This window comes from Dongia sp. (genome assembly GCF_041906375.1).
Taxonomy (GTDB): Bacteria; Pseudomonadota; Alphaproteobacteria; order Dongiales; family Dongiaceae; genus Dongia.
In genome coordinates this window covers 400,239-630,924 of the sequence record NZ_JAYRJJ010000001.1, presented here as the reverse complement: position 1 = coordinate 630,924, position 230,686 = coordinate 400,239, and the positions used below count along the sequence as shown (strand labels likewise).

Annotated in this window: 202 protein-coding genes and 1 tRNA gene (2 of these 203 only partly in view); 89 read left to right on the top strand and 114 right to left on the bottom strand. The window is 61.1% G+C overall.

The window, feature by feature from the left end:
* The 4 genes from ACE3OA_RS02880 to ACE3OA_RS02865 form a co-directional block, all read right to left on the bottom strand.
* Positions 1 to 624: the 5' portion of a class I SAM-dependent methyltransferase gene (locus ACE3OA_RS02880; RefSeq protein WP_374307667.1), read on the bottom strand. It extends 207 nt beyond the left edge of the window; the window shows 624 of its 831 coding nt (coding positions 1-624); its start codon is at positions 622 to 624; its stop codon lies beyond the left edge, outside the window.
* Positions 624 to 2,840 carry a glycosyltransferase family 2 protein gene (locus tag ACE3OA_RS02875; protein WP_374307665.1) on the bottom strand — a complete coding sequence of 739 codons (2,217 nt, stop codon included), beginning with the start codon at positions 2,838 to 2,840 and terminating at the stop codon, positions 624 to 626. The genes ACE3OA_RS02880 and ACE3OA_RS02875 overlap by 1 nt, the downstream gene beginning before the upstream one ends.
* Positions 2,841 to 2,916: 76 nt before the next feature.
* Entirely contained in the window at positions 2,917 to 3,819 is a 903-nt protein-coding gene (locus ACE3OA_RS02870; RefSeq protein WP_374307662.1) for a calcium-binding protein, read from the bottom strand.
* Positions 3,820 to 3,973: 154 nt separating this feature from the next.
* Positions 3,974 to 5,191, bottom strand: coding sequence for a glycosyltransferase (locus tag ACE3OA_RS02865; RefSeq protein WP_374307660.1), 1,218 nt, complete (start codon positions 5,189 to 5,191; stop codon positions 3,974 to 3,976).
* A gap of 176 nt (positions 5,192 to 5,367) precedes the next feature.
* Here ACE3OA_RS02865 and galE point away from each other — a divergent pair, with 176 nt between their 5' ends.
* The 10 genes from galE (at position 5,368) to ACE3OA_RS02815 (ending at position 17,163) form a co-directional block, all read left to right on the top strand.
* Positions 5,368 to 6,381 carry a UDP-glucose 4-epimerase GalE gene (gene galE / locus ACE3OA_RS02860; protein WP_374307658.1) on the top strand — a complete coding sequence of 338 codons (1,014 nt, stop codon included), beginning with the start codon at positions 5,368 to 5,370 and terminating at the stop codon, positions 6,379 to 6,381.
* Positions 6,371 to 7,000, top strand: a complete 630-nt coding sequence (gene rfbC / locus ACE3OA_RS02855; RefSeq protein ID WP_374307656.1) for a dTDP-4-dehydrorhamnose 3,5-epimerase — start codon at positions 6,371 to 6,373, stop codon at positions 6,998 to 7,000. Before galE ends, rfbC begins: the two co-directional genes overlap by 11 nt.
* On the top strand, positions 6,993 to 7,898 hold the full coding sequence (gene rfbD, locus ACE3OA_RS02850; RefSeq protein WP_374307654.1) for a dTDP-4-dehydrorhamnose reductase: 906 nt from the start codon (positions 6,993 to 6,995) through the stop codon (positions 7,896 to 7,898). Before rfbC ends, rfbD begins: the two co-directional genes overlap by 8 nt.
* Positions 7,895 to 8,815 (top strand): glucose-1-phosphate thymidylyltransferase RfbA, encoded by a 921-nt coding sequence (gene rfbA, locus ACE3OA_RS02845; RefSeq protein WP_374307652.1) that lies wholly within the window; start codon positions 7,895 to 7,897, stop codon positions 8,813 to 8,815. The genes rfbD and rfbA overlap by 4 nt, the downstream gene beginning before the upstream one ends.
* Positions 8,816 to 9,011: 196 nt before the next feature.
* Entirely contained in the window at positions 9,012 to 10,544 is a 1,533-nt protein-coding gene (locus tag ACE3OA_RS02840) for a DUF6212 domain-containing protein (protein ID WP_374307649.1), read from the top strand.
* Between the two features lie 4 nt (positions 10,545 to 10,548).
* Positions 10,549 to 13,275, top strand: coding sequence for a glycosyltransferase (locus ACE3OA_RS02835; protein WP_374307647.1), 2,727 nt, complete (start codon positions 10,549 to 10,551; stop codon positions 13,273 to 13,275).
* The gene (locus tag ACE3OA_RS02830) at positions 13,272 to 14,402 is read left to right on the top strand and encodes a hypothetical protein (protein ID WP_374307645.1); all 1,131 of its coding nucleotides are present in this window, start codon (positions 13,272 to 13,274) and stop codon (positions 14,400 to 14,402) included. The genes ACE3OA_RS02835 and ACE3OA_RS02830 overlap by 4 nt, the downstream gene beginning before the upstream one ends.
* A gap of 48 nt (positions 14,403 to 14,450) precedes the next feature.
* Positions 14,451 to 15,656 (top strand): polysaccharide pyruvyl transferase family protein, encoded by a 1,206-nt coding sequence (locus ACE3OA_RS02825; protein ID WP_374307643.1) that lies wholly within the window; start codon positions 14,451 to 14,453, stop codon positions 15,654 to 15,656.
* 2 nt (positions 15,657 to 15,658) lie between these two features.
* Positions 15,659 to 16,810: an SGNH/GDSL hydrolase family protein gene (locus ACE3OA_RS02820; RefSeq protein ID WP_374307641.1), complete on the top strand. Its 1,152-nt coding sequence runs from the start codon at positions 15,659 to 15,661 to the stop codon at positions 16,808 to 16,810.
* Positions 16,811 to 17,022: 212 nt separating this feature from the next.
* Positions 17,023 to 17,163 (top strand): hypothetical protein, encoded by a 141-nt coding sequence (locus tag ACE3OA_RS02815; protein WP_374307639.1) that lies wholly within the window; start codon positions 17,023 to 17,025, stop codon positions 17,161 to 17,163.
* A gap of 43 nt (positions 17,164 to 17,206) precedes the next feature.
* Here ACE3OA_RS02815 and ACE3OA_RS02810 read toward each other — a convergent pair whose 3' ends face one another.
* Positions 17,207 to 17,362 (bottom strand): DUF3309 family protein, encoded by a 156-nt coding sequence (locus tag ACE3OA_RS02810; protein ID WP_374307637.1) that lies wholly within the window; start codon positions 17,360 to 17,362, stop codon positions 17,207 to 17,209.
* A gap of 173 nt (positions 17,363 to 17,535) precedes the next feature.
* Here ACE3OA_RS02810 and ACE3OA_RS02805 point away from each other — a divergent pair, with 173 nt between their 5' ends.
* The 3 genes from ACE3OA_RS02805 to ACE3OA_RS02795 are packed head-to-tail and all read left to right on the top strand — an operon-like array spanning position 17,536 to position 20,775.
* The gene (locus ACE3OA_RS02805) at positions 17,536 to 19,227 is read left to right on the top strand and encodes a CHASE3 domain-containing protein (RefSeq protein ID WP_374307635.1); all 1,692 of its coding nucleotides are present in this window, start codon (positions 17,536 to 17,538) and stop codon (positions 19,225 to 19,227) included.
* Positions 19,224 to 19,667, top strand: coding sequence for a response regulator (locus ACE3OA_RS02800; protein ID WP_374307633.1), 444 nt, complete (start codon positions 19,224 to 19,226; stop codon positions 19,665 to 19,667). Before ACE3OA_RS02805 ends, ACE3OA_RS02800 begins: the two co-directional genes overlap by 4 nt.
* A 13-nt stretch (positions 19,668 to 19,680) precedes the next feature.
* Positions 19,681 to 20,775 (top strand): sensor histidine kinase, encoded by a 1,095-nt coding sequence (locus ACE3OA_RS02795; RefSeq protein WP_374307631.1) that lies wholly within the window; start codon positions 19,681 to 19,683, stop codon positions 20,773 to 20,775.
* Here the strand turns inward: ACE3OA_RS02795 and ACE3OA_RS02790 are convergent.
* The 3 genes from ACE3OA_RS02790 to ACE3OA_RS02780 form a co-directional block, all read right to left on the bottom strand.
* A complete protein-coding gene (locus ACE3OA_RS02790) occupies positions 20,772 to 20,993 on the bottom strand; it encodes a hypothetical protein (RefSeq protein WP_374307629.1) in 222 nt (73 codons plus the stop codon). The two genes, ACE3OA_RS02795 and ACE3OA_RS02790, sit on opposite strands and share 4 nt — an antisense overlap.
* Positions 20,994 to 20,996: 3 nt before the next feature.
* Positions 20,997 to 21,623: a sigma-70 family RNA polymerase sigma factor gene (locus ACE3OA_RS02785; protein ID WP_374307627.1), complete on the bottom strand. Its 627-nt coding sequence runs from the start codon at positions 21,621 to 21,623 to the stop codon at positions 20,997 to 20,999.
* A 116-nt stretch (positions 21,624 to 21,739) separates the two neighbouring features.
* Entirely contained in the window at positions 21,740 to 22,024 is a 285-nt protein-coding gene (locus tag ACE3OA_RS02780; RefSeq protein WP_374307624.1) for a hypothetical protein, read from the bottom strand.
* 269 nt (positions 22,025 to 22,293) lie between these two features.
* On the opposite strand from ACE3OA_RS02780, the gene ACE3OA_RS02775 reads away from it, so the two are divergent.
* Both ACE3OA_RS02775 and ACE3OA_RS02770 read left to right on the top strand, forming a co-directional pair.
* Entirely contained in the window at positions 22,294 to 23,094 is an 801-nt protein-coding gene (locus ACE3OA_RS02775) for a response regulator (RefSeq protein WP_374307622.1), read from the top strand.
* Between the two features lie 276 nt (positions 23,095 to 23,370).
* On the top strand, positions 23,371 to 24,987 hold the full coding sequence (locus tag ACE3OA_RS02770) for a histidine kinase dimerization/phosphoacceptor domain -containing protein (protein ID WP_374307620.1): 1,617 nt from the start codon (positions 23,371 to 23,373) through the stop codon (positions 24,985 to 24,987).
* A gap of 11 nt (positions 24,988 to 24,998) precedes the next feature.
* Here ACE3OA_RS02770 and ACE3OA_RS02765 read toward each other — a convergent pair whose 3' ends face one another.
* Positions 24,999 to 25,475, bottom strand: a complete 477-nt coding sequence (locus ACE3OA_RS02765) for a hypothetical protein (protein WP_374307618.1) — start codon at positions 25,473 to 25,475, stop codon at positions 24,999 to 25,001.
* A 217-nt stretch (positions 25,476 to 25,692) separates the two neighbouring features.
* Here ACE3OA_RS02765 and ACE3OA_RS02760 point away from each other — a divergent pair, with 217 nt between their 5' ends.
* Both ACE3OA_RS02760 and ACE3OA_RS02755 read left to right on the top strand, forming a co-directional pair.
* Positions 25,693 to 25,833, top strand: coding sequence for a hypothetical protein (locus ACE3OA_RS02760; protein ID WP_374307616.1), 141 nt, complete (start codon positions 25,693 to 25,695; stop codon positions 25,831 to 25,833).
* 21 nt (positions 25,834 to 25,854) lie between these two features.
* Positions 25,855 to 26,805, top strand: a complete 951-nt coding sequence (locus ACE3OA_RS02755; RefSeq protein WP_374307614.1) for an AI-2E family transporter — start codon at positions 25,855 to 25,857, stop codon at positions 26,803 to 26,805.
* Positions 26,806 to 26,868: 63 nt separating this feature from the next.
* Here ACE3OA_RS02755 and ACE3OA_RS02750 read toward each other — a convergent pair whose 3' ends face one another.
* The 7 genes from ACE3OA_RS02750 to ACE3OA_RS02720 form a co-directional block, all read right to left on the bottom strand.
* Complete coding sequence (locus ACE3OA_RS02750) at positions 26,869 to 27,657, bottom strand: ABC transporter permease (protein WP_374307611.1); 789 nt, start codon at positions 27,655 to 27,657, stop codon at positions 26,869 to 26,871.
* Positions 27,654 to 28,523, bottom strand: a complete 870-nt coding sequence (locus ACE3OA_RS02745; RefSeq protein ID WP_374307609.1) for an ABC transporter permease — start codon at positions 28,521 to 28,523, stop codon at positions 27,654 to 27,656. Before ACE3OA_RS02745 ends, ACE3OA_RS02750 begins: the two co-directional genes overlap by 4 nt.
* A 1-nt stretch (position 28,524) precedes the next feature.
* Complete coding sequence (locus ACE3OA_RS02740; RefSeq protein WP_374307607.1) at positions 28,525 to 29,628, bottom strand: ABC transporter ATP-binding protein; 1,104 nt, start codon at positions 29,626 to 29,628, stop codon at positions 28,525 to 28,527.
* An 86-nt stretch (positions 29,629 to 29,714) separates the two neighbouring features.
* Positions 29,715 to 30,758, bottom strand: a complete 1,044-nt coding sequence (locus tag ACE3OA_RS02735; RefSeq protein ID WP_374307605.1) for an ABC transporter substrate-binding protein — start codon at positions 30,756 to 30,758, stop codon at positions 29,715 to 29,717.
* A gap of 50 nt (positions 30,759 to 30,808) precedes the next feature.
* Positions 30,809 to 31,804 (bottom strand): AraD1 family protein, encoded by a 996-nt coding sequence (gene araD1 / locus ACE3OA_RS02730; protein WP_374307603.1) that lies wholly within the window; start codon positions 31,802 to 31,804, stop codon positions 30,809 to 30,811.
* Between the two features lie 29 nt (positions 31,805 to 31,833).
* A complete protein-coding gene (locus tag ACE3OA_RS02725) occupies positions 31,834 to 32,613 on the bottom strand; it encodes an SDR family NAD(P)-dependent oxidoreductase (RefSeq protein ID WP_374307600.1) in 780 nt (259 codons plus the stop codon).
* A gap of 9 nt (positions 32,614 to 32,622) precedes the next feature.
* The gene (locus tag ACE3OA_RS02720; protein WP_374307597.1) at positions 32,623 to 34,362 is read right to left on the bottom strand and encodes an IlvD/Edd family dehydratase; all 1,740 of its coding nucleotides are present in this window, start codon (positions 34,360 to 34,362) and stop codon (positions 32,623 to 32,625) included.
* A gap of 102 nt (positions 34,363 to 34,464) precedes the next feature.
* Here ACE3OA_RS02720 and ACE3OA_RS02715 point away from each other — a divergent pair, with 102 nt between their 5' ends.
* Together ACE3OA_RS02715 and ACE3OA_RS02710 are read left to right on the top strand one after the other, a co-directional pair.
* Positions 34,465 to 35,310, top strand: a complete 846-nt coding sequence (locus tag ACE3OA_RS02715) for an IclR family transcriptional regulator (protein WP_374307594.1) — start codon at positions 34,465 to 34,467, stop codon at positions 35,308 to 35,310.
* Positions 35,307 to 36,236 (top strand): aldose 1-epimerase, encoded by a 930-nt coding sequence (locus ACE3OA_RS02710; RefSeq protein ID WP_374307591.1) that lies wholly within the window; start codon positions 35,307 to 35,309, stop codon positions 36,234 to 36,236. Before ACE3OA_RS02715 ends, ACE3OA_RS02710 begins: the two co-directional genes overlap by 4 nt.
* Before the next feature lie 180 nt (positions 36,237 to 36,416).
* Here ACE3OA_RS02710 and ACE3OA_RS02705 read toward each other — a convergent pair whose 3' ends face one another.
* The 12 genes from ACE3OA_RS02705 to ACE3OA_RS02650 form a co-directional block, all read right to left on the bottom strand.
* Positions 36,417 to 36,947 carry a hypothetical protein gene (locus ACE3OA_RS02705; protein WP_374307589.1) on the bottom strand — a complete coding sequence of 177 codons (531 nt, stop codon included), beginning with the start codon at positions 36,945 to 36,947 and terminating at the stop codon, positions 36,417 to 36,419.
* Positions 36,948 to 37,041: 94 nt separating this feature from the next.
* Positions 37,042 to 37,908: a universal stress protein gene (locus ACE3OA_RS02700; RefSeq protein WP_374307587.1), complete on the bottom strand. Its 867-nt coding sequence runs from the start codon at positions 37,906 to 37,908 to the stop codon at positions 37,042 to 37,044.
* Between the two features lie 124 nt (positions 37,909 to 38,032).
* Positions 38,033 to 38,215 carry a cbb3-type cytochrome oxidase assembly protein CcoS gene (ccoS, locus tag ACE3OA_RS02695; protein WP_374307585.1) on the bottom strand — a complete coding sequence of 61 codons (183 nt, stop codon included), beginning with the start codon at positions 38,213 to 38,215 and terminating at the stop codon, positions 38,033 to 38,035.
* Position 38,216: 1 nt separating this feature from the next.
* On the bottom strand, positions 38,217 to 40,556 hold the full coding sequence (locus ACE3OA_RS02690; protein WP_374307583.1) for a heavy metal translocating P-type ATPase: 2,340 nt from the start codon (positions 40,554 to 40,556) through the stop codon (positions 38,217 to 38,219).
* Positions 40,553 to 41,056 carry a FixH family protein gene (locus tag ACE3OA_RS02685; RefSeq protein WP_374307581.1) on the bottom strand — a complete coding sequence of 168 codons (504 nt, stop codon included), beginning with the start codon at positions 41,054 to 41,056 and terminating at the stop codon, positions 40,553 to 40,555. Before ACE3OA_RS02685 ends, ACE3OA_RS02690 begins: the two co-directional genes overlap by 4 nt.
* Positions 41,040 to 42,470, bottom strand: a complete 1,431-nt coding sequence (gene ccoG, locus ACE3OA_RS02680) for a cytochrome c oxidase accessory protein CcoG (RefSeq protein ID WP_374307578.1) — start codon at positions 42,468 to 42,470, stop codon at positions 41,040 to 41,042. Before ccoG ends, ACE3OA_RS02685 begins: the two co-directional genes overlap by 17 nt.
* A gap of 32 nt (positions 42,471 to 42,502) precedes the next feature.
* Positions 42,503 to 43,369, bottom strand: coding sequence for a cytochrome-c oxidase, cbb3-type subunit III (ccoP, locus tag ACE3OA_RS02675; protein WP_374307576.1), 867 nt, complete (start codon positions 43,367 to 43,369; stop codon positions 42,503 to 42,505).
* A complete protein-coding gene (locus tag ACE3OA_RS02670; RefSeq protein ID WP_374307574.1) occupies positions 43,362 to 43,535 on the bottom strand; it encodes a cbb3-type cytochrome oxidase subunit 3 in 174 nt (57 codons plus the stop codon). The genes ccoP and ACE3OA_RS02670 overlap by 8 nt, the downstream gene beginning before the upstream one ends.
* Positions 43,532 to 44,272, bottom strand: coding sequence for a cytochrome-c oxidase, cbb3-type subunit II (gene ccoO / locus ACE3OA_RS02665; RefSeq protein ID WP_374307572.1), 741 nt, complete (start codon positions 44,270 to 44,272; stop codon positions 43,532 to 43,534). The genes ACE3OA_RS02670 and ccoO overlap by 4 nt, the downstream gene beginning before the upstream one ends.
* 17 nt (positions 44,273 to 44,289) lie before the next feature.
* The gene (gene ccoN / locus ACE3OA_RS02660) at positions 44,290 to 45,747 is read right to left on the bottom strand and encodes a cytochrome-c oxidase, cbb3-type subunit I (RefSeq protein WP_374307567.1); all 1,458 of its coding nucleotides are present in this window, start codon (positions 45,745 to 45,747) and stop codon (positions 44,290 to 44,292) included.
* An 18-nt stretch (positions 45,748 to 45,765) separates the two neighbouring features.
* Positions 45,766 to 45,990, bottom strand: coding sequence for a hypothetical protein (locus tag ACE3OA_RS02655; protein ID WP_374307564.1), 225 nt, complete (start codon positions 45,988 to 45,990; stop codon positions 45,766 to 45,768).
* A complete protein-coding gene (locus ACE3OA_RS02650) occupies positions 45,983 to 46,804 on the bottom strand; it encodes a DUF2189 domain-containing protein (protein ID WP_374307562.1) in 822 nt (273 codons plus the stop codon). Before ACE3OA_RS02650 ends, ACE3OA_RS02655 begins: the two co-directional genes overlap by 8 nt.
* Positions 46,805 to 47,028: 224 nt before the next feature.
* Here ACE3OA_RS02650 and ACE3OA_RS02645 point away from each other — a divergent pair, with 224 nt between their 5' ends.
* From ACE3OA_RS02645 to ACE3OA_RS02620, 6 genes are all read left to right on the top strand, one after another.
* Entirely contained in the window at positions 47,029 to 47,820 is a 792-nt protein-coding gene (locus tag ACE3OA_RS02645) for a sulfite exporter TauE/SafE family protein (RefSeq protein ID WP_374307560.1), read from the top strand.
* Positions 47,821 to 47,933: 113 nt separating this feature from the next.
* Entirely contained in the window at positions 47,934 to 48,623 is a 690-nt protein-coding gene (locus ACE3OA_RS02640; protein ID WP_374307558.1) for a CBS domain-containing protein, read from the top strand.
* 24 nt (positions 48,624 to 48,647) lie between these two features.
* Positions 48,648 to 50,012 (top strand): MBL fold metallo-hydrolase RNA specificity domain-containing protein, encoded by a 1,365-nt coding sequence (locus ACE3OA_RS02635; RefSeq protein WP_374307555.1) that lies wholly within the window; start codon positions 48,648 to 48,650, stop codon positions 50,010 to 50,012.
* A gap of 70 nt (positions 50,013 to 50,082) precedes the next feature.
* On the top strand, positions 50,083 to 50,541 hold the full coding sequence (locus ACE3OA_RS02630; RefSeq protein ID WP_374307553.1) for a DUF2267 domain-containing protein: 459 nt from the start codon (positions 50,083 to 50,085) through the stop codon (positions 50,539 to 50,541).
* Between the two features lie 180 nt (positions 50,542 to 50,721).
* Entirely contained in the window at positions 50,722 to 51,576 is an 855-nt protein-coding gene (locus ACE3OA_RS02625) for a Crp/Fnr family transcriptional regulator (RefSeq protein WP_374307552.1), read from the top strand.
* 155 nt (positions 51,577 to 51,731) lie between these two features.
* Complete coding sequence (locus tag ACE3OA_RS02620) at positions 51,732 to 54,416, top strand: GNAT family N-acetyltransferase (RefSeq protein ID WP_374307550.1); 2,685 nt, start codon at positions 51,732 to 51,734, stop codon at positions 54,414 to 54,416.
* Here the strand turns inward: ACE3OA_RS02620 and ACE3OA_RS02615 are convergent.
* Positions 54,402 to 55,013 carry a response regulator transcription factor gene (locus ACE3OA_RS02615; protein ID WP_374307548.1) on the bottom strand — a complete coding sequence of 204 codons (612 nt, stop codon included), beginning with the start codon at positions 55,011 to 55,013 and terminating at the stop codon, positions 54,402 to 54,404. The genes ACE3OA_RS02620 and ACE3OA_RS02615 overlap by 15 nt on opposite strands.
* A complete protein-coding gene (locus tag ACE3OA_RS02610) occupies positions 55,010 to 56,170 on the bottom strand; it encodes a nitrogen regulation protein NR(II) (protein WP_374307546.1) in 1,161 nt (386 codons plus the stop codon). Before ACE3OA_RS02610 ends, ACE3OA_RS02615 begins: the two co-directional genes overlap by 4 nt.
* Before the next feature lie 106 nt (positions 56,171 to 56,276).
* Between ACE3OA_RS02610 and ACE3OA_RS02605 the strand changes: the two genes are divergently transcribed.
* From ACE3OA_RS02605 to ACE3OA_RS02595, 3 genes are all read left to right on the top strand, one after another.
* A complete protein-coding gene (locus tag ACE3OA_RS02605) occupies positions 56,277 to 58,820 on the top strand; it encodes a cation-translocating P-type ATPase (protein ID WP_374307544.1) in 2,544 nt (847 codons plus the stop codon).
* Between the two features lie 131 nt (positions 58,821 to 58,951).
* Positions 58,952 to 59,260, top strand: a complete 309-nt coding sequence (locus ACE3OA_RS02600; protein ID WP_374307542.1) for a DUF1488 family protein — start codon at positions 58,952 to 58,954, stop codon at positions 59,258 to 59,260.
* A gap of 137 nt (positions 59,261 to 59,397) precedes the next feature.
* Positions 59,398 to 60,156, top strand: coding sequence for a PRC-barrel domain-containing protein (locus ACE3OA_RS02595; protein ID WP_374307540.1), 759 nt, complete (start codon positions 59,398 to 59,400; stop codon positions 60,154 to 60,156).
* Positions 60,157 to 60,280: 124 nt separating this feature from the next.
* Here ACE3OA_RS02595 and ACE3OA_RS02590 read toward each other — a convergent pair whose 3' ends face one another.
* The 25 genes from ACE3OA_RS02590 to ACE3OA_RS02470 form a co-directional block, all read right to left on the bottom strand.
* Entirely contained in the window at positions 60,281 to 60,607 is a 327-nt protein-coding gene (locus ACE3OA_RS02590; RefSeq protein WP_374307538.1) for a hypothetical protein, read from the bottom strand.
* A gap of 168 nt (positions 60,608 to 60,775) precedes the next feature.
* The gene (locus ACE3OA_RS02585) at positions 60,776 to 61,786 is read right to left on the bottom strand and encodes an FAD:protein FMN transferase (protein ID WP_374307535.1); all 1,011 of its coding nucleotides are present in this window, start codon (positions 61,784 to 61,786) and stop codon (positions 60,776 to 60,778) included.
* Between the two features lie 14 nt (positions 61,787 to 61,800).
* Positions 61,801 to 62,313, bottom strand: a complete 513-nt coding sequence (locus ACE3OA_RS02580; protein WP_374307533.1) for a nitrous oxide reductase accessory protein NosL — start codon at positions 62,311 to 62,313, stop codon at positions 61,801 to 61,803.
* Positions 62,310 to 63,134 (bottom strand): ABC transporter permease subunit, encoded by an 825-nt coding sequence (locus tag ACE3OA_RS02575; RefSeq protein ID WP_374307531.1) that lies wholly within the window; start codon positions 63,132 to 63,134, stop codon positions 62,310 to 62,312. The genes ACE3OA_RS02580 and ACE3OA_RS02575 overlap by 4 nt, the downstream gene beginning before the upstream one ends.
* Complete coding sequence (locus ACE3OA_RS02570; protein WP_374307528.1) at positions 63,131 to 64,075, bottom strand: ABC transporter ATP-binding protein; 945 nt, start codon at positions 64,073 to 64,075, stop codon at positions 63,131 to 63,133. Before ACE3OA_RS02570 ends, ACE3OA_RS02575 begins: the two co-directional genes overlap by 4 nt.
* 35 nt (positions 64,076 to 64,110) lie before the next feature.
* On the bottom strand, positions 64,111 to 65,430 hold the full coding sequence (locus ACE3OA_RS02565) for a nitrous oxide reductase family maturation protein NosD (protein WP_374307526.1): 1,320 nt from the start codon (positions 65,428 to 65,430) through the stop codon (positions 64,111 to 64,113).
* A gap of 5 nt (positions 65,431 to 65,435) precedes the next feature.
* Positions 65,436 to 67,373 (bottom strand): TAT-dependent nitrous-oxide reductase, encoded by a 1,938-nt coding sequence (nosZ, locus tag ACE3OA_RS02560; RefSeq protein ID WP_374307524.1) that lies wholly within the window; start codon positions 67,371 to 67,373, stop codon positions 65,436 to 65,438.
* Between the two features lie 16 nt (positions 67,374 to 67,389).
* Complete coding sequence (locus ACE3OA_RS02555) at positions 67,390 to 69,567, bottom strand: 4Fe-4S binding protein (RefSeq protein ID WP_374307521.1); 2,178 nt, start codon at positions 69,565 to 69,567, stop codon at positions 67,390 to 67,392.
* Positions 69,564 to 69,968 (bottom strand): hypothetical protein, encoded by a 405-nt coding sequence (locus tag ACE3OA_RS02550; RefSeq protein ID WP_374307519.1) that lies wholly within the window; start codon positions 69,966 to 69,968, stop codon positions 69,564 to 69,566. The genes ACE3OA_RS02555 and ACE3OA_RS02550 overlap by 4 nt, the downstream gene beginning before the upstream one ends.
* A gap of 207 nt (positions 69,969 to 70,175) precedes the next feature.
* Positions 70,176 to 70,586 (bottom strand): cytochrome c family protein, encoded by a 411-nt coding sequence (locus ACE3OA_RS02545; RefSeq protein WP_374307516.1) that lies wholly within the window; start codon positions 70,584 to 70,586, stop codon positions 70,176 to 70,178.
* 254 nt (positions 70,587 to 70,840) lie between these two features.
* Positions 70,841 to 72,064: a beta-ketoacyl-ACP synthase gene (locus ACE3OA_RS02540; protein ID WP_374307514.1), complete on the bottom strand. Its 1,224-nt coding sequence runs from the start codon at positions 72,062 to 72,064 to the stop codon at positions 70,841 to 70,843.
* Complete coding sequence (locus ACE3OA_RS02535; RefSeq protein WP_374307512.1) at positions 72,064 to 72,789, bottom strand: 3-ketoacyl-ACP reductase FabG2; 726 nt, start codon at positions 72,787 to 72,789, stop codon at positions 72,064 to 72,066. The genes ACE3OA_RS02540 and ACE3OA_RS02535 overlap by 1 nt, the downstream gene beginning before the upstream one ends.
* A 2-nt stretch (positions 72,790 to 72,791) precedes the next feature.
* Positions 72,792 to 73,268 carry a hypothetical protein gene (locus ACE3OA_RS02530; RefSeq protein WP_374307509.1) on the bottom strand — a complete coding sequence of 159 codons (477 nt, stop codon included), beginning with the start codon at positions 73,266 to 73,268 and terminating at the stop codon, positions 72,792 to 72,794.
* Entirely contained in the window at positions 73,268 to 74,455 is a 1,188-nt protein-coding gene (locus ACE3OA_RS02525) for a beta-ketoacyl-[acyl-carrier-protein] synthase family protein (RefSeq protein WP_374307507.1), read from the bottom strand. Before ACE3OA_RS02525 ends, ACE3OA_RS02530 begins: the two co-directional genes overlap by 1 nt.
* Positions 74,452 to 75,036, bottom strand: a complete 585-nt coding sequence (locus ACE3OA_RS02520) for a DUF3261 domain-containing protein (RefSeq protein ID WP_374307505.1) — start codon at positions 75,034 to 75,036, stop codon at positions 74,452 to 74,454. The genes ACE3OA_RS02525 and ACE3OA_RS02520 overlap by 4 nt, the downstream gene beginning before the upstream one ends.
* Positions 75,033 to 77,312 (bottom strand): MMPL family transporter, encoded by a 2,280-nt coding sequence (locus tag ACE3OA_RS02515; RefSeq protein ID WP_374307503.1) that lies wholly within the window; start codon positions 77,310 to 77,312, stop codon positions 75,033 to 75,035. Before ACE3OA_RS02515 ends, ACE3OA_RS02520 begins: the two co-directional genes overlap by 4 nt.
* Positions 77,313 to 77,341: 29 nt before the next feature.
* Positions 77,342 to 77,968 carry an outer membrane lipoprotein carrier protein LolA gene (locus ACE3OA_RS02510; RefSeq protein ID WP_374307501.1) on the bottom strand — a complete coding sequence of 209 codons (627 nt, stop codon included), beginning with the start codon at positions 77,966 to 77,968 and terminating at the stop codon, positions 77,342 to 77,344.
* Positions 77,956 to 78,372, bottom strand: a complete 417-nt coding sequence (locus tag ACE3OA_RS02505) for an acyl-CoA thioesterase (protein WP_374307499.1) — start codon at positions 78,370 to 78,372, stop codon at positions 77,956 to 77,958. Before ACE3OA_RS02505 ends, ACE3OA_RS02510 begins: the two co-directional genes overlap by 13 nt.
* Positions 78,369 to 80,048, bottom strand: coding sequence for a glycosyltransferase (locus ACE3OA_RS02500; RefSeq protein ID WP_374307496.1), 1,680 nt, complete (start codon positions 80,046 to 80,048; stop codon positions 78,369 to 78,371). The genes ACE3OA_RS02505 and ACE3OA_RS02500 overlap by 4 nt, the downstream gene beginning before the upstream one ends.
* Positions 80,045 to 81,850, bottom strand: a complete 1,806-nt coding sequence (locus ACE3OA_RS02495; RefSeq protein WP_374307494.1) for an AMP-binding protein — start codon at positions 81,848 to 81,850, stop codon at positions 80,045 to 80,047. The genes ACE3OA_RS02500 and ACE3OA_RS02495 overlap by 4 nt, the downstream gene beginning before the upstream one ends.
* Positions 81,748 to 82,350, bottom strand: coding sequence for a hypothetical protein (locus ACE3OA_RS02490; RefSeq protein WP_374307492.1), 603 nt, complete (start codon positions 82,348 to 82,350; stop codon positions 81,748 to 81,750). Before ACE3OA_RS02490 ends, ACE3OA_RS02495 begins: the two co-directional genes overlap by 103 nt.
* Positions 82,331 to 82,579 carry an acyl carrier protein gene (locus tag ACE3OA_RS02485; RefSeq protein ID WP_374307490.1) on the bottom strand — a complete coding sequence of 83 codons (249 nt, stop codon included), beginning with the start codon at positions 82,577 to 82,579 and terminating at the stop codon, positions 82,331 to 82,333. The genes ACE3OA_RS02490 and ACE3OA_RS02485 overlap by 20 nt, the downstream gene beginning before the upstream one ends.
* Entirely contained in the window at positions 82,566 to 82,850 is a 285-nt protein-coding gene (locus ACE3OA_RS02480) for a phosphopantetheine-binding protein (RefSeq protein ID WP_374307488.1), read from the bottom strand. Before ACE3OA_RS02480 ends, ACE3OA_RS02485 begins: the two co-directional genes overlap by 14 nt.
* Positions 82,851 to 82,856: 6 nt before the next feature.
* Positions 82,857 to 83,630 carry a lysophospholipid acyltransferase family protein gene (locus ACE3OA_RS02475; RefSeq protein WP_374307486.1) on the bottom strand — a complete coding sequence of 258 codons (774 nt, stop codon included), beginning with the start codon at positions 83,628 to 83,630 and terminating at the stop codon, positions 82,857 to 82,859.
* Positions 83,623 to 84,387 carry a beta-ketoacyl synthase chain length factor gene (locus ACE3OA_RS02470; protein ID WP_374307484.1) on the bottom strand — a complete coding sequence of 255 codons (765 nt, stop codon included), beginning with the start codon at positions 84,385 to 84,387 and terminating at the stop codon, positions 83,623 to 83,625. The genes ACE3OA_RS02475 and ACE3OA_RS02470 overlap by 8 nt, the downstream gene beginning before the upstream one ends.
* An 80-nt stretch (positions 84,388 to 84,467) precedes the next feature.
* Here ACE3OA_RS02470 and ACE3OA_RS02465 point away from each other — a divergent pair, with 80 nt between their 5' ends.
* The 3 genes from ACE3OA_RS02465 (at position 84,468) to ACE3OA_RS02455 (ending at position 87,503) form a co-directional block, all read left to right on the top strand.
* Positions 84,468 to 85,079 (top strand): 4'-phosphopantetheinyl transferase superfamily protein, encoded by a 612-nt coding sequence (locus tag ACE3OA_RS02465; protein WP_374307482.1) that lies wholly within the window; start codon positions 84,468 to 84,470, stop codon positions 85,077 to 85,079.
* 411 nt (positions 85,080 to 85,490) lie between these two features.
* Entirely contained in the window at positions 85,491 to 86,837 is a 1,347-nt protein-coding gene (locus ACE3OA_RS02460; RefSeq protein WP_374307479.1) for a TIGR04372 family glycosyltransferase, read from the top strand.
* 87 nt (positions 86,838 to 86,924) lie between these two features.
* Positions 86,925 to 87,503 (top strand): SIS domain-containing protein, encoded by a 579-nt coding sequence (locus ACE3OA_RS02455; RefSeq protein ID WP_374307475.1) that lies wholly within the window; start codon positions 86,925 to 86,927, stop codon positions 87,501 to 87,503.
* A 12-nt stretch (positions 87,504 to 87,515) separates the two neighbouring features.
* On the opposite strand, the gene ACE3OA_RS02450 is transcribed toward ACE3OA_RS02455, so the two are convergent.
* The 9 genes from ACE3OA_RS02450 to ACE3OA_RS02410 all read right to left on the bottom strand — a co-directional run bounded on the left by ACE3OA_RS02450 (position 87,516) and on the right by ACE3OA_RS02410 (position 94,597).
* Positions 87,516 to 87,965, bottom strand: coding sequence for an LIC12192 family sporadic carbohydrate cluster protein (locus ACE3OA_RS02450; protein ID WP_374307472.1), 450 nt, complete (start codon positions 87,963 to 87,965; stop codon positions 87,516 to 87,518).
* 4 nt (positions 87,966 to 87,969) lie between these two features.
* A complete protein-coding gene (locus ACE3OA_RS02445) occupies positions 87,970 to 88,776 on the bottom strand; it encodes a sporadic carbohydrate cluster 2OG-Fe(II) oxygenase (protein ID WP_374307470.1) in 807 nt (268 codons plus the stop codon).
* A 7-nt stretch (positions 88,777 to 88,783) separates the two neighbouring features.
* Complete coding sequence (locus ACE3OA_RS02440) at positions 88,784 to 89,710, bottom strand: transketolase family protein (protein WP_374307468.1); 927 nt, start codon at positions 89,708 to 89,710, stop codon at positions 88,784 to 88,786.
* Entirely contained in the window at positions 89,710 to 90,513 is an 804-nt protein-coding gene (locus tag ACE3OA_RS02435) for a transketolase (protein ID WP_374307466.1), read from the bottom strand. Before ACE3OA_RS02435 ends, ACE3OA_RS02440 begins: the two co-directional genes overlap by 1 nt.
* Positions 90,514 to 90,520: 7 nt before the next feature.
* Positions 90,521 to 91,648, bottom strand: coding sequence for a phosphotransferase (locus tag ACE3OA_RS02430; RefSeq protein WP_374307463.1), 1,128 nt, complete (start codon positions 91,646 to 91,648; stop codon positions 90,521 to 90,523).
* Entirely contained in the window at positions 91,638 to 92,267 is a 630-nt protein-coding gene (locus tag ACE3OA_RS02425) for a hypothetical protein (RefSeq protein WP_374307461.1), read from the bottom strand. The genes ACE3OA_RS02430 and ACE3OA_RS02425 overlap by 11 nt, the downstream gene beginning before the upstream one ends.
* Before the next feature lie 30 nt (positions 92,268 to 92,297).
* Positions 92,298 to 93,296, bottom strand: coding sequence for an NAD-dependent epimerase/dehydratase family protein (locus ACE3OA_RS02420; RefSeq protein ID WP_374307457.1), 999 nt, complete (start codon positions 93,294 to 93,296; stop codon positions 92,298 to 92,300).
* Positions 93,297 to 93,408: 112 nt separating this feature from the next.
* Complete coding sequence (locus tag ACE3OA_RS02415; RefSeq protein ID WP_374307455.1) at positions 93,409 to 93,957, bottom strand: D-glycero-alpha-D-manno-heptose-1,7-bisphosphate 7-phosphatase; 549 nt, start codon at positions 93,955 to 93,957, stop codon at positions 93,409 to 93,411.
* Positions 93,935 to 94,597 (bottom strand): class I SAM-dependent methyltransferase, encoded by a 663-nt coding sequence (locus ACE3OA_RS02410; protein ID WP_374307453.1) that lies wholly within the window; start codon positions 94,595 to 94,597, stop codon positions 93,935 to 93,937. The genes ACE3OA_RS02415 and ACE3OA_RS02410 overlap by 23 nt, the downstream gene beginning before the upstream one ends.
* A gap of 174 nt (positions 94,598 to 94,771) precedes the next feature.
* Here ACE3OA_RS02410 and ACE3OA_RS02405 point away from each other — a divergent pair, with 174 nt between their 5' ends.
* The 5 genes from ACE3OA_RS02405 to ACE3OA_RS02385 all read left to right on the top strand — a co-directional run bounded on the left by ACE3OA_RS02405 (position 94,772) and on the right by ACE3OA_RS02385 (position 100,981).
* A complete protein-coding gene (locus tag ACE3OA_RS02405; RefSeq protein WP_374307450.1) occupies positions 94,772 to 95,770 on the top strand; it encodes an SDR family oxidoreductase in 999 nt (332 codons plus the stop codon).
* A gap of 16 nt (positions 95,771 to 95,786) precedes the next feature.
* Positions 95,787 to 97,322 (top strand): PfkB family carbohydrate kinase, encoded by a 1,536-nt coding sequence (locus ACE3OA_RS02400; RefSeq protein ID WP_374307448.1) that lies wholly within the window; start codon positions 95,787 to 95,789, stop codon positions 97,320 to 97,322.
* A gap of 374 nt (positions 97,323 to 97,696) precedes the next feature.
* Entirely contained in the window at positions 97,697 to 98,572 is an 876-nt protein-coding gene (locus ACE3OA_RS02395) for an NAD(P)-dependent oxidoreductase (RefSeq protein WP_374307446.1), read from the top strand.
* Positions 98,569 to 99,723, top strand: a complete 1,155-nt coding sequence (locus ACE3OA_RS02390; protein WP_374307444.1) for a class I SAM-dependent methyltransferase — start codon at positions 98,569 to 98,571, stop codon at positions 99,721 to 99,723. Before ACE3OA_RS02395 ends, ACE3OA_RS02390 begins: the two co-directional genes overlap by 4 nt.
* 88 nt (positions 99,724 to 99,811) lie before the next feature.
* Positions 99,812 to 100,981, top strand: coding sequence for a class I SAM-dependent methyltransferase (locus ACE3OA_RS02385; protein WP_374307441.1), 1,170 nt, complete (start codon positions 99,812 to 99,814; stop codon positions 100,979 to 100,981).
* Between the two features lie 649 nt (positions 100,982 to 101,630).
* Here the strand turns inward: ACE3OA_RS02385 and ACE3OA_RS02380 are convergent.
* From ACE3OA_RS02380 to ACE3OA_RS02365, 4 genes are read right to left on the bottom strand one after another with little or no spacing between them, the layout of a single operon-like run.
* Entirely contained in the window at positions 101,631 to 116,408 is a 14,778-nt protein-coding gene (locus ACE3OA_RS02380) for a calcium-binding protein (RefSeq protein ID WP_374307439.1), read from the bottom strand.
* 6 nt (positions 116,409 to 116,414) lie between these two features.
* Positions 116,415 to 117,512 carry a hypothetical protein gene (locus ACE3OA_RS02375; RefSeq protein WP_374307437.1) on the bottom strand — a complete coding sequence of 366 codons (1,098 nt, stop codon included), beginning with the start codon at positions 117,510 to 117,512 and terminating at the stop codon, positions 116,415 to 116,417.
* A complete protein-coding gene (locus ACE3OA_RS02370; protein WP_374307435.1) occupies positions 117,509 to 118,954 on the bottom strand; it encodes an HlyD family type I secretion periplasmic adaptor subunit in 1,446 nt (481 codons plus the stop codon). Before ACE3OA_RS02370 ends, ACE3OA_RS02375 begins: the two co-directional genes overlap by 4 nt.
* The gene (locus tag ACE3OA_RS02365; protein ID WP_374307433.1) at positions 118,941 to 121,196 is read right to left on the bottom strand and encodes a type I secretion system permease/ATPase; all 2,256 of its coding nucleotides are present in this window, start codon (positions 121,194 to 121,196) and stop codon (positions 118,941 to 118,943) included. The genes ACE3OA_RS02370 and ACE3OA_RS02365 overlap by 14 nt, the downstream gene beginning before the upstream one ends.
* A gap of 396 nt (positions 121,197 to 121,592) precedes the next feature.
* On the opposite strand from ACE3OA_RS02365, the gene istA reads away from it, so the two are divergent.
* Positions 121,593 to 122,285, top strand: coding sequence for an IS21 family transposase (gene istA, locus ACE3OA_RS02360; RefSeq protein ID WP_374307430.1), 693 nt, complete (start codon positions 121,593 to 121,595; stop codon positions 122,283 to 122,285).
* A 482-nt stretch (positions 122,286 to 122,767) separates the two neighbouring features.
* Here istA and ACE3OA_RS02355 read toward each other — a convergent pair.
* A tRNA-Gln gene (locus tag ACE3OA_RS02355) sits at positions 122,768 to 122,842 on the bottom strand.
* Between the two features lie 286 nt (positions 122,843 to 123,128).
* Here ACE3OA_RS02355 and ACE3OA_RS02350 point away from each other — a divergent pair.
* Positions 123,129 to 123,542: a peptidoglycan-binding protein gene (locus ACE3OA_RS02350; RefSeq protein WP_374307428.1), complete on the top strand. Its 414-nt coding sequence runs from the start codon at positions 123,129 to 123,131 to the stop codon at positions 123,540 to 123,542.
* Positions 123,543 to 123,599: 57 nt separating this feature from the next.
* On the opposite strand, the gene ACE3OA_RS02345 is transcribed toward ACE3OA_RS02350, so the two are convergent.
* Entirely contained in the window at positions 123,600 to 124,106 is a 507-nt protein-coding gene (locus ACE3OA_RS02345; protein ID WP_374307426.1) for a thioesterase family protein, read from the bottom strand.
* Positions 124,107 to 124,388: 282 nt separating this feature from the next.
* Between ACE3OA_RS02345 and ACE3OA_RS02340 the strand changes: the two genes are divergently transcribed.
* From ACE3OA_RS02340 to ACE3OA_RS02305, 8 genes are all read left to right on the top strand, one after another.
* On the top strand, positions 124,389 to 125,984 hold the full coding sequence (locus ACE3OA_RS02340) for an ABC transporter substrate-binding protein (protein ID WP_374307424.1): 1,596 nt from the start codon (positions 124,389 to 124,391) through the stop codon (positions 125,982 to 125,984).
* Positions 125,985 to 126,060: 76 nt separating this feature from the next.
* The gene (locus tag ACE3OA_RS02335) at positions 126,061 to 127,071 is read left to right on the top strand and encodes an ABC transporter permease subunit (protein ID WP_374307421.1); all 1,011 of its coding nucleotides are present in this window, start codon (positions 126,061 to 126,063) and stop codon (positions 127,069 to 127,071) included.
* Positions 127,072 to 127,081: 10 nt separating this feature from the next.
* Complete coding sequence (locus ACE3OA_RS02330; RefSeq protein ID WP_374307419.1) at positions 127,082 to 127,984, top strand: ABC transporter permease subunit; 903 nt, start codon at positions 127,082 to 127,084, stop codon at positions 127,982 to 127,984.
* 13 nt (positions 127,985 to 127,997) lie between these two features.
* Positions 127,998 to 129,017, top strand: coding sequence for an ABC transporter ATP-binding protein (locus tag ACE3OA_RS02325; protein WP_374307417.1), 1,020 nt, complete (start codon positions 127,998 to 128,000; stop codon positions 129,015 to 129,017).
* 50 nt (positions 129,018 to 129,067) lie between these two features.
* Positions 129,068 to 130,048 carry a peptide ABC transporter ATP-binding protein gene (locus ACE3OA_RS02320; protein WP_374309198.1) on the top strand — a complete coding sequence of 327 codons (981 nt, stop codon included), beginning with the start codon at positions 129,068 to 129,070 and terminating at the stop codon, positions 130,046 to 130,048.
* 412 nt (positions 130,049 to 130,460) lie between these two features.
* Positions 130,461 to 131,336, top strand: coding sequence for a VacJ family lipoprotein (locus ACE3OA_RS02315; protein ID WP_374307415.1), 876 nt, complete (start codon positions 130,461 to 130,463; stop codon positions 131,334 to 131,336).
* Positions 131,337 to 131,341: 5 nt separating this feature from the next.
* Entirely contained in the window at positions 131,342 to 131,941 is a 600-nt protein-coding gene (locus tag ACE3OA_RS02310) for a phospholipid-binding protein MlaC (protein WP_374307413.1), read from the top strand.
* Between the two features lie 11 nt (positions 131,942 to 131,952).
* On the top strand, positions 131,953 to 133,023 hold the full coding sequence (locus ACE3OA_RS02305; RefSeq protein WP_374307411.1) for an NAD(P)/FAD-dependent oxidoreductase: 1,071 nt from the start codon (positions 131,953 to 131,955) through the stop codon (positions 133,021 to 133,023).
* A 32-nt stretch (positions 133,024 to 133,055) separates the two neighbouring features.
* Here the strand turns inward: ACE3OA_RS02305 and ACE3OA_RS02300 are convergent, their stop codons facing one another.
* Together ACE3OA_RS02300 and ACE3OA_RS02295 are read right to left on the bottom strand one after the other, a co-directional pair.
* A complete protein-coding gene (locus tag ACE3OA_RS02300; protein ID WP_374307409.1) occupies positions 133,056 to 133,181 on the bottom strand; it encodes a hypothetical protein in 126 nt (41 codons plus the stop codon).
* 140 nt (positions 133,182 to 133,321) lie between these two features.
* Entirely contained in the window at positions 133,322 to 133,828 is a 507-nt protein-coding gene (locus ACE3OA_RS02295) for a MarR family winged helix-turn-helix transcriptional regulator (protein WP_374307406.1), read from the bottom strand.
* A 225-nt stretch (positions 133,829 to 134,053) separates the two neighbouring features.
* Between ACE3OA_RS02295 and ACE3OA_RS02290 the strand changes: the two genes are divergently transcribed.
* A complete protein-coding gene (locus tag ACE3OA_RS02290; protein WP_374307404.1) occupies positions 134,054 to 134,584 on the top strand; it encodes a PAS domain-containing protein in 531 nt (176 codons plus the stop codon).
* Between the two features lie 47 nt (positions 134,585 to 134,631).
* Here ACE3OA_RS02290 and ACE3OA_RS02285 read toward each other — a convergent pair whose 3' ends face one another.
* Positions 134,632 to 135,447, bottom strand: coding sequence for an SDR family NAD(P)-dependent oxidoreductase (locus ACE3OA_RS02285; protein WP_374307402.1), 816 nt, complete (start codon positions 135,445 to 135,447; stop codon positions 134,632 to 134,634).
* Between the two features lie 175 nt (positions 135,448 to 135,622).
* On the opposite strand from ACE3OA_RS02285, the gene ACE3OA_RS02280 reads away from it, so the two are divergent.
* The 5 genes from ACE3OA_RS02280 to ACE3OA_RS02260 all read left to right on the top strand — a co-directional run bounded on the left by ACE3OA_RS02280 (position 135,623) and on the right by ACE3OA_RS02260 (position 140,118).
* Positions 135,623 to 136,483 (top strand): FecR family protein, encoded by an 861-nt coding sequence (locus ACE3OA_RS02280; protein ID WP_374307400.1) that lies wholly within the window; start codon positions 135,623 to 135,625, stop codon positions 136,481 to 136,483.
* A gap of 71 nt (positions 136,484 to 136,554) precedes the next feature.
* Positions 136,555 to 137,142 (top strand): hypothetical protein, encoded by a 588-nt coding sequence (locus tag ACE3OA_RS02275; RefSeq protein WP_374307398.1) that lies wholly within the window; start codon positions 136,555 to 136,557, stop codon positions 137,140 to 137,142.
* A gap of 27 nt (positions 137,143 to 137,169) precedes the next feature.
* On the top strand, positions 137,170 to 137,370 hold the full coding sequence (locus ACE3OA_RS02270; protein ID WP_374307396.1) for a hypothetical protein: 201 nt from the start codon (positions 137,170 to 137,172) through the stop codon (positions 137,368 to 137,370).
* A gap of 218 nt (positions 137,371 to 137,588) precedes the next feature.
* Positions 137,589 to 139,694 (top strand): GNAT family N-acetyltransferase, encoded by a 2,106-nt coding sequence (locus tag ACE3OA_RS02265; RefSeq protein WP_374307394.1) that lies wholly within the window; start codon positions 137,589 to 137,591, stop codon positions 139,692 to 139,694.
* Positions 139,687 to 140,118, top strand: coding sequence for an ASCH domain-containing protein (locus tag ACE3OA_RS02260; protein WP_374307392.1), 432 nt, complete (start codon positions 139,687 to 139,689; stop codon positions 140,116 to 140,118). The genes ACE3OA_RS02265 and ACE3OA_RS02260 overlap by 8 nt, the downstream gene beginning before the upstream one ends.
* A gap of 45 nt (positions 140,119 to 140,163) precedes the next feature.
* Here the strand turns inward: ACE3OA_RS02260 and ACE3OA_RS02255 are convergent, their stop codons facing one another.
* The 8 genes from ACE3OA_RS02255 to ACE3OA_RS02220 form a co-directional block, all read right to left on the bottom strand.
* Positions 140,164 to 140,691, bottom strand: a complete 528-nt coding sequence (locus ACE3OA_RS02255; protein WP_374307390.1) for a hypothetical protein — start codon at positions 140,689 to 140,691, stop codon at positions 140,164 to 140,166.
* A gap of 147 nt (positions 140,692 to 140,838) precedes the next feature.
* On the bottom strand, positions 140,839 to 142,140 hold the full coding sequence (gene gabT / locus ACE3OA_RS02250) for a 4-aminobutyrate--2-oxoglutarate transaminase (RefSeq protein ID WP_374307389.1): 1,302 nt from the start codon (positions 142,138 to 142,140) through the stop codon (positions 140,839 to 140,841).
* A 174-nt stretch (positions 142,141 to 142,314) separates the two neighbouring features.
* On the bottom strand, positions 142,315 to 142,575 hold the full coding sequence (locus ACE3OA_RS02245) for a hypothetical protein (protein ID WP_374307387.1): 261 nt from the start codon (positions 142,573 to 142,575) through the stop codon (positions 142,315 to 142,317).
* A gap of 143 nt (positions 142,576 to 142,718) precedes the next feature.
* Complete coding sequence (locus ACE3OA_RS02240; RefSeq protein ID WP_374307385.1) at positions 142,719 to 142,940, bottom strand: hypothetical protein; 222 nt, start codon at positions 142,938 to 142,940, stop codon at positions 142,719 to 142,721.
* Positions 142,941 to 143,062: 122 nt separating this feature from the next.
* A complete protein-coding gene (locus ACE3OA_RS02235; RefSeq protein WP_374307383.1) occupies positions 143,063 to 143,980 on the bottom strand; it encodes a hydroxymethylglutaryl-CoA lyase in 918 nt (305 codons plus the stop codon).
* Positions 143,977 to 145,968, bottom strand: a complete 1,992-nt coding sequence (locus tag ACE3OA_RS02230) for an acetyl-CoA carboxylase biotin carboxylase subunit (protein ID WP_374307381.1) — start codon at positions 145,966 to 145,968, stop codon at positions 143,977 to 143,979. The genes ACE3OA_RS02235 and ACE3OA_RS02230 overlap by 4 nt, the downstream gene beginning before the upstream one ends.
* A gap of 161 nt (positions 145,969 to 146,129) precedes the next feature.
* The gene (locus tag ACE3OA_RS02225) at positions 146,130 to 146,912 is read right to left on the bottom strand and encodes an enoyl-CoA hydratase-related protein (protein ID WP_374307379.1); all 783 of its coding nucleotides are present in this window, start codon (positions 146,910 to 146,912) and stop codon (positions 146,130 to 146,132) included.
* Between the two features lie 11 nt (positions 146,913 to 146,923).
* Positions 146,924 to 148,537: a carboxyl transferase domain-containing protein gene (locus ACE3OA_RS02220; RefSeq protein WP_374307377.1), complete on the bottom strand. Its 1,614-nt coding sequence runs from the start codon at positions 148,535 to 148,537 to the stop codon at positions 146,924 to 146,926.
* Positions 148,538 to 149,049: 512 nt separating this feature from the next.
* Here ACE3OA_RS02220 and ACE3OA_RS02215 point away from each other — a divergent pair.
* Entirely contained in the window at positions 149,050 to 151,362 is a 2,313-nt protein-coding gene (locus ACE3OA_RS02215) for a PAS domain-containing protein (protein ID WP_374307375.1), read from the top strand.
* A gap of 26 nt (positions 151,363 to 151,388) precedes the next feature.
* On the opposite strand, the gene ACE3OA_RS02210 is transcribed toward ACE3OA_RS02215, so the two are convergent.
* Positions 151,389 to 152,807 carry a caspase family protein gene (locus ACE3OA_RS02210; protein ID WP_374307373.1) on the bottom strand — a complete coding sequence of 473 codons (1,419 nt, stop codon included), beginning with the start codon at positions 152,805 to 152,807 and terminating at the stop codon, positions 151,389 to 151,391.
* A gap of 388 nt (positions 152,808 to 153,195) precedes the next feature.
* Between ACE3OA_RS02210 and ACE3OA_RS02205 the strand changes: the two genes are divergently transcribed.
* The 8 genes from ACE3OA_RS02205 to ACE3OA_RS02170 all read left to right on the top strand — a co-directional run bounded on the left by ACE3OA_RS02205 (position 153,196) and on the right by ACE3OA_RS02170 (position 163,029).
* Entirely contained in the window at positions 153,196 to 154,335 is a 1,140-nt protein-coding gene (locus tag ACE3OA_RS02205) for a DUF2336 domain-containing protein (RefSeq protein ID WP_374307371.1), read from the top strand.
* Entirely contained in the window at positions 154,332 to 155,915 is a 1,584-nt protein-coding gene (locus ACE3OA_RS02200; protein ID WP_374307369.1) for an ATP-binding protein, read from the top strand. Before ACE3OA_RS02205 ends, ACE3OA_RS02200 begins: the two co-directional genes overlap by 4 nt.
* Before the next feature lie 94 nt (positions 155,916 to 156,009).
* Entirely contained in the window at positions 156,010 to 157,173 is a 1,164-nt protein-coding gene (locus tag ACE3OA_RS02195; protein WP_374307367.1) for a DUF2336 domain-containing protein, read from the top strand.
* Between the two features lie 339 nt (positions 157,174 to 157,512).
* Positions 157,513 to 159,105, top strand: a complete 1,593-nt coding sequence (locus ACE3OA_RS02190) for a peptide ABC transporter substrate-binding protein (protein ID WP_374307365.1) — start codon at positions 157,513 to 157,515, stop codon at positions 159,103 to 159,105.
* A 103-nt stretch (positions 159,106 to 159,208) separates the two neighbouring features.
* A complete protein-coding gene (gene oppB, locus ACE3OA_RS02185; RefSeq protein ID WP_374307363.1) occupies positions 159,209 to 160,126 on the top strand; it encodes an oligopeptide ABC transporter permease OppB in 918 nt (305 codons plus the stop codon).
* On the top strand, positions 160,119 to 161,012 hold the full coding sequence (locus ACE3OA_RS02180; protein ID WP_374307361.1) for an ABC transporter permease subunit: 894 nt from the start codon (positions 160,119 to 160,121) through the stop codon (positions 161,010 to 161,012). Before oppB ends, ACE3OA_RS02180 begins: the two co-directional genes overlap by 8 nt.
* A gap of 8 nt (positions 161,013 to 161,020) precedes the next feature.
* Positions 161,021 to 162,040 carry an ABC transporter ATP-binding protein gene (locus ACE3OA_RS02175; protein ID WP_374307359.1) on the top strand — a complete coding sequence of 340 codons (1,020 nt, stop codon included), beginning with the start codon at positions 161,021 to 161,023 and terminating at the stop codon, positions 162,038 to 162,040.
* The gene (locus ACE3OA_RS02170; protein WP_374307357.1) at positions 162,037 to 163,029 is read left to right on the top strand and encodes an ABC transporter ATP-binding protein; all 993 of its coding nucleotides are present in this window, start codon (positions 162,037 to 162,039) and stop codon (positions 163,027 to 163,029) included. The genes ACE3OA_RS02175 and ACE3OA_RS02170 overlap by 4 nt, the downstream gene beginning before the upstream one ends.
* 116 nt (positions 163,030 to 163,145) lie before the next feature.
* On the opposite strand, the gene ACE3OA_RS02165 is transcribed toward ACE3OA_RS02170, so the two are convergent.
* Positions 163,146 to 163,394, bottom strand: a complete 249-nt coding sequence (locus ACE3OA_RS02165; protein WP_374307355.1) for a DUF2312 domain-containing protein — start codon at positions 163,392 to 163,394, stop codon at positions 163,146 to 163,148.
* Between the two features lie 223 nt (positions 163,395 to 163,617).
* Between ACE3OA_RS02165 and ACE3OA_RS02160 the strand changes: the two genes are divergently transcribed.
* The 3 genes from ACE3OA_RS02160 to ACE3OA_RS02150 all read left to right on the top strand — a co-directional run bounded on the left by ACE3OA_RS02160 (position 163,618) and on the right by ACE3OA_RS02150 (position 166,418).
* Positions 163,618 to 164,499 carry a DMT family transporter gene (locus tag ACE3OA_RS02160; RefSeq protein WP_374307353.1) on the top strand — a complete coding sequence of 294 codons (882 nt, stop codon included), beginning with the start codon at positions 163,618 to 163,620 and terminating at the stop codon, positions 164,497 to 164,499.
* A gap of 135 nt (positions 164,500 to 164,634) precedes the next feature.
* Positions 164,635 to 164,967 carry a hypothetical protein gene (locus tag ACE3OA_RS02155; RefSeq protein WP_374307351.1) on the top strand — a complete coding sequence of 111 codons (333 nt, stop codon included), beginning with the start codon at positions 164,635 to 164,637 and terminating at the stop codon, positions 164,965 to 164,967.
* A complete protein-coding gene (locus ACE3OA_RS02150) occupies positions 164,964 to 166,418 on the top strand; it encodes a methyl-accepting chemotaxis protein (protein ID WP_374307349.1) in 1,455 nt (484 codons plus the stop codon). Before ACE3OA_RS02155 ends, ACE3OA_RS02150 begins: the two co-directional genes overlap by 4 nt.
* A gap of 10 nt (positions 166,419 to 166,428) precedes the next feature.
* Here the strand turns inward: ACE3OA_RS02150 and ACE3OA_RS02145 are convergent, their stop codons facing one another.
* Genes ACE3OA_RS02145 through ACE3OA_RS02135 form a run of 3 tightly spaced genes read right to left on the bottom strand, consistent with a single transcriptional unit; the run spans position 166,429 to position 168,664 of the window.
* Positions 166,429 to 166,725: a DUF1244 domain-containing protein gene (locus ACE3OA_RS02145; RefSeq protein WP_374307347.1), complete on the bottom strand. Its 297-nt coding sequence runs from the start codon at positions 166,723 to 166,725 to the stop codon at positions 166,429 to 166,431.
* 11 nt (positions 166,726 to 166,736) lie between these two features.
* Positions 166,737 to 167,864, bottom strand: a complete 1,128-nt coding sequence (locus tag ACE3OA_RS02140) for a carboxylate-amine ligase (protein ID WP_374307344.1) — start codon at positions 167,862 to 167,864, stop codon at positions 166,737 to 166,739.
* The gene (locus ACE3OA_RS02135; RefSeq protein ID WP_374307342.1) at positions 167,861 to 168,664 is read right to left on the bottom strand and encodes an N-formylglutamate amidohydrolase; all 804 of its coding nucleotides are present in this window, start codon (positions 168,662 to 168,664) and stop codon (positions 167,861 to 167,863) included. The genes ACE3OA_RS02140 and ACE3OA_RS02135 overlap by 4 nt, the downstream gene beginning before the upstream one ends.
* A gap of 119 nt (positions 168,665 to 168,783) precedes the next feature.
* On the opposite strand from ACE3OA_RS02135, the gene ACE3OA_RS02130 reads away from it, so the two are divergent.
* The 3 genes from ACE3OA_RS02130 to pyk all read left to right on the top strand — a co-directional run bounded on the left by ACE3OA_RS02130 (position 168,784) and on the right by pyk (position 172,494).
* Entirely contained in the window at positions 168,784 to 169,683 is a 900-nt protein-coding gene (locus ACE3OA_RS02130) for a DMT family transporter (protein ID WP_374307340.1), read from the top strand.
* 110 nt (positions 169,684 to 169,793) lie between these two features.
* A complete protein-coding gene (locus ACE3OA_RS02125) occupies positions 169,794 to 171,053 on the top strand; it encodes a glycerate kinase (protein WP_374307338.1) in 1,260 nt (419 codons plus the stop codon).
* 22 nt (positions 171,054 to 171,075) lie between these two features.
* Complete coding sequence (gene pyk, locus ACE3OA_RS02120; RefSeq protein ID WP_374307336.1) at positions 171,076 to 172,494, top strand: pyruvate kinase; 1,419 nt, start codon at positions 171,076 to 171,078, stop codon at positions 172,492 to 172,494.
* Between the two features lie 6 nt (positions 172,495 to 172,500).
* On the opposite strand, the gene ACE3OA_RS02115 is transcribed toward pyk, so the two are convergent.
* The 4 genes from ACE3OA_RS02115 to ACE3OA_RS02100 all read right to left on the bottom strand — a co-directional run bounded on the left by ACE3OA_RS02115 (position 172,501) and on the right by ACE3OA_RS02100 (position 179,862).
* On the bottom strand, positions 172,501 to 175,188 hold the full coding sequence (locus ACE3OA_RS02115) for a DUF2339 domain-containing protein (RefSeq protein WP_374307334.1): 2,688 nt from the start codon (positions 175,186 to 175,188) through the stop codon (positions 172,501 to 172,503).
* Between the two features lie 116 nt (positions 175,189 to 175,304).
* Positions 175,305 to 175,889, bottom strand: coding sequence for a tetratricopeptide repeat protein (locus tag ACE3OA_RS02110; RefSeq protein WP_374307332.1), 585 nt, complete (start codon positions 175,887 to 175,889; stop codon positions 175,305 to 175,307).
* The gene (locus ACE3OA_RS02105) at positions 175,886 to 177,619 is read right to left on the bottom strand and encodes a murein L,D-transpeptidase (protein ID WP_374307330.1); all 1,734 of its coding nucleotides are present in this window, start codon (positions 177,617 to 177,619) and stop codon (positions 175,886 to 175,888) included. The genes ACE3OA_RS02110 and ACE3OA_RS02105 overlap by 4 nt, the downstream gene beginning before the upstream one ends.
* Positions 177,620 to 177,795: 176 nt before the next feature.
* Entirely contained in the window at positions 177,796 to 179,862 is a 2,067-nt protein-coding gene (locus ACE3OA_RS02100) for a hydantoinase/oxoprolinase family protein (protein WP_374307328.1), read from the bottom strand.
* Positions 179,863 to 180,171: 309 nt separating this feature from the next.
* Here ACE3OA_RS02100 and ACE3OA_RS02095 point away from each other — a divergent pair, with 309 nt between their 5' ends.
* The 6 genes from ACE3OA_RS02095 (at position 180,172) to ACE3OA_RS02070 (ending at position 187,398) form a co-directional block, all read left to right on the top strand.
* Positions 180,172 to 181,551 carry a tetratricopeptide repeat protein gene (locus ACE3OA_RS02095; RefSeq protein ID WP_374307326.1) on the top strand — a complete coding sequence of 460 codons (1,380 nt, stop codon included), beginning with the start codon at positions 180,172 to 180,174 and terminating at the stop codon, positions 181,549 to 181,551.
* Positions 181,552 to 181,594: 43 nt separating this feature from the next.
* A complete protein-coding gene (locus tag ACE3OA_RS02090; RefSeq protein WP_374307324.1) occupies positions 181,595 to 182,821 on the top strand; it encodes a FecR domain-containing protein in 1,227 nt (408 codons plus the stop codon).
* A 76-nt stretch (positions 182,822 to 182,897) separates the two neighbouring features.
* A complete protein-coding gene (locus ACE3OA_RS02085; RefSeq protein ID WP_374307322.1) occupies positions 182,898 to 184,118 on the top strand; it encodes a FecR domain-containing protein in 1,221 nt (406 codons plus the stop codon).
* A 21-nt stretch (positions 184,119 to 184,139) separates the two neighbouring features.
* On the top strand, positions 184,140 to 185,735 hold the full coding sequence (gene ggt / locus ACE3OA_RS02080) for a gamma-glutamyltransferase (protein ID WP_374307320.1): 1,596 nt from the start codon (positions 184,140 to 184,142) through the stop codon (positions 185,733 to 185,735).
* A gap of 286 nt (positions 185,736 to 186,021) precedes the next feature.
* Positions 186,022 to 186,594: a DUF882 domain-containing protein gene (locus tag ACE3OA_RS02075; protein ID WP_374307318.1), complete on the top strand. Its 573-nt coding sequence runs from the start codon at positions 186,022 to 186,024 to the stop codon at positions 186,592 to 186,594.
* Between the two features lie 96 nt (positions 186,595 to 186,690).
* A complete protein-coding gene (locus ACE3OA_RS02070; protein WP_374307316.1) occupies positions 186,691 to 187,398 on the top strand; it encodes a hypothetical protein in 708 nt (235 codons plus the stop codon).
* 22 nt (positions 187,399 to 187,420) lie between these two features.
* Here ACE3OA_RS02070 and ACE3OA_RS02065 read toward each other — a convergent pair whose 3' ends face one another.
* Together ACE3OA_RS02065 and ACE3OA_RS02060 are read right to left on the bottom strand one after the other, a co-directional pair.
* Positions 187,421 to 188,431, bottom strand: coding sequence for a hypothetical protein (locus ACE3OA_RS02065; protein WP_374307313.1), 1,011 nt, complete (start codon positions 188,429 to 188,431; stop codon positions 187,421 to 187,423).
* Positions 188,432 to 188,442: 11 nt separating this feature from the next.
* Entirely contained in the window at positions 188,443 to 189,246 is an 804-nt protein-coding gene (locus ACE3OA_RS02060) for a carbonic anhydrase (RefSeq protein WP_374307311.1), read from the bottom strand.
* Between the two features lie 245 nt (positions 189,247 to 189,491).
* Here ACE3OA_RS02060 and ACE3OA_RS02055 point away from each other — a divergent pair, with 245 nt between their 5' ends.
* Positions 189,492 to 191,465: an ATP-binding protein gene (locus ACE3OA_RS02055; protein WP_374307309.1), complete on the top strand. Its 1,974-nt coding sequence runs from the start codon at positions 189,492 to 189,494 to the stop codon at positions 191,463 to 191,465.
* On the opposite strand, the gene uraD is transcribed toward ACE3OA_RS02055, so the two are convergent.
* Entirely contained in the window at positions 191,462 to 191,992 is a 531-nt protein-coding gene (gene uraD / locus ACE3OA_RS02050) for a 2-oxo-4-hydroxy-4-carboxy-5-ureidoimidazoline decarboxylase (RefSeq protein WP_374307306.1), read from the bottom strand. The genes ACE3OA_RS02055 and uraD overlap by 4 nt on opposite strands.
* Positions 191,989 to 193,194 (bottom strand): urate hydroxylase PuuD, encoded by a 1,206-nt coding sequence (locus ACE3OA_RS02045; RefSeq protein ID WP_374307303.1) that lies wholly within the window; start codon positions 193,192 to 193,194, stop codon positions 191,989 to 191,991. The genes uraD and ACE3OA_RS02045 overlap by 4 nt, the downstream gene beginning before the upstream one ends.
* A gap of 116 nt (positions 193,195 to 193,310) precedes the next feature.
* Here ACE3OA_RS02045 and ACE3OA_RS02040 point away from each other — a divergent pair, with 116 nt between their 5' ends.
* The gene (locus tag ACE3OA_RS02040) at positions 193,311 to 194,234 is read left to right on the top strand and encodes a LysR family transcriptional regulator (protein WP_374307300.1); all 924 of its coding nucleotides are present in this window, start codon (positions 193,311 to 193,313) and stop codon (positions 194,232 to 194,234) included.
* 56 nt (positions 194,235 to 194,290) lie between these two features.
* Here the strand turns inward: ACE3OA_RS02040 and ACE3OA_RS02035 are convergent, their stop codons facing one another.
* The 11 genes from ACE3OA_RS02035 to ACE3OA_RS01985 form a co-directional block, all read right to left on the bottom strand.
* A complete protein-coding gene (locus ACE3OA_RS02035; RefSeq protein ID WP_374307298.1) occupies positions 194,291 to 195,373 on the bottom strand; it encodes a BMP family ABC transporter substrate-binding protein in 1,083 nt (360 codons plus the stop codon).
* Between the two features lie 82 nt (positions 195,374 to 195,455).
* Complete coding sequence (locus tag ACE3OA_RS02030; protein ID WP_374307296.1) at positions 195,456 to 196,382, bottom strand: ABC transporter permease; 927 nt, start codon at positions 196,380 to 196,382, stop codon at positions 195,456 to 195,458.
* Complete coding sequence (locus tag ACE3OA_RS02025; protein WP_374307294.1) at positions 196,382 to 197,458, bottom strand: ABC transporter permease; 1,077 nt, start codon at positions 197,456 to 197,458, stop codon at positions 196,382 to 196,384. The genes ACE3OA_RS02030 and ACE3OA_RS02025 overlap by 1 nt, the downstream gene beginning before the upstream one ends.
* Entirely contained in the window at positions 197,448 to 199,025 is a 1,578-nt protein-coding gene (locus tag ACE3OA_RS02020; protein ID WP_374307292.1) for an ABC transporter ATP-binding protein, read from the bottom strand. Before ACE3OA_RS02020 ends, ACE3OA_RS02025 begins: the two co-directional genes overlap by 11 nt.
* 75 nt (positions 199,026 to 199,100) lie before the next feature.
* Positions 199,101 to 200,096, bottom strand: a complete 996-nt coding sequence (gene xdhC, locus ACE3OA_RS02015) for a xanthine dehydrogenase accessory protein XdhC (RefSeq protein WP_374307290.1) — start codon at positions 200,094 to 200,096, stop codon at positions 199,101 to 199,103.
* Positions 200,093 to 202,417 carry a xanthine dehydrogenase molybdopterin binding subunit gene (gene xdhB / locus ACE3OA_RS02010; RefSeq protein ID WP_374307287.1) on the bottom strand — a complete coding sequence of 775 codons (2,325 nt, stop codon included), beginning with the start codon at positions 202,415 to 202,417 and terminating at the stop codon, positions 200,093 to 200,095. Before xdhB ends, xdhC begins: the two co-directional genes overlap by 4 nt.
* Entirely contained in the window at positions 202,410 to 203,852 is a 1,443-nt protein-coding gene (gene xdhA, locus ACE3OA_RS02005; protein WP_374307284.1) for a xanthine dehydrogenase small subunit, read from the bottom strand. Before xdhA ends, xdhB begins: the two co-directional genes overlap by 8 nt.
* 6 nt (positions 203,853 to 203,858) lie before the next feature.
* The gene (gene uraH, locus ACE3OA_RS02000) at positions 203,859 to 204,209 is read right to left on the bottom strand and encodes a hydroxyisourate hydrolase (RefSeq protein WP_374307281.1); all 351 of its coding nucleotides are present in this window, start codon (positions 204,207 to 204,209) and stop codon (positions 203,859 to 203,861) included.
* A gap of 144 nt (positions 204,210 to 204,353) precedes the next feature.
* Positions 204,354 to 204,605: a DUF6111 family protein gene (locus tag ACE3OA_RS01995; RefSeq protein WP_374307279.1), complete on the bottom strand. Its 252-nt coding sequence runs from the start codon at positions 204,603 to 204,605 to the stop codon at positions 204,354 to 204,356.
* Positions 204,605 to 205,252: a CoA pyrophosphatase gene (locus ACE3OA_RS01990; RefSeq protein WP_374307277.1), complete on the bottom strand. Its 648-nt coding sequence runs from the start codon at positions 205,250 to 205,252 to the stop codon at positions 204,605 to 204,607. The genes ACE3OA_RS01995 and ACE3OA_RS01990 overlap by 1 nt, the downstream gene beginning before the upstream one ends.
* Complete coding sequence (locus ACE3OA_RS01985; protein ID WP_374307275.1) at positions 205,249 to 205,773, bottom strand: DUF1285 domain-containing protein; 525 nt, start codon at positions 205,771 to 205,773, stop codon at positions 205,249 to 205,251. Before ACE3OA_RS01985 ends, ACE3OA_RS01990 begins: the two co-directional genes overlap by 4 nt.
* Before the next feature lie 131 nt (positions 205,774 to 205,904).
* Between ACE3OA_RS01985 and ACE3OA_RS01980 the strand changes: the two genes are divergently transcribed.
* From ACE3OA_RS01980 to ACE3OA_RS01965, 4 genes are read left to right on the top strand one after another with little or no spacing between them, the layout of a single operon-like run.
* Positions 205,905 to 206,909: an AAA family ATPase gene (locus ACE3OA_RS01980; protein WP_374309196.1), complete on the top strand. Its 1,005-nt coding sequence runs from the start codon at positions 205,905 to 205,907 to the stop codon at positions 206,907 to 206,909.
* Positions 206,910 to 206,917: 8 nt separating this feature from the next.
* A complete protein-coding gene (locus ACE3OA_RS01975; RefSeq protein WP_374307273.1) occupies positions 206,918 to 207,847 on the top strand; it encodes a DUF58 domain-containing protein in 930 nt (309 codons plus the stop codon).
* Positions 207,844 to 210,633 (top strand): DUF4159 domain-containing protein, encoded by a 2,790-nt coding sequence (locus ACE3OA_RS01970; protein ID WP_374307271.1) that lies wholly within the window; start codon positions 207,844 to 207,846, stop codon positions 210,631 to 210,633. Before ACE3OA_RS01975 ends, ACE3OA_RS01970 begins: the two co-directional genes overlap by 4 nt.
* Entirely contained in the window at positions 210,630 to 212,714 is a 2,085-nt protein-coding gene (locus tag ACE3OA_RS01965) for a hypothetical protein (protein WP_374307269.1), read from the top strand. Before ACE3OA_RS01970 ends, ACE3OA_RS01965 begins: the two co-directional genes overlap by 4 nt.
* Before the next feature lie 3 nt (positions 212,715 to 212,717).
* Here ACE3OA_RS01965 and ACE3OA_RS01960 read toward each other — a convergent pair whose 3' ends face one another.
* Entirely contained in the window at positions 212,718 to 213,311 is a 594-nt protein-coding gene (locus tag ACE3OA_RS01960) for a dimethylsulfonioproprionate lyase family protein (RefSeq protein WP_374307266.1), read from the bottom strand.
* Between the two features lie 116 nt (positions 213,312 to 213,427).
* Here ACE3OA_RS01960 and ACE3OA_RS01955 point away from each other — a divergent pair, with 116 nt between their 5' ends.
* Positions 213,428 to 213,706 carry a hypothetical protein gene (locus ACE3OA_RS01955; protein WP_374307264.1) on the top strand — a complete coding sequence of 93 codons (279 nt, stop codon included), beginning with the start codon at positions 213,428 to 213,430 and terminating at the stop codon, positions 213,704 to 213,706.
* A gap of 13 nt (positions 213,707 to 213,719) precedes the next feature.
* Here the strand turns inward: ACE3OA_RS01955 and ACE3OA_RS01950 are convergent, their stop codons facing one another.
* Positions 213,720 to 214,226: an Lrp/AsnC family transcriptional regulator gene (locus ACE3OA_RS01950; RefSeq protein ID WP_374307262.1), complete on the bottom strand. Its 507-nt coding sequence runs from the start codon at positions 214,224 to 214,226 to the stop codon at positions 213,720 to 213,722.
* Positions 214,227 to 214,360: 134 nt separating this feature from the next.
* Between ACE3OA_RS01950 and ACE3OA_RS01945 the strand changes: the two genes are divergently transcribed.
* The 3 genes from ACE3OA_RS01945 to ACE3OA_RS01935 all read left to right on the top strand — a co-directional run bounded on the left by ACE3OA_RS01945 (position 214,361) and on the right by ACE3OA_RS01935 (position 216,599).
* Positions 214,361 to 214,624, top strand: coding sequence for a hypothetical protein (locus ACE3OA_RS01945; protein WP_374307260.1), 264 nt, complete (start codon positions 214,361 to 214,363; stop codon positions 214,622 to 214,624).
* A 2-nt stretch (positions 214,625 to 214,626) separates the two neighbouring features.
* Positions 214,627 to 215,595: a thioredoxin-disulfide reductase gene (trxB, locus tag ACE3OA_RS01940; protein ID WP_374307258.1), complete on the top strand. Its 969-nt coding sequence runs from the start codon at positions 214,627 to 214,629 to the stop codon at positions 215,593 to 215,595.
* 107 nt (positions 215,596 to 215,702) lie between these two features.
* Entirely contained in the window at positions 215,703 to 216,599 is an 897-nt protein-coding gene (locus tag ACE3OA_RS01935) for a LysR family transcriptional regulator (RefSeq protein ID WP_374309194.1), read from the top strand.
* An 18-nt stretch (positions 216,600 to 216,617) separates the two neighbouring features.
* Here ACE3OA_RS01935 and ACE3OA_RS01930 read toward each other — a convergent pair whose 3' ends face one another.
* From ACE3OA_RS01930 to ACE3OA_RS01920, 3 genes are all read right to left on the bottom strand, one after another.
* Entirely contained in the window at positions 216,618 to 217,268 is a 651-nt protein-coding gene (locus tag ACE3OA_RS01930; RefSeq protein ID WP_374307256.1) for a histidine phosphatase family protein, read from the bottom strand.
* A gap of 103 nt (positions 217,269 to 217,371) precedes the next feature.
* Positions 217,372 to 217,620, bottom strand: a complete 249-nt coding sequence (locus tag ACE3OA_RS01925) for a hypothetical protein (RefSeq protein WP_374307254.1) — start codon at positions 217,618 to 217,620, stop codon at positions 217,372 to 217,374.
* Positions 217,621 to 218,274: 654 nt separating this feature from the next.
* Entirely contained in the window at positions 218,275 to 218,994 is a 720-nt protein-coding gene (locus ACE3OA_RS01920) for a substrate-binding periplasmic protein (protein WP_374307252.1), read from the bottom strand.
* Between the two features lie 383 nt (positions 218,995 to 219,377).
* Here ACE3OA_RS01920 and ACE3OA_RS01915 point away from each other — a divergent pair, with 383 nt between their 5' ends.
* Complete coding sequence (locus tag ACE3OA_RS01915; protein ID WP_374307250.1) at positions 219,378 to 220,547, top strand: MFS transporter; 1,170 nt, start codon at positions 219,378 to 219,380, stop codon at positions 220,545 to 220,547.
* On the opposite strand, the gene ACE3OA_RS01910 is transcribed toward ACE3OA_RS01915, so the two are convergent.
* Entirely contained in the window at positions 220,544 to 222,652 is a 2,109-nt protein-coding gene (locus tag ACE3OA_RS01910) for a methyl-accepting chemotaxis protein (protein WP_374307247.1), read from the bottom strand. The genes ACE3OA_RS01915 and ACE3OA_RS01910 overlap by 4 nt on opposite strands.
* Before the next feature lie 282 nt (positions 222,653 to 222,934).
* Between ACE3OA_RS01910 and ACE3OA_RS01905 the strand changes: the two genes are divergently transcribed.
* The gene (locus tag ACE3OA_RS01905; protein WP_374307245.1) at positions 222,935 to 223,441 is read left to right on the top strand and encodes a PAS domain-containing protein; all 507 of its coding nucleotides are present in this window, start codon (positions 222,935 to 222,937) and stop codon (positions 223,439 to 223,441) included.
* On the opposite strand, the gene ACE3OA_RS01900 is transcribed toward ACE3OA_RS01905, so the two are convergent.
* Positions 223,438 to 224,130: a TetR/AcrR family transcriptional regulator gene (locus tag ACE3OA_RS01900; protein WP_374307241.1), complete on the bottom strand. Its 693-nt coding sequence runs from the start codon at positions 224,128 to 224,130 to the stop codon at positions 223,438 to 223,440. The two genes, ACE3OA_RS01905 and ACE3OA_RS01900, sit on opposite strands and share 4 nt — an antisense overlap.
* Positions 224,131 to 224,344: 214 nt before the next feature.
* Here ACE3OA_RS01900 and ACE3OA_RS01895 point away from each other — a divergent pair, with 214 nt between their 5' ends.
* Both ACE3OA_RS01895 and ACE3OA_RS01890 read left to right on the top strand, forming a co-directional pair.
* Positions 224,345 to 225,445 (top strand): HlyD family secretion protein, encoded by a 1,101-nt coding sequence (locus ACE3OA_RS01895; RefSeq protein ID WP_374307238.1) that lies wholly within the window; start codon positions 224,345 to 224,347, stop codon positions 225,443 to 225,445.
* 24 nt (positions 225,446 to 225,469) lie between these two features.
* Positions 225,470 to 227,011 carry a DHA2 family efflux MFS transporter permease subunit gene (locus tag ACE3OA_RS01890; protein WP_374307236.1) on the top strand — a complete coding sequence of 514 codons (1,542 nt, stop codon included), beginning with the start codon at positions 225,470 to 225,472 and terminating at the stop codon, positions 227,009 to 227,011.
* On the opposite strand, the gene guaD is transcribed toward ACE3OA_RS01890, so the two are convergent.
* Together guaD and ACE3OA_RS01880 are read right to left on the bottom strand one after the other, a co-directional pair.
* Complete coding sequence (guaD, locus tag ACE3OA_RS01885; protein ID WP_374307234.1) at positions 227,008 to 228,306, bottom strand: guanine deaminase; 1,299 nt, start codon at positions 228,304 to 228,306, stop codon at positions 227,008 to 227,010. The two genes, ACE3OA_RS01890 and guaD, sit on opposite strands and share 4 nt — an antisense overlap.
* An 89-nt stretch (positions 228,307 to 228,395) precedes the next feature.
* Positions 228,396 to 229,088, bottom strand: coding sequence for a DUF2272 domain-containing protein (locus tag ACE3OA_RS01880; protein WP_374307231.1), 693 nt, complete (start codon positions 229,086 to 229,088; stop codon positions 228,396 to 228,398).
* A 101-nt stretch (positions 229,089 to 229,189) separates the two neighbouring features.
* On the opposite strand from ACE3OA_RS01880, the gene rlmH reads away from it, so the two are divergent.
* Together rlmH and gpmI are read left to right on the top strand one after the other, a co-directional pair.
* On the top strand, positions 229,190 to 229,660 hold the full coding sequence (gene rlmH / locus ACE3OA_RS01875) for a 23S rRNA (pseudouridine(1915)-N(3))-methyltransferase RlmH (RefSeq protein WP_374307228.1): 471 nt from the start codon (positions 229,190 to 229,192) through the stop codon (positions 229,658 to 229,660).
* A 100-nt stretch (positions 229,661 to 229,760) separates the two neighbouring features.
* Positions 229,761 to 230,686: the 5' portion of a 2,3-bisphosphoglycerate-independent phosphoglycerate mutase gene (gpmI, locus tag ACE3OA_RS01870; RefSeq protein ID WP_374307226.1), read on the top strand. Its footprint extends 685 nt past the window's final position; only the first 926 of its 1,611 coding nucleotides appear in the window; it begins with the start codon at positions 229,761 to 229,763; its stop codon lies off the right edge, out of view.

Here is a 230,686-nt window from a genome sequence, read left to right as displayed (position 1 = left end):
GGCGGGGCGGGCCTTCTTCGCGTCGACTAGCGAACGATTGGCGGCGTCGAGGACAAAGGCCGTCACGAACAGGCGACCGCCCGGTCGCAGAAGACGCGCTGCTTCGCGCAGATAGAAGGTCGTGTAGGCGGGATCGAGATGAGTCACGACCGAGGTCATGAAGAGGAAGTCCACACTTGCATCGGCAAAGGGCAATGTGCCCTGCTCGTTCAAGCGCCCTTCGGGGTTGTAGAGCTGATTGTTGAAGTCGAGATGCTGGAACTCGAAATTTGCGTAGGCCGGTTCGATGTTCTGCTTGCACCAGTCGATGCCGGCGGCAACCACGTCGAAACCGCTATAGTGACCGGCCGGCGCCTCGAGATATTGCGTGAGGGGCAGCGCCATGCGGCCGATGCCGCAGCCGATTTCCAGCACCCTGTCTTGCGGGCGCAATCCGCCCAATTCGACAAAATGCCGCAGAAACTCGCAGCCGATGGCCAGAAAGTCGCCATCGCCAACGAAATTGCGTTCTTGCGGTGGTATCGGCAGGAAGCGATTGCGCCGGATCGATTTGAGGAGGCTGGCGAAGACCGCCTCGTCGATTTCGGCAGCATCCGCTGCGGGCGTGCGCGTCAGGGCATTCATCACGCCACCTCGCCGGCCGTGGCGCCAAAGCGATTCATCAGGTCCAGCATCGCCTCGTTCCAGCGTTCGCCGGCCAGCCACCGGTTATAAAGTCCGGCAACTGAGCGCTGGTAACCGGGATGGCGATTGATCGACTTCCGTTCGAAATGGAACAGCACCGCCTCTGGGCAGTAAAAGATATCGCCGCCGGACCGGCGCAGTTTGAGACAGAGATCGGAATCTTCGTAATCGCCGATGATATAGTCTTCGGTAAAGCCGTCCACCTCGAGGAAGGCCTCGCGCCGCACGAGCAGGGCGGCGCCCGTCACGGCCGGCACGGCGCGGGTTTCCAGCGCCGGCGCGAATTCACGCGGTGCGCCTTTGAAATAATGCAGGTTGAGCCAATGACCGCCGGCATCGCGAGCAAAGCGCATGCCGGCATGCTGCAAAGAATGATCGTCAAAAAGCAGGCGCGCACCGGCTGCCACGACCTTCTTGCTGCGCAGGAGAGGTGCCGCCAGGCGTTCGAGCCAGCCGGTACCTTCCGGTACGACATCCGAATTGAGCAGCAGCAGGAATTTGCCGCGCGCGATATTCGCTGCCGCATTGTTGGCGGCGGCATAGCCGAAATTGCCGGACATGATGAGGATGGTCAGCGGCAACGCATAGAGCTGATGCAGGCCGCTCAGGAAATGCACCAGCTCCGCCCGTTGTTCCGGCGAATCGAGCACGAAGATGATCTCGCTTTCCGCCATCACCGGATCGATGGCGAAAGCACCCAGCTGGAAGCGCAGATAATCGAGATTGCGGTAGAGGGGAATGATGATCGAATAGCGCGGCGTTGCCACGGCTGTTCCCAATTGCACCATATCCGGTGCCTGGCGGCTCGCCAGATGCATTTGGTGCAGCGGCACAGCCGCGGGCGCAATCACTTTAGCGATCGCTTCGGTCGTCAGGCTTTCCGGCGGCACGCCACCCAGGACAGCGTCACGCAATTGCGCCGGCGTGCCCAGGGCCGTGCGGGCAAGGATTTCCAAGGTCGCACCGGAGCCCAATTGTAGTTCGAGCTTCGCCTGCCCACGCAAGGCACCGGCATTCGGGAGGAAGGCGGCGAATCCCCAGGTCAGAGGACGGCCGTCATAATGCTTGTCGATGTCCGGCCGTGGGAAACGCAGCCATGTTTCGTCAAGGCGCTGCGGAGTCATGCCGACCGCTTGCAAATGCGCTGCCGCCACCAGCTGGTGCGGGTCGCGCACCCAGCCCTTGATGAAGACGCCGCCTTTGCCATCGCTGACCAGCAGATCGACCCCGGCCCCCACCGGCGTCCGCTTGTCGGTGAGGTTACGCCGCGCCGCCGGCTGAAACAGCTCCAATTCGCGCAGCAGCGCCGCGGCCGAGCTGTCGTCGGCGGCCGTCTCTGCCACGCAGCGCAAAATGAACCCGCGTGTCGCAGCCGCGATCGGCTTATTGGCCTGGAGCCAAGTGAGGAATGGCGTCTGCGGCAGATTGGCGACGCGCATCGTCGTGAAACCCTGGGCACCGAGGATCACCAGCAAACACCCCGCCCGCAAATGGGCGCGCTCGAGCAGAAGGAGGCTCTTGCCCTTGCCGATCCGCAATGGCTTGTGGAGGGCGCTGGCGATGCCGCGCTCGCCGACGATGAAAAGGTCGGTCACCTCGCCGAAATGCGCGGGAACGGCCGCACTCAACAGAGCGAAGCGTTGGCTGACGACGGCCTCGGCCCTTGCAACGGAGGCATTGCCGTCAAGCTCCGTCAGCAGGGTGCGACAGAAGCGGCCATAGGCCACGTCATGCTTCAGTTGGAAGAGGTCACGGCACACATCCAGCATCTGCCGTGCCAGGCGCAGCTTGCCGGTGGCATCGAGCCCTTGCGCCAACGCGGCACGATCCAGATGCATGAAGTCTTTCGCTTCGGCACGCCGGACGATTTCGCCGTCGCGGTCGACCAGATCTATCGGCTGCTCTGCCACCGCATCGGCCCGGAAAATGATGAGCTGGCGGTTGGCGCCATGGATCAAGGGCAAGGCCACCTTGATCATGGGCGGCGGCAGCATCTTGCCGCCGCGTTGTGCGGTAAGGCCGGCTGCGTGTTCGCCCATCACCAGACGCAAGCCGCCCGGCATATCGCAACAAAGCAGCGACTCGCCGGCCGCCTCGATATCCGCGCGCGGATCAGCAATCTTTTCGATGACCTGATCGATGGGCTGGGACAGCATGCTTTTCCAGTCGTTCGCACAAGAAAATGGCGTCGGATCCTCAGCCGCGCGCGGCCGGACCCGACGCCATCACTTATCAGCTGATGACGAAGAAGGCGCTCGGGTTGGCCTGGACATCGGCCACCTTGACACCAACCAGGGTCACCTGGTCGCCGCCGCCAAAGTCGATCACCGTATTGCCGCCGTCTTCATGTGCAAGCGACGCGACATCGCCAGCATCATCGAAGTGGTGGCCATTGATGTTCTTCGAGACATGGAGGATGTCTTCGCCCTCCTCGAAGTCCATGATGACATCCTGACCACCGCCGCCGTGGAAGACGAAGGTATCGTCGCCCGCACCGCCGCGCAGGAAGTCGTCGCCCTTGCCGCCGTCGAGGATGTCATCCCCATTGCCGCCGGTGAGACGATCGCTGCCGTCGCCGCCAAGGAGATGATCGTCACCCTTGCCACCGTCGAGGCTGTCATTGCCGGCGCCGCCCTTCAGCAGATCGTCGCCGTTACCGCCGCTCAGATTGTCGTTGCCGGCATCGCCTTCAAGACGATCGTCGCCATTGCCGCCGCGCAGAGCATCGTCGCCCTGGCCGCCGAACAGCTTGTCGTCGCCGTTGCCGCCAGTGAGGTCATCCTTGCCGTCACCGCCGAACAGATTGTCGTCGCCGCTGCCGCCATTGATCCAGTCATTGCCCCCCTGGCCGAAGATCGTGTCTTCGCCGGAACCGCCGTTGATGTAGTCGGCATCCCCACCGCCAAACACCACGTCGTGGCCGGAACCGCCCAAAATATGGTCGGAACCCGCACCGCCGTTGATGAAGTCGGAACCGGCGCCGCCATTGATCCAATCATGGCCACTGCCGCCATCGATGAAATCCCTGCCGCCACCGCCGCTGATCGCGTCGTCACCGCCGCCGCCCAGGATAACGTCCCCGTGGCTGGTGCCGACAAGACGGTCGGCGAAATCACCGCCCGGAATTGTCGCCATCGTGTCTCTCCTCGTCGCTTGGAATGATGGTCGTGGTGCCGAAACCGCGGGTAATTGAACAGGTCGCGACGAGGTCCGCAACATTTCTATTGTTATAAAACTATTATAGATATTTGCGCCGATGTAATTCTCCAATCTTATATTTTAGTGGCAGTCAGCGCGGCGAGTTTCCACGCGCGCCGATTGCAATTTCCTCCCATTGCGGCAACAGAGATTTCAGAGAAAAGCCCGTTTCAGCGCGCTTTCTGGCATGCCGGCGCAACTCAGAGGACTCATCGGTTGCCGAGAGAGCGTCGTGCAGTACTTTTTCCAATGCAGCGACATCGCGATGATCGGCAAATCTTGCCGCTTGTTCGTCACCCAGGATCTCGCGGGTCGGTTTTACGTCTGAGGCCACGATATGGCAGCCGCAGGCCATCGCTTCGACCAGCGACCAGGAGGGGACGAAGGGCACTGTTAGATAGACGTGGAGATCGGATATCTGCAGCAGCCGGCGATAGTCGTCGCGTGGCAGAGGCCCAAGGAAATGCACACGCGCAAGATCGAGTTTCGACAATTCACGCAGACTCCGGCTCTTATAGGTGTCGCCACTTGGCAGCGGCTTCGAATAGTAGGATTGGTCGGATCCGGCGATCGCGACATGCACCTCTTTATCTGTACGTAGGAGCGCATCAACCGCCTGCATGAATTGCGGAAAGCCACGATAGGGTTCCATGCCGCGCGTCGCGTAGGTTACCAAACGATTAACATCGCCAAGATCGACGTTCCCAAAACGCCGTGATGCCTGCGGATTGGCCACGAAGTAGTCCGTATCAACACCATCGTGCAGCGTGCGCAATTTGTGTTGGTAGTTTGCGGGAAAGGTCTCGCGCTGAAATGCCGTTGGTACAAGGCCTAGATCGACATCCTCCAGCATCATCAGGAGCGGCGCATTGAGGGTACGGATGCGGCAGGCGTTGTCCGGCGTCATCGCCTCCGGATCGAAATAGTCCGCGTCACTGCCGTGCGCGTGATAGTACCACTCGAAGTATCCGATGAGCCTTGAGGTCGGAAACGCTTCGCGCAGATAGAGGCCGACTCCCCAGCCACAATGTGCGAAAATCACATCCGGCATGAAAGCTTCCGCCCGCAGCTTGTGACAGATTTCATAGACTGCCTGACCATTCAGCACGCCGGCTTCAAACCCTTGCAGATAATGATGCGTGCCTGCCGATGCTGCGCGTTTGGGACGATAGCGCCGCACATCGATCGTCGATGACGTTGCCTCGGCAGAAGTTGTGAAGACAACACGATGATGCGTCGATTGCGCGAGCCGCTCGGCAAGAGCGCCGAACTGGCCGGGGAAATCGCGATGCACGAAGAGGAAGTTCACGGACACGGCCTCGCTGGATGCGACGGTTCGATGACGCACATAGATCGCGCAACGCACATCTTCTTGCAAGTCTCTCGAGAAGTATATTGGGTTGGTCTTTATGAATATTGTAAATAGTGCCTAACTACTTTTCCTTTGCTACCTTCTGGCGCGTCAACAGCGATATGAGGATCCTGATGCGTCCTGTGCTTGTGACCGGCGGTGCCGGATATGTGGGTTCTCATGCCTGCCGCATGCTCGCCAAGAGCGGCTATCTTCCCGTCACGCTCGACAATCTTTCGACCGGCCATCGCTGGGCCGTAAAATGGGGTCCGCTGGAGATCGGCGACATCGCTGACAGCGCTCGCGTGGCATCCCTTATCGAGCGCTACAAGCCCGTCGCTGTCATGCATTTCGCGGCCCTTTCCTTGGTCGGTGAATCGGGTGCGCATCCGTCACGCTATTACGGGAACAATGTTTCCGGCACCCTGTCACTGCTGCAGGCGATGCAGGCCGGCGGGGTCAATCGCTTCATCTTCTCCAGCACCTGCGCCACCTATGGCGAGCCGGAGAGTTGGCCGATCGCGGAAGATACCGCGCAGCTGCCGATCAACACCTACGGCCGCTCGAAGCTGATGGTGGAGACGATCCTCAAAGACTTCGCTGCCGCTTATGGGTTGCGCGCGACTGCACTCCGCTATTTCAACGCTGCTGGCGCGGCCAATGCGGACGGGATCGGCGAGGCGCATGAGCCGGAAACACATCTCATTCCTCTGGTCATCGCCGCAGCGCGCGGCGAGCGTGGCCCGGTTCAGATATTCGGCACGGATTACCCGACCGCCGACGGGACCTGCGAGCGCGACTATGTGCATGTGAACGATCTCGCCGGCGCCCATGTCCGTGCGGTCGAGTTCCTCGAGTGCCAGGATGGTTTCCATGCCTTCAATCTGGGCACCGGCCGCCCCTATTCGGTGCGCCAGGTCATCAGCGCCGTAGCGGCCGAGGCCGGCCATGCGGTTCCGCAGCAATTGGCTCCACGCCGTGCGGGCGACCCGCCTGCGCTTTTTGCCGATCCGCGCCGCGCCCGCGAGGTGCTCGGTTGGAGCGCTACCCAATCAGCCCTTGACGAAATCGTCGCCAGCGCCTGGCGCTGGCATGCTAGTGCCGCCGTGATCGCCAATGCCAATGCGGAGGTGCGCCTTGCCGTATGATCCCGTCACGACAGCGCTGCCGGATGGTGTACAGTTGATCGAAGGTCGTCGCTTCAGCGACGCGCGCGGCTGGTTCATGGAGCTGCACCGCCGTCACCCGCAGGCCGATGCGGCGGCCCTGCCGGATTTCTGCCAGGACAATGTGTCGCTCACCAGTCAGGCGGCCGTAGTGCGCGGCCTCCATTTCCAGCGGCCACCTTTTGCGCAGGCCAAGCTGGTGACGGTACTGGCCGGCGCCATCCTCGACGTCATCGTCGATCTTCGCTCGGGTTCGCCGAGCTTCGGTCACCCCACTGCAGTGCATCTTTCCGCTTCCAGCGGCCAGCATCTTTTCGTGCCGGTGGGCTTCGCTCATGGCTTCTGCTCGCTGCAGCCGGAGACGCTGGTGCATTACAAGGTGTCGGCTCCTTACGCTCCCAAGGCCGAAGGCGGCATTGCCTGGGACGATCCAGATCTCGGCATCGACTGGCCCTTCACGGCGGCCGAGATCCTCGTCTCCGAGAAAGATGCGCTGCTGCCGCGCCTGCGCGACCTGACACCGGTCGACTGGTGCCTGCCACCCGTGGCCCGGCCCGAGGTGGGCAACCGCGCCAACCTGCGCCGGCAGGCCCATGGCTGAGAGATTGAGCCGCCGTATCGTCATCATCGGCCGCAACGGTCAGCTCGCCCGCGAGCTCGCTGAGCTTGCCTGGCCGGACGATCTGCATCCCCACTTTCTGGGGCGTGGCGAGATCAATCTGTTCGATGCAGATGACATCCGGGCCCAGCTTGAAAGCTTGCGGCCTGTGGCGATCATCAACACGGCTGCCTATACCGCCGTCGACAAGGCAGAGACGGAGCGGGTGCTGGCGACCCTGCTCAATGCCGAGGTGCCTGCGCTCCTTGGGCAAGTCACGGCACGTCTCCGTATTCCTCACCTCCACCTGTCAACTGACTATGTCTTCGCCGGTATCAGAGATTCGCCGTACCGCGAAGACGATGCGGTCGCCCCGACCTCGATCTATGGTCAGAGCAAGCGAGCCGGCGAAATGGCACTATTGGCAGCCACAACGCCGACGCTCATCCTGCGCAGCGCCGGTCTCTTCGGCCGCCATGGCCACAACATGCTGAAGACCGTGCTTACTCTTGCCCGCGGTATTCAGCCAATTCGCATGGTCACAGATCAGATCAGTACGCCGACGCCGGCGGCGGATCTCGCCGTCACTTTGCAGGAGATGGCGATCGACATGATCGACGGTCGCGCCCTGCCACGCATTCTGCACATGGCCGGCCAGCCAGCCGTGAGCTGGTACAGCTTCACTGCCGCCATTCTCGGCGTCCTGCACGAATCCGGTCGGACGCAACTACCGGATCTGCTGCCGGCACGCCTCGTAGATCTCGGCCGCCCGGCTCCTCGCCCCCGTTACAGCGCACTTGACTGCAGCCTTGCCGCGTCACTGGGCTATACCGTGCCTGATTGGCAGGCGACTCTCCCCGGTCTCATGGCGCAATTGGGCCAGGGAAGGATCGCAGCATGAAAGGCATTGTTCTTGCCGGCGGCAGCGGATCGCGGCTCTATCCGATGACGGCGGCTGTCACCAAGCAGCTCTTGCCGATCTACGATAAGCCGATGATCTATTATCCAGTCGCGACCCTGATGCTGGCCGGTATCCGCGACATCCTGCTCATTTCAACCCCGCGCGATGTCGAGCGATATGTCGAACTGTTCGGCGACGGTTCCCGCTGGGGGCTCAACATCAGCTATGCGGTCCAACCCAGTCCCGACGGCATCGCGCAGGCCTTTTTGATCGGCCGGGACTTCCTAGCCGGCGAACCGGCAGCGCTTGTCCTCGGTGACAACCTGTTCTTCGGAAGCGGCCTCAGCCGCCGCCTCGTTCACGCGGCCGAGCTGACGGAAGGCGCACATATTTTTGCCTGCCGGGTCGATGATCCGCAGCGCTATGGCGTCGTCGAACTTGATGCCGAACAGCGCCCACTGTCGATTGTCGAAAAACCACGCCATCCTGCATCCAACTGGGCGGTAACCGGTCTCTATTTCTATGACGGCCGCGCCAGCGAGATCGCCGCCGACCTCGTCCCCTCAGCGCGCGGCGAACTGGAGATCAGCGACCTCAATGCGCGCTACCTGAAAGAAGGCTCCCTCACCGTCGAGCGCCTGGGCCGGGGCTTTGCCTGGCTGGATACAGGCACGCCGGAGACGCTGATGGCTGCTACGCAATTCGTCTGCGCATTGGAAACGCGCCAGGGCATCAAGATTGCCTGCCTTGAAGAGATTGCCTTGGCCCAAGGTTTCATCACGGCCGATGCCTTTGCCCGCCTCGCCGCCGGGGCGCCGGTCAGCCCCTATGGCCGCTACTTGAAAACGCTGCTGGCTGACCTCGAGATTGAAGCAAGTCCGGTCCCGTTGCGCGTGGTCGGCGCACGCGGAAGATAGAGTCAATCCAATTCAAATGAAAGCGATTCATAATTACTTTCGCACTACTGACATTATTTCATTTGTATTTGATTTTAGAAAATAATCACCTCAGCGTGAGAGTATTTTTATTTATGCATTTCTTGATACGACTTCGCGCTCTTGGTAATATTGCAGCGCAAGATTGGACCGGCCACCAGATGGAAAGGGCGCGCGCGTGATCAGTGCTGCCACCGCACGACATCAGGACATCCACATTCTCGACAAGGCCAAGCGGGGCTATGTGCGCCGGCCGGCGATCCTGTTCAGTGGCCAACCCGGCGAGAGCATCCGCGCCCTGGCCGGCGACAGCTATACCCTGCTGCGCATCAAGCGCGTGGCCGACGATCATCTGCTGGTGCGCGATCAGCATGGTCAGGACCAACGCCTGATCGAAGCGCCGTTGCTGCTTGCGGCCATCATCGCTTTCGACCAGAGCGACCGTGAACTTGTCGATCGTACCGGCGAATGGCTGGGCAAGCGCCGCAACAATGCGCTGCCCGCCCCCCAATTGATGGGCCCCGAAGACACCGCGGCCTTTGCCGCCAGCATCTTGGCGAACGCCCAGGCCTCGGCGCAGAAGAATGCTGAACTGACGACCTCCCTGTTCCGGCAACTGGCAGATGCGCGTCAGGCCAATGAGGAGTTGCAGAATCGCTTCGCGGCTCTTGAAGCCTTTATCGACCGGGCCGGTTTGCAGCCCTTCGACCTCGCCTTCATCAACCCGCCCGTCGACGACGATACCGAGCCCAATGTGTTGGCGACGGCCAGCAACGGCAGCATCAGCCAAATCCTGCCGGTAGCCAGTGTCGGTGTCAGCGCCGTGGCATTGCATGTTGCCAAGGCAGCACCCGGCAGCGAGTCCACCTTGCGGGCAACCCTGCAATCGGTCGAAGACGGTCGCATCATTGAGACCTGGTCGGTACCAGTAGCGGAACTCAACACCGGCTGGATGACCCTGTCGTTACAGAAGACGATCGCAGGCTTGCGGCGGACTTTGCGCCTCGTCGTCTCGGTTGAAGGGCAGAAATCCGACCTGCCGTCCTTCTCCCTCGGCAATGCCCAGCCGCTGGCGCTCTTCCGCCTGCAGGACGCCGATCTGCGGCAATCCATTTCCAGCTCCAGCCTGGCGCTTCAGGTCTATGTCGGCCTACCCGGCGTCGTGCCACCCAATCCAGGCACCTTCGCTGCCCGTGCCTCGCAGGACAAATCCGAACCAGGCCTGCGCGAAGTAACATTGGACCAGGACCTCCTCAGCCACACCCGGCAAGCTCATCTCGATACTGAGTCTGCCGGTTTCGATGGCGTGAGCTATCTAGAAGGCGAGCGTATTGTCTCCTGCCACCCGCCGGCTTTTGGCAGCACGATAGCCAAGATCGCCGGCGGGTGCCCCATCGGCGCCTTGCGTGTCTCAGCCAACCTGCTCGTGGCGCACGAAAAGGCGCGGGATGTCGAATTCGCCCTGGTGGTAGGTCGTGACGAGGGTCGCATCGTCGACCTTCTGGCCGGCGCCACGGACCCGCAGGCAGGCGAAGGCTTCTCAGGCTGGATTCGTGTTCCCGCCAAGCAACCGCGCTTTGGCAGCCTCTATCTTGATGCTCCGGCGCACGAAGCCAGCGATCTTTATCTGGTGACGCGCATGGTGGAACCCGGCAACCACGACTTTGCCTGGGCCCGCTTCCTCAATATTCACGCGTTGGTGCAGGGGTAACCATATGCGATCGCGCAAACTCAGCCGACCGGCCAACGAAGCCGGCACCGAGACATTGCCGAGCCGGATCGAGGACCCCGCATTCGCACCGCGACTTGCGATCGTCATTCCTGTCTACAAGCATTCAGTGCTGATGACCGAAGCGGTCGAATCCGCCTTGGCGCAGCAAGCCGGCTTCGACATGGCCATCATCATTGTCGATGACGGTTGCCCGTTCCCCGAGACGGAGATCATTGGGACCACCTATGCGACCGCGCATGACAATGTCTTCTACGTGCGCAAGCCCAATGGTGGACTGAGTTCGGCGCGCAATTATGGTGTCGATTTAGCCTTCGAACTGTTCCCCGAATTGGAAGCGATCTACTTCCTCGATGCCGACAATCGCATCACTCCGCCAGCCATGCAGGATGTGTTCGACTTCCTGCAAAGTCGACCGGAGATCGCCTGGGTTTATCCGAACATCGACAAGTTCGGCATCGGCTGGAACGGCAGCTATCAGGCACCCTATTCGCGCCTGCTGCACCTCACCTTCGACAACATCTGCGAAGCGGGCAGCATGGTTTCGCGTCGTGTCTTCGATGCCGGCATCCGCTTTGACGAGACAATGAAGGCAGGTTTTGAGGATTGGGAATTCTGGTTGCAATGCATCTCGCACGGGTTCCAGGGCGCCAATTATCCCTTCTTCGGTTTCGACTATCGCCAGCGCGCCGAGAGCATGCTGCGGGACTCGCATCGCACCAAAGCGGCGATCATGTCGTATATCCGCGAGAAGCATAAAAAGCTCTTCCAACCCGATACGCTGATGCGGTGGGAACATGAGGAAAGTCCGCGATTTGCTGCGATTGCCACCGGTACCTACGCAGTCTCGCTGTTCACCGACCCCACCGCGGCCCATGCCAAGATCGACCTCGAGACCTATATAGATCGCTATTGGGCGGCACTCGCCGAGCCTGATGCCCACGGCATTCCGCCCTTCATGCTGTGGATTGCACCAGCCCATCTCGAGGCGATGCGCAAGATCGGCGTGCTGCACAACGTGTTGTGGCATGCCGAACGGCTGGCCGAGAAGCACCATCTGGTCGCCATCCGCCTTGAACATGACCCCGGACGGATAGAACTCCGGCAGATCGAGGCGGGCTCGCCTGACTACATGGCCAAGAAGCCCCTGGCCTGGATGTGCTCGGTTGACATCTTCAAGGCCTGCGTCGACGACATCTCGGAAGAGTGGATTGGCTCGATCCGCGGCCGCCGCCCCTCACCGGATACGGTCGAGTTGGTGGTACGCGGCCCCTTCAAGGCCTTCGATCTCGACCGGACCGTGTTGTCCGCTACCAACGGCCTGCTCTCGACCTTAGGCGTCTTTCGTGATTCCGCCTATCGCCGCGTCACCAATGCGCGCTGGACCTGGCGGGGCGGGTATTTCCCGGCAATCAAGACGCATTACCGCCTGCTGCGCGAAGCCCTCGGCGCCTCGCCAATTCTGTCGCGCATCGCTGCCAAGGCGCAGGCACCGCGCATCGGCTTCCTGCTGCCCATCGCCTCCTTTGGCGGTGTCGAGAAGGTTGCCTATGCCATGGCACGGGAACTGACCCGCCTGGGCTATGAAACGCATCTCTATGTGCTCGGCAAATCGGCCTGCGAATTGGTGTTCGAGCCGGGAGATTTCGCCAGCATTAATTTCCTGATGGATGACTATCCCCTCTGGGGTGGCGCGCATCAGTTTGCCGGCCATGATCTCATGATGGCCCAGGATGAAGGGGCGCGCGTCGAACGGCTCATGGGGCTGCTCGCCGGCCTCGATGTGGTGGTCAATTGCCAGGTCGCCCCCGTGAATGCCATCTTGGGTGAATTGCGCCGGCGTGGCGTCAAGATCCTCGACCATGTGCATGTGCTCGACCGTACCCGCTCGGGCCGCGCCGCCGGCCATCCTTATATCGCGCTCGCCTATGAGCATATCTACGACCTGATTCTCACCTGCTCAGAGCAGATGGTAGACTGGTTCCATGGTATGGGTGTGCCGAGCGCCAAGCTGATGCATATCCGCAATGCGCCCAGCTTCGAATTGCGCGATGCCGAGGTACGAACGATTCTGCGCCAGCGTCAACGGCGCGGCGTTCCAGATCGTCTTAAGGCCTTGTTTCTGGGGCGTCTTGATTCGCAAAAGGGTATCGAACGGCTTTACGCCGCAGCCCGCCTCATCAAGCGTCGCAGCCTGCCGATCGACATTCGCCTCATCGGCAGCGAAGTCCTCAATGAACAGGGCCAAAGTTCATGGACCGAGCGGTTTGGCGGCCTTGGCATTGGGCTGGAACCGGCGATCTATTCCACCAAGGGCCTCACCGATGCGTTCGCCGAGGCGGATGTGCTCCTCCTCACGTCGCGTTGGGAGGGTGCGCCGCTTACCATTCTCGAAGCCCAGCGCGTCGGCTGCGTGCCCGTCGTCACTGCCGTCGGTGCGGTGGGTGAACTTGTTGAACATGATGTCGACGGTCTGCTGATTCAGGCCGAAGACGACAATGCCGTCGCACAAGAACTGGTGACTGCGCTTGAGCGCTTGCTCGGCGAACCTCACCTCCTCAATCGGCTCTCGACCAAGGCTGCTGACGCGATGGCAGCCAGGACCTGGGCCGAAAACCTGTCGCCGCTCATCGACCGGCTTGAGGCTTGGTTTCCCTTCAGGTCGGAGGAAATCGAGCTACGCCGAACCGTAACCTCGAGTCCGGGTAGATGAGCGGCGGCAACCCTTTTCAGCGCAGCCTCTCCGCGGCGCTCCTACTTCTCCTCGGTCTCGGCCTGGGCACTTCCGCGCGCGCCAGCGGTGCCGAAGCGCCACCCCTGTCGATTGGCATCGCCACGGCCAATATTGCCTGGGAAGAGCCGGCGAAGGTCGTCGCAACCTTCAACGCCATCCAGACGGCCGGGTTCGGAATCGTTCGCATTGGCTTGAAGGAGCCCCTGCCCCGCAGCTATGCCACCCTCGTTTCGGCCAAGGAAGCCGGGTTGAAGGTTGTGCTCACCATACCGCTCATCGATGGGGCGATAGCCGAGGCCGGTGCTAAGCCGCGCCCCCGGCAAGAGCGTTTCTTTCCAGCCTATGGCCTCTCCCAGATCGACCTGAGTCGTTTCGACGCGCGACTGGCCGCCTTGCTCGACTTCGCCGTCGACCAGCAGATACCGTTGATCGGCCTGGAACTTGGCAACGAGCTCAATTGGTCCGGCTATAATGGTGACCTGCCCTTCGCCAAGGGCGGCCACGTCATCAGCGAGGACAAGGATTGGCCGAAGGACGTGAAAGATCGCTTTGCAGATGGCCTCGCGCGCTACCACGCCGTCCTCAAACGGGCTGAAGCGGCCCTCGGCCGGCGGCCGACGCTGTCCGACGTCAAGCTGGTGAGCGCGGGGCTGGCCGACATCAACGCAGGTTTCATCCGGCAGAGCGGTACCACCTACGTAGCGCCGGCTCTGGTCTACCGCGCCTTCAGTCAGCGCGGCATCTTCAACATAACCGATGCGGTCGGCATCCATCTATACGAACCGTTGCGAAGCGCCAATAAATCGGCTGATCGTCTCGCTATGATCGATGCGCAGCTCGATGATTGTGGTGGCGCCACCTTTGCGCGGCGCCCCTGCTGGATCACCGAATTCGGCAGCGCGTTGCCGCAGGCGGAATGTGGCGACGATGATTCGGAGCGCATTGCCCTGCTGCGGCCGCTTCTGGATCACCTGCGCAGGACGGCGACGACCGTTCCGCTGGCCCTCTATTACGACTGGAGCGAAGACAAGGGCTTCGCCCTTCAACGCTGCGGCCGGCCGACGGCGCTTACCACACTGCTTTCCGACCAGAATGCGGCACCCTGAGCCGGGCTTTCAGGCAAATTCAACTCGTTCGGGAGAAGGATTAACGTGATGAAGAGACTCTGCTTTGGCCGCCAGCCGGCTGACACACGCTACCGTTACCATCCCGGCATGCCTTTCTCCGAGGGGCTGCCGCGTTCCAACAGCACGACCTTCAGCACGATGTCGCGCAACTTCTACCTGACCTCGAACAAGGGCAACATGCTCATCGGCGAAGGTTCCTGCCGCATTTTTGACTATGACCGCAACTACAGCTGCATGCTGAGTGTCCACGTCCTCTACGACGCCTATAAGGGCTCGAAAGAGGCCATGGATCTGCTCAACAACAATTTCGATGCCCTGGTCCTGCCCATGGCGAATGAAATCCGTCCCAACCTCAACCATGTGTCGCTGCTCAAAGTGCTGGAACAGATAAAGATTCCGGTGATCGTGCTCGGCATGGGCATGCAGAATGAGATGGAGGACCTCTCCAGCCTGGAACCGGCGACGGTCGACCTGCTGCGCTGGATCGATGAGCGGGCGCTGGTCTTCGGTGTGCGCGGCACGCAGACTGAAACCTGGCTGAAGAAGATGGGCTTCAAGAACCCGACGGCTCTTGGCTGCCCCAGCATGATGCTCTATCCGGAAAATATCCTTGGCATCAAGGCGCCGACGCGCAAGCCCGAGGACTACCGCTTCGTTACCGCCGGCTATCTGCAGAAGAAGTCGGTGCGTGGCAAACAGCTTGCCAATTTCTTCAAGGACCAGAAATGCTCCTATGTCTTCCAGGATGAGATTTTCCAGTTCAAGGAAGAGTTGCAGGGACGGCACTTCTTCGACGACGCGCGCAACCAGATGCTTCACGGTGTCATGGAGCCACTAGTCAATGAGGCGATCGGGACCCAGGCACCATTCGACAAGTATTTCTATTTCGACAGCGTGGACGCCTGGCGCCAGTGCTACGGTTGGCACGATGTCTTCATCGGTGATCGATTCCACGGCGGTGTCGCGGCCCTGCAGGTGGGCCTGCCGACGGCGATCCTGTTCAAGGATCTGCGCGTCAAGGAACTTTCTGAATTCTTCGGCGTACCGCACACCACCGTCGACAAGGCCTGCACCATGGGGATCGAGGCCTTCATGGCGGAATTCATGTCGGAGGAGCGCATCAACGCCTTCCTCGATACGTATCGCCTGCGCCTCAGGAACTTCCATCGTCATCTCACCGAGGCCGGCCTCTCTATGACGGAGAACTACCAGGCCATGTTGATGGCGGCCTGACCATGAAGACGCTGCGCGCCACCATCATCGGCGGTTCCAACACGGTGATGGAGCCGGGCTATCTCAGCCAGATGCTGGAGGCAATGCAGCGTCAGGGCTTCAAGCTGGACATCGTCGAGAATCTGGCCGTAGGCGGCACGACCTCCGCCTACGGCCTGTTCCGTCTCAAGACCAGCGACGCGCTTGACCGCTCGGACGTGCTGATCATCGAATATGCCCTCAATGACGCCTTCATCTATGGCGATGAGCGACGGCAGTTCCGGCATTGGGCGCGCATCTATGAGGGCATCCTGCGCTATGCCCTGACGCGCAACCCACAGCTCAAGATCTGCACCCTGATCCTCGGCGCCCGCAACGGCTCGTGGCTCACCAGCGTGCCGGCAATCGATGCCGGCATCCACTATCTTTCCGATTGGTACGGCACTGCCGAGGTCGACATCTCGCGCGGCCTCATGCGGCGCTATGGGCGGCAGGTGGTGACCGACCCGGCTTTCTATGTCGACCAGGGCCATTATGCCCGGCCGATTTCGACGGCACTCGTGGCCGATCTCGCGGCTGAGGGGCTGGTTGCAGCCTTGGCGCAGGAGCGGCCAGTGGGCGCCCTGCCACCGGCTGTGGATCCCGACCATTTCGCCGAAGCGGGCGTCATCGACGTGCAGGCGATCTTCGCCGCCGCACCTGATGCCCCATTGGTTGAATTCCACAACCGTCGTTTCGCTTTCAGCGCCATCGACATCGCTCGCCACCGCCTGCAGCTCGATCTCGGGAAGGGTCGGTTGCTCGGTGTCTTTCACATGAGTGCCCCAAACATCGCACCCCTGGCGCTTGGCCGGGGCGATGCGAGCTACCATTGCTCGCTGCTTAAAGGCGGCGTGCGCGACGGAAAATTCAAATTCCTCGCTGCCATGCTTCCTTGCGAATTTCTCTATGGCGCCGATCTTCTGCAGGAAGCGGGCGACGATAGCTTCACCTTGGCGCCGGCCGGCAGCGAATCCGGCATCAAGCGCCATGTTGCCAAAGACAATGTGGCGCAGGAGGGTGCGGCTGAAGGCGGTATCTTGCCATTGCTGGGTCTCCTCTACAGTGGCACCTGCCGGCGCTTCTCGGCCGATCTGCTTGCGCCGGCAGTGCGGCGCGCTGCCAACTCCGCCTGAAACGATGCGCGGAAACTTCCGCGCCGCCCCGGGGTTCTGTCTGCGATGCCTTTCCGTGATGAGAAGGAGTCGCCATGGCGCAGAGATCCATCCAACAGCCAGTCAATCCGCCGGCACCGCCAATCCAGGCGCCCATTTACCCCCATGTCGCCAACGCACTGGCCGCGCGAGCGCAACTTGCCAGACGCGTGATCTGAGAGAGATCACCTGACATGTCGCGCGATCAGCAGCATATTTCATCGGAGAAGGCACGTGCGGGTGCCATCAGCGGCCGCGTGCGCAATGTGCTCTTCATCTCCTTCGGCCTCACGCTCTTGGCACTCGCCGTAGTCGGCGCCTATTTCATGAACTGAACCACGCCGGCCGCCCCCTTTGTCGGACCGGCAAGGCGTCGCCTTAGATATGGCCGGTCGAGAGTGCCAGGACCAGCACGATCAGCAGCACGACAACGATGCCACTCGGCGCATAGCCCCAGCCTCGGCTGTGCGGCCAGGCGGGAATGGCGCCAAGGAGCATCAGGATCAACAATACAAGCAGGATCGTTCCAAGCATTCTTCAACTCCATTCTCTGGTACCGGCTAACCGACTTGAGCAGTAATTGCTGCCATCACCTGCAATCAACCCGCCTTTCCCGTAGCAGTTCCGGCCCTTCATCCGATGGAGCCGTGCCTTGGCAGCTTTGTCGGGGATTTTGTCGCCAGGTCTGCTTGACGCGAAAAAGAGGCATGGCCACTATACCGCCGGTTCTCGCGCCGCCTTTCGGCCGCGATGGTTCATCACCTTTCTTCACCATTCTGACGTCACAGGTAGTCGGGCGCCGCAAGACGGAGACGCGATTGATGCGCTTGGCACAGGAGATGAGTGGCACGACATTGTCTGGATTTCTGAGGCGCCTGCAATTGACTGGCAAAGGGCAGCCTTTCAATCAGTTGCTCGTCCTCGTCAGTGCTGCCTGCCTGGTAGCGCTGGTGGCAGTCGTGGCGGCACTTCTCACCATCGACAACCGCACGGCTGGTGCCGACATGTTGCGTGGACAGCGCGTCGCCAACGATGTGGCACGGCTGATGATTCTGGTACAGCGGGCCGAAACCAGCCAGCGCGGCTATCTGCTCACCGCCAACGCCGAATATCTTCATCTCTACGACGACAGCATCACCAAGATCGGCCCGGTGCTGGAAACGTTGACCGAAGCCACCAAAGAGGATCTCATCCAGGGCCGGGAGGTCTTGAACTTGCGCGCCCTGGTCGGCGCCAAGCTCACCGAACTGGCAAGGGTCCTCACCCTGTTCGACAGCGGCAAGCGGGCTGAGGCTTTGGCTGTGGTCAGGACCAATGCAGGCAAGAGCCTGATGGACCAGGTCCGCGCCAGCATCGCAGCGCTCTGGAATGAAGCCGGGCGACAGACCGAGATCCGCATTGATGCCTGGTATCGAAATAGCAACTGGCTGTTTGCCGTTCAAGTTGGCGCAGCACTCCTCGTGCTGCTCGTTTCGACGCTCGCCGTACTGAGTGGCATCCGCCATACCCGCGGCCTGCAGGAAACCCAGCAGACGCTGCAGAAGGCCAATGAATTTCTCGAAGAGCGTGTCAATGCGCGCACGGCCGATCTCCAGGAAGCCAATGATGAGATCCAGAAGTTTGCCTACATCATCAGTCACGATTTGCGCTCGCCTTTGGTCAACATCATGGGCTTTGCCTCCGAATTGGCCGCGATTCGCGCCGAAACCGCACACCTGCTCGGCTTGAAAGTAGAAGCGGCATCACCCGATGCCGAGCACCCGCGCCCGATCGAGGCTATCGATCGCGACTTCGGCGAAGCGCTTGCCTTCATCCAGCAATCCACGACCAAGATGGATAGGCTCATCAGCGCCGTGCTCAAGCTGGCCCGCTCCGGTCAACGCCAGTTCAGATTTGAGTGGCTCGACATGAATGCACTGGTCAGCGAAATCGCCGACACGCTGAAACACCGCACCACGGAGACCGGTTCGGAGATCGTCATTGATCCACTGCCTGACATGGTCGGTGACCGGCTGGCAATCGAACAGATCTTCGGGAATCTGCTCGACAATGCGGTGAAATATCTTGAAGAAAGCCGCCTCGGCCGGATTGAGATCCGTGGCCGTTCCCTACCACGTGGTGTCATCTATGAGATCGAGGATAATGGACGCGGGATCGCTGCCGAGGATCAAAGCCGCGTGTTCGATCTGTTCCGGCGTGGCGGCAAGCAGGATCGGCCGGGGGAAGGTATCGGCTTGGCACATCTCAAAGTGCTCATCCGCCGGCTGGGCGGCAAAATTTCCTGCCGTTCGGAACTCGGCCGCGGCAGCGTCTTTTCTGTCTTTCTGCCCCAGAGCGATCTGCGTGGGCATGAGATGAACGGTCGCTTTGTCGAGCGACGCGAAGGAGCCAATACATGAACATGAATACCGCCCCCATCAGCATCGTTATGATTGAGGACGATGACGGTCATGCGCGTCTCATCGAAAAGAACATTCGCCGTGCCGGCATCACCAACGAAATCATCCCCTTTACCCTGGGCAAGGACGCATTGTCCTATATCGAGCGCGAGGGTCGGCTCGGGCGCGAAGGCGGCGACCGCAAGATCCTCGTCCTGCTGGACCTCAATCTACCGGATATGAGCGGGCTTGATATTCTGGCCAAGGTCAAGGGCGACGAGCGCACCAAGCGGATCCCCATCATCGTTCTCACGACTACCGACGACAAGGTCGAGATTCAGAAATGCTACGATCTCGGCTGCAGCGCATATGTAAAGAAGCCACTGGAATATGAGGCGTTCGCCAATTCCGTGCGGCAACTAGGCCTCTTCTTCGCTATTATCGAACTTCCTCCCGCTTAGGCCCACCAGATCCATGCCAACGAAGCCACATCTGCTCTATATTGATGACGATCAGGGCCTCGGCCGTCTGGTAGCGAAGGATCTCGCGCGGCACGACATCGATGTCACTGTCGCTCATAGCGGCGTTGACGGCTTGCGCCTTGCGGCGGAAGGCAATTTCGAGGTCGTCGGCCTCGATCATTTCATGCCGGGTGAGAGCGGACTCGATATCTTGGCCGCACTTGGTCGACTGCCCAGCCCGCCAGCCGTCATCTACGTCACCGGCAGCGAAGATATCAACATCGCCGTGGCGGCACTGCGGAACGGTGCCAGCGACTTCGTCGTCAAGGATGTCCAGGGTTCATTCCTGGCATTACTGCGCAAGGCGATCGGCACCGCCATGACCCAGTCGCATCTGCGTCGCGCCAAGGAAACAGCTGAGGCGGAAATGCTGGCCGCCAATGAGCGCCTGGAAAAGCTCACGACCAAGCAAGCCGTCTTGCTGCACGAAATGAACCACCGTATCGGCAATTCACTGCAGCTTATCACTTCGATGATCCGGCTGCAGGCGTCCGCCACGCGTGACACCGAGGCCAAGGAGGTGCTGCGCCAAGCTGCAGAACGTGTGGTTGCAGTTGCTCAAGTGCATCAGCGTCTCTACACCTCAGACGATGTCCAGCATGTCCAGATGCAGCCTTATCTCGCTAAACTGCTGGAAGATCAGGGAATGGCAGCGCGCGATCGCGGGTGCCGGATCTCGATCGACATTGAAGATGTAAAACTCAGTACCGACCGTGCCATTTCGGTAGGCATCATCGTCACAGAGTTGGTCACCAATTCGCTAAAATACGCCTATCCAGCTGCGGGTGGTGCCATTCGCGTCAAGCTTGCGCCCGTTTCGGCGTCCGAATTGATGCTGGCGGTTGAGGATGATGGTGTGGGTCACGCCGCCAGCCAAAAATTAGCGTCATCGATTGAAAGCACCGGCGTCGGCTCACGCATTGTGGATGCCATGGCGCGCGGCCTAGGCGCGCAGATTGAACAGAACAGCGACGCTAACGGTTTCAGGTCTTTACTGGTCTTTCCGCACAGCATCGACCCTTCGTCAGACACGCAGGAACTGCGCTAGGCGCGGCGACGGCCAGCCACCACCAAAGCAACACCCGCGACGATGGCAAGAATTCCGGCAATGTCCGGGATGTGAACAGTATGCTCCTGATCGGCGGTCGCAACCAGAGGGCCGACCTCCAGCACTTTCTCTTCCGTAGTGTAGGAGAAGCGGCCAATCGCAAGGGCGGCGATGCCGACAACGACCAATAGCAGGCCGACGATTGATATTGGTTTCATGAGTCATTTCCCCGATCTTGATGTCTTAAATACGGCGGACTGAACCTGACCGGACTCATTTGCCAGGAAGTCTTCCAACCCGTCCAGCTGTTCCGGCGCACTATCACTGCGCTGCCCCAAGAGGTTTCCCTGCTCCAGAATCTGTTTCAGCTCTGTGCGCGCGCGCGAAACACGGCTTTTCACCGTGCCAACGCGGCAATTGCAAACCTCGGCTGCTTCCTCATAACTAAAGCCGCTGGCACCGACCAGGATCAACACTTCGCGCTGATCGGCGTTCAACTGCCAGAAGGCTCGACGGAAGTCATTGAACTCGAGATTGGCCTCCTGCGTTGGGCCGATCGAGGGTTCGTCACCAGCCATTTCGTCGATCGATGTCGACTTGATCCAGCGCTTGCGACATTCATTGTAATAGAGATTGCGCAGGATGGTGAACATCCACGCCTTGAAATTTGTGCCCGGCGTGAACTGATTGATCGCCGCCAAGGCGCGCACGACAGCGTCATGGGTCAAATCATCAGCCTGGTCGCGATTGCGCGTGAGCGAGCGCGCAAAGGCGCGTAAATGTGGGATTACTGCCAGCAGCATCGCCTCGACGTCGCTTCTTGTCTGTTCCGGCACCTGCATTTCCATTCGCATTTCTTTCATTTCATCCAAACGCCTGGCCTGAACCGCAGTTCCTGCTGCGGGTCAACCCGGCGGCGCGAATGCCGCCTCGAGTGACGCGACCTGAGTTCCGGCAGACGGTGTTATCTGTCGCTTCGCTTCTTCAATTGCCCGATCAGCTTCGCCAGATCCGGCGGCAATGGCTCACTGCTGACATCATTGAACAATCTATTCAGTTGATCGTCGAACCAGCGATCCAGGGTCTGCACCGGTCGCACCTGATGTGCACTGTTCCCATTCGACGAAGCGCCGTTCACCGAACTTCGCAGCGAGGCAATGTCGCTCGGTTCGAGCTGGCCGGCATTGGACTTGCCGTCGCCAGATCTTTCTGGTGCATTCATATCTTGATCACTCTTATGTGATTTCACGATCGCTAACTGCCTTCTATTCCGTCACCACAACTCCCGGATGCCCAGTAAGGCTCCCGGTCGAAGTAGCCCCCGATGACGCCATCGAGTTGCGGGCTGCCCCAGCTTCTACTTTTAGGTCAGTGACTTAGACCCTCAGCGCTGGATTTTTCTCTCGGCTATGGGAACCCAAATCGGGTGAAACGGTTCCTTACTTATCTAAAAAATGCCGGCGACGGGCTGACAAGCAAGTGGCTGGTTCCGAACAATCAAAGCCGAGGGGTGGCAACGTGCGGGCCAATTCCGATGAAATCGTCCACAATCTAAAATATGTCCGGCGCTATGCTCGCGCGCTCATGGGATCTCAGGAATCCGGCGATCTATATGTCCGTGTCTCCCTTGAGGCGCTTCTTGCTGAACCTGACCTATTGCCGGCAGGGTCTGACGTGAAGCTTGGCCTTTTCAAGCTGTTCCACACTGTTTCCAACCGCAATATCGAACCGAGCATCGAGACCGCCGATCTGGTCGATCTTTCCGTCGAAGCCAGATTGCAGGCGCTCCCCGCATCGGAACGCCAGATTCTCCTGCTTACATCGCTGGAAGGTTTCTCGATCGCGGATTCTGCCATGATCCTCGATATCCCGCTGGCCGAAGCGGAAGCCCTGCTTGTTGACGCCTGGTCGACCGTCAACCAGCAGATCGCGACGTCGATCCTGGTGATCGAGGACGAACCAGTCATTGCGCTCGACATTGCCAGTCTGGTCACAGATCTCGGCCATCGGGTCGTCGGCGTCGCCGCCAGCCAGACCGAGGCCGTGGCGATCTTCACCAGAACGCAGCCCGGCCTTGTTCTGGCCGATATCGATCTGGGCGCTGGTGGTTCCGGTATCACGGCAGTTACTGAGATTCTGCGCATGTCCTCTGTGCCGGTTATCTTCGTGACGGCCTATCCGGAACGCTTGCTTACCGGTGAGAGGCCGGAACCGACCTATCTCGTCACCAAACCGTTCGAACCCGATACACTCAAGGTGACCATTTCCCAGGCACTATCCTTTACCAGCACCGGCCACGCAAAGCGCGTCGCGGTCTGATCCCGACCCGCGCGGCCGTCCCTTCTCGATATTGAGGCAACTGCAACCGCATCGGCCGATCACCCGCAGCTGGCCTCACCGACAGGCGGTCGTTTTCAGCAGCGGCGAAGGAATGCAAGACATGTGCTGTCGGTACGGACCTCACGCAGCGGAATATCCATGATCCGGACATTTTTCCAGCCGCTGCGGCACCGCCTGATCCTGCTCTTCGCGATCGTCCTGGTCGTGCCGAGCGCTTTTGGCGTCTGGGCGGCAGTCGACAATTTCCGGGGTCAGGTGAGCGCCGCCCGCGAAGCCACCTTGCGCTTTGCGACCCTTGCCTCGAACTACGAAAGCAATCTGCTGTGGCAATCCCAGCAGATCACGCAGAATCTCTCCCGAGATGAACACGTGCTTTCCGTCCTGCGCGGCAACGACGACACCCGCATCCGTAAGCTTTGCGACGATGCCTTCTATCGCGCTGTAGAACCCTACCCTCCCTATGGCACGGCAGTTCTCTTCGACCTCAAAGGTAACGCCATTTGCCAATGGGATGCGAGCAAACACTTGACGAATGTGGCGCACCGGGAGTGGTTCAACATCATCCTCGCTACTGGCGCACCCACGATCAGTGGATATTTGATGTCGCCATCACTGCAGGAACCGATCATCGCCTTCGCCGCGCCGATGTTCGATACCGACGGGGTGCTCAAAGGCGCGCTTGCCCTTGGGATCCGGCTGAACTGGCTTTCCGCTATCGGCCAGGAGCCAGGCTTGCCCGGCATCGCCCAAGTGGCGCTGCTTGATCGCCATGGCAAGGTGCTGGTCGGATCGGAAGGCAGCGACAGCGATACGGCAAGCTCACTTCCTGGCGAAATGGAGATCCAACAGGTTGTTTCCGGGGGTGTACGCCAGCTCGACGCCTTGGGGGCCGACGGTCAGCGGCGTTTCTATGCGGCGAACGCCCTCGGCAATAGCAGCCTCTTCGTGCTCCTCAGCGTGCCGCGCGCCAGTGTCATTGACCCGCTCTTGCGCGACCTGATGATTCAGATCGGCGTTCTTTGCCTCGTCTCCGTCGCCGGCATGATGACCGCATTGTTCGGCGCCCGCCTGCTCGTCACGAAATGGACCGAAAAGCTCGCCGGAGCCGCCAATGACATGGCACTCGGAAAGCTTGACACGGGGTCGGAACTGCGCGGTGCACCGATTGAGATCGCGCAGCTGGGTGAGAACCTGAAATCGATGGCTGTGCGCCTCGAGCACCGCGAAGCTGACCTCCGCGAATCCCTGGCGCAGAAGCAGCTGATGCTGCGCGAAATTCATCACAGGGTTAAGAACAATCTGCAGGTTGTCACCAGCCTGCTCAACCTCTACGCGCGGCAGCGCCGCGACGACGCGTTCCGCCAAGCCTTCTCGGACCTGCAGATCCGCATCAATGCGTTAGCGCTCGTTCATCGCCATCTTTATGAAAGCGAAGACCTCAAGGAAATCGATCTTGCACCGTTCATGCAGAATCTGTGCAGCCTGCTACAAGACAATTCCGGCGTATCGGCGCGACGTGTGGCGATGCACCTCGACGTTCCCGACCTTCGCATGTCCGGTGATCGGGCTGTTCCGCTCGCGTTGCTGACGACCGAAATTGTCAGCAACAGCTTCAAGCACGCTTTCCCCGATCAGCGCATCGGGAGCATTGACGTCAAGATGCGTGTCGATGGCAAGGGCGATGCCCTGATGACCATAATAGATGATGGCATCGGGCGTGATGGTGCAATGTCAGACATACAGGGCAAGGGCGACGTCACGGCTACGATGGGGATAACCTTGATCACCGCTTTTGCCAGACAGCTCGGCGGCAAGGTGAACGTCGCCGGCCCACCGGGCACGGCGACGACGATAGAATTCCGTGCATACTAAGCGCGGCAGGCCTAGCCATTGGCCTTGGTTGCGGAAACTACTGCGAACTCGAGGTCGTCCAATTCCTGCCTCGGCTGCTTGATCTCCTTGACGATGGCCGACGCCTCGTTGGGTGACAGCTTCACGCCGTAAGGTGACCCCGGTGCGCGGGATTTCCGCACCACGTCCAGCAACCGGCCAATGGCCCCGGGCAGATCGAGCGCTTCAGAGAGGACGTCCCCTGCCGGGCGCGGTGTCTGTTCGGTCGCTTCCGCCAACTGCTTGGTATAGGCCTCCAGGAATGGTGCGCGACCGACCTTTGCGTAACAGGCCGCGTCCAGCAGAACCGACTTGGCTAGCGTCGGGCGACCGGCGCGGTCAGGGTCGGAATAGTCCCTAATTGTCTTAGGGGAAAGGTTTGCGGCCTTGGCCGCATTGGTCACCCCGAGGATGCGCAGGACATCCAGCGTGGCATCCTCAAAAGTTCCAGCTACGCGAATTTTCGTCATTCTGCCTCCAACTTCTATACCTGCCGGGACAGCGCAAAAGCGCTGTCATAAGGCACGAATTCATTCCCTCCGACCCGTGTGTCGGGAATTCGGATGCAGTCTCAACGATGAAAAGCGGACAGAGTTCCGCAGCGTAGGAAAGGCACGGGGCAAGTACAGGAACATTTGTCACAGATCGTTGTTTTATGTCGGCACAATTTCAAATGACGAACTGACCATGAACACACCCCAGGCCGCGCCGTTGCCGCAGACTACGCCGCCCGATGGGCCAATCGTCGAAGCCGGACCGGTTAATGAGTCGCGTCTCAACGTCGTGGCAGTCGCCACGGTCTGCCTCGCCATCCTCGCCGGTCTTTAGGCCCTCTATGTCGCGCGGGCAGTGGTGCTGCCTGTCATTGTTGCTTTTGTGTTGCGCCTGCTGCTGCAGCCCGTCTATCGGCTGTGCTTAAATGCGCACCTGCCACGCGTCATCGCGGCAATGATCACGATTTCCGTTCTGGCGGCGCTGGCAACGATTGCCTGGATTCCCCTCAGTGAATCGGCTGGCGATTGGGTCTCTAAATTGCCCGATGCAGTCAGTATGCTGACGGAACGCCTCAGCCTGCTGCGCGAACCGATCGACTTCGTACAGCGCCTGGTCCGCCATGCGGAACGGGCGACCAACGGTGGAAGCACGACCGTCGCCGTCCAGCATTTTGACCTAGTCGGCGCTGTGATCGAGGGGTTGCGCGCCATCACCGACGGCCTGTTCACAACCGTACTCGTTCTCTTCTTCCTGCTGGTCGCCGGAGATACCTTCCTGCGGCGACTGGTCGAATTGCTGCCAACTTTTCGCCAGAAGCGTCAGCTCATTGATATTTGCCAGCAGATCGAGAACGATGTCTCGGCCTATCTGGTAACTGTGGCCGTGATGAACATCGTCGTCGGCGCGATGGTCGCTGTCGCCATGTATTTCTGCGGCATGAGCGATCCGCTGCTCTGGGGCGTGCTCGCCTTGGCACTTAATTTTGTCCCTATCCTCGGACCTTTGGTCGGCATCGGTATCTTCCTGCTGGTCGGTTTCATCAGCTTTGATAACAATTGGATTGCTGTGCTGCCGGCAGCGCTCTATCTCGTCATTCATGTGATCGAGGGGGAGATCGTGACACCGATGCTGCTGGCCCGGCGATTTACCCTCAACCCAGTCGGGGTCATCCTGGCCCTGGTGTTCTGGTATTGGATGTGGGCAGTGCCAGGTGCGATCCTTGCGGTACCGATGCTGGCTATCACCAAGATCATCTGCGACCGGGTCGAAGCCCTTCAACCCCTGGGGCACATGCTGGAAGATTGATTCCGGTGAGCACCATCCGGTTTAGACGGCTTCATACCCCGCGCTATAGAATTGAAGTCCCTGTCAGGGCGTCTCACGCGGCATGAGATAGCGGGCGGCGAGGAGGCAAAGGAGCGTGGTGAACCCCAGGATCACGGCCACCAGTGCATTAATATCCGGCGTGAAGCCGAGCCGCATCATAGCCCAGAGGCGGATCGGCAGGGTGTTGTCGGTCCCCGTCACCAATAGTGTGATCATGGTCTCATCGAATGACAGCGCGAAGGCCAGGATCCCCGCCCCGATCATGGCACTGGTGAGGTTTGGCAACAGAACAAAGCGGAAGGTCTGCCAGCCGCTGGCACCCAGATCGTAGGAAGCTTCGACTAGGCTGCGGCTCAAGGACTGCAGGCGAACCAGGAGAGTCCGATAGACGAGCGCCAGAACGAAGACCGTATGGCCGATGATGACCGTCACCAGGGAGCGGTCAAAATTGATTTCCCGGAAATAGATGAGGAGTGCCAGGCCAGTGATGATCGGCGGCATCAGAAATGGCAGGAAGATGATGAACTGCAGCAGCGCGCGGTCCTTCGACTTGCCGCTGTTGAAATAAAGCGCGCTGGCAATGCCGAGAATGAGCGAACAGACGACCGCAGCGACACCGACGAGAATTGTGTTGCGTAGCGCGATCAGGATGCCCTCGTTAGAGGCCAGCGCCACATAGGCATCCATCGTCGGCTGCTGCCAGTCTACAGCCCCCTGCTTCAGGGCGAAGAAGGACGAGAGGATGGGCACGAAGATCGGTCCGTAGAGCAGTATGAAAACCAGTCCCGCGATAGCGGCGAGCCAGCCTTGGGCATGTGAGTCCCTTGTCATTTCACGACGCTCCGGTCGCGGCCGAAGACGGTACCGATGGCGATGGCGCCGATGACGACGATGGCCAAGATAACGGAGAGGGCCGCGCCGAAGGGCCAATTGAAGGCCGATCCGAACTGGCTGTAGATGATACGCCCGAAGGTGAAACCGCTTTGCCCGCCAACCATTTGTGGCGTCAGGAAGTCGCCGATAGCGAGCACGAAGACGAATGTGAGCGCGGAGACGACGCCGGGCAGGCTGAGAGGCAGGATGACGCGCAGGAAGGTCTGCGCCGCGCTGGCGCCGAGATCAGCCGAAGCATCGATCAGCGAGCGCGGTATGCGCTCCAGCGACAGAAATATCGGCAACACAGCGAAGGGAATGAGCAGGACGGTCAGCGTCAGCAGGACGGCATTGAGATTGAAGACGAAGAAGGTCAGCGGTTCGTCGATCAGCCCCAGCCACAGCAAGCTGCGGTTGAGCACGCCATTGCCACCAAGAATGCTGCGGATGGCGTAAATCTTGATAACATAGCTCATGAGCAGCGGCACGAGCATGAGCATGAGCAGAATGTAGCGCTTGCGCCCGCTGAGGCCGGCCAGAAAGTAGGCCACTGGATAGCCCGCAAAGACAGTGAGGAACGATACTTCGAGGCAGAGGATGCAGGTCCGCCACAAAACCGGGAGAAAAATCGGATCAGTGAAGAAGCGCTGATAGTTGCCCAAGGTGATGCCATAGGACATCACTCCGTGTTCGGTCCAGAAGAAGCTGTAGGCGAGAAACGCCGCCAACGGAAGGAGGATAAAGGCCACGGGATAGAAGAAGACGCCGACCAGCGCCGGCACATGGCGTGCCGGTCGCCCACCCGATGTGGCAGCGATACGCATGCTAGATCAGCACCAGGCGGCAATCGGCCGCCCGCCAATGCAGATTGGCCGTCTCGCCAACGCTGAGTGCCACACCCTCGACCTTGCTGGGCAGGCGCAGGCGCAGGCTCATAGGCCCGGTCCCGCCGACGCGAAAGGTCGCCAGCGTGTGGGCGCCGGCGAAATTTAGGCTGGAGACGATGCCGTGGGCGCTGTTGTCGTAGCCAGGCCCGGCGGGATTGAGTGCCAACGCTTCGGGGCGAAAGACGGCAAGGGCGCGTGTCCCCGCGGGCGCTGCAGCGAGTTCCGGCTGGCCGTCAATAGCACAGAGCATCCGGCCCAGCGGCGTTTCGACCCAGCGCCGATCACCGGTCAGGTCGGCAAGCCGGCCTTCTATCAGATTGTTGTCGCCGAAGAAGCGCGCAACGAATTCGCTGGCCGGTCTGTAATAGACTTCATGGGCGCTGCCCAGTTGCTGGATTCGCCCCCCATTCATGACGCAAATGCGGTCGGCCATGGCGATCGCTTCTTCCTGATCATGGGTGACGAATAGGAAGGTCGTCTTGATTTCGCGCTGGATGTCCTTGAGGAAAAGCTGCATCTGGCGCCGCAACTCGACGTCGAGCGCTGCCAGAGGCTCGTCGAGCAGGATCAGGCGCGGCCGGCAGATGATGGCGCGGGCCAAGGCCACGCGCTGCCGCTGGCCGCCGGACAACTGCGCCGGGTAGCGATGCGCGAATTCGCGCAACTGCACAAGTTCCAACGCCTCGCCCACCCTACCTTCGACCTCTGCATTCTTGACGCCGCGGACCTTGAGCCCATAGCCGACATTGGCGGCGACCGTCATGTGCGGAAACAGCGCATAGTCCTGGAAAACCGTGTTGAAGGGTCGCTTGTTGATCGGCAGCCCGCTGATATCGCCGCCATCGAGCAGGATCTGACCGCTGCTCGGCGTCTCAAAACCGCCGATCATGCGCAGGATCGTGGTCTTACCGGAGCCGGAGGGACCAAGGATGGTAATGAACTCGCCGTCGCGGACGGCAAGATCGATCTGCTCCAACACCGTGGTCGGACCGAAATTCTTTGAAACCGCCTTCAGTTCCAGCAGCAAGCGCTCGGTACTCATCTTCATCCAGTTTGGTATGGTCGCCGGCAAGAGTGCGGCCGACGAAACGACCTTGCGCTTCGTCGGCCGAACGACCTGGTCCTAGCTTACTGCGCGGCCTTGATCTCATTCCAGAGATCGGCTCGCTTGGTCGGATCCTCGACCGATTCGAGGTAGATCAGCTTGTCGTCGGCGCCGGCATTGGCCGACGGAGCCACGGTATTGCCGAAGCCAGTACGCTTGGTCAGCTGCTCGCCGATCTGCTTCTGCAAGAGGAAGTCAATCCACTCCTCCGCCAGCTCCTTGTCCTCGACACCGCTGCTCAGCGCCCAGGTATCGAGCCAGGCAAGAGCACCTTCCTTCGGGTTGACATAGGCGATATGAGCGCCCGCATCCTGCATGGCCTTGACCTGCTGCTGGCCGTAATTGGCCCAGATGAGCGCCACGTCATTGCTCTGGTAGATCTGCAGTGCTTCGTCAGCGGTGCTGTAGAAGCTCAGCACATTGCCCTTTAAGTCGACCAACTTCTTCTTGATCTGGTCCATCTGCTCGGCACTGAGATGGAAGGGGTCTTCGATGCCGAGGGTGAGCGCCGTGAAGGAGAAGTTGTGCTCGCCATTGTCATAGGCCAGCACCTTGCCCTTGTATTGCGGATCCCACAGTACGTCCATGGAAGTCGGCGCCGGCTTCACCTTGTCGGTGTCGTAGATGAGGCCGATAGAGTCGAAGCAGAACGGAATGGCGTGCACCTTGCCATCACGCATGACGCCTTTGACCTTGGTGAGGTCATTGAAGATCGGCAGCTGCGATTTCTGGTTCGGCACCTTGTCGAGATCGATCGGCGTCGTAAGGCCGGCATCGATGTAGCGCTGGAGCTGCGCCGTATTGACGGCGAAGAGGTCGAAATCCTTGCCCTCGGAGCCCTTGATCTTGGCCCAGATCTCGTCATCTGTGCCGATGAAGACGACGCTGACATCGGCACCGGTCTTCTTTTCGAATTCCTTGACCCAGTCGTCGTCGGCATAACCTTGCCAGGCGAGGACGCGCAGTTCCTTGGCGTCGGCCGCATGCGTGGCGATCAGGCCGGTACCCATCAACACGCAGATTCCGGCCATGACCGGCAACCCGCGCTTCACCAGTTTCCCAAACATGTTGAACCTCCTTGTTTATTGTTCGACCGCATCATTCAATTGTGATGTCGTTACAGTACCTTCACCGTCACCAGACCTTCGTCCGGCACCGCAACCATCTGGTTACGAAGCGTCTTGCCAAAAACCTCCGCCTCGATCTCAAAAACATCCCCCGGTTGGGTCTTGATGCCCGAAGCATAGCTCATGACCGCCGCCCCGAAGAAATATGCATGCAGGTCACCCGGCCGCCGGAACATCGGATACCGGAAATGATAATGCTCGAGATTAGCGATGGAATGCGACATGTTCTTTTCACCGGAGAGGAAATCCTCCTCCCATAGGATCTGATCACCGCGCCGGATGCGAGACTTGCCACGCACGTCCTGCGGCAGCTCGCCGATCAGGATTTCCGGCCCGATCGAACAAGCGCGCAGCTTTGAATGCTGGGTATAGAGGTAGTTCTGCGCCTCGGTGATATGGTCCGAGAATTCGTTGCCGAGGGCATAGCCGATGCGATAGGGCTGGCCGTCGGGGCCGACCAAATAGAGGCCGACAATTTCTGCCTCCTCGGCGCCGGCCAAAGCAAAGGCCGGGAGCGGAATGGGTTCCTCCGGGGCCAGCACGCAGGTGCCCACGCCTTTGTAGAACCATTCCGGTTGAATTCCAATCTTGCCTGCTTCCGGCTTGCCGCCATCGAGCCCCATGCGGAAGATCTTCATGGAATCGGATTCAGGGGCGCCGTCGCCATGGGTGGCGATATGCATCCTGTTACGAGCCGAGGCCGAGCCGATATGGGTGAGGCCCGTACCGGTAATAAAGAAGCGTGCCGGTTCCGGATGCTCGATCGGCGCCATGACCTGACGCTTGGCGAGAAGGTCGGCATAATCGATCAGGCGGTCGGTGACGAGCTCATTCACAAGGGCCTCGATGCCGATCTTCCTCGCGATAGCGAGATTGGCGATCTCGAACACGCTGGAGACCTTGCCGATCTCGCGCGCATGGTTACCGTCGGGTTGCACGACGCCCACGTGACGATGGCCGCCCTGGAAATATTGAATGAGACGCATGGTGATCTACCTCGTTTCTGGCCAGGCCGTCAGACCCAGCCACCGTCGACAATGAAATTCTGGGATGAGCACATGCGGCTGTCATCGGCGGCAAGGAACAGCACCATGCGCGCGATATCAGCCGGAAAAAGTCGGTCCTTGAGGCATTGACGCTCGTCAATCTGCCGCTCGCCGGCCTCGTCGAGCCACAGCTTCATCTGCCGCTCGGTCATGACCCACCCGGGCAGGACGCAATTGACCCGGATGCGTTCGGGCCCGAATTCGCGCGCCAGCGCCCGAGTCATGCCGGTTATGGCAGCTTTCGATGTGACGTAGCCCGGGCAGTCGCCATCGCCCACCAGCCAAGTGATAGAGCCGAAATTGACGATTGATCCTCCGCCGGCATCGCGCATCATCGGCCGCACTGCCTGCGCCGCGAAGAACTGGTGGCGTACATTGACCGCCATGCGGTCATCCCAATAGTCCGGTGTTACGTCTTCGCTGCGATGGCGGTCATCATTGCCGGCATTGTTGACGAGAGCGCGGATCGGTCCATGCTTGGCGGCCGTCGCTGCGATGGCCGCACGCAAGCCTTCGATATTGCGTAGATCGCATTGGATGAAGTCCGGCTTGGCGTACCCGTCCTTCGCGATGCGCTCACAGACCGCCCTGGACGCAGCTTCGGCCAAGTCGACAAAGGTAACTTTGGCGCCTTGCTGGCAAAGATGCGTCACGATGCTTTCGCCGATACCGCTGCCGCCGCCGGTGACAAAGACCACCTTGCCCTTAAGGCTGGGGAAGATGGCTGGTTGATCGATCAAGCCGTTCATAACGAGACCTTAGTGAGATTGACGGGGCACGGCAGCGCCGCGCTGGCCGACGAGAAAATCGAAGTCGCAGCCACGGTCGGCCTGCAGAACGTGATCGACAAAGAGCTTGGCATAGCCGCCGGCGGTTGCAGTACCGGTGGGCACGGGCGCCGTCCATTCAGATCTGCGCCGGTCAAGCTCGGCATCCGACACGTCTAGATGCAGGCGACGTCCGGCCACATCGAGTTCGATCATGTCGCCGTTGCGCACCAGAGCCAGCGGGCCGCCTAGCGCCGCCTCAGGCGCCGTATGCAGGACGACGGTGCCATAGGCCGTACCGCTCATGCGCGCATCTGAGATGCGCACCATGTCGGTGACACCCTTCTTCAGCAGCTTGGCCGGGAGCGGCATGTTGCCGACCTCGGCCATGCCGGGATAGCCGCGGGGACCGCAATTCTTCAACACCATGACGCAGTTTTCATCGATGTCGAGTGTCGGATCGTCGACACGGGCGTGATAGTCTTCGATCGTTTCGAATACCACCGCGCGGCCCTTATGCTGCATTAGGGCCGGCGTCGCCGCCGACGGCTTGATCACCGCGCCACTGGGGGCGAGGTTGCCACGGAGAACCGCGATGCCACCTTCTGGAGTCAATGGGTTGGAAAGGTCGCGAATCACTTCCTTGTTGTAGTTGGGCGCATCCTTGATGATGTCGCGCATGGTGCCACCGGCGACAGACGGCGCGTCGAGATGCAGCATGCCGGCCTCGCCGAGCGCCCGCATCACGGCCTTGAGGCCGCCTGCGTAATAGAACTCCTCCATCAGGAAGCGGCCCGAAGGCATCAGGTCGACGATGGTTGGAACGCCGCGGCCGAACTTGTCCCAATCGTCGAGCCCCAGATCGACACCGAGGCGGCCGGCCACGGCGATGAGATGGATGACGGCATTGGTCGAGCCGCCGATGGCGCCGTTGACGCGGATCGCATTCTCGAACGCCTGACGAGTGAGGATCTGCGACATCGGCACATCCTCTTTCACCAGATCGACGATACGGCGGCCAGCGAGATGCGCCAGCACATGACGCCTGGCATCGACGGCCGGAATGGCGGCATTGTCAGGCAAGCCGATGCCCAGTGCCTCAACCATGCTGGCCATGGTGGATGCCGTCCCCATGGTCATGCAGGAACCGGCCGAGCGGCTCTGACCTTGTTCTGCCGCCAGGAAATCCTCGATCGAGATGCGGCCGGCCTTTACATCCTCGAAAACCTTCCAGACATGGGTCCCGGACCCGACCGGGGCACCGCGGAAGTTGCCGTTGAGCATGGGACCGCCGGAAACGGCGATGGTAGGGAGATCGCAGGACGCAGCACCCATCAACAAGGCTGGTGTGGTCTTGTCGCAGCCGACCAGCAGGATGACGCCGTCCATCGGATTGCCGCGGATCGATTCCTCGACATCCATGCTGGCGAGGTTGCGGAACATCATCGCTGTCGGGCGCAGATTGGATTCGCCCAGCGACATCACCGGGAACTCGAGCGGCAGGCCGCCTGCCTCGTAGACACCTCGCTTAACATGCTCGGCGAGCGTACGCAGATGGGCGTTGCACGGGGTGAGCTCAGAAAAGGTGTTGCAGATGCCGATCACCGGGCGGCCGTCGAAAACATCCGCCGGGAGCCCCTCATTCTTCATCCAGGAGCGGTGCATGAAGGCATTCTTGCCCTGCCCGCCGAACCATTCCGCCGAACGCAGCTTACGCGGCCACTTGGCCATTCAGATCTCCCGCCTCGCCTGCCGGATCGCTGCTTGCGATCTCGTGTATTGTTTGGTATCACGAAACCTTGTTTCGCATGACAATGACTGTAAGGCTAGCCAATGCAGGAAGTCAATCCGACCGCGGTGGAGACAAAGCCGGACGAACGCTATCGGGTTCAAAGTCTCGGGCGCGCACTCGACCTCCTTGAATTGCTGGCCAAGGCCGGACGCGATGGCGGCCGGCTGACCGATCTCGCTCTCGGTCTCGGCCTCTCCAAGGCCGCGACTTACGCCATCCTGCAGACTTATCTGTCGCGCGGCTTCATTTCGGCCCTGGGCGAAGGTCCGACCAAGCGCTATCGCCTAGGCATGTCCCTGGCGCGCTTTGGCGATCTCGCCATCGCCAATATCGCGCTCGCCGACATGGCCATGCCGATCCTGCGAGCGCTGACGCGCGAGCTGGGCCTGACCAGTCGCGTTGCCATTCTCGACGAAGGCTACGCCGTCGTGGTCGGCCGCGCCGATGCGCCGGGCGCCGTCCGCTTCGACGCGGCACTCGGCCGGCGTGAATTGCCGCACAGCTCTGCCGTCGGCAAGGCAATGCTGGCGGCCATGCCGCGTGCGCAGGCCCTCACCATCCTGCGCAATGTCGGCCTGCCACGACGGACGCCGCATACGCTTACTACCATGCCGGCAATCCAGGACGACCTGGACCGCGTGGTCGCACACGGCTACGCAATCGACGACGAAGAGGATACCGAGGGCGTCGTCTGCATCGGCACTTGCGTGTTCGACCGCACCGGCAATGCGGTGGGCGCCATCAGCGTTACCGGACTGAAGCAGAACTCATCGGAGGACAAGCAGGAGCAGCTAGCCGCAACACTCATGCGCCATGCCGACCAGCTGTCGCGCCATATGGGCGGCATCGACGGGGCCGATGCCTGGGCGTTGCGCCGCGTCGCATGAATTTGGTCAATCTGCGCGCGGCGCATTATGCGCTGTCGCTTGCGCCCGCTCTTGGCGGCTCGATCAGCCGCTTCACCTGGCTGCACCTGAATGGGCAGCACGTCGACCTGCTGCGGCCGATGCCGGCGGGGGCGACAAGCAGCGAAGCAGCCGGCTGCTTTCCGCTCTTTCCCTTTTCCAACCGCGTTCGCCATGGTCATTTCAGTTTTGACGGACGTGAGATCTTCCTGCCACGCAATACCGGCGGGCCGCATGTCGAACATGGTCATGGCTGGCAGCGCGCCTGGACGGTAGCAGCGCAAGATGATCAGTCAGCGACGCTCTCCTTCACCCATGATTCGGCGACTGACGGCAGCTGGCCATTCGCCTACCGGGCGGAGCAGCATTTCGCGCTGGACGACAGCGGCCTCAGCGTCACCCTGCGCGCGCAAAATCTCGGTGAGCGGCCGATGCCGCTGGGTTTCGGACTGCATCCCTTTTTCCCGCGCTCACCGCGCTGCCGGTTGCGAGCCGGTGTGAGTGGATTCTGGGAAACGGATGCGGAAGTGATGCCGACGCGGCATGTACCGGTACCGGCCACATTTGACCTCAACCGCGGACTCGCCCTGAATGACATCATAGTCGACAACGTCTTTACCGGGTTTGCCGGCGAAGCGGTCATCGATTGGCCGGAGAGCGCCACCTCGCTCACCCTGACGGCCGGACCGGAACTTCTCCAGCTGGTGCTTTACGTGCCGGATGCGACGACGCAAGAGCTAGAGAGAACACATGGCATCCAGCCCTACTTCTGCGCTGAGCCGGTCAGCAACATCACCGATGCCTTCAATCTCGCCGGGAAGGTCGAGACTGGACTGATTCCGCTGGCTCCAAATGCTGAGGCCGTCACGTCTGTGCACTTCGCGGCCAGCGTCCTTAGGTGCGGATGAAGCGCTTGATATCCTCCAATGTCAGCGGCCGACTCCATGTCTAGGACGGCAGGGGTCTCAGCGATTTCAACCTCAAGCAGCGACGAGTTAGCGGAAAAGGCATTGAGGGAACGATCGACCCAGTTCGTGAAATCGCTATGCAGTTCAGCACCTGCCACCTCCAAGCGCCCCCTCTGACGATCAAGCCGATACAGACCGTAAGGCAACGCCGACGAAGGCACTCAACATGACGAGTTGAAACAGCAGATTGGTCTGCTCCAATCTTTGCTGTGCGACCAGCAGATTACGCATGCCGCTGAGGCGTTCCGAGTCAACTTCGCCACTTTTACCATCATTTCGTCGATCAATGGCGCCCTGCCAGACGGAGCGTGTGCAGTAGACGTCATGCTGCAAAGTGGGATCGCTGTCGTAAGGATAGATTACAAAAATCGGCCCCTTGTCGCGAATGGGCAGAAGCTCTGCGGTCACACGGGTGGCAAGGATAACGCCGAAATTTTCAGCATCCTCGACCGGCGAATTGGCCGAATAATCACTCAGGGCATGGGCCGTAATCATCTTGCCGGAGGCGCCGGCGGCGTCGAGAAGAACCCTCAGCTTGCGCCCTGCGAATGTCGACACACCATCGTGCCAGGGTGTTTCTTTCGAAACGTCATTCTGCTGTAAGGCGTCGAGATCGGCCTGCGTGAAGGAGACACTAGGCCCTTTCGGCATGGCGTCGTCGACAGTGAGAACCGGAGCCTGCTGAGAGAAAGCAGAGCCGGCGGACAGCGTTATTAAAGCGGGCGAGGTGGTTGCGAGAGCGGTCTCAATGAGCGAGAAGGACGGGAATTTTTGCCTCTGCCAGCATCTGACGCGTGAAGCTGCCGAGGATCATCTCCCGCAAACGACAGTGACCATAGCCGCCCATGACGACGAGACTGAAATCACCTTCCTCCAGAACGTCGACCAGAGCTGCAGGAGTCAAGTCCTGAGGGGAATTCACCCGCTTCGTGCGCGCCTCAATGCCTCGCACAACGAGGCGTTCGACGAGATCGGTTGGATCGGCGCCTTCGCTTTGGCCTGCCGTCACCACCACGGCACTGCCGCAGGCGGCAAGAAGCGGCATCGCATCGCCCACCGCACGAGCGGCCTCCAAGCTGCCATTCCACATGATGGCGACGCTCTTGGGGTCAACATGGCGAACGCCCGCCGGCACGCACAAGACCGGCCGGCCCGTATCGAAGATTGCCGCTTCGACAACCGCATCCTGGGTACCGCGGCCGCCGCTGCCCGGCTGGGCCACGACGAGGAAATCGGCGAGCCTGCCATACTGGGTCATGGCCCCTTCATAGGTGCCTTCATATTGGCGCCAAGACGCACTGGGAACGCCGGCCTTGCCCCTGCCCAACTCGGCGCCTAAGCGCATGCCACGGCGCGCGACCCAGGCATTGAACGCGTTGTGCGCTAACTGATGACGCCGGGCGATATCTTGCGTGATGCCGTTGACGATATCCGAGGTACCGAGACTGTTAACGCCATCAATGAAGCCGGCAAGGACGCGGTAGGGATCCAGCCGGGGATGCAGGACCTCGATATGGCTTTCATGGATCCGAGAAAGCGCCAGCGCGGTCTCGAGCACGTCGATATCGGACGCCGCTCCCGTCACCACTGCCAAAATCAGGCCCTTATTCATACCCGCTCCAACGCCCGACCCGCTCAATCTGGCGGTCCGCGTTGGTAATCCTATCGGGGTCGATTGGCGCCGATATTGATTTAGGTCAGAAACATGGGACGCTTGGCCGCAAATCAGCCGGCCGTCAGCGGGTCTGTTCCGGGCCGGACTCGGCCTGGAAGGGGGCCGGTTCGTCATCGAACAGGATGCGCTGCGCCGCACCATCGAGGTCATCGAACTGGCCCGACCGCATAGCCCAGAGGAAGGCTGCAAGCCCCAGGCCGCCTAGGAACAACGCCATCGGGATCAGAAAAAGGATGACTGTCATGCTATTTGACCCGACCAACGCGCAGCGCATTGAGAACGACGACAATCGAAGAACTGGACATCGCGACGGCCGCGATCAAGGGGGTCACGAGCCCGAAAATTGCAAGCGGCACCGCAGCAAGGTTATAACTGAGCGAAATCAATAGATTCTGGCGAACCAAGCGATCCGCCACCCGGGCAGTGCGGATGGCGCCCATGACGGGCGCCAAACGGTCACCCTGGAAGACCAGATCAGCGGCATTCTGCGCGATTTCCGCGCCGCTGGCCGGCGCCATGGAAACGGCAGCCGCGCGCAAGGCCGGGGCATCGTTAATGCCGTCGCCAATCATCAGCACATGCTTGCCGGCTTGCCGCAGTTCTTCGAGCCGCCGCACCTTGTCGGTCGGCAATTGTTGGGCATGCCAATGCTCGATGCCGACCAGATGCGCACATTCGGCGACCGTCGCTGCCCGGTCACCCGACCAGATCTCAACCGGACCGATTTTCTTCAGTTCCTCCACGGTCGCGGCAGCGTCCGAGCGCAGCGGATCGGCAAATTCGAACGACGTCGTCTGCCCCGAGGGGTCGCGCAAATAGAGGGTCAAGACGGCCGCACCTGAATCGCTTTGTCCGGTGAAGCGCGTGCTGCCCAGGCGCCAAGTGCCGTCCGGCCCCTGCCATTCAAGGCCCTGGCCGGGAACTTCGCGGACACCGTCCAATGTCATTACCAGGCCAGCCGCCCGCCGCAGGGAAGCCGCCAGCGGATGGCGACTGCTGCCGGCGATGGAGGCCGCCTTAGCGAGCTTTGCGGGATCGCTGCAACGCTGCAGGGTCGGGCGGCCGACCGTCAGCGTGCCGGTCTTGTCGAGCAGAATATGATCCACCTGACGCAGGCGCTCGAGCGCATCCGGCGCCTTGAGCAACGTTCCAGCCTTGAGCAGGCGCTGGCTGGCCACGACCTGCACCGCCGGCACGGCCAGCGCGAGAGCACAAGGACAGGTGATGATGAGGACGGCAATGGCGATCAGCATGGCATCCTGCCACGCCATGCCAAAGACAAAGACCCAGGCGAGGAAGGTGACGAGCGCCGTCAAATGAACAACGGGCGAATAATAGCGCGCAACCCGTTCGGCAATGCGGACGAAGCGGCCGCGCCGCGCTTCGGCGGCTTCCATCAGGCGGATGATATCTGCCAGCAAGGTGGATTCGCCGACCTTTTCGACCAGGATGGTCAGCGGTGCCTCGATATTGAGCGTGCCGGCAAAGACTTCGCTGCCCAGCACGACATCGACCGGCATCGACTCGCCGGAGATGACCTGCTGATCGACGCGACTGTTGCCCGTCAGCACTTTGCCGTCAGCCGGGATGCGGGCACCAGCAACCACCATGACCCGCTGTCCGGCCAGCAATTGCCGAGGCTGTACGTCGCGCAGACTGCCGTCGGCATCGATGACGGTCGCGGCCTCGGCATTGAGCGCCAGTAATTGTTCCGCCGTCGCCCGTGCCGTCCGCCGCGCGCGATGATCAAGAAACCGACCGATGAGCAGAAAGAAGAGCAGTGTGACAGCGGAATCGAAATAAGCGTGTTGGCCGCCGGTGAAAGTTTCAAACAGGCTGAGCGAGGGCGCCAGGATGACGGCGAGCGAGATCGGCACATCCATATTGGTGCGCCCGGCACGCAAGGCGGACCAGGCCGAGGCAAAGAACGGCCGGCCGGCATAGGCAACCGCCGGAATCGCAATCATCGCCGAAACCCAATGCAACAGATCGCGCGTCGCCGCATCGGCACCGAGCCAGACTGATACCGAGAGCAGCATGATGTTGCCGGCAGCGAAGCCGGCAACGGCGAGACAGCGCAGCAGCGCCTTCACCCCGGCCTCGTCCTTGCTGGAAAGACAGGCTGGATCGAGCGGCACCAGCCGATAGCCCAGCGCTTGCACGCCTTCAACGAGGGCTTCAGGCTGGCATCTGCCTTTTTCCCAGCGCACCGACAGGCGATGGGTTGTCAGCGAGACGCGGGCGCTGATTACGCCGGATTGCTGCAGCAGATATTGTTCGATCAGCCAGACGCAGGCGCCACAATGCAAGCCGTCTACCATCAAGGTGAGTTCGGCGGTCTTCTCGTCGATGTTGCGCACCCAGGCGCCGAGATCACCGACATGCACCAGGTCCTCTGGGCGCGGCTTGCGCTGCGCCGCATCAATGATGCGCCGTTGATAATAGGCACCGAGCCCCATCTTGCCGATGAGATGATGCGCCGCTTCACAGCCGCTGCAGCAATAGGCCTGTTCGCCGATGACCTCGCCGCCGCAATGCCGGCATTTCCCCGCTGCCGGCCCCGATTGGACGGCCGGAAGACTCATTGCAGGAAGATCCGCTGGGTCTGCTGCCAGGTGACATCGCCACGGCGCGCCTGGAGGCGCAATTCCCAATTGCCCAGGGCCCTGGGGGTGAAAGCCGCGCTGTAGCGACCATTGCCCAGATCGGCGAGAGCGATTGCTTCGTCCATGCCCGCATTGGTCGGGCGCACCAGATAGGCTTCTACCTTCAACTCCGTCACCGGCGCACCGTTGCGGTCGGCTACGGCGATTTCAAGCTGACGTTCGCCATCGGTGGCGGTCGAGACAGTCGGCGTGGCATGCCAGCCTGTATTGGCATTGGCGGCCGCAGCGGCGAGAGCCTGATTGTAGCGCAAGCCCTTTTCATAGGCACCGTCTGTTTCCAGGCCGCTGAAGCTGGAGACCGCCGTGAAGATTAAGACGCCGTTGACCGCGATGACAATGAGGAAGCCCAGCACAAACAGCCCAGGAATCCACAGGGCGCGCCTGTGAACAGTCGGCCGGGAATTACTTGGCTGGGCCACGGAAGACGGCATCATGACTGCTGGTCCCATGGGTTGTTTGATCTTCAATCATCACTTTGATCGACGTTGAGTCGTCCTTCAAGGCCTTTGCCGGCGCCTGTAGAAGCAGACGGAAGGTGCCGACGGAATCGCCCGGGACGGAAACGGTCGTATCGTCGTCGCCAATGACCTTGATGCGCAGGTTGTCGACGCCGCTCACGGTGATGCTGTATTCGGCCGGAAGGCGGATCATGTTCAGGATCTTGATCGTATAGCCGTTCTGGATGTCGCCATTGCTGAGACGCACAAACAGTGGTGACCGATCGGCCTGCAGCGAGACATCAAGCCGCGAACGAAGACTCAGCGTTACGACCATCACAGTGGCAATGATCGCGATGATCACGGCATATAGCATCGTGCGCGGGCGGATGAAGCGGTGCTTGGCAGGCAGTCCCGTCGCTCGCTGTGCCTGATTGTAGAGCGAATCGTAGGTAATAAGTTCCGCCGGACGCCCAACCTTGGCCATGATGCCATTGCAGGCATCTATGCAGAGGCCGCAGCCGATGCAGGCCAGTTGCTGGCCGAGGCGGATATCGACGCCAGTCGGGCAGACGTGGTGGCAAAGACCGCAATCGACGCAATCGCCGAGCTTCTGGCCATCGCTGGTCAAGGCCTTTACCTTGCCGCGAGGCTCACCGCGCCATTCTTCATAGGTCACGAGCATGGTGCGCTCGTCGAACATGGCCGATTGGAAGCGGGGCCACGGGCACATATAGATACAGACCTGCTCGCGCGCCCAGCCGGCCAGCAAATAGGTCGTGCCCGTGAAGAGGGCGATGAAGCCGTATTGGGTAGCTGTGGCCTGCCCAGTTACAAATTCGCGTACCAAAGTCGGCGCGTCGGAGAAGTACATCGCCCAGGCACCGCCCGTCAGCAGCGCAATCAGCAGCCAGATGGCATGCTTGGCGATTTTAAGCCAAGCCTTCCGCAAGCTCATCGGCTCCTTGTCGAGCTTCATGCGCTTGTTGCGATCGCCTTCAATCCAACGTTCGACAAATAGGAAGAGATCAGTCCACACGGTCTGTGGGCAAGTGAAGCCGCACCAGACCCGCCCAAGCAGTGCGGTGGCGAGGAAGAGCCCGAAGGCGCCCAGCATGAGCAGGCCGGCCAGGTAATAGACTTCCTGAGGCCATATCTCGATCCAGAAGAAGTATGCCCGGCGTCCGGGCAAATCGATCAGCAGCGCCTGGTCGGGGACGCCCTGACCGCGGTCCCACCGCAGCCAGGGCATCACGTAGTAGAGACCGAGCAGGACGCCGAGTGCGACCCACTTGATCAGGCGGAAGCGGCCAAAGACACGTTGCGGATAGATCTTCTCATGTTCCGCATAGAGACTCTTTGGTCGTACTTCCTTCTGGGCATCCTGAACGGTCATTGCACTTTTGATCCAACTGAGCCCGGGTGGTCTTACTGACCACCACCCAGGCTATGCACGTAGACGGTAACCATCTTGATCAGGTCGTCATTGAGGCGACCTTGCCAGGCCGGCATGACACCATGTCGCGGCGAGGTGATCTGCGCCACGAAGCCGGCACGGTCGCCGGTAAACTGCCAGATGTTGTTGGTGAGCGACGGCGCGCCCAGATCCTTGTTGCCGGCCGCATTTTCGCCATGGCAGGCAACGCAGTTCTCAGCGAATACCTTGGCACCGCGCTCCTTTGCCGCCGCATCCGCCTCGCCACCACTCAGCGAGACGACATATTCCGCGACGTCATTGATGGCCGCAGGTTCCAGAACGGCGTCGGCGCCAAAACGCGGCATCTGCGACTGGCGGGCATCCGGGTCTTCCGACCGAATGCCGTGGCGGACCGTCTGCTCGATATCGGCCAACTGACCGCCCCACAGCCAATTGTCGTCAGCAAGGACCGGATAGCCCTTCTGGCCCTGGCCGCCGACACCATGGCACTGCGCGCAGTTCTCGTTGAACACCGCCTGACCGCCGGCCAGGGAGAATTCGAGCAGCTGCGGATCTTTGGCAATATCGGCAACGCCGAGCGCCGCGATGCGGTCGGTGTATTGCTTCTTGGCTTCCGCCGCAGCAGCCGTTTCCGTATAGAAATCGGCATGCGAGTTGTAGGCAAGCAGGCCCTTGGTGTAGCCGCTGAGGCTGGGCCAAGCCGGATAGAAGACCGTATAACCCAGGCCGTAGATGACGCAGGCATAGAGCACCAGCAACCACCAGCGTGGCAGCGGATTGTTGAGTTCCTTGATTCCGTCCCACTCGTGTCCGGTCGTTTGAACGCCCGTGGCGAGATCGCGTTCGACTTCAGCCATGATTGTTCATCTCCTCAGCATCTTCACGAAAGGGAATCTGGGCGCAATCGGCGAAATGATCCTTGTTCCGCTTGCGATAAGCGTGGAAAACGATGGCGCCAAAGATGATCAGCAGCCACACCACCCACAATTCACGGGCAGCGGTTGAAAGTTCATGCATGCTCATGGCTGAGTCCCTCCGGCATTGGTGCCGAGCTCAGGACGGTAGGTGGTAAAGTCCACCATGCGACCGAGCGATTGCAGATAGGCAATCAGCGCATCCATCTTCGTGATCTTGGCCGGATTGCCGTCAAGATCACCGACGATCGCCTTCGGATACCGCTGCAGCAAGGCGGCTGTATCCGCGTCCGGCGTTGCCTGGGCGATCATGTCGGCGGTCGCTTCCTTGATCATCTCCTCGGAATAGGGCACGCCGACGATCGCGAGCGTCTTCAAGTCTGCTCCGATATCCTTGGCGTCCACTTCCTGCTCGGCCAGATGCGCGTAGGTCGGCATGATCGATTCCGGAACCACCGAGCGGGGATCAATGAGATGCGCCGCCTGCCAGTCATTGGAGTATTTGCCGCCGACACGCGCCAAGTCAGGGCCGGTACGCTTTGAACCCCACTGGAACGGATGATCGTAGATGCTCTCCGCCGCCAGGCTGTAATGGCCATAGCGCTCGACCTCATCGCGGAACGGCCGGATCTGCTGACTGTGGCAGTTGTAGCAGCCTTCCGAGATGTAGATGTTACGCCCGGTGAGTTCGAGCGGGCTCAAAGGGCGCACCCCTTCGACCTTTTCGATGGTCTCGCCGATGGTAAAGAGCGGCACGATCTCCACTAAACCGCCGATGGCAACCGTAAGTAGGATGCCGACCAGCAGGATGATGGAATTGGTTTCGAACTTTTCGTGTTTGATCATGACAAGTTCTTTCCGTTTCAGGCCCGAGCCGGGACGGCAGCGGTGCTGCCGATGGCGCGTTCTTGCCGAATGTCACCACGCATCGTCCGGATCAGGTTGTAGGTCATGATAAGAGCACCGATCAGGAAGAGGACGCCGCCGAAGCCACGCACCACATAGTAGGGGTGCATCGCAGCAACCGTTTCGACGAAGGAATATTGCAGGAAGCCGAGGCTATCGTAGGCACGCCACATCAGCCCTTGCATGATCCCCGAGATCCACATCGAAACGATATAGAGAACGATGCCGAAGGTGGCGATCCAGAAGTGCCATTCGACCAGACGCAGGCTGTAGAGGCGCTGGCGCTTCCACAAAGCCGGAACCAGATAGTACATGGCGCCGAAGCTGACGAAGGCGACCCAGCCCAAGGCACCGGAATGGACGTGACCGATTGTCCAGTCAGTATAGTGGCTCAATGAGTTGACCGCCTTGATCGACATGACCGGGCCTTCGAAGGTCGACATGCCGTAGAAGCCGACCGAGGTCACCAGGAAGCGCAGGATCGGATCGGTCCGGAGTTTGTCCCAGGCGCCCGAGAGCGTCATCAGGCCGTTGATCATGCCACCCCAGCTGGGCATCCACAGCATGACCGAGAAGACCATGCCGAGTGACTGCGTCCAGTCAGGCAGCGCTGTGTAGTGGAGGTGGTGCGGACCCGCCCAGATATAGAGGAAGATCAGCGACCAGAAATGCACGATCGAGAGGCGATAGGAATAGACTGGCCGGTTCGCCTGCTTCGGAACGAAATAGTACATGATGCCGAGGAAGCCGGCGGTGAGGAAGAAGCCCACCGCGTTATGGCCGTACCACCACTGCAGCATGGCATCCTGGACACCCGGGAAGAGCGAATAGCTCTTGGTGCCAAGGAAGGAAACCGGGACCGCCAGGTTGCGCACGACATGCAGCATGGCCACGGTGACGATGAAAGCGAGATAGAACCAGTTGGCGACGTAGATATGCGGTTCCTTGCGCTTCATCAGCGTGCCGAGGAAAACCAGCAGATAGACGACCCACACTACCGTCAGCCACAGATCGACATACCACTCGGGCTCGGCATATTCCATGCTTTCGGTAATACCGAGCACATAGCCGCTCGCCGCGAGGACGATGAACAACTGATAGCCCCAGAACAGGAACTCGGCCAGCAGCGGTCCGCCGAAGAGTGCTGCACGGCAGGTGCGCTGTACCACATAGAGGCTGGTCGCCAGCAGGACGTTGCCACCGAAGGCGAAGATCACCGCCGACGTGTGCAGGGGCCGCAGGCGCCCGAAAGAGGTCCATTCGAGGCCAAGATTGAGGGCCGGAAAGGCCAGCTGGAAGGCGATGACGACGCCGACCAGGAAGCCCACCACACCCCAGAACATCGAGGCGATCGTGAACATGCGCACGATCTTTTCATTATAGGATGGCATGACGTCTGCCCGAGTGAGTGCCATGTGAGTTTCCTTCAGATTTCAATGCTGTGACGGGTACAGCAAAGATATGACGCGGAACAGCATCAGGAGCGCGAAGACCGACAGCAATCCGGCAAACAGCTGGAAGCCTCCGGTGACCGCCCGTGCAAACAGAAAGACCCCCAGCAAGGCAATAGAGCTGAGGAGGATGATGGCGATCGCACCGGCCCCAGCGCCAGCATGCTCGGCATCAGTTGACTGCCCCGTAATTGTGTTTTCATTCATTTCCCGTCTCCACCAAATCCCGATACGCGTGCCAACTAGCATGCCCGATGAGGGGCATGGTCACGATGAGGCCAATACAGAAGGTGGCGATGCCCGCGGCCGTGAACAGAACGATCAGGGCACCCCACCCGATAAGAACGCGCCAGTTGACTAATGTCGCGCAAATCGACGTCGTGATAGCCCGCAAAGTGCCGCAGTCGCGTTCCATCAACATGGGAAAGGCGACGACGCCGATGGCGAAGGCCACGGCCGCCAGCACGCCGCCCATGGCGGTACCGACCAGGAGGAAAGGAATACCGTCCGTCGAAAACAGGACGGCGCTGACAAAATGCTCCCAGCTGGCCATCTCGATATTGAAGAAGGCAGCGTAGATCAGCATGGCGATGCGTTCCCAGGCGAGATGCAGGAACATCATGATCAGGCCCATGGTGAAGAGCTGACCGGCATGCGGCCGCCAGGATAGGGCGACATCAACGACGTTGAGCGGCAGCCCCTTTTCCAGCCGGCGGCTGATGTCATAGAAGGCAACGCCCAACAGGGGCGCGATGAAGAAAAAGCCGGCGGCGAGTGGGAAGGCATAGGGCCTGAGATCGCTCTGCCAGAAGCCGAAGATCAACAGCGCGCTGATGAGGGCAATGGCAACGCCGAAGAACAGACTGACCGCACCAGCGCGGCTGAAATCCTGCCAACCGGCGAGGAGCCAGCGCCACGGCTGTTCCACGGTCACCTGATTGACCGGCAGTTCCAGGTCGATCCCGATAATCGAAGTGTAGCGCGCACCTTCCGGATCGCGCGATGTGTCGGATTTTGCCATGCCCCGTCTCTCGGTCGATTCGCCTGAGCTGCCAATAGGAAAGCCTATTTGGGTTAACCTCGAATGAATCGCCCCTTTCCGCAGTGCACACTAACGATCAGGGGCAAATCGGCGTTGATCCAGATCAATTATCGGGTTGACCCAAGTCAATGCCGACACTGGTAATGGGTGGTGTGGAGTGACATTGTCAGTATGCAGATTGAGTCACTGGATTGGTATCGTAGATGTTGGAATTGGCCAAGGGATTGGGGGAGCACTGCCTGATCGTCGTAGAGGGCAATGGGTCGCTGATCCTCACTATGCTCCTGGCCGGGCTGGTCGGCAGCCTAACCCATTGCGCCGGCATGTGCGGTCCGCTGGTAGCCGCGCAATCACTTGAGCGTGCCGCCCTGCGGACCCCGGAAATGGGCCAGATCTGGCGCCGGCTGGCGGGTGGCGCCCTCATCCCCTATCAGCTCGGCCGGACGACGACCTATATGGCGCTCGGCGCCGTTGCCGCCTTGCCGGTGACGGCTGGCGCCCAGCTGCTCTCAGCCGGCTGGCTGGCGCCGGCCCTGCTTTGGGTCGCTGCAGGCATCTTTCTGTGGCAAGGCCTGCAGAAGCTTGACCTTATCCCCGCCGGCTTCGCCAACGCGGCCGGGTCGCTGCCCCGGGCGCCTGCGGGTGCGACATCGGGTCACCTCCTTGGCCTGCTGCGGCCTCTGCGGAACATGGCCGGCACGCTGATGCATCAACCGACTGGCGTGCACGGGTATGTCCTCGGCATCCTGCTCGGCTTCCTGCCCTGCGGCCTGCTCTATGGTGCGTTGGTCGCCGCCGCCGCAACCGGGGACCCGCTGGCCGCCGCCTTCGCCATGCTGGCCTTTGCCGCCGGTACCTTCCCGCTGTCCTGGGCGATTGGATTCGGCAGCCGCTTTGCTACCGCGCGGTTCCGCGCCAGACTTAAAGTGCCGCTGGCGCTGCTGATGATCTTCAACGCCGTGCTTCTCACTGCTCTCAGCCTGCCGCTGCTTTAGCGTCATCAGATTGACATGTCTTGAGTTTGACATGGTGCGAACCATATCAATCCGTTAATAAGAATAAGTGCCTCATATCTCTCGCGAGAGTCCCAATTGCGAAGGAGTTTCCGATGCTCGCCATCGATGTCATGACCCCGGCCGTCGTAACGGTGTCGCCTGAGACAACCATTCCCGATCTGTGCCGGCTGATGCTGGAATCGCGCATCAGTGCCCTGCCGATCGTCGACGCGAACGGTGCGGTCGTTGGCCTGATCACTGAGGGCGACCTGCTGCGCCGCTGCGAGAGCGGGACGGAAAAGAAACGTTCGGCCTGGACGGAGTTATTCGTCAGCAACAGCACGCTGGCTGCGGAATATGTGAAATCCCATGGCCGCAAGGCCAAGGATATCATGACCACGGAAATCGTAACGGTGAGCGAAAGCACGCCGCTACGCACCGTCGCCGACCTTTTCGAGACACACGGTATCAAGCGGGTGCCGGTACTGCGCGAAAATCGCCTGGTCGGCATGGTCAGTCGCGCCAACCTGCTGCAATCCCTGGTCGCCAGTATCGAGGCTAGGCCGGAACCGGCAGCACCGGTCGGCGATGCCGCCATCCGCGCCAAGCTTGTCGCCGAATTCGCCGACAAGGCATGGCGACCCGCCAATGTCATCGTGCGCCAGGGCATCGCCCATCTGTGGGGGGAGGTAAATTCGGAGGAAGAGCGCGCCGCGATGCGCGTCGCTGCCGAGAACGTTCCGGGCATCAAGGGCGTTAAGGATCACACCGTCTATCCCGCAGTCTGGCCGCCTTTCGGCTGACCGCCTGATACCGACAGGACCGACATGTCACGCAAGGTCACCTTCCTCGGCGGTGCTGGCACCGTAACCGGCTCAAAGTACCTGTTGAGCTCGGCTGGGCGTCGCATTCTGGTCGATTGCGGCCTGTTCCAGGGCTTGAAGCAGTTGCGACTGCGCAATTGGGCCAAGTTTCCGGTGCCACCCAATTCAATCAGCTCCGTCATCCTGACCCATGCCCATCTCGACCATTCCGGCTATCTGCCTGCCCTGGTGCGCGATGGCTTCACCGGGCCGGTCTATGCCTCGCACGGTACCGAGGAAGTCTGCGGCATTATCCTGCCGGATAGCGGTATGTTGCAGGAACGCGACGCAGAATTCGCCAACAAGCACCGATTTTCAAAGCACAGCCCCGCGCTACCGCTCTATACGGCCGAGGACGCGACGAAGTCGCTGGAGCAGATCATCTCGGTTCCGTTCGGCAAGACGCGCGAGATAGCGCCCGACGTCAGCATCACTTTGCGGCGCGGCGGACACATCCTCGGCGCCTCAATCGTCGAATGCGACTTCGAAGGTCGGAAATTGGTTTTCTCTGGCGATCTCGGCCAATTCGGGGACCCGATGATGGTCGACCCCGAACTGATCGGCGAGGCCGATTATCTGTTCGTCGAATCAACCTATGGCAATCGCAAGCACGACACGCTGGATCCGGAAGCCGCTCTGTTGCGCATTGTAAAGAGCACGGTCGAGCATGGCGGTACGATCGTTGTGCCGGCGTTCGCAGTCGGGCGGGCGCAGACATTGCTTTATCACCTCAGCCAGCTGCGCAAGGCGGGCCAACTCGGCAACGTTCCGGTTTTCCTCGACAGCCCGATGGCGACCGATGCTACCGAACTTCTCACGGCACATCCCGAGGATCACCGCCTGTCGGCCGCAGAATGCCGCGCCGCCTTCAACATTGCCCGAATCGTGCGTGGTCGCGAAGAGTCTAAGGCGCTGACTGCCGATCCGATGCCAAAGATCATCATCTCGGCAAGCGGCATGGCAACCGGGGGCCGGGTTCTGCACCACATCAAGCACTATGTTACGGATCCCAACAGCACGATCCTGTTCGCCGGTTTCCAGGCAGCTGGCACCCGAGGTGCCGCCATGATCGCTGGTGTCGAGAGCGTGAAGATCCACGGCGCCTACTATCCGGTCAAGGCGCGGGTCGAGAATCTTTCGATGCTTTCCGCCCATGCCGACGCCGACGGCATCATGCGCTGGCTGAAAGGCTTCAAGCGGCCACCGAGACTCACCTTCGTCACCCATGGCGAGCCGACGGCGTCTGATGCCTTGCGGCACAGGATTGAAGAGGAACTGGGGTGGAATTGCATTGTTCCGGATCACATGCAGCGCGCGACGCTGGACTGAACCGGCTGATTTATATCAAAGCGACCGTGTCCGACGACCTTATGATTGGTTCAATCGAAGGAGACGTGGGATGAACAAGGACCACCTGCCCATTCTCGACAAGAGCGTCGAAGACGTTCATCTGTGGCTTAACGCCCTGATGCGACAACTTGGCATACGCGATCGGAATCACGCCTTTCATGTCCTGAAGGCCGTTCTGCATGCCCTGCGCGACCGCATCGGCGCGGAGAACGCCGTGCACTTTTCGGCGCAGTTACCGCTGCTGATCCGTGGCCTGTTCTTCGAAGGCTGGAAGCTGAATGTCGCGCCGAGCCATGAGCGTCATGTGACCGATTTCCTGGAGCATGTGGCACGAGGTCTTGATGCCGATCATCGCGACAATCTGGAGCCTGCCGTGCGCGCTGTCTTCGCTGTCATCTGGGAGCGTGTCGATCAAGGCGAGGTCGCCAAGCTGATGCGCATATTCCCCACCGAACTCCGCGTCCTGTGGCACAGCCAATCAGTTAGCGCACGCATCGCAAAAGCCTGAGCTGTCTGAAGACTGCGACATTTTTGCACGCTGCAACGGCCCGTGTGGCGGGGCTGCGGCGTCGCGCCGCAATACGTAAGAACCCTTAGGTAGCTTTCCTGACTATACGTGGCTGGTGAGCTTTGCCTATTCTCCCCCTGCCGATCAAGAAATGCTCGGCGTCGAGAGAAGGGGGACGTTATGCCTACTGCCGTTGCCATGTCGCAGGACCGAATGCTCCATCGGGAAGGCACGATCGCCGGGCAGGTGCTGACGCATCCGAACTATCCAGCTCAGCAAGGCTCGAATGTCACGGCAGCACCTGTTCCCCAAGCTCTTCCTTCGCTTCTCGCGCGCGGCCTGACCCCGCAGGATATGATTCGCGTCAATGCGGCGCGCCCCACTTTCATCACCTTGGAGCCCGGCGAATCGCTCTATTACCAAGGCGATGATTGCCACAACATCTATCTGTTGCTCGATGGCTGGGCCTTCCGCCACCAAATCCTGGAAGACGGGCGCCGCCAGATCCTTGATTTTGCCTTGCCCGGCGTGGTCTTCGGCCTGCCAGGGACCGGTGTCATGACGCATAGCCTGGAAACCCTCACCGGCTGCACCTTTAGCGTCTTCACCCGCGAGCGCCTGTTCGATCTCATGCGCGATGTGCCGGCCCTCGGCTTCCGTCTGCTTGAGATCATGGCTGACGCCGAATCCCGTGCTTTTGAGCATCTGACCAGCGTCGGCCGCCGGACCGCCAAGGAGCGCGTTGCTCATCTGCTGCTGGAACTCGTCATGCGGGCGCAGGGCACCGGCACATCGCTGCATGACGGAACGATGACATTGCCGTTGATGTTACCGCACATCGCGGATGCTTTGGGCCTTACCAGTGAGACAGTGTGCCGTGCCCTTTCAGCCATGCGCAAGGATCGCGTAATGATCCTGCGCGGGCAGAAGCTCGACATTCTCGATCTCAAGAGACTGGCTTCCGCGGCCGGGGTCGACCTCACCCGGGAAGGCAAGCGCCCGAACAGCCGCACTGGCCTGCGCATGGCTTCCTAGGCTTCGGACAGTCCTTTTCACCGCCCGCTGCTAGGAATGGCAGCGGGCGTTTCCGTTCAGGTTCCAAAGCTGATCCGGGTTGCAGGAAGGCGCTGTTGACCGGCACCATATCGCCCGCATAGTAGACCGTGGCTTCGGCAGGGAACGCGCATCTCGTGACCATCCGCAATCTGGACAGGCTTTTCCGCCCAAAGTCGGTGGCGATCATAGGCGCCAGCGACCGCCAAGGGGCGCTTGGCCATGTGCTGGCCCGCAATATGCTGCAGAACGGGTTTCGCGGCGAAATCGCGATGGTCAACCCAAAATACGGCTCCATCCTGGGGCATCCTTGCGTAGCTACGCTTGGCCAGCTGCAGCGTGTGCCCGACCTTGCGGTCATCGCCACGCCGGCGCCAACCATCCCAAGCCTGATCGACGAGCTCGCCGCACGCGGCACACGTGCCGCAATCATCATCAGCGCTGGCTTCGACGGCACCGCGGGAGAAGTGATGAAGCGGCAGATGCAGCTTGCAACCAAGCCACATTTGATGCGCCTGCTTGGCCCCAATTGCCTTGGGGTGACAGTTCCCGCCATCGGTCTAAATGCCAGTTTCGCGCACCTGCCGGCCCAGGCGGGATCAATTGCGCTGCTGGCGCAATCGGGCGCCATTCTGACCTCCGCACTGGATTGGGCGGCAGCGCGCGGCATTGGTTTTTCGCACCTCGTCTCGATGGGCGAGATGCTGGACGTCGATTTCGGGGACATGCTGGACTATCTTGCGGGTGACGCCAGCACGAGTGCCATTCTGATCTATGCCGAGGCAATCACCAACGCGCGGAAATTCGTTTCAGCGGCCCGACGCGCCGCGCGCCTCAAGCCCGTGATCATCATCAAGTCTGGGCGGCATGCCGAGACAGCCCGTGCGGTAGCATCGCATACCGGGGCCCTGGCCGGGAGCGATTCAGTCTATGACGCGGTCTTCCGCCGCGTTGGCCTGCTGCGGGTTAACGACCTGGCTGAGCTGTTCGAAGCCATGGAGACCCTTGCCCTGATGGGTCCGGCCAGCGGTGAGCGGCTGACGATCGTCACCAACAGCGGCGGCGCCGGCATTCTGGCTGCGGATGCCCTTGTTCGACAAGGCGGCAGTCTGGCGCCACTTGATCCGGACATGATCGGCAAGCTCGACCAGGTGCTGCCTTCCGGATGGTCGCATCAGAACCCAGTCGATATCGTCAGCGATGCGGATCCGGAGCGCTACCGTGCCGCCATTGACATTCTTGCCGCCGACGATCGCTCCGATGCCCTCCTGGTACTCAACAGCCCGTCCGCGCTCACCTCCAGCGATGCCGCGGCTGAAGCCGTCATTGCCGGTCTTGGCAATCACCAGAAAACCATTCTCACCAGTTGGATCGGCGAGCAGACGTCAAGGCCAGCACGGCATAAATTCGCCGCAAACGGCATTCCCAGCTATCCGACGCCGGAACAGGCTGTGCGAGCCTTCGGTCACATGGTCGCCTATCGACAGAGTCGAGCGCAGCTGACCGAGACCCCGCCCTCCCTCCCCGCCAATTTCACGCCGGACCGAAAGGCTGTTCGACGCATGATCAATCAGGCCTTGCATGCGGGGCGAGATTTCCTGACCTCGCCGGAATCGCTTGCGGTACTCCGCGCCTATGGCATCAATGCCGTAGCGGATGAGATCGTGGCGACACCGGCGGCGGCGCGGTCGGTTGCCGAGAAGATGTCGGGACCGCTGGTGCTCAAGCTTCTGTCGCCGGACATCACACATAAATCGGATGTCGGCGGTGTCGTGTTGGGCCTGCAGAATGGCACTGCCGTCGAGGCCGCGGCGGAAGCGATGCTGGCCAAGATCAGCAAGATAAGACCCGACGCACGCATCGAAGGTTTCACCTTGTCGCCAATGGTTGACCGCAGCGCTGGGCACGAACTAATCATAGGTGCCGTGTTGGATCCGCAATTCGGCCCTGTGATTCTCTTTGGCGAGGGCGGCACCTCCGTCGAAGTGACGGCCGACCGGGCGCTGGCCCTTCCGCCGCTCAACCTCAAGCTGGCGCGCGAACTCGTCGCGGCCACTCGTATCCACAAGCTGCTGCTCGGCTACCGGGACCAGCCGGCAGTCGACCTTGACGGTGTCGCATTGGCGATCGTCCGGGTCGCGCAATTGATCGTCGACTTTGCCGAGATCACCGAACTCGACATCAATCCCCTTTGGGTGCGCGCAGATACCCTCGTTGCCCTCGACGCCCGCATTCATGTCCGGACCACGACGGAAACACCGACGTCACGCTTGGCGATCAAGCCCTATCCGCGCGAGCTTGAGGAAATTGTCACTTTGCCAGATGGCAGTCGGTTCCTGCTGCGACCGATACGTCCCGAAGACGAACCGGCCATGATGGAGGCGTTCAAACATCTTTCATCTGAAAGCGTCGAACTGCGTTTCTTCCGCGTTGTGACCAATCCGACACATCAAATGATCGCTGGCTTTACCCAGATTGACTACGATCGGGAGATGGCCTTGGTGCTGACCGACGCGGTGGCACCTGAAGGGATTCCCGCACAGATCTATGCCGATGTCCGCCTGCTGATGGACCCGGACCACGTCACGGCGGAATACGCGATCATCGTGCGCGACGACATGGCCGGTCGCGGATTCGGCAGTCTCATGATGGAGCGCATCGTCGCTTATGGGCGGAGCATCGGCCTGGCTCGCATCACCGGTACCGTCAAGCTGCAGAACGCGTCGATGCTGGCAATCTGCCAGCGCCTCGGCTTTACCCGGCGGGCGGACCCCGATATGCCGGGCCTCATCGACGTGGTCAAGGAACTAGCTGAGCCGTAGGGTACCCAATTCCAGCGCCATGCGCACGAGTTCCGGCAGGCTCCTGGCCTTCATCTTTTCCATCACTCGGGCGCGATGGATTTCAACCGTCCGGATGCTGATGTCGAGCGCATGAGCGATGATCTTGTTGGCATCGCCGGCGACCAGCAGGTCGAAAACCTCACGTTCGCGGGCGGTCAAGCTGTCAAGGCGTGACTGGAGTTCCGCACTGGCCGGGCGCAGACGCAGGCGGTCCTGGTGCTTCTTGATGGCACCGGAAATGGCGCCAAGAATGGCCTCGTCGGTGAAGGGTTTTTCGACAAAATCGGACACACCGGCTTTCATCGCCGCAACCGCCAGCGGAACTTCACCATGGCCGGTCATGATGATGACCGGCACATCTATGCCGGCCTTGCCCAGTGCCGCAAAGAGCGCCATGCCATCCATGCCAGGCATGCGTACGTCCGTGACGAGGCAGTCCGGTACCTTGGCGTTGCAGCGCTCCAGCACCGGCTCCGCTCCCGGAAATGCCTCGATCGTCAGCCCCGCAGATTCCAGTAGAATGGTCAAAGAATCGCGCACTGCATCGTCGTCATCTACAATATAGACCAGCGTCATCCCGTTCTTCCGTCAGCTTCACCGGTGATAGGCAGCGCGATATAGAATGTAGCACCGCGCTTGGAATTCGGGCTGGCCCACAGACGCCCGCCATGCGAATCGATAATTGTCTTGCAGATGGAGAGTCCCAGCCCCATGCCCCGTTCCTTGGTAGTGACGAACGGCTGGAAGAGCTGCGCCATCACCTTGGGCGCCAGGCCGGGACCGCTGTCGCTGATGGAAATCTGCGCTGTGTCTTTGCCGACCAGACCTGTTGCCACGACCAGGTCGCGCGGCAAGGGATGCTCGCTCATCGCCTCGACGCTATTGCGGATTATGTTGAAGACGACCTGCTGAATCTGCACCTTGTCGATGAGGACCGTCATCGGTTCCGTACCGAGGACCCAGCGCACATTGATACTGCTTTCTTTGGCGCCGACAAGGGCCAGGGCAGTCGCCTCTTCGACGACGTTGTTGAGTTCTTCGATCTGCCTCTCAGCCTCGCCGCGCTGGATGAAACTGCGCAAGTGACGAATGATCTCGCCGGCCCGCGCCGCCTGAACTACCGCCTTGTCCATCGTCTCGGTGATCTTGGGCGAGACACTTGTCTCGGCCTGCAACATGCGACGCGTTGCCTGGATGTAGTTGACGATCGCCGCCAGCGGCTGATTGAGTTCGTGCGCCAGTGTCGACGCCATCTGCCCGACATCGCTGAGCCGCGAGACATGAAGCAGCTCAAGCTGCAACTCGTGCAGCCGGTTCTCGGTCAGCTGACGTTCCGACAGGTCGCGAATGAAGCCCGTGAAATGCCGCTTGCCACCGATCATCGCCTCGCCAACCGACAATTCAATCGGAAAGGCGCTGCCGTCCTTGCGCTGCCCGACGACGATGCGCCCGATACCGATAATGCGTCGCTCACCCGTATCCAGATAGTGCTGGATGTAGCTGTCATGACGTTCGTGATAGGGCGATGGCATGAGAATGCTGACATTGCGGCCGATAACTTCACCAGCCCGGTATCCGAATAGACGCTCGGCGGCTGGGCTGAAGGACTCAATGATGCCGCGTTCATCAATAACGAGGATAGCGTCGGGCGCTGTTTCGAGAATCGAGCGCAGCCGCGCCTCCCGCTCACGCAGCATATCGTGGGTAATGGTCGTTTCGGCGTCGCTCGTCATCCCTGCCCCCTGCGCCGAAATAGTAGTATAAGTGAATGAGTTAAGGAAAGCTTGTTGATGTCGCAATGCCGCGCCGGCCTGCGACCGGCACAGGGTAACGATGGCAATGAAATCAACGACCGACTTGACAGAACTTTATCGCGGGTTAAGCGAATCAGAGGCCAGAGCTCTCTTCTTGCGTAACGGCCCCAATGAGCTGCCGCACAGCGAATCCCGCTCCATGCTCTCTATCCTGCTTGATGTCCTGAAGGAGCCAATGCTGGCGCTGCTCCTGGGCGGGTGCACTATCTATTTCCTCGTCGGCAGCGGCACGGATGCATTGATCCTGCTCGTTTTCGTCGCCTTTTCCATCCTCATTACGCTCATTCAGGAATCACGGACCGAGCAAGTGCTTGAGGCCCTTCGAGATCTTTCCAGTCCTCGCGCACTTGTCATTCGCGATGGTACGCATAGGCGAATTCCCGGCAGAGAGGTCGTGGTAGGAGATATTGTAGTTCTGGCGGAAGGGGACCGAGTTCCCGCCGACGTTAGCCTTGTCGAAGCGCGGGATCTACTAACGGACGAGTCTCTACTTACCGGAGAATCAGTCCCGGTTCGCAAAAGACCTCGGACAGTAGCCGCTGCTGCACTTGACCAACGCCCGGGTGGAGACGACCTTACTACCGCTTTTTCAGGCTCCTTGGTTGTTCGAGGGGCGGGCCTTGGTGAAGCTATCGCTACTGGACCGCGAACTGAAATCGGAAAGATTGGAGAAAGTCTTCGGCGGTTGAGGCAGGAGCCGCCGCGTTTGCAGATTCAGACCGGCCGGCTAATTCGCATATTTGCTGGAATTGCGGCGTTCTGCAGTCTGACGGTCATTCTCGTTTACGGCTTCTATCATGGACAATGGATGGAAGGGATACTTGCCGGCATCGTGCTCGGCATGACTCTGATTCCCCAGGAACTCCCAATCGTCCTCACTGTCTTCACGGCCATGGGAGCCTGGCGCATTTCGCATGTGCGCGTGTTGACCAGGCGCGCTGCCATGATCGAGACACTGGGCGCAGCAACGATCCTTTGCACGGACAAGACGGGAACCCTCACTGAAAATCGCATGTCGATTGCCGCTCTCCGCCTCTGGCAGGGGGAAGAGTTGCGTGTCGAGCGGAATACCACAGAAGCCTTGCCTGGAGCTTTTGCCACTCTGGCCCAGAACGGGATCCTGGCCAGTGCCGCAATTCCCTTCGACCCGATGGAGAAGGCATTTCATGATCTGACACCGCGCTTGCCGAAAGGGGAGGCTTTCCGGTTTGTCAAAGAATATGGTCTGCGACCTGATCTTCTTGCCATGTCGAACGTATGGCAGGCGAGCGACGGCACCTGTCTGGTTGCCGCCAAAGGTGCGCCAGAGGCTGTTGCAGCGCTTTGCCATCTGTCGGCAGCGGATGTCGAGAGGGTGAAGACAGCCGTCGACGAGATGGGGCGCCAAGGCATGCGCGTGCTGGGCGTAGCGCATGCTCATTCTGCCATCGCCAACTTACCCGACTCGCAGCGTGATTTCGACTTCAGCTTCCTCGGTCTCGTGGGCCTCTTGGATCCATTGCGGCCAGGTGTGCCGGCGGCAGTCGCCCAGTGCCGTTCGGCAGGCATACGGGTGGTCATGATCACCGGCGACTACCCAGCCACCGCCCGTGCGATCGCCGCGGAAGCCGGCATTGACGCTAATTCTGTTCTGACCGGCACCGAACTGGATGCGATCAGCGACACCGATCTCGCTGACCGCATCGACGGCGTCGGTATCTTTGCGCGGATCCTGCCGCAGCAGAAGCTGCGCCTGGTCGAGGCATTCAAGCGACGCGGCGAGATCGTCGCCATGACCGGTGACGGCGTCAATGATGCGCCGTCACTCAAGGCAGCACATATCGGCATCGCCATGGGCGGGCGTGGCACGGACGTAGCGCGCGAAGCCTCATCGATCGTACTGCTTGATGACGATTTTACCTCGATTGTCAGCGCCATCCGGCTAGGACGGCGCATCTACGACAATCTCCGCAAGGCCATGGGCTTCATCATCGCCGTCCATGTGCCGATCGCCGGCCTGGCGCTCCTGCCGCTCCTGTTCGGCCTACCGATCCTGTTTGGGCCGATCCATATCGCTTTTCTCGAGATGGTAATCGATCCGGTCTGCACCCTGGTTTTTGAAGCGGAGAAGGATGAAGAAGACCTCATGCGGCGCCCGGCCCGCAACCCGAAAGCTCCCCTCTTCTCTCGCTCACTGCTTATCTGGAGCACTCTGCAGGGACTGGCAACCTTGCTAATTACGGGGATGACTTTGTTCGGTGCCTGGTCCGCCGGCATGCCCGATGACGAAATCCGCGCCCTGGTATTTGCAACGCTGGTGCTCTGCCTAATCGCACTCATTCTCGTCAACCGAAGCTTCAGCCCGTCCTTGCGCTTGGCTGTGGCACGCAAGAACCTCGCCCTCGGGCTTGTCTTGGGGCTGGTCGGCACGATTCTGATGACCGTCAACGCGTTGCCGGTGCTGCGCGGCCTGTTCCATTTCGGGCCTCTTCACGGCCATGACCTTGCAATGGTTCTCGTCAGCACCACCGTGCTGTGGATTGGACTGGAAGGCGGCAAGAAGCTGCTGGGACAACGGCTCTCCGCCTAAATCAACGAAATTCGGCGCAACTTATAGGCTTTAGTGAGAAAGCTGTGATGCCGCTGGTTTTCGGAGAAAGGGGCTTTGCCAGGTCGCCGACCTGCTCCGCATAGTGAGGACCCCGCAGTCCGGAGGATCAGATGCTGCGCTTCCTGAATGAGATGCCTGTCTACAATTTCGACTTGGAACGACTGCGCTTTATCGGGCTGGACCGCGGTCGCCACGTCGTCTGCCGTGTCACTAAGGATGCCCTGCTGGCCTGCAGCGACAAGCCGGACCCATCCGCGTCGGAACTATTGCAGATATTCGAGCGCAATCGGCGCCTGTTTGAAGATATCGCCAGCATGGAGCATGCGGCCGGCGCGCGACAGGAAGTGTATATTGATCGTTTCCATCTAGAGCATCCTTGGCTGAACACCCCCGCAAGGATGGCTGCCGGCAGGGCGTGAAGCCCGATTTGCCTTTTGCCCGAATAGCCGAGCAGAAACGGAGGACGCGCAACCGTTCCAGTTAACCTTCGTTACCCTTGAAGTCACTTACTTCGAGGGAGTTAATTATGAGAACCATTCTTCAACTTGGTACCACTATGGCTCTTGCCATAGGCATGATGAGCCTGCCGGCAATCGCAGACAGCACCACCACCCAGACTGAACTGCAATCGACAGGCGCCATCGACGCTGGCAAGCTTGTCGGCAAGGATGTCGTTGATACCGATGGCAATACCGTTGGCGAGATCGACAGCGTCTTGGTCGACAGTTCTGGCAAGGTCAAGGCCGTCGTGCTCGATGTCAGCGGGTGGCTGCAGAGCGAAAAACTCATCAACGTGCCATGGAAAGATCTCTCCATGACGGAAGATGAAGTCATCACATCCAGGATGACTGTCGACGAAGCGAAGGCTGCAGCTGCCTATGAGTATTCGGATGATAGATACCGTCGTAAGGTTCTGACAGAGAATGGCGAGATCTATGCCGATGCCGATGCCGACGCCAATTCCGATGACACGGGCATGACCACGGCCAGTGGCGGGGACGGAACACTGCTCGGCACCCCGGTCAAGAACCCAGATGGTTCAATCAACGCCAGCCAGCTGGTCGGTGTCAACATTGAGGACACCCAGGGTGATACGATCGGCGAAGCCGGCGAGGTCGTGATTGACAGCGGCGGCAGCCTGGTCGGGGTGCTGGTCGATGTCGGCGGCTTCCTCGGCATGGGTACACATCATGTCCTCCTGAACTGGAAGGACATCAAGCTGACCGGCAAGGGCGATGACGTGAAGGCGATCGTCAACACCACCAAAGAAAACCTGAAATCTCTCCCCGAATACCTTACCAAAGCCGAGAACTAAGCGCGAAGACGGCCGAGGCGAGAAACTAGCCTCGGCCGTCCATCGGCAGAATCCCACATCCACACTTACGCGCACATTTAGTTATGAACTTACTGCCAATTCCTTGAGCATTGTCCGCTCGGCTTCAGCTGTATGGCTGAACAAGCTTTCTTGGCGGGGAATCATTGTCACCGCCACCGCCGCCCTGGTCCGGTGAAGAGCCGTGAACGACATCCGCTAAATGCTGCAGATAAGCGACGAATAAGGGCGCTTCTCCGGATTTCTCCAGGCAAGCCATGTCCAGTTTTATGGCCTCGGCCAGCCGCGGTCGCCCGGCGCGGGCAGGATCCGAGTAGTCCCGCACTGTCTTCGGCGACAAATTCACGATCTCAGCCGCTTCGGTCGCCCCAAGCAGTTTGACAATCCTCATCATGGCTTCTTCGAACGAGCCGGCATCTCGGCGCTTTGTCATGCGGCCTCCAATCAAGTTCATTGCCTGATCAAGCGATTAACGCTCGTGAAGTTCCCCTGACAATGTAAGTGTAAAGTTTCGAGAGGCCACGGGAAACCCCCCGCATCCCTCGCATCGAGGCACGGCCCGCTTCAAGCGCAGCGCGTTCAATTCCCAGGCGGCGGAGGCCTAACCGAGTTGCGTAACCGTTCCGGCGGTGCCGGCGACGACATGGGCCTTGGCGTTGAACCTCGCCAACAAGGGCACAAAGTCCTGTGCAAGGTCCGGGATCAAAGTACCCAGGGTGGAAAGACCATCGGCAATTGCCGCTGAGTCGGCAATCACCGTCATGCCCCGATCCGGATCTGCGCAAGTCATGCGCGTCGGATCAATGATGTGATTGAACTTCCCAGCACTATCAAAGCGCATACCGGCGCCGGCCGAAGTTGCCATGGCACCGCCGGCAAGTTCCAGCGACTCCAGCAATGTGGTGCGATCGACAGGTGACGGGATACCGATCTGCCAGGCCGTTCCGTCGCTGCGCCGACCCAGCGCCAACATCTCACCCAGATTGACCAGCGCCTGTGTGAAACCCCGCCCCTTCAGGAGATCGCCGACCCGGTCACTGATATAGCCCTGGGCGATGCCGTTTAGCGTCACCTGCATGCCGGGTCGATCAAAGGCGATGCGCGCGGGCGATATCTCCATTCCGCGCCAATCCACCAAAGCCCGCGCAGCTGCCAGCCTCTGCTGATCCGGGCCTGCTGCATTTGCATCCGGCCCAGCGAAATGCTCGGCAAGCAGATTCCAAAGCGGCTGAATGGTCGGATCAAACCGGCCATTGCTCGCCACGCTCAGAAGCCTTGCCTGCGATAACAGCTCAACTAGTTCAAAGGGCGGATCGCGCAATTCGCCGGCACGATTAAGCTGATTGAGGGCCGAGTGCGGTTGGTGCAGGCTGAAAATCGCCTCAAGGCGCGCAACTTCGGCGAGAGCAGAGTCGATTGCCGCAGCGGCCATGCCTTGATCGTCGGCGTAAAGGGTCAAATCTGCCTTTGCCCCAAGGACGATCCCCTGCCACCGATAGGGCTGCTGCATGGCGCGGGCGAACGAGCCGGTGAAGGGAAGAGCTGCGCTGGCGGCGAGGATCGTCAAGACCCGACGGCGCGAAAGAGCCTTGTTTGCGGAGGTGAAAGTCATCTGCATAGCCCTTCTCAACTGCCGCTTTCCGCCAATTCGGCGGAAAGCGCTGCCTTAGCCGTGGCGAAATCGACGACCTCACCACCGAAGTTCTGCTGGAAAGCCAGAGCTGCTTCCCGGCTTGAAAACGGCACAGCCTCGCGCTCGCCCATAGCGCTGGTCTTGCTACTGCCGACCACATAGAAAGCCTTTTCAACGCCGATCCACGCACCCGGTGCTGGCTTTTCCCAACTGCCCTGCGCCATGTCATTCACATAGACGGCGACCAGGTCACGCGGTTGCGCCAGTTCTGTCGCCAGGAACATGAACACCTCGCTGACCGAGGCAAACCAGACCGGCTCCTTCTGCCCGCGCAGAAAAAGCTGGCCTTTCGGCCCTTCATGCTCCGGCAGCGACATATGGCAAAAATAAGCAACCGAATTTGCATCCGGCTCATGCGGCGATGGCAGCGTCGCCGTCTCCTCTGGTGAGCAGGCTGTCAATCCCAACAGCAAGGCCGAGGCGCAGAATACGAGAAGCTTTTTCATGATTCGCTCCTGCCGAAACGCAAGCCGGCCAAAGTCAGCGGCACGCCGATCCACACCACCAGGGCCGCTACCAGGGTCAACGGAGAGAATTGAGCCTGTTCGCTGAGGCCGGCCATGCCGGAGAAGCTGCGGATATTGTCGAACGCTGTCAAATTGAGCAGCCGATAGATATCTGCTGGGTTGGCCAGCAAGAGATAGGGAAAGACGGTGGCATCGATCCAGCCCTTGGTCCCAATGAGCAGCCCCATCAGAAGCAGATCATAGATGACGACCATGCCGAACCAGATGCCGATAGCGATCCCTGCCGCCGTACTCCGCTCGCGCACCGAGGCACTCACCCAATATGCCAAGGCGATGAAAGCACAGCCCAGCATGATGGAGCTGACGATGAGATTGGCAAATGCCTGCCAGGAGGTCGCATCCGTATCGCCGCTCCAGGCGACCGCAATACCAGCGGCGCCATAACCGACCAGGGTCGCAATGGCAAGAATGCCGGTATGACCCAGGAATTTGCCGATAAGAATTTGCCCTTTGGTGACCGGATAGGTCAGCAGCAACAGCATGCAGCCACGCTCGATCTCGCCGACGATGGCATCATAGGAAATGAGCAAGGCGATGAGCGGCATCAGAAAAATCGTCAGGCTGGAGAGGCTGACAACGACCACGGCCAGGGGCTTTACACCGAGTTGTCCGCTGGGCGCGCTGCCGAGAAACGAAAGCGCAAAGGCAAGACCTGCCAGCAGCAAGGTGGCGCCCAAAACCCAGCGATTGCGCAGACCATCGGTGATTTCCTTCTGCGCAATGATGAGAATGGCCCTCATGCGTCACCTGCTGAAGAGTCCGCCGGCTGGGGACTGAAATGGCGATAGATCTCGTCGAGGCCGGGGTGCCGAATATCAATGTCGGTGACGGCCGAACCCATCGCCACCAGCGCCGTCAGCATCGCCATCTTATCCTCAACCCGGCACCAGATATCGACACCACGACCGTCGCCGGCGATGTGAGTCTTCATCGTAGGGAGCGCCAGGGCGCGGAGCACCTCATCAACGCTGCGCGCGCAGGCGACGAAGAACTTGACCGGCAGATCGGCCTGCTGGCGCAATTGGTCGAGCGGTCCGAACGCCACCATATGGCCGCCATTCATGATGGCGACCAAATCCGTCTTGGCCTCAAGCTCGGTCAGAATATGCGACGAGATGAGCACCGTGGCACCGCGCGCTGAGAGTTCCTGGACAATGGCAAAGAACTCCCGGCGCGAGTTCGGGTCAAGCCCGGTCGTCGGTTCATCCAGCAGCAGCAGGCGCGGAACGCCCAGCAATGCCTGCGCCAAACCGAGCCGCTGCCGCATACCCTTGGAATAGGTCTTCACACGACGGCCGGCGGCGAAAGCCAAGCCGACGCGATCCAGAAGGTCACGGCATTGACCAAGCGGAATGCCTTTGAGGCGCGCATAGAAATTGAGCGTCTGTGTGCCGGTCAACTCGTCATGAAAGGCGACATTCTCCGGCAAGAATCCGATCTGACGCCGGTGGTCGAGGCCGGCGCTGGCCGGATGCTGTCCCAAGACGATCAACTCGCCCGCACTCGGCCGCACCAATCCGAGAATGAGCTTCATCAATGTCGTCTTGCCAGCGCCATTGTGGCCGATGAGCGCTACAGTCCTGCCGGCGCCAATCGAAAAGTCGATGCCATCGACCGCCCGGTGAGCGGCATATTGCTTGACCAGCCCCTTTGCCTGGACGGCCGGCTGGGCTTCCGTCATCTGTGTGTCAACGCCTGTCATGTTTGTCATGAAGTTCACGATGCTGGATCCGCCTGGCCTTCTTCCCAATGCACTTCCGCTGGAACCTCCGGCAGAGGACGCGATGCTGGCGGCGGTGTCATCAAGGGGTATGAATCGACAACACCGCCGGGATAGAGCGCCGGAAATTGACTCTGCCCCGCACGCAATATTTCCATCGCCGGGCTCGACAGAAGAAGCTTCGACAGCGGATAGCGCCAGACCACCCAGTCGACAATGTCATTCGGCCGATAGGCGGTATCCGCCATACCGTCACCATTGAGGTCAAAGGCTGGATTGTCGCTCCAATAATTGCCGCGCCGGTCAATCGACCATTCATAATTCTTCGTTCCGGCATAGTGCATCTGCACACGGTTGCCGACAAAAGCGTTGTTGCCCACGAGATTGGCGTCTGAACCCGTCACGTGAACGCCGATACCGCATCCTTCGAATCGATTGTCATGAAGCTTGTTCTTCGCGGCCAGATAAAAGAACAGGCATTTGTCCTGCGTCCCGTAGACGACATTGTCATGAATGTCCCCCTTCCTGGCCGAGTTCAGCATCAGGCCGTAATCCCGATCACGTACCGTGACGTTGCCGGCAACCTTCAGGAAATCCGAATACATCAACGCATAGCCGACATGATTGCCGACCGAGAGATTGTCGCTGATTGCGCCCCGCTTCGAATACATGAAATGCACCGCGAAACGCAGCTTGGCGAATTTGTTCCCGGCAATGATGTTATCGGCGCCCAACTGCACGAAAATGCCGTCACGCCCTCCGGTCACCTCATTCGCTTCCATCCGCGAGCCGTAATTGTTCCACATATGGACGCCGTTGCCGCGATTGTTCAGCCACAGATCGTTGCGGTTGGCGATCACATTGTGTCGGACCAAGGCATTCTTCGGGCCGTGCAAGCTGACCCCGAACAGATTTCCCTCGACTATATTATCTTCAATGATTGGATTGTCGGCGCCCTGCGCCACATAAATGCCGGCATCGATATTCGTGCTATCGCTGCCCGAGCCGGTCACATGGATTCCCCGCACCGTCACGTTCGGCGCCTCGATCCGAATGACGCTGCCAATGCCGTTTCCGACGACTTCCGCAGGCGGCTTGCCCGTGGCCTCGATGATAAGTTCCTTATCGATCACGACCGGCCCCTGATGGTGGCCAGGCAGTAACCGCAGCGTATCTCCCGGCGATGCGGCGGCAATGGCCTTCTTGAGACCATCGCCGCCGGGTGCCACATCGAACGTTTCGGCATGGGCGATTGCCGGCAGGCTCCCGCAAAGGAGCGTGACCGCAACAAGGGTCTCTGCCAGCAATCGCCGCATAGCCGTTAGGCTTCGACCAGCATCTGCCCCGACATCTCCATATGGAGCGCGTGACAGAACCACTGGCAGTAGTAATAGAAGACACCGGGCTTGTCGGCGACGAAGGTCACCGAGGAAGTCGCTTGCGGCCCGATCTCCATGGCAACACCGTAATCAACCAAGGTGAAACCGTGGGTCAGGTCCACGACATCATCGATATTGGTCTGGATAACGGTGACCTCGTCGCCCAGCTTCACCTTGAAGCTGGTGACGCCGAAGGCGGGCGCCGCCGACGTCATGTAAACGCGAACCTTGTTGCCGTCGCGGATGACCTTGTTGTCCTCTTCGAGTTTGACGCCGTCCTTGGCAGCCCATTGGCGGGCATCTTCCCACATCGGATCGTCGCGCTTCCAGATCTCCATCGGGTTGATCATGTTTGCCTTCATGATCGTAGCGTCATGCGGCTCGGCAAATGCCGCACCGTCATGCACGAGCTTCATTTCGTCGCCCGAAATGTCGATCAACTGGTCGTTTTCGGGCTTCAACGGGCCAACGTTGATGAAACGATCCTTGGAGAACTTGCACAAGGCTACCAACCACTTTCCGTCGGCATCCTTGGTCTCACTCATCGAGGCATTGACGTGCCCGACCTGGTAGTTCACGTCGAGCTTCTGCTTGATGGGATTGACTTTCTCACCCTTGAACTGACGAACCGCCTCGTCGATGTTCCATTTGACGACCTGCGAATCCAGGAACAACGAGGTATAGGCGTTGCCGCGGCCATCGAAGGAAGTGTGCAATGGCCCAAGCCCCAATTCGACGTTGGCAACGATGGCCGTGGTCGGTTCCGCCTTGCCGGCAAAGACGTCGTCGAGCTTGTCCCATTCGATGACAGTGGTGGTCGGCGACAGCTTGCCGTTGATCACCACATATTTGCCGTCCGGCGTGGCGTTGCAGCCATGCGGCGAATTGGCAATCGGAACGTAGAGCGTATAGGGCGACTTGGCTGCCTTGGTACCGTCCAAGACGGGCACACCGTTGATCGTTTCGGCCTTGCCAGCCGCGACAGCCTCTTCGATCGCCTTGATGTTGAAGAAGACGGCGTGATCGGTTTCGGACGAAGTCATATCCTCGACCGTGACGCCCTCTTCCGAATTGTAGCAGGTCGAGGCGGCATACTTGCCCTTATAGTCAGTATCGTTGTTGTCGAGGTTACCGCTGACAGCGACCTGCCATGCCACCTTCATGGTATCGCCATCGACCGCGGTGAACACGGACCGCCAAGCCTTGACATTCTCAAGGTCACGACCGTCATTGATCAAGGGGATTCGGTTTTCGCCATTGCAGAAGACATATCCTGTCTTCGGATAGCGCTGCACGCGCAGGCCATGGATCGAATGTGCGTTGGGGATCTCGATGATTTTGTCAGTCTTCATGACATCAAGACGAATGCGCGCCAAGCGCGTATTGGCCTTATCGTTGATGAAGACATAGCGGCCGTCATAGGAGCCGTCCGTCACCGACGGACGCGGATGGTGACAATCGCCGTTCTCGTAGGTCTTCAAGCCGCGCTTGGCCAGCCATTCCTTGGTCTGGGGCAGCAGGCCTTCGGTCAGGATCTTGAGGCTCTCATTGGTCTGGCCCCAACCCGTCGCACTGCAACGGTTGAAAACCGGGATACGCAGGAGTTCGCGCATCGATGGCATGCCGAGAATACGCACCTCGCCCGTCTGCCCGCTGCTCCAGAAGCCGACATAATCATCAAGCTTTCCCGGCGGCACGCTGATATCGGCCGATTCCGCAGCAGCCGCGGTCTTCGGTGCCATCATGATACCTGCAGCCCCACCAACGACGGCACCGCCGGCACCGGCCACGGCCAGCGTCGACATGGCGACACCGCCGCCCAGAATTTCGCGGCGACTGATGCCTTCCGCGCTCAAGGCGTCTTCTCTCTTGTCGGTCATGATAGTTTCCTTCTCGTTAGACGGTGGTCGGTGATACGTCGTTGCGTTTTGCGGCCGCTTCAGCCGCGTTTGGTATCGGCTTGGCGGCCGGCTTCTTGCCGCGCCCGGTCTTCTTCAGCAGCAGAGGCGGACATGTCGTGTCGTCCCAATAGATGACCTGGCATTGCATGCAGTAGATGCATTCGTTGGGATTGATCTGTCCCATCGGGTGGATGGCTTGGACCGTGCAACGCTTGGCGCAGAGTTGGCATTCGGTGCCGCATTGTTTACGCCGCTTCAACCATTCAAAGAGGCGCATGCGCCCCGGAATGGCGAGGGCGGCGCCGAGCGGGCAGAGATAGCGGCAGAAGAACCGCTCGATAAATAATCCCGCGACCAGCAGACTCACGGCCCACAATACAAAGGGCCATTCGCGCATGAAACGCAGCAGGATGGCGGTTTTGAAGGGTTCGACTTCGGCAAATTGCTCGGCAAAGGCAATTTCGTTCAGGCTGAGACCGAAGAGACCCAGGAAAATCACATACTTGATCGGCCACAGGCGTTCATGCCAATGGAACGGGATCGTGATCTGGCGGATACCGACGCGCCGAGCGAGATGATTGAGCAGTTCCTGCAACGAGCCGAAGGGGCAAAGCCAACCGCAGAATGGCCCGCGTCCCCAGAAGAGCAATGAGACGGCCGTGGCGCACCACAGGATGAAGATGAGCGGTTCGAGCAGGAATTGTTCCCACCGGAACTCACCGCCGAAAAGCGCCCCGGTAAAAGTGAGCACGTTGACAACGGAAAGCTGCGCCTGGGCCCAACCGCCGATCCAGATAACGCTGAACAGCAGATAGCCGACACGCAGGGCCGTGAAGAGCTTCGCCTTCTTCACCAGCACATCCTGGAAGAAGAAGATCAGGGTCAGCAGCGCCAAGGACAGTGAAAGAATGACGATGTCGATGATGCGGCTGTGCCAGATCTGCTTCCACAATTCATTCTTCGGCTCCTCGTCCGCGGTTGCAGCGGGTGCTGCGACCGGCGCCGGGGGCGGCGCTGCAGTCACTTTTACGAAACGGTCCGGCAGGCGATAGCTGAGCGGAAAGCTGGTGAAGGCCTTGTCAGTCGGCCCGGTCGGGCGTTGTGCCAGCAGTTTAAACTGCCATTCGGACGTCGGATCGAAATTGACATTCTGGGGAATGCGGAAGAGCGCGATTTCCTTGAACTCGGGCAAACTACCGGGAAGCCGCCCCATTTGCCTGTAGTCATGATCCTTGAACAGGATCGAGGTCTGATTCTGTTCCAGCTGGAAACGATCGAAAATGCCGCCACGTACGAAACCAGAGCCGCGGAAGGAGTAATCTCCGCGAGCGGCGACCAGAATGGCTTGCTGGCCTGGCGCAAGCCAAGCGCCAAGGCGCTTATATTCATCCGCACCCAGGACATTGCGGCCGATTTCCTCGACCGACACTAGGGCAACGTAGAGGTCGATGAACTCGTCTGTCGGAATGCCGGCCTTGCCATAAGGCTCCGGGCTGCCTACGCCGATCTTCTTGAAAGCGTCGTCGACGTCGCTGTTGAGGAGATGCATCCGCCGGATGGAGCCGTCCCCCAGCAGAGTCTGCCAATCCGTTTCCTTGAAGGGAATAGCTGCCAGTTCGCGCTTCTCGGTACCGCCAGCACCAGCGGCCGTGAAACCAGCCAGACCATGTGCCTTGGCCACCTGCATGGCTGTGCGGCTGATACCGTCATTGATGACGATGGCCGTGACCGTCGCGCCACTGATGGCGTCGACGTTCTGGTCCTTGCGTTTGACCTTTTCGATGATATTGGTGCCGACATAGCCGGAGACGAAATCGGTCAGCTTCTCAGGCGGAATGCCGACCAGCAGGATCGGCTCATGATGCTCAAAGACTTTGGCGCCGACGATGAGTCCATCCTTGTCCATGCCGACCAGAATGCGGATCGGCTTCCCGGAATAACCGATGTCGGAGGCTTCAAAGACATAGCCCAACTCCTGGTCGCCCTTGAAGGCGGCCATGGCCGGCGGGTTGCCTTCCTTGGGACCGAAATGGTCCGCATTGGGGAAGACTTCTTCGGGTTTTACGTCGATGAGATAGGCGCCGAAGCCACGGGCGGCGAGCGGTGTCGCGAGGGGCGCCGAGGCAAGAAGGGCGAGTGCTAGAAAGAGGCAACGATAGAAAAGTCGTATCATGCGACACCTTCCTTCACGGAAGGCTGGAATGAATCGGGTGCAACCGGCGGGGCCTGCGCCTGCGCCTGCGACCGATATTTCGCCTGCCTGGCCTGCTGCGCCTCATTCGGGCCGCACGTATCCAAGCCAGCGACATCCTGCCGACCATTGAAATGAATCTGACCGCCCCACATGGCGGGCGACGAACAACTTCCGACTGGGCATGCGATGGCGCAGGTCGGGCAAGGCTTTTGCTTTATGGGGCCGACCGGCTGTTGGCGCGGGTCCATTTGCGTGTCCCCATCGAGACAACGCGAATTCGCAACGAGCGTTTCAAAGGCATCCGCCTTGGCGTCATGAATGCTGACGAGACCGCCTAAGAGCAGGTTGAGCGCCAGCACATGAACGACCAGCAGGCCCAATAGCCTGCGACCGGCTCGCAACACGCCAAGGAAGCTCGCATGCCCCATGATGGCTAGAAGCTCCTCATCATGATCATGCGCAGCTGTTGGACATTGGATTGTGATAAGATATATTTCATATGAATTTTATCAGAACCTCCGAATCCGCGTCCGACTTTCGTCGGCAGCCCGCGCTGCCGACGATTCCCTAATAGACCTTCGCTTCGGCTATTGGCAGGCCGCCATCGTCTTCAGGCCTTCGATAGCCGCCTTGCGTTTGGTCTCGTCCTTCATCTGGAACATCATGGCGTTCTTCAGCGGCTGGCCGTTCAGTCCATTCAGGAAGGCCTTCGGATCGGCGAGATAATTAAAGATGTTCTCGTCGCTCCAAGTCAGCCCCTTGGCTTGAGCTGCCTTCATCGCTTCCGAATAGCCTTTAAAATCGGCCGAATGCATGGCGGCCTGACCGGGAATGCCATGAAGGCTCGGCCCGGTCGCGCGCGACGGCTTGCCGGGTTCGAGTGCGTGGCAGGTTTTGCATTGATTGAGTGAGGGCGGGACAGGACAGGCGGCAAAGCTTTCTCCCGCCATCCAAACCGTGGCGAGGACGACACCGAGGACTAGAGCGCTTGATCGCATCTTGGCACCTTCATGTTCAAATCATGCATTCGGTTTACATCTTATTGACACAGGGAACCTGGCTATTGACCTGGATCAACCTGCCGCCGCCGAGGGATTTGCTCCGTCGAAGACCTGGTTACCTTCGTCGCATACCACCTCTATCCCATTGACGCAGATCAATGGGAGACAGGGTTTCAGAGTATTTTTTATGAACTATTTCAGATGATTAGCAAACGTCAAGATGTGATTTGATAACCATCAAACACGAGCCACTAGACCCGTTTGAAGATGATCGATGTATTTATACCGCCGAAGGCGAAGTTGTTCGACATGAGGTAAGCAATATCGAGGTCCCGCGCCGAGCCCATCAGGTAGTCGAGTTCGGCACAGCGCTCATCGAGGTGGTCGAGATTTGCCGTCGGCGGAAACCATTGTGCCCGCATCATTTCGATACCGAGCCAAGCTTCCATGGCGCCGCACGCCCCCAGGGAGTGACCAAAATACGATTTAAGCGAGTGAATGGGGGCTGCGGATCCGAGAACGGCCTGCGTTGCAGCCGTCTCGGCAATGTCGCCCCATTCCGTTGCCGTGCCGTGACCGCTCACAAAGCCGATCTCCTGCGCCGGCAGGCCGGCATCGGCCAGTGCCTCCCTGAGAGCGACCTGCATGGTCGACGCCTGCGGCTGAGTGACGTGATTGCCATCGGAATTGCAGGAAAAGCCGACGATTTCCGCATAGATGGTCGCACCGCGCGCCAATGCCCTTTCACGCTCTTCAAGGATTAGCGTCACGGCACCTTCCCCGATAACCAGCCCGTCTCGATCGCGGTCATAGGGGCGTGGGGTGGTTTCAGGACGGTCGTTCCGCGTGCTGGTGGCATAGAGCGTGTCGAATACTGCCGATTCCGTAACATCGAGTTCATCGGCGCCACCAGCCACCATGACGTCGGCCTTGCCCCAGCGGATCGCTTCATAAGCATAGCCGATGCCCTGGCTCCCGGACGTGCAGGCGCTGGAGGTCGGGATGACCCGGCCAGTGATACCGAAAAATAGGCCGATATTGACCGCCGCCGTATGGCTCATCATTTGGATGTAGCTGGTGGCGTTGAGGGTCTTCGATTGCCCATCCTTCATCAGTTCGGCAAAGGCCATGACTGGCGCCGGGCTGCCGAAGGAAGAGCCATAGGAAATCCCGGTACGACCGCCAGCAACCACCGCGTCCCCCAACAAGCCGGCATCGGTGAGTGCCAGCTCCGTGGCGCGGACCGCCATCTTTGCCACCGGCCCCATGGTGCGGGTCTTCTTGCGGGGATAGAGATTGTCGACGGAAAAGCCGACTACGGGCGCCGCCAGGCGCGTATTGATGCCGCTGAAGCGCTCCCATTCCGGCAGATAGCGGATGGCCGTCTCGCCACGGGCCAGCCGCGCGCGAATATCCGGCCAGCTGTTGCCCAGCGCGGTAATGCCGCCCATGCCGGTCACGACGACGCGGCGCATCAGATCATGCCCCCATTGACCGAGAGAACCTGGCGCGTGACGTAGCCGGCGCCGTCCGAACATAGATAGGAGACAGCAGCGGCCACATCAGCAGGTTGCCCCGCACGGCGCATCGGCACCATCTTGAGCACTTCGTCCATTGGCAAGTTTTCGACCATCTGCGTTTCAATAATGCCGGGCGCTACACAATTGACGGTGATATTGCGCTTGGCGAGTTCAATAGCCAGCGCCTTGGTGGCACCGATGATTCCGGCCTTGGCGGCACTGTAATTGACCTGGCCACGATTGCCGGTGATACCGGAAACAGAGGCAATGGTGACAATGCGCCCGCCCTTGCGGGCGGAGACCATCGGCATGACCGTCGGCCGGACGACATTGTAAAAGCCGCCAAGATCCGTCTCCAGCACGTCGTCCCATTCACTATCTGTCATGGCGGGAAAAGCGGCATCGCGCGCGATACCGGCATTGAGCACAATGCCCCAATACGGCCCGTGCTCTGCCATGTCAGCCTCAAGCACGCCACGCGCACCATCACGATCCCTGAGATCGAAGGTGAGCAGACGCCCTTCGCCGCCGGCAGATCTGATGGCACCCAAGGTCGCCTCGGCCCCCGCTGCGTCGCGCCCATAATGCACGGCAAGCACAAAGCCGTCCGCGGCCAGTTTCTCTGCAATGGCACGGCCGATGCCCTTGCTGGCGCCGGTAACAAGAATGGTTCTGCTCATCTTCAACCAAGACCTATTGCTGAAATCCCTTGGCGCGCCAGGACGGCGGCGAGATTGGCCGGCTGATGCAGGGTCAATTGCGCCGTCGCCTCAACCCGCTCGGGGCTTCGCAAAATACAATCGAATACGCCGGTTTCGCCATCCCGGAATATGAGTTCGGCGCGCACGATGAGGCTTTCGCCATCGCGAAACCAATCCCGCTCGGCCCTGAAATTGCGCGTCCCCAGTAGGAAGCCGACACGTACGGGCTGGTGCCGCCGCTTCGCCTCCAGCCCCACAAAGGCGCCGCAGGTCTGGGCCATCCATTCAATGGCAATATGCGCGGCAACGCCCTTTCCGGCCTCAAAAAACGGATTGTCCGACCGAACACCCAGGGCTGCCTCGATCGCCGCGTCGGTGAAGCCGATTACCCGGTCCAGCAGCAGCATTCGTCCGGCATGGGGCAGCAAGGTCTCAATCGGGTACGTACAGGTCTCCATCAGCAGGCTCCGCGCCCCAGTATGACGGCTATGTTGCTGCCGCCGAATGCGAACGAATTGCTGAGCATGGCCCGCGATGTCGAAGGGTCAAGTTCCGCTCCCGCGGCGACGAAGTTGAGCGGCGGGATGGCGGGATCCGGCACCCCGTCCCAGAGATGCGGCGGCAGGCGCCCGCGACCGTAATCCGGATGCAGCGTCAGCCACAAGAAGGCCGCCTCGCACGCACCGGCTGCACCCAGCATATGGCCGGTCATCGCCTTGGTCGAACTGCAGGGCATGCAGGCGCCAAAGAGGTTATGTACCGCGATCCCTTCCATGGCGTCGTTGAGCGGGGTCGCCGTGCCATGCAGGTTCACATAGCTGATATCCCCGGGCGCCAGGCCCGCGTCCCGCAGCGCCAGCGACATCGCGGCCTGGGCGCCGGCGCCGCTGGGATCGGGCGCACTCAAATGATGTGCATCCGAGCTTTCGCCGAAACCCAACAGAGAGATTTCGGTACCCTCGCGCGTTAGCAGGAAGGCAGCGGCACCTTCACCGATATTGATCCCGTCGCGATTGCGGCTGAAAGGCTGGCAGAGCCCCCGCGAGACGGCGTCGAGCGACGCGAAACCGTTACTGGTCGTGCCACACAGTGTATCTGCGCCGCCGACGATCGCGGCATCGCAGATGCCTGATGCGATCAGGCGCCGCGCACTGGCGAAGACCTTGGCGCTCGAAGAGCAGGCGGTGGCAATGGTGTAGGCTGGCCCCGACAGCTGCAGTTCCGCTGCGATAAATGCCGCAAAGCTGCCCAGTTCCTGTTGCCAATAGTCAAACCCTTGCGGCCACGCGCCGTCGCGCAGTTGCAGGGCAAAGGCTGCCTCGCCCTCAGCGATGCCGGAGGTGCTGGTGCCGAGAATGACGGCGATACGACCCGCGCCGTAGAGATCGCGGGCCGCATCGATCTCGGCGCGAATCTCTTGCAATGCCAAGAGCATCAGCCGACTGTTGCGCGAGGCGTGCGGTCGGGACGTTGCCGGCAACGCCGCTTCGACCCAGCCCACATGAATCAGCCGATCCGGGAGAATTTTGACCTGATGGGCAAGGCCGGCACGGGTTCCCGCAAAGAGATTCGCCGCAACCGCCGGCTTGCCGACCCCAAGCGGCGTCGCTAATCCCATGGCGGGCAGACCCAAGCGGCGCTTCATGGTGCCACCTCAATCGACTGCACATCGATATCGTAGCCCCAGGCCGTGTTGCGGTACTTCAGGTGACCGGCGGCGCTGTGCCGACCGGTGAGATAGTCAATGCGCAAGATATCGACGCCGTCCAGAGCGATCGTCCGCGTATTGCCGACCTCCCGCAGCGTGGCACCCGATCCGGCCAGCGACCGGCGCAGCACGTCCGCAGGCCAATAAAGAAGGATGATATCGGCGAGCATCGCCCCCGGGCGCACCTGCGCCGGCAGCCAATCCGCCCGCGTCGCCGTCACTCGGCCCGATCTCTCCCAGGTAACACCCATCGCGCGCCGCCCCAGACCGTCGACGCCAACCAGCCGGAAACGATCGGGCGTCACGCTGATGCGACCGTCAAAGGCAAATACCTCACCATCATGCCGCACGATGATGTGTTGCGACCACTCGACGGCGCGGCCGAGGTCGCCAGGGTGCGGCAAATTGAGAAGATGCCCCGGCGCAAACATCGGCCGATTGGCTTCGTCACCTGTCGGTACGTTGCCGCAGGCCGCGAGCAGCCACAAGAGGCCGGCGATGCATATGCGCATCTTCATGCCCGTTTCCCACCGCGTGGATTGACGTCGCCGGCCAACGGCGCCAGCAGGAAGGCGATGAGGATTCCGATCAGCATGGTGAGGCCGAAGGCATGGACGGCAAAGACACTGCTGAAAGCCAATACACCAAAGGACAGCAAGGTCGTCACCATATCCAGCAGCACCGCCAGCATCGTGACCGGTCGATGCGCCCGGTCGGTTTCAGCGCAGAAAGTGGCATAGTCGACGCCGATGGCAAGAACAAGGATCAATCCCATCACATGGAAGAAGCTGATGCCCTCGCCGCCCAGGGCAATCAATGCCGGCGCCAGGACGAGCGCTGCCATTGACGGCAACAGAACAATCAGGCCGCCTCGGATGCCATAGCGCCAGGACAGCGGCAGCACCATCAGCAGGGCAGAGAGGCCGATCAGCCACAGCGCCCGGTGCCGGTAGGTCCCGAGACGCTCGGTAAAATCGCCGGCTGGATCGAGAAACCGCACCCCCTGCAGGCTGGCCAGCGCCCCACGCAGAGCCGCCGGATCTTTGAGCCCATCCAGCACGATGACCTGCTGGCCTGTTCCCAGGACCCATTCACTGAGGAAGGGCATGGAATGGCTGCCCAGAACCGCCGCGAGCGTCAGATCCTGTTGCAACTGCGGCTGCGCCGGATCGGTGAGCCCCAGCCTCGCCATCTGAGCCGCAGGATCGAGATTGTCGCGAACCAAGCGACGGTTTTCCCCCTGACGGGCAAGGGAAGGCACAAAATCAGCCGGCCCTCTATGCGCCAAAAGCACCCCTTCGCCCTGCAATCGCTCCAGAATGGCGGCGACGGTTTCGCCCAACTGCAGCGCCTTTTCGTCATCGGCGGCGTCGACCAGCACGAATTGCAGCGCTCCGCTGGTGCCGGCCAGACGCTGAATTTCAGCTTGCTCCGCCAGCAGGCCGGGCGCCAGGGATTGCATGCGCCGCACATCATCATCAACGTCGAGGCGGGTGAAGCCGAACCCGCCCAGAGCGACGAGAAGTGCCAAGGTCAGCCAGCACAGGCGGCGCAGGCGCGGGTCTTCCCAAATGCGCCAGAAGCCATTGGCGAGTTGCAGAAGGTGTCGTCCATAACCCGGCGCCTGGCCACGGTCGAGCCAGGGAAACCAGAAGACGACCGTAAAGAAGGAGGCGCTGAGGCCGACCAACGAAAAAACAGCGACTTGGCGGAGTGCTGGAAATGGCGCCACCAGCAGAATCGCATAGCCGATCAACGTCGTGATCAGCCCGAGACTGATGCCGGGCAGCACATGCCCGAGACGTTCCCAGCTCGTAGGCCGCAGCGGATCGAAGACGGTCGCCGCGTAATGGATGCCGTAATCGACGGCGACACCGGTCAGCCCGACGCCGAAAAGCAAGGTCGCAATATGGATCTCGCCGAACAGCCACAAATTGGCGGCAAGGCCGCAACCGATGCCGATGGCCACCGCGAGCAGGTTCATCAACAAGGGGCCGGCGCGGCGAAAGGCCCCGACCAGCAGCGACACGGTACCGACCATCGAAATGGCGCCAAGCGTCGAGGTCTCGTTGAGCCCGGACTGCGCCCCTTGTTGCGCAAAAAAGATAGCGCCGGTCCGCTTGACGACGAGGCCTGCATGCTCCTGCGTCAACGCGCCAATCCTGCCGTCCAATTCGTTGACGAAGCGCTGTTGCGTATCGAGGGCATAGGGATCACCCGCGACTTCGCCGGACAGCAACACCCAGACCTTGCCGTCCGTATTGACGCTCAGGCGGCCTTCATCCGGTGCCAGGCGCGAAAGCGGCGCCGGCAAGGCGGAGAGAAAGGATGGAAACAGCAGAAATGGGTCTCGCCTCAGCAATTGCGCATCGGCAAATCCACCGACGCCGTAAACCTGGGCCAGCGCACGCCTGGCGATGACGTCACCCTGCCCTGCCCGCAGCATCGCGCGATCGGCTGAGGCCAGCAGAGCACCGGCATAGGGCTGGTAGAAGGTGCCCATGGCCCGGACCTGATCCAAGCCAACCGCTTGCACCCTGGCCAGGCTGCCCTTGACCAAGGTTGCTTCCAAAGCGGCTGCGGCCGCGCGCGCGGCCGTCCGGTCCTGATGCCCAACGAGCAGGACGAAGCGCCTGGCCGCACCATCCATCAATTGCGCACTGATTGCGTGCGCTTCACTTGTGGCAGCATCTGCTGGCAGGAGCGACAACAGGTCGGTGCGAAACGTGATCCCGCGAACGGATTGGATGCCGAGATAGGCTCCCGTCACGAGGACGAGGACGAGCCAAAACAAGGCTAGTGGGCGGGCCGAGCGAGGCGGATTCATGGGCCGCCGACTGAATCAAGCAGTGTCAACTCATCGGCTGCCAAGGGTCCTGTCAGTCGGCGCTGGTCCGCGAAGCTCAGCTTATCGATATCACCACCCTGTTTCTCGATTTCGACCGACTGAACGAAATCGGCGCCGGTGACTCTGATCTCGACAATCGGCATAGACGCAGTCGATGCATCCTTGCGCGGCACGAGACGCAAGTGCCATATGTCGGCGCCCCCCGACTTCTCCAGCGTGAAGTCCCGCTCCAGCCCGCTCCAGTCACCAGCCAATGCCCCGGTCAGCATGTCGTAAAGGCCGGCCATGAACGGCGCCCGGCTGGCTGGCAGATTGAGCGTCGTCGTCCCGTCGCTCTGCTGGGCGAGCCCTCGATCCGTCATCAGAGTCGTGATGGCGAAGGGTTTTTCGACGCGCCAGATGAGTCCCATCCCCGGCGCCAAGACGAAGCTCCCTTCGCTGCGCAACGGCGCATCAAACCCTTGCAACAAACGTTCCTGCACGAAATTCCCGCGCAGGATCTCACCATCGGCCAAAGTCTTGATGCCATCGGCAAAGGTCGAGGCGGGCACCAGCAGCAGGATGAAGCAGGCGAACCAGCGCATGAAGATTACGCCGCGCATAGTACGCGCTTCACTTTTTCCAGCAGGACCGGCGGCGATTCAAGATTGAGCTCCTGCGTTGCCGCAGCGACGGCCACCTGCACGGTATGTGCCTTGGTCAGTACTTCCCCGCTCTCAATGTCACGGCATTGATAGCCGATCTTCAACCGGTTCTCATATTCCAAGAGTGTTGCCTGTACCAATATGCGTTGTTGATATCGGACCGGTCGCACAAACTTGATGCGCATGTCGACGATCGGCCACAGATAGCCCGACTGCTCCATGGCCGGGTAATTGTAGTCGATCTTGTCCAGCAGCAGCCCACGAACCCGCTCGAAATAGCGCACATAGTTGCCGTGCCAAACGACCTGCATCGGATCGATATCATAGAATTGTGCGACGATTTCGCATTCGGCGGTGATCATGCGCGCGGCTCCCTTCGGCCGGGATTCCAGAAATCGAAGAAGTTATACCATTGCAGCGGATTCTCGAGCGCATATCGTTCGAGCCGGGCGGCGAACTGACCGACATATTGCGCCAAGGCGCCGGCTCGGTCCTGTCGCGGCAATTGAATGCGATCCGCCAGCTTTTCGACATCGAGCTGGTAAGTGTCGCCTTTGCGGACGCAAAAGAGCGTGTAGACGGGACAATCAAGCAAGGAAGCCAGGATATAAGGGCCCTGCGAGAAGGGCGCCGGCTGGCCCAGAAATGGCGCCGCACTGACCCGGTCGCTCTTGACCGGAATGCGGTCACCGGCGATCACGACCCAGGCACCCTGCTCGACCCGCGCTTTCAACTCCATCGCGGCCTCTGGACCCAGTTCAGTCACCTGCCACGTGTTGATACCAGCCGCCGGCCGATATTTGCGCAGCAGCCGATTATACATTTCGGCATGACGCGTATGGACCAGCACCAGCAATCTGTCCCCCGTGACGTCGTCGAGCAAGGCCCGGGCGAGATCGACATTTCCGAGATGGGCGATAATGAATAGCGCACCGGTGGCAGATCGTTCAGCCACTTCAAGATCAGCAACCTTGCCGGGCCTTACCGCATCGGGGCGCATGCGACCCGTCCAGCCGATGAACGTATCGACGGCACGCCCCGCGAAAGACATGAAATGCCGGAGGCCGTTGAGCCAGGGCAGATGCTTTGGGACCGGCGCACCTAGCGCCGCCACACGCCGCAGGAAATCATGCGATGCCCGACGCTGCTCCGCACCGGTCAGATAGAAATAGAGCACCACCGGCGCCATGATGCACAGGCAACCGCGCCGGCCCAGCAGACGCGCCGCGAAAGCCCAAGTCTCCAGCCCCCAATACGCACCGCGCTCAGCGATGCGCGCCCAATGGCGCGACTGTTGCGCGCGATGCCGCAGAATTTGCGGCAACCGCCGGATCATGCCGAAAAATAGGCGCGTATGCATGGCGGTGATGCGCAGATTGTCACGCCACAAATCGAAATTGGACGTATTGCCGACAGGATATGTCACTGCCACCGGCTGCTCGATCACACGCACGCCGCGCCAGACCAGCCGCACCATGATCTCGGTATCGAAATCCATGCGTCGGCCGATGCGCTCACCGTCAGCGCAAAGCTTGGCCACCGGCGCCAGCGGATAGACCCGCAAGCCGCACATACTGTCTCGGATGTGCAGGGACAAGGTTTCGATCCAAACCCAGAAATGGGTAATATAGCGACCAATGGCACGCCCTATAGGGACCGAACGGTCGTAAATCGGTACACCGGTGACAAGAGCATCTGGATGGGTTCGTGCCAAGGCCAAGAGAGACGGCACGGCGGTAATATCGTGTTGGCCGTCGGCATCGATCTGCAAGGCGTGCGTAAAACCCGCCGCCAGTGCCAATTGGAAGCCGTGCAAGACCGCACCGCCCTTGCCCTGGTTCGGCTCAAGCCGGGAGACCCGGATATCATCCAGAGGATTGTCGAACGCTGCCAACGTGCTTCGTGTCGCCGCGTCGCTACCGTCATCGATGATGAAGACCGGCAATCCGGTCGATCGCAAAGCCTTGACGATGCCACCGACAGTCCGCGCATGGTTATGGCTGGGGACAATGGCGCAGACGCGCATGGCGGCCTTCACGACGCAGCCAGCCTGATGGTACCCGAGGTCAGGACCTCGGCATCTCGCTGGTATGAAAAGCTCAATCGTCGGCGTCCAGCATCATGAATGAGCGTGAGAGTCACGAGAGTGTCGGGCAAGGTCAGGCGTTGGAACTTGACCTGATAATCCGTTGCGGCCTCGATCGGCAGATCCAGATGTCGCGCCGCCAGCTTGATAGCCCAGTCGATCTGCGCCACGCCAGGAATAATCGGCATGCCCGGGAAGTGACCGTCCAACTGGATCAGGTCCGGCGGATTGAAAAGATCCAATTCGACTTTGTTTCCCTCCCGACGGATCGCTCGAACCTCCGGCTCGTTGCGTGGTTCGCGATCCGTGAAGAGCGCCCGCAGGTCAGCCTGCCGGACCTTGCCCAATGGCCCCGCCGGCAACGCCGCAACAAAACGCCAGCGGCGCGGCAAGGCCGAGAGCTCATGCTCGGCGGCAAGCATCTGGCGCAGCTGGCGACTGAAACGGAAAGCACCTCGCGCAGCAAGCGCCTCTTGGCCTGAAGCGCTTGGGACGATGACGGCTCCCAGCGTCGCAGTCGCACCGGGCAAGGTGACGAGCGCCGCTGCGTCAACGAAGGGCAAGGATGTCAGTGCTGCCTCGAGAGCCGGCAGGCTGACTCGTTTACCCTCGACCTTGACGATCCGGTCATTGCGCCCCTTAAGGCGGAAACCGTCTTGTTCCAGTTCAGCTCGATCCTGCGTCCGCTCTACGCCTTTCCCTGACGAAAAGGGCGAAGCCACGCTCAATGTTCCGTCATCCTCCATCTTGACCGTGACGCCGGGGGCCGGCTGCCACAGGGGATCGAGCCGGTTGCGCCAGCGCCAGCCGATCGTTCCGGTCTCGGTGCTGCCATAGATTTCGCAAAGCGGTGCTCCAAAGGCGCGCCGAGCCGAGGCACTTGCGGATTCTGGTAGCTCAGCACCGGCAGAGAGAAGGCAGGCGGGGCGGCCGCGACCGGCAGGGGGGCGCAGCGATCCCAGCCGCGCCAGATGCGCGGGGCTTGCTACAATCACCGCTTCATTGAGGTCTTCAGCCAGAAGACTCTCCCACAGAGCATGGACTTTTCCATCGAACGGGCGAGCACTATACAGCGGCCAGAACAGCTTGTAGCTGAGCCCAAAGAGATGCTGGTGGGTCACCATCCCGCGGATGACGGCGCGCGACGAGACAAAAGCGCCGAGGATCGCGTCGATCGCCGCAGCTTCCCGTTCCATCATCGCCAGACTCTTCTCGACCCGCTTCGGCGCGCCGGTCGAACCGGAGGTAAAGAGGCTGATACGGCAAAGGTCAGCATCCATTGACTGCAGCGTTGGCGCTGGATCGTCTCCATTACGCAAGCGGAATCCGCCGCGTTGCCCGTCCGGCAAGCGATCGTATATCAGCAGGTCCCATTGCGCCCCGATCGCATGGCACGCCCCGGCGGTGACGTTTTGTGGCAAAACAACCTCGGCACCGACCTGGAACAGTGCCAGCATGCCGACGGCGCACCAATAGCTATCCACGGTGATCAGCAGGCCGCGTCGACATCCAAGCTGCTCCAACGCAGCAGCATTAACTGCGATATCGCGGCGGAACTGCGCGAGATCGACGGGCCCGCCCGAGGTGACGGCAACGATCTCGTCCGGATTATCTGCACCGGCAAGTCGATCGGATATTGCGCGCATGGCCGTCACCGCCCGATGCCGCCCGCCCGGGCCAGCAGCCAGGGCCGCAGCAGCATTTCTCCCAGGAACAGCGCGCCACTGCAGACATAGGAGATAAATCCCGTCCATAAAGCCCAGAATGAGATGCTGTGTGTAAGGCTGAGGGATGCTGCGATGACGGCATTGGCGAGCAGCCACAGAGCCCAGACCCATGTCACTTTACGGCAATAAGCAATGCCGGCTGTAGACAAGGCGGGATCCCGGAGCCTCGCCATGCGTTCGACCAGGCTTGGCGGATGACGCAATGAATTGCCAAAGACGGTTGCCAAGAGGGCACTGAGCAAAGCGGGATAGGCCTTGGCCGCCACTGCTGGATCGATCAGGGCCAGGATGGCCAGCATGGCGGCGGCGCAAAGCAGCGGCAGGCGCAGCAAGCGCATCATGCCGCCGGAAGCTATGAAGGCGCGCAGAAGCAGTAACAGGCAGGCCGCCAGCGCAAAGACTATGAAGGGGACGCGCTCATGCAGCCAATAGACCAGGACCGGATAGGCCGCTGCGATCAAGGCGAAGATTGCAGCACTCCATTTGCCGCGCGCCGGCACGGCCCTTCTATTCGGCGAGAACGGCATGCACCCGGTCAATCACATCGCCGACCGTCCGCACCGTCTTGAACTCGTCGACCTTCAGCTTGCGACCGGTCAGTTCCTGCAGTTTGACGACAAGGTCGACTGCATCGATGGAATCGAGATCGAGATCCTCGTAAAGACGAGCCTGCACACTGATCTTTTCCTGCGGTATCTCGAACATGTCGACGAGATAGCCGTGCAGCCTGCTTTCGACCTCGTCACGCGACAGCATTACTATCGCTCCCGCTTTGACCCTGAGCGCGCACGAAGGAAGCCAGGGCGCTGACATTGGCGAAATGCGCCTTGATCTCGTCAGTGATCGTCTCGATCTTCAATCCGTAACGCCGGCGCAGCGCCACACCGAGCTCGAGCGCATCGATGGAATCGAGCCCTAGCCCGCTGCCGAACAACATCTCCTGGCTGTCGATATCTTCCGGCCGTACATCCTCGAGCTTCAGCGCGTCGATGATCAGGGTCTTGATGTCGTTTTCGAGGGTGTCCATACGCCGCTATCCGAGTTCCAACTGTTCCGTGAAATAGGCCTGCAGGCGGCGTACCAGCTGCCTGGCCGCCAGCGAGCGGTATTGATACCCAAGCCCGTCCGTGGCGTCCAGCCGATCCCCCACCGTCACGCGAAAATGAGACCGTTTTTCAGGTATTTTCCACCACGGATCGCCCTTGCTGAGCATGATTGGGCGGCAGTCGATCGTCACGAGTTGGATCTGCGCCTCGGCCAGCAGGGCGATGTTGGCGAAACCGCGACGGAATTGCAGGGCCTCGCCGGGCCGCGTCCGTGTACCCTCGGGGAAAATGATTAGATCCTTGCCCTCGCCCATCGCCCGTTTGCAGGCAGCAAGCAGCGCTTCCGGCTCCAGATCATTGCGGATATAGCCGGCCCAGCGCACAACACCGCCCAGATATCGGTTGCGCCACAATTCCGCCTTGACGATGCATTGCGCACGCGGGATGAGCGACATCAGAATGACGACGTCCAGCAGCGTCGGATGGTTGGCGATGATCAGCCGGCCACCACCATTCTGCAGCACGGATGCCCCCACCACATCCAGTTTGATGATACCGAGCACTTCCAGTATCGCGACATAGCAGCGGAAGGTGTGATGGATGACATTCTGTGTCGTGCGAACTCGCTGCGCGCTGTCGCGACACAAAAGAGCGATTGCGGGAAAGACCGAAATGGCCAGCACCAGGCCGCCTCCGAAGAAGCAGGCGAAGGCCAAGCCTGTACCGGCCAGGCGCCAAACGTAATTCACGACGCTAAACACGCTGCCACCGCCAGACCATCTCGCCACCGATCGCCGATTGGCTTTGCGATCGCCCCAACAGGAACCGGAGGAAGGAAAGAGACAGGTTTTCAGCTGTCGCCGCGCCGTCGCTCGGTTGGTAGCACAGAGACAGAGCCTCATCGCCCTGCGCTGTCAAAGTAAACGCCATCGCGAGCGGTAACTCGGCCTCGGCAGCAACGCGAAAATCGGCGTAGCTGCCCGGCAGCGGATCATCGAAATAGATCAGCAGTACCGGCGTTTCCGGTACTTCGACCAGGCAGGATGCCGCTTCCATCAGGCCATAGCCGAAACTGTCAATGGCACCGGCCACGGCAGTGTGCCCCAGACGATTGCCCGTATGGATCGAAAGCAAGCCGGCCAGGCCGTGATGCACCGACATGCTGAATTCCGCTGGCGAGGGGGGCTCCTCCATCGCGAGGGATGTCAGCAACTTGATTGTGCGGTCGAATTCGCCGTGGCGCGAGGCCAGAACATAGCGCCCATTTTGAACACCTTCGCAGGCAAGGGCGGCGCCCAGTGCCTTTTGCCCGATGGTTGTTACCCGGCGCCGCAGCATGGCCGGCAGGACCGGCATCGGCTCCGCACTACCCGCCACACCTTCGCATTGCGCCCAGACCAACCAATCGCGGCGCGATTCACGGCCCGGCGTCCAGGCGAACCAGTCGCGCACGCCGAAGCGTAGCTCGCCCGGGGAAGGTTGACTATGAACTGAATGGTCAATCATGAATAACAGCAACTCGGCAATCGCGTCGGGCTGAGACCGTGTCATCACCTTCCGGTTGTTATAGGGCCCCCAACCACTCACTCAAGTGTATTATGCCGAAGCCTGCCGTTTATTTTGCCGTCGTCGAAACCGCGGATCGATCCGCGCGGGCCGTTCTGGGCCGAAAGCTGCTGATGCAGGCCCTGAGCCGGATTGTCGGGCAAAAGGCGTCCGATTACCGGATCATGGCAGCCGATTCGGGCCGCCCGATTGTTGTTGCGGACCACCCGGGTGCTGACGGGGCGGAAACGGGAATTTCCGTTTCTCTATCTCATAGCGGCAATTGGCTGGCAGGGGCGGCGACGGGCCTCGGTCCCGTCGGCATCGATATCGAGTTGATGCGTGCTGGCCGCGACCTTGCCGGCATAGCGGACATCGCCTTCGGACCGGAAGAACGGCGGCGCGCCAGCAGGGACGGCGCGTCAGGCTTCTATCGCATCTGGACCTTGCGGGAGGCGATCGCCAAAGCCCATGGCACTGGGCTTACCATGGCAGCAGACGGTCATGACCGGGTAAATGACGGGCCTGACGAGGGGATATGGTTTTGGGATAGCGCCCAACTGGCCCATTGGCGTCTCCCGGCAAGACTCGCCCTTGCTTTGGCCGTGTTCCCCATTTCGCCACAGCCCGAGATAATCTGGGAACGGTTTGAGAGCGACCCGTAACGCGGACATTCCGCGGCTTTCTCAGCCTCACCTTATCAACGGGCCAGGCGATGCCTCGAAGGCGGTGCGAATGATCCATCTTTCGCGACGGAAAGTGACTTTGACTGAGTCTTCGGAGCCACAGATTGGGACAATCTTTACGCATCTGATCTGCAGACTGGCCTTACTCAGTCACTCTGTGGCCGAAGAACGTTAGCTTGCTTTGCTATCATGAAGAGAAAAAGTAACAAACCAATAAGCATTTATGCGAGCGATCTTAATAGCGATATATTCTAGTATTTTACAAAACAGCGCGGGGCATGGGCGCTTACCGTCGGACGACTTGCTGATAGATACCGCTGTGATATATCCAACTCTAAATTCTGCAGCGCAGAAAAACATAGTCACAATGCTTGGTCTTCGAATTGCAAAATGATGACAGAACGAATGCATAATTGGATGAATACGCAAAAGGCCCATCAAGGATTGCGTAGATATTTAGTCGACCGCCAGCTTCAGTCGATCGATCGGGATGAGCAGCATAGGCGAAATCGCAAGCGGCGGCGGCGGATAAAGACCGTTGCCAGACTCTTGATCCCGCTCATCCTCATTGTTCGTCTATTGCGTCCAGTTTTGCATATCAGGTTCGGACACGTCCTGCGGCATAAGATTGGTCATTGTCCGTTGGAAGCGGAACTATACCTGCTTGAGCGCGCAGGGGGCGTTCAGCCTAAAGGCACACTGGATCTTTTCCATTTCGATCACGGCACGGATGGCCAGGCCGCCAATTTATTCGCAGAGGCGTTAGTAAAGCGAAATCTGCACATATACTGGTGGGTTGAAATTCTATCTGCGGCCAATCGGATGGTCCCAGGTGGCTCAGCCCACCAAATCTCGATAGACTCCCGCGGAACTGATTCTTTCAAACCTGGCGCAAACAAGGCGCAATGTGATGCGCTAGGCGATCGATATGCTCTGATGCAAAGCTTACCTGCGCAGATCCAATTTCGGGAATCTGAAGAGCTGCTGGGTAGGGAACTGCTGCGGCAAATGGGTGTCCCGAAGGACGCGCCTTTTGTGTGTGTTCATGTTCGTGACAGTAGCTACTGGCTGCAAAGAAAGCCCTCCATCGGATCTGAGTCAGATTATCGCAACAGCGATCTTCGAACCTATTTCCCGGCCATGAAGGCAATCGCCGAGCGCGGATATTATGTTCTGCGCATCGGCGCGCGCGTCAGCGAGCCGCTGCCTGAAATCCATCCGCGGGTCATCGACTATACGACCACGTCGCGAACGGAGTTCATGGATGTCTTTTTGGCAGCCCGCTGCACACTCATGCTTTCTACCGCGAGCGGTATCGACTCAATTACGTATTGCCACCGCAGAGCCATTCTCTTCGCCAATCTGGCTTCTTGGGACTTCGTATTCCCAAATTACGTGCAGGAATGTCGAATGCTCCCGAAGCTTTTCCGGCGCAATTCCGACATGAAGATTCTCTCTATGAAGGAAATCTATGCGTTGAATCCGGACCGGCTGGAACCTTCGACCGAATTCTTCCGTGAGAACGATATTACGCTTGTGGATAATTCGAGCGAGGAGATTCGTGACGCAGCTATGGAAATGCTCGACGTCTTAGAAGGCAAGCATGAGGAAACAGAAGAGGCGCAGGAATTGCAGGCCCGCATGCGGCAAAGGTTGACAAAGGACCGCGACTTTATGGTGTCGCCGGTTAAGGTGGCTGAATCGTTCCTGCTCGGACACAAAGAGATATTTGACTAAGTTCGATGCAACAAGGGAACTGCGCAGGGCGTGTACCGATGGCTCACGCAAAGCTCGGCCAACAAACTTCCACCGATTGGAATTACGATGACTTCAACAGCCAATGACCGCTTGTTCCTGACAGACTATTTTGCTCGTCTGCAAGAGGCGAACGCCTTGGGCGACAGCCTAATGGACAAGGTTGCCGCAACGCGCGATGCATTCACCGCGGCCAAGGAAGCTGGCGGGAAGGTCGCAATTGTCGGCAATGGCGGTTCGGCGGGGATCGCCGCACATATCGCCATAGACCTTGCCAAAAATGGTCGCGTGCCCGCTGTTTGCTTCAACGACGCGGCGCAGATTACATGCTTGGCGAACGACTATGGATTTGAGAACTGGTTGGCTCATGCCGTGCGCATGAATTTGCGCAAGGGCGACGTGCTGGTTGCTATCAGCTCTTCCGGGAAGTCTCCCAACATACTCAATGCAGTCGGGGCTGCGCGGGACCTCGGATTGAGCGTGGTGACGCTCTCTGGCTTCTTGCCCGACAACCCGCTTCGGGCGCTCGGCGATATCAATTTCTGGGCTGACAGCCGAGCTTACAACATAGTCGAAACCGTGCATCAATTCTGGCTGATGAGCGTCATCGACCTGATTATCGGCAAGGCAGAGTACGCGGCCAGCTAAGTGCGACGGTAGTCAACAAGTCTCAAGCAATTGGCGGGCGGTATTAGCCATTTGGGGCCGCAGCATCAGCTGCTGAACCTTGAAAATGTCCTCGAGACCGGGAATGTCGTCCGCCCCCGCCAGGACGAGCCGTTCCACGGCGAAATGTAACGTCGCACCGGCAGCGAGCACGCGTCGATAGGCGGCGAGACGTCGCTCTTCCCGCCAGGGCATCATGAACAGGGAATAGACGATCGCACCCTCAATCTCGCTGAGCTCGGTCAAAAGCAGCTCAAGCATCAGATAGCTGTGAGGGAAGACATATTCGGTGGCACTAAGAAGATAGGTTATGCCAGCGCGAGACGCGTAGTCGCGAAGCACGAGGTTTTGGATGTGCTGCGGCACTCGGCTGCCGAGGATCGGCCTGGAGGCAACATAGCCGCGATAGCCGCTGCGTTTCGATGGCTGTCCGAAGCCCGTCATTGCGCTATTCCTCGAATTTCTCCGGTGGCCGATATGCCAGTGCCGCCCGAGTGGCCGGCCGCAGGGTGATTGGCTCAAAGAATTCGCCAAGCTTCTTGTCTTCGTATGGCGTGAATACGGCCTTGAAGCGGCAGTTCATCGTCCAGCGCGCTTCAGGTTCGAGGTTGAGGCGATTGCCATGCGGCAGATTCTGGTTGAACAACAATACGCTGCCGTAAGGTACTTCCATCCAGCGAACATCGTCCTGCATCGACGAATAGATATCTTCGGCGCTGCCGCCAACACGGGACCGGAAATTTCGATCGAAATCCGCTGTCTCCTTTGGCGGCAGAAGATACATGCTTTTGGTTCTGAAGCAGTCGACCATGGGAATCCACAGGACGATTTCGAACGGGGAGTCGCCCGACCAGACATCGGCATGCACAGGCAGGAGCGAGCTCTTGTCGTGCGGCAGTTGAACGGACAGATTGACACGTCGCTGCATGCAGAGCTCGTTGCCGACGATGCGCTCAACGAGGCTACGCGCGGTATCGAAATATGCGCGACGGAACCAGTCAGCCTTGTTGATGCCGTCAATAACATGCAGCCGGAGCTCATTCAGCTTACCGGCAGGGATGACATCGGCGATCCGGTTTAGAAACTGACCAGGATCTTTCGGCGTCTCGATCTTCAGAAACTCAGAGGCCAAACCGACAATGCAGCTGCGCATGCGATCCAGGGCCGCCCGATCTTCGCTGGGAGCAATGACAAAGCCATCGCCGAGAAAGCGCTCGCAGAGGGCTTTGTCATCTGGAAGGCTGAAATCGCTCATTTTCTGTCTATCCCAAAGCTGCAAGGCTTGCCCTTATCCGTGCCAGCATTTCCGGCACCGAAAGGCCCGCTTCCGACAGCAGATGATCCTGGCTGCCGTAACCGACAGGGAAGCGGTCAGGCAATGCCAAGCGCAAGAGTCTTGTTGTCGCACCATGATCGCTCAACAGTTCGGCTATTGCCGTCCCAAGGCCACCAATGATGCTGTGCTCCTCCATGCTGACCAGCAGTTTGCCCTGGCGGGCAGCTTCCAACACAGCAGCGTCATCAAGCGGTTTCACCGTGTGCATATGCAAGACGCCGCAGCGGACGCCTTCGGCTTTGAGCGCATCGGCCAACGTTAGCGCGCGGTTGGTCATGATGCCGGTCGCTATCAGCGTGATATCGCCGGGTTCGCGCATCTCGATAGCTTTTCCGATTGCGAACGGGAGATCGGGGCGGGATACGATCGGGTCGCCACCCTTGGCAATGCGGATATAAATCGGGCCGGGCCAGGATAGAGTGGCGTCCATCAGGCGACCCATCTCCATCGCATCAACCGGCGCGACGATCGTCATATTGGGAAGGGCGCGCAGAATAGCTATATCTTCGGTGGCAAGGTGTGTCGGGCCGAGCGGCGCATAAACAACGCCACCACCGTTTGCCAGTAGGCGTACTGGAAGATTTTCGAGGCAAACGTCAATCGCGACTTGATCGAAGCAGCGCCGCGTAAGAAAGGTGGCAATGGTGTTGACGAAGGGCATGTAGCCTTCCATGGCCATGCCCGCGGCCATGCCGATGACGTGCGCCTCGCTAACACCTTCCATGTAGAAGCGGTCTGGATAGCTCTGCTTCATGGCGTCGAGCAAGCCAGGGGACAGATCCGATCCAATGAAAGTTACTCGACTGTCGCGCTGTGCCAGCGCATAGACGGCATTGATGGCTGTTTGACGCATTAGGCGCGCTCCAAAGCTTCGCGCATACGCGCGACATCATCCGGCAGCACCTTGGCTTTGTGGTGCCATGTTGGGTTGTTTTCGGCAAAATCAAAGCCCTTGCCCTTGATCGTGTGGCAAATGACTAGGCTCGGCTTTCCGGCTTGTAAAGGCACATTCCGAAAAACGTCGCCGAGAGCCGCCACATCATGGCCATCGACTTCGCGAACGGCGAAGCCGAAGGCCCGCCACTTGTCGGCCAAGGGTTCCAAATCGAGGATGTCTTTTACGAAACCGGCTGATTGGATTTTGTTGTAATCGACGATGGCAACCAGATTGTCGAGGCGGTGCTTGCTCGCACTCAGGGCGCCCTCCCAGACTGATCCTTCGTCGAGTTCGCCATCGCCCATGATGACGAAGACTCTGGAATCGCGCTTCTGCATGCGAGCGGCGAGGGCCAAGCCGATGCCGATTGAGAGGCCATGCCCGAGCGAACCGGTTGATGCTTCGACCCCCGGCACATGTCCTCGCTCCGGATGGCCGCCGAGCTTAGCCCCCGGGCGACACTGCGCCTTCAACTCGCTGAGAGGGAAGAAACCTTTGTCCGCCAGCACGGCGTAGAGGGTCAGGCAGCCATGGCCTTTACTCAGAATGCAACGGTCGCGCGCCGGATCGGCTGCAGTCTGGGGACTGACCCGCAGGACTTCGTCGTAGAGCACGCGGAGAATTTCCACCAGGGACAGCGAAGAGCCGACATGGCCCCGGCCACCGCCTTCAAGCGCATCGATGATCAGACTGCGCAAGTATTTCGACCGAGTGTCCATATCTATCCTATTGATTAATATGCAGGAGTTCCGTCAGATGCGCGGTGGGAACCTCAATCGCAGTCTTAGAGGTCGCTTGCACCATATGCAAGTAGTGGCGCGCCCGCTGCAGTTGCCGCAGCTTGGCCAGTTCCCAGCCTTCGGCACCCCCTTCTCCCTTGCCGGCAAAGACTCGCCTTTGCCATCGATCAGGGAAGAATTCGTTGAGCAGGATTGCGGCCCAGCGCAATCCGTAGAGCGGAAGCTGAGCATGAAGGCGACCAACAATCTGCGGATCGGTGCGGCCAAACAGGGTCAGATTGGTGCCCAGAAAAGCAAGGCGCTCCGCAGGAGACAAATGCATCGCGGGATGCCAAACGAAGTCAGCGAGCAGTTTTACTGGGTCATCCCAACCAAAATACTCGAAATCGATGAAGATGAGTCTTCCGTCCGGTTGACGGAGCGCATTGTGGAAACCGAAATCCGACGGCGACAGAATGCGGCATTCTGTCGCCAAATCGGCAGACAGCGAGATGCCGGAAGCAGCCCCCCAAGCACGCAACCGCGCCGCTGCCGCGTCAAAGATCGGATGAAAGCTGTCGGCCAAGAAGGCTTGCAGTTCTGCTTCCGCCGACAGCCGCCCAAGCGCCTCGATCCGCCTGTCTATCTGGTGCAGTAACTCAGCACCAGATAGGCAGGCTTCGCGCGCCTGATAGGTAAATCCGGCTTCTATCTTCTTGGTATCGTGGCTGAGGCGATGAAGATCCCCGGCAAACTGGATGACGGCCCCAATGTCTCCCGGCGATCGATCCTGCGGATCAAGCAATGCAGGCCTGGTTCCCTCGATCCATTCATAGAGCGCTGCCAGGTCCTGCCAGTCGGCAGCGATCGCACTCGGCACCGATCTGAACCCGCCGGCACGCAGAAAATGCAGCCCATGGAACTCCCGCTGCAGACGCGCCAGTCCATCTTCGCGATTGGTACCGGGCGGCGCATAGAGCTTTAGAGCCAGATCAGGCCCTAAATCAGGCTGCTTTACACGATAGACACGGTTGTTGCCGCCGCCGTGAACGAGTTGCAGACTCGCCGGGACTCTACCCAGCAACTTCTGCAGGATCCCGACCGCCTTGTTCTCGAGAATCTGCTCAGCGGGCACCGAAGAATTCCTGCTCAATGTCTTGCCAGCTTTGCCACGCTTTGAAGGGACCAGCCGGCAAAGTCACCGCGCCGACCTTGATCAGATGACGCTCAGTCCTTCGCGGAAAGTCGCTCTCTTCAAAAACTTCTTCGAGATCGTCGATGAAGCAATCGCAGCGCAAGGCGGCAATGCGCCCGATCTTCTCCGCACGAGTGGATTCAAAATAGATATTCTCGAGAAGAATGGGGGCATCAACCGTACCCGCAAGCTGATTGGCAACAATCCATCCACGCGCGGCATCTCGCAAATTCGTTCCCTGCGGGTCTGCCGCGGCGAATTCGGTCTTATGACTGACGATCGTCAACTCGCAGCGGTGCGCCAGGGCGCTCCTTAGAAAGGCTTTCAGTCCCGGTGCCATGCTCGCCGCGCGAATGCCCGGCCCATAGACAGCAGCCTGCAACTTGGTCCATTTCGCCTCACCATCAGGTAAGGCCCGAATGAACGCCCGCGCCTCATCCTTGCTCCCGACAAAGCCGGCAGGAAGCAGCCCCTCCTCCTGCCCGAGCTTGGCGAAAACCTGATCGTAGATCACGATCGTGTTGTCGAAATCTAGGCCTATGCGGGCGCCTGGTTTCATGAAACCGGTCTTGAGGTGAAGGTGGATGGCTCAGGTCAGCTGAACTTCCTGCATGAGCTTGATGTTGTAGTATTTCGGATCGGTCATGGAGTTCGGGATTTCACCGCGGTCGAAAGCCGCCTTCAAGCCAGATACGGCATCTGAGATCGTACGGCGCGGCGTGAAGCCCAGTTCCTGACGGATCTTCTCCGACGAGATGTGGTAGGACCGAAGATCATTGGTCGGTGTCGTTTCGATCGCGACGTCGCTGCCAATGGTGTCGCGCACCATTTCGGCGATCTGCATGATCGTATGATTTTCGTATCCGGCGTTGAAGATTCTTCTGTGAATCGCCTGCCGGTCAGCCTTAAGCGCCAGGCTATAGACGTCAACCATATCGTCGATATGAATATTGGGCCGTTTCTGGCTGCCACCGAAGACCTTGATCTTGCGGTTGGTGACGGCGTGGTTGGTCAGGATATTCACCGATAGGTCAAGGCGCAGGCGCGGCCCATAACCACAAACGGTGGCCGGACGGAGGGTGAGAACCGTAAAGTCCGAAGTCGCCTCTTCGTCGAGAACAGCTTCGCACATCGCCTTGAATTTGGAGTAGTCGGTCAAGGGTTCCAACGGCAACTCCTCGACCACATTCTCCTCATCCTTGATACCGTACACACTGGAAGAGGACGCGTAGATAAAGCGCTTGACCCCGGCTTCCTTGGCGGCGCGGACGAGCGGTCGGAAGCAATCGAAGTTGATCGACTTGCCGAGAGTCGGGTCGAGATCGAAGGAAGGGTCGTTGGAAATACAGGCCAAGTGAATGACTGCATCGCAACCTCTGATCGCCTTGGCGACGTCAGCGGGATTTCGGATATCGCCCTTGATTTCGGTAAGGTTCTGCCTGTCGGGCAGCAAATCGAACTTCGGGTCGTACAGGTAAAGATCCAGGACGGTGACTCGATGACCCTCGGCCAGCAATTGCGGCACCAGCCGGCTGCCGACATAGCCGGCGCCGCCGGTAACCAAGACTGACCATTTACGTTCGGACATCAATCTGACCTCTAAGAAAGCATGGGACCAAGGCACGCATAGCCAGTAGCGAGGTACCATTCCTCGCCTACTCTGGCAATGAGTCCATTTTGACTCTATGGCATTGATAAATCTACATTTGTTCAGATTTCAACAAGGCGTCGCGAACAAAGGCGTGAAGATTTCCACCAGAAAAGCAGACCGCCCGAATTCCTGCCGCCTGCGCCGCCTCCATATCCCGCCTCTGATCGCCGATGAGGAGGCTCCGCGCCGCATCCACCGGCCATGTTCCGAGGAGGTCCAGGATCATGCCCGGACGCGGCTTTCGACAGGCACAGGCTTGCCGGTAGGCCGGGATCGCCGCTTCTGGATGATGTGGGCAATAGGCAAATTGGTCGATATGGGCACCAATCGCCGCGAGTTCCCCCTGCATCCAATGATGAAGCGCCTCAACCTCCGCCGGACCATAGTAGCCGCGCGCGATTCCGGACTGGTTCGTGACGACAAAGACCAAGTAATTGGATTGGTTTAGCCACGAAATGGCTTCCTTGGCACCAGGTACCCAGCGGAACTCCTCCGGCTTGTGAACGAAGCCGAGATCCTCGTTGAGGACGCCGTCGCGATCGAAGAAAAGGGCGCGCCGCCTCTGCCCTGATTCGCTATTCGAAATAGATGCACCCATAATCGCCGCTATAGCCCGCCCGGTCCATGACCCACTGCCATTCGTCGACCCCATAAAAGGACCGGCAGGTGAGCTGCCAATAGAGCAGGTTCACCTTCTCGCGTTCATTTCTGAAGGATTCGACGACGATATACTTACCGAGACGGGCAACACGCTCCATTTCGGCCAAGGCTGCATTGAGCTCCATCACCTTGAGGTTATGGAACACATTGATTGAGACGGCAAAATCGAAAGATTTATCGTCAAAGGGCAGCTTCTCCGCCACGCCGACCTGCAGGAAGGGCCTCACTTCAGGTTTGGCGTGCTCGATCGCATAGGCGGAAACATCAACACCGGCGATTTTCAGGTCGGGAACGATCTGGCTCAGTTCATAGAGCAGAAAGCCCTTGCCGCAGCCGATATCAAGGATGCTGTGCCCTGGCTTAATGCCGTAATGCTGCACCAGCGCCTCAGCGACCGGGCGCCACCGGCCATCGTAATGATAGCCGCCATAGCCGTATTTTCTGTCGCCATCCCAATATTCTTCCCCGAAGCGCTTTGCAACTTCTGCGCACGCCGCCTTATCGTGCTCGATCACGCGTTGGACGTAGTCCCGCTTTGTGCTGCGGTGGATGCCAGTCACGAATTCTTTGTAGGCCATAATTTGGCGGTTTCCCATGGTATGAGAGTTTGGGGGGCAATCTCGCTTAGTCGCACCATAATGTGCAAGTTCTTCTTGACTTCACTGCCCGCAATGAGGTTTCTGGGCGCCGAAAATCCTATAAACTTCATCGTGTTATAGTTGAAGCAGCGGCAATTCGAATCGGGATCTGGTATGAAAAAGAAATGTGTCGTTACCGGTGGCGCCGGCTTCATCGGCAGCCATCTGACCGAACGGTTGCTGGCTGATGGACACGAAGTCGTGGTGGTCGACAATCTGCATACCGGGCGCCTGTCGAATTTGCAGGACTTAAAGGGCGAGCAGCGGCTGTCGTTTTTAGAGGCCGGCGTCGAAGATTTCGCCCGAATGCGAACGGTCATGCAGGGAGCCCAGTGGGTGTTCCACTTGGCCGCCCGCGCCGATATCGTGCCGTCGATCCAACAGCCGATTGAATACCATCAGGCAAACGTCCAAGGGACGATTTCCGTTCTGGAAGCGGCCCGCGCGGCGGAAGTGGAGCGCTTCGTCTATGCCGCCTCTTCGTCATGTTACGGCGTTCCAGATGCCTACCCCACGCCGGAAACAACGCCTGCAAGGCCCCAATACCCCTATGCCCTGACGAAATATATCGGTGAGCAATACGTCATGCATTGGCAGCAGGTGTATGGTTTGCCCGCGCTTTCACTACGCTTTTTCAACGTTTTCGGGCCGCGCCACCGCACAACCGGTGCCTATGGCGCCGCTTTTGGAGTCTTTCTCGCCCAGAAGCTTGCGGGCCAGCCCTACACAATTGTCGGTGACGGCAATCAGACGCGCGACTTCACCTATGTGACCGATATTGCCGATGCGCTGGTGACGGCAGCGGCGTCTGATAAGGCCGGTCAAATATACAATGTCGGTTCCGGGGGAACCTATAGCGTCAACAGTCTCATCGACCTTCTGGGTGGCGAGCGGGTCTACATTCCCCGGCGGCCGGGTGAGCCAGACTGCACCTTTGCCGACATCTCAAAGATAGCCAGAGAACTCGGCTGGCAACCGACGGTGAAATTTGCTGATGGTGTCCGGAAGATGCTAGAGCATATCGAAGATTGGCGCGACGCCCCTGTATGGACAGCGGACAAGATCCGAGAAGCGACCCATGATTGGTTCCGTTATCTCGGCAGGAACTCATAGGACACCCCCACCCAAAATGTCTCATCCCAGCCAAAAAATTCATTCGGTCGCCGAATTGGGAGCGATAGCCGCGTCTGCTCGCGCTAATGGAAAATCTGTTGCGCTCTGTCATGGAGTCTTCGACGTCCTGCATCTAGGCCATGTGCGGCATCTTGAGATTGGGCATCGCGAAGCGGATATCCTTATGGTGACATTGACCGGCGATCAGTTCGTCAATAAGGGTCCGGGCCGTCCCGTGTTTTCTGAGGGGTTGCGCGCGGAAATGCTCGCCGCGCTGTCCTGTGTTGATTATGTGGCGATCAACCAATCGCCCACTGCCGAGCCTGTGCTCGAGGTCGTTCGCCCCAGCCTCTATGTCAAAGGCGGCGAGTATGAAGATGCCGCCAACGATATTACCGGCAAAATCACCTCCGAACAGGAGGTAGTTGAGCGCCATGGCGGCCGCGTACTATTCACCCACGACATCACCTTCTCCTCCTCATCGATCATCAACCGCCATCTCGACGTTCTTGAACCCGAACTGCGTGTCTTTCTGGAGAAGATGCGATTGAGTGGTGCCGAAGACTCCATCCCCGCGCTCATTGACAAGGTTCGCGATTATCGCGTGGTGTTGATTGGTGATTCAATCCTTGACGAGTATCAGTATGTCTCGCCTTTGGGGAAGTCGTGGAAGGAGAACATGATCGCGACGCAGTTCATGCGCGCGGAAAAGTTCGCCGGTGGCTGCTTCGCGGCAGCCAATCATGCCGCCAGCTTCTGCAAATCCGTCGATCTGATCACGGTCATCGGCAATGACAGCGCGGATCTCGATCTTATCCGAGCAAATCTACTGCCGAACGTGAAGTTGCATGCGCTACACGCTAGTGGGCGCCCGACGACGCGCAAGGTCCGCTTCATCGATCCAGCCTACTCACTGCGCAAGTTGTTCGAAGTTTATCATATGGACGACACGCCGTATGACCCCGAACTACGAACCCAGGTCGACCAGCTTATCAAAGATCTCGTGCCTGATGCCGATCTGACCATTGTGACGGATTTCGGGCATGGCTTGATCGCGCACTCGACCATAGATTTTCTGACCAAGAACGCCAAGTTCCTGGCCGTCAATGCACAATCCAACAGCGCCAATCACGGCTTCAACCCCGTGACCCGATACCCGCGGGCCGATTTCATCTGCATCGACGCGCCAGAAGCACGTCTAGCGGTCAATGAGAAGTTCGCCACTCCGCAGCAGTTGTTGGACGACTTGCTGCCAGCGCGAATGCGGTGCGATCGTGCGATCGTCACATGGGGCGCTCAAGGGTGCTATGCACGCGATCCCGATGGAGAGATCGTTCATATTCCGGCATTCACACGCTCGACGGTCGATACCGTCGGCGCCGGGGATGCTTTCTTTGCTGTTGCGGCGCCTTTGGCGGCGGCCGGCGGAAACATGCGGGATGTTGCATTTGTCGGCAATGCAGCCGGTGCCATCAAAGTCGGCATTGTCGGACACCGCAGCTCTGTTCAAAAGGTGCCAATTCTGAAATTCCTGTCGGCCCTGTTCAAATAGACGGAACTCAAGCAGCGACAACTCAGCCCGGGAAATCGACCATGAGTGCGGGTGGTCCGCCATACCAGATACGTCTCGATCTGCAGAAGAAGCGTGGCTTGACGGGGCTCGGCTCTTTGACAAACCAATCGCGGCAAGATGCCTCCCGGCACCTGGACATCTTGCCCACTAGATACAAATTCCGCAGCAAGCGTCTTGCTGGAAGATGGCCTGCACCCGCGGCCGCCTCAATTGATGCTTTCGATACACGCCATGTGCGGCAGCAAGTGCCCGATGTAACGGCCCACGCGGGTTGCTATCCAATAGCACACTATCTGTTCGCATTGCCCTGTGGCTTGTGCAAGGCAACCTGAGTGCCAGTGCTGGAAAAGCGCATGATCGATGTCCTAGTGATCGGAGGCGATGGCTTGATAGGCGCCGCTCTGGGGCGAGAGCTGAGCAGGCGTGGCGCGCACTTTGCCGAAACGTCGCGGCGGCGGGAAAAATGCGGGCTGCCTGGAGTTTATTTTCTCGATCTTGAGACCCTTGTGGGCCTCGATGATATCCCGCCGGCGCGCACCGTCGTTCTTTGTGCAGCGGAGACAAATCTCAAGCGCTGCGCGGAAAATCCCGAGCGATCTTCAGCCATCAACGTGAACGCACCTGCCCGGCTGGCCGACCGGGTGCAAAGCCATGGCGGCCGATTGCTTCTGCTTTCGACCAGCGCGGTCTTGGACGGTTCGATAGCAAAAAGTCCCGAGGACACGCCCTATTCCCCCATGACCGTATATGGTCAACAAAAGGCGCTGGCCGAAAGGGCCGTATTGCATGATGGCAGCAACCTCGTTGTTCGGATCGGCAAAGTGCTGCACCGACAACAGACTCTTTTGGCTGGCTGGAAGGAATCGCTGACATCCGGACAATCGATAAGGCCGTTCTCGGACCTTATTGTGGCACCGGTTGGTGTGCATGCTGTTGTCGATATCCTGATGCGCCTCATAGATGACCAAGCTGCGGCTGGAATCTACCAGTTCACATCTGATCGCGACGCGACCTATGCGGATTTGGCAGCTCAAATGGCGCGAGTTCTCAATGTGCAAGCAAGTTCCGTGCAGCCGATGACTATTGAAGAAGCCGGCATTCTTCTGGAACACAGTCCACTACACGCAACCTTGAGTGACAAGCGACTGCAAGCCGCAACGGGCGTAGGCGCACCAGCCTGGGAATCGGCGATGGCTGAAATCTTCACCGCTGAGGAGTTGGGGCAATGAAACAAGCTTGCCATCTGTGTGGCAGCAAGGACGTGGACGAGGTTGTCCCGAATTTCGATGTGCGCTTTGTCACGTCCGATGCCCGGCCATGGCCGGGTCGCGCCAGATTGCTGGTATGCGATACCTGCGGCACAATTCAAAAGGCGACGGATGCGCTTTGGCAGCGAGAGGTAGAAGAAGTCTATCTAAGCTACAATATATACCAGCAATCCGGTGGCGCGGAGCAGCGGTCGTTTCACGAAAAAGGCCTATCCCAGGCGCGCTCGAAGGTCATCCTTCAAAAACTGTTCGAGTCCCTGAAAATGCCAGAAGCCGGGCGATTGCTCGATCTTGGCTGCGGCAATGGCAGCCTACTGGCTTCGATGCAGTCCGTCGCGCCGGACTGGCATCTGTATGGTACGGAGTTCGACGCCAAGAATCGCCAACGCATAGAAGGCCTAGCCGGCGTTCGCGGATTCCATGCTGGCGACATACGGGATCTGCCGTGGACGAGCTTTGACGTCATAACGCTCATTCACTTGATCGAACATATTCCCGATCCGGCGTCATTTCTGCGCACCGCGGCGACCCGTCTTTGCTCCAGCGGCGTGATTTGCATTGAATGCCCAAACATAGAGGCGAATCCCTTCGATCTCGTCATATTCGATCATTGCACCCACTTTACAACCGCGACGCTGGGAACCAGTTGCAGAAGTGCTGGCCTTCAAGTCATGCAGAGCGCCTCGGATTGGGTGGCCAAGGAAATTTCCTTGGTAGCGCGGCAGGCGGATTGCGAAGCGCTGGCTGCGACACTCACCAGGCACGGTCAAGCCGGCCTCGAGACATTGCAGACACATCTTCGCTGGCTCGCCGCTCTGGCATCCGGTGCACAACGTGCGGCGCACATGCCGGGGTCGTTTGGGATTTTCGGTACGTCCATTGCCGCAGCGTGGTGCCAGCACCAGACGGGCGGAGCTGCCCGGTTTTTTGTTGACGAGGACCCAGATCGTGTCGGGCGAGAGTTCATGGGCAAGCCAATTCTTGCCGTTGGCTCGGAGCCTGCGGATGGCAATGTGCTGCTGTGCCTGCCGGATGCCGATGCCGAGCGTGTTGCCGCCAGACTTAACAAGAATAGCCGCCGATACCTGAAGCCTGCGGACGTCATGTCCTAGCGTCGGAGTATTTCGGCCACCGTTGATCATTCGCGCCGCACCCGGCCATGCCGTACCCTACCGTCGATCCGGAAGAGAGACCAAAACGATGACCAAAGACAAGCAAGCGCAACCATTCCTGAGCTTCTATGAACAGCGCGATATCATTCCGGTGCGCCAAGATGCCCGGAGTGCGGACGGGCATTTCTTCCGTCGAAAGTCACTCTATCAGCAAATGGGTATAACGCCGGCCAATGTTCGCGGCCGGCGCGTAATTGAGTTCGGCCCCGGCACGGGTGACAACGCGACCTATATCGCCAGCCTCAAGCCGGCCAAGCTCGTCCTGGTGGACGGCAATCCCAGGTCGGTCGAAGAAATCAAGGTGCGGGCCAGCAGCGGGGCGCTTGGGGAGGCCTGCGATGTTCACAATTCGGACATCCTCTCCTACCAATCCGCCGAGAAGTTTGATCTTGTGATCTGTGAAGGTACCATTCCCGGACAGCTTGATCCGGCCTCGTTCCTTCGCCATGTCGCGAGCTTCGCCGACGAAGATGGAATCGTCATCATCACCACGATGAGCGCAGAGAGCTATCTCGCTGAGATTTGTCGTCGCATTATGACGCCGCTTCTGACCCGGGATTGCGCCGACAACGTCGCGGCACTGACGCGCCTGACTGAGTACTTTTCGGCAGATCTGGCGTCATTGCCGGGCATGACGCGCCGATATGACGATTGGGTTCTGGACAATATCATCCATCCTTGGACAAAGAGGGGCGAACTCTTGCCAATGGATGCAGCCATCCGTGCTCTAGCTGACAACTTTCAGTTTCTTTCGTCATCGCCGCGGATGCTTCAGGACTGGAGATGGTTCAAGTCGATCTCGAATGACGCGCAGGAGAATGTCGAACTGACCATCTCGGAGTATCGGCGCTGGTCAATGTATCTGCTGGATTACCGAGTGGCACCGACGGCAGGCGATGCAGATATGGGGCATCACGTCGAGACTCTATGCAATGCAGCCTTTGAACTGGAAAGGACCCTTCCAGATCGGCCGCTCGATCGCGATTTCCTTACGTTTCTCGATACCCTTCGACCGCTGGCTTCGCTGCTTCGCAGTCGTTTGCCGGGAACTCAAGCCTCTATCGATTCGTTTATCGATGGGATGACTCTGGCAATCGAAGCTGGGGCGACAAATGAAAGAACCGAAAAGGCTTTCAAAGCATTCCGGAGTTGGTTTGGCCGAGGACAACAATACATGAGTTTTCTACGCGTTACCTAGCGCCGCAAACTGCCGATTGCCTAAAGCGCTGCATCTTCGGCCTCGCCCACACAAGCCCGGACCAGGGATGGCGACGACGTTATTGGCGGCCCAATCATGGGGCGGCATACTGCCCTCCCCCTTGTGGCGTGGGGCGCGCTGCTACGGCGGGGCGCACCGAGGCATCCGCCGCCTGAAGCGGAAGAGTCGGGCGCTTTCCTTACATTCGACGGGCATTCGCCCGATACAAACGTACAATTCCCTGCCTGTCTGTTCACTACTTGTCTGTGGAACGCGGACGCGATCACCCGCCATCGCGTCTTGCCGCCCGCGGCAATCGGACCGGCTCCGGCCGAAGCGACACCAGGAATCAGGGGGCGCAAAGCGCGAAGAGAAACCCGAACCCGCGGTGGGGGCTGGCTGTGCTGGCAGTCTGAGGCGAACCGGCCTCTGCTCTTTTCTCTGTTTTTCAGGGAAGAAACAGGGAATATCGCCATTTCAGCGGCGCACCACCCATAGTTGACACAAATCTATTAGATAAATCATATAGTTATCGAGAACTTCCCTATTCAGCCAATCAGGGAAGCTCATGCGTCAAACAGCGAGCCACTACTCGGGACCAGCCAAACACAAGGGCGGGATGGCCTACTTCGGCCACCCCACCTCCTTCTTAGTGCCAACTGGCGGCAAGGACAGGCGCCAGCGCCTGCCTCGTCGTGTTGTCAAGATTGATTTGGCCGACTGGCGGTGGCGTAAAGCTTGCCATCGCCATAACCAGCTGCTCGACATCGACCGCCGTTGCATAGCGACCATCAGCCAGCTGCACCTGATCGAGCTTGTAGTCAGTCCCCGTGTACCAACCCTGTATCGTCGCTCGGTCATCTGTCCCCACGACAGACACCATCAGATCATCCCCATTTCGACTGAACCAAAGCTGGTCATTTGCAACCGATGCAGAAATTAGGAGGGCATCTGCACCGCCGTCGGTATCAAGGGATTGGATCAGATCCTGCCCCGTTCCCCGGCCGACCTGATAGCGGTCCGCCCCATCACCCCCGACCAGCGTATCGTTGCCGGCACCACCGATCAGAAGATCGTTGCCAGCAAAGCCTTCCAGCGTGTCATTGCCGCCGGCACCGGAGAGATATTGGTTGGCGGACGAACCTGTGAGAATATTGTCGCCGTCATCACCCGCAAGGATTGCCGCGTCGCTATAGGTGCGTGTGGTGATAACACCACTCGACCCCGTATAGCTGACGGTGAATCCGCCGTTGGGGAGCGCGGTGATGTTGGCAGTGGCGCCGGCTGCATCAACCAGGAACTCGCCCCCAACCTTGGCGCCCGTGGCGTCATAGCGCTGGCCATTGATCGCGTTGACGCTCCGCCAGACCACAACATAACCACCGTCTGTCAGTCCGGTCACTTGCGGCTTTTCCTGGTTGCCGGCCGTGGTGGTGTTGACCAGGAACTCCGTCCCCACCGCCACTCCTTGCGCCGTGTAGCGTCGACCATAGATGCCGTAAGCATCGCCATCCTGCCCACTGGCCGATTCCCAGATCACCACAAAGCCACCATCCGACAGCGCCGCCACCGACGGCAACTGCTGCGCATCCGAGCGGCCCGAATTGATCAGGAAGTCGCCACCGCCAACCTGGTTGCCTGCCGCATCGTAGAGCTGGCCGCGAACGTCGTACTGCCCCGCCGAGCCATCGGTCCATGCCACCATGAAGCCGCCGCCTGCCAGTGCCACGATATCCGGCTGATGCTGGTGATTCACCGACGCCGTGTTGATCCGGAACACCGAACCCACCAGCGTCCCGTCTGCCGCAAAACGCTGGCCGCCGATCCCGTACCCATCCGGATCGATCCCGGTCGCGTGCCACGTCACCACATAGCCGCCATCCGACAACGTCGTCACCATGGGTGGATTGCCATTCCCTGTCGTCCAGGCCGTGCCCAGGGCCGCACCGGTCGCGTCATAGCGTTGAACGGCAATGCCACTGCTCGTCTGCCGCGCTATCACGAACCCACCGCCACCCAGCGCAGACGTCGAGACGACATTGCCCGGCGCCGCACCCAGCGCGAACTCCGCACCCATCACTTGACCGCTCGCGGTCAGGAACCGGCCCTTCGCGTTCCCGCTGACATTCCACGCTACCAACTGACGGCCATCCGACAACGTGATCACCGACGAATTGCTGCCCGAAACCGAACTCGTCACCGCCGTGGGTCGTTGAGCTCCATTGGTCGTCACAACACTGCTGAATGGTTCCACTTCGAGATTGAACGCCTCGCTGAGGCTAAGGCCACCGGTATCCGTCGCTGTTACAGTTATGGTCACAGTGGTCTCAGTAGCGAGATCCAAGCTCACGCCGGCCTTTAGCTTCAGCTTACCATTGACGACTTCAAATCTGTTATCTGAGACGGCAAAGCTGTGAGTGTCGCCCGTATCTGGATCTGCGACGCTGAGAGTACCAACCTCGGCTCCCTGGGTCTGTTCTGACACGGTCAGCTTCGACAGCGTAACCGCTGTCGGCGCCTCATTCACATTGCTTACAGAGATGACGAAGGCCTGGGAACGGGCGAGACCACCGAGATCCGTTGCGATGACAGTAACATTGACACTGGCGGCCGCCTCACAATCGAGACTGACGCCCGCTTTCAGTTTGAGCTGGCCACCGACAACTTCGAAACGATTGTCCGAAACGTTAAACGTATGGACATCTCCAACATTTGGGTCGGTGACGGTGAGCGTGCCGATAACGGCGCCAGCGTCATTCTCCGCAACAGTAGCACTGGAGAGGCTGATTGCCGTCGGCGCATCATTCCCATCCTGCACCTGAATCGCAAATACTCGCGAGACAAATAGCCCACTGCTATCAGTCGCCTTTACGGTAATGTTGTGGCTGGTCGCCGTCTCAAAATCGATCAAGCCACTGTTCGCAACGGTGACAATGCCAGTGGTGGCGTTGATCTTGAAGCGGCCACCGGCGTCATCTAACAGGCTATATGTCAACGTGTCTCCGAGATCGACCTCGGTCGCATGCGCCGTAATGCCGACGGCGACATTCACCGCACCTTCTTCAAGCACCACGTTGGCCGCCATATCCGTGTCAACCAGGTCGAACGGTGACACGTTGACGTTTGAGACACCAAAAATCCGCATATGGACCACATTCCCCGCCCCCGTCCAGGTCACGGCAAACCCACCGCCTGGCAGGGCGGCTACGAACGGCTCGGAACCACCTGCACCCGGCGTATCAATGCTGAATTCAGCACCAACTTTCTGCCCGGCTGCGTTGTAGCGTTGGCCGTAGACTCCGGTCCCTGTCGTCGAGTACCAGACAACTGCGAATCCACCATCGGCCAGGCCGGCTGTCTGCACGTGATACTGATTGCTAGAGATTGTCGTGTTGATCAGAAACTCGCTGCCGACCTTCTGGCCGGTGCTATCGAAACGCTGGCCATAGACGCCCCAATCACCGGGGGCATCCTGTCCATAGGAGTTCCAGACGGCAACAAAACCACCGTCCGATGTCGCGGCAAGGGCCGGCGCGAACTGATCTGCACCAGCCGTCGTGTTGATCAGGAAGCTGCTGGTGCCAATCTGCTGGCCCAGGGCATCGTAGACTTGGCCTCGGACATCGCCGCTATTGGTACCATAGTCGCTCCACACGGTAACGAAGCCGCCGCCCGCCAGGGCAATCACGTCCGACAAAGATTGATTGCCGCTGGTCAGACTGTTGATCGGGAACACCGCGCCCACAGGCGCTCCGCTGCTGTCAAACCTCTGTCCGGCGATTCCGGAACCACTTGCATCGGCTCCACTCGCTCCCCAGACCACGATGTAGCTTCCGTCGGGATAACTCGTCACCGAGACGCGGTCTTGATAGATCGCGTAGCCATAAGTACTACTGACGACAGACGCGCTAAGTGTCCAAGCGGTTCCGATCGGTTGATTGCTCGAATCATATCGCTGCACGCGGAGCTGGCCGCTGGTGCCAACTTGCGCTGTCACGAAGCCGCCGCCGGGCTGGCTGGCGACCGCACTGAAGCCGATGGCTGTTCCCAGCGAGAATTCGGCGCCCAAGGCGACTCCCGCCATATTATAATAGCGACCTTTGGCTCCGCCGCTGGTGAGCCATGTCACCAATTGGCGGCCATCCGTTAGCAATGTGACGCTAGAGCGGCTACCGCCGCTTGCGACTGTGACGTCCGGCCCGGGTCCAGATTGCTCCGTCGCGTTGACGACATTGATTGTGAAGGATTGCGACTTGCTCAAAGCACCAGAGTCGGTCGCCGTTACCGTCACCGCGACGCTGGGTTCGGCCTCGAAATCAAGGCTTATGCCGGCCTTCAATTTCAACTTGCCGCCCACTATCTCGAAACGATTGTCCGAGATCGACAAACTGTGGCTATCCCCCACATCCGGATCAGAAACCGTCAGCGTGCCAATCTCGGCGCCGGCGATATTCTCGATGACATATCCGTTCGATAAGGAAATCGCTGTCGGCGCCTCGTTGACATTGCTCACCGCAATGTTGAACGTCTCACTCTTGGAAAGACCGCCGGCATCCGTCGCCACTACCGTGATGCTGTGGCTCGTTGCCGTCTCATAGTCAAGTAGACTGCTAGTGGCAACCATTACAACGCCAGTCGCGGCGTCAATCTGGAACCGGCCGCCGGCATCGTCGCTCAAGCTGTAAGTCAGCGTATCGCCCGCATCGGGGTCGCTCGCCAGCGCTGTGACGCCGACCACCGTGCCATTGGCCGCGTTCTCCGCGACACTGTTTGCCGTCGCGTCAATGTCGACGAGCGTGCTCGGCGCCTCGTTCACATTGGTGACCGCGACTGAGAACGTCTCGCTCCGGGTCAGACCGCCGGCATCCGTCGCCACCACCGTGATGCTGTGGCTCGTTGCCGTCTCGTAATCCAGCAGGGCACCGTTCGCCACCGTAACGACACCCGTCACCGCGTCAATCTGGAACCGGCCGCCGGCATCGTCGCTCAAGCTGTAAGTCAGCGTATCGCCCGCATCGGGGTCGCTTGCCAAGGCCGTAACGCCAACCGCGGCACCATCTGCCGCATTTTCAGCGACCGCATTGATGGCGATGTTCGCGTCGGTCAGTGACCCTGGCGCATGATTGGTGCTTGCGTAGTCGAAGGAACGGCTGCGAATAGTTCCATCGGCCGATTGCCACGCCACTGTGAACCCGCCATCTGCATCCGCCGTGATCGACGAGAAACGCTGACCGCCGGTCGTGTAGGTGTTGACCGTGAACTCGGTGCCTAGCGGGTTCCCGTACTTGTCGAAATGCTGGCCGGCGATATCGTAGTAGATGTCGGAACGCGCTGTGTCCCAGGTGACAACAAAAGAATCGTCCGCCAACACCGTGACAACAGGGTTCCATTGATAGTCGCCGGTGTTCGTGTTGACCTTGAATGCCGCGCCAACAGGCGTTCCGGCCGCATCGAAGACGCGCGCGTACACGTCCTGCGCCGATCCATTCTGCGATTCCAGTGCGAACCAGGTGGCAACAAATCCGCCATTCGACATTGCACTGATGCTGACGGTGCCTTCGTTTGCCCCAGCAACACTCGACAGAGAAAATTCGGCGCCGAGTGCTTGGCCATTGGCGGCATAGAGCTGCCCTTTGACGTCGTATTGGCTGGCGACGGCGCCGCTTTGCCAGGCGATCAGAACCGTGCCATTGGCCAGAACTGTCGCGATAGGCAAGATCTGATAGTCGGCCGTGATTGTATTAACCTGGAAAACGGCACCATCGGGCTGGCCTTGACTATTGAAACGCTGCGCCCGGATCCCGTCACCGACGCCATCCACACCGCTGCTATTCCAGGTGACGATAAAACTGCCGTCAGCATTCGTTGCCACCGAGGCGCGATAATTGTAGCCGCCCAGGCCATTGGACGCCCCGGCACCGGCATAGGGCGAAACGCCCGGGATCTGCTGCTCGCTACCCGATAGATAGGCGCCAGCTTGGTCGTAGCGCCGGATCGTCAGCGTGCCACCATAGATGCTGGCGGTGACAAATCCCCCACCCTTGAACGCCGCAACGCCCAGCTTTCCGTTGGCATCGCCGAGCGAAAGAACGCCAGAGGGCGCTTGCCCATTGATGCCGACAATCCGTCCCTTGGCTACCGCGCCTTCTATCCAGGTGAAAAGATGATCGTCACTGGACAATGTCGTCGCCCCGGCGAGTTGAGCGCCACTGAATGTCGCAACAATTTGCTCCGGCTGTCCGATCGGGGAGAGGCTCTCCACTTGAATCATCAAGTCCTGAGCCTGAGAGAGACCCCCTGTATCAGTAGCGACAACCGTAATCTTGTGGCTGGTGGCATTGGCGTAATTGAGCAATGCGCCATTCGCAACCGCCACCACGCCTGTCGTGGCGTTGATCTGGAATCGACCGCCGGCGTTGTCACTGAGACTGTAGGTCAGCGTGTCGCCGGCGTCCGGATCGGTCGCATGCACAGTGATGCCCACTGATGTGCCGTTGGCTGCACCCTCACGCACCACATTCGACGCGGCATCAGCGTCGACCAGCAGGCCCGGCGCTTCGTTCGCGTTTCCAGGCGCGGAAACCGCAATATGAACCGTTGCTTCTGCGGTACTACCTCGACCATCCGACACCGTATATGTGAACTCGGCCGTTCCCACGAAATTCGCCGTCGGAACAAAGACCAAATCTCCGCCCTGCAGAAAGACTGACCCACCAATCATGCCGTCAATGGATTCAAGGGAAAGCGCGTCACCATCAATGTCGGAATCATTGGCGAGCAATCCCGCGATTGGAATGACCAATGATTGATTCCCAACTGTCTCAAACCCGGAATCATCTACCGCGATCGGCGCGTCATTGGCGGACTGGATTGTCAGCGTCACCTGGCTGACGGACGTTCCTCCCATCCCATCACCGACGGAATAGGTGAACGAGTCACTGCCGCTATAGTTGCCGTGCGGCACATAAACAAAGGACCCGTTCGCGTTGAGCGTAATGAGGCCATGTGCCGGATTGCTGACGAGGGTGGCAGTCAGCGTGTCACCATCGACGTCAGTGGCTCCGCTAAGGAGCCCGCTGGTAACGGGAACGGCCAGAGCCGTGTCTTCGGTAACCTGATAATTGATTGCACTTGCCAATGGCGCATCATTCGCGGCCGCCACAAGTACATCGACGATGGCGGTACTGACTCCACCCTGTCCATCGCTAATTGAGTACGAAAAGGATGCCGGCCCGTGAAAATTGGCTTCCGGCCTGAACGTAATTCCTCCGGCTAAATTCACCCACGCGGTACCACCGGTAACATTGGAGACCGCCTTTATGATCAGCTCATCGCCGTCTGCGTCTGAGTCATTTGCAATGAGGCTGGCTTTCGACATGACCAACACGACATCTTCGGTCGTCCCAAATGAGTCCGCCGCAGATAGGGGCGCACTATTGCCAGCAGATATCTGAATACCAACATTGTCTCCGAGGAACTGAACTTGCTCCAAGTTTCGCAATGTGTCGAATCCATCGTTCCCATCGGCTGTCTTCAAGTCTCGAATGATGGTAATTCCATTTACCGTCGAGACCTCATAATCGCTGCTCTTGCCGCTATAGATGGCTTTGTCAAAGCCTATTCCGCCGTCGAGCTGATCATTGCCCGCACCGCCGGCCAATACATCGTTGCCCTTCGCACCTTCAATCCGATCATTACCTGCAAAGCCAACGATATTGTCATCGCTATCGGTGCTAGCCGCGCCGAGCATAATCGCTTGTACTTCGACCCAAGAAAGGACATCGCCGTTGGCAAAATGAAATTCCTCAACCCGATTGTTTTCCCCGAGAAACTGATCTTGAATTGAAAGAGTAAGCTCCTCAAGACCGTCGACCTCGATCAACAGGTCCTTGCCGTTTTCACCGGATCGCCTGAATACCAGAAGCTCCTTTGGGATATTTGGTCCGAATTGGACCGCATCCAAGGTCCCTCCGCCATCCGAGATTACGTCGCTGCCGTAGCCCCGGTTGAACACATAAATGCTGTCACTCGCGCCACCAAACAGCTGATCGTTACCGCTACCTCCATCTAGCGCGGCACCGCTCTCCTCAAAGATGATATTGTTGCCCGCTCGATCGACCGAAAGATCGAGCCCCGCGATGTAGTTGCGTGTCCATACTGTTCCATCGGCAAAATGGTACTCTTCGACGCCAATCGCCGATCCATTTTCGAGCTCATCAGCGCTGGCACCAAGCGCGCCGCCCTTGATGATCAAGCAATCGTTGGTGCCCGCAATACGAATAACCAGATCTTCGAAGGACTCTCCGGCCCGGCTCAGAACCAGGTCTTCTGGAGCGATATCGGCGGCGAAGCTCACGATATCGGTAGAGCCTTGAACAGGTTGCTCGGCGCCGCTCACCAGCGAATCACCGACCGACGAGTCATCGACAATTACGTCAACTCCAGAGCCTCTTCCGAAGACATAGGTATCGCTGCCATCCTGTCCGATTAACGTGTCATTGCCCGCTCCGCCATTGAGCGTCGCGTCGTGCACCAGTCGATCGACTAGTACATCATCTCCGGCAGTTGCAGTCGACAGCGACTGCAGCACCTGAGCAGCGGTGAAATCAGTACCATCCGAAAACCTGAACTTCTCAATGACCGGGTCCGCACCAAAGAACTGTTCATGTATGGTCAAGACATCTGTAGTGCCAGAAATTCTTATAACGAGGTCATTGAAGTTGTCCGTTCCGCGCGAAAAGCTAACGTCTGTCGGCGCAACGTCGCTCAGAAACTGTACCGTATCCACCGATGTATCGTATCCGGCGGTCCAATATCGTGGAACGATGTCTACTACCGTGTCAGATCCATATCCCCTACCGAAGACATACGTGTCATCTCCCAGCCAACCTTCCAATCTGTCCTGACCTGCACCTCCATCAAGAACGTCATTCTGATATCCCTCGCGTCCCAGTAAGAGATCGTCACCAACGGACTTCGCGCCGAGAGCCCGCGCCTCGATATCGCTCGCCGTCCATACATCACCATTGGAAAACTGGATCTGTGAGATAACGCTGCTGCCGAACCGCGGCCATTGATCCTTGATTGTCAGGACGTCTGACGTCCCCTTGACGAGTATCTGCAGATCCGCGTGAGAGTAGGGGTCATAGTCAGTATTGTTCCGAACCCATCGGACGGTCAGATCGTCGGCAGAAATGCCGGACTTCAGTTCGACCAGATTGTTCTGAGTAGTATCGATCACCAGGTCCTGACCATAGCCGCGACCAAAGACGTAAGTATCGACTCCCTGGTCACCGCGAAGCACGTCATTTCCTGCCCCACCATCAAGCCGCTCGGCAAACTCATATCCCCAGATCGTTTCAGCGCCGGCCGAACTTTGATTGTCAATTGCCCTTTGGCCAATCTGAGTTCTGTCGAGCTGGGAACCGTCCGAAAACTCAATACCTTCAATTGTACCCCAGCTTATTGAACCCCACGCGATCTTGACTTTGTCGCCATTCGTCCCGACGTCGATGTCGAAACCATGTCCATTCTCCGCCCGATGCACGACAATGTTGTCACGGGTGATTCCCGCACCGAATTTAATGAGATCAATGGCTGTCGGAGAACCGTCATCCGTTTCTCTGATCGTGTCGACGCCGTCTCCAAGATTGAAGAGATAAGTGTCGCTGCCGGCCAACCCGTACAGCACATCATTTCCCGTCCCGCCATGCAGTGCGTTCGCTGCAGCGTCACCAAGTACCAGATGCGAACCTCCGGATGGATTGGTGAGAATTTGACGAAGATCGTTGGCACTCCACACGGTTCCGTCAGCGAAGCGATATGTGCCAATGCCGAACGGATAAGTGTACGTATTCGTCGAGCTGTTGTAGTAGGGGGTCAATTGGTTGGAGATCGTGACCTGATCGGGAGTGCCAGCAATCGACAGAACCACGGAATAGTCAACGAATGTAGCCGTGACGTCGCCCGGCGTTATACTAGGCCCAAACTCCAGCGTGTCATTCCCATATGCTGACTCGATCCGATCCGACCCGTACCCGATACCAAATTTATAGGTGTCGCCGCCGCCAAACCCTCGAAGATAATCGTTGCCTGCGCCACCATCCAGAACATCCGCCTCGCCATAACCGATGACAATATCGTCACCTGCTGATTGCGCGCTGGCAATCGTCGCGGCTCGGATGTCGGCATGCGACAGGACTGTTCCGTCATTCAGCTTTAGTACGGTCGAATCCGTGAAGGTGGGTATTGTGAGCTTGTCCTCGGATCCGCGAATTCTAACAATCAGTTCCTGCCCCGCCGACGGCTCACCATCCCAGCCCGTTACAATTGGCCGAGCAAACTCTAGATCCGAGAGGCTCACATCCGCTTTGAAGCGAATAACCACATTGTCGCTTCCCACAACTTCGTCTTGGCCATCGCCATGTCCGAATGAGATCGTGCTGAGACCATAGGTCCTAATCGTATCGTTGCCGCTTCCCGCATCCAACTCGACTGCGCCATCGGATAGATCATAGATATTGTCATTTCCCGACGAGCCCTGTCTCAAGCGGTCGTACAAATCGACCTTCGTCCAGACAGTACCATCGGCAAAGACAAATCTTTCGATACCGTTCTCCACACTCTCGGTGATGATTTGGTCTTCGATCGTCAGAGAATCCTGCGTTCCCAGAATCTCAATGCGAAGCCAGGATCCATCCAGCGACAGCTTTAGGTCTGCCGGCGACACACCTGCCGAGAACTCGACCGTATCTAGTGCGCCAAAATCACCATACTCGTTAGTGATGCGATCCTGCCCATATCCACGGCCAAAAACATAGGTGTCGTTGCCTTCGGCGCCATTGAGCAGGTCGTCGCCGGCCACACCATCTAGACGATCGTCGCCTGTGTCTCCGAGAAGGAGGTCTGCCTGAGGCGTGCCGCTTGCCGGGGCGATGTGCGCAAGCAAACCCGCCTTGTTCCAGACGGTCCCATCCTTGAAGATAACACTCTCAAGAGCGCCCGTTCCGGTCTTAAACTGCTGGCTGACGGTCAGAACATCCGTAGTGCCCTTGATCTGAATGATCAGATCATTAAGTCCGCTCCCACCGCGACTGACGACCAGATCGTCAGCGTCGATCCCATCGCCGAGCTGTAAGGTGCTGGCTCCCTCGACATCGACAATCCGATCCTGACCATAGCCAATTCCGAAGCGATAGATATCGGTGCCTCGACCGCCAATCAACGTATCCCGGCCAGCACCTCCGTCCAGAAGATCACTGCCTCCGCCGCCCAGCAGGCGATCGTCGGCGGTGGTTGCCGCTGCCAGCATTGTATCGATATCGGTATCGGTCCAAATAGTCCCGTCGCTGAATACAAAACGCTCGACACGCTGAGGTGAGTCCCCGAACTGATGCATGATCCTCAATTGATCGGCGCGACCACTCACTCCGATGTAGAGATCCAGATCGCCCAACCCGCCACGCGATATTGCAATATTGCTGGATGTCACACCTGGACCAAAACGAACTTCATCGAGCACGGAGGTTCCTGCATCGGCGCTTCCATCCTGCGCTAGCTCGACAATTTTGTCCTGGCCACTCCCAATGTCGAAAACGTAGGCATCGCTACCTTTACCGCCCTCGAGACTCTCATCCCCGCCGGTGCCAGTCAGTACATCATCGGAGGAAGTTCCATATACGTGGCTATAACCCAGATTTAACAGATTTCCGCCCGTATCGACCTTTGCGCCGTCCGCGAACTCCAGTTCCCGTATCGTCGAACCGGCTTTGATGAGAATGGTGCCACTCGACCCCGCAATCTGAACCAACACGCCGTCTGCCTGTTGGGTGAACGTCACGTCCGAAGCCGCAATTCCTGCGGCAAATCTGATTGAGTTGAAACCGTCAGAGTCCCAGATGACATCTGCACCCGCATCTCTTGCTATCCAATATACGTCGTCACCGACGCCACCATTCATCGAGTCATTGCCTGCACCACCGACGATGAGGTCTGCCCCCTCTTTCCCGTCATGGCTCCAGACATCGTCTCCACCGCCGTAGTTCCAGTCCCTGCCTTTGAGATAGTTGGCTTCGTCATCGCCAACGATGGCATTTCGGATCGTTCCGCTATCGAACGCAAGCCCATCCAGGGCAAGTGCTTGATCAAGCTTGGCCCGCATTGCAGTTCCGACTTCGGCAAAGTTGCTCTGCAGCGCTTCCAGAACAAGGACCATCGAATGCCAATACTGAATTTTGGCCTGTTCATCGCCCGGGGAACGCGCGGCTATCGACGCCAACGTCGCGTCAAGCGACATGGGCGGATCAAAGGAGAGAAATGCGAGGCCGAAATCCTGGAGTCCCGGCAATACTTGCTGTCCAACCGGTATCTGAGCCAGCAATCGCGCCGCGGCCTTCCCCGTGAAATCGCGCCAATCCTCGAGAATATAGGAGGACGCAATCTGTCTTGGTGAATCCGCCGCACTCGACGTATCGCCGCGTCGCAACCACGGGAGCCCGTTGATCTTTTCCGTCGCCACGAGAATCCGGGCGTCGATGGAATCCCCGCGTGACGTCGGATCGACAGTATCGGCTTTCGCCCACCTTAATAGGATGGCCTCGACTTGAGAGGACAGTTTCGGCAGATCGGCGACGGTCGACGCCGCCAATTCCGCCACCATCTCTCTCAACAGCGGGTCGGCACTCATGGCGATATTCAGATCGTCCAGCTCGCCCCGACCGGCCAGATTTGGAAGGCTATCAGTAGCAGGGTCGATTATCTGTTGCGCGTCATGGCGCGTTGTCGTTGGATCAAAGTTGAACCATACATCGGCAACCGTGCCGAGCGACCCATCGGCACGCTCAAACGATCCAATGTCAGTCACTGGATTTCCGTTAATCGTCTGCGAAACATGTTGGGCGGTGACCGAGATCGACTTAATACCGACTTCCGTCAAGCTACGCAGTTCGTCTGCCTGGCTCTTGCCATCACCGTTCGCATCGAGCCATACCTTCAGGTCCGTGAACTTCGCATCCGATGCATCGATCTTTCCGTCTCGATTGGCATCTAGATCAGAGAGGGCTTCGAAGCCACTATCCCATTGCCCTCTCGATTCATCGCGTGTCGCTTCGATACCCGCACCGAACAGTTCGGATTGAGAATCGATCGTTCCGTTGCCATTTCGGTCCAGCGCCAATAGACCATCACCACCCGACACCCAGGCGGTTTGTTCAGCAAAGCCATCATTGTCCAGATCGAAGAAGGCGGTCGAGCCTTTGAGCTGAGTAACCTCTATGCCGTTCCCATTGAGATCGATGACAAGAGGAGATTGAAACTCCTCACCATTGTCATCTCCCGGATCGTCGACAAGCTTGATGCCGAGATCACCATCTTCCCAATCTTCGACGTAGATTGTCGCACCGTCAGAAGTGACGATCTTTAGACTATCATCTTGTGCATAATATTTTTCTCCAGAATCACCTGTATAGAAGCTGTCCGAATCATTCGCCTTCTTGCCATGAACGAAAGTCGTGCCATTGTATTTGGCGCGATCGCCTTTCTCAGGATCCTTAATGTGGTCGCCATCGCCAACAATAAAGGTGTCCGCACCGTCACCTCCGGTTAACTCGTCCTCTCCTCCGCCACCATCCAGCGTGTCTTTCCCCCCATCACCAAACAGCTGGTCATTATCGGCGCCACCGTATAGTTCGTCTTTTTCTTCGCCCCCGTGAAGTTCGTCATTGTTGGCGCCGCCAAAAATCTTGTCCTCACCACCACCCCCCCAGAGTTTATCATTGTCTTTGCCGCCATCGAGTTCATCCTTGCCAGTTCCTCCAACGATGACATCGTCGCCAGCATTGCCGCTCAGCTTATTGCCGTCACCACCGAAGTCGGTGATTATGTCGTTGCCCTCTCCGCCAATGAGCTCATCATTATCTTGGCCGCCAATTAAAAGGTCGGCTTCAGCGCCACCATCGAATCTGTTCTGTCCATCTCCTCCGAAGAACACGTCCTGTTTATCGCTTCCAACTGCGACGTCAGCGCCACTTGCACCAAAGAACAGCGCACCGTAGTTACCTTGCTGTACAGGAGCGACGACGTCTATCATGCCCGACTGATCGCCAGCCACCGCGATGCCCGAAAAACGCCCTTCCTTCAGAACTATCGTACGATTGTATGCGTCGCTAACTGCTGCACCGGCATCTCCCTGAAGGCTGCTTAGAGCTTGTCCCCAAAGGGATAAGGCTAAGTAGGTCAAATAGGTCGCGCCAGGAAGCTGACCTTCGTCAATGCCATCTAGCGAATGAATCGGAAGAGTCGCCAGGTTCGCAATGAATGCGTTGTTCTGTTCACTGTAAAGCTGAACCTTTGGTATGCTTGGGTTACCCTCGATCGCATTTTCCGCCAACTGCAGAGACAATCTGATTAAGGCCCATCCACCATACTGGTCTACTAGGCCTTGTTGGTATGCAGCGACAATCTTCTCGCTGTCGCCTATCAGATTATTTAGGGGGGTATCATTACCCTGAATGAATTGATCAACGATTTTGGCTAGAAATACTTCCATGCTTCCGGCTCCTGCGCCGGCTTGCATGTGCCCACCCTCGGAGAAATTTGAAGAATCCATGAAGGGTTCGTAAAACTCTGGAAATATCTCACTCCATGCCTCCATTCGCTCCAAACCAAAATACGTGCAGAAGCGCGTGAATGAGATTGTATGTCGCCCAACTTCAGTTCCACCTTCGCCGATTTCAATCGGATGCTCACTGCCGAGAAAGTTTGCCCAATTTGGCAGATAGCTATGCGCCATATCATCAGGAAAGTAGAAATTCTGTATCTTGCTCGTGGAGACATTTGGACTGGCCGGGATGGAAATCACATCGATGAGATCGTTTGGGTGACTCGGATCCTCTGAATACGATGCTCTAAAGTTCCCCGCAGAACCGATATCATAGAGGTATAGCTCCTTATCGGTGCTCAATATCGACGTATTCGCAATCGCGATTGCGTTGAGAGTGATCGCATCGGCGCCGAAATATGCGCCAGCAAGCTGCGCCATGGCACCGCCCTGCGAGTGTCCGGTGATCAGAAGATTGTCAACGGATATTCCATATGTCTCTATTACTGATCGTACGAAATCGATTGCAAACGCATACTGGGCCGAGCCAGTTCCTACATAGGTCCCGACCATCGCCACAACATCTTGGATATCGTCTGGCTGCATTCCGTCGAAGGCGATGACATATCGTCCGTTCTTCAGAAAGACACCAACACGCATGCTCAGCGGCTCAAGCCAGTCTTTGTATTGATAGTCGGCGACAAAATTCAGATCAGACCAACCTGAAGGAAGAACCTCGCCAATCTCTGCGCCGGTTTCATCCTTTTTTATGTAGGTTCTCATAATGAGTGAGCTGAGGTCAGTAAGAGGCACCTTAGTTGTTAAAGTCATGTGACCTCACTTCCTTTTCATAACGCTGAATGAAATCAATGGATGCCTAACTGAAGCGACATGGGATTCCGGAGTATTGGTCGATGTGCTCAGCAGCTCGTCGTCAGCGAACAATAGGTTTGCCGACTTTCTTGACAACTCTCTTGCAAGTTCTACGGCAGAGAGATTTTTTCCGGCCAGCGCCAAGGGCTCGACGCGAAAGATCAGCGATCCGATATCCTGAAATGAAGGCGTGAAGCGACCATTTATTAATTCAAATGGAACTAGTCGTCGCTCACTCGTAAGCGCCGTAGCGTTACCGGAGATCGCCGGCACATTGGATGCGCCATACAGCGCGCCATATACTCGATCGAAACGATCAGGGAACAAATTATCCAAAGTGGCATCAATAGCATTGCGTTCTATCGCAACATCACGTGATTGATTGCCGTTTGGTAATGCATCGCCCTCCACTTGCTTAAGATCATCGGCGGTCGCCAACCACCCAAAAACTCCAATGACATTGTCCAGAACATTCTTGTAGTGGAAGTACTCTTTGCTGGTTGCTTGCCACTCACCAAAATCTTCGTCTCTTGTTGATCGGCCTGCATCGTCGGAAATGTTCGCCGAGTAGCGCAGCAACCGCATGTTCGCCTTGCGAAGGGCTGCGTCAGGCACAATGAATATCTGTATTTTCTTTGGGGCCTCGACGTTGTCGACACGGCCAAGTACTGGATGTAGGTCTGTAATTTCTTTATCAACCGGAGAGTAACACAAATCAGGCAAAATCAGCAGTAGCCCCGTCCCGTCAGCTAGCACATGCGATATGCTCTGACTGGAAGGAGCAAAGTGTAACTGCTTCAAGGCACCGATTTCAGCTGTGTTGTATGGAATGCACTCTATCGTCTTCGATAGATACAGCACGTCTTTCCCCACAAGCACCTCGGCTCTATGCTCGACATATTTTGATCGATAACCCAGCACCTTTAGGGTGATCCAATAACTGGGCGAATCATTGGTTCCTTCCTTGAAGATCCAAAATACGAGCAGCGCAATAATCAATAGATAGGCAAAGAGCTTTGAAATTTGCACGACTCTGTCGTTCGGATCAGCACTCCCCCTCATCTCTCTCTCCCCGCCTCGCCGCCCATCTTCATGAGCGGTGAGAGAACGAACTCGATGAGCTTGCGTGTGCCGGTCTTGATCTCGACCGCGGCGACCATGCCGGGGGAGAGTTGGACATTTTTACCATCCACATTCATCACGTCCTTTTCGAGGCGAATGCGGGCGGTGTAGATGAGGCGCGGTGGCTGACCAGCGCCGCCGGGCTGCTCGACCGCGTCGCCGGAGATCGTGGCGACATGGCCGGTCAAGGTGCCGTAGCGGGTGAACGGAAACGCGTCGAGCTTCACGACCGCTTCCTGGCCCTCTGCCACGAAGCCGATGTCCTTGTTCTCGATCTCGGCCTCGATCTCGATGCCGGCATCTTCCGGCACCACGACCATGAGGGGCTTCGCGGGTTCGACGACGCCGCCGATGGTGTGAAGCTGCAGCTGCTGCACCATGCCGGCGACGGGAGCGGTGAGGCGCTGAAGGGCTTGTCGCTGAGTGGCCTTTTTCAACTCCTCGGTCAATTGCGCGACCGAGCTCTCGGCCTCGGTCAGTTCCTTGAGGCGGTCGCGGTCGAACTCTTCCTTCGCCTGGGCGATCTGGCGCTCGATGCCGGCCAGGGCCGCGCGGCCTTCATTGGCGCGGGCGGCGGCCACATGGCCTTCACCTTCGAGGGCGATCAGTTCCTGCTCCATCTCGAGGAATTGCTGCTTGGGCGTCAGGCCCTTTTCGAGGAGGCCGCGGCGGGCTTCGAGCTGTTCCCGCTTCAAGGGCAATTGCGCCGCGATCTTGGCGATCTCGGCCTGCGCGCCCACCGCCACGGCGCGCTGGCGTTCCAGCTCGCGTGCCAATCCGGCCAGCTTTTCCTGCTGCTCGCCCAACTGCGTGGCACGGAAGGAGCGCGCCAGGGCGAGGGTCGCCTCATCGAAGCCCGCCTCCCCGCCCGGCGGGGCGTCGAGGATTTCACCGCCGGTGAGGCCTAAGATCGAGCGCAGCCGCGCCACGTCGAGGCGCTGGCGTTGGAGTTCGCTCGCCAGCCGGTCCGTATCGGCGCCGGTCGCGGTCGAATCCAGCTCTACCAGCAGGTCGCCCTTCTCCACATGCTGGCCTTCCTCGACCGCGATCCGGGTCACGACGCCGGTCTCGAAGGCCTGGATCATCTTGGTGCGGCCAGAGGGCACGATCTTGCCTTGTCCCACCGCCACGATGTCGATCTCCCCCACACAGGCCCAGAGCAAAGCGATGGCAACGAAGCCGGAGATGGCCAGCGCCACCGCGCGCCCCATGGGTGAGGGCGGGGTTTCCAGCACCTCGACCGCGGCGGGCAGAAACTCGTGCTCATAGCCGTCGGGGGCGAAGATGCCGCCAAGACGGCCGCTCATTTTCCCCATCGCCGCGCGGACACGCGACGCCGGCAAGGGGATTACGTTGTCCGCCGGCGTGTCACTGGGCGGCATGCTGTCCTCCCCCCGGTGTGGCGCGTGGACCGTTGGCCGGCTGCGGCGCCATGCCAACCGCCGCATCCGACGCCTGATAGCGATAGAGCTGGGCATAGCGGCCATTGCCGCGCAGCAGCTGCTCATGGCTGCCATCCTCGACCAGGCGCCCCTTCTCGATGGTCAAGATGCGGTGGCAGGCCCGCACCGCCGAGAGCCGGTGGGCGATGATCAGCACGGTGCGGCCCTTGGCGATCGCCGCCATATTGTCCTGGATGATGCGCTCGGATTCATAGTCGAGGGCCGAGGTCGCTTCGTCGAAGATGAGGATCCTGGGGTTGGTGACGAGCGCCCGGGCGATCGCCATGCGCTGGCGCTGGCCGCCGGAGAGGCTGGCGCCGCGTTCGCCCAGCACCGTGTCGTAGCCCTGCGGCAGTTCCAAGATGAAGTCATGGGCGCCGGCGAGCTTGGCCGCCGCCACCACGCGCTCCATGGGCATGCCGGGATCGCTGAGGGCGATGTTCTCGCGGATCGAACCTGTGAAGAGCACGTTCTCCTGCAGCACCACGCCAATCTGGCGCCTGAGCCAGGCCGGGTCGATGAGGGCCAGATCCATGCCGTCGACCATCACCCGGCCCCGCTCCGGCACAAAGAGGCGCTGCACCAGCTTGGTCAAGGTCGACTTGCCGGAGCCCGACGAGCCGACAATCCCGATCATCTGACCGGGCAGGATGTCGACACTGAGGTCCGAGAGCACCTCGGGTGCGTCCGGCCGATAGCGGAAGATCACATGATCGAAGCTGATCCGGCCCTGGAGGTTGGGCGGGGTCGCCTTGTCGGCGCGGTGCAAGGGCTCGGTCGGCGCATTGAGGATATCGCCCAACCGGTTCACCGAGATGCGCACCTGCTGGAAGTCCTGCCACATCTGCGCCAGACGCAGCACCGGCCCATGCACCTGGCCCGCCAGCATGTTGAACGCCACCAGCGCGCCCACAGTGAGATCGCCGTTCAGCACGGCCTTGGCGCCGAGATAGAGGGTGAGCAGAACCGTCATCTTGTTGATGAGCTGCGCCGTCTGGCTCGCGGTATTGCCGAGCTTGGTGACGCGGAAGGCCGCCGAGACATAGCCCGCCAGCTGTTCCTCCCAGCGGCGCTGCATGCGAGGCTCGACCGCCATGGCCTTGGCCGTCTCGATGCCGGTCACGGTCTCGACCAGGAAGGACTGGTTCTCCGCCCCCCGCGCGAACTTCTCATCCAAGCGCCGCTTGAAGACCGGCGTCACCAGCAGGGAGAGCAGTACATAGGCCGGGATTGCCGCCATCACGACCAAGGTCAGGGTCGGGCTGTAATACCACATCACTGCCAGGAACACGGTGGTGAAGACCAGATCGATCACCAGAGTGAGGGCATTGCCGGTGAGGAAGGAGCGGATGTTCTCCAGCTCCCGCACGCGCGCCACGGAATCGCCTACCCGCCGCGCTTGGAAATAGGCCAGCGGCAGCGACAGCAGATGCCGGAAGAGCTTCGCCCCCAGTTCCACATCGACCCGGTTGGTGGTGTGGCTGAAGATATAGGTGCGCATGCCGCCCAGCAGCACCTCGAAGAGCGAGATGACGGCAAGGCCGATCACCAGCACGTCCAAGGTCGTGAGGCCGTGATGCACCAGCACCTTGTCGATGATCACCTGGAAGAAGAGCGGCGTGACCAGCGCGAAGAGCTGCAGCACGAAGGAGGCGATCAGCACCTCCATCAGGATGCGCTTGTATTTGAGAATGGCCGGGATGAACCAGGCGATGTCGAACTTGGCGAACCCTTCCGCAAGGCTTGCCCGCTTGGTCATCAGCAGCAGGCGCCCGGTCCAGACCTTTTCGAGCTCGGTCTTAGTCAGCGCAATCGGCCGGTTTTCTTCCGGGTCATGCGCCAGGGCCTTGGCTTCCTGGTCCTCACCCGCAGCTACTTTGGCGAGAACAAAGAAGCGGCCATCCTTGGTCTCGGCGATGGCCGGTAGCGGTGTTTTGCCGAGTTTCTGCCAGTTTGACGCGACCCAGCGCGCCTTAAGACCAGATTCCCGGGCGGCGCGGAGCAGGTCGGAATCGACGAGTCCCTTGGGACCCGGCGCGAAGCGATGCGACAGAGCGTTCGGATCAACCGCCAGACCATGGAAGCGCAGCAGAAGAACAAGGCAAAGCAGCCCAGTATCAGGGACTTGATGGGCGCTCGCTGCCGCGACACCCGATTGATCCGGCGCTGCCTCGTCGACCACGCCCTGCCCCTGCTTGCCGACTCGACGCGGAGCCCCTACCGCGTTTTGTATCGCAAAATATGCCTGAGGGCCTAGGACCGGGCAAGCGGGAATTCCACTGGCGCGCGAGCTATAAACAAAGTGTCACGCAAAAGATGTAGTTAATACCCACAATCAGCGCGAGAGCTATCCTCGCATCTGATAGGCATTCGCCCGATACAAATGTACAATTCATCGCCTGCCTGCGGAAGGCGATCGCGATCAAACGCCAACGCGCCTTGCCGCCTGCGGCAATCCACCAATCTGTGTTTCGGCATGCAATAAGGACCCCGTTCTAGGGGTTATCGGCATCCAAAAGGGACCCCACTGACGCTGGGGTTCATTGTGCCCTCCTGGGGATGCAGGAGGGTGTTGGGGATGCTGGTGGTGGAGACGATAGCGAAGATCCGTCGGGCGTATTTTGCCCAGGGGAAGGCGATCAAGGAGATCAGCCGGGACCTGGGTATCTCCCGCAAGGTGGTGCGGAAGGTGATCCGGACGGGTGCCACCGAGTTCCGCTACGAACGCGAGGTCCAGCCACTGCCAAAGATCGGGCCGTGGCGCGATCGCCTTGACGAGATGCTGACGGCCAACGACGGCAAGTCGGCGCGGGAACGCCTGACGCTGATCCGGCTGTTGGAGTCGTTGCGCGGGCTGGGATATGACGGCAGCTATGATGCTGTCCGGCGCTATGCCAAGGCCTGGCGCAAGGACCGTGGCGGGGCGACAGCCTCGGCCTATGTTCCCCTCAGCTTTGCCCCGGGAGAAGCCTACCAGTTCGACTGGAGCCACGAGGTTGTGCTGGTGGGCGGCACGACGCTGACGGTCAAGGCCGCCCATGTCCGGCTGTGCCATAGCCGGATGCTGTTCGTGCGAGTCTACCCGCGCGAGACCCAGGAGATGGTGTTCGACGCCCATGACCGGGCCTTCGCCTTCTTCAAGGGCACCTGCAGCCGCGGCATCTACGACAACATGAAGACTGTCAATCAGCACGCAATTGGGACCCCGGATCGGCGCGCAAAAGGGCCCCCTCTGATTGGGCGTTTTGCGGATGATCAAGGTAGTCCATAGGAGGGCCCCGCAGCCGACGCGGCGCGGGTCATTGCGCTGACGGCGGCGGCCGCGGGAGGTACCTGTGGACCCACCTTGAGCATCCGCCGGGTGGGGGTGCGGGGGAGGGTTTTTACTGGCGGGTCTTGAGACGCCAGCTTTCGTTTCCGGTATCGTGGGATGAGCAGCGGGCTCTGCTGATCATCTAGCCGCGCATACTTCTTCAGCGCGTCGACTTGAGTTCGCGCCCTCACTCCCAACATTCTCGCGGGGCGGGTCTTATGTCGCGTGACGAGAGCACGTTTTTGCTCATGATCTGTCGCCAATCAGCCCACCAGCCATAACCGGATTTTTGGCATTCAGAGACGGGAACGCGAGAAAGCGCTGAAAAGCCTGATTTTCTCGAGATCTCTGTTATGCGCAGCGATGATCTACCGGCTAACCCCCGGAAGTACGGCACAATTCCTGAATGTATCTCTTCAGATATACACTCATAAAGAGTGTGGCTGGGGCGCCAGGGATCGAACCTGGGAATGTCGGTACCAAAAACCGATGCCTTACCGCTTGGCTACGCCCCAATCTCGGGCGACCGGGGGCGATGCCCGGGTCGCGCGGCGGCGGTAACATAGGGAATGCAGGGCCCGAGAGCAAGGCGGGTCTTGCAGGGTGCCAAATGGCCGGAATCCGCCGCAAAGTTGTGTTCCGCGCGCCCCGGGCGAAAGCATGACGGTCACACCGGGCGGGCCAGTTTCGGGCTGCGCCGAATCTTGCCCCTCGCCTCTATCGCACCTATGCTCCGGCGCATCGGGCGAATGGCGCATCGAGCAGATCACGCATCGATCGCAAGGGGTGGAGAGCGAACGAATGGAAGAAGTGCGGGGTCCCCGGCTCGGTGTGCGCGCCAGCGCCGCTGATCGTGTCGGTGCGGCGGTTGACCGTCATGCCGGCCCGGACTCCGAGGCTCGCCGCCTGATGATCAGTTTCGGCGTGGTGGCCGGCGTCCTGGTCGCCGCGATCGGCATCACACTCTATATCTGGCACGATGTCGGCGCCCCGACCGAGGCAGCACAGGCCCCGGCCGCCAGCGCCCAGGTGCAGGAAATCGAACGGCTGCTGGCCGATCTCAGTTTTACGCCCGGACCGATCGACGGCGTCATGGATGAAGAGACCTCGGCCGCCATCCGCGCCTTTCAGCAAGCGGCGGGCCTGCCCGAGGATGGTCTGGCTAGTCCCTCCCTGCTTGAGGAATTGAAGGCCGTCGCCGGCCAATCGGAATAATGGGCCGGAATAATCGGCCGGAATTACCGGACCGCATTCCCCCCATGAAAGGGCCGATCAGGCCTTGCGATTGTGGATCGAGATCGTGCGCCCCAGTGGCACCGGCAGAGGTAGCGATGCGTGCGCGGCCTTCACCCGCTCCAGCCGCGCATAGATGTCGTCCGGCATCGACGCCACTTTGCGCTTGGTCATGTCGATGAACAGAATGAGCCATTCGGCGGTCGCCGCCAGATAGCCTTCTTCGGCATGGTACATGGACTGTATCCAATGCGCCCGCTTGCGGTCGCAATCGACCAGCTGGCAGGTGATGCGCAGCGGCGCATCGAGCAGCAATTCGCGATGATAAGAGACATGCGTGTCGACCGTCATGGTCGAAAAGCCGCGCTCCTTGATGAGCCCATAGCCCAGTCCCAACGCCTCGTAAGTGGTGTCGAACCCCTCGTCGAAGGCGCGCAGATAGAAGCCCACATTCATATGGTCGTTGCCGTCGATCCAGGCTGGCAGGACCTTCTGGCCGAGGCTGACGAACGGGGCGGGAATCGGGGAATCGTCGGTGATCTTCATGGCCCGACGATGCCCTTGCGGGCCGGGCGCGGTCAAGCGCGCGTTAACTATTGTCCATACCGCGCCGACGGGCTTTGCCGTCAATTGGGGGGCGCTGCCCTGCGATATGCGGCGACTGACCGGACGCTCGCCGGAATTGTAACCGTACGGTCAAGCGCGGCGTTGACTTGCCCCTTTCTTCAAGCTTACGGTTTTGCTCAAGGCAGCCCCCCAATTAACTAACAACTGGGGCACTCAACCGCGGGCTGTCCTGACACTGCTTTATTTTTGGGAGAATCCAAGATGAAACATCGCCTGCTTGGGGCCGTCGCGGCCGCAGCGCTTGCGGTTGGCTTCGCTGCCGCCGCCGAGGCAAAGACTCTGGTCTATTGCTCGGAAGGCAGCCCGGAGAATTTCAACCCGCAGATCAACACGACCGGCACCAGCTTCGACGTCGCCTACCCGATCTTCAACAAACTCGTCGAATTCGAACCCGGCACCACCACCATCATGCCGGGCCTCGCCAAATCCTGGGAGACCTCGGACGACGGCCTCACCTACACCTTCCATCTGCAGCCCGGCGTGAAGTTCCATTCGCGCAAGGATTTCGCGCCGACGCGCGACTTTAATGCCGATGACGTCATTGCCACCTTCAACCGCATGTGGAAGGCCGACGACGCCTACGCCAAGGTCTCGGGCGGCGCTTACGATTACTTCAACGACATGGGCATGCCCGACCTGTTGAAGTCGATCGACAAGGTCGACGACCTCACCGTCAAGTTCACGCTGACCAAGCCGAACGCGCCCTTCATCGCCAACATGGCGATGGACTTCGCCTCGATCCATTCCAAGGAATATATGGATGCGATGATGAAGGCCGGCACGCCGGAGCGCGTCGACCAGGAGCCGATCGGCACCGGTCCGTTCATCCTGCAGGCCTATGAGAAGGACGCGCGCATTCTCTACAAGGCGAATGCGAACTACTTCCGCGGCAAGCAGCCGATCGACAAGCTGATCTTCGCCATCACCCCGGACCAGGCCGTCCGCACCGCCAAGCTGCTTGCCGGCGAATGCGACGTGGCCCCCTATCCGGGCGCGGCCGACGTCGAAAAGCTGAAGGCTGACCCGAACCTCACGGTCCAGGAGCAGGAAGGCCTCAATGTCGGCTACCTCGCCCTCAACGTGAAGAAGGCGCCGTTCGACAATGTGAAGGTCCGCCAGGCCTTCAACATGGCCTTCGACAAAGACGCGATCATCAAATCCGTCTTCCAGGGCGCCGCACAGCCGGCCAAGAACCCGATCCCGCCGACCATCTGGTCGTATAACGACGACATCCAGCCCTATCCCTACGATCCGGAGAAGGCCAAGGCCCTGCTCGCCGAAGCCGGCGTGAAGGATCTCACCATCGACCTCTGGTACATGCCGGTGCAGCGTCCCTACAACCTGGACGCCAAGAAGATGGCCGAACTGATGCAGGCCGATCTTGCCAAGATCGGCGTTACCGCCGAACTGAAGACCTACGAATGGGGCGAATACCGCAAGCGCCTGCAGGCGGGTGAGCATCAGACCGGCATGCTCGGCTGGAGCGGCGACAACGGCGATCCCGACAACTTCATGGGCGTTCTGCTGTCCTGCGGATCGGCCCGCGACGGCGGCCAGAACATCGCCAAATGGTGCAACGAGGATTTCACCAAGCTGATTGATGAAGCCACGGCGACGGCGGATCCCGCCAAGCGCACCGAGCTCTACAAGCAGGCCCAGGTGATCTTCCACGATCAGGCCCCGTGGGTTCCTGTCGCTCACTCGGTCGTCTATATGCCGATGAGCAAGAAGGTTAAGGGTTTCAAGATCCACCCGCTGGGTACCCACATCTTCGAAGGCGTCGACATCGAAGAGTAAGTTTCGCTAACGAACGGGCGGCGGGGAGAGTCTTGGGCCCTCCCCGCCGCTCCTTTTTTTTGTGATATAGTGAGCCATGGTCCGTTTCCTCCTGACCCGCGCCAGCCTTGTGATCCCGACATTCCTCGGGATCGTCTTCCTGGCATTCATCCTCATTCGACTGGTGCCCGGCGATCCGGTGGAAGTGCGCGTCGGCGAACGCGGCATCGCCCCGGAACGGCACGCCCAGCTGCTGCATGAAATGGGACTCGACCGGCCGCTTTACGTGCAGTTCTTCGACTATGTCGGCGGCGTCCTGCACGGCGATCTTGGCATTTCCATCATCACGCATCGCCCGGTGCTGGATGAATTCCTGACCCTTTTCCCGGCAACGCTCGAACTGTCCTTCTTCGCCATGCTGCTGGCGCTGAGCTTCGGCCTGCCGGCCGGCGTCATTGCGGCGGTAAAACGCGGCTCGATCTTCGATCACGCCATCATGGGCGCCTCACTCACCGGCTATTCGATGCCGATCTTCTGGTGGGGCCTGCTTCTCATCCTGACCTTCTCGGTCAATCTCGGCTGGACCCCGGTTTCCGGCCGCATCGGCAATGATTTCTTCTTCGAGGGCACCTCCGGCTTCATGATCTACGACGCGATCATGAGCGACGAGGAGGGCGCCGTTACCTCGGCCCTGTCGCATCTGATCCTGCCCACCATCGTCCTTGGCACCATTCCCCTGGCCGTGATCGCGCGCATGACGCGCTCCGCCATGCTGGAAGTCCTCGGTGAGGACTACATCCGCACGGCGCGCGCCAAGGGCCTGTCGACCTGGCGCGTGGTGGGCGTCCATGCCTTGCGCAATGCGCTCATTCCCGTCGTCACGGTCATCGGCCTGCAGGTCGGTGTGTTGATGGCCGGCGCTGTGCTGACCGAAACCACCTTCTCCTGGCCAGGCATCGGCAAATGGCTGGTGGAAAGCATCAACCGGCGCGACTATCCGGCCCTGCAGGGCGGCGTGCTGCTGATCGCCAGTCTGGTGATGGCCATCAATCTCGCGGTCGATCTGCTTTACGGCCTGCTCAATCCCCGCATCCGGCACAAGCGTTGAAGGCCCGATCATGACCGCAGCACCCGCTACCGCCGCCACCGTCGCCAAGGTCGTATCGCCGCGACGCGAGATCTGGCTATCCATGCGCGCCAACAAGGGCGCCATGGCAGGCCTCATCGTTATCGTTCTGTTGATCCTGACGGCGATCTTCGCCGATTTCGTGGCACCGCACAGCCCGATCGAACAGTTCCGCGATAAATTCCTGCAGCCCCCGGCCTGGGCCGATGGCGGCTCCTGGGCCTTCCCGCTCGGCACCGACGATGTCGGCCGCGACGTGCTCTCGCGCATCATTCATGGCGCAAGGCTGTCGCTCATCATCGGCTGCATCGTCGTCACGATCTCGCTCGCTCTGGGCATCTTTTTCGGCCTGCTTTCCGGCTTCTTCAAGGGTGTCGTCGATATCGCGATCATGCGCTTCATGGACATCATCCTCTCGATCCCCAGCCTGCTGCTCTCGATCGTGATCGTGGCCATTCTGGGCAAGCCGGATATCGCCAAGGCGATGATCGCCATCGCCATCACCTATGTCCCTCACTATGCGCGTCTTGCGCGCGCCGCCGTGCTGACTGAACTGTCCAAGGATTACGTGACCGCCTCCCGCGTTGCCGGCGCCTCGACCCGCCGCCTGATGCTCGACACGGTGCTGCCCAATTGCATGGCGCCGCTCATCGTGCAGGCGACCTTGAGTTTCTCGACCGCCATCCTCGACGCGGCCGCCCTGGGTTTCCTCGGGTTGGGCGCCCAGGCGCCGACGCCGGAATGGGGCACCATGCTGGCCGACAGCCTGAAATTCCTGCAGCGGGCGCCCTGGGTGGTGACTTTCCCGGGCCTTGCCATCCTCGTCACGGTGCTCGCTTTCAATCTCATGGGCGACGGGTTGCGCGATGCGCTCGACCCCAAGCTGAAGCGTTAAGGGTCAGCGCATCATGGCACTTCTCGAAATCCGCAATCTCTCGGTCCAATTCCAGACTCACAGCGGCCCGTTCCGCGCGGTCGACGGCATCGACCTCGATCTCGACAAGGGCGAACTGCTGGGCGTCGTGGGTGAATCCGGCTCCGGCAAGAGCGTCACGATGCTGGCCGTGATGGGGCTCATCCCGTGGCCGGGCAAGGTCACCGCCGACCGCCTCACCTTCGATGGCATCGACCTCCTTAAGCTGAAGCCCGCCCAGCGTCGCAAGATCGTCGGCAAGGATGTGGCGATGATCTTCCAGGAGCCGATGACCAGCCTCAACCCCTGCTTCACCGTCGGCTACCAGATCATGGAGACGCTGAAGGTGCATGAGGGCGGCTCGCGCCGCGAACGTCGCGACCGCACCGTGCAATTGCTGGAGCAAGTCGGCATCCCGGCAGCTGCCACGCGCCTCGACAGCTTTCCGCATCAGCTGTCTGGTGGCATGTGCCAGCGCGTCATGATTGCGATGGCCATCGCCTGCAATCCGCGTCTGCTCATCGCCGACGAGCCGACCACGGCCTTGGACGTCACCATCCAGGCGCAGATCCTCGATCTTCTCGTCAATCTGCAGCGCGAGCGCGGCATGGCGCTGGTGCTCATCACCCATGACATGGGCGTCGTCGCCGAAACGGCCGAGCGGGTCATGGTGATGTATGCCAGCCAGCAGGTCGAAGAGCAGAAGGCCGCCGATCTCTTTGCCAACCCGCATCACCCCTATACCGCCGCCTTGCTCGAAGCCCTGCCCGAACGCAGCGTGGGCAAGCGGCGCCTTTCGACCATTCCCGGCGTCGTGCCCGGCATCGTCGACCGCCCCACCGGCTGTGTCTTCAATCCGCGCTGCAGCTATGCCGATGCGCGCTGCCGTGCCGAACTGCCGGCTTTTGCCGGCCATACCTCGCTGACCGCGACCGGCGGAAGGGTACGCTGTCACTATCCGCTCGAAGGCGGCACGCCGACCAACCGGCCCCAGTCGTCGCAGGAGGTTGCGTAATGTCCGCTCAATCTGCGACTGCAGCAGCCACCGTCACCGACAAGCGCGATATGACGGCCGGCAACCCGCTGGTGCTCGAGGCACAGGATCTCCACCGCCACTACCGGGTCAATCGCGGCCTATTCAAGGGACATGCCGAACTTCGTGCCGTCAATGGCGCCAGCTTCACCCTGGCCGCCGGGCGCACGCTCGCGGTGGTGGGTGAAAGCGGCTGCGGCAAGTCGACCTTGGCAAGGCTCGTCACCCTCATTGAGACGCCGACCTCCGGCAGCCTGGCCATCGACGGCGTCGATGTGGCGAGTGCCGATCCCGAGATGATCAAGGCCATGCGCCCCAAGGTGCAGATGGTGTTCCAGGATCCCTATGGCTCGCTGAACCCCAGGAAGCAGGTTGGCCAGATCCTCGAGGAGCCGCTCGAGATCAACACCGACCTCGACGCCAAGGCACGCGCCGAAGCCGCCCGCGCCATGATGGCCAAGGTGGGCCTCCGCCCCGAACAATACAGCCGCTATCCGCATATGTTCTCCGGCGGCCAGCGTCAGCGCATCGCCATCGCCCGGGCACTCATGCTCTCGCCCCGCATCGTGGTGGCCGACGAGCCCGTCTCGGCGCTCGACGTGTCGATCCGCGCCCAGGTCCTCAACCTGCTCATGGACCTGCAGGAGGAATTGAACCTCGCTTACCTCTTCATCTCCCACGACCTGTCGGTCGTGCGTCATATCGCCGATGAGGTGATGGTGATGTATCTGGGCCGGCCGGTCGAGCAAGGCCCCAAGGAAGTCATTTTCGCCGGCCCCCGCCACCCCTATACGGTGGCCCTGCTGGCCGCCACTCCCTCGGTCGATCCGCAGGCGCGCTCGAAGCGCCTGACCGTGAAAGGCGAACTGCCCTCGCCCCTCAATCCGCCCTCCGGCTGCGCGTTCCACAAACGTTGCGCCTTCGCGACGGAATTCTGCGCCGCCGAGCGGCCGGAAATGCGGCCGGTCGACGGCCGGATGGTGGCCTGCCATCACGCCGAGCAGTTGGCCTAAACCAGCATTGTTAGGAAATATTACCGCCGGCGGGTAAGGATTGCGGCATTTATGTCACAGAACTGTCAGGGTTGCGCCTCACGGCCTGAGGACTCGTCTTTCACTCACAAAACGCGTGTGTTATCAAAGCCCACGGGTTGGCCGACCCGAATCCATCCAGGCGTTCCAGCCGGGTGGATAACGGTCGGTTAAGTTTTCGCCGCGACAATGTGTCAATGACGCTGTGGCCCTGCTGCACCGTCATAAAGGAGCGCTTGTCGGGACGGGAACTTGGGACCAGCACGTTCAAGATTCTGCGGCCGGGGACGATGGAGGCCGCTTTTGGGGGACGGTGCAGCGGTTCGCTAGAAGAGCAGATCAACTTTTCGAAACCGGGCTACCGGAAAGGGCTAGGGGTTCTATGTTCAAGGTCATGAATTTCACGAAAACGACGCTGGCTGTCACCTCGGTGACGCTCGCTCTGCTCGCATCGGGTTGCGCGACGCCGCCCGATCCCAGCGACGAGGCCGCCGTCCAGGCATTCAACGAGGCAAACGACCCGTTGGAGCCGATGAACCGCTACTTCTTCGAAGTGAACCACGCCATGGACGAACTGCTCGTGAAGCCGTTCGCCGGTTACTACAACATTGCGCTGCCGGATCCGGCCAAGGACGGCATCCGCAACTTCCTCCGGAACCTGCATGCACCGGTCATCCTGGCCAACGACCTGTTCCAGGGTGAAGGCAGCCGCGCCGGCACGACCACCGCGCGCTTCCTCATCAACAGCACGCTGGGCGTCGGTGGCCTTCTCGATGCGGCGAGCTGGTTCGGCCTCAACTATCATGACGAAGATTTCGGCCAGACCCTGGCCATCTGGGGTTCGGGCGAGGGCATCTATCTGCACCTGCCGCTCCTTGGGCCGTCCAACCCGCGTGACGCCGGCGGCAAGCTGGTCGATTACGTGCTCGATCCGCTCACCTGGGTCGGCTACGTCTATAACGTCTCCTGGATCAACACGACCCGCTTCATGGTCGAGGGCATCGACACCCGCGCCCGCAACCTCGAGACGATCGCCGAACTGCAGAAGGGCTCGGTCGACTTCTATGCGACCATCCGCAGCCTCTATCGCCAGCACCGCAACGACGCCATCAAGAACGGCGAAGATCCGGAAGCGGCGGTCAGCAAGGTGACCAATGAAGAGATGATCCCGGAAGACGGCGCCGAGCTTCCCTCGGTCATGCTGCCGACCTCGCCGTCTGCATCGACCCAGGTGCCGGCTGGCGGCGACCAGCTCTCGGAAGCCTACTGAGTTCCATGCTGACGCGTAGAACTTTTGTGGCGGCGGCGGCATTTGCCGCCGCCGTTTCCACATCCGCCCCCCGGATCGCGATGGCTGATCAGGCGGCGCTGGAATCCTTCATCAGCTCGCTCTCCAAGCAGGCGATCACCGAGCTTTCCTCGGCATCGACCGACAAGGAGCGCGCAGCCAAGCTGCTGCCGATCCTGCAGCAGTATTTCGACATGCCCAAGCTCGCCAAGCACACGCTCGGCCTCTATTGGAAGCGGGCGACGCCCGATGAGCAGCAGGCCTATGTCGAGGTCTTTACCGAATATATGAGCGCCGTCTACGGCAAGCGCTTCGCCGAATATTCCGGCCAGAGCCTCGTCGTGCAGAAGGTGCGCGAGAGCGGCGAAACCTCGACCGTCTTCACCATCGTCAAAGGTGCCGAAGGCGAGCCGCGGGTCGATTGGGACGTCAACACCAGCGACGGCAACAAGATCACCGACGTGCGTGTCGAGGGCTTGAGCCTCGCCGAGACGCATCGCCAGGAATTCGCCTCCGTGATCAGCTCCAACGGCGGCAAGGTCCAGGCCCTCATCGACATCCTGAAGAAGAAGGTCGCCTCGATCTAGAGGCGGCCTCGATGTCCCGGCAGCCCCATATCATCGTTGCCGGCGCCGGCATCATCGGCGCCTCGATCGCTTATCACCTGGCGAAGTCCGGCGCCGCCGTGACTGTCATCGAGGCGGCCGAGCCCGGCGGTGTCGCCACGCGCAGCTCCTGGGCCTGGCTCAATGCCAGCTGGGGCAATCCGCAGCCTTATTTCGCCCTGCGCCGCCGGTCGCTTGCCGAGTGGAAGCGCCTTGCCGCCGAGATCCCGGCCTTGCGCGTGCATTGGGTGGGCGGGCTGCTGTGGGATCTGCCTGAACGCGACCTCCGCGCCTACGCTGCCGAGCATGAAAGCTGGGGCTACGGCATCCGCCTCGTCGCGGCCGCCGAGGCGCAGCGAATCGAACCCGCCTTGTGCCATGCGCCTGAACTTGCCGTGCATGTGGCGGAGGAAGGGGCGCTTGAACCGCTGGCCAGCGCCCAGGCGATCCTCGCCGCGGCGCAAAGCCATGGCGCGCAGCTCAAACGTGCGCGCATCCTGAAGCTGCTGCGCAAGGGTCGCCGCGTGCATGCCCTCCTCACCGACCAGGGCGAGATCACGGCCGACCATATCGTGCTGGCCACCGGCGCCGCCACGGCGACACTGGCCGCCACCGCCGATATTCATGTGCCGATGTCGACGCCGCCGGGCCTGCTGGTGCAGACGGCGCCGGCGCCCAAGCTGCTGGGTGGCCTCGTCATGGCGCCGGAGATGCATGTGCGGCAGCTGGAAGACGGCAGCCTGCTGGCCGGTGCCGATTTCGGCGGCTCCGATCCGGGTGCCGACGCTGGCGCCACCGCCGCCGCCGTATTCGCCGGTCTGCAGCGGCTCCTGACGGGCGGCGACGGTCTCCGATTTGCGCGCTACCAGATCGGCCATCGCCCGCTGCCCGCGGACGGCTTCCCGATCATCGGCGCCGCGCCGGATGTTGACGGTCTCTACCTCGCCGTCACCCATTCCGGCATTACGCTGGCCCCGGCCCTCGGCCTCTTTGCCGCGGCGGAACTGCTGAGGGCGGAACGCGATCCGCTGCTCGCCCCCTATCGCCCCGACCGCTTCGCCTAGCCGAGCCGGTTCGCTTAGCCGAGCCGCTTCGCCTAGCCGAGCAGCTTGGCGACCCAGCCCGGCCGCCGGCCGGTCGAGGCGATGTACCAGAGGGTCCCCATCAGGGCCGACGCGTTGACCGCGGCCGCGCCGACGCAAGCAATGGCGATTGTCTGCATTTTGAGAATAATCCCTCAGTAGTTGCGCTGCGGACCATGCTGCGGGGATTCAGATTCGCTCTCAAGTGACAACTCGGCGAAACCTGTGGAAAACTTAGTCACTTTCCACATTTAATACATTTATGTGTGATAACGCACCTTCAAGACAGGGCGGCGAGGTCCTTGCGCAGCCGGTCCGGCGCCGCCCCGGGGAGCGAATCCTCCAGCGCCCGGTGCTGCTCCTGCCAGATCGGCAGCGCCGCCGCGAGCAGCTTCTTCCCCGCCTTGGTGAGGCTGAGGAGCCGCCCGCGCCGGTCGGCGGGATCGGGCGAGACCTCGACGAGGCCGCGCCGTTGCAGGGGTTTCAGCGCCGCGGTGAGCGTGGTGCGGTCCATCGCCAGCAGATGGGCGACGGCCCCCATGCCGGGGGCTTCCGGCCGGTTGAGCGACATCAGCAGCGAGAACTGCCCGTTGGTGAGATCCAGCTTCTGCAGCGCCAAATCGAAGCGCCGCGCCAGGGCCCGCGCCGCCCGCTGCACAAAAAGGCAGAGGCAGGTGTCGCGCACATGGAGCGTGGTGGCATAAGGCACCTCGGCACTGGCAGGGGCCGCCACGGGGGCCGGCTTCTTGCGCGGCGCGGCCGCGGATCGGTGAGCATTCTTCGACATGAAGCATCCTGTTGATATCAACCTAACCCCGTCAAGCTAAATCGGGGAAAACGGCGCCGCCCAAGCATCGTCAGGCACGACGTAGCGGCCACAGCTTATTCCCTCATTACTTGACCTTGCCGGCCGCAGCAGACAATGTGACGGCACGCCGCGCCAGGGGTGACGGCACGCCGCGCCGTCGCTTGAGAGTGGCATCGTCCGGCGGCCTGGGGGAGCTTCGCCAGCATGTATCCGCGCACGACCGACATGGAGGAGATGGCCCGCCGCTGCTTTCCCGACACGCTCGGCTTCTACCGCTACTGGGACAGCAAGCGTGCGCTGCCCGACGGCCAGAGCCGCCGCATGCCGCGCCGCCAGGACATCGACGCGCTGGAGATGAAACGCTGGCTGCCCCATCTGCAGCTCATCGACGTGATCCCGGACGAGACCGCCCCGCACGGCCGGCGACTGGTCTACCGCCTGGTCGGCGATACCGAGATCGAGCTGCGCGGCTACAACCCGACCGGCCGCACGGTCGATGAATGCGCCATCGGCAAGGAGACGTCGGATGCCACGGGCAATTACAACCTGGTCATCGACGGCCGGCAGCCGGTTTATGACTGGTCGAAGATCGCGCATCCCCGGGGCTTTCTCATCAGCCAGGAATGCGTGCTGCTGCCCCTCTCCGACGATGACGACACGGTCACCCATGTCATCACCTATGGCAAGGTGATCACCAGCCTCGACCAGCCGCCGCCCTTGCGCGACATCCTCTGAGCCGCAAGCTTCCGCCCTCACGATTCCCGCCCTCACGCCCCCCGATCTCACAACTGCCGGAGGCCGCCATAGGTGGCCCAGGGCCCGGTGACCAGCCAGCCGCAATCGACCGGCAGTGTGACACCGGTGATGGCGGAAGCCTCGGCCGAGGCGAGGAAGCCCACGGCGCGCGCCACCTCATCCATCTCGACCAACCGCCCCAGCGCCGCGTTGCCGGTGAGGTTCGCGGGATTGCGCTCGCCGCGTTCGATCGCCGCCACCAGCGCCGGGGTCGCCGTGAAGCCCGGCGCCACGGCATTGACGCGCAAGCCCGCCGGTCCCCATTCCGCCGCGAGATTGGCGGTCAAGGCGATCACCGCCGCCTTGGCCGGCCCATAGGCATGGAGCGGCGTCGAGCGCAGCCCCGTGATCGAGGCGATGTTGACGATGGCGCGGTCGACCCCACGCGCCCGCGCCATCTCGCTGCCGAAGATGCGGCAGGCAAGATAGGTGCCCTTGAGGTCGACGCGCATCACCTCGTCCCAATCGGCCTGTGCGAGTTCCTGCGGCGGCAACGGCTTCTGCAGGATGCCGGCCGAATTGACCAGCACCCGCACCGGCCCCATCGTGTCCGCGATCGTCGCGGCCGCCGCGCTCAAGCCCACCTCGTCGCACACATCCGCCACGAATCCCCGCACCTCGGCACCGGGAGACCCCATCATTTCCCCCATCACTTCCCGGGCTACCTCCATCACCGCCGGCGCCCGGTCCATCAAGGCAACCGCCGCACCCCGCCGTGCCAACGCCCGCGCACAGGCCAGCCCGATGCCGCTGGCCCCACCCGTCACCACCGCCACGCCGTCGATCCTGCCAAGCTCACCCACCGCGCATGTCCCTTCCGTGCCAGATTTTTCGCCGGCGGAGTTTAGGCAAGCGCGTTCCGCGCCCGCAACCATCACCATGTTATGCGTACCACTTAAAATGGCTCTTCAAAACGCATCGCAACCTGACTAACTTGCCGAAAGGGGCCGCAAGCCGGCCGGCAAGGAACTGCGCTCCATGTATCCCGACATTGCCTTCATGTCCGACAAGGCGCCCGTTGCCGGTGGTTCCGGCGTGCCGATGGACATGACCGGCCTGCTTGTCCCAGCCAGCCTGCCTATCCCAACCGGGCATCGCGCCTGCGGCCGCCGCCATTTCCTGTCCCTCGGCGCCACGCTGGCCCTCTCCGCCCTCGCGCCGGCGGGGCTGGCCGGCTGTGCCTTGTTCAGCGACGACATCACGACGGGCATCGGCGAGACGAAAACGATCGAGCTGCCCGACGGCTCGCTGGTCGAGCTCGATGCCGACAGCGCCGTCGCCATCGATTTGGGCGAGCGCCTGCGCAAGGTGACGCTGCGCCGTGGCCGCGCCGCGGTCGAGATCAGCGGCAACGATGCGCGGCCCTTCCGGCTCCATTACCTCACCGCCCGCATGCTGGCGACGACCAAGAGCCTCAACCGCTATGACTATGTCGTGGCGCAGATCCGCGATGCCCAGGCGACGCTGTCAGTGATCCGCGGCGCCGTCGCCATGCGCATCACCAATGACGGCCCGATCATCTATCCCGCGGCCGGCCGCAAGGTCTTCTTCGAGGTCGACGTGGACCGCCTGGAATCCCGCGCCGCCAAGACCGGCGACACGTCGTGGCGCAAGGGCCAGCTGGTGTTCGAGGACCAGCCGCTGGGCGAGGTGATCGCGGATATCGGCCGCTATCGCCATGGCTCAGTCCTTTCGATGGATGCAGCCCTCAACACCCTCCTCTTCACCGGCAAGTTCGCCGCCGCCGATACCGACAGCATCCTCACCGCCATCGACACCGCGCTCCCCGTCGCCTGCGTCGAGCTCACCCCCCTCCTCGTGATGATCTTCCCCACCTGAGCCGACAAATACACTCCTTTATCGATAGGGATGGACTATCGACGACACCCCCGGAACCTATGGAGACTCTCTTGTTCCTTTCTCTTTCTACCGGACACAAAATCAGGCTATCGCTCGCAGTTGCTTCCATTGTTCTTGGAGTGATCTGGTTTGGCATGGATTGGCTGAAAGACGCACAGCCAATCACCGGCCTTTCATACTTATTGGCTGCCATCGGTTTGGCTTTTACTTGCCTTTTGGGACTGGATAGCAAGGAAAAATTCTTCATTGCCTGGCTTGTCGGCTTCGTAGCCAGCATCGCCAGTATCGCTGCTCCGCTGCGTGAACACCCCGGCGCTCAATTGCCGGAGATTGTCGCCAACGTGGAGAAACACCAACTTCTGGTGAACATCTCGCAAGGCACCGGCGGCTTCGAGAACGCCAACAAGGCAACGCAGGATCTGGCAAGCGTCATGGTTAACAGCGGACAATGTGCCAGCCAGAATTTGACTCGTATAAAGGATCTCGCGGCGAACTTCTGGCCCGCAGTCTACCTGGAGCCTGAATGGGACGTGCTGCTGCGTATTGTCGGGGGCAAGAACGAACCCCCTATGGATTACTGCACGAAAAACCTGCGTAAGCTAATCGAGAGTCAGCCAGATCTCTTTGCGGTCAAGTAGATCAAACGTGAGCGTACCGCATCAGCGGTGAAACTCCTCATTATCACTGTCGAAGAATGCCAACGCGCCGATCTCAGCCGCTATTTCGGCAAGACCTTCCGCTTCCACCACGGCGCCTGCTGGGCCGATGTCAGCATCGACGCGGACGGCAAAATCACCAGCTTCATCCCGGAGGATGAAGACGCGTGCCGGGAGGCGCTGAGGGTGAATTGCGGGTGGATAGAATGAAGCACCATCGCCAGATTAAAGGACCGAGCCGTGGTCAAGCATATTCAGACCTTCAATTTCAGCCTCAAAAATTAGAACACAACCTGTCATTGCGTTTAAGGATACTGGACTACTAATATAAGATTCTCTCAAAGCCCACCACCTCATTGTGCAGAACGATGGCAAATAGCTCCGAGGCCGTAATCGGGAATCAAGGGCCGTTCCAGTATCGAGTAGAAATGGCGCCTCTTAGAATATTGCCATTCTTCGATTCGATCATCGAACTCGCGGACGATCAGCGCGAAGCCCTAGGGTTTCTGCCACAAGCCGCATTTAGAGACGCTATTGATCGGCAACGCGTAATAGCGATGCTAGCTCATATTGGCGATAAAAGTGAATTGGCAGGCTACGTTATTTTTAGTGGAGTTTTCCCTCATGCGAAAATTCAGCAAATCGCAACAGTAAGAATTCATCGTCGGCATGGAATTGCATCCGCGCTCATAAACGAAGTCGTCTCACAACTCGAGCAAAGAGAATTCCTCTCCATATCCGCTGCGGTAGCTGCCGATTTGAGCATCGCTCAAGCGTTCTATGAATCAAAGGGCTTTCACCTACAGAGAATCTACCCTGGGGGAAAGTCGCGTAAGCGCGAAATCGCTCTTCGGACGCGAATGCTATCGACACCGACTCTGCTAACTGCCTTGGAGGCGGACGAAGGCCTCAATATCGCCACACCTCAACAGCGCAATACGACGGCACCGCTGTACGTAATCGATCTAAACGTTCTCTTCGACGCCATCCGCGATCGAGAGCGCACGCCTCTAGCAAGGACCTTGATCGGCGCTGCTCTATCTCATGAGGTCAGGCTAGCAGTGGCAACTGAATTCCTTAAGGAGCTAGAGCGGCAGAAGATAATGATAGAACCGGACCCAGTTCTGGCACTATCAAAGAATCTTCCCCGGCTGCCAAAGGCCGACGAGATTGAAGTACAGACGCTCTGCACCAAAATTCATAACGCCGTATTCATATCCCCTCCCAGGAAAGGCGCCGCCACAAAACAAGCTTTCAGCGACGCCAGACACCTTGCTGAGGCCGTTTTAGCGCACGCTTCCGGCTTTATCACCAGCGACAGAGCAATACTCAAGGCTCGTAACGACCTATTTAAGCTCTTTGGAATCGATGTAGCGGACCTGAACGAATTCGTGTCGCTTCTGTCGACTGAGCCAGAGGAAAAGACCGGTCAGCGATTGCGAGGAACAAACTGCGTAACCAAACCTATCGATCTCAAGATATCACGACGCTACCTGGAGAGTCAGGAAGTGCCATCTCGCATTCTGGATGATTTTTTCTCCACATCTGACATCGACGGCAGATGGGCAGCATGGTCGATTCAGGAAAATGAAGAGATTGTAGCTGTTGCCGCATCAATTTTTTCAATGGGCATCCATGGTTCTGCACGACTGCTTGTGCATGTCCGGCCCGGTCATGTCGCCATTGAATTATTCGCAGATTACCTTCTTAGAACGTCGATTCAACAGACATGCAAATCCGCACCGGCATTGTTGGAGCTGGTCGATATTCCAGGTCAGTTTATCGTGCGCCAAGCTGCAGTGACTTGCGGTTTCGCCAAGAAGAAGAACGATCACGTATTGTCGAAGATCGCTGTTGGGAAGCCTATGACAACACGGCAATGGCCAGTTATCGCCGAGCAGATTCGCCGCAAGACAGGAATCTCCATTTCAAGTTCGATGCCCGCGGGCAAGATTATAGAGATCAATCGTTCAGACGGATCATCGGCCAAGATCCCACTAGAAGCTCTCGAAGATGCATTTAGCCCCACCCTGATAATATGGCAGGATCGAGACGGTGTAATTGCGCCTATCGCAAAGAGCTTTGCCGACGATCTCCTGGGGACAACGGATCAGATCGCACTATTCGGCAATCCAGAAGCAACGTTTATGACGAGAAGAACCTACTTCAATACCCCGCGCTCTGCGCCCCTAATGAAGGCTGGCACGCCGATTCTTTTCTACGAGTCTCAGAGAACGGGCGGCAGAAGCGCAATAGTGGCCGTCGGGCGAATTGTGGACGCGACGGTCGTTCCAAAATCCCAGGTATCAACTTCGTTGATGAAACAATCTGTTATTGATGACGTAGGTCCATTTTCGGCTTCGGCAGAGGTATTGGCCACAACGTTCGATAACGTTCTTCGCTTGCCATTTCCCGTACACCTTGATTCACTAAGAAAATTGAAAGCGGTTGGCGCGTCAAATCTTCAAACGCCCACCTTGATTGAGGCGGAAAAGGTCGCCTCGATTCTTGATATGGGATGGAAGAATGTCTGATTTTGCCGAAGCAATCATATCCATTCATCCACGACACGCGAATGCGATTATGTCGGGAGCCAAGACTGTCGAATTTCGTAGGCGTGTACCACGGCTCGAGCGAGGGGATTGCCTTTGGATTTATGCTACTCGCCCCGTCGGAGCAGTAATTGGCTGTGCGACGATTGGCGATATTTCAATAGGAGCGCCACTCACGATCTGGCGCAAGTTCAGAAAAAGCGGCGGAATAGAATACACAGAGTTTAAATCCTACTTTGACGGCGCGGACGAAGCGATTGCTATCGTGCTGTCTACCCCGTTGGCGACTGCGGCCATTACCATAGAGCAACTGAAGAACATCAGAGAGCGCTTCCACCCGCCTCAAGTTCTGACACGTCTCAGCCCAGCGGAGTCGAAAGCGATAAGGACATTTATTGCGGCATAGGCTGAGCCGAGCAAGAATGAAGCTTCTTTTGGGCATAGCCTCTAATTAGCGGAAGTCGAAATTCTCCGAAGTTGCTCGAATGAATTCGAGCAGATTTAGATGGGCTTGCCATCCCCTCCCATTTTGCGTGCCGCGCAGAACAAGGACGACTGGCAAGTGATCGAAAGCCGCGCCATCCATTTGCTGAGGCTCTGCAGTAATTTGGATTGCATGAATGACTTTGTTGCAGGCCTCTCTAAAGCCTAGTGGAATAACCGCTTCTTCAAGTATATCCGGCTGCAATGAGCCGCAGTCGCGGACGACGGGAAGAAAGCCCAACTCATCGGGGTCGTTGCGTAGATCCCACATATGGTCATCATGCAGTCGGTTTGCGACAGCCGTACCAATCAGCAGATGAATCAGTTCGTCCTCGAGGAACTGCTCGCGCAGACGAAACAAGGGGTCATCTAAATTTTGACATTCTCGGGCGATGCAAGAATCGGCAAGTGCCAGTCCTATTAGTCTGTAAGCATCTCTAAGGACGGTCGCACTGTTGAGTTCGTAATTGTGACGGCCTCCAAACTCATGAACCATCGCAGATCTCTCAGTTTGCCTACTCACGCCTCATTCATCATAACGTTCGCCCACAAGCAAAGAAAGGCGCGCCGGATTGCTCCGACGCGCTTCCTCATTCAAAACCAGCGGTCGGGCCTGCCCGACCACTGAAAGCTATAGCGTGCGTTACGCGACCTTCGCCGAACCCTCGATCGCCTGGCCGATGGTCTTTTCCAGGATGTCGAAGCCTTCGTTGATGATCTTGTCCTCGGCGGTCAAGGGCATCAGGAAGCGGAGCGTGTTGGCGTTGACGCCGCAGGAGAGCAGGATGAGGCCGTTCTCGCCGGCCTTGGCGGTGATCGCCTTGGTGAGGTCGGCGTCGGGGGCGCCGTCCGCCTTGACGATGTCGCAGGCGACCATGGCGCCGAGGCCACGGATATCACCGATGCGGTTGCCGAAGCTGTTGCGCTTCTTCATCTCGGTCAGGCGGTCCTTCATCAGCTTGCCGACGACATTGGCGCGCTCGACGAGGTTTTCCTCTTCCATCACGTCGAGCACGGCATTGGCGGCCGCGCAGCCGATGGGTGAGCCGCCATAGGTGCCCCCCAAACCACCGGCCGCGGGGGCGTCCATGATCTCGGCCTTGCCGATGACGCCGCTCAAGGGGAAGCCGCCGGCCAGGGATTTCGCCACGGTGATGAGGTCGGCTTCGATGCCGCTATGCTCATGGGCGAACATCTTGCCCGTGCGGGCAAAGCCGGTCTGGATCTCGTCGACGATGAAGACGATGCCGTGCTGGGTGCAGATGTCGCGCAGGGCCTTCATCAGCTCGAAGGGGACCGGGTTGAAGCCGCCTTCGCCCTGCACCGGCTCGATGATGATCGCCGCCACATTGTCCGGGCCGATATCGGCCTTGAACATGGTCTCGAGGATCTTGAGCGTCTGGGCGACGCCGTCCTTCTGGGCGGGATCGGGGAAGGGCACGTGATAGATGTCGGTCGGGAACGGACCGAAGCCCTTCTTGTAGGGGAGGTACTTGCCGGTGAGCGCCATGCCCATCAGCGTGCGGCCGTGGAAGGCGCCGGAGAAGGCGATAACGCCGGCGCGCTTGGTGTGGGCGCGGGCGATCTTCACCGCGTTCTCGACCGCTTCGGCACCGGTGGTGAGGAAGATGGTCTTCTTCGGGGTGCTGCCGGGGGCGAGCTTGTTGAGGCGTTCCGCGAGGCGGATATAGCTCTCATAGGGGTTCACCTGGAAGCAGGTGTGGCTGAACCGGTCCAGCTGCTCCTTCACCGCGGCGATGATCTTGGGGTGGCCATGGCCGGTGTTCATGACGGCGATGCCGCCGGCGAAGTCGATATGGCGCTTGCCCTCGACGTCGGTGATCTCGGCGTTCTTGGCCTTGTCGGCATAGATCGCATAGGCATTGCCGACACCGCGCGGCACGGCGGCATTGCGACGCTGCTGCAGATTCGCATTCGACGACATCTCGTATCCCTCTTTCATATGATCCGGGCAGATGCTGCCCCTTGGAAAGTCGGGCGGGACTATAGCCCCTGTGCGAGACGGCTTAAACCCCGGCCCGAGCAAGGCTGGGCTGTTCCAGAATCATCCCTGGATCTGGGGGATTGAATAGTTGAGCGGGAAGCTCGGGTTAGGCGCTTACTTGCCGCCCATCATCCGGCGCATGACGTCGGTCATGTTCTGGGCGCCGGAACTGTCGCGGAGCTGCCGGTCGATGCGCTGGCGCGCGGCCTGGGCTTCGAAGGCATCAGCCAAGCGCTGGCGCGTTTCGGGGGTGACGCTGCGGACGGCCTGGCGGGCCTCCGCGATCAGCTGCTCGCGCGATTGGGCGCGGACGGGAATCGGCACCTGCGCCGGTTGGCCCACGACCAGATCCGTTAACCATTTGCCGAAGCTCATCGCACCCTCCACCAGACGGTCCTTTAGACCTGTCGATGCTAGGGCGATCCCGTTAAGGAAGTCTGAAGGCGCCGGGAGGGGGAAAAAGGGGCCCAGCTAATCGATTAGCTAATCGATTAGCTGGCTTTTCCGGCGGCCAGTTTTCAGGCGGCGCGGACGCGGTCGATCCGGGGCTGGCCGGTGACCTCGAAATCCTGGGCCATCAGGCCGCGGATCATCTGGTTGCCTTCCAGCATCGCATCATATTCCTCGACGCCGCGGCGAACGTTCCAACAACGGCCGGAAATATAGCCGCGCAAACCATTCTTCAGGCGGATGGGGGTGGTCAGTTCGAGGACGTCGTCGAAAACATATCTGCTACGCATGATGCAACCCAACCTTTGTGCAAGTGGCCGGCAACGGCCGGCGGAACGACTTGCTCAATGAGATATGCTTAGATTCCATAAATGACGAGTGACGGCAATCACCAATCGCGTGACCGGCGCAGTTATGCCTGTGATTTCTGCCTTTTCTGCCACAGCGCGCGCGAGACGCGGGCCTGCGGTTCACGCCCGATGTGATGCAGCACACGCCAGCCTGCTTCAGCAAGTCGCAGGAGGTCGATTCCGGTTTCTATACCCATGCCATTGAGCATGAAGACGACATCCTCGGTCGCCACATTGCCGGTGGCACCCTTGGCGTAGGGGCAGCCGCCGAGACCCGCGACCGACGAATCGATCGTGGCAATCCCCATCTCCAGCGCCGCCAGCAGGTTGGCCAGAGCCTGGCCGTAGGTGTCGTGGAAATGGGCGGCAAGCGCTTCCACCGGCACATGCGCCGCCACCGCCGCGATCATCGCCTGGGTGGCAAGCGGCGTGCCGACGCCGATCGTATCGCCCAGCGAGATTTCATAACAGCCCAGGTCTTTCAAGGCCTTAGCGACATGGGCGACCGCGCCGGGCGCGATCTCGCCGGCATAGGGGCAGCCCAGCACGCAGGAGACATAGCCCCGCACCGGCACCCCAGCCGCCCGCGCCCGTTCCATCACCGGCCCGAAGCGATCCAGGCTCTCGGCGATCGAACAATTGGTGTTCTTCTGGGAAAACGCCTCGGAAGCGGCAGCAAAAACAGCCACTTCGCGGGCACCGGCAGCCAGAGCCGCCTCAAGCCCCTGGAGATTGGGGACGAGCACCGGATAGCGCTTTTGGGGATCCCGTTTAAGGCCGGCCAGCACGGCCGCGGAATCGGCCATCTGCGGGACCCATTTGGGCGAAACGAAAGCGCCGGCCTCGATATCGGCAAGACCGGCGGCGGCAAGGTCTTCGATCAATTGGATTTTGATCGCGGTCGGGATCGCCGCCGCCTCGTTCTGCAGCCCGTCGCGGGGACCGACCTCGACGATGCGGATTTGCGCCGGCAGGTTCATGGCGTGGGCGCGAGGCGGATCAGTTCCGCCCCCTCCACCACTTGGTCGCCGGGGCTGACCAGGATCGCCGCGACCTGGCCGCCAATGCCGGCGGCGAGATTGTGCTCCATCTTCATCGCCTCAAGACGCAGGACCACCTGCCCCTCACGCACGCTATCGCCGACATTGGCCTGGACGGCGACGATGCGGCCGGGCATCGGCGCAAGAACGGTGGCCGCCTGCCCCCCGGCCCGGTCGCGCCTCGCCGGCGCCCGGCCAAAGGCACCGAGGGCGCGGACACGCCAGCGGGTCCCGCCCATCTTCAGCCAGCGCGTGGCACCATCCTCATGGAGATGACCGTGATATTGCCGGCCGCCGAGCTCGATCATGAAGGAATCATGCGCGCGCTGGATGAGGCGCAGCGGCAAGGCTTCATCCAGCCAGGAGATACGCCAGCCATCGCCATCGGCCAGCAACGAGACCGCGTGATCGGCACCACCCCATTCGAAATGCCAGACCAGCGGCACCGGCCCGCCGAGGCGCCAATTGTCGGCGGCGGCCCAGGGCGACGCATCGGCAGCCGCGCGCGCCGCAAGATGCAGCTGCTCGCCCAGCGCCAGGATCGCCCAAGCGGGAAAATCGGGCTGAATCGGCGTCAGCAACTCGGCCGCGTGACCCGCAATGAAGCCGGTATCAAAGTGCCCGGCCGCGAAATCGGGATGCGCCACGGCAAGGCCCAGCAAGTTGAGATTGCTGGCGATGCCCGCGACATGCGACCGGCGCAAGGCGGCACCCAGGCGCGCGATCGCCTCGCTGCGGTCGGCGCCGGAGGCGATCAGCTTGCCGATGAGGGAATCGTAATGGATGCCGATCGCATCGCCCGTGCCGAAACCGGCGTCGAGGCGGATGCCCGGCGCCTGCGGCACACTGAAATGCAGGAGCAGTCCGGTTTCGGGGCGGAAATCGCGCGCCGGGTCCTCGGCGCAGATGCGTGCCTCGATGGCATGGCCACATAGTTCGATCTGATCCTGCGCCCGTGGCAGCTTCTCGCCCGAGGCTACGCGCAATTGCCATTCGACGAGATCGAGGCCGGTCACCATCTCCGTCACCGGGTGTTCGACCTGCAGGCGCGTGTTCATTTCCATGAAGTAGAAATGATCGAGATTGTCGCCTTCCGCGATGAATTCGACCGTGCCGGCGCCGACATAGTCGATGGCCCTCGCTGCGGCGATGGCGGCCGAGGTCATGCGAGCGCGTATCTTGTCGCTGAGGCCGGGAGCCGGCGCTTCTTCGATCACCTTCTGATGTCGGCGCTGCAATGAGCAATCGCGCTCGAAGAGATGCACCACATTCCCGTGGCTGTCGGCAAAGACCTGCACCTCGATATGGCGCGGGCGCGTCAGGTATTTTTCGATCAGCACGGCGCCATCGCCGAAGGCGGATTGCGCTTCGCGCTGGGCCGATTGCAGCGCCTCGGCAAAGTCGGCGGCGCGGTCGACCTTGCGCATGCCCCGACCACCGCCGCCCATGACCGCCTTGATGAGAACGGGGTAGCCGATCTCCGCCGCTGCCTTGGCGAGCGTCGCCTCGTCCTGCGCCTTTCCCTCATAGCCCGGCACGACGGGCACACCGGCCCTGCGCATGAGGATCTTCGCCGCATCCTTGGCGCCCATGGCGTCGATCGCCTTGGCCGGTGGGCCGATGAAGACCAGGCCCGCCTTCACGACGGATTCGGCAAAGGCGGCATTCTCGGAAAGAAAGCCGTAGCCAGGATGAATGGCCTCGGCCCCTACCGATTTCGCGGCGGCGATGATGCGCTCGCCCTTGAGATAGCTCTCCCGCGCCGGCGCCGGGCCGATCAGGATCGCCTCGTCGGCCAGCTGCACGTGGCGCGCGTTGCGGTCGGCCTCGGAATAGACCGCGACCGTCCTCACCCCCATGGCCTTCGCCGTCGCCATGATGCGACAGGCGATTTCTCCACGATTGGCGATGAGGATCTTGCGGAACATTTTCTACTGCCTGCTGCAAGCGGACCAGGAACCCCTCACCCTAACCCTCTCCCCGCTGGCGCGGGGCGAGGGAGTCTCGCGCGAGCTTGGCCAGAGGCCCCTCGCCCCATGCAATGGGGAGAGGGGTTGGGGTGAGGGGTGGCGCGATTGATCCATGACCGTCATTCCTTGCGCCAGGCGGGCGTGCGCTTTTCGAGGAAGGCGGTGAGGCCTTCCTTGCCTTCGGCGCTGGCGCGGCGCTTGGCGATGCGTTCGGCGGTGCCGTCGATGACATCGCGCCCCAGCGGCTTTGAGGCGACGAACTGCACCAGTTCCTTGGCCGCCGCCATCGCTTCCGGCGCGTTTTCGAGCAGCTGCTTCGTCAACCCTTCAACGGCGCCATCGAGTTCATCAGCGGGGAACAAACCGCTGAGGAGTCCCAGGCGTTCCGCTTCCGCCGCGCCGAATTTGGCACCGGAAAGGAACAGGCGCTTGGCGGCATGGGCACCGATGGCACGGATGATATGCGGGCTGATCACCGCGGGAATGAGGCCGAGCTTGACCTCGGAGAGCACGAAATCGGCATTGGGTGCAGCCAGCGCGAAATCACAGGCGGCGACGATGCCGATGCCGCCGCCATAGGCCGGACCGTTGACCATCACGATGGTCGGCAAGGGCAGAAAGGCGATCTTCTCGAACAGGCCAGCGAGGCGCTTGGCATCGGCGATGTTGCTGGCGGCGTCATATTCCGCCATGCGCCGCATCCAGTTGATGTCGGCACCGGCGCAGAAACTGGTACCGCGCGCGCGGATCTGCAGCACGCGCGCGTCCGCCGTGGCGGCAACGCGGTCCAGTGCCTCGTGGAAGGAATCGATCATGGCGACGTCGAGCGCGTTGTGCCGATCCGGGCGGTTGATGATGATGCGGGCGACGCGGCCGGCAAATTCGAGTTCGATATCGGTCATTTATTCTGTTCTCACATGCGGAAGAGGCCGAAGCGGGTATCGGCGATCGGCTGTTGGAGTGCTGCTTCGAGGCCGAGGCCCAGCACGCGGCGGGTATCGGCGGGTGCAATGACGCCGTCATCCCAGAGGCGCGCCGAAGCGTAATAGGGATGGCCCTGTTTTTCGTATTGGTCGCGGATCGGCTGCTTGAAAGCCTCCTCGGCCTCCGATGGCCAGGCCTCGCCCTTGGCAGTGAGATTGTCGCGCTTCACCTGCGCCAGGACCGAGGCCGCCTGCTCGCCGCCCATGACCGAGATGCGCGCATTGGGCCACATGAAAAGAAAGCGCGGTCCGAAAGCGCGGCCGCACATGCCATAATTGCCGGCGCCGAAGGAGCCGCCGATGATGACGGTCAGTTTTGGAACCGCCACCGTCGAGACGGCGGTCACCAGCTTGGCGCCATCCTTGGCAATGCCGCCGGCTTCGTATTTCCGTCCCACCATGAAGCCGGTGATGTTCTGCAGGAAGATGAGCGGGATCTTGCGTTGGCCGCAGAGTTCAACGAAATGCGCGCCTTTGTGGGCCGATTCCGAGAACAGAATGCCGTTATTGGCAACTATCCCCACCTGATGGCCATAGAGACGGGCAAAGCCGCAGACCAGCGTTTCGCCGTAATGCTGCTTGAATTCGTCGAAGGCCGAGCCGTCGACGATGCGGGCAATGATTTCGCGCACGTCATAGGGCCTGCGGGTATCGGCCGGCACGATGGCACCGAGTTCCTTGGGATCGTAAAGCGGTTCACGGATGTCTGTTGCCGCGATCCCTCCCCCGCCCGGCCGCGCCTGGCCGAGGCGTGCGACGATATCGCGGCAGCGCTGCAGGGCGTCCCAGTCGTTTTCAGCCAGATGATCGACCACGCCGGAGCGGCGGGCGTGGAGATCGCCACCGCCCAGATCCTCGGCGCTCACTTCCTCGCCGGTCGCGGCCTTCACCAGCGGCGGTCCACCGAGGAAGATGGTGCCCTGATTGCGCACGATGATGCTTTCATCGGACATGGCCGGCACATAGGCCCCGCCCGCCGTGCAGGAACCCATGACGACGGCGATCTGCGGAATGCCGGCCGCCGACATGTTGGCCTGGTTGTAGAAGATGCGACCGAAATGATCGCGATCGGGAAAGACCTGATCCTGGTTGGGCAGATTGGCACCGCCGGAATCGACCAGATAGAGGCAGGGCAGCCCGTTTTCGGCAGCGATTTCCTGAGCGCGCAGATGCTTCTTCACGGTAAGCGGGTAGTAGGTGCCGCCTTTTACCGTCGCATCGTTGCAGACGATGACGCAGAGCCGGCCAGCCACGCGGCCGATGCCGGTGAGCAACCCAGCCGCCGGCACGTTGTCGGCATAGACGCCATGGGCCGCCAAGGCCGACAATTCGAGGAAGGGCGAGCCCGGATCGAGCAGAAGCTGGATGCGCTCGCGTGGCAACAGCTTGCCGCGGGCGACATGGCGCTTCTTCGCCTCCGCCCCGCCGCCTTCAAAGACATCGCCGAGCACGCGATTGAGATCGGCCACCAATTCAGTCATGGCGGCGGCGTTCTGCTGCGCTTCAGTGGATTGCAGATTGAGCGCCGACTTCAATACCGGCATGAAATGTCCTGTCACCGCATAAGTTTTTTGGGACGTAAGTTTTTTGGGCGTTCAGATTGTTTTCGGCATGGAATCGATTTGGGAACTCGCGACGGCTCAATCATCCCGGCTTCGCCATCGCTTGGGTAGTCTTTTCTGAACGCAGCCGCGTATTGGAAATGAGCGGTCGGCCAGCCCCTTGCCGAAGTATCGAATCTGTCGGCGGCGAGAGACGCCGCGCAGCTTTTTTGCGGCAAGGCTGGACGCGGCGGTAGCTGCGATTCCCGCGGCAGCAGATGCCGGCGCCTTTCGATCCCCTCCGCAGGGTGGCGGCGATATCCTGCCGCAGCGCAGCATGCGCACCGGCGGACCGAGGCCAATGGCCGGATTTTACGGGCGCTGAGACGGCCTTAAGAAGGCCGTCCGGAGGAGACGGGAGGGAATAGGTTCCGATACCATCGTAAAGAGTTGTTAATCTCGTGCCGCCTAGGATTGTCGGGTTCCTTGCCCCTTTTCGGGCGCGAGAATGTTGGATGGCACCGACCGACATGGGCGAAGGCGTCAGCAAAATAGAGCCGCGATCGGAGCAGCGCCTGTCGAGCGCTCCTGGCTTCGGAGGTGAGGCGCGCGCCGATCCGTCGCGTGGCGCCATGCAGAAGTCCGTCGCCGGCAATCCGCTATCCACCCTGTGGGCCAATCCGGGAACCGGGGTCTTCTACTACCGGGTGACTGCCGCCACGGCACTCGGCCTCGTCGCCATCCTCGCCGCCATTCTGATTCTGAGCCCGGTCGATGCCTGGATTTTGCGCTGCCTTGCCGGCGCCATCCTGCTGCTGACCACGCTGGCGGCCTTCGCCTTCGTGCAATTGGCGAAGGGGCGTGAGGCCACCATCGCCGCGCAACGCCAGCTGGTCGATGCCGGATTTGAAACGGCCGACGCCATCGTCATCTTGCGCAACGACCAGGGTAAGCTGTTGCAGGCCAATGCCGTGGCCGAACGCATTTCCGGATTTACCAGCAAGGAGCTGGCCAGCAGCGATGTGTGGCGCAGCCGCTTCCTGCCCGGGGATCAGGAGGCGGAGGAGATTGTCGAGGCGCAGGCGTTACGCAGCCACCGGCCGATCTTCCGCGAGAGCACCTGGATCGCCCGGAATGGCGAACGGCGCAGCATTCGCTGGTCGAACGTCGCCATGCAATACGCGCCGGGCAGCGCGCCGGTCCTGCTGAAGATCGGCCTGGATGTCACCGAATTGCGCCGCCACGAAATCTCGCTGCTGCGCAATGAAACCTATCTGCGCCTTGCGCACCGCATGGCCAAATTGTGCCATTGGCATTGGCGGCCGGACGGGCCGGAATGGGATATCGATCCGACCAGCCGTCGCGGGCGTTATGTCTATTCGGACGAGACACGCGACATTTTCGGCTATCAGCCGGACGAACTGCCCAATGACGGTCATGATTATGCGCGCATGATCGCGCATCCTGAGGATCAGGCGGCGCTGCACGCGCATTACGATGCCTTCCGCCTGGGTCACGACGATTCCTATTCGGTCGAGTACCGCGCCATACACCGTGAAGGTCGCGTCCTTCATATCCGCGAGACCGGCGAGCGCATGCGCGACGAGAACGGTCATGTCATCCAGATTGCCGGCACCTTCCAGGATGTGACCGATCTGCGTGCCTCGGAACGCAGCCTGCAGCTTGCCCAGGCCGATCTGCGCCGGTCGTTGCGCATGTCGGGCTTGTGTCATTGGTCCTGGCAATTGTCGATGGACAGCCTCGACGGCCTGCCGGGTGTCTATCAATCCTCGGGCGACACGGCCGATCTTCTGGGCCTGGCACCGGAGGATGTGGCGCTCAACGACCATGACTGGCACCGGCAGGTGGTGCATCCGGAGGACGCGGAACCAAGTTGGGAGCGCTATCAGGCATTCCTGAATGGACCGGAGACAAGCTTCATCCAGGAATACCGGATCCTGTCGCGTTTCCGCGGCATTCGCTATGTGCGCTCGATCTGCGAAAAGACACACGACGCCCAAGGCCGCGTGGTCGAGATCGCCGGGGCGCTGCAGGACATCACCGAATTGCGGCAGCGCGAACTGGAATTGATCAAGGCGAAGAACGCCGCCGAAATCGCCAATCGCTCGAAGACCGAGTTTCTGGCCAATATGAGCCACGAACTCCGCACACCCCTCAATGCCGTGATCGGTTTCTCGCAGGTTATCCGCGATCGCTATTTCGGCGATGCGCCGGACCGCTATTCGACCTATGCCGCCGATATCTACAAGAGCGGGCAGCTGCTCTTGAAGCTGATCAGCGACGTGCTCGATATGTCGAAGCTGGAAGCGGGCAAGGTCGAGCTGTTTGAGGAAGCCGTCGACGTGCCAAGCGTCGCCGAAGATTGCCTACGCATGCTGCAGAGCCGGGCTGACGAAGGCCAGGTGCGCTTCGAGCGCAATTGGGAACGGGATCTGCCGCCGCTTCATGCCGACGCGCGCGCGGTGGCGCAGATTCTCCTCAATGTACTCACCAATGCCGTCAAATTTTCACCGCCGGACCGCTGCGTGCATATCACCGGGCGGCTCAGCGACAGCGGCGAATATCTGATCGTCATCCGCGACACCGGCATCGGCATGTCGCCCGAGGCGATGCAGAACCTTTTTTCAGCCTTCCACCAGGCGGATGCGACGATCAGCCGGCGTTTCGGCGGCACCGGACTGGGCCTTGCCATCACCAAGCGGCTGATGGAGCTCCATGGCGGGTCGATCGACCTCAGCAGCGAGCCGGGTCAAGGCACAAGGGTCGTGCTGCGCTTCCCGCAGGCCCGCGTGCGCACCCGGGATTGATCCGGGCGCGATTGATCCTAGATCGGCTATTCGCTGGCCAGGGAATAGGGCTGCTTCTGATCACCGCGTATCAGCACGATGACACATTCCTGCTTCGAGACGCCGGCGCATTTCTGCAGCGCCGCATTCTGCGGATAGCGCGGGTCGGTATTCTGCCGCTGGCCCTTCTTGCCAGGTACACATTGGGCCACTTCCTCGCAGGTGAAGGAGCCGGAGAACTGGCCGTCCGGCGAAACGGCAAAGGCGCCGTTGCGGTTCTGCAGCTTCGACAGATAGGCCTTGAGCTGTCCGCTCACCTTGGCGGAAAGCTGCAGGCCGCCGCCGGCATTTGAAGGCTGCGCCGGTTCGGGTTCGGGCGGCAGGGCGGCAACCTCGGTCACCGGCTCGGTCACTGGCTCGGCAGCCGCAGGCGGGGTCTGGGTTTCGGCCTGGGTATTGCGTTCAGCCGATTGCTGGGGCACCGCCGCAGCACTGCCATAGCGCGCGATCCGGTCCTGCGCCACCTCGGCATAGAAGCCATCGGGATAGCGGGTGAGATAGGCTTTGAAATCGCTGGCGTCCTTGCTGTCCTTGACGCTGTCCCAATAGGTCTTCTCCTTGGCGCTGGGTACCGCCGACGGGGCCGACGCGGGGGCCGCGGCCACATCCGGTGCTGCTCCACCCTGCGGCTGGAAGAAGAAGGCGCCGGTGAGAGACGAGGATTCCCAGGGCACCTGCTGGGATTCGGTGCTGGCCATCACCTTCACGCGGACATTGCGGAAAGCTTCTTCGATGGCGATACCGGGCTTGGCCATTTCAGCGGCGAGCGCCGTCGTGTAAGGCGAGTTCTTGCCGTCGCCGTCATTGGCGACATTGCCGGGGGCGGTCGAATAGCCGATGAAACTACCGGTCGGCGCATCCATGCGCGCCAGACCGCGACCGGCCGACCGCATCGACCGCGGCAGCGGGTTGTTGCGGCAGGCATCGAGGATGACGATGTTGACCCTTGTGCCGGCGAACTCCATCTGCTTCAGCACGGTTTCGGCCGAGACGGCTTCGAGATCGACATCGGCCTCGGCATTGATCGCCGCACCCACGGGGATGAGGTAATTGGCGCCGTCGACCTGGACGCCATGGCCTGCATAGAAGAAGAGGCCGACAGCATCGGGGCCGGCGGCGGTCAGCTGCTGCCCGAAGGCGGAGATGGCACGCTTCATCGCCTTCTGATCGCCATTGACCAGCTTGGTGACCTTGAAACCGAGATGGCTCAAACGGTCGGCCATCAAGGCGGCGTCATTGGGCGGATTGATGAGGCTGCCGATATTGCTGCCGTATTTGCCGTTGCCGATGACCAATGCGATGCGCGGCTCGGCCAGTGCCGGCCGGGCGTGAGCGGAGAGCACCGCCAGCAGCAGGATGCCGGCCAGCAGGCATATAAAGGACTGAACGCGCCTTTGCGTAGACATGGTTCTAATCTAGCGCGAACCGGGGGATAGCGGCAGTGCGCTGGCGCACACTCCTTTCAATGGGAAGAAAATTGTTCGCCATGGTCTGGGACCGCTGGGCAAGCGAAGAAAGTGAAACCTGACCCGAAACCGTCACTTTGTCTAAAACCCACAGCATTTAGTCCTGCGGAACGCTGACAAACATTGATATAGTGGTTATCTGGCATTTTAGTCAAAAAAATTCTCTTACGAATCATACATCTAGAGGGCAAACTTCTCAAATTAGGTTGACTTTAACCATTCCCCGATCTTAGCCTCGCATATTCGGGGCTTTTCGGGGGAACTGCGCAGGATGGGGTTGGGTGTGCCATAGTATGTGAGGCACCCAAAAATCCGTTGCAGCACGGTGATGGCAAACGACAGCATCGACGGCGAGCAATTGCTGGCACTGGCGCGGCTCCGCTCCGACGAAGGGCGGGCCGAGCTCTTTGCTGTCATGGGCGACCTGTTCCACGACCGGAATGACATTCTGAGCGCGCAGGAACGCGCGCTGATGCTCGACATTCTGGAAAAGCTGATCGGCGAAGTGGCGCGCGACGTGAAGCGCAAGCTGGCGCTGCGCCTCGCTGATGCGCCGGGCCTGCCGCGCGAGCTGGCGACATTGCTCGCCAATGACGATATAGATGTGGCGACGCCGATCCTGCTGCGCTCGGCGGTGCTGCAGGACATCGACCTCATCGAAGTGATCCGCCACCGTTCGCGCCAGCATATCCTCACCGTCGCCATGCGCCGCGATCTCAGCAGCGCGGTCTCGGATGCGTTGGTCGAGACCGGCGATCGCGACGTCATCCGCACCCTCCTTGAAAACCAGGACGCCAATATCTCGCGCACGACGCTGGCCTATCTGGTCGAGCAGTCGAAGGCGGTCGACGAATTCCAGGAACCGCTGGTGCGCCGGCGCGATCTGCCGCCGGCACTTGCCCGCCGCATGGTCTATTGGGTGGCAGCAGCCCTGCGTCAGGCCCTGCTGACGCGCTTCGATATCGATCCGGCAACGCTCGACGACCGGCTCGAGCCGGTGGTGAAGCAGGAAGTGCACGAGGCCGTCGCCGAAGCCGAGGCCGACAGCGCCGCCGACGTGCTGGCCCGCGCCCTTGGCGCCGACCGGCAATTGACCCCGCGCCTGCTGCTGCAGACCCTGCGCAAGGGCGAGGTGCAATTGTTCGAGGCGATGTTCGCCGAGATGAGCGGGCTGCGCCTCAGACTCATCAACCGCATTGCCTATGAACCCGGCGGCCAGGGGCTGGCCGTGGCGGTCCGGGGCATGGGGCTCAACCGCGAGGAATTCGCCACCATCTTCCTGCTCACGCGGCGCGCCCGCACGGGACACGCGAGCTTTGCGCCGGCCGATCTCGGTCGCGCGCTCGAATTCTTCGACCGCCTGTCGCTGGCGGCGGCCGACACCGTGCTGACGCGCTGGCGGCGCGATCCTGATTACCTGTTTGCCATTCGCTCGATCGAAGAAGGCCAGGAGAAGAAAAGCGCATGAATAAAGTAACACCCCTGGCGCCCAGCTTCGTATCGCACCCGGCCACGGTAAACGCCCCCAAGGTGGCGAGCCCGGCCAATGAAGCAACCCCTTCGCCCGCGCGCCTCAACGATCTTTTCCGCCAGGAACTGGTCGAATTCGGCCCGGCCATGATGATGTGCGACCCGAAGGGACAGATCACCTGGGCCAACGCCTCCTGCCGCCGCATCGCCGAGACGCGCATCGATGGCGGCATCATCGGCGAAAGGCTGCGTCTTGCGGAGATCGCCGAAGAAATCGACCTGCGCCGCACGACCGTGTTCCGCGACTGGGATTTTGCGGCTGGCGGCAGCGTGCAGCGCCTGCGTGCGCGCTTCGAGCCGATCAATGAGGCGGGCGGCACCCTCACGGGCTTCGGCGGCCTGTTCACCCTGCTGCAGGACGGCCGCAACGGCCAGGACGAGACCGCCCAGGCGCTCGACCGGCATATGGATTTCATCCGCCTTTCCTCCGACTGGATGTGGGAAACGGATGCAGCACTCAACATCAGGCTGGTAACGCAGCGCGTGGTCGGTGCTTTGGGCATGGTGCCGCAGCAGATCATCGGGCGGAACCTCCTCGACCTGGTCGCGTCGGACGCCTTGCGCGCCAATCTGCAGCGGCGCCTGCAGAAACTCTCGCCCTTCCGCGATCTGCCGTTCGATGCCGAGGACGCCACCGGCAAGCGCAAGCTCTTCCTGATGAGCGCGCTGCCCGTCTTCGATCCGGCCTCAGGCGCCTTGACCGGCTATCGCGGCGCCGCCTCGGATATCACCGAACTGACTCGGCGCGAGGAAAACCTGCGCGCCGCCAAGGAATCGGCCGAGACCGCCAACCGCGCCAAGAGCCAGTTCCTCGCCAATATGAGCCATGAGCTGATGACGCCGCTCAATGCCATCATCGGCTTTGCCGACGTGATGCGCATGGGCCTGCTGGGGCCGGTCGAAAACCCGGAATACCGTTCCTATGTGCGCGACATCCACGGCAGCGCCATCAACCTGATGGGCATCATCAACGATATCCTCGACGTCTCCAGGATCGAGAACGGCCAGGCCGAGATCAATGAGAGCGCCTGCAACATCGAAGAGCTGTTCGACGCCGTCGCACGGCTCATCCAGGAACGCCTGCAGGCGCAAGGGCTGGATCTACGCGTCGATCTGCCGGCGCGCCTGCCGCGGGTCCATGCCGACAAGCGCAAGCTGAAGCAGATCCTTGCCAACCTGCTCGCCAATGCCGTGAAGTTCACGCCGCGTGGCGGCCGCATCACCCTGAGCGCCAGCGTGGCGCGGAGCGGTGATCTGGTCCTATGCGTCAGCGATACCGGTATCGGCATCGCCACCGAGGACATCGACCGCGTGATGCACCCCTTCTCGCAGGCCGATGCCGGCCTCAACCGCAAATATGAAGGGACGGGCCTGGGCCTCACGCTGTCACTGGGCCTTGCCAAGCTGCATGGCGGCGATCTCCACCTCGAAAGCACGCTCGGCGAAGGCACCCGCGCCATCGTCACCCTGCCCGCCGCCCGCGTCATCGACGGCAATCACCTGACGCCGGTGAAGTAGGCCGGGCACGGCCAAAACCCGAAAAACTTTACCCGCCCCGGGACCCGGGGTACCAATGAAGCTCGGCTGGCGTTGAGTCGGGAGTGGTCGGGGCGTGAGCGAGGGATTCGATCTCAGTGAACTGGCGCAAGTGGCCCGCGACAAGTCGCCGGTCGGCCGCTCGAAGATGTTCGCCCTGCTCGCCCGCCTCTTCTGGCGCCGCGGCGCCATCATGAAGCCCAAGGAAAAGGTCATGCTGGCCGAGATCCTGCGGCTGCTGCGCCCCAAGACCTTGGCGGAAGCGCGCATGGAACTCGCCTATGAAATGGCAGGCTCCACCCTGGCCGAGCCGGAATTGCTGCGCGTCTTTGCCGAGGACGAGATCGAGATCGCCTCGCCCGTTCTTTTCTCCGGCAACCGGCTGGAGCCCAGCGACCTCATTGCGGTCATCGAGAGCAAGGGCGTGAGCCACGCCGCCACCATCGCCACGCGCAAGGGGCCGACCATCGCTGTCGTCGATGCGCTGGCGCGGCTGGAAGATCCGGAAATTCTGCGCCGCCTGCTCGGCGACCCGGAAGCGCCCTTCTCCATTCCGGCACTCTCATCGGCTGCCCTTGTGGCGATGACTGATGTTCCCTTGCAGCGCCTGCTGGCGGAGCGGCGCGAACTGCCGGAGAGCATTGCCGAAGATATGATGACCTGGGCCGACCCAGAGATATGCGAGACGTTGAACACGCGTTTCCTGTTCGATGCCATGGTCGCTTCGCCACAGCAGCCAGTCTATGGCCAAAAGGCGATGCCCCTGCCGGAGGCACCGGCACCACAAGCAACCACCGAAGACGGCGGCGAGATCGAACTGACGCCAAGCTCGATGATCAGTGCGCTGCGTGCCGGCAACCTGGCGCTCTTCCAGGCGCAGGTGGCGCATCTTGCCAATCTGCGCATGGGACTGGTGCGCAAGCTCATCAACGAGAATGGCGGCGACAGCATCGCCTTCATCGCCCGGGCGATCGGCCTCCGGCGCGATGAGTTCGCACAGATCTACCTGCTGATGCGCAAGCTCCGCACCAAGGCCGGCGGCATCGGTGCGGCCGATCTCGGCCAGGCGCTCGACTTCTTCGATCGCACGGAAGCGACCCAGGCGAGCTCCATCATCGCCCGCTGGCGTCGCGAATCGGCCCGTGAAGCACTCACCGAAAGTGAGGATGCAGCCCCCTTGGGCCCTGCCGAACCCGCCCCGGCGCCCCAGGAACCGGAGCCCACAGAGCCGGCGGCCTGACCTTAAATAGTCTTACAAGCGTTTACCAATTGCGCCGATGTTCATGGCTGCCCGGCACTCTGGGTCCCGACCTTGGCCAGCCCCGGCGAAGCGCAGGCATGATACGCGGATCGCCTGTAAAAGCCCCGACAATCGAGAACAAAAGTGGCCCCCTTCAATTGGGCCCGACACGCTAAAAGCCGCGTGAAATCAGCTATTTCTATTGAACCATGACAATTGTTGAAGAAAGATGACGCCAGCTGAGGGCCAGGTGCGGCAACTGACAGGCGATCAAGCCTGCAAGTCATGCAGCGTCGATTGCGTTCTCAAGCTTTTGCATGACAGAGGAGGTTTCCACACATGAACAAGGTAATGAAAAGGCTGGTGCTGCCGGCCATGACCGTTGCGGCACTGATGACCAGCACCGCGCTGGCGCAGGCCGAGATGGTATTCCACCGTGGCAACGGCGCCGAGCCCGAGACGATCAATCCGCACAAATCGACCGGCGTCACCGAAGCCAACATCGAAGCCGACATCTTTGAAGGCCTCACCACCTATGCGCCGAACGGCGACATCATCCCCGGCGCTGCCGAAAGCTGGGAAATCAGCGATGACGGCAAGACCTACACCTTCCACCTGCGCAAGAACGCCAAGTGGTCGAATGGCGATCCCGTGACCGCCGCCGATTTCGTGTTCGGCTTCCAGGATGCCGTGAACCCCGAGACCGCCGCCGATTACGCGCCGATCCTTGACGTCATCGTCAACGCCGCCGCCATCCGCAAGGGCGAGGAAAAGGACTTCTCCAAGATCGGCGCCGAAGCCGTCGACGATCATACGCTGAAGGTCACGCTGACCGGCCCAACCCCCTATTTCCTTGGCCTGCTGCGCCACCCGATTTCCTACCCGGTGCACAAGGCGACCGTCGAGAAGTTCAAGGACGACTGGACGAAGCCCGGCAATATCGTCAGCAACGGCGCCTACCAGCTGACCGAATGGACGCCGCAGGCGTCGCTCACCTATGTGAAGAACCCGAACTATTGGGACGCCACCAATGTGAAGGTCGACAAGGTCGTTATGTATCCGACCGAAGACCTCGCCGAAGAGCTGAAGCGTTTCAAGGCCGGCGAACTTGACGTCACCTATGACGCCCCGTCCGAGCAGATTCCGGACCTTGAGAAGAACTTCGCCGACGAGTTCAAGAACACGCCCTATCTCGGCACCTATTACTACGTGGTCAACCTGACCCGCGAGCCGCTGGGCGCGCAGCCGGATCTCCGCAAGGCGCTTTCGCTCGGCGTCAACCGCGAGGTCCTGGTTTCCAAGATCACGCAGGGCGGCGAAGCCCCGGCCTATTCGTGGGAACCGCCGATGTCGAACTACAAGCAGGCCTTCGTGGACTTCAAGGACATGCCGCAGAAGCAGCGCCTGGAAGAGGCCAAGAAACTGCTTGAGAAGCATGGCTACAACAAATCCAACCCGCTGAAGGTCGAACTGCTCTACAACACCAGCGAGAACCACAAGAAGATCGCCGTCGCGGTGCAAAGCATGTGGAAGCAGATCGGCGTCGACGCCACGCTGCGCAACGAGGAATGGAAGGTCTATCTCGAGACCCGCGACAAGAAGCAGTTCGACGTCGCCCGCGCGGCCTGGATCGCCGATTACGACGATCCCATCAACTTCGCGGATATGTTCCTGTCGGATGCCGGCGAACGCAACGATGCCGGCTACAACAACCCCAAATATGACGAGTTGGTGAAGGCCACCGGCACGGAAACGGACGCAGCCAAGCGCATGCAGATGTTCCATGACGCGGAGCAGATCTTCCTCAACGACTACGCCATGATCCCGATCTATCACTATACGTCGCAGCATATGGTGTCGAAGAAAGTCGCGGGTTGGGAATACAACATCCTCGACTTCCACCTGGCACGCTTCATCTCCCTCGCGGAGTAAGATTGCGTGATCGGCGACCCGATGGCATCATGCCATCGGGTCGTTTTTCTTTGACCCGATGCGCCTCGGCACCGAGTTTCGGCACCGATGGGAGGCGGCTGTTATGCTCAATTACACAATCCGGCGCCTGCTAGGCGCGATACCGACCCTCTTCATCATCCTGGCGGTATCTTTTTTCATGGTGCGCATGGCGCCCGGTGGCCCGTTCGACAAGGAACGCAAGGTTCCGGCCGAAGTCGAGGCCAAGCTCATCCAGCAATATCACCTTGATGAGCCGTTGCCGCAGCAATTCCTGCGCTATATCGGCAACCTCGCCCAGGGCGATTTCGGCCCCTCGTTCAAATACAAGGATTTCACGGTTTCCGAACTGATCTGGCAGGGCTTCCCGACCTCGCTCGCCCTCGGTCTTTCGGCAATCGCCATCGCTTTGGTCGTCGGCGTGTCGCTGGGCATTTGGTCCGCGCTCCGACAAAATACCTGGGTCGACTATTTGAGTGTGGGTACGGCGATGCTGGGCATCGCCATACCCAACTTCGTCATTGCGCCAATCATGACCCTCGTCTTTGGCTTGATGCTGCATTGGTTGCCCGTCGGTGGCTGGGGAAAGCCATCCAACTGGATCCTGCCCATTATCGCGCTGGCGATTCCGCAGATCGCGGCGTTCACGCGGCTGACGCGCGGCTCGATGCTGGAAGTCCTGCGCAGCAATTTCGTGCGCACCGCCCGAGCCAAGGGCCTGCCGGAAATCGTCACGCTGACGCGCCATGCCATCCGGGCCGCTTTGATGCCCGTCGTCTCCTATATGGGTCCGGCCATTGCCAACATCGTCACCGGTTCGGTCATCGTCGAGCAGATCTTCAGCATTCCGGGAATCGGCCGCTACTTCGTGCAAGCGGCGATCAATCGCGATTACACGCTGGTACTGGGTGTCACCATCCTGTTCGGGGCGCTCGTCATCATCTGCAACCTGCTGGCGGATCTCTGCTACGGCCTCCTCGACCCGAAGGTGCGCTATGACTGACATCGCGACATTCGCCGCCCAGCCGGAGGTCAAAGGCCGAAGCCTTTGGGCCGACGCCTATCGCCGCTTCTCGCACAACAAGGCCGCCGTTACCGGCCTGTTCATCCTGATCTTCGTCACGATCGCATGTTTTGGCGCCCCCTATTTCGGGCTCCACGATCCGGAAGAAGTGGATTGGTCGCTGGAGACGCTGAGCATCCCGCCCAATTTCGAATTGGGCTATTATTTCGGCACCGATCAGAACGGGCGCGACCTGTTCGTGCGGACGCTGTATGGCGGACAGGTTTCGCTGATCGTCGGTTTCGTGGCAACAATGGTGAGCCTCGTTATCGGCACGTTGTGGGGTGCCACCGCCGGCTTCATCGGCGGGCGCACCGACAACATCATGATGCGCATCGTCGACATCCTCTACTCCATCCCGTTCGTCTTCTTCGTCATCCTGCTGACCGTCGTCTTTGGGCGCGACATGGTCCTGATCTATGTAGCCATCGGCATGGTGAGCTGGCTGGACATGGCCCGCATTGTCCGCGGTCAGACGATCAGCATCCGGCGCAAGGAGTTCATCGAGGCGGCCCATGCCAGCGGGGTTTCCAATTGGCGCATCATCACGCGGCACATCATTCCCAACTGCCTTGGCCCGGTCGTCGTCTATATGACGTTGACGGTACCAGCCGTCATTCTGACCGAGAGCTTCCTTGCCTTTCTTGGCATGGGTGTGCAGGAGCCGAATTCGTCCTGGGGCATGCTGATCGGCGAAGGAGCCAGGTCGATGGATATCGCGCCCTGGGCCGTCGTTTTTCCCAGCGCCATGATGGTGGTGACCTTGCTCGCCCTCAACTTCGTCGGTGACGGTCTGCGCGATGCGCTGGACCCCAAGGACCGGTGAGGAGCGCCATGAGCAATGTTCTCGAAGTTACCAAGCTCAACACCGCTTTCTGGACGCCGGAAGGCGATGTGAAGGCGGTCAACGACGTTTCCTTCAGCATCCGGCGCGGGGAAACACTGGGCATCGTCGGTGAATCCGGCTCCGGCAAGAGCCAGATCTTCATGTCGATCATGGGGCTCCTCGCCAGCAACGGAAGGGCCACGGGCTCCGTCAAGGTGGCGGGCACCGAGATCCTGAACGTCCCCACCGCGGAACTGAACAAGATCCGCGGCGCCCGCATGTCGATGATCTTTCAGGATCCGATGACCTCGCTCAATCCTTACCTCACGGTACGCCGGCAGATGACCGAAGTGCTGATGACGCATAAGGGCATGACAGAGGCGGAAGCGGCCGAGGCGTCGATCCGCGTGCTCGACCAGGTGCAGATCCCGGAAGCCCGGCGGCGTATCGGCATGCATCCGCATGAATTCTCCGGCGGCATGCGCCAGCGCGTGATGATCGCCATGGCGCTGCTATGCGGCCCCGAACTGCTGATCGCCGATGAACCCACCACCGCGCTTGATGTGACGGTGCAGGCGCAGATTCTGGAACTGCTCTCGCAGCTCCGGCGCGACACCGGCATGGCCATCGCCCTCATCACCCACGATCTCGGCGTCATCGCCGGATTGGCGGACCGGGTGATGGTGATGTATGCGGGGGCGATCGCCGAGGAAGGCAGTGTCCGCGACATCTTCAAGCGGCCGCAGCATCCCTATACCGAGGGGCTGCTCAAATCCATGCCGCGGCTCGATGCGCATGGCCTGACGCGCCTGGACACGATCGGCGGCCAGCCACCCAACCTGCAGAGCCTGCCCAGCGGCTGCACCTTCCGTGAACGTTGCCCTTATGCTTTCGACCGCTGCGCTGCAGAGCGACCGCTCTTGCGCGAGACCGGTGAAGCCGGGCCCGACGGGTTTTTCAGGGCCAAGGCCTGTCATCTCGAGGAACTGGGCATGGCGAACAAGCCGAAGATCGGGGTGGTGGCATGAGTGCGCCTTTGCTTTCCGTTAATGACCTCAAGGTCCATTTCGACGTCGGCCGCAAGAGCCTGTTCGGTGGCGGCTCGTCCGCCGTCGTCAAGGCGGTGGACGGCGTCTCCTTTGACCTGAAGCCTGGCGAAACCCTGGGCCTGGTGGGCGAATCCGGTTGCGGCAAGTCGACGCTCGGCCGCGCTGTCCTGCGCCTGTTGCCCTTGCGCGGCGGGCGCACGGTATGGTTGGGGCAGGATCTCGCCAAGCTCGAGCCGGACGCCATGCGAAACTTGCGGCGCGAGATGCAGATCATCTTCCAGGACCCGCTGGCGAGCCTCAACCCGCGCATGACGGTCGGACAGATCATCGCCGAGCCGCTCACCACCTTTCAGCCCAATCTCTCGGCCAACGAGGTGAAGGCAAAGGTCAAGGCGATGATGACCAAGGTCGGGCTGCTGCCCAACCAGGTCAACCGCTATCCGCATGAATTTTCGGGCGGACAATGCCAGCGCATCGGCATCGCCCGCGCCATCATCAACAATCCGCGCCTCATCGTCTGCGACGAGCCGGTCTCTGCGCTCGACGTATCGATCCAGGCGCAGATCGTCAACCTGCTGATGGATCTGCAGAAGGAGATGGGCATGTCGCTCATCTTCATCTCCCACAATCTCGCCATCGTGCGGCATATCAGCCACCGGGTGATGGTGCTTTATCTCGGCAAGGTGATGGAAATCGCCGACCGGGATTCGCTCTACAACAACCCGCTCCATCCCTATACCCAGGCCTTGAATTCGGCTGTCCCGGTGCCGGACCCGGATATCGAGCGCAACAAGACGCGCATCGTGCTCAAAGGCGATCTGCCGTCGCCGCTCAATCCGCCCTCAGGCTGCCCGTTCCGCACGCGCTGCCCGAAGGCCACCGAGATCTGCGCCCAGGCGATGCCGGAACTGGTGTCGGCCGGGAAGGATCACATGGTGGCGTGCCACCATGCCGGGCCGGTAGGTTAAATCAATCGTCATCCCCGGGCCTGACCCGGGGATCCAGTGCTGCCGGAGAAAATGAATGCCCGGGTCAAGCCCGGGCATGACGCACTCTATCTGTCAGGAGTTAGGGGGAGTTGCGCTCAGACGACCATGCCGACAGCGCGCATGTAGATGTCGAGCAGTTCTTCCTGCTCGGCGCGGTCGTTGGGTTCCATTTTCCTGAGACGGATGATCTGGCGCATGATCTTGGTGTCGAAGCCGGTGCCCTTGGCCTCGGCATAGACTTCCTTCACATCGTTGGCGATGGCGGCCTTTTCCTCCTCGAGGCGCTCGATGCGCTCGATGAAGGATTTGAGGTGGTCAGCAGCAATGCCACCGGAATCGGCCATGGAACTCTCCTAAAGGGGCGCGGGCGGTTGCCGTGATCGGGCAACGGCGAATCGGTCGGACTCTATCCGCGCCGGGCGGGTGGAACAAGACGCGAAAGCCTGTGGATAACGTGGATAGCGGGGCCATCTTGCGGGCCCCGGCACTTCCGGGCAGAGTGCCGCCCAGAGAGCTGCAGCATTTCTCGGCAGCTGTGGCATTTCTGCCGCCGGAACCGGATTTCCCATGCCTTTCCTTCACATCGCGCTGGCCGTCTTTATCCAGATCCTCTGGGGGCCGATCTATACGCTGGCCAAACCCGCAGTCGAGAGCTGGTTCTCGCCGGTGCTGCTGGTGACCATCGTCTACGGGACCGTGGCGCTGCTGCTGAGCCCCTTCTATCCGCGCGCCAAGACGCCGCGAAAGACACTCTTCCTGCTCGCCTTCTTCGGCGGCACCCTGCAGAGCACCGCGGTCTATTACGCGTTGATGCTGCTGCCCGCATCCATGGCGGTGCTGCTGATGCAGCTGTCCGTGCCGATCGCCATCATCGCCTCCTGGGTGCTGGGGCGTGACAAGCCGAATGTGAAGAACGGCATCGGCGCCCTGCTCTGCCTTGTCGGCGTGATCGTGGTGGTGGGGAAACCGGATGCCACCTCGGACTATCTCGGCATCCTCGCCATGCTGGTCTGCGTCACCTCCTGGGCGACGACGCAGGCCTTCATTCCGATCGTCGCCAAGGATCACGGCACCGCGCTCTATGCCGCCATTGCCCGCTATGCGACACCGCAGATGATCGTGGCGGCGCTGGTGCTGGAACATGGGACGCTGCTTCCCACCATCGAGGCCATTCCGCTGCAGGGATGGCTCGGCGTGCTGGGCATTGCCGCCTTCGGTTTCGCGCTTCCCTATTCGATCTGGTACTGGCTGCTGATGCGCCACCGCGTCGACGAACTGACGCCCTTCACGCTCCTGATGCCGGTCTTCGGGGTCGTGACCGCCACCTGGCAATTGGGCGAGAAACTGTCGGAAAGCATCGTGCTGGGCGGGTCCATCATCCTGGCCGGGCTTGCCGTCGTGGTCTGGCGCGGGAAGCCGAAGGCAGCGCCGATCCCGCCGGCGCAATGAGCTCCGAGCGCAATGCTGCGCCGCAGCAAGGCGGAAATTATTCCGTAACATTAACAATGTCTTTGTAATCGGCAGGTAATCTCCCCCGACAAAACAGCCGTAAAGGCGACAGCGTCAATTCGTCGGGGAGAATAAATGCGCGCGCAATCGACCTCCTGGCGGTGTTGCCTGCCTGCCGCCGCCCTGGCCGTTCTCGGCCTCGGTGCGGTGGCGGTGGTGCGCGTGCTGCCCCAGGCGATTGCTGCCGAACCGGTCGCGGTGTTCGCCTTGAAGGGCGATGCCCTGGCCAGCGTCATTGCGGCCGGCGGGCGCCTGCTCGGCCCTGGCGGCCTGCCTGGCTCCGTCATCGCCATCGGCGACGATCCTCAGTTCACCACACGCCTCTATGCTGCCGGTGCCAGCCTCGTGCTGCGTGCCGATGGCGCCATGGGCTGCGCTCCATCACCTGCTGCAAGGACGAAGACATGAATTCGATCGACGCTCTGCGCGCGCGGGTGGCGCGCATCCTCGCCGTCTATATCTGCCTGCATCTGCCGCTGATTGTCTTGCTGGAATGGCTGGTGGGCGGCGGTGTCGGTTGGCTCTCCGGCCTGGCGCTGGCGGTGACGATCGCCATTGCGGCCTTCACCTGGACGAGTTCCGGCATCAGCCTGCATCTCTTCCTGTCGACGGCCCTGATGCTGATGATCGCGCTCATCGTCGCGGCAATGGAAGGCGATCCCTGGCAGATCGACATCCACATGTATTTCTTCGCCTCGCTCGCCATGCTGACCGCATTCTGCGACTGGCGGGCGATCCTGGCGGCCACCGTCACCATCGCGCTCCATCACCTGCTGCTCAACTTTCTGCTGCCGCTTGCCGTGTTCCCCGGCGGGGCATCCTTCTTCCGCGTCGTGCTGCATGCGGTGATCGTGCTCATCGAAGCCGGTGTGCTCATCTGGGTGTCGCAATATCTGGCACGTGCCCTTTCCAACGCAGCCGTGGCCCTCAGCGAGGCGCAGGACGCCCGCCAGCAGGCCGAGCAGGCCGCCGCCCATGAACGCGAAACCGATGCCCGCGCCAAGGCCGAACAGCGCGCCGTTCTCACGCGCATCGCCAGTGATTTCGAGCGTGCGGTGCAATCGGTGATCAACGAGGTGACGGCTCGCACGGGCCAGGCGGCAACGCTGGCCGACGGCATGACCTCGGTCGCTCGCGACAATGCGGCAAAGGCGGCGCAGGCCGCCGAAGCCTCGGGCGCAACCACGGGTGATGCACAGGCGATCGCGGCTGCGGCGGAAGAATTGACCGCCTCGGTGGCCGAGATCCAGCGCCAGGCGCAGCGCTCCAACGAGATCACCGCGCGCGCGGTCGAACAGGCAAGCGTCACCTCATCATCGGTGGCGGAACTGACCTCCGCCGCGCAGAAGATTGGCGACATCATCCATCTCATCAACGATATCGCCAGCCAGACCAATCTCCTCGCCCTCAACGCCACGATCGAGGCGGCCCGCGCTGGCGAGGCCGGCAAGGGCTTTGCTGTGGTGGCCGGCGAGGTGAAATCGCTGGCCGGCCAGACCGCCAAGGCAACCGACGAAATCTCGGCCCAGATCAACGCCATCCAGGTAGCAACCGGCAAGTCGGCCGAAGCCATCCGCTCGATTTCCGACATCATCGGCGAGATCAGCGGCATCGCCCAGGAGATCAGTTCGTCGGTCGAACAGCAGAATCAGGCCACCCGCGAAATCGCCAGTTCGGCACAGAGTGTTTCGGTGCGGACCGGGGAGACGACGCAGATCATCAGCGGCGTGCAGGAAGTGGCAAACGATACCGGCTCGACCGCGACCGAGGTCTCGTCCGCCGTGCAGAGCCTGGTCGCGCAATCGACCCATCTGCAGGATGAAGTGAGCAAGTTCCTGCGGTCCCTGCCGACCAGTTAGAACCGGCCGGCTAGTCCTTCGGCTTGTTCTGCTCGAAGGCGGCCTTCTTGTCGGCCGAAGCTTCGGCCTGGTACCTGGCCTTCCATTCGTCATAGGGCATGCCATAGACGATCTCGCGCGCAGCGGGGTCGTTTATGGCAACGCCCCTGGCTTCGCCCGCCTCGCGATACCAGCGCGACAGGCAATTGCGGCAGAAGCCGGCCAGATTCATCAGGTCAATGTTCTGGACATCGGTGCGCTCGCGCAAATGCTGCACCAGGCGGCGGAAGGCAGCCGCTTCGAGCTCGGTCTTGGTTTTCTCGTCCATCTGGCGATCCTTTAGAAAGTCGTCGTTTCGTCAATGAGCCGGTCGACCACGCGCTGCAGCGCCGCCCGCGGCTCGAGACCGGATTGTATCGCCGCATTATAGATCGCCAGCTGCCGGTGCGCACTGGTACCGCGATCGAGGATGGTGCGGGCGTGCTCCAATTCCATGGAACAGCCGAAAAAGGCCGCATCCTCGGCAAGGAGATCGACCAGTTCCTCGATGAGATCGCGCATCGGCACGATGCGGCCCTTGCCGAAATCGACGAGCCCCTCGTCGATGCCATAGCGCTGCGCGCGCCAGCGGTTTTCGTTGATCAGCATGGCGGCATAGCGGCGCCAGCGCTGGTTGCCCCGGCGCAGGCGATAGAGCATGCGCAGGATGCAGCGATACATGGCCGCGATGCACAGCGTGTCGTCGAGCAAGGTGCAGGCATCGGAGATGCGCATTTCCAAGGTGGGAAAACGCGCCGAGGGGCGCAAGTCCCACCACAATTTGCTGCCGTCCTCGATCAGGCCGGCACTGACCAGCACGTCGAGATGCCGTTGATACTCGCCGAAGGAATCGAAAATCTCCGGCAGGCCTGTGCGCGGCAATTCGTTGAATACCGCCAGACGGTATGATTTGAGGCCCGTATCGGCCCCGCGCCAGAAAGGCGACGAGGTGGAAAGCGCCAGCAGGTGCGGCAGGAAATAACTCGCCTGGCTCATCAGATCGATGCGCAGTTCCGGGTCTTCGATACCGACATGGACATGCATGCCGCAGATAAGCAGGCGCCGCACCGGCCCGCCGATATCGCGGGCCAAGGCGTTGTAACGTTCCTTGTCGGTATGCTTCTGCCCGCCCCAATCGGCGAAAGGATGGGTCGAGGCGGCGACGATAGCGAGGCCATGGCGCCCGGTGACCTCGGCCAAGGTACGGCGGAAACGCGTGAGCTGAGATCTGGCCTCGCCCAGCGATGCGCAGATGCCGGTGCCGATCTCGATCTGCGAACGCATGAATTCAGGGCTGACATGCAGCCCCAGGGCTGCCTGCGCCTCGGCGAACAGGTCGGGATGCGGATCGGCGACCAGATCCCGCGTCACGCGATCGACCAAGAGATATTCCTCCTCGATCCCCAGCGTGAAAGCAGGCTCAGTCATTTCTTGACCGGCGGAAAGAGGACCGGATCGATCAGCAGTCCTTTCAGGGCCGTTTCCAGCTTGGCAGTCCAGCGGTTGACGCCGGAATCATCGCTGATGAGGTCCTGGCGAATCTCGATCAGGGCATGCGGCAGGCCCTGCGCCTCGGCATGGGCAATGATCGAAAAGCCATGCTCGTCACGGCCCGAATAGGGCTCATTGTCGCCGACGACGACATGCGGCAGCTGCGCCAGCCGCTGCATCAATGGAATCGGCAGGCGCGGGTCGCGGTTCCACAGTACCCCGAAATGCCACGGCCGCTTGAAGCCATTCATGACCGGCGTGAAGCTGTGCAAGGACAGAATGGCCGGCATCTGGCCGGATTCCCGTTTCTTCTTGATGAGATCAGCCACGGCGAAGTGATAGGGCTTGAAGATCTCGTCGGCCCGGCGGGCGCGTGCCAATGGATCGAGGCCGCGATTGCCCGGAACCACGATGCGGTCGGATTCCTGGGCGATCGAGGTCGGGTCGTCGAGCCGACGGTTGCAATCGATCACCAGGCGCGAATAGTTGGCCAGAGCGCAGGGCGCATCGAGATTGCGCGCGAGGATCGCGGCCACATTGGCAATGCCGATATCCCAGGCGATATGCTGGTCGAGTTCCGATGGCGTGAGCCCCAAGGGCCCCAGCTTGCGCGGGAAGGCGCGGCCCGCGTGGTCGCAGAACATGACCAGCGGTGCCTGGCCGTTTTCGTTGAGTAGTGTGAAGGGGGGCGGATCGCCCGGCCCCAGAAGCCGCTCGGAAGCTTTGTCTAGAGACATGGTCTCGTCATGCGTTTCATGCAATTGACCCCAATTCGGCGCCAGCATAGAAGAGGCGGCAACATCTGTCATCCGACCTCGCCCAGGGCAATCCGCCAGAACAGCCAGCCAAATTCATCATGAAATCAGGCCATTCCGCCGATCGTTTCGCCTTGCCCATCCTGATCCTGGGCGCGGTCATGATCTCCTTTTCCGGCATCTTCGTAAAACTGTCGGAAGTCGGCCCGACCATGACCGGCTTCTACCGCATGTTCCTGGCGCTGCCCTTCTTTGCGATCTGGGTCTTCAGCCACCGGCCACCGCGGACATCGACCGCGGCGGAGCGACGGCGGGCCTTCAAGATCACCGGCTTTGCCGGCTTCTCCCTCGCCGTCGACCTCATCGCCTGGCATTGGTGCCTGCAATTCGCCAGCGTCGCCGCGGCGACATTGATGGGCAACACCGCGCCGCTCTGGGTCGCCGCTGCCGGCTTCCTGTTCTTCGGCGAACGTTTCGGCCTTCGTTTCCTGCTCGGCATGGCGGCGGCCTTCGGTGGCGTCTGGCTGCTGCTGGCCGGCGGCGAGAAGCCGCTCGACATTCATGACAGCCTCGCCTTCATCCTCGGCATGATCGGCGCCATCACCTATGCCGGCTATTTGCGCGGCGGCAAGGAAGCCCGCCGCCATCTCAGCACCGCCGAAGTCATGTTGTGGGGTTCGCTCACCGCGAGCCTGATCCTGCTGCCGGTTGGCCTGCTGACCGAGGACCGGATCCTGCCGCAAAGCTGGACCGGCTGGTGCGCTGTTCTGGGCCTGGCCCTTGTCAGCCAAACCATTGGTCAGAGCCTGATCAATTGGGCGGTAGCCCATCTGCCGGCCGCGTTCTCATCCCTCACCCTCCTCATCAACCCGCTGGCCTCGGCCATTTTCGCCTGGATCCTGCTCGGTGAGGGCCTCAGCCTGTGGCAGATCCTCGGCGGAGTGATTGTTCTGGTCGGCATCTTCATGGCCAAACCGGCACCGGCCGCGCCCGCCGAATAGCCACACTTTCGCCGATCTCCGCCGCAGAACGGCGCAAAGGCGTCGCCGCCCTGCTTGACCCCCGGGGGGCGGCGTTTTTACTGTCCCAGCAACATCGTCAGGGGAAAACCGTGAGCGCCACCGAAACCGAGTTGTTGAAGCGGATGTTCGCCGCTGCCGTCGCCGCCGTCGATCCGTTGCAGATCCTGGTGCCGCATCTGCCGCCGCGCCCTAAGGGCCGCGTCGTCGTCGTGGGCGCTGGCAAGGCGGCTGCCGCCATGGCCAAGGCGGTCGAGACCACCTGGAAAGGCGACATCGACGGACTGGTGGTCACCCGCTATCAGCACGGCCTGCCCTGCCGCTCGATCGAAGTGGTGGAAGCTTCGCATCCGGTACCGGATACGCAAGGTCAGGAAGCGGCGCGGCGCATCCTTGCCAAGGTGCGTGACCTCAGCGCCGATGATCTGGTGCTCTGCCTCATTTCCGGTGGCGCCTCGGCGCTTCTCGCAGTCCCCGGCGACGGACTGACCCTGGCCGACAAACAGGCAGTCAACAAGGCGCTCCTCAAATCCGGCGCCAACATCGCCGAGATGAACTGTGTGCGAAAGCACCTCTCCGCGATCAAGGGTGGGCGTCTGGCGGCGGCGGCCCATCCGGCCAAGGTCGTGACCCTGCTCATCTCCGACGTTCCGGGCGACGACCCCTCGGTCATCGGCTCCGGCCCGACGGTGGCCGACCCTTCAACCCGGGAGGATGCTATCGCCGTCTTTGCCAAATATGGGATCGAGATGCCCGCGGCGGCGAAGGCCTATCTGGAAAGCCCCGCTTGCGAGACGCCAAAACCCGGTGACGCGCGTTTAGCAAATTGCGAAACACGGATGCTGGGTACACCCCAGAACGCCCTCGATGCCGCCGCCAAGGTGGCCGAGGCGGCAGGTTTCCGCCCCGTGATCCTCGGTGACCTGGAGGGCGAGGCGCGCGACGTGGCATTGGTGCATGCCGGAATTGCCCGGCAGATCGCCAAGCACAGCCAGCCGGCCCCAGCCCCCGTGGCCCTCATTTCCGGCGGCGAAACGACGGTAACCGTGCGCGGCAAGGGCCGTGGTGGCCGCAATGCCGAGTTTCTGCTGGCGCTCGCCGTGGCGCTCGGCGGTCATCCGGGAATCTATGCCGCTGCCGGCGACAGCGACGGAATTGACGGGACCGAGGACAATGCCGGCGCCCTGCTGACCCCCGACAGCATCGCGCGGGCCGCCGATAAGGGCTTGAGTGCCAAGGCCATGCTGGCCAACAATGACGGCTACGGATTCTTCTCGGCCCTTGGCGACCTGATCGTCACAGGACCGACACGAACCAACGTCAATGATATCCGCGTCATCCTGATCAAATAATAAGAAAGAACCGGTTCAGCTCATGAGACGACAGCGCAAGGCCAAGATCGTTGCCACCCTCGGACCAGCAACCTCCTCGCAGGCGGAGATCGAAGCCCTGTTCCTTGCCGGGGTTGACGTGTTTCGCCTCAACTTCTCCCATGGCAGCCACGCGGACCATAAGAAGCGTTACGACGTTATCCGCGGCATCGAGCAGGCGACCAAGCGCCCAATCGGCGTGCTGGTGGATCTGCAGGGGCCGAAACTGCGCGTCGGCCAGTTCGAGAAAGGCTCGGTCGTTCTGGAGGCTGGACAGAAATTCCGCTTCGACCTCGACCCGACATTGGGTGACGAATGGCGCGCGCCGCTGCCGCATCCTGAAATTCTGACGGCCCTGAAGCCCGGCGTCACCCTGCTGCTCGATGACGGCAAGCTGCGCATGCGCGTGTGCAAGGTGGCCAAGGATGCCGCCGAATGCGAGGTCGAGATCGGCGGCAAGCTCTCTGACCGCAAGGGCGTCAACGTGCCGGACGTCGTCCTGCCGCTCTCGCCGCTGACCAAAAAGGATCGCACCGACCTCACCTTTGCCCTCGATCTCGGCGCCGACTGGATTGCCCTGTCCTTCGTGCAACGCCCCGAAGATGTGGCCGAGGCGCGCAAGCTGATCGCCGGCCGCGCCCGCATCATCTCGAAGCTGGAAAAGCCCGCAGCCATCGAACGCCTAGACGAGATCGTCGAACTCTCGGACGCCATCATGGTGGCGCGCGGCGATCTCGGCGTCGAAATGCCGGCCGAGGATGTGCCGGGCCTGCAGAAGCGCATCATCGCCGCCTGCCGCCTGGCCGGGAAGCCGGTGGTGGTAGCGACGCAGATGCTGGATTCCATGGTCAACGCGCCGACACCGACCCGCGCCGAGGCGTCCGACGTCGCCACCGCCGTTTATGACGGTGCCGATGCGGTCATGTTGTCGGCGGAAACCGCCAGCGGGCAGTTCCCGCTGGAATCGGTCGCCATGATGAACCGCATCGCCGAGCGCGTGGAACGCGACCCCTTCTATCGCCGCATCCTGGAGGCCCAGCGCCTCGACCATGCCGCGACGGAATCCGACGCCATCAGCCAGGCGGCGGCGCAGGTAGCGCAGACGCTCTCAGCCTCGGCCATCGTCAGTTATACGACGTCCGGCTCGACCGGCTTGCGCATGGCGCGCGAGCGGCCGGCGGTGCCGATCATGTGCCTGACCTCAAAGCTCGAAACGGCGCGCAACATGGCCCTGGTCTGGGGCACTCATTGCGTGGTGACGGCGGATCTGAAGCGCTTCTCCGAGATGGCTGAGAAGGCCACCCGCATTGCGCTCCGCGAAGGGTTTGCCAAAGCCGGCGAACGCATCGTGGTGACCGCCGGCGTGCCGCTGGGCACACCGGGCTCGACCAACATCCTGCGCGTGGCCTGGGTCGAAGAGTAGCCGTGGCTACGCCTTCACCTTGAACAGGATGCGCTGGTAGAGATAGCCGATACCGATGAGCGCCACGCCGAGGCCGAGGAAGCTTGCGACCCGGTAGAGGCCGGTGAGGTCGGAAGCGTCGACCAGTCCAACCTTCAGGACCGTGAGCAATACGACTGCGGCCGAGGCATAGCGCAGGGCCTGCGAGCGCATCTTCACACCCAGACCCAGCAAAGCCACGCCATAGAGCGTCCAGGCGGCCGAATAGCCGTAGAGTTCGGGGTCCGTGATGTTGCTGCCGCCGAAGAGCGAGACAGCGATGATCTCGCCATGGGCCAGCTGGCGCACGATCAGGCTGACACAGACGAAGCCCAGGAAAAGGCCGTAAACCCCGGCAACCCGGTAGCCGATGCGCCCCTTCTGACCCAGATCGATCCGGCGCATGAGGGTCCCGGCAAAAGCCAGGAGCAGCAGGCAGGGCACGCCATAGATGAGCGAAATGCGGTTGAGGATCGGCATAGCGCCGACATAGATGTAGTTGAACAGCGGGTGCTCGAAGAAGAGCGGGAACACCAGCAGCCACAGGCCGGCGATGCCAGCGACGACCAGCGCCGCGTCATAGAGCACCGGCGATTTGCGACGATCGCCAATGGGCAGCAGAAGATGCACGACGATCAGCCAGGCAATGGCTTGGACGCCATGTGCGATAAAGTCTGCATCCGGCACCTCGAGATGCGCATAAAAATGGTCGATCTCGAGGCCGAGCAGGCCAAAGCCAAGTGCCGCGGCCATCACCTGCAAGGTGCGACGCAGTTTCTGTTCGACCGTCTCGGTGAGGAGATAGGCGGTCACGATAAAGCCGACGAGCGGAATACCCATGCCGTAAAGCAGCCAGTTGAAGATCAGCGTGTCGCCGGCCGGGAAACCTGAGAACCAGATGCCGCCCAGGATGAGCGCCATGCCGACCCAGAGGGCACGGCGCAGCCACGGAATATCGAGACGGTTGGCAACCCAGGCGACGATCGGCAGTTCCAGCGACCAGGCGACCGCGACCCAGGAATTTTCCAGCTGCATCGGGATGGCGATGGCGATGAAGCCGGAAACGGCCAGGCAATGCAGGGCGAAGGCGCCGACATAATGCGAATCCGACCGGCGCAGATGATCTAGGCGTTGCGCCAGGCCCATATGGATCGCCGCAAGCCCCACGGAAAGGATCGGCCAGCTGAGGAGATATTGATGCTCCCGCAGCTGCCAATAGGCACCGCCGAAAATGAAGCCGGAACCCAGCGTGGACAAGGCCGCCCAGCGCGCCGGATGCTTGGCACCATGGGCGAAATACCAGCCGCCGAACAGCAGGAAGCCACCAAAGATGAGTCCCACCAGCATCATCTCGCCGCTGCGATCGATCATGGCGGCGCTGGCATAGTCCCAGGTCGAGGCCGGCCACAGCGCATAGGCGCCGATGAGAAGGGCGGTGCCGATATAGGCCGGTACATCTTCCGCCACCCAGCGGCGCGCCGCCACGAGATGGCTTGCCGCCAGAATGAGCGCGAACGCCCAGTTGAGCGAGGCATAATCTGTCGCGGCAAGGAGGAAGGCCATCAACGCAAAGCAGGCGACCGAGATGCCGCGCGTGGTCCACAGCATCTCGAATGAGCGCAAGGCGCCACCACGCGATTCCAGCGCCCAGATCGCGGTCCATGAGGTGGCAATGAGAAAGAGCGGAATGGCGTAATCACCGACCATGCCGTGGTCGAAGCCCACGACGGAGATGGTGAAGGCTGCCCAGAGCAGACCGCCGGCATCGGCGATCGCCGCCTGGTACCACCAGCCGCGCTTGTTGAGAAGAGTGAGCCCGCCCAGCTGCAGCAGATAGAGGAAGCCGAAGAGAACCGGCAGGTTCGGTTCGCCCGAGGAAACAAAGAGCGGCGTCAGGAAGCCACCGGCAAAGGCCACAAGGGCCACAAAGGGACCTTCGCGCAGGGCCAGGCCGATGGCGGCAAAAGTAAGGGCAGCCAATACGACGAAGGCGAAGGCTGTCGGAAGGAGATCGTAGAGTGCCGTTGCCGAGAAAAGACTGGCATAGAGAACGGCAACCGACGCCGCCGTGAGTGCCTGACCCAGATTGTTGGATTGCGTCCGCATCCATTGCGCGACACCCAACAGGACAAGGCCGAAGACGATGCCGAGCCCGACGCGCACCGCCGGCGACAGCCAACCCTGCTCGATCGAATATTTGACCAGGAAGATGCCGGCTAGGGCCAGCGCAATGCCACCCAGCCAGCCATAGATGCGCCCGCCAAGGCGACCTTCGAAATCCTTCGGTGCCGCCGATTCCGGTACCACCGGTGCCGCATCGACCACAGGCTCGGGATCGACTTCGACCAGGACTGTCGGGACGGACACGAAATCGGACGGCGAGCCGCTCATTTCGACCGGCTGCTCGACCGGCACTTCCGGCGGAATCTCGATCGGTGTCTCGGTTGCGATTTCCGGAGCGACGACCGAGGTGACGATGGCTGCTTCCGCAGACGCTTCTGAAGGCTGGGCCTGCCTCTTCAAAAGGGCCATTTCCTGGCGCAGCGCCGCAAGCTCACGCTCCAGCCGCAGGCCCCGACGCCAGGAGATGAACGAGACAAACGGCATGACCAGGATGGCAAAGCCACCAAAGACAATGCCGAAAAGGCTGAACAGAATCTCGAAAACCTCGTCCATGGACCGAATCCTTAACGGAAAGGGAGTTGCAGCCAGATTAGCACACGGAACCGGCCGGTGACGGCGCGGCTGTGCGAGAGCGATTCACATCGCTGGCTCTGGAAGCGAGGGAGAAATCAGTTGGCGCTTATCTGCCAGGCCTGAAGCAAGGCTTGCGCGCGGGTCTTCTCTTCCGCGCTCATTTCGCCGGCCAGCTGGTTGGACAGTGCCTGGCATTCCGGGTCACCCTGCCTGGCGCAGAGAGCGGCATAGAGAAAGCTCTGTGCCAGATCGCGCGGCACGCCCAGGCCGCCATAGAAACGTTGCGCCATGAAACGCTGCGACTGGCGCACATTCTGATTGGCGGCCCGCAACAGCCAATATGAGGCCTTCATCTCGTCTTGCGGGACGCCGGTGCCGGTCGCATAGAGCGCGCCGATCTGGGCCCGCGCCCGGGCATTGCCGCCGCCGGCCGCCTTTTCCAGCCAGATCGCCGCCTGGGCCGGGTCCTGCGGCACGCCGTGTCCATCGAGATACATCTGGCCGATGGCAGCCTGTGCCGAGGGCTGGCCGGCTTCCGCCAGGGGCATGAACTCCTGCAGGGCCGTGGCGTAATCGCCAGCCTCATAAGCCTTGAGACCAGCAACGCCATCGGCCCGGGCCAATGGCGTTGCAAGAACTGAAAGCGTCAGAACCGCCCAGGCGGCAAGGCCGTGTCTCATTTGCCGCGACCCTCGTGCAGGTTCGTCTTCTGCGGCAAGGATGCCGGCACCTGGTTCGAGGCGACGAGCTGCTCGGTGATGCCGCTCGGCAGGTCCGGCAGATCGTCGTAGGAATAGGCGTCCTTGCGGAACTGCATGACGCCGTCCTCGTCGACCCAGGCAGTCATATAGGTGATATGCACCGGCAGCGGGTTCTGCAGCTTGACCAGGGTTGTCTTGGCGGTCTTCAGCACCTCGTCGATGCGCGCGGCCGGCCATTCCGGATCGTCCTTCAGCACGAATTTCGCGAGATCGATCGGCTTCTCGGTGCGCACACAGCCGGAACTGAAGAAGCGGTCCTGCTTATCGAACAGCTTCACCGTGGGGGTCCCGTGCAGGAACACCGCATGATCGTTGGGGAAGTCGAACTTCACCGGGCCCAAGGCGTTTTCCGGACCGGGCGCCTGGCGCAGCGTGTAGGGGAAGTTGCCCGGGCCGACCGAATGCCAGTCGATCGCATAGGGACTGACCACATTGCCGCTGCGGTCATAGATGGTGAACCCCTTGGCCTCGAGGAAGCCGGGATTGTTGCGTTCGCGCTTCACTTCGTCGATGGCGGCGATCTTGGCCGGTGCCGTCCAATCCGGATTGAGCTTCACGGTATGGATGACGGAGGACAGCGTCGGTGATTTCCGTTCCAGCTTGCCGAAGATGGCCTTGGTATAGAAGGTCACCTTGCCGCCTTCGATCACCTTCACTTCCTGCGAGGGGATGTTGGCGATGAGGTGACGCGGCTCGAAGCTCGGACCCTCGGCGCGCATGCGTTCGAGGTTGAGGAGAATCTGGCGCACGCGATCCTCGGCGCTTACATTCATCTCTTCGATGGTGCGCGCCCCGATGACGCCGTCATCGTTGAGGCCGTGATTGCGCTGGAAGAGCTCGACCGCCGCCACCAGCTTCGGGTCGTAGACATCCCCGCTGGCCATATCGGCCGCCGCCAGCTCGCCGGTGACGCTGAGGCGCGCCCGGATGGCGTTGACCACCGCATTGCTGTTGCCCGGTTCAAGCTTCTTGACACTGGGCACGCGCGGCCAACCGCCGCGCTCCAGATAAGCCACCTGCTTGGGCAAATAATTGGCCATCGCCCAGAAGCGGTAATAGGTCGGCAATTGCTCGTCGAGCAGATCCTTGGCCGCGACATCGCCCTTGCCCAGCGCATCGCTGATCTCGTTCATCACCAGCGCGCCGCGTTCATCCGCTTCGCCAAGACTGGTGGTGGCATCGACGGCCGTTCCGATAAAGGCCGCCGCCAGCATCGCCTCGGCATGCGCCTGCGTTTCTGGCGAGTTTGGAAGCGGCAAGGTGGCGACTGCGCCGACAACCGCTGCCGGAATCTGCAAGCCCGACGCCACCGCCAACGGCAGGCGGTCATGGAATTGCTGGCCGAGAGCAGAAAGGCCGGTCGGCGTGGTAAAGAGCGCCAAACCGCCATTCTCGGCATAGAAATTCAATAGACCGGCCCAGTCGACCGGCACGCCGTCGAAGAGCGGGTCCTTGGCCAGGGCCATCAGCGCGTCGTCGAGGCCGGCAACATGCAGCAGGGCCGGAGCAACGGTCGAGGTTCCGGCCGGGGCCGGCAAGTTCGATTGCAGGTCGTCGCGCCGCTCGGCCAACGCCGGCTGGCTGAAGCCAATAGAAAGGGCGATGGCCAGAAGCGAGGCCGAATGCACCGATTTGATCCAGGAAGTCATGTCAATTTCATCCCAATTACGTCATGCGGCGGCATTCGCCGCAGCTTGTCGTCCCCTGCTATATATGAGCAGGAATGGGCCGTCAGTACCAGTCCCGCGACCATGTGATGCGGCTCACGCGGGGCAAGCCGGATCGGCGTTAGGTGTGACCAAACGCACAGTGTCGGCAGGAAAAATCACCCCTGCGCCAGAGCCGGGCGTCCGAAAGCTGTCACCGAAACCAGAGATTCCATGAAAATCCGCAGGCCGCCCGGCTGCTCGAAGACCTTGTCGTCGCGCTCGTGCGACAGCTCGATATCGCTGGCGCCGGCTTTCTTGGCGAGTGCTCCGGCTTCGGCTGCCGCCGTTTCGCGCGCAAAGGCCGCGGCGGCTTCAAGGTCGATGAAGTCCTTCAATCCGCTGGGCAGATGGGCCCGGAAGACGCCCTCGGTCGGCTGTGTGATGGTGATGGCGACGCGCTGCATGACACCGCCCGCTACCGCACCCACCGCATTCGACACGTCGGCATGCGGCGGAATGATCAACTCGGTGCGCAGGCGCCGGGCGATCTCACCGTAATAGGATCCCACCGGGGCGCCGATCGCCACCAACGGGAAATTGAGTTTCAGCGCCACATCGATGAGGGCGCTGCGCTCCTGTGCGGCGTGCAGCGACCGGTCGACCAGATAGCGGCCGAGCGTGCCCCAATGATGATGATCGATGCCGGCCTGTTCCGCGATCGAGGTTTCAAGGATGACGCGGCCGGATTGCAGCACCACCTGTTCGACGATCGCCTCAGCCAGCGCCTTGCCATCGGCGGGCGGCACCCAGCCGGCATGCGGCGCCCGGCGCAGGAAGAGTTCCGCGCCGATCACTGCCGCCTCGACACTCCAACTCGTCTGCCGGCCCAGCACATGGGCGGCATCTGAGGGCGTGAGACCACTGATGATGACAAGGCCCCGGTCGACCAGGCGCGCGAGGTTACGGCCAATGGCCGGGCTGAAGATGAGATCGGCCAGGGCCACCGGCCCGTCGCCCAGCGCCTCCCAGACCTTCATCTGACCTTCGCTAAGGCCCTCGGCGCCGGTATCGAGCGGGCGCTGCCGCAAGGCAAACTGGCCCCGATAGGCCATCATCTCTTCTGACGCCAGCTGCGCGCGCAGCGTATCGAGCACCTTGGGGTAGAGATGCGCGAGCAGGCTCAGGGCCACAACGCGGCGCGGCCCGACCATGAAGCCGTGATGTTCGTCGATGCGCACTTCGCTGTCGCCGCCAAGGCCATAGGTGTGGACGGCAACCGCCTCCACCATCGTGCGCCAACCGCCGACGACGGCGCCTTCCTTGTTGAGGACCGGACGGCCGTCGCGCAGCATCGCGATATCGGTGGTGGTGCCACCCATGTCCGACACCATCACCGTATCGGCGCCGGAGAGATGCCGGGCGCCGACCAGACTGGCGGCGGGACCTGAAAGAATGGTCTCGACCGGACAGGTAAGTGCCACCTGCTGGTCGATGAGCGAGCCGTCGCCCTTCACCACCATCAGCGGCGCCTTGATGCCCTGTTCCGCCAACAGGCCGCTCACCGCACGAATGAGCTGCTGCAATTGCGGGATGAGGCGGGCGTTGAGGGCCACGGTGAGCGCCCGGCGCGGTGCATCGAGCTTGGAGGTGAGTTCATGGCCGCAGCTCACCGGCCTGTCGGTCAGATCGCGGATCATCTGCCGGACAGCGATTTCATGCGCCGGGTTGCGCACCGAGAAATAGCCGGAAACAGCAAAGGCGGCGACCTTGGGTGCATGCGCCAGGATGGCAGCGCGGATCGTTTCGACGTCGAGCGGTGCCTGCTCATCCCCGGTCGGCTTGTGGCCGCCCGCGGCAAAGACCACCGGGTCAGATCCCAGCGCCTGCTTCAATCCCGCGCGCTCCAGGGACTTTACGTCATAGCCGAGGAGAATGAGGCAGATCGGCGCGCCGTGACCTTCGACGATGGCATTGGTCGCCAATGTCGTCGACATCGAGACCAGGGCGATATCGGCGGCCTGGGTACCTTGCGGGAGATGCGGCAGCACCGCTTCGATGGCACCTTTGAGGCCGATCGCGAGATCGTGTTTGGTGGTCAAGGATTTGGCGCTGGCCAGCACACCCCCGTGGAGAATGGCAGCATCGCTCGGGGCCTGCCCGTTCTTGGACGATGCCTTCGCCTGATCGAACAACACGGCATCGGTGTAGGTGCCACCAGTATCCAGGCCAAGCAAAATGGGCACGATCGATCCTCGTAAGCGGTTGACTGTCGATAGTTGAGTGGATTGCTCAGATTTGACATGGATATGGCTTGAACGGGCCGGCCGGGTCAAGCCACGGGGCGGCGCAAACTGGCCAATTCAGGACGCCTATGCAACGTGGTCGCGCAAGACTACCCCGCGCTGCCACCACTTTCAGGCGCCAAGATGGATGCAGGCCGAGAAGCGAGCGCGTAGAGTGACCGCAACTGGGCCAATTCAGGGTGATTCGGGCGGGGGGACGAGCCGACCGGAACGCGAGCGGCCCAGCATGCCAATGAAGGGGACGGCAAAATGACTCGCGCTCGGCCGCAGGCATGCGGCGGAAATTCGGCCAAATACAGGCAGGCGCTGGCGGCGCTCGCCATTTTCCTCGCCGCTGGACTCTGCGATGCCGGGCAAGCTCTTGCCGAAACGGCGGACGGCCTGCCTGAAGCGGAAACGGTCACCTATGACCAGGTCCTGGCCGATCCGGACAATATCCAGCTGAGCTATCTCTATGCCATCAGCCAGATAAGGAAATCGGATCTCCTCGGCGCCTCGGCGACATTGGACCGCCTGATCCTGCTGGCACCGAACGAGCCCAACATCCGCGCCCTGCGCGCGATCGTCCTCTACCGCCTCGATAATCTCAGGGAAGCGCAGAAGGAATTCGCCGATCTGCTGACCCTTGATCTGGATCCGGAGCTCAAACGCGGCATCGAGCGCTATGCGGCCGAACTCGAGCGGCGCGACCAGCACACGCGGATGACACTGCTCACCAGCGTCGGGTATCAGTACGACACCAACCGGGCCGGTGCGCCAAATTCGGGACAGGTGCGTACCTTCCTCGGCACTTTCGACGTCACCAAGGACGGGCAAAAGGAGGATGACCACAGCCTGACCGGATTGGTGCGCTTCGGGATCGAGCACGATCTCGCCACCCAAAACCGCAATACCCTGTTCGGGTCGGTGAGCGCTTATGGCGCCGACCAATTCCAACTGGATGATTTCGATACCCTCGACCTTTCCGCGCAGGCCGGTGGCCGCTTCGAGTTTGGTGCGATCTTCCTGACGCCGACCCTCACCTACGACCATCTCTTCCTCGATCGCGACAGCTATATCGACAGCATCGGCGCGAGCGTCCGGGCCGACATGCGCATCAGCGACCCAGTCAACCTGTTCATCCGCGGCGATATGAACTGGATCGACTATGACAACACGACGCTGTATCCGGCCGGTGATCTGCAATCAGGCGCCGATCTCGGGATCACGGTCGGTGCCGATTTCTACATCGGGACGGATCAGCGCCTGACAATCAGCGCTACGCATCACGGTTTCAACTCGGACCAGGAATGGGAAACCTATGTCGGTGAACGCCTGAACATCAACCATACCTGGCTGATCGGCGGCGGCGCCTTCCTGATGACGGATCTTTTCGGCGAATACGACAATTATGACATGGCCGATCCCATCACCGGCGAATCCAATCGCGATGACTGGATCTATCGCGCCCGCATGACATTGGGCGTTCCGGTACAGACCCTGTTCGGCGCCGAGGAATGGCCGGATGCTCTCGATGGCCTGACCGTCTCGATCTATGGCGAGTATTACCGTGCCGATTCCAACATCACCAATTACGAATATGACAATGCGCGCGGTGGCTTGACCATCAGCAAGCGCTGGGAGTTCTGAGGTCGGTCGACGACGGGTTCCTTCGTTTCAAGGAGTTGCTGCCATGAAGCGTTCGCGACACAGCCTGCTTCTGGGGATTCTGATCGGTGCTATGCCTAGCGCCGCGTTGGCCGAAGTCGGCACGCCGGCAGGTGTTGCCGGCGCGGTATCGGGCGAGGTCGGCCTCCTTTCGCCGGCCAAGGCGATCACATCACCCGTCAGTCTACGTTCCGGCGACGGCATCGTGATGGGTGACGCGGTCGCGACCGGCACCGACTCCCGCCTGCAGATCATGCTGCTGGATCAGTCCGCCATCACCTTGGGCCCTGAGGCGGAGATCACCATCGACGAATTCGTCTTCGATCCCGCCAATACAGACACCAATGCCCTCAATGCCAGCATCGCCAAAGGCGCCTTCCGCCTGGTGACCGGCGCCATTGCCCGCCAGAATCCGCAAGGCACCACGCTGACCCTGCCCAACGCGGTGTTGACGGTGCGGGGCACCACGATCATCGGCGCCTGCGCCGCCACCTGCTTCGTGGCCCTTTCCGGCAGCGGCGACGCCAATACGGTGGGCAAGAGGCCAAGCGAAGTTACCTTGCGCTCGGCCAAGGGGGAAATCGTCCTGAAGCGCGCCGGCTATTATGTCGAGATCGGCGCCGATGGCACGATCAGCCCGCCACAGGAACTGACCGAGGCCGTCGAACGGAATTTCGCCAGCCTGTTTCTGCCTATCAACGCTGCCGGAAATCTGGGCCCGCGCGATGGCGTGCGCGGCCCCAGCGGCCGCGACCTTCTCCTCGCCTCAGGCCAGCCGGCGCAAGAGGGCCGACCGCTCGCCCGCGACCAGCACGATTTCGAAATGGCCGACCATCTGGACGGCAACGACACATTCGAATCGACCAGCAATCTCCCAGTACGTGAGGTGCGCTATTTCACCGATACAGCGCCCATCACTTTCGCCGGACCGTCCGGCGGCGGCAATTACGGCATCGACTATACGATCAACCTCGCCGACCGCAGCTTCACCGGCAATCTGCTGCTCAACTGCGCCACCTGCACACCGGGCACCTTCACCACCACCATCCCGCTGCTGGTCAGCCCCTTCGAGAACGGCTTTCACCTGGTCGAAAGCGGCTTTGTCCTGGACCCGACCACAGCAAACGACACGTTCCACATCAATTATGTCATCGGCCCCGACAATCTCGGCGCAACCGTGCAATATGATGCGGATGGTGCCGGCGGTATTCTGCCGTCGGTCGGGACCGGTGTCGCCCCCGTGGTGCCGTGATCGGGCTTGCAGCCTGACGGTGGTTCGGGCGATGCTGGTGCCGGCGCGCATATGCGCCATTCCAGGAGAGTTGAGAATGCCGTCCACAAAGGCCGTTTTGGCGCTGAGCGTCGCTGTAATGGGATTTGCCCCACAGCTTGCCATGGGGGAAGTGGGCGATCCGGCCGGTATCGCCGGGGCTGTTTCCGGCCAGGTGGGCCTTGTCTCCCCCGCCAAGCAGATCGCGACGCCCGTCACAGTCGCCTCCGGCGACGGCTTCGTCATGGGTGACGGCGTCAGCACGGGTGCGGATTCGCGCCTGCAGATCATGCTCCTGGACGAATCAGCCATTACGCTTGGGCCAAAGGCGCAACTCACCATCGACGAATTCGTCTATGACCCGGCCAACACCAATGGCAATGCACTGAACGCCAGTATCGCCAAGGGCGCCTTTCGCCTGGTCACCGGTGCCATCGCGCGTGGCAATCCCGAGGCCACCTCGCTCACTTTGCCCAATGCCGTGCTGACCATCCGCGGCACCACCGTGGTCGGTGCTTGTGCCGCGACCTGCGTGGTGGCCTTGGCGGGCACGGGAGATGCCAATACCGCCGGCAAGAAGCCCAGCGTGGTCACATTGAAATCGGCCAAGAATGAAGTCGTGCTGAAGCGCGTCGGCTACTATGTCGAGATCGGCGCCGACGGCACGATCAGCCAGCCGCAGGAACTCACCGACGCCATTGACCGGCGCTTTGCCGACCTGTTTGTGCCAATGAATGCCGGCGGCGGTACTCCCGGCGGCTTCCGGCCCGATGCGGGCCGCGTCCTCGGCCAATCCGGCCAGCCGACGCAGGAGGGCAATTCGTTGGTCGCCAACCAGCGTGACTTCGAGGATGCCAACCCGCTCAACGACAACGGTATCTTCGAGGCCACCAGCAACATGCCGGTCGGCGAGATCAACTACGCCAGCGGTGCGATCGGCTTTGCCGGCGGTTCTGGCGACGGCGACTACTATCTCAATTACACCCTCGACCTCGGTGCCCGCAGCTTCGACGGCTCATTGACGATCGATCACACGGATGAGAGCTTCGTTGCGGTGATCCCGCTCCTGAAAAGTCCGTTCGAGCAGGGTCTCACTCTGTCGGAATCCGGCTCGGTGCCGGGGGCACTGCTGGCAAGCGCCTCAAATCCGAACGCCACCTTCCTCTTTGACTACACCATCACCGCGGGCAATATCAGCACCAACTTCCAATACGACGAAGATGGCAGCGGCACCGCGCCCGCTTCCGTCGGTCCCGGCAATGCGCCGGCCGTTCCCTAACTGCATCAATCAGGATTCATCATGCGTGATTTCCATAAGCCCGGCCGGTCGCCCATCTATGCGAGCGAGGGTGCCGCCGCGACATCTCATCCACTTGCTACTGCCGCTGCCATCGCTTGCCTGAAAGAAGGCGGCACGGCGATGGATGCGGCGATTACGGCCTCCGCCGTGCTGGCCGTGGTCGAACCGGCCATGACGGGCATCGGCGGCGATTGCTTCGTGCTTCTCTCCAAGGGCGGCAGCGATGACATCATCGCCTACAATGGCAATGGCGCCGCGCCGATGAAGGCCGAGATCGGCTACTTCCAGGGCCAGGGCATCACCGACATCGCGCCGGATTCGATCCATGCGGTCACCATTCCGGGCGCCATTGATGCCTGGTGCCGTCTTGCCGCCGATCATGGGCGTCTCGGTATCGACAAGCTGCTGCAGCCCGCCATTCATTACGCCGAGAACGGCTTCCCCGTGGCTCCTCGCGTTGCCCATGACTGGGCGCAGGAAGAAGAAAAACTGCGCCGTGACGACCCCGCCGCCGGCAGCTATCTGGTGGGCGGCAAGGCGCCCAAAGTTGGCGACCGCGTGCGGCTGCCACTTTTGGCCAAGACCCTGCGCGAGATCGCGGCCAAGGGTGCGGCCGGCTTCTATCAAGGCTGGGTCGCCGAAGACATGGCGGCATCCATGAAGGCGCTGGGCGGCCTGCACACGGCCGAGGATTTTGCCCGCCATAAGGGCGATTACGTGACTCCGATCGCCACCGACTATAAAGGCGTCAAATTGTGGGAATGCCCGCCGCCAGGCCAGGGACTGACCGCCCTCTTGATGCTCAACATCCTCACTGCCTATGGCGCGGACAAGGCCGGGGCCGATCCACTGGGTGCCGACCGCTTCCATCTGCAGCTCGAAGCCGCAAAGCTCGCTTACCGCGAACGCAACGCGCATATCGCCGACCCGGCCTTTGCCAAGGTGTCGGTAAGTGGCCTGCTCTCATCGTCGCATGCCAAGGCGCTGGCAGGGCTGGTCAGCCAGAACAAGGCGCTGGATCTTGGCGCCATCGGCCAGTTCCCCAAGCACCCCGACACGATCTATCTGACCGTGGTCGATAAGGACCGCAATGCGGTGAGCTTCATCAACTCCGTCTATTACGGCTTCGGCAGCGGCCGCATGGCGGCCAAGTCCGGCGTGCTGATGCAGAACCGGGGCGCCTGCTTCGTGGTCGACCCGGCCCATCCCAATTGCATCGGGCCAGGCAAGCGATCCATGCATACCATCATCCCGGCCATGGTGACCAAGAGCGGCAAAGCGGTGATGCCCTATGGCGTAATGGGTGGCGATTACCAGCCGGTCGGCCAGGTTCATGCCCTCACCAACATGCTGGACTATGGCATGGATCCGCAGGCCGCCCTCGACTGCCCCCGCGCCTTCTATGACGAAGGGACGCTCTGGGTGGAATCAGGCATTCCGGCAGCGACGGTCGCCGGCCTCTCCGCCCGGGGCCACAATGTTCAGCCGATCGAGGATCCGCTGGGCGGTGGTCAGGCGATCTGGATCGATTGGCAGAATGGTGTGCTGGTCGCCGGCTCCGATCCGCGCAAGGATGGCTGCGCCCTGGGTTATTGAGGAAACGGCAGGATGGGCATCAAGAAAATCAACTATATTTCAATAGCTTGGCCTGATTTCGTGAATTTTACTTTGCATTTGCAGCAAGGCTGTGTCAGCTTTGCTGCATACCGGTGTCCATAGCCGGGCGATTCAGGGGATAACTTTTAACCTTTGTGAGGGAAAATCCGGTCCAACCGGGTTCATGGCGTGGAGATCGTGGGGACGATTCGCGCCGGTCTTACCTAGCAACGCGAGCAAAGTGGCCTCCGGAGGCGTTCCGGGCGCCTAGGGAGATTGGAAAGAGATGTCATCACGTCACGAAGCGGCCGAAAAGCTGGGCCGTCGTTCCTTCCTAAGCCTCGGCGCAGGTGTTGTGGGCGCTGGCGCCCTTACCTTCCTGCCCCGTAGCGTCATGGCCAAGAGCACGGCCAATGACAGCCGCACCCTCGGCTTCTTCAATACCCATACCAACGAGATTCTGAAGGCCACCTATTGGCAGAACGGCGCCTATGACCGTTCCGCGGTGGCCGACATCAATTACATCCTGCGCGATCATCGCAGCGGCGACGTCTATTCCATGGACCTCAAGCTGTTCGACCTGTTGACGACCCTGCACCGCCGCACCGATAGCAAGAAGCCGTTCGAGATCATCTCCGGCTATCGCAGCCCGGTGAGTAACGCCAAGCTGGCTTCGGCCAGCAATGGCGTCGCCAAGCGCAGCATGCATATGGAAGGCAAGGCGATCGATATCCGCCTGCGGGATGTGAAGCTCGCCGACCTCCGCCTGGATGCTCTGGCGATGAAGGCCGGCGGCGTCGGCTTCTATCCGAAATCCGACTTCGTCCATGTCGATACCGGGCGTGTTCGCCACTGGTAGGCTATTTTAATCCTTTTTCCTCGACAGGATCGGGCCCGCATCACATCATTGATGCGGGCCTTTTGATTTATGGCCGCAACTGCTTCGGGGTGAGCCATGAGTGACGATCTCGACGACTTGCGAGCGCGCGTTGCGGCGGCTCGAGATCGACTGGCGCATGACGTGGCCTTCGCACAGAAGGTCGAGTTGCGCCTCAACGACCTCGCCCGCATCGTCGAGGGATCGCTGGCCCGCCAAGCCACCGAACTGGATGGCGCCAAAGGCCGCATCGGCGAATTGGAAACTGACCTCGAGCGCGCCCTGGCGCGGGCGGAGCAGGCGGCCGGCGAAGCTGCCCGTGCCGAAAAACTGGGCAAGGAGAATGGAGATCTGCGCAGCATGGTGATGACTTTGCTTGAAGTCATCGAAGGCCGGCAGAAATCATCACTCACCAGCGTCATGCAGAAGCTGGAAGAGAATGTCAGCAGCCTGGTGGCTGCGCCCGCGCAACCCCTTCCCGCGGAGCCTCCGCTCGCCGCAATCGAACCCAGCGGCGCTGAACCGGAAGCAATGCTCGCGACGGCGGTCGAAGAACCGTTGGCACAGCAACCGGCGGCAGGGGGAGAAGCGGAACCTGGCGACCTCGGCCCGGCACCGGCCGCCGACATGGAATTAGAAACCGAACCGCAAGTCCCGGCGGAGGACGACATCATCGACGCGGCGCTCGATGAAGCAGCACGTGCCGGTTCGCCGCCGCTTGAGGATCTCAGCGAGATTGCTCTCTACGACGCCGCCGATGAAGTCGTCGAACCTGAGCGCCCCTGATCGGTCCTGACGGCACCGGATCTTACGGATTCAGGGCACAATAGGCTTTCTTGGCTCTCAGTGCGGCACAGATATGGCTGATTTCGGCTGGCGTTGCGCCCGTCGCGTAAAGCCGGATGACTGATCCCTTGCCCGGTACATCGACCGACACATAAAGCGGCGACAGCGGGTCGAGTTCATCATATTCGCCAAGCAGAATCTTCCAGCCGCGCTTAGCCGCACTTTGCCCCTTATAGCTGGCAAGATGCATCGCCGTGCCCGGCGCCGGCACCTGCGCGCCACCGGTCGCCGTGACCTTGGCGGCGGTTTCGACCTGCGCATCTGCGACCGGCCCCTCTGTCACGGGAGCCAAGGCCGGCTCCACTTTGGCCGCTTCCGCTTTTGCCGGCATCAATTCAACGGGAGCCGCCGCATGCGCGGCCTTGCTGGCCGGCGCTTCCGTCATCGGCGTCTCATGGGCCGGCATTTCATGTTCGGGCACAAACTTCGCAACCGCCATGGTCGTCTCGGCAGGTTCATTCGGCTGGCGATAAAGCACGGTCGTGGCAGGCTCAAGAAGATAGAGTCCTTCCTGGCGCTGCTGCATGAGGGCTGGCCCCTCGCCGGGACGGTCGGGCAGGCGCAGATAGCTGGCAAAAGCCTTGCCGTCGCATGTGACGACGAGACGATCCCATGAACCGGCGCCAGCTGCCTTCAAACCGATTGCCGCGCCTTCGACCCGGTCACGTTCAAAGGTCGGCGTGATGCAACGCTGCCCGTTCACGTCGCTCACCTCGCCGGCCCCGATGGTCAATGCGCTGCCCAAATGCGGGTCGGCCACGCTCGCGGCGGTAGAAGCGGTCGGGAAGACGCCGCTCACATACCAGATGCCGGTAAAGCCGGCATCGGGCAAGGTTTCGCCCGCTGCCTCCGACGTTTCGGTCGGGATCGGTGGTGTCGCGGCGGTAGAGGTATCGACGCGCTTGGCCGTCGCGCAGGCCGCGATGCCGAGCAAAGCGAGGACGGAAACAGTGATGGCAAACATACGCCGCATGGTCCTGCTCCTCAGAACAGATCCAGCGCGATGCCGCGCTGAAAGTCATGTTGCAGGGGGCGGGCGTTCATCGGGAACAACCGCGCGAAGCTTTCGATCTGACCGATGGCGGCCTCGACAGGTTCGCGAAAGACGATCCAACTGACGATTTCGCTGCATGGCGGCGTCGTCAGGGAACCGGCATAGCGATAGGTCGCGTTCGATGCGGGCAGGAAACGGTTCATATCGACCGGTCGCGCCATCGGCTTCTTGCCCTTGGTCGCCGGCGCCTGGGCGAGAATGGCGCCCAACACGTCATTTTCGCGCCCAGGGCGGAAGAAGATACCCGTCACAGCGAGATCTCCTGCCTCGCTCTTGTGCACCATATGCACTTCCAGCGGCCAGCGTCCGCCGCCCACCGCATGTTCGCTGGGATGATGGAAATGAAATTGCAGGAAACCATACTTCCTGCCACCGAGCGTGAGCGCACTTGGTGTGCCGTCGGGTGCCGCCACCTGCAATGTATGGCCGTTATTTTCGACCGTTGCGCCATAGGATTGCCATTCGAGCGCGAGGTCCGCCGCCTGATCCAGACCGGCCCCAGCGAGATCAATCGGCGATTGTCGCTGACCTGTGCCACAAACCCCAAAATCCGGCGCCAATTGCCCCCAATGGCTCGGCCCCTCCGGCCCCTCATAGGTCCAATGCGGAGCACCCTCGGCCAAGGCCGCATGGCGCCAAGGTGCGGTCAAGCCCACCAGCCCGGTACCAACCGCGAGCGATCCCACCGTCATTTTTCCAAGCAGATTGCGGCGGCTGACTGGATGACCTGACATTTGGCAATTCCCCTTTCGGCGAACTGTAGCCAAGCCGCTCGATTCGCCCCAAGACCGGATTGGCCGATGGCATCAAGAGGAAGAGCAACCACAGCGTGTGGGCCGCGGCATTCGGACACGCCGGCTGCGGAATTTGCTGCGCAGCCACACTTTACGCGGCAAAATACATACTCTGTTAACCGCGTTCGGCCCATTCTCCGATCATGAATAAGCGCTGGCGAGGCTTCGGTCTGAAAACAAGGGTGGTGCTGGCTTTGGCCGTCGTCATCCTGGCGATTCAGGCTGCCTATGTGGTGCTTGAGGACCGGCGGTTCGTGGAGCGCCAATTGGCCGATCTGCAGGACAGCGCCGACAACCTCTCCCTTCTCTATGCAGGGGCCGTCGCGAATGCGGTCTGGGAGTATGACCGCGAAGCCGCCAAGGGGCAGCTACAGGCGATGCGCGTCATCGGCGGATTTGCCCGCGCCGTGATCCGTGAATCGAGTGGGCTGGAATTTGTCGCCGTCGATGCGGCGGCCGATGACGGCAGTCCCATTCCCATAACGCCGGGTAATACAGTCGAAGGCCGCGCCGACATTCTGGTCGAGGGTCGGCCTGTCGGCAATATCAGCGTGACCCTTTCAAAGGCGCCGCTGGAAATTGCGCGCACGACCTATCTGCATTCGCTGGTCGCGACCAATGGCGCGCTCGCCGTGGTGCTACTGGGATTGACCTTGCTGGCGCTGCATCTGGTGAGCCGGCCGCTCGACCGCATGACGGCATTGATGCAGCGTTTTTCGGCCGGGAACCTCAATTCGCTGGTCCCCTTCACCGACCGCACCGACGAAATCGGCCGCATGGCGCGCGCATTGGAGGTCTTTCGCGGTAATGCCATCGAACGGCGCCTTGCCGAAGAGGCGCTGACACGGCGCAGCGAGGAGCTCGCCATCCTCAACCAGGACCTCCGCAAGGCGCGCGACGTTGCCGACACCGCCAACCGCATCAAATCCGAATTCCTCGCTTCAATGAGCCATGAGATCCGCACGCCCATGAACGGCGTCATCGGCATGGTGCATATGCTCAAGAACACGCCGCTCAATGCCGACCAGCAGGAAAAGCTCCTGACCCTGGAAAGTTCGGCGCGGGGTCTTCTTTCCATTCTCAATGACATTCTTGATATCTCGAAGATCGAAGCGGGCCGCCTTGACCTCAATCTGGCGCCCTTCGCGGTCGCCGACATGATCGACGATTTGGTGGCCCTGTGGCGCCCGTCCGCCATATCGAAGCGGCTCGACCTCACTTACGAGATCGCACCGCATGTTCCCAAGGCACTCTATGGCGATTCCGCCCGCATCGCCCAAGTGCTGGCCAATTTCCTCGGCAATGCCGTCAAGTTCACCCATAAGGGCGGCATTCTGGTGAAGGTAGACGCCGCCCCCGTCGGCAACAAGAAATGGGACCTTGAGGTCGTCGTGCATGACACCGGCATCGGGATCGAGAAGGACGTTCAATCGCGCCTGTTCCAGAAATTTACCCAGGCCGATGCTTCCATGACGCGCCGCTACGGCGGAACCGGACTGGGTCTCGCCATTTGTCGTGAACTCATGCAGTTGATGGGTGGCTCGGTCGGTGTCAATTCGCAGCCCGGACAGGGCTCCGATTTCTGGATGCATCTGGAACTCGATGAAGCCGATATGGTTCCCGAGGCCGCCAGCCAGTTCCGCAGCAAAGATCAGGCTCTGCTGGACAATCCGGGCGCGCGCCATCTGAGATTGCTCGTGGCTGAAGACAATCTCATCAACCAGAAGGTCATCTGCGCCATGCTGGAAGCAGTCGGTCACGAGACCGAGATTGCCAGCGACGGTGTCGAGGCCGTCGTCGCCGTCCAGCGCGGGGATTTCGACGCCATCCTGATGGATGTGCAGATGCCCAACATGGACGGCATCATGGCGACACGCGAGATTCGTAATCTCGGCGGCGACTACAAGACTCTGCCAATCATCGCCCTCACCGCCAACGCCATGGCCGGCGATCGAGAACGTTATCTGAGTGCCGGCATGACGGCCTATGTCTCGAAGCCGATCGATGCCAAATTGCTGTCATTGGCGTTGCGGCAATGCTGTGGCAAGGACGTCGCCATCCTGCACGGCTCCGCCGTCGCGGCTGCCAATCCGGACCCCATCATAATGCCCTCGGCCGAGCAGGAAGCTGCCCTCTCGACTCTCCTCTCGAAGCTCTAGGTCGGGCCGCACAGATCCCGCAGGCGCAAATAGGCGATGCGGTGCACCTGATCGAGCGCCGTGCGGAATTCGGTCCGCGTGTCGTTTTTCACCCGCATCTCGAACGCTGCCAGGATCTCGGCGCGCGACTTGCCCTTGACGGCGAGGATGAAGGGGAATCCGAAACGGGCCGTATAGGACCTGTTGAGTTCCTGGAAGCGGGCGAATTCGGCGGGTGAACATTGGTCGAGGCCGGCGCCGGCCTGCTCGCCGCGGGATTCAGGCGTCAGTTCGCCGGCCATTGCGAGCTTGCCGGCAAGATCTGGATGGGCACGCAGCAAGGCAAGCTGCCGCACCTCGCCGCCCGCCTCGACAATCTCCTGCAATGCTACCGCAAGGCTGTCGAGCTGGTCATGGGCGGGATCAAGCCCGCGATCGAACAGCGTCTCTGCGATCCAGGGTGAATGTTCGTAAACCCGGCCAAAACCGGCGACGAATTCCGCGCGCGCAAGGTGGTGGGGCGATTGCCGGAAGCGCAGGCCGCTCATTCGCCTTCTCCGTGCGCGGCCGCATTGGCGATCCAAGCGCCAAGCACGGCGCGTTCCTCATCCGTCATCTTGGTCTTGTTACGGAGCGGCATCATCTTCGTCGCTATGGCCACGCGCTCGATCATCGGCGCATAGCGGCGGATTTCGGCAGCGCTGTCGAAGGCAATGCCCTTGGGCGGCGCCTTGAAGAAGGCGTCCGTCGGCGAAGCCGAATGGCAGGCAGTGCAGCGTTGCTGGATGATGGCGGCGGCCTCGACCAACTCGACCTTGCGGCCGATGTCGATACCTGGCCCGCCTTTGATGGCCGGAAGCGCCGCCAGGGACATGCCGAGGCCCAAGGCCAGAACCAGCAGATAGCTCACCTTGTCGCCGGGTGCGCCGGCGTTCTTGGCGTTGGCATAGGCGCGCAACAGGCCGCTCAAGGTCACGGCGCCCATGACAAAGACCCAGCGATAGGGGCTTTCATACATGATGGGATAGTGATTGCTGATCATCATCAGGACGACCGGCAGGGTGAGATAGTTGTTATGCAACGAGCGCTGCTTGGCCTGTTTGCCGAGCGCCGGGTCCGGCGCCTCGCCCGCCAGCAGCGCCTTCACCACTTTCTTCTGGTTGGGGATGATGATCATGAAGACATTGGCCGCCATGATCGTGCCGATGAACGCCCCCACATGGAGATAAGCGGCGCGGCCACTGAAGGCCGCGGTGGAGAAATAGGCTGCAAGCGCCACCAGCAGGAACACGCCGGCGGCCAGCGCTCCCGTGCTGCGCCCGATCGGCGATCGGCACAACAGATCGTAAACGATCCAGCCGCCGGCAAGCAGGCCGAGGCTGACAAGGATCGCTTGGCCGGGCGAGAGGTCGCTTACCGAAGGGTCGATGAGATTCTGTTCGGCGCCGTAGTAGTAGATGAGCGCCAGCAGCAGAAAGCCTGAGGCCCAGGTGAAATAGGCTTCATATTTGAACCAGTGCAGTTCCTTGGGCATGGCGCCCGGTGCGACCAGGAATTTCTCCACCGCATAGAAACCGCCGCCATGCACCAGCCAGCTCTCGCCGGCGATGCCGGGCTTGGGCTCCGCATAGTGACGTAGGCTGGAATCCAGCCAGATGAAGAAGAACGAGGTGCCGATCCACATGATGCCTGTCATCACATGAATCCAGCGTATGGCGAGGCTCAGCCATTCGGCCAAGATCGGATCCATGCGACGCTCCATCCCGTGGGAAAGCACAGGATAACAAAGCCCTCCGGGGCCGCCGACCTTGCCAGACTGGCATTGATGGATAATGATCTTCAAGAAACCGGATAAAATGAGGTTCCATGCCACATACCGAGGATCTTTCCATCTTCGCCCGGGTGGTCGAACTGGGCAGCTTGTCGGCGGCCGGCCGCGACCTCCGGCTCTCGCCCGCCGTGGTCTCCAACCGCATCGCCCGGCTGGAGGGTGACCTCAATGCCCGGCTTCTCAATCGCACGACCAGAAGGGTGAACCCGACCGAGGAAGGGGCCGCCTTCTATCAGCATTGCCTGTCGATCCTCAATGAGCTGGAGCAGGTGGAAAATCTACTGTCCCAGCGCACCGATGAGCCGCGCGGACCGATCAAGGTCTCGCTTCCCGTCGCTTTCGGCCGGCAATATGTGGCGCCGCATATCGGCGCCTTTCTCGCCCGTTACCCGCAGATGCAGGTGCGCCTGCAATTGACCGATCGCTTCTCGGACCTCATCCAGGAGCGCATCGATCTCGCCATCCGCATCGGTATCCTGGAAGATTCATCGGCCATCGTGCGCAACCTCGCCACCGACCGCCGCGTGATCGTGGCAGCGCCAAGTTATCTCAATGCACGCGCTGCGCCGAAGACACCCGAAGATCTGCTTGAGCACAATTGCCTGCTGCTGCGCTTTCCCGGTTCCAAGCAATATCGCTGGACCCTCACCACGCCGGACGGGCCGCAGACCTTGCGCGTTGCCGGCAATATGGACAGTGACAATAGTGAGGTCCTGCTCGACTGGTGCCTCGCCGGCCACGGCCTGGCGCTGAAATCGATCTGGGAGATCGTCGATCATCTGAATGCCGGCCGCCTCAAGGTTGTGCTCGGCGACTTCCCGCCGGTGGCGGATGCCATCCACGCCCTCTATCCCCACGGCACCCATGTCCCTGCCCGCGTGCGCGCTTTCATCGATTTCCTGGTGGAAGTGCTGGGGCCGAAGCCAGTCTGGGAACGGGAACTGAAACTGAAGATCTAACGAAAAAGGCCCCGCACGCCTCGCGGCGAACGGAGCCTTTCTTCAATTACGCCCGATTACTTCGGGAGGTCGCCTTCGACGCCTTCGGCAAGCCAGTTCATCCCGGCGATTTCCCCGTCATTGAGTGTCTGGCCAGCGGCAACTTTGACACTGCCGTCCTGGGCATTGATCGGGCCCTTGAAGATGACAAGCTTGCCGGTCCGGATGGATTCTTCCGTGTCCATGGCCAGCTTCTTCACGTCATCCGGCATGTTGGCGTAATCCGCCATCTTCAGCATGCCGGTATCGAGGCCGTGCCAGACATCCTCGCTCTTCCAGCTGCCATCCATCGCCGCCTTGCAGCGCTCGGTGTAATAGCCGTCCCAATGGTCGATCGAGGAAGTGAGCTGGGCATTGGGCGCGAACTTGATCATGTCCGACGCCTGGCCGAAGCCCTTGAGGCCGCGTTCGGCGGCCACCTGCAGAGGTGCCGGCGAATCCGTGTGCTGGGCCATGAGGTCGGCACCCTGATCGAGCAGCGCCTTGGCCGCATCGGCCTCCTTGCCGGGATCGTACCAGGCGTTGATAAAGACCTGCTTGATCTTGGCATTCGGGTTCACCGATCGCATACCGAGGATGAAGGCGTTCATGCCCATGATGACTTCGGGGATCGGTATCGAGCCGATATAGCCGACGACGCCTGACTTCGACATCTTGCCGGCGATGACGCCCTGGATGTAGCGACCTTCATAGAAGCGGATGTTGTAGGTCGCGACATTGTCGGCGCGCTTGTAGCCGGTGGCATGTTCGAATTTCACATCGGGATAGTCGCGTGCGACCTTCAGCGTCGCGTCCATGAAGCCGAAGGATGTGGTGAAGATGATGCCGTGCCCGGTATCGGCCAACTCGCGGATGACGCGCTCGGCATCGGCTCCTTCCGGCACCTTCTCGACATAGGTCGAGGTAATGCCCAGCGCCTTGTCGGCCGCAAGACGGCCCTGGTCGTGCTGGTAGGACCAGCCGAAATCGCCGATGGGGCCCACATAGATATAGCCGGCCTTGAAATCGGCCGCACGCGCCTTGCCTCCCAGAAGCGGCAGCGAGCCCGCGGCAAGGCCAGCGCCGGCCGCTTGGATGAAGGTTCTGCGTTTGATCGACATGATGAAAGCCTCCTCTTTTTTGAATGGCAAATAGTGGATCGGAACCGGATGGCAAGGCCATCAAATTCCGCGTGATCGAACCCTAGCCGGTGACATGGAATGGCCGCCCAAGGCAGGCCGGGGCGTTGAGACGGATCTTGGACCGGTCGGTGGAAATCACCACCAGCACGGCGATGGTAGCGAGATAAGGCAGCATCGACACCAACTGCGTCGGGATGCCGAGACCCATCGTCTGCACATGGAACTGCAGGATGGTGATGGCACCGAACAGATAGGCACCCAGCAACAGTCGCAACGGTCGCCAGGTGGCGAAGACCACGAGCGCCAGCGCGATCCAGCCGCGCCCGGCCGTCATGTCCTCGGCCCACATCGGGGTATAGCTTAAGGACAGATAGGCACCGCCCAGGCCGCTCATCGCACCGCCGAAAAGGGCGGCACCATAGCGTATGGCGATGACCGGATAGCCGATGGCATGGGCGGCATCGGCCGAATCCCCCACCGCGCGCAGGACCAGACCCGCATGCGTGTGGAACAGGAACCAGATCGTGCCGCCAAGGGCGATGAAGGAGAAATAGACCAGCCCGTCCTGGCCGAAAAGAATGCGACCGACCACCGGCAGGTCGCTGAGAATTGGCAGGCTCAGCGCCGGGAGCCGTTCGACCGGCTGGCCGACATAGGAGGCCCCCATCATCGCCGCGAGCCCGATGCCGAAAATGGTAAGGGCGAGGCCCGTCGCCACTTGGTTGGCAAGCAGGGTCAAGGTGAGAACGGAAAAAATGAGCGCCATCAATGCGCCCGCCATGGCCGCCGCAACAATGCCAATTAAGGCGCTGCCCGAGGTCAATGTCACCGCAAAGCCGATGACGGCACCGACCAGCATCATCCCCTCGACGCCGAGATTGAGAACGCCGGATTTCTCCGTCACCAGTTCACCGGTCGCCGCCAGCAGCAAGGGGGTCGATGCGGAGATGATCGAGAGGACGACCGAGGTGAAGACGAGGCTGTCCATCACACGGCCCCCCGCGACGGAGTCACGACCGCAATGCGGTAGCGGATGAGAAGATCGCAGGCCAGCAGATAGAACAGCAGGATGCCCTGGTTGATCTTAGTGACGGCCGCCGGCAGCCCTAAGGCGATCTGCGCCTTTTCGCCGCCGAGATAAGAGAGCGCCAGCACCAATCCGCCAAAAAGGACCCCCACCGGATGCAGCCGCCCAAGGAAGGCGACGATGATCGCCGTGAAGCCATAGCCAGTTGGCAGCGCCGGCGTAAGCTGCCCGATTGGCCCAGCCACTTCGAACATGCCGGCCAAGCCCGAGAGGCCGCCGCCCACCAGCATCGAAAGCCAGATCAGCGATTTTGTCGAAAAGCCGGCATAGGCCGCAGCGCGCGGCGCCTGACCCGCGACCTTCAGCTTAAAGCCGAGCAGCGATTTGGAGAGCAGGAACCAGCCGATACCGACGATCAGGATAGCCACCACAACACCGACATGAATGCGCGTGCCGGGAATGAGATGCGGCGAACTCGCCGCCGCGGTGAGCAAGCGCGATTGCGGGAAGCCGTAACCTTCCGGATCCTTCCACGGCCCCACCACCAGATAGAGCAGGGCAAGGCTCGCCACATAGGTCAGCATCAGGCTGGTCAGAATCTCGCTGGCATTGAATCGCGTCTTGAGCAGCGCCGGGATGGCGCCCCAGAACATGCCACCGAGAATGCCCGCCGGAATCATCAGCACCCAGACGGGAAAGCTTTCGACGTCATAGAAATAGAGCGCCACGCCGGTGGCGAAGATGGCGCCCATGATGTATTGGCCCTCGGCCCCAATGTTCCAGACATTGGCACGGAAACCGAGCGACAGGCCGACGGCGATCATGACGAGCGGCGCCGCCTTGACGAAAAGTTCGGAGAAGCCGCGCTTGGTCAGCAGCGGATCAACCCACATGACACGCAGCGCCTCGAGCGGATCCTTGCCGAGAAGCAGGAAGATCACCGCCGCCGTGATAAGGGTAAGGATGATGGCAAGGACCGGCGAGGCATAGGTCCACAGCTGCGATCTTGCGCCACGCGGAATGACTTCAAGACGCATGAGCGGCCTCCGCTGGCGAGGTGGTAGATACGCCACCCATCAGGCGCCCGATTTCCTCGATCGTAACGGAACCGACGGCCATGGCCGGCGACAGGCGGCCACCGGCGATGACGGCGATCCGATCGGCGATCGCCATGATTTCATCGAGGTCCTGGGAAATGACGACAATCGCCGCACCCTGCGCGGCAAGATCGAGCAGGGCCTGGTGAATGGCCGCGGCGGCTCCTGCATCGACCCCCCAGGTGGGTTGCGATACCACCAGCACCGCTGGTTTCTGAAGAATCTCGCGCCCGACAATGAATTTCTGCAGATTGCCGCCCGATAGCGAGCGCGCCTCGGCCTTCGGGCCGGTCGTGCGCACGTCGAAGCCTTTGATTACTTCGCCGGCAAAGCTGGTGGTGCGGCTGTCATCGATGACGCCGATCTGCACCAGGCCACGGCGGCGATAACCGGAGAGGAGCGCGTTCTCGGCCAGAGTCATATCGCGCACGGCACCATGACCGTTGCGTTCTTCGGGCACGAAACAGCCGCCCGATGCGCGGCGGCCGTCCGGCCCCAGCTTGCCGATGGCAACACCGTCGAGCGAGATCGTGCCGGCCTCGGCCGAAAGAGTCTCGCCCGAGAGAGCTGCCATCAGCTCATTCTGGCCGTTACCGGCGATGCCACCGATGCCGAGGATTTCGCCTGCGCGCACCGTAAAGCTGATGCTCTTGAGATCCGTGCCGAATTGCTGGTCGGATTTGATTGAAAGATTGCGGACCTCAAGGCGCGTCGCCGCACTTTCATCCGCCTGCCGGCCGTGGATCGGCGCCTTCAGCGACGTGCCGATCATCAGCTCGGCCAGCTTCTTGGCACTTTCCTGGCGCGGATCGCACTCGGCGACGACGCGGCCCAGACGCATGATCGTGGCGCGCTCGCACAGCGCCCGGATCTCGTCGAGCTTGTGGCTGATATAGAGAATGGCGCAACCCTCGCCGGCCAGGCGCCGCAATGTGGTGAAGAGTTTCTCCACCTCCTGCGGGGTCAGCACCGAGGTGGGTTCGTCCATGATCAGGAGCTTCGGGTCCTGCAGCAGGCAGCGCACGATTTCGATCCGCTGCCTTTCGCCGACCGACAGGTCATGCACCGCGCGATTGGGGTCGAGCGGCAACCCATAGGCCTCCGACACCTCGACGATGCGATGCGTGAGATCCTTGCGCAGCTTCCTGTCATTGATGCCAAGGGCGATGTTCTCGGCCACGGTCAGCGCCTCGAACAGCGAGAAATGCTGGAACACCATGCCGATGCCGAGATTGCGCGCAAAGGACGGGCTGGCGATCACCGTCCGTGCCCCCCGCCAGGCGATCTCGCCTGCATCCGGTTGCTGCACGCCGTAAATGATTTTGACCAGGGTCGACTTGCCGGCACCATTTTCACCGAGCAAAGCATGAATCTCGCCCGGCATGATGGCAAGATCGACATGGTCATTGGCAAGGCAGCCGGGGAACTGTTTGACGATACCGGACAGGCGCAGCAAGGGCTGCACCGACAGCGCCCGTCCTGCATCTCCGGTTTTCACCAAAGCCATCCCCGTTCCTCCGCCCGATTCGCCCGGAAATGCCATCCGGGCCGGGTCTTTCGCGTTCGCCGATCTTATAGGCGATCAGCCGGCCAATTGCACCCCCGTCGCGGCATTTCCTCGCGCCAGCAGTTCGGCCGCCACGGCGATGGCAATCGCCGCCGGAATCTTGCTTTTGATGCCGGGAATGCCGATCGGGCATTGCAACCTGGCCAGCGTTTCGGCTGGAACACCGTCCGCGCGCAGACGCTGCACGAACCGTGCCTTCTTGGTATCGCTGCCGATCAATCCAAGACTGCCAAAGGTTTCCTTGGCCAGGATTGCCTGGACCAGCTCAAAGTCCAGCGCATGACTATGCGTCATGACCAGAAAATGAGCATCCGCTGGCGCTGCTTTGATCAGTTCCACCATCTGGTCGCCGGCATCAGTCGCGACATTGCCCGGGATGGCGGACGGAAAAATATCCTCGCGCGCATCGCTCCACACCACATGGAAAGGCAAATCGCCCAGCAGCCGCACCAAGGCACGCCCCACATGCCCCGCGCCGAAGAGGTAAAGAGTCGGCCACGGCATGCCGGATGTTTCGACAAGGTGACTGCCCTCCCCCACCTTGCGCAGGCGTGCCGTGCCGGGTTCCACCGGCGGATCGGCAAGAAGGGTGAGGCAGCGCGCGGAACTCGGCGCCCCGACCGCAAGACTGCTTTCCCAGAACCGGCCGGCACTCTCCCAGGCCAGGACCTGGCGCAGCCAATCGGCCGAGTCCGGGGCCAGCGGCTCCAGCACGATGTCGAGAGCGCCGCCGCAGCATTGCCGGAGATCGGGCCCCAGGATGAAATGCTGCCGTACCGTGACACTAGGCCCTTGGGCCAGCAGCGCGCGCGCACTGGCAATGATCTCGAATTCGAGCTGGCCGCCGCCGACCGAGCCGACAATGCCATCGGCATCGACCAGCATGCGCGTGCCCGGCACGCGCGGCGTCGAACCCTTGGCCGCAGCGATGGTCACCAGCACCGCCGGCCGGCCCATCTCGACGCTGGCAAGCGCTATCGTGAGCACCATGTCGGCAGGACGAGCGTTCATGAAAGCCGCGCCCGCATCTCGTCGATCGCGGCCAGCATGCGCTCCGGTGTCGCCGGCGCGTCAAGTTTCGGCAAGTGTCGATAATCGCCCAGGCTCGCAATCGCATCCGAAAGAGCCCGAAAGACCGAAATCGCCAGCATCAGGGGCGGCTCGCCCACTGCTTTCGAACGGTGAATCGACTCCTCGACATTCTCGGCAAAATCCTGAAGACGCACGCGGAAATCAAGGGGTCGGTCGCTCATCGTCGGAATTTTGTACGTACTGGGTGCGTGGGTCCGCAGGCGCCCCTTCTCGTCCCACACCAATTCTTCGGTGGTCAGCCAACCCATGCCCTGGATGAAGCCACCCTCGACCTGTCCCAGATCGATGGCCGGGTTGAGCGAGCGGCCGACATCGTGAAGGATATCGACCCGGGTCACGCGATACTCGCCAGTCAAGGTGTCTACCGCGACCTCGCTCACCGCGGCGCCATAGGCGAAGTAATAGAACGGCCTTCCGCTGGCGGTCGCGCGATCATAGTGAATCTTCGGCGTCTTATAGAAACCGGTGGCGGACAATTGCACCCGGTTGAGGTAGGCAAGCCTCACCAGCGCGTCGAAGCTGATTTCCTGGCACCCGGCACGAATGCGGTTGCGCAGGAAAGTGATGTCTGACCGCGCCACCTGGAAATGTTGCGCTGCGTAATCGATCAGCCGGTCCTTCAAGGTAGTTGCCGCCGCCTGTGCCGCCTTGCCGTTCATGTCGGAACCGGAGGAGGCCGCCGTCGCCGACGTATTTGGCACCTTGCCGGTATGCGTCGCGGAAATCTTGATACGGTCGATATCGATCTGCAGCTCCTCGGCCACCACCTGCGCCACCTTCTGGAACAGGCCCTGCCCCATCTCGGTCCCGCCATGATTGAGATGGACCGAGCCGTCGCTGTAGATGTGGACGAGCGCTCCTGCCTGGTTGAGGAAACTGGTGGTGAAAGAAATGCCGAACTTGACCGGCGTCAGGGCGATACCGCGCTTGATGATGCCTTCTGTCGCATTCGCCGCGGCGATCGCCGCGCGCCGGGCGCGATAGTCACTACTTCGCTCCAGCTCCGCCGTCAGCTCGGCGATAATGCAATCCTCGACCCTCATATGATAGGGCGTTACATCGCGCTCGCCCTTGCCGTAGAAATTGGCGCGACGCACGTCGAGCGGATCGCACCGCAGATGCCGGGCGATGGCGTCGATGACTTCCTCGATGCCGAGCATACCCTGCGGGCCGCCGAAGCCGCGAAAGGCCGTGTTGGAAACCGTATGTGTCTTGCAGCGATGGGAGAGGATGCTGGCATGGTCGAGATAATAGGCATTGTCGGCGTGGAACATGGCTCGATCGGCAATGGCGCCGCTGAGATCGGCCGAGAATCCAGCCCGCGCCGATTGCACGAAATCGACACCGAGAATGCGGCCCCTATCATCGAAGCCGACCTGCCAGTCGATGACGAAGTCATGCCGCTTGCCGGTCATCACCATGTCGTCGTCGCGATCCAGGCGGAATTTGGCAGGACGGCCGGTTTTGGCCGCCGTGAGTGCCGCCAGTGCCGCCCATTGCGTCGCCTGGGATTCCTTGCCGCCGAAGCCGCCGCCCATGCGCCTGACTTCCACCGTCACCGCATTGGCGGGTCGCCCCAGCACCTGCGCCACATTCATCTGCACTTCGGTCGGATGTTGTGTCGAACAATGGATATGGACGTCGCCATCTTCGGTCGGTATGGCAAGCGACACCTGCCCTTCAAGATAGAAGTGGTCCTGTCCACCATGACGGAAGCAGCCGGCCAATCGATGTGGTGCCGCGGCGATGGCCGCTGCGGCGTCGCCCTTGGTCAACCGTTGCTCCTCGAGCACGAAGCTCTTCGCCTTCAGCGACTCCTCAATAGTAAGGATTGCCGGCAGATCTTCATAATCGATCTCCGCCAGGCGGACCGCAGCCCGGGCAGCTTCGCGCGTTTCGGCCGCCACGCAGAAGAGCGGCTGGCCCCAGAACATGACTTCCCCGCCGCAGAGCAATGGGTCGTCATGGGCATGAATCGGGCTGATGTCATTTTCACCCGGAATGTCGGCGGCAGTAAGCACGCAAACGACACCGGGCGCGTTCCTGACCCGCGACAGGTCCAGTTTCGTCAACCGCGCATGCGCCCGCTCGGCGCCACGGGCGCAAAGATGCAGACAGCGCGCCGGCTCCGGCAGATCGTCGACATAGCGCGCCTCCCCGGTCACATGATTGCGGGCGGAATCATGCGGCCGCGCCTCGCCGACACGACCTCGCACTTGCACCGGGTCCATGTCAGCCATGGGTGCGCCTGCCGGCAAAAGTGACGCGTGTCTCGGCCTCTGGATGCGTCAGTTCGAGATGGAATTTACGCAGCAGGTTGCCGGCGACCTTCGCCCGATACTCGGCGCTGGCGCGCATGTCGCTGATCGGTTGATAATCCTCCGCGAAGGATTCCGCCGCTTGTGCGACCCTCTGTTGCGACCAGGGCTTTCCCCGCAAGGCCGCCTCGACTTTCGCAGCGCGCTTAGGCGTACCGGCGAGGCCACCGAAAGCAATACGGATATCGGCCACCATCCCGTCGACGATCTTCACATGGAAGGCACCAAGCAGGGCGGAGATGTCCTGGTCGAATCTCTTTGAAATCTTGTAGGCGCGAAAGGCCCAGCCCGGCTCCGGTTTGGGCAGATGTATGGCTTCGACAAACTCGGCCGGCTGCCTGTCCTGCTTGCCATAGGCCAGGAAGAACTTTTCGAGCGGGAGACAGCGATGGCCTGTGCCCCGGCGCAGAATGAGCGAAGCCCCCAGGGCGATGAGGCAAGGCGGTCCGTCGCCGATCGGCGAACCGTTGGCGATATTGCCGCCGAGGGTCGCGACATTGCGAATCTGCGCCGAACCAAGCCGGCGTATCACCTCGGCGAAATCAGGCCACAGCGGTGCCAGAACCGGTAGCGCCTCGGCATAGGTAACACCGGCACCGATGGTGAGATGAGTCGGCGTCTCCACGATCTGCCGCAGGTCGTGGACGTTCGACAGCGATATGACGGGCCGCAATTGGCGTTGCTGCTTCGTCACCCAGAGGCCGACATCGGTGCCGCCGGCAACCAGGGTCGCGTCCGGATGCGCCATATAGACATCCGCCAACTCTGCGCAACTGCGCGGCGAAAAATAGTCCGGCGTTGACCCGGTCGGCTTGATCGCCTGCAATTGCGCGATCGTCTTCCCCTGCATCAAGTCGAATGCGTCGGCCGCTTTGTTCTGAAACGCTATCTCGGCCGCGCGCTGGATCGGACCGTAGCCGGTACAGCGGCACAGATTGCCCGCCAAGGCATCGGCCGTTGCTGTCGGATCGTAGCGCTGCGCGTTCTTGGCTTGCGCGAAGAGCGACATGACGATGCCGGGGGTACAGAAGCCGCATTGCGAACCATGTGCTTCCACCATCGCCTGTTGGACCGGGTGCAGCGCGCCGTCGGCGTCGCGCAGGTCCTCGATCGTGATGAGTTGCTTGCCGTCCAGCGTGCCCACGAACTGAATGCAGGAATTGACCGCGCGATAGGCCATCGCACCATCGCGCACCTCGCCGATCACCACCGTGCAGGCGCCACAATCGCCTTCTGCGCAGCCTTCCTTGGTGCCGAGTCGATGCCGGCGCAGCCGCAAATGATCCAGCACCGTCTCGGTTGGCGATTGCGGCTCAACCGTCTGCAATTCATGGCCGAGGAGATAACGGATCGCCATGCCCCCTCACGAACCGCGATAGGTGGAATAGGCGTAAGGCGAGACCAAGAGCGGCACGTGGTAATGCTGCGCCGGGTCGCTGATGCCGAAACGCAAGGTCACGACATCAAGAAAGCGCGGCTGCGGCAGAACGAGTCCGCGGGCGGCGAAATAGTCGCCGGCATGAAAGTCGAGTTCATAGGTGGCGGCGACGAGGGCAGCACCCTCCAACAGCGGCCGATCGCAGCGCCCATCGGCATTGGTCCGCGCCTCGGCCACCAGCACGCGCTCCGCTCCTAGCCGGTAGAGTTCGACCCGCATGCCAGCCCCCGGCAGACCATGCGCCGTGTCGAGCACGTGGGTGGTCAATCGCCCCATGGAATCGCCTCGCGAGCCTCGTCCTAACGCGCGGATTTCCGCCAGTTTGTCGCTCAGCATGGCACAGCGTCAGGCGCACACAATCGCCGGACTGTTCATAAACATTATCAAGGAAGGCTAGATAATAGCCTTTGTCGCGCGACGCTACTCGAAGTGGCCGGGCACGATTTTTCCGTCGACGACGCTGGGCGGCACATATTTTCCCTCGGGCGGCTCAGAGCCGGCGAGCCAGCCGGCGACGAGGACGATGAGGACGAAAAAGACGCCGATCACCGCCAGCCAGGAGAGCGGCACCTCGCGCACCGTTCGGCCGCGCTTTTCCTGGATCTGCAGATAGAGCCAGTAGACGAGCGCCGGCAGCAATAGAGGGATGGCGATTTCCAGAAAGGCCCGCATCAGCCGACCGTCGCCTGGCTGCTGTCGCCGAGGATTTCAGCGAGGTTGTTGAGCATGCCTGCCGTAGCTCCCCAGATGTAATAGTCACCGTAAGGATAGACGTAGAAATAGCGCGTGCGGCCCTGCCAGATGCGGCTTTCCATGCGGCGGCTGTCAGGCGCGAGGAAAAAGGCCAGCGGCACCTCGAACACTTCGGCGACTTCGAACGTGTCGGGATTGAGCGTGAAGCCTGGGCGCACCAGGCCCACCACCGGCGTTACCTCGAAGCCAGTGCGCGTCACATAGGTGTCGAGCTGTCCGATGAGGTCGATATGGGCACGCGGCAGGCCGGTTTCCTCTTCCGTCTCGCGCAAGGCGGCGGCGATGGCGTCGACGTCTTCCGGATCGACGCGCCCGCCGGGAAAGCTGATCTGCCCGGCATGATCGTGAAGATGGTCGGTGCGGCGCGTGAGCAGCACCGTCATCCCTTCCGGGTGGTCGACGAGCGGCACCAGGACGGCCGCCTGGACCAGCTTGCGCCCCTCCATTTCGGCCCGCATGTCGGGATTGAGGTCATCATCACCGCGCGGCACTTGCACGCCGGGAGCCGCGCGCCGGCCGGGCACGACATCACGGAATCGCGTCAGGACGAGATCTCTTGGCATCATGCCGCCTCAGTCAAGCCGAGCGGGAAATAGGCACCGTTGCTCCAGATGCCGAGCTCGGCCTGGTTTCCCAACACCCGAGTCTCCGCCAGATCGACCAGTTGGTAGAATACCGGCCGGGCAATGAGAGCATCCAGGCCCCCCCGCACCCTTATATAGGGGCTGGGTGCGCCGTCCGGCCCCAGCTCGACGCGGATGGGGTGTTCGGCGTCGGCCGTCACCCAATCGTCAACATTCGTCCGAAAGGCGAGGCTTTGCCTGGGTCCGATCCCTGTCACAGTCATCTCCACGGCCACGAAAGGGGCGTCATCGACGGTGATGCGGCCGCGCTCAACCGGCGTCACCAGCCAGTAGGAGCCGTCATTTTCTCGCCGCAATACCGTGGAAAATAAGCGCACCAGGGGTTTACGTCCGATCGGCGAGCCGCGATAGAACCAGGTGCCGTCCCGGGCTATGCGAAAGTCGAAATCGCCGCAGGAGGGCAATTTGCTGAAATCTGCTGTCGTCAAATCGAGGTTGGACATCGCCCTATACCTGGCGCTACGCTTCTGAAATCTAAAGAAAAGATAAGTCATTTCCATACGAGTGCAAGGAGGCCGACTTGGCAAGTACCGATTCCAGCCTTTCCGGAAATCCCGGCCACGGCCCCGGCGGCATCCCGGGGGCCGATGCCAACGCCCAAGCGGGCGATCTGGGCGGTGAAATCGAGAGCTTGAGCCGGCGTTTGGCACAGGTTCGCGCCAATATCGGCCAGATCATCTTCGGTCAGGAAGAAACGGTCGAGCAGTCGCTCATCGGCCTGCTGGCTGGTGGCCACGTCCTTTTGATCGGCGTCCCCGGCCTTGCCAAGACCCGGCTGGTCGATTGCCTGGGCCGCGTCCTCGGCCTCGACACCAAGCGCGTGCAATGCACGCCCGATCTGATGCCGGCCGACATCATCGGCTCGGAAGTGCTGGAAGAGAGCGACAGCGGCAAGCGCGCCTTCCGCTTCATCAAGGGCCCGGTCTTCAGCCAGCTGCTGATGGCCGATGAAATCAACCGCGCCAGCCCCCGCACGCAGTCGGCGCTGCTGCAAGCGATGCAGGAGCACAAGGTCTCGGTCGGCGGCCATACCCATGTCCTGCCGGAGCCCTTCCATGTGTTGGCGACGCAGAATCCGCTGGAGCAGGAAGGTACCTATCCGCTGCCCGAAGCGCAGCTCGACCGCTTCATACTGCAGATCGACGTGCACTACCCCAGCGTCGAGGCCGAGCGGCAGATGCTGATCGTCACGACCGGCGCTGCCGATACCGAGGCTGCTACCGTGCTGAGTGCCAATGAACTGATGGCCGCCCAGCGGCTGGTCCGGCGCATTCCGGTGGGCGACAAGGTGGTGGAAGCCATTCTGCGCCTGGTGCGCGCCGGCCGGCCGGAAACGAGCGAGATCGACCTTGTGAAGTCGAGCCTCGCCTGGGGCCCAGGCCCGCGTGCCGGTCAGGCCCTGATGCTGGCGAGCCGCGCCCGTGCCCTCATGCAGGGCCGCTTCAGCCCCTCGATCGACGATGTGGCGGCGCTGGCGCATCCGGTGCTGCGTCATCGCATCGCGCTCAATTACGGTGCGCGGGCGGAAGGGGTGACCCTGGGCAGCATCATCGATCGGCTGATCGGCCAACTGGACTGAGCCGCAGCGTGGCCCTCACCCGAACCGCCCAGCCGACACCTGCGCAGATCGCCCGTGACCGCAACAAGGCGGAAGCGGCGGCGGTCGCCGAACGGCTGCCGCCCTTGCTGCTGGCGGCCGAGCGGATTGCCGCGACGGTCGAGCAGGGCGTGCATGGTCGCCGGCGCACGGGGCCGGGCGAGGTCTTCTGGCAGTATCGCCCATACTATCCGGGCGACGAGCTGAAACGCCTGGACTGGCGTGCCTCAGCCAAGACCGACAAGCTCTATCTGCGCCAGCTCGAATGGTCGGCGTCGCAAAGCGTCTATCTGTGGTGCGACCTGTCGCCGTCCATGACCTATGCCAGCCGCCGCGACTTGCCCACGAAGGCAGCGCGGGCGCAGGTGCTGGCTTTGGCACTTTCCAGCGTGCTGGCCCGCGCCGGCGAACGCGTCGGCTTGCTGGGGCATCCGGAACCGCCGAGCGCCGGGCGCAATGTGACCGAGCATCTGGCAGAGCGCCTCTTCGTCGACGCGCGCGATCCGGCGCTTGCGGCCAGCCTGCCGCCGCCGGCCGACCTGCCGGCCCACGCTCATGCCCTGCTGATCAGCGATTTCCTGTCGCCATTGGATGAATTGCAGGAGGTCATCGCCCGCTTCGCGGCTCGCAACGTGCACGGCCATCTGCTGCAGGTATTGGATCCGGCCGAACAGAGCATGCCTTTCACCGGACGCGTCCGCTTTCTGGGGTTGGAGCGTGAAGGCGACGTGTTGATGAGTCGGGCCGAAGGCATCCGCACACAGTATGTCGAGCGATTGGTGGCGCATCAGGCAGCCCTCCGGGATCTCGCCCGTCACGCTGGGTGGAGCATGACGGTGCATGTGACCGACAGCCCACCCGCTTCATCGGTGCTGGCGCTCTATCAATGGCTGGCAGCTGATCGCGGGTTGCGGCGATGAATTTCGGCAATCTCAGTTTCCTGGCACCCGCATTGCTGACGGCCTTCCTGGCCCTGCCGATCCTGTGGTGGCTGCTGCGCCTGACGCCGCCCAGCCCGAAGCGCATCCCCTTCCCGGCCATCCGCCTGTTGTTCGGCCTCATCCCCCATGAAGAGACGCCGCATCGGACGCCTTGGTGGCTGATCCTGCTGCGCGTCGTCATTGCCGCCCTGATCATTGCCGCTTTGTCGCATCCTGTATGGAATGCGGGTGCTGGGCTCGCCCGCAAGGGACCGCTGCTGCTGCTCGTCGACAATGGGTGGGCTTCGGCACCGCATTGGCGCGAGGCCAATCTCACGGCCGACAGTTTCATCGATCAGGCGGCGCGCGAAGGCCGCGAGGTCCTGCTGGTTCCCACCGCGCCAGCACTGGGACAGACGGGGCTGACGCCGCCGGACAGTCTCGCCCCCATCCAGGCCAAGGCCATGCTGGCCAATCTGGCGCCGCAGCCCTGGCCGGGGCGCCGCGATCTGGTGCAGGCGATGCTGGACCAGATGGGTGCCACTAAATCGCTGCCGGAGGATCTCAACACCGTTTGGCTCAGCGATGGTGTAGGGGTCCCTGGTGATAGCGATACCGGCCTTGCCGCAAGCCTGGAAAAGCTCGGCGCCTTGCGCATCGTGGGGCCGCGCGACCTGCCTGTCATCCTGCGCCCGGCCAAGATTGACGCCGCCGGCCTCAAGCTCAAGGTCGAGCGCCCCATGGTCGGTGCCGCGCAGGAGCTAGGCCTGCGCATTCTTGATCGCGAGGGGCGGACCATCAGCCTCGGCAGCGCACGCTTTGCTGCCAGCCAGAATGTCGTCGAAGCCGCCGTGCCGCTGCCGCTGGAACTGCGTAGCCGCGTCGGTGCCGTCGCCCTGCAGCCGCCGGCCGGCGCCGAAACGGGCCAGGCGGGCGGCATCGTGCTGCTCGACGATACGGCCGGATCAAAACCCATCGGCGTCATCACCGACAATGCCACTGCGGCCCGCCAACCGCTGCTGGGCGAACTCTATTATGTCGAACGCGCCTTGCAGCCGCTCAACGAATTGCGCGTCGGCAATGTCTCGACGCTGGTCAAGCAGCCGCTTTCCGTCATGGTCCTGCCGGACGGCAGCAATATCAGCGATGGCGAACGCGCCGCCCTGACCGGTTGGATCGAAGAGGGCGGGACACTGATCCGCTTTGCCGGCGATCGGCTGGCCCTTGCTGCCGACGACAATCTGTTGCCCGTGCGCCTGCGCCAGGGCGACCGCGTGCTGGGCGGTGCCCTCAGCTGGTCGAAGCCGGCGAGCCTTGCCCCCTTCCCCGCCGCCTCGCCCTTCGTCGGGCTCGATATTCCGAGCGATGTCGTTGTCAACCGCCAGGTCCTGGCCCAGCCGGATATCGACCTGGGCAGTCGCACCTGGGCGCGCCTCAGCGACGGCACTCCGCTGGTGACAGGCGCCAAGCGCGGCGAAGGTTATGTCGTGCTGTTCCATGTCAGCGCCAATACCGCATGGTCGAACCTTGCCCTTTCCGGCCTCTATGTCGAGATGCTCAACCGCCTGCTGATGCTGGCGTCCGGTATCCCCAGCACGGCCCAGGACAAGGCAACACCGCTGCCGCCAAGTCTTCTGCTCGACGGATATGGGCGTTTGGAACCGGCGCCAACTAGCATCACGCCGATTTCACCCGACGATCTCAAAGGCCAGATCTCCGGCCCGCAGCATCCGGCAGGTCTCTACGGCCCGGCTCAGGGGCGCCGCGCGCTCAATCTCAGCGCCACTCTGCCTGCAGTGAAACCCCTTGGCCTGCCGCTCGATCCGCTGACGCCCTCCACCGCCATCGACTGGAAGCCCTGGCTGCTGCTGCTGGCGGCCCTCCTGCTTGCCGCCGATATCGTGATCGGCCTCCTGATGCGCGGGCTGCTGGGGCATCGCCATCGGGCCGCTGTCGGCACCGGCGCCGCCGCCCTTCTGCTCATGGCCGGCATCGGTGTCTTCGATGCGCAGGTCGCCCGCGCGCAGGAAGGCGATAGCGCGCCAGCGGCAGTGCAGCCGATGACGGATCAGGAGATCATAGCCGCCGCCGATTCAACGCATCTCGCTTACGTCCGTACTGGCATTCCCAATGTCGACGCCACCAGCCGCGCCGGTCTTTACGGCCTCACCACCAAGCTGCTGGAGCGCACCTCGGCGGATATGGGCAATCCGGTCGGCATCGATCTCGATGTCGATACGCTCGATTTCTATCCCGTCCTTTATTGGCCGATGGCAGGATCGAGCGGGACGCTGAGCGACCGCGCCATCACTGAAATCAACCGGTATCTGGCCGGCGGTGGCATGATCCTGTTCGACACCGCCGACCAGAATGTGGTCGGCATCACCGGCGGCCTCGGGCCTGGTGCCATGCGCCTGCAGGAATTGACCGGGGGATTAGAAGTCCCGCCGCTGGCGCCGGTCGGCCCTGATCACGTGCTGACGCGCTCTTTCTATCTCCTCAAGGATTTTCCCGGCCGCTGGGTCGGCGGCACGCTCTGGATCGAAAGCTCGCAGAACCGGGTCAATGACGGCGTCGCCTCGGTCATCGTCGGCAGCAACGACTATGCCGCCGCCTGGGCGCTGGACGATTACGGCCAGCCGCTCTTTCCCGTCACCCCCGGCGGCGAAAAGCAGCGCGAATACGCCTATCGCTTCGGCATCAATCTCGTCATGTATGCGCTGACCGGCAAGTACAAGGAAGACCAGGTCCATGTGCCCGCCATCCTGGAAAGGCTGGGGCAATGATGGATCTCAGTTGGAACGGCCTGTCGATCGTCTTCAACCCGTTGCTGCCCAAGGCATTGCTGGCGGCCCTCGCCTTTCTGTTCGTCGCACTCTTTATCTTCTCGCTATGGCGACGGGCGCGCGGCGCCTTTCTGCGCCTGCTGGCCGTGCTCAGTATCCTTGCCGCCCTGTTCGACCCCAGCGTGGTGCAGGAGAAGCGTGCCTATCAGAAGGACATCGCCGTCATCCTGGTCGATCATTCTCCCTCGCAGACGATCGGCGCGCGCGCGGCCCAGGCGGCCCGGGGCTTGAGCGAATTGTCGCGTGAGCTGGGCAAGCTCGACGACATCGAGGTGAAGGTCATCGATGCCGGCGCGGGTCCGGATACGGCGGAAAAAGGCACTCAATTGTTCGAGGCGCTGCGCCGCGGCATGGCCGATCTGCCGCTGGCGCGCATCGCCGGCATCATTATCGTTTCGGATGGCCAGATTCACGACGTGCCGCCGGCTCTCGCCGATCTGGGCCTCGACGCGCCGATCCATCTCCTGCTCACCGACGATCCCACCAAGGGCGATCGCCGCGTCGAATTGCTGGAAGCGCCGAGTTTCGGCCTGGTCGGCAAGCCGGTCGAGGTGAAGCTGCGCGTCGACGATCTCGGCGCCAATGCCGGTGCCGCCACCACCATCCGCATCAAGCGCGACGGCGTGCCGCTCGACCCCATGCCGGTCGTCACGGGACGCGAAACCACTTTGTCGCTGGGCCTGGAACATGGCGGCCAGACGGTGTTCGAGATCGAGGCCGACGAGGGGCCGGCCGAACTCACCCGCATCAACAACCGCGCCGTCCTGTCGGTCAACGGTGTGCGGGCCGAGCTGAAAGTGCTGCTGATCTCCGGCGAGCCCTATCCCGGCGAGCGCGCCTGGCGCAACCTGCTCAAATCCGATCCGTCCGTCAGCCTCATCCATTTCACCATCCTGCGCCCGCCCAACAAGCAGGATGCGACGCCGATCAACGAGCTGGCGCTCATCGCCTTCCCTTATGACGAACTGTTCGACGTCAAACTGCGGGAATTCGACCTGATCATCTTCGATCGGTTCGAACATCTCGGCATCCTGCCGGACGAGTATTTCCAGCACATCGCCGATTATGTGGCGGAAGGCGGCGCCGTCCTGGAAGCAGCGGGGCCGACCGCCGTCGGCCAGTTCAGCCTCTACCGCACGCCACTGGCGCCGCTTTTTTCGGCGATGCCCACCGGCGAGATACTGGAGCAGGGCTTCAAGCCCAGCTTGAGCGATGTCGGCAAGCGGCATCCGGTCACCGCCGATCTCCTGCCCGATCCGAATACCACGCCGAACTGGGGGCGTTGGTTCCGCCAGATCGCCGCCGTCAACCAGGGCGGCGAGGTGCTGATGAACGGCGCCGGAGATCTGCCGCTGTTGGTCCTCAACCGCATCGGCAAGGGCCGCGTGGCACAGATCTTCTCCGATCACCTGTGGCTGTGGTCGAAAGGCTTCGAAGGCGGCGGCCCGCAGGCCGAGTTGATCCGCCGCACGGCGCATTGGCTGATGCAGGAGCCTGATCTCGAGGAAGAGGATCTGCGCGCCACCGCGATTGACGGCAAGCTGGAAATCGAGCGCCGCAGTCTTTCACCGCAGGGCAATATCGACGTCACCGTGACGCGCCCGGACGACACGACCGCGACCCTGCGCCTGAAGGAAATCGGGCGCGGGCGCGCCACCGCCACCCTGCCGGCAACCGATCAGGGTCTTTACCGCATCAATGACGGCACGCGCGACGCGTTCGCCGCCCTTGGCGAGATCAATTCCAGGGAATTCAACGATCCGCGCGCGAGCGTGCAGCCCTTGCAGCCCCTCATGCTCGCCTCCGGCGGAACCGATGCGGTCCTGCCTGGACACGAACTTCCGGACCTGCGCCGCGTCGGCAAGAAGGGCGACCGCTCCGGCAACAACTGGTTCGGCCTGACGCGCAATGAAGATTACGTCGTGACCGGTGTCGCCCAGGCTCCGCTGCTGCCACCCTGGGCCGCCCTGGCGCTGGCGATCGGCCTCGTCCTTGCCGCCTGGCGCCGCGAAGGCCGCTGACCCTCAGCTGAGGCGCGCCGCCGGCGCAATCTCGCCGCGCCACAGATAGATCGCCGCCAGCGCATCGGCATCGCTTTGCGTGGCATGAGCGCACATCGGAGGATGATGGATGATTTCCCCCGCCGTCCTTGCGCGCCACGCCGCGCCGTCGCGCCACCATTTGCCGGACCCCAGCGGCAAGTAGATCTCCTCCGCCGGATGACGGTGCGCGGGATAGTGCGTCCTGGGACCTAACACCAGCAGCCCGAGGCGAAAGCTGGCACAACGATAGGGCGCCGCGGGCCCGGCACATTCGAGATAGCCGTAATTCTGCAGGAAACCGACGGCGGGTGGCGCCGCGCGGTAGTTGGGATTTTGCTGCCACGACGCAGCGAGATCCTGATCGACCGCCGCCATCAGCATGCCGAGCGGATCGCCGGCACCCGCCGCCGGCCAATATCGCTGAACCGGCAGGACCATCGGTGCCGAAGCGATCGGTTCCGGAAGTAGATCGCGGAGGGCGGCAAGCTCAGCCAGGAACGGGCGGCCGGCCGGATCATCGGCCAGCCGCGCGCTGATACCGTCAATGAGATCCCGCCAGGGCGATTTGCCCATCATTCCCGCACCACTTGTGAAGCCCGTCACAAACCGCCAGCCGGTTCAGCGCCACTCATAAGACATGTCGTTGACGCGGCGCTCCCCTTCGAGCGACCGCAGAGTGATTGGAGCATATCATGGGCATGGCAATCGATTTCATGGCGGACCCGCGGGTGACGCGGAGCAGCACGGGCCCCAAGCTTGCCGCCTCGCTGGCGAACTTGCCGCCGGCACCCGAGCGCAACCCGATCCTGCGCTTTGCCGATTTCTTCATCGACGGCTGCGACGTGCGCCTGCTGCAGGGCGTGGATTGCCATACCCAGGCAGCTCTCCCCGATGGCAGTCTGGTCGATCTCGGCACCATTTTCCGCGGCAAGCAGCGCCCGGCGGAATTCGGCTTTGAATACGGCGCCTAGAACCCGGCTCCCTTCAGATATCTTCGCCTTTCGGCTCCTCGCCGCCCTCGACATCGATGGGCACCCCGGGCTCGTTCTTGGCGGTGCGGATCGCCAGCGCCGATTTAACGTGGCTGACATTGGGCGCCGCCGTGAGGCAGGTGGTGAGGAAGCGTTGATAGGAGTCCCAGTCATGGGCAACGATCTTCAGCAGAAAATCCGTCTCCCCCGCCAGCATGTGGCATTCACGGACCTGCGGCCAGGTCAGCACCCGGGCTTCGAAGGCCTTGAGATCGGTCTCCGCCTGGCTCGAGAGGCCCACTTGGGCAAAGACCGTGACCCCGAAGCCCAAGGCTTCGGCATTGACGTCGGCGTGATAGCCCTTGAGGAAACCGGCCTTTTCCAGCGCCCGCACACGCCGGAGGCAGGGTGGCGCCGAAATTCCCGCCCTTTTGGCGAGATCGACATTGGTCATGCGGCCATCGGCCTGCAGATCGGCCAGGATTTTAAGGTCGATCTTGTCGAGCTTTGCGCGCCGCATGTAATGATCCCCTCGAATCGAACCAGATCACGCAATTATATTGCAGGTCATTTTATTTCGCCAGTCTTTGGCGTGTGATCCCTGAGGTGCGCTAGGCTGACTTAAGTGCCCAAGCGAGGCATGGAAACAGGCACTTGGACCGGGCGAAATCGATTTCTGAAATCGATAAAATGCATCTGATCGAACGCGGCCTTATTCGCCAATGGCATAGCTTATTTTTGCTGAATTTCCGGCACTTAGCGCCGGTCTTTTTTGCGGCATTCCGCCAATGCATGGCTTGGATTCAGGGTCTCCTGCCCCTATTCTTGAGAAATCTTCCGGCAAAGTCCGAGTCTGGCGCTTCGTTATGGCGAAAGGCAGGCTTTTTGCCCCCGGAATTCGCCCAAGGAATCACCTGATCATGCCGCAAGAAATCAAAACCAAGGTCCTCATCATCGGTTCCGGCCCCGCCGGCTACACTGCCGCGATCTATACGGCGCGCGCCAATCTCAAACCGATCCTGGTGCAAGGCATCCAGCCGGGCGGGCAGATGACGATCACCACCGATGTCGAGAACTTTCCGGGCTTTGCCGACGTCATCCAAGGCCCGTGGCTGATGGAGCAGATGCAAAAACAGGCCGAGCATGTCGGCACGCGCACCATCTTCGACACCATCCTGGATATCGATTTCAGCCGTCGCCCGTTCCGTTGTGTCGGCGATTCCGGCGATGTCTACCTGGCCGAGACCCTCATCATCGCCACCGGTGCGCAGGCGCGCTGGCTGGGCCTTGAATCGGAGAAGAAGTTCCAAGGCTTCGGCGTCTCTGCCTGTGCCACCTGCGACGGCTTCTTCTTCCGCGAAAAGGAAGTGGTCATCGTCGGCGGCGGCAACACCGCGGTCGAAGAGGCGATCTATCTTACCAATCACGCGACCAAGGTCACGATGATCCATCGCCGCGACCATTTCCGCGCCGAAAAGATCATGCAGGACCGCCTGTTCCGCAACCCGAAGATCAATGTCGTGTGGAACAGCGTCGTCGAAGAAGTACTGGGCGAGAGCGAGCCGCTGGGCGTCACCGGCGTCAGGGTGAAGAATGTCCTGACGGCTGAGGTTTCGACCATTCCCTGCGATGGTTTCTTCGTCGCCATCGGCCACAGCCCGGCTACATCACTGTTCAAAGGCAAGCTGGAGCTTGATGCCGAGGGCTATCTCCTCACCAAGCCGGACAGCACCGCCACCAACGTGCCGGGCGTCTTTGCCGCCGGCGACGTGAAGGACAAGGTCTTCCGCCAGGCGGTGACGGCAGCCGGTATGGGCTGCATGGCAGCCCTTGAGGCCGAACGCTTTATTGCCGCCCACGAACACGACACTGCCCAGGCAGCCGAATGACCGGCTGCTGAAGAGGCAGCTGCCACGCGGCGGCCGGGGGCCGTCGCCAAACTTGAAAGGGGACGCCGGGTTGTGCGGATAACCGCCACCGGCGAAATCACATGTCGATGGATTGGGACAAGCTCAGGATCTTCCACGCCGTGGCCGAAGCCGGCTCGTTCACCCATGCCGGTGAAGTGCTGAATTTGAGCCAGTCCGCGGTTTCGCGGCAGATCTCCTCGCTGGAAGAGAGCCTCAACGTCGCCCTCTTCCACCGCCACGCCCGCGGTCTCATCCTCACCGAGCAGGGTGAGCTGCTTTATCGCACCGCACATGAAGTCTTCTCCAAGCTCGCCATGGCGGAGGCGCAGCTCGCCGAATCGAAGGATCGGCCCAAGGGGCAGTTGAAGGTCACGGCGACCCAAGCGTTCGGCTCGTCCTGGCTCACACCGGTCCTACTCGAGTTCATCGACCTCTATCCGGATGTCGAGGTCGACCTGGTTCTCGAAGACCGCGAGCTTGATCTTTCCATGCGCGAGGCGGATGTCGCCATCCGCATGGCACCGCCCCGCCAGCCCGAACTGATCCAGCGCCATCTGATGACGGTGCATCTCAACATCTATGCCGCACCCTCCTATCTGAAGCGCCACGGGATTCCCAAGGTGCCGGAGGATATCGACCAGCACCGCGTCATCGTCTATGGCAACGACATGCGCCCGCCGGTCGAGGATATCGACTGGCTGCTGCGTGCCGGCACGCGCAAGGACAAGCCGCGCCGGCCGATCCTGCGCGTCAATTCGGTCTACGCCATTCTGCGCGCCGTGCAATCGGGACTGGGCTTGGCCAGCCTGCCGGAATTCATGATCACGGAAGGGGCGAGTCTGGTCCGCGTCCTGCCGGAACTGCAGGGCCCGCGGATCGATGCCTATTTCGTCTATCCGGAAGAACTGCGGAATTCGAAGCGCATCCAGGTCTTCCGCGACTTCCTGCTGCGCAAGGTCGCCGAGAGCAAGATGCAGAGCTGATACCGGGGCCGGGCGCGCTTACCACCAGCCCGGTTCGGCTGCTTCCTGCCAATCTTCGAGGTCGAGGCGCGCAACCACCTGGATGCCGCCTTTTCCGTCGGGCTGAACAATCGCCAGTTCGGCGTATCCGAGATCCACGCCGGTCAGTTCCCTCAGCTGCGCATCGCTGCCGACGATGACGGTATTGCCTTTGGCAGCCGCGGGCTTCAGCAGCAGCGCGCGCAGAAAATCGAGATCGAACAGCCGCTGCTCGAGCTCAGCCTGGCCGAAGGCGAGAATGGCCGTGTCGCGCGTCCGGCACTGCGCGCTGGCGACGACACGGGCGACGGGAATGCCCAGTTCGCGCCAATATCGACCCAGCTGGCGTGCCTGCTCCTGACCCGTGGGGGTCAGGTTGCGCTGGGCGCTGCAATTGGCGAATTCTGCCGCAGAGGAAGAAACCGTCAGGTTCTCACGCGGCCCCTTGAAGCGGGCGGCATGGCGCAGATAGACGATGTGGCCGCCCTGCCGCAGTTCCGCGATGGCCTGCGCTTCATCGAGTTCGGCATCGATCGCCATGGCGGCGCAGCCCAGCGCCAGCAAGGCGGCAAAGCCACCCAACAGGCGCAAGGGGCCGATCCACCAGGGATTCGGCCACCAGCGCCGTACACAGTTCATAGAGACCGGCATGAAAAAGCTCAGCTATCCTGGAAACGAATAAGCCGACTTTCCTACAACACCAATCGTGACGGGACGCTGACAGGGAAGCGTCAAACATCGGACGAATCGACGTCTAGCGGGTGCGATCGCCAGCGAGAATGGCCGCCGCCCGGGCATTCTTCTTAGCATCATTGACCACGAGGATGGCGTGGAGAGCCGCGATCATCCACAGCACGAAGCCGGGCGAGCCGCCAAGGAACAGGCTGAAGACGAAAACGACCCAGGCGAGGACATAGAGCGCGAGATTGAAGATGGCCTGGAAGACCTTGCCATAGAGCAGGAGCGCCAGCGGGGGCAGAATCAGGGCAACAAGGTAGATCATCGAACGACGCCTCCGAGGACGGTGGATTGCACTACCAAGATATGAACGCCAGGCTCCAGCGCAACCTTGTGGCTATCGCATGCGCAATCTTTGTGCGCTGCAATGCAGCAAAATCAGGCATTTCTGCGTGGTCGCGACATCCGCGTCGCGTTCCGGAAACCCTTCCGACTCGATAGAGAAATCAGGAGTGCAACAGTGTTGGCGCTGTCAGAGACCCGCGAAAAGTGCAATCGCAGCGCCTGCGACAGATTCGCACGACCCACCCTTCGGCAGTGCAGCATTTGCATTAACATACTGAAATAAATAACTTTATACGCTATGCAGCTAATGCATGCCGCGTCTGTGAATTTGACTCTGGTCGCCTTCGAGAATTCCTCTATTCTGCGCCCGTGCCGGACAGCCACACTGTTGCAAAACAGCAACAATCGGAACGTTTCACGCCGAAGGGGGTTGAATGGTCATGATGGCGCCATATTTGGCTGACAGAGTGATCACGGTAGAGAGTTTCGAAGCGATAGCTTCACATCGAATTCGGGCGCGACGCCCGGATGGGGTCTTCGGACCCTACGTCTCCCAGACGTAAAGCCTCCCTGTTTAACTTGCCGGGCCCTCGTGGCCCGGCGATTTTCTTTTGGGCCTGCCCGATCTCCGCCTCTATTGCTCCTGCCATTGCTTGATCGCGCCAGCGATCAAGCCGTCCATGACCTTGTCGTCGGCCAAGCGCTGCATCACCTGCGCGAGCTTGCCGCGGAGTTCGCCGGTGTTGCAGTGCGAACGGTGCGAGAGCGTCAGATAGAGATCTTCATTGCTGACCGAATTCTTCGCTTCCTTGAGATCGGTGATGCCGAGCCTGGCGGCAAAGGCCCGCGCCGGGGCGTCCTCATAGATCAGGTAGTCGGCCCGTCGGTGCGACAGCATCTGCAGCGCATTATCCAGTTTCGACACTTCCTCGATCGAGAGGCTGTTTTCGGCATAGCGGTCGAAGGCTTCGCCGAAGCTGTTGTCGATAACCGTCACGCCCTTATGCCCCACCAGATCGGACCATTCGCCGTAATTGAGCGCGCTATCCGGCGGCGTGATGATCACGGAGCGCGTGGTGGCGATGATCGGTCGGATGTAGTCCATGTATTCGAGGCGTTGCGTGGTGAGGAAGGCACCGGCAATGAGGTCGATGCGCCCGCTCTTCATCTCCTCCTGCACGCGCGCCCAGGACCCGATATGCCGCACCTCGATGGGAATGCCGAGTTCGACCGAAAGCAGCGCCATCAATGCCGCATTGGCGCCGATCAATCGCCCCTGATCCGCGGGATCGCGCCACAGATAAGGCGGATAGTCCGGATTGCCGGACGCGATGAGGCGCGTACAGCCAGCCATTTGGGCATGGCCTGTCCCCACCAGACTCAGCAGGCCGGCAGCCACGAGCAATAGGAGACGACAGCAATTCATGGAAGCGCGAGAGCGCCGGGCCACAGGTCCCTCCGTCGCGGTTACTGGACAGCAATAGTCTATCAAGCTGCTGCGGATAGAAAATCTTATTGTGCGTCCTGGCACGCGAATACCGCCCTTGCAGCGCACAAATGCTGTTGCCGGGACCATCCTTGATTGTGGAGCGAGCCTCGTTCCGCCATCTGGGTAGCATTGCATTCATCGCGCTGGCAGATCGCCCTTGATTGAGGCAGTGTGCCGTCCCTCAATCGGTAAGGCCACCCGATGCATCATCCGGGCCTGAGACCGTCTCAAGGCAACGGAGCTTCGGCGTGACTGACAACCCCAATACCGACCAGATCAATTGGCGAAACCTCGTTGCGGCCTGCGCCGCCGTCTGCGTGTTCGCGTTTTCACTGGGCGAGATGTTTCCGCTGCTGGCACTCAACATGGAGAGTTGGGGTGTGAGCGAAAGCGTGATCGGCCTCAACACGGCGATGGCGCCGATCGGCATCCTGATTGCCGGCCTGATCATTCCGCGCATGTCCCATGCCTTTGGCGCCAAGCGCGTTGCCATGTTCATGGCTGCGGCGACGGGATTGCTGTTCCTCCTCTATCCCACTTTCCCCAGCCTATGGGTCTGGTTTCCGTTGCGCCTGCTGCAGGGTATCTTCGTGGCGACGCTGTTCGCGCTGAGTGAGGCATGGGTGCTGGGCAATGCAAAGGGCGCCTATCGCGGCCGCGTCGTCGGCATCTATGCGACCAGTATTTCGGCCACCTTCGGCGTCGGCGCCGGTGTCGTGGGCTGGACGGGTATCGAGGGCTATCTGCCCTTCGCCATTGGTGCCGGCATCCTCTTCATCGCCGTTCTGCCGATCAGCCTGGTCTCGGAAGAAGCCGCCAATGCGGGCGACCAGCCGCATGTCTCGATGCTGAGTTTCCTGCCTAAGGCGCCGTTGCTCCTCATCGCGATTTCGGTCCATGCCATGTTCGATGGTGGCATGCTGGGCTTCCTGTCCATCTATGGCGTGCGCCATGGCATGAGCACATCCACGGCGGCCCTTACCATCACAGCACTTTCCTTGGGCAATGTGTTCTTTCAGATTCCGATCGGCTGGATTGCCGACCATACCTCAAAGCGCAGGACGATGATCGGCTGCTTCTTCGTGGCTTCCGCCTGCCTCGCTTTATTCCCCTTCGCCATTGCCACCATCTGGATCTGGCCGCTGGTACTGATTGCCGGCGCTGCCGGCTTCGGCATCTACACCGTGGGCCTGGCAGAATTGGGCGACAGATTCAGCGGCCCCGACCTTATTGCCGGAACCTCGGCCTTTTCGACCATGTGGGGCTTGGGCGCGCTGATAGGCGCCGCCCTCTGCGGGAAGGCGATGGACCTTTTCGGCCCACATGGCTTTCCGGGCGTGTTGCTGGTGGTCTTCGTCAGTTTCATTCTGATCCAGGCGGCGCGTGGCTTTCGTGCCGCCCGCCGTGCGAGATCTTAGGCGCTCTTCACGCCTTCGAGGAAATGCTGCACATGCTGGCGCAGTTCGTCCGATTTGTCGGTGAGCTCCTTGGCCGCACTCAGCACCTGCTGAGCGGCGACACCGGTCATATCCGCGGCCTGATTGACGCCTGAGATGTTGACGTTGACCTGATTGGTGCCATCGGCCGCCTCCTGGACGTTGCGGGCGATTTCCTGGGTTGCCGCTCCCTGCTCGACCACAGCCGAGGCGATCGTGCCGACGATCTCGTTGATGCGCGAGACCGTGCCGGCAATGGTGCGGATCGCTGTGACAGCCTCCGACGTCGCCGATTGCACGGCTGATATCTGCCCGGCAATCTCGTCGGTGGCGCTGCCGGTTTGCGTCGCCAGATTCTTCACCTCCGACGCCACCACGGCAAAACCCTTGCCGGCATCACCGGCGCGCGCCGCTTCGATGGTGGCGTTGAGCGCCAGCAGATTGGTCTGGCCGGCGATATCGTTGATGAGCTGCACCACCGCACCGATCTTATCGGCGGCGGCATAGAGGCCTTCGACCAGCTGGTTGGTAGCGCTGGCCTGGCCGGCTGCTTCGCTGGCGATGCGCGAGCATTCGTTCACCTGGCGCGAGATCTCCGCAACCGAGGCGTTGAGCTGTTCCGTTGCCGAGGCCACTGTTTGTACATTGGTGGTAGCTTCGGCCGAGGCATTGGCTACGGCACCGGCCCTGGCCGACGTGTCGCTGGCCGTTTCGGTCATCGAATTGGCCGTGCCCTGCATGCGCTGGGCGGCATTCGCGACCGTTTCGAGCACTTCGCGGACAGCCGATTCAAAATCCTCGGTCAGGCTGTTGATCTTCTTTGCCCGCGCTTCGCGGCGCGCCTGGGATGCCGCTTCCTTGCCGGCGAGGTCGCGCGCTTGGATCATGCCGTCTTTGAAGACACTGACCGCCTGCGCCATGGCGCCGATTTCGTTCTTCAGGTCGGTATCGGGCACGCTCACATCGAGATTGCCGCGCGACAATTCCCCCATGACGCCCGTCATACGCGCGATCGGGCGCGACGTGACGCGGATGATCCAGAAAGCAATGCCGAAGCCGGCGCCGAGGCCAACCAGTAACAGGACGATCATCACCTTCTGCAGGTTCGCTGCGGCGCCAATTGCGCTCTCGCCGTCGCTGGCCAGCAACGTAGCCTGCCGGTCGACGAGGCCGCCACGACGCACCCCGTCATCGCCCTGCGGGCCGCTCAAGAGATCGAGTATCTGATTGGCCTGCGGGGTTACCGTGCCGTTCAGTTGCTCCTGCGCCAGATTCCAGCCAGGCGACTTGCGGATTTCGATCATCTGGCCCGGCAGCGGCGTGAATTTCTCGTAATTGGCGGTAAGGGTGTTGTAGGAAGATTTCTGACCCACGGTGAACAGGGCGCTCATCTTCGCCAGCGTCTTCAGCCTGCTTCCCGTCACCTTCCAGTTCTTATCGAACTCCTTCTGGAACTGCTCATTGCCCGTCATCACCATCGCGCGAAGGCTTGCCTGCGCCAGCGAGAAGGCATTGCGCAGATCCGAGAGGGCGATCAGCAACTCCTTGCGTTCCTCGGTCGCCGGCTGCGCGAATTCCTCATTCATCATGCCGGAGACACCCTTGAGGATGGTCGAGATAAGCTTTTCGCCCTGCTCGTTGAGCAGTTTGAGGGCCGGCTGTTCGTCCTTGCTGTTGGCCAACTGCTCCGCCTTGTCCTGTGCGGAAGCGAAGGTCGTCAGCAATTCTTTGATCTGGGTCCAGTCGGCCATGTCGCGCTGTTCGGTCCACCCCGCCGCCAGCGCATCGATCTGCTGCACGTTGCTGCCGATCTGGGTCCAGACATCAGCCCGGTCGTGCTTGAAAGTTTCGTTGGCCGTCAGCATCCAGTCGCGCAGGGCGGTAAGCGACCCTTGAACATTGGCTACCAGCGCATTCCCGGCAGTCGTCATCGGCAGGCGCTCGGCCACCATGCGCTGGGTGATGTTGGCGTTGCCACGCACCTGCCACAGGTTGACGGCAATCACCAGGACCAGCAGGGCCGATATGCTGCTGAAGCCGACCAGCAGCCAAGTTCGGATTCGGAAATTCGCCAACCACTCAAACATCAGGCCCGACCTTCGATTTCAACTTTGCACGATCGGGAGGAGCCTAATGGGAAATTATTAACAGAGTTTCATCTGCCACCTACCCGCCCGACCGAATTGGAGCAGATTCGGTGGTTTTTCGGTATGGCACTCGCCTGAAAGCGCCGCTTGGACCGTTCTCTGCCGACGCCCGCATGTGCAGCAATTTTGAGCGAGATGTACACGATAGTATGTATATCGAGCGATCCGATATCGATTGGGCTGCGTATCCTCTTGAACCGCGACATTGCGACAGGACCGACAATGATGGCCTCTGAGTTTGCCCAATCCGTGCGACAGCACCGCGACATCCCGCTTACCGAGATCGGGCAGTATCCCTACCTAGCCGATGCGTTGCAGGCTTGGCAGCAATCCGGCGGACGCCGCGCGCCGCGCGGCGTAGATCCGACTTCAATGCCCAAGGCTCTGCTGCCCTTCGTGATGTTGCTGGATCTCGAGGAGAATCCCGATCGCCTGCGCGTGCGCCTGGCGGGCACCTTTGTCTGCCAGAAATATGGTGGCGAACTGCGCGGGCGCACGACCGATGATTTCTTCTCAAGCACGGATGCGCGGCATGTCGTCAATTCGGCGCTGACGGTGGCGCGGCTCGGAATTCCCAGTCTCGCGGAGCGCACTTACGTCAATCTGGCGGGTGGGCTGTGGTCCTATGTCCGCCTGATCGCCCCATTGTCGCGCAGCGGCACGCGCATCGACAGCTTCTTCAAGGTGCTGGACCCCAGCACACTGCTCAATCAAGTCAGCGCGGCCTAAACCGCTGGCTGGCTATTCGGCCCATAGCTGCGCAGGAAGACCTCGACCGCGCCATTGACCACCACGTCGACCTGTAAGGCGTCAGGATCGTCTTGCACGTTCAGCAGTACCTGCATGTAAAGCGGCCCGCGCACCATGCCGCAGAACTGATCGGCGGCAAGGCGTGGATCCTCCATCTTCAGGAGACCCTTTCCCATCGCTTCGGTCAGATATTGCGTCAGCAGCCGTTTGAAGGTACGCGGGCCTGTTTCATAATAACGGCGCGCGAGATCGGGAAAGCGCGGCCCCTCGGCGACGATGACGCGGTAGATCGCCATGGTACGCGGTGCCATGAGAAAGCCGGCGATGCTGCGCCCGATGCGTGTCAGAGCCGCGCGCATATCCGGTGCGTCACGCACTTCGGGCATGACATTGTCGGCATAAGAGAGGCAGGCCGCGCGCACAATGGCGACGAAGAGCTGTTCCTTGCTCTGGAAATGGGCATAGACCGTCGCCTTGGAAACGCCGGCGGCCTTGGCGACCTGGTCCATGCTGACCGCACCGAAGCCATGCTCGGTGAACAGCTTGCTGCCGGCCTCCATGACCTGGGCGGCCTTCGCCGGCAATTCCTCGCCCGTTTCGGGGTCGCGCATATGTTCAAAACACGCGCTTGTGGGGTCGGGCAGCTCAATTTCGGCGAATTTGTTCATAATCGGGCATGCCCATGGCGGTGGATTTCAAAAAACTGAACTGATCGGTCCAGTTTACTCTTGACATATAGGCTTCAGCAAGCCAATTTCCAACAGAATTGAACTGGACAGTTCAGTCCAGTTTCCTGCAGGGGCGAATCGGGTACTGCCAACGACCCCGTTTTGCCCCGCTCCGGCTCGAACTCACCGCCTGAATTTGATGAGGAATCACCCCATGCGCAAGCTGATCCTGCGTTCCGTCGTCTCTCTCGCCGCCCTCGGCGCGGTGTCCGGCGGCTGGTATTTCTGGCAGACGGGGCGGTTCATCGAGAAGACCGACAACGCCTATGTCGAAGGCGATATCTCGATCATCAGCCCGCGCATCGAGGGTTATGTCGCCAATGTCGTGGTCGGCGACAACCAGGCGATCCGCGCCGGGGACGTGCTGCTGACCATCGAGGATTCCGATTTCCGCGCCCATGTGGCGCAGGCTGAGGCCAATGTGGCCGGGGTCGAAGCCAGCCTCGTCACCATCGACAGCCAGATCACCTATCAGAATGCCCGCATCGCACAGATGGTGGCCTCGCAGCGTTCGGCCGAGGCCGAGCTCAACCGCGCCCATCAGACCTATAATCGCTACAAGAAGCTGGTCGCCGACAAGATCGTGGGCACCCAGGAGATGGACGATGCCACGGCCGTGAAGCTGAAGGCGGAAGCCGAATCGTCTCGCATCGCTGCCGAGCTGGTAGCCGAGCGCGCCCAGATCGGCGTCCTCAATGCCAACCGGGCCGAAGCTGTTGCCAAGGTGGCCGAAGCCAGGGCCGAGCTGATGCTGGCGCAGAACGACCTGGAAAAGACCGTGATCCGCGCACCGATCGACGGCGTCATCGGCAACCGCGCCGTCCGCGTCGGCCAGTTCGTGAGCCCGGGCACGCAGCTTCTGTCGCTGGTCCCCAATGACGTGCATGTCGTCGCCAATTTCAAGGAAACGCAGATCGGCCACATGCAGCCGGGCCAGAAGGTCACCGTCGAGATCGACGCCTTCCCGGGCCAGGAGCTTGAAGGCACGGTCGACAGCTTCTCGCCGGCCTCCGGCGCCCAGTTCAGCCTGCTGCCAGCCGAAAACGCCACCGGCAACTTCACCAAGATCGTGCAGCGCGTGCCGGTGCGGATCGCCTTGCCGGGAAATTCGCCGCTGCAGGGCCTGCTGCGGCCGGGCCTCTCGGTCGAAGTTGCGGTCAACACAGCCACGAGTGCTGCACCGGCTTTGGCCAGTGCCGGCGGCTGGTTGTTCGGCGCCGCCAACGCCGCGCCCAAGGCCAAATCAGCCGAGTAAGCGACCGCCGAAGGAGCGACCCGCATGGAACGGGCCCTGACGAAGCGCGACTGGATCGGCTTCATGACCATGGTTGTCGGCATGTTCATGGCGATTCTGGATATCCAGATCGTCTCGAGCTCGATTGCCGACATCCAGGCGGGCCTTGCTGCCAGCGCCGATGAGGCCAGTTGGGTGCAGACCTCGTACCTCATAGCCGAAGTGGTGATGATCCCGCTCTCCGGCTTCCTCACCCGGCTGCTGTCGACGCGCGCGCTGTTCACGGTCTCGGCCGCTGGCTTCACCATCACCAGCATGCTCTGCGCCTTGGCATGGGACATCAATTCGATGATCGTGTTCCGCGCCCTGCAGGGTTTCATCGGCGGCGCGATGATTCCGACTGTGTTCGCCGCCTGCTATACCGTCTTCCCGCCGTCGAAACGCAACATGCTGTCGGTGCTGATGGGTCTCGTCGCCACGATGGCGCCGACTCTTGGCCCGACGCTCGGCGGCTATATCACCGAGATCTCAAGCTGGCATTGGCTGTTCCTCGCGAATCTGCTGCCGGGCGCGATCGTGACAGTCGCCGTCTGGACCCTGGTCGATTTCGACAAGCCGGATTGGTCGCTGCTGCCCGGCTTCGATTATCTGGGCCTGACCTTCATGGCCGTCTTCCTGGGCTCGCTCGAATTCGTGCTCGAAGAAGGCCCGCGCGACGATTGGTTCGACGACCAGACCATTTTCACCTTCGCCATCATCGCCGCCATCGCCGGGGTGTTCTTCGTCCTGCGGGTTCTGAGCTATCGGCAGCCGATCGTCGATATCAGGGCCTTCGCCAACCGGAACTTTCTGATCGGGTCCACCTTCAGCTTCATCATCGGCATCGGACTTTACGGGTCGACCTATCTGATGCCGCTCTTCCTCGGGCGCGTGCGCGACTATACGGCACTCGATATCGGTCTCGTCATGTTCGTGACCGGCACCTTCCAGTTCATGTCGGCACCGATCGCCGGCCGGCTTGCCAATGTGCTCGACCCCAGGGTGATGCTGGCTTTCGGCCTCGCCATGTTCGGAATCGGTGCCTACCTGCAGTCGCTGCTGACCGCCGATTGGGGATTCTGGGAATTCTTCCTGCCCCAGGCCTGCCGCGGCTTTGCGCTGATGTTCCTGTTCATCCCGATCAACGCCGCAGCCCTGGGCACCCTGCCGCCGGAGCGCATCAAGAATGCAAGCGGTCTCTACAATCTGATGCGCAATCTCGGCGGCGCCATCGGCCTCGCCGCCATCAACACGGTCCTCAATGACCGCATGGCGCTGCATTGGACAAGGCTGGTCGAGAACATGCCGGCCGGCGACCCAACCGCCCAGGCCTTCCTTGATCATGCGCGCGCCGGCATGACCGGCGCCATGGGTTCGATCGCCGAAAATGCCGCGATCAAGATGCTGGCCAATACTGTCTATCGCCAGGCCGAGGTCCTGACGATGGCGGATGCGCAATATTTGATGAGCGCCATCTTCATCGCCGGCCTGCTGCTGGTCCCGGTCCTGCGCCGGCCACGCGGGGCTCCGGTCGCCGCCGATCACTAAGGGCGGCGATAGGCAAGCTCGCCCAGCACGTAGGTCGCCGCCACAGCGCGGTCGTCACCCAGAATCATCAGGGCGAAGAGCCGCTCGGCGAAGTCCCGCGCGATCCCGCTTCTGTGCTTCAGGATCGGAATGGCGTCGAAATCCAGCACCGTGAAGTCCGCTTCCTTGCCGACAGCAAAATTACCAATCCGGTCCTCGAGACTTAGAGCCTCGGCGCCGCCGAGAGTCGCCAGATAGAAGGCCCGCCAGGGATTGAGATGCTGGCCTTTGAGTTGCAGCACCTTATAGGCATCTGCCATCACCTCGAGCATGGAGAGCGAGGTGCCGCCGCCCACATCGCTGGCCAGGCCGACGCGGATGCCGGCATTGCGTGCCTGATCGAGATCGAACAGGCCGGAACCGATAAAGAGATTGGAACTGGGGCAGAAGGCGATGGCGGTCCTGGTCGCCGCCATGCGCACGCGGTCGGTCGCATCGGTGTGGATGCAATGGCCATAGATCGCACGCGGCCCCAGCAGGCCGAAATGATCGTAGACATCGAGATAGGATCGCTGCGCCGGGAAGAGCTCATGCACCCATTTGATCTCGTCGAGGTTCTCGGCCAGATGCGATTGCAGGTGGAGGCCCGGGATTTCCTGGAACAGGCGCCCTGCCATCGCCAGCTGTTGCGGCGACGATGTTGGCGCAAAGCGCGGTGTCAGCGCATAGCCGAGGCGCCCCTTGCCATGCCAGCGCGCGATGAGGTCGCGGCAATCAGCCTCGGCGCCGGCGACGTCGTCGCGCAGATAATCGGGGCAGTTCCGGTCCATCAGCACCTTGCCGGCCAACATGCGCAGTTTGCGCGCCGCGGCGGCGGCAAAAAAGGTGTCGACCGATTGCTTATGCACGGTCGGATAGACCGCGGCCGTGGTGGTACCGCTGGCCAGCAGCCGGTCGAGAAAGAGGCCGGCCATGCGTTCGCCATGCGCTTCGTCCTTGAACAAGCGCTCTGCGGGAAAGGTGTATTTGGTCAGCCAGTCGAGCAGTTGGGTACCATAGGAGGCAATGACGTCGAGCTGGGCCGAATGCACATGCGTATCGACAAAGCCCGGCAGGATGAGCTTGCCGCGACAATCGGTGATCTCTGTCCCTTCAGGTGCATCTGCCAGCAAGGCAGCCGCCTCACCCACGCGCCGGACCAATCCGTCTTCGACCAGCAACGCCCCGTCCGCGAACAATTGCCACGAAGCCGGTGCCGGTTCCGTGCCGGGGTCGCCGAGGAAATGAAGGATGGTGCCGCGGATGAGTCTTTGCATGCTGGAGCCCTGGAAGGTGCGGCGCGGAGCTTACGCCGGATCGGCATCGGCGATTTTCAAACAATGTGCAAGGCAGCTTGTACGACCGCTCAAGGATACAGGTTTTCCAGCACCAGGAACCAGGGCCGGTCTTCGTTGCTGGCCAGACGTCCATCGGGTCCGAGCCGGCGTTCGGATTTCGATACCGAGTTCCGCACATTGCCGCCGATCGAATCCAGCAACCCCGGCATGGTGCGCACCACGATGTCGCAATGGAGCGTGGCACCGGCCGGGACCTGGTCGTACCGTTCGATCTGCTGCCCGGCCCGCGTCGCGCAAATCAGATCGCCAGGGCGCGGCGCATAGTCCTGCGGCGGATGTGGCCGCCACTTGCCCTGTTCGGCGATCGCGGCGCGGAGATAGCCGGCATGGGTAGCGGTTGCCGGCATTTCATCGGCCGGCACGCCGGCCGCGGCCATCACCCAGGAAATGAACGCGGCGGACCAAGGCTTGTCGCCATCATAACCGGTCCATTGCGTGCCGACGCTGCGCCAGTATTTTGCGACAAGGGCCGAGCCTTTGCGCTCATCCTCCCAGATGCCGACAGGGTCGATGATCTCATGATGGTCCGGTGCGCGGCGGATGATCTGACCGCCAAAGGCCCGCCATTCCTGTTCCGCGAGCCGCAGGATGTTCGCACGCACGACGCCCACCGGGGCAACGTCCCGCAGCGGTGGCGCGCCAGCGCAGGCGGCCAGCAGCAGCGTGCAAAGGAGGCAAGGCAGAAGCCGGAAAACGTGCATGTCGACCCAGGATCCGTCTGGTCATTGAGCTTGCCAACGGGCAAGCGCACTATAACGCCGTTTCACCATGTTGCACCACGAGGCGGAAAGCCGACAAACGCATGAAGATACGCATCATCGCCCTGGGACGCGCCAAGGCCGGACCGGAGAAATCGCTGGTCGAGACCTATAAGAAGCGCCTGACCTGGCCCTGCGACATTGTCGAGCTGGAGGCGAAGAAGGGGATCGCCGGCGCAGAGCTGATGGCTGCCGAGGCGGATTTAATCGACAAGGCGCTCGCCGCCAAGGCCAGCAGTAAACGGGTGGTGATAGCACTCGACGAACGCGGACAGAACCTCAGCAGCCGCGATTTCGCCAAGCGCATCACGGCGCTGGGCAATCAGGGCTATAGCGAATTGGTCTTCGTCATCGGCGGCGCCGATGGCCTTGCCCCGATGATCCGCGAGCGGGCGGGGCTGCTGCTTTCCTTCGGCACAATGACCTGGCCGCATATGCTGGTCCGCGTTCTGCTGATGGAACAGATCTACCGCGCCCAGACCATTATCGCCGGTCACCCCTACCACCGCGACTAGTCGCAATCGACTGAAATAATTGGGGAATAATGCTGTCATCCACCCGTTGCAATGTGCAAACGGGCTGGCGCAAGGCGGCGGTTCAGGGTACATCTGGCACATGAAATCCACCGCCGAACCGAGCCTGAAACCGATGACCCAGCCGCGCCCGAAACCTGTCGTCCTGTGCATTCTGGATGGATGGGGCCACCGGCATGAGCATGACGACAATGCCGTCCTGCTGGCGGAGACACCGAACTGGAACCGCATCACGGCCGAAAACCCGTGGAGCCTGGTCGACGCGTCGGAGTTGTATGTGGGCCTGCCCGAAGGGCAGATGGGTAATTCCGAGGTCGGGCACATGAATCTCGGTGCCGGCCGCGTGGTCATGCAGGATCTGCCGCGCATCGACCGGGCCATCGCCGACGGCACCATCGGCAAGATGCCGGAACTTGAAAAGTTCGTCGCCAAGATGCGCGCAAGCAAAGGCGACGTTCAGTTGATGGGACTGCTGTCACCGGGCGGCGTGCATTCGCACCAGGACCATATGGTGGCACTGGCCAAGATTCTCTCGGCTGCCGGGCTTGGCGTCGTGGTGCACGGCTTCCTCGACGGGCGCGACACGCCACCACAAAGCGCCAAAGGATTCGTCGCCGAATTCGAGGCCAGGATCGCCAACCTGCCCAATGTCCGCTTCGGCACGCTGGGCGGACGATATTATGCCATGGACCGCGACAAGCGCTGGGAACGCGTGACCCTGGCCTATGACGCATTTCACGGCGAGGCGCCGCGCGTCGCAACGGCACAGGCCGCGATCGACGAAGGCTATGCCCGCGGCGAGACCGACGAGTTCATCAAGCCGACGCTCATTGGCAATTTCCCGGGTTTCCGCAACGGCGACGGCATACTGATGGCCAATTTCCGCGCCGACCGTGCGCGCCAGTTGCTGACCACGCTGATCGACCCTGCCTTCAAGGATTTCCAGCGCAAGAAGGTTACGAGCTTTGCCGCCATCCTCGGCATGGTCGAATATTCATCCGAGCTCGC

Coding starts and splice junctions, on each gene's coding strand:
- ACE3OA_RS02875 (WP_374307665.1), bottom strand. CDS start 2,840: ATGCTGTCCCAGCCCATCGATCAGGTCATCGAAAAGATTGCTGATCCG.
- ACE3OA_RS02870 (WP_374307662.1), bottom strand. CDS start 3,819: ATGGCGACAATTCCGGGCGGTGATTTCGCCGACCGTCTTGTCGGCACC.
- galE (WP_374307658.1), top strand. CDS start 5,368: ATGCGTCCTGTGCTTGTGACCGGCGGTGCCGGATATGTGGGTTCTCAT.
- rfbD (WP_374307654.1), top strand. CDS start 6,993: ATGGCTGAGAGATTGAGCCGCCGTATCGTCATCATCGGCCGCAACGGT.
- rfbA (WP_374307652.1), top strand. CDS start 7,895: ATGAAAGGCATTGTTCTTGCCGGCGGCAGCGGATCGCGGCTCTATCCG.
- ACE3OA_RS02835 (WP_374307647.1), top strand. CDS start 10,549: ATGCGATCGCGCAAACTCAGCCGACCGGCCAACGAAGCCGGCACCGAG.
- ACE3OA_RS02830 (WP_374307645.1), top strand. CDS start 13,272: ATGAGCGGCGGCAACCCTTTTCAGCGCAGCCTCTCCGCGGCGCTCCTA.
- ACE3OA_RS02825 (WP_374307643.1), top strand. CDS start 14,451: ATGAAGAGACTCTGCTTTGGCCGCCAGCCGGCTGACACACGCTACCGT.
- ACE3OA_RS02820 (WP_374307641.1), top strand. CDS start 15,659: ATGAAGACGCTGCGCGCCACCATCATCGGCGGTTCCAACACGGTGATG.
- ACE3OA_RS02815 (WP_374307639.1), top strand. CDS start 17,023: ATGTCGCGCGATCAGCAGCATATTTCATCGGAGAAGGCACGTGCGGGT.
- ACE3OA_RS02810 (WP_374307637.1), bottom strand. CDS start 17,362: ATGCTTGGAACGATCCTGCTTGTATTGTTGATCCTGATGCTCCTTGGC.
- ACE3OA_RS02805 (WP_374307635.1), top strand. CDS start 17,536: ATGGCCACTATACCGCCGGTTCTCGCGCCGCCTTTCGGCCGCGATGGT.
- ACE3OA_RS02800 (WP_374307633.1), top strand. CDS start 19,224: ATGAACATGAATACCGCCCCCATCAGCATCGTTATGATTGAGGACGAT.
- ACE3OA_RS02795 (WP_374307631.1), top strand. CDS start 19,681: ATGCCAACGAAGCCACATCTGCTCTATATTGATGACGATCAGGGCCTC.
- ACE3OA_RS02790 (WP_374307629.1), bottom strand. CDS start 20,993: ATGAAACCAATATCAATCGTCGGCCTGCTATTGGTCGTTGTCGGCATC.
- ACE3OA_RS02785 (WP_374307627.1), bottom strand. CDS start 21,623: ATGGAAATGCAGGTGCCGGAACAGACAAGAAGCGACGTCGAGGCGATG.
- ACE3OA_RS02765 (WP_374307618.1), bottom strand. CDS start 25,475: ATGACGAAAATTCGCGTAGCTGGAACTTTTGAGGATGCCACGCTGGAT.
- ACE3OA_RS02760 (WP_374307616.1), top strand. CDS start 25,693: ATGAACACACCCCAGGCCGCGCCGTTGCCGCAGACTACGCCGCCCGAT.
- ACE3OA_RS02750 (WP_374307611.1), bottom strand. CDS start 27,657: ATGACAAGGGACTCACATGCCCAAGGCTGGCTCGCCGCTATCGCGGGA.
- ACE3OA_RS02745 (WP_374307609.1), bottom strand. CDS start 28,523: ATGCGTATCGCTGCCACATCGGGTGGGCGACCGGCACGCCATGTGCCG.
- ACE3OA_RS02740 (WP_374307607.1), bottom strand. CDS start 29,628: ATGAGTACCGAGCGCTTGCTGCTGGAACTGAAGGCGGTTTCAAAGAAT.
- ACE3OA_RS02735 (WP_374307605.1), bottom strand. CDS start 30,758: ATGTTTGGGAAACTGGTGAAGCGCGGGTTGCCGGTCATGGCCGGAATC.
- araD1 (WP_374307603.1), bottom strand. CDS start 31,804: ATGCGTCTCATTCAATATTTCCAGGGCGGCCATCGTCACGTGGGCGTC.
- ACE3OA_RS02725 (WP_374307600.1), bottom strand. CDS start 32,613: ATGAACGGCTTGATCGATCAACCAGCCATCTTCCCCAGCCTTAAGGGC.
- ACE3OA_RS02720 (WP_374307597.1), bottom strand. CDS start 34,362: ATGGCCAAGTGGCCGCGTAAGCTGCGTTCGGCGGAATGGTTCGGCGGG.
- ACE3OA_RS02715 (WP_374307594.1), top strand. CDS start 34,465: ATGCAGGAAGTCAATCCGACCGCGGTGGAGACAAAGCCGGACGAACGC.
- ACE3OA_RS02710 (WP_374307591.1), top strand. CDS start 35,307: ATGAATTTGGTCAATCTGCGCGCGGCGCATTATGCGCTGTCGCTTGCG.
- ACE3OA_RS02705 (WP_374307589.1), bottom strand. CDS start 36,947: ATGCCGAAAGGGCCTAGTGTCTCCTTCACGCAGGCCGATCTCGACGCC.
- ACE3OA_RS02700 (WP_374307587.1), bottom strand. CDS start 37,908: ATGAATAAGGGCCTGATTTTGGCAGTGGTGACGGGAGCGGCGTCCGAT.
- ccoS (WP_374307585.1), bottom strand. CDS start 38,215: ATGACAGTCATCCTTTTTCTGATCCCGATGGCGTTGTTCCTAGGCGGC.
- ACE3OA_RS02690 (WP_374307583.1), bottom strand. CDS start 40,556: ATGAGTCTTCCGGCCGTCCAATCGGGGCCGGCAGCGGGGAAATGCCGG.
- ccoG (WP_374307578.1), bottom strand. CDS start 42,470: ATGACCGTTCAGGATGCCCAGAAGGAAGTACGACCAAAGAGTCTCTAT.
- ccoP (WP_374307576.1), bottom strand. CDS start 43,369: ATGGCTGAAGTCGAACGCGATCTCGCCACGGGCGTTCAAACGACCGGA.
- ACE3OA_RS02670 (WP_374307574.1), bottom strand. CDS start 43,535: ATGAGCATGCATGAACTTTCAACCGCTGCCCGTGAATTGTGGGTGGTG.
- ccoO (WP_374307572.1), bottom strand. CDS start 44,272: ATGATCAAACACGAAAAGTTCGAAACCAATTCCATCATCCTGCTGGTC.
- ccoN (WP_374307567.1), bottom strand. CDS start 45,747: ATGGCACTCACTCGGGCAGACGTCATGCCATCCTATAATGAAAAGATC.
- ACE3OA_RS02655 (WP_374307564.1), bottom strand. CDS start 45,990: ATGAATGAAAACACAATTACGGGGCAGTCAACTGATGCCGAGCATGCT.
- ACE3OA_RS02650 (WP_374307562.1), bottom strand. CDS start 46,804: ATGGCAAAATCCGACACATCGCGCGATCCGGAAGGTGCGCGCTACACT.
- ACE3OA_RS02645 (WP_374307560.1), top strand. CDS start 47,029: ATGTTGGAATTGGCCAAGGGATTGGGGGAGCACTGCCTGATCGTCGTA.
- ACE3OA_RS02640 (WP_374307558.1), top strand. CDS start 47,934: ATGCTCGCCATCGATGTCATGACCCCGGCCGTCGTAACGGTGTCGCCT.
- ACE3OA_RS02635 (WP_374307555.1), top strand. CDS start 48,648: ATGTCACGCAAGGTCACCTTCCTCGGCGGTGCTGGCACCGTAACCGGC.
- ACE3OA_RS02630 (WP_374307553.1), top strand. CDS start 50,083: ATGAACAAGGACCACCTGCCCATTCTCGACAAGAGCGTCGAAGACGTT.
- ACE3OA_RS02625 (WP_374307552.1), top strand. CDS start 50,722: ATGCCTACTGCCGTTGCCATGTCGCAGGACCGAATGCTCCATCGGGAA.
- ACE3OA_RS02615 (WP_374307548.1), bottom strand. CDS start 55,013: ATGACGCTGGTCTATATTGTAGATGACGACGATGCAGTGCGCGATTCT.
- ACE3OA_RS02610 (WP_374307546.1), bottom strand. CDS start 56,170: ATGACGAGCGACGCCGAAACGACCATTACCCACGATATGCTGCGTGAG.
- ACE3OA_RS02605 (WP_374307544.1), top strand. CDS start 56,277: ATGAAATCAACGACCGACTTGACAGAACTTTATCGCGGGTTAAGCGAA.
- ACE3OA_RS02600 (WP_374307542.1), top strand. CDS start 58,952: ATGCTGCGCTTCCTGAATGAGATGCCTGTCTACAATTTCGACTTGGAA.
- ACE3OA_RS02595 (WP_374307540.1), top strand. CDS start 59,398: ATGGCTCTTGCCATAGGCATGATGAGCCTGCCGGCAATCGCAGACAGC.
- ACE3OA_RS02590 (WP_374307538.1), bottom strand. CDS start 60,607: ATGACAAAGCGCCGAGATGCCGGCTCGTTCGAAGAAGCCATGATGAGG.
- ACE3OA_RS02585 (WP_374307535.1), bottom strand. CDS start 61,786: ATGACTTTCACCTCCGCAAACAAGGCTCTTTCGCGCCGTCGGGTCTTG.
- ACE3OA_RS02580 (WP_374307533.1), bottom strand. CDS start 62,313: ATGAAAAAGCTTCTCGTATTCTGCGCCTCGGCCTTGCTGTTGGGATTG.
- ACE3OA_RS02575 (WP_374307531.1), bottom strand. CDS start 63,134: ATGAGGGCCATTCTCATCATTGCGCAGAAGGAAATCACCGATGGTCTG.
- ACE3OA_RS02570 (WP_374307528.1), bottom strand. CDS start 64,075: ATGACGGAAGCCCAGCCGGCCGTCCAGGCAAAGGGGCTGGTCAAGCAA.
- ACE3OA_RS02565 (WP_374307526.1), bottom strand. CDS start 65,430: ATGCGGCGATTGCTGGCAGAGACCCTTGTTGCGGTCACGCTCCTTTGC.
- nosZ (WP_374307524.1), bottom strand. CDS start 67,373: ATGACCGACAAGAGAGAAGACGCCTTGAGCGCGGAAGGCATCAGTCGC.
- ACE3OA_RS02555 (WP_374307521.1), bottom strand. CDS start 69,567: ATGATACGACTTTTCTATCGTTGCCTCTTTCTAGCACTCGCCCTTCTT.
- ACE3OA_RS02545 (WP_374307516.1), bottom strand. CDS start 70,586: ATGCGATCAAGCGCTCTAGTCCTCGGTGTCGTCCTCGCCACGGTTTGG.
- ACE3OA_RS02540 (WP_374307514.1), bottom strand. CDS start 72,064: ATGCGCCGCGTCGTCGTGACCGGCATGGGCGGCATTACCGCGCTGGGC.
- ACE3OA_RS02535 (WP_374307512.1), bottom strand. CDS start 72,789: ATGAGCAGAACCATTCTTGTTACCGGCGCCAGCAAGGGCATCGGCCGT.
- ACE3OA_RS02530 (WP_374307509.1), bottom strand. CDS start 73,268: ATGGAGACCTGTACGTACCCGATTGAGACCTTGCTGCCCCATGCCGGA.
- ACE3OA_RS02525 (WP_374307507.1), bottom strand. CDS start 74,455: ATGAAGCGCCGCTTGGGTCTGCCCGCCATGGGATTAGCGACGCCGCTT.
- ACE3OA_RS02520 (WP_374307505.1), bottom strand. CDS start 75,036: ATGAAGATGCGCATATGCATCGCCGGCCTCTTGTGGCTGCTCGCGGCC.
- ACE3OA_RS02510 (WP_374307501.1), bottom strand. CDS start 77,968: ATGCGCGGCGTAATCTTCATGCGCTGGTTCGCCTGCTTCATCCTGCTG.
- ACE3OA_RS02505 (WP_374307499.1), bottom strand. CDS start 78,372: ATGATCACCGCCGAATGCGAAATCGTCGCACAATTCTATGATATCGAT.
- ACE3OA_RS02495 (WP_374307494.1), bottom strand. CDS start 81,850: ATGGACGGGATTTATCTCCTATGTCTGCAGTGGCGCGCTGTTCCTGGG.
- ACE3OA_RS02490 (WP_374307492.1), bottom strand. CDS start 82,350: ATGCCGTTCTCGCCGAATAGAAGGGCCGTGCCGGCGCGCGGCAAATGG.
- ACE3OA_RS02485 (WP_374307490.1), bottom strand. CDS start 82,579: ATGCTGTCGCGTGACGAGGTCGAAAGCAGGCTGCACGGCTATCTCGTC.
- ACE3OA_RS02480 (WP_374307488.1), bottom strand. CDS start 82,850: ATGGACACCCTCGAAAACGACATCAAGACCCTGATCATCGACGCGCTG.
- ACE3OA_RS02465 (WP_374307482.1), top strand. CDS start 84,468: ATGCCGAAGCCTGCCGTTTATTTTGCCGTCGTCGAAACCGCGGATCGA.
- ACE3OA_RS02460 (WP_374307479.1), top strand. CDS start 85,491: ATGATGACAGAACGAATGCATAATTGGATGAATACGCAAAAGGCCCAT.
- ACE3OA_RS02455 (WP_374307475.1), top strand. CDS start 86,925: ATGACTTCAACAGCCAATGACCGCTTGTTCCTGACAGACTATTTTGCT.
- ACE3OA_RS02450 (WP_374307472.1), bottom strand. CDS start 87,965: ATGACGGGCTTCGGACAGCCATCGAAACGCAGCGGCTATCGCGGCTAT.
- ACE3OA_RS02445 (WP_374307470.1), bottom strand. CDS start 88,776: ATGAGCGATTTCAGCCTTCCAGATGACAAAGCCCTCTGCGAGCGCTTT.
- ACE3OA_RS02440 (WP_374307468.1), bottom strand. CDS start 89,710: ATGCGTCAAACAGCCATCAATGCCGTCTATGCGCTGGCACAGCGCGAC.
- ACE3OA_RS02435 (WP_374307466.1), bottom strand. CDS start 90,513: ATGGACACTCGGTCGAAATACTTGCGCAGTCTGATCATCGATGCGCTT.
- ACE3OA_RS02425 (WP_374307461.1), bottom strand. CDS start 92,267: ATGAAACCAGGCGCCCGCATAGGCCTAGATTTCGACAACACGATCGTG.
- ACE3OA_RS02420 (WP_374307457.1), bottom strand. CDS start 93,296: ATGTCCGAACGTAAATGGTCAGTCTTGGTTACCGGCGGCGCCGGCTAT.
- ACE3OA_RS02415 (WP_374307455.1), bottom strand. CDS start 93,957: ATGGGTGCATCTATTTCGAATAGCGAATCAGGGCAGAGGCGGCGCGCC.
- ACE3OA_RS02410 (WP_374307453.1), bottom strand. CDS start 94,597: ATGGCCTACAAAGAATTCGTGACTGGCATCCACCGCAGCACAAAGCGG.
- ACE3OA_RS02405 (WP_374307450.1), top strand. CDS start 94,772: ATGAAAAAGAAATGTGTCGTTACCGGTGGCGCCGGCTTCATCGGCAGC.
- ACE3OA_RS02400 (WP_374307448.1), top strand. CDS start 95,787: ATGTCTCATCCCAGCCAAAAAATTCATTCGGTCGCCGAATTGGGAGCG.
- ACE3OA_RS02395 (WP_374307446.1), top strand. CDS start 97,697: ATGATCGATGTCCTAGTGATCGGAGGCGATGGCTTGATAGGCGCCGCT.
- ACE3OA_RS02390 (WP_374307444.1), top strand. CDS start 98,569: ATGAAACAAGCTTGCCATCTGTGTGGCAGCAAGGACGTGGACGAGGTT.
- ACE3OA_RS02385 (WP_374307441.1), top strand. CDS start 99,812: ATGACCAAAGACAAGCAAGCGCAACCATTCCTGAGCTTCTATGAACAG.
- ACE3OA_RS02380 (WP_374307439.1), bottom strand. CDS start 116,408: ATGACTTTAACAACTAAGGTGCCTCTTACTGACCTCAGCTCACTCATT.
- ACE3OA_RS02375 (WP_374307437.1), bottom strand. CDS start 117,512: ATGAGGGGGAGTGCTGATCCGAACGACAGAGTCGTGCAAATTTCAAAG.
- ACE3OA_RS02370 (WP_374307435.1), bottom strand. CDS start 118,954: ATGCCGCCCAGTGACACGCCGGCGGACAACGTAATCCCCTTGCCGGCG.
- istA (WP_374307430.1), top strand. CDS start 121,593: ATGCTGGTGGTGGAGACGATAGCGAAGATCCGTCGGGCGTATTTTGCC.
- ACE3OA_RS02350 (WP_374307428.1), top strand. CDS start 123,129: ATGGAAGAAGTGCGGGGTCCCCGGCTCGGTGTGCGCGCCAGCGCCGCT.
- ACE3OA_RS02345 (WP_374307426.1), bottom strand. CDS start 124,106: ATGAAGATCACCGACGATTCCCCGATTCCCGCCCCGTTCGTCAGCCTC.
- ACE3OA_RS02340 (WP_374307424.1), top strand. CDS start 124,389: ATGAAACATCGCCTGCTTGGGGCCGTCGCGGCCGCAGCGCTTGCGGTT.
- ACE3OA_RS02335 (WP_374307421.1), top strand. CDS start 126,061: ATGGTCCGTTTCCTCCTGACCCGCGCCAGCCTTGTGATCCCGACATTC.
- ACE3OA_RS02330 (WP_374307419.1), top strand. CDS start 127,082: ATGACCGCAGCACCCGCTACCGCCGCCACCGTCGCCAAGGTCGTATCG.
- ACE3OA_RS02325 (WP_374307417.1), top strand. CDS start 127,998: ATGGCACTTCTCGAAATCCGCAATCTCTCGGTCCAATTCCAGACTCAC.
- ACE3OA_RS02320 (WP_374309198.1), top strand. CDS start 129,068: ATGACGGCCGGCAACCCGCTGGTGCTCGAGGCACAGGATCTCCACCGC.
- ACE3OA_RS02315 (WP_374307415.1), top strand. CDS start 130,461: ATGAATTTCACGAAAACGACGCTGGCTGTCACCTCGGTGACGCTCGCT.
- ACE3OA_RS02310 (WP_374307413.1), top strand. CDS start 131,342: ATGCTGACGCGTAGAACTTTTGTGGCGGCGGCGGCATTTGCCGCCGCC.
- ACE3OA_RS02305 (WP_374307411.1), top strand. CDS start 131,953: ATGTCCCGGCAGCCCCATATCATCGTTGCCGGCGCCGGCATCATCGGC.
- ACE3OA_RS02300 (WP_374307409.1), bottom strand. CDS start 133,181: ATGCAGACAATCGCCATTGCTTGCGTCGGCGCGGCCGCGGTCAACGCG.
- ACE3OA_RS02295 (WP_374307406.1), bottom strand. CDS start 133,828: ATGTCGAAGAATGCTCACCGATCCGCGGCCGCGCCGCGCAAGAAGCCG.
- ACE3OA_RS02290 (WP_374307404.1), top strand. CDS start 134,054: ATGTATCCGCGCACGACCGACATGGAGGAGATGGCCCGCCGCTGCTTT.
- ACE3OA_RS02280 (WP_374307400.1), top strand. CDS start 135,623: ATGTATCCCGACATTGCCTTCATGTCCGACAAGGCGCCCGTTGCCGGT.
- ACE3OA_RS02265 (WP_374307394.1), top strand. CDS start 137,589: ATGGCGCCTCTTAGAATATTGCCATTCTTCGATTCGATCATCGAACTC.
- ACE3OA_RS02260 (WP_374307392.1), top strand. CDS start 139,687: ATGTCTGATTTTGCCGAAGCAATCATATCCATTCATCCACGACACGCG.
- ACE3OA_RS02255 (WP_374307390.1), bottom strand. CDS start 140,691: ATGGTTCATGAGTTTGGAGGCCGTCACAATTACGAACTCAACAGTGCG.
- gabT (WP_374307389.1), bottom strand. CDS start 142,140: ATGTCGTCGAATGCGAATCTGCAGCAGCGTCGCAATGCCGCCGTGCCG.
- ACE3OA_RS02245 (WP_374307387.1), bottom strand. CDS start 142,575: ATGAGCTTCGGCAAATGGTTAACGGATCTGGTCGTGGGCCAACCGGCG.
- ACE3OA_RS02240 (WP_374307385.1), bottom strand. CDS start 142,940: ATGCGTAGCAGATATGTTTTCGACGACGTCCTCGAACTGACCACCCCC.
- ACE3OA_RS02235 (WP_374307383.1), bottom strand. CDS start 143,980: ATGAACCTGCCGGCGCAAATCCGCATCGTCGAGGTCGGTCCCCGCGAC.
- ACE3OA_RS02230 (WP_374307381.1), bottom strand. CDS start 145,968: ATGTTCCGCAAGATCCTCATCGCCAATCGTGGAGAAATCGCCTGTCGC.
- ACE3OA_RS02225 (WP_374307379.1), bottom strand. CDS start 146,912: ATGACCGATATCGAACTCGAATTTGCCGGCCGCGTCGCCCGCATCATC.
- ACE3OA_RS02220 (WP_374307377.1), bottom strand. CDS start 148,537: ATGCCGGTATTGAAGTCGGCGCTCAATCTGCAATCCACTGAAGCGCAG.
- ACE3OA_RS02215 (WP_374307375.1), top strand. CDS start 149,050: ATGGCACCGACCGACATGGGCGAAGGCGTCAGCAAAATAGAGCCGCGA.
- ACE3OA_RS02210 (WP_374307373.1), bottom strand. CDS start 152,807: ATGTCTACGCAAAGGCGCGTTCAGTCCTTTATATGCCTGCTGGCCGGC.
- ACE3OA_RS02205 (WP_374307371.1), top strand. CDS start 153,196: ATGGCAAACGACAGCATCGACGGCGAGCAATTGCTGGCACTGGCGCGG.
- ACE3OA_RS02200 (WP_374307369.1), top strand. CDS start 154,332: ATGAATAAAGTAACACCCCTGGCGCCCAGCTTCGTATCGCACCCGGCC.
- ACE3OA_RS02190 (WP_374307365.1), top strand. CDS start 157,513: ATGAACAAGGTAATGAAAAGGCTGGTGCTGCCGGCCATGACCGTTGCG.
- oppB (WP_374307363.1), top strand. CDS start 159,209: ATGCTCAATTACACAATCCGGCGCCTGCTAGGCGCGATACCGACCCTC.
- ACE3OA_RS02180 (WP_374307361.1), top strand. CDS start 160,119: ATGACTGACATCGCGACATTCGCCGCCCAGCCGGAGGTCAAAGGCCGA.
- ACE3OA_RS02175 (WP_374307359.1), top strand. CDS start 161,021: ATGAGCAATGTTCTCGAAGTTACCAAGCTCAACACCGCTTTCTGGACG.
- ACE3OA_RS02170 (WP_374307357.1), top strand. CDS start 162,037: ATGAGTGCGCCTTTGCTTTCCGTTAATGACCTCAAGGTCCATTTCGAC.
- ACE3OA_RS02165 (WP_374307355.1), bottom strand. CDS start 163,394: ATGGCCGATTCCGGTGGCATTGCTGCTGACCACCTCAAATCCTTCATC.
- ACE3OA_RS02160 (WP_374307353.1), top strand. CDS start 163,618: ATGCCTTTCCTTCACATCGCGCTGGCCGTCTTTATCCAGATCCTCTGG.
- ACE3OA_RS02155 (WP_374307351.1), top strand. CDS start 164,635: ATGCGCGCGCAATCGACCTCCTGGCGGTGTTGCCTGCCTGCCGCCGCC.
- ACE3OA_RS02150 (WP_374307349.1), top strand. CDS start 164,964: ATGAATTCGATCGACGCTCTGCGCGCGCGGGTGGCGCGCATCCTCGCC.
- ACE3OA_RS02145 (WP_374307347.1), bottom strand. CDS start 166,725: ATGGACGAGAAAACCAAGACCGAGCTCGAAGCGGCTGCCTTCCGCCGC.
- ACE3OA_RS02140 (WP_374307344.1), bottom strand. CDS start 167,864: ATGACTGAGCCTGCTTTCACGCTGGGGATCGAGGAGGAATATCTCTTG.
- ACE3OA_RS02135 (WP_374307342.1), bottom strand. CDS start 168,664: ATGTCTCTAGACAAAGCTTCCGAGCGGCTTCTGGGGCCGGGCGATCCG.
- ACE3OA_RS02130 (WP_374307340.1), top strand. CDS start 168,784: ATGAAATCAGGCCATTCCGCCGATCGTTTCGCCTTGCCCATCCTGATC.
- pyk (WP_374307336.1), top strand. CDS start 171,076: ATGAGACGACAGCGCAAGGCCAAGATCGTTGCCACCCTCGGACCAGCA.
- ACE3OA_RS02115 (WP_374307334.1), bottom strand. CDS start 175,188: ATGGACGAGGTTTTCGAGATTCTGTTCAGCCTTTTCGGCATTGTCTTT.
- ACE3OA_RS02110 (WP_374307332.1), bottom strand. CDS start 175,889: ATGAGACACGGCCTTGCCGCCTGGGCGGTTCTGACGCTTTCAGTTCTT.
- ACE3OA_RS02105 (WP_374307330.1), bottom strand. CDS start 177,619: ATGACTTCCTGGATCAAATCGGTGCATTCGGCCTCGCTTCTGGCCATC.
- ACE3OA_RS02095 (WP_374307326.1), top strand. CDS start 180,172: ATGACTCGCGCTCGGCCGCAGGCATGCGGCGGAAATTCGGCCAAATAC.
- ACE3OA_RS02090 (WP_374307324.1), top strand. CDS start 181,595: ATGAAGCGTTCGCGACACAGCCTGCTTCTGGGGATTCTGATCGGTGCT.
- ACE3OA_RS02085 (WP_374307322.1), top strand. CDS start 182,898: ATGCCGTCCACAAAGGCCGTTTTGGCGCTGAGCGTCGCTGTAATGGGA.
- ggt (WP_374307320.1), top strand. CDS start 184,140: ATGCGTGATTTCCATAAGCCCGGCCGGTCGCCCATCTATGCGAGCGAG.
- ACE3OA_RS02075 (WP_374307318.1), top strand. CDS start 186,022: ATGTCATCACGTCACGAAGCGGCCGAAAAGCTGGGCCGTCGTTCCTTC.
- ACE3OA_RS02070 (WP_374307316.1), top strand. CDS start 186,691: ATGAGTGACGATCTCGACGACTTGCGAGCGCGCGTTGCGGCGGCTCGA.
- ACE3OA_RS02065 (WP_374307313.1), bottom strand. CDS start 188,431: ATGCGGCGTATGTTTGCCATCACTGTTTCCGTCCTCGCTTTGCTCGGC.
- ACE3OA_RS02060 (WP_374307311.1), bottom strand. CDS start 189,246: ATGTCAGGTCATCCAGTCAGCCGCCGCAATCTGCTTGGAAAAATGACG.
- uraD (WP_374307306.1), bottom strand. CDS start 191,992: ATGAGCGGCCTGCGCTTCCGGCAATCGCCCCACCACCTTGCGCGCGCG.
- ACE3OA_RS02045 (WP_374307303.1), bottom strand. CDS start 193,194: ATGGATCCGATCTTGGCCGAATGGCTGAGCCTCGCCATACGCTGGATT.
- ACE3OA_RS02040 (WP_374307300.1), top strand. CDS start 193,311: ATGCCACATACCGAGGATCTTTCCATCTTCGCCCGGGTGGTCGAACTG.
- ACE3OA_RS02035 (WP_374307298.1), bottom strand. CDS start 195,373: ATGTCGATCAAACGCAGAACCTTCATCCAAGCGGCCGGCGCTGGCCTT.
- ACE3OA_RS02030 (WP_374307296.1), bottom strand. CDS start 196,382: ATGGACAGCCTCGTCTTCACCTCGGTCGTCCTCTCGATCATCTCCGCA.
- ACE3OA_RS02025 (WP_374307294.1), bottom strand. CDS start 197,458: ATGCGTCTTGAAGTCATTCCGCGTGGCGCAAGATCGCAGCTGTGGACC.
- ACE3OA_RS02020 (WP_374307292.1), bottom strand. CDS start 199,025: ATGGCTTTGGTGAAAACCGGAGATGCAGGACGGGCGCTGTCGGTGCAG.
- xdhC (WP_374307290.1), bottom strand. CDS start 200,096: ATGAACGCTCGTCCTGCCGACATGGTGCTCACGATAGCGCTTGCCAGC.
- xdhB (WP_374307287.1), bottom strand. CDS start 202,417: ATGGCTGACATGGACCCGGTGCAAGTGCGAGGTCGTGTCGGCGAGGCG.
- xdhA (WP_374307284.1), bottom strand. CDS start 203,852: ATGGCGATCCGTTATCTCCTCGGCCATGAATTGCAGACGGTTGAGCCG.
- uraH (WP_374307281.1), bottom strand. CDS start 204,209: ATGGGGCGATTGACCACCCACGTGCTCGACACGGCGCATGGTCTGCCG.
- ACE3OA_RS01995 (WP_374307279.1), bottom strand. CDS start 204,605: ATGCGGGCCTTTCTGGAAATCGCCATCCCTCTATTGCTGCCGGCGCTC.
- ACE3OA_RS01990 (WP_374307277.1), bottom strand. CDS start 205,252: ATGATGCCAAGAGATCTCGTCCTGACGCGATTCCGTGATGTCGTGCCC.
- ACE3OA_RS01985 (WP_374307275.1), bottom strand. CDS start 205,773: ATGTCCAACCTCGATTTGACGACAGCAGATTTCAGCAAATTGCCCTCC.
- ACE3OA_RS01970 (WP_374307271.1), top strand. CDS start 207,844: ATGAATTTCGGCAATCTCAGTTTCCTGGCACCCGCATTGCTGACGGCC.
- ACE3OA_RS01965 (WP_374307269.1), top strand. CDS start 210,630: ATGATGGATCTCAGTTGGAACGGCCTGTCGATCGTCTTCAACCCGTTG.
- ACE3OA_RS01960 (WP_374307266.1), bottom strand. CDS start 213,311: ATGATGGGCAAATCGCCCTGGCGGGATCTCATTGACGGTATCAGCGCG.
- ACE3OA_RS01955 (WP_374307264.1), top strand. CDS start 213,428: ATGGGCATGGCAATCGATTTCATGGCGGACCCGCGGGTGACGCGGAGC.
- ACE3OA_RS01950 (WP_374307262.1), bottom strand. CDS start 214,226: ATGCGGCGCGCAAAGCTCGACAAGATCGACCTTAAAATCCTGGCCGAT.
- trxB (WP_374307258.1), top strand. CDS start 214,627: ATGCCGCAAGAAATCAAAACCAAGGTCCTCATCATCGGTTCCGGCCCC.
- ACE3OA_RS01935 (WP_374309194.1), top strand. CDS start 215,703: ATGGATTGGGACAAGCTCAGGATCTTCCACGCCGTGGCCGAAGCCGGC.
- ACE3OA_RS01930 (WP_374307256.1), bottom strand. CDS start 217,268: ATGCCGGTCTCTATGAACTGTGTACGGCGCTGGTGGCCGAATCCCTGG.
- ACE3OA_RS01925 (WP_374307254.1), bottom strand. CDS start 217,620: ATGATCTACCTTGTTGCCCTGATTCTGCCCCCGCTGGCGCTCCTGCTC.
- ACE3OA_RS01920 (WP_374307252.1), bottom strand. CDS start 218,994: ATGGCTGGCTGTACGCGCCTCATCGCGTCCGGCAATCCGGACTATCCG.
- ACE3OA_RS01910 (WP_374307247.1), bottom strand. CDS start 222,652: ATGTTTGAGTGGTTGGCGAATTTCCGAATCCGAACTTGGCTGCTGGTC.
- ACE3OA_RS01905 (WP_374307245.1), top strand. CDS start 222,935: ATGATGGCCTCTGAGTTTGCCCAATCCGTGCGACAGCACCGCGACATC.
- ACE3OA_RS01900 (WP_374307241.1), bottom strand. CDS start 224,130: ATGAACAAATTCGCCGAAATTGAGCTGCCCGACCCCACAAGCGCGTGT.
- ACE3OA_RS01895 (WP_374307238.1), top strand. CDS start 224,345: ATGCGCAAGCTGATCCTGCGTTCCGTCGTCTCTCTCGCCGCCCTCGGC.
- ACE3OA_RS01890 (WP_374307236.1), top strand. CDS start 225,470: ATGGAACGGGCCCTGACGAAGCGCGACTGGATCGGCTTCATGACCATG.
- guaD (WP_374307234.1), bottom strand. CDS start 228,306: ATGCAAAGACTCATCCGCGGCACCATCCTTCATTTCCTCGGCGACCCC.
- ACE3OA_RS01880 (WP_374307231.1), bottom strand. CDS start 229,088: ATGCACGTTTTCCGGCTTCTGCCTTGCCTCCTTTGCACGCTGCTGCTG.
- rlmH (WP_374307228.1), top strand. CDS start 229,190: ATGAAGATACGCATCATCGCCCTGGGACGCGCCAAGGCCGGACCGGAG.